Annotated in this window: 205 protein-coding genes, 3 tRNA genes and 7 pseudogenes (2 of these 215 cut by a window edge); 124 read left to right on the forward strand and 91 right to left on the reverse strand. The window is 70.6% G+C overall.

The annotated features are described in order from the left end of the window. Positions 1-11 carry the 5' end (the start) of a GPP34 family phosphoprotein gene (locus EJ357_RS40680; RefSeq protein ID WP_126396814.1) on the reverse strand. 595 nt of this gene lie to the left of the window's left edge, so 11 of the gene's 606 nt are visible here — the first part of the coding sequence; it begins with the start codon at positions 9-11; its stop codon lies off the left edge, out of view. A 306-nt stretch (positions 12-317) separates the two neighbouring features. Here EJ357_RS40680 and tdh point away from each other — a divergent pair, with 306 nt between their 5' ends. From tdh to EJ357_RS40730, 10 genes are all read left to right on the forward strand, one after another. Next, positions 318-1,346: an L-threonine 3-dehydrogenase gene (tdh, locus tag EJ357_RS40685; RefSeq protein WP_126396816.1), complete on the forward strand. Its 1,029-nt coding sequence runs from the start codon at positions 318-320 to the stop codon at positions 1,344-1,346. A gap of 53 nt (positions 1,347-1,399) precedes the next feature. Next, a complete protein-coding gene (locus EJ357_RS40690; RefSeq protein ID WP_126396818.1) occupies positions 1,400-2,593 on the forward strand; it encodes a glycine C-acetyltransferase in 1,194 nt (397 codons plus the stop codon). Positions 2,594-2,629: 36 nt separating this feature from the next. After that, on the forward strand, positions 2,630-3,532 hold the full coding sequence (locus EJ357_RS40695) for a LysR family transcriptional regulator (protein WP_126396820.1): 903 nt from the start codon (positions 2,630-2,632) through the stop codon (positions 3,530-3,532). Between the two features lie 46 nt (positions 3,533-3,578). Next, on the forward strand, positions 3,579-4,169 hold the full coding sequence (locus EJ357_RS40700) for a helix-turn-helix domain-containing protein (RefSeq protein WP_126396822.1): 591 nt from the start codon (positions 3,579-3,581) through the stop codon (positions 4,167-4,169). Continuing rightward, positions 4,166-4,699 (forward strand): GNAT family N-acetyltransferase, encoded by a 534-nt coding sequence (locus EJ357_RS40705; protein ID WP_126396823.1) that lies wholly within the window; start codon positions 4,166-4,168, stop codon positions 4,697-4,699. Before EJ357_RS40700 ends, EJ357_RS40705 begins: the two co-directional genes overlap by 4 nt. A 30-nt stretch (positions 4,700-4,729) precedes the next feature. Beyond that, complete coding sequence (locus tag EJ357_RS40710; protein WP_175647699.1) at positions 4,730-5,089, forward strand: MmcQ/YjbR family DNA-binding protein; 360 nt, start codon at positions 4,730-4,732, stop codon at positions 5,087-5,089. Positions 5,090-5,212: 123 nt separating this feature from the next. Further along, positions 5,213-5,286: transfer RNA gene (locus EJ357_RS40715), tRNA-Pro, on the forward strand. Positions 5,287-5,512: 226 nt separating this feature from the next. Continuing rightward, on the forward strand, positions 5,513-6,985 hold the full coding sequence (locus tag EJ357_RS49785) for a tetratricopeptide repeat protein (protein WP_228472761.1): 1,473 nt from the start codon (positions 5,513-5,515) through the stop codon (positions 6,983-6,985). An 80-nt stretch (positions 6,986-7,065) separates the two neighbouring features. Beyond that, a complete protein-coding gene (locus EJ357_RS40725; protein WP_228472762.1) occupies positions 7,066-8,973 on the forward strand; it encodes a serine/threonine-protein kinase in 1,908 nt (635 codons plus the stop codon). 141 nt (positions 8,974-9,114) lie between these two features. After that, the gene (locus tag EJ357_RS40730) at positions 9,115-9,903 is read left to right on the forward strand and encodes an FHA domain-containing protein (protein ID WP_126396830.1); all 789 of its coding nucleotides are present in this window, start codon (positions 9,115-9,117) and stop codon (positions 9,901-9,903) included. A gap of 73 nt (positions 9,904-9,976) precedes the next feature. Here the strand turns inward: EJ357_RS40730 and EJ357_RS40735 are convergent, their stop codons facing one another. Next, on the reverse strand, positions 9,977-11,992 hold the full coding sequence (locus tag EJ357_RS40735; protein ID WP_126396832.1) for a serine/threonine-protein kinase: 2,016 nt from the start codon (positions 11,990-11,992) through the stop codon (positions 9,977-9,979). 229 nt (positions 11,993-12,221) lie between these two features. Between EJ357_RS40735 and EJ357_RS40740 the strand changes: the two genes are divergently transcribed. After that, positions 12,222-13,004 carry a polysaccharide lyase family 7 protein gene (locus EJ357_RS40740; RefSeq protein ID WP_126396834.1) on the forward strand — a complete coding sequence of 261 codons (783 nt, stop codon included), beginning with the start codon at positions 12,222-12,224 and terminating at the stop codon, positions 13,002-13,004. Here the strand turns inward: EJ357_RS40740 and EJ357_RS40745 are convergent. Together EJ357_RS40745 and EJ357_RS40750 are read right to left on the reverse strand one after the other, a co-directional pair. Further along, positions 12,995-14,935, reverse strand: a complete 1,941-nt coding sequence (locus EJ357_RS40745; protein WP_126396836.1) for a SpoIIE family protein phosphatase — start codon at positions 14,933-14,935, stop codon at positions 12,995-12,997. The genes EJ357_RS40740 and EJ357_RS40745 overlap by 10 nt on opposite strands. Further along, positions 14,886-15,530 (reverse strand): class I SAM-dependent DNA methyltransferase, encoded by a 645-nt coding sequence (locus EJ357_RS40750; RefSeq protein ID WP_126400707.1) that lies wholly within the window; start codon positions 15,528-15,530, stop codon positions 14,886-14,888. The genes EJ357_RS40745 and EJ357_RS40750 overlap by 50 nt, the downstream gene beginning before the upstream one ends. 448 nt (positions 15,531-15,978) lie before the next feature. Here EJ357_RS40750 and EJ357_RS40755 point away from each other — a divergent pair, with 448 nt between their 5' ends. Together EJ357_RS40755 and EJ357_RS40760 are read left to right on the forward strand one after the other, a co-directional pair. Continuing rightward, a complete protein-coding gene (locus EJ357_RS40755) occupies positions 15,979-17,043 on the forward strand; it encodes a P-loop NTPase family protein (protein WP_126396838.1) in 1,065 nt (354 codons plus the stop codon). Between the two features lie 2 nt (positions 17,044-17,045). Next, on the forward strand, positions 17,046-18,788 hold the full coding sequence (locus EJ357_RS40760) for an ATP-binding cassette domain-containing protein (protein ID WP_126396840.1): 1,743 nt from the start codon (positions 17,046-17,048) through the stop codon (positions 18,786-18,788). A 94-nt stretch (positions 18,789-18,882) separates the two neighbouring features. Here the strand turns inward: EJ357_RS40760 and EJ357_RS40765 are convergent, their stop codons facing one another. The 3 genes from EJ357_RS40765 to EJ357_RS40775 are packed head-to-tail and all read right to left on the reverse strand — an operon-like array spanning position 18,883 to position 20,617. Beyond that, on the reverse strand, positions 18,883-19,170 hold the full coding sequence (locus EJ357_RS40765) for a hypothetical protein (RefSeq protein ID WP_126396842.1): 288 nt from the start codon (positions 19,168-19,170) through the stop codon (positions 18,883-18,885). Between the two features lie 12 nt (positions 19,171-19,182). Next, on the reverse strand, positions 19,183-20,193 hold the full coding sequence (locus EJ357_RS40770) for a zinc-dependent alcohol dehydrogenase (RefSeq protein WP_126396844.1): 1,011 nt from the start codon (positions 20,191-20,193) through the stop codon (positions 19,183-19,185). Next, positions 20,186-20,617: a tautomerase family protein gene (locus EJ357_RS40775; RefSeq protein ID WP_126396846.1), complete on the reverse strand. Its 432-nt coding sequence runs from the start codon at positions 20,615-20,617 to the stop codon at positions 20,186-20,188. Before EJ357_RS40775 ends, EJ357_RS40770 begins: the two co-directional genes overlap by 8 nt. 103 nt (positions 20,618-20,720) lie before the next feature. Here EJ357_RS40775 and EJ357_RS40780 point away from each other — a divergent pair, with 103 nt between their 5' ends. Beyond that, positions 20,721-21,311: a TetR/AcrR family transcriptional regulator gene (locus EJ357_RS40780; protein ID WP_126396848.1), complete on the forward strand. Its 591-nt coding sequence runs from the start codon at positions 20,721-20,723 to the stop codon at positions 21,309-21,311. 133 nt (positions 21,312-21,444) lie between these two features. Here EJ357_RS40780 and EJ357_RS40785 read toward each other — a convergent pair whose 3' ends face one another. The 6 genes and pseudogenes from EJ357_RS40785 to EJ357_RS40810 all read right to left on the reverse strand — a co-directional run. Beyond that, the gene (locus tag EJ357_RS40785; RefSeq protein ID WP_175647881.1) at positions 21,445-21,972 is read right to left on the reverse strand and encodes an NUDIX hydrolase family protein; all 528 of its coding nucleotides are present in this window, start codon (positions 21,970-21,972) and stop codon (positions 21,445-21,447) included. Between the two features lie 42 nt (positions 21,973-22,014). Then, positions 22,015-23,217: an amidohydrolase family protein gene (locus tag EJ357_RS40790; RefSeq protein ID WP_126396852.1), complete on the reverse strand. Its 1,203-nt coding sequence runs from the start codon at positions 23,215-23,217 to the stop codon at positions 22,015-22,017. Position 23,218: 1 nt separating this feature from the next. Beyond that, entirely contained in the window at positions 23,219-24,622 is a 1,404-nt protein-coding gene (locus EJ357_RS40795) for a type I glutamate--ammonia ligase (protein WP_126396854.1), read from the reverse strand. 83 nt (positions 24,623-24,705) lie between these two features. Then, positions 24,706-25,515: an SAM-dependent methyltransferase gene (locus EJ357_RS40800; protein ID WP_126396856.1), complete on the reverse strand. Its 810-nt coding sequence runs from the start codon at positions 25,513-25,515 to the stop codon at positions 24,706-24,708. A gap of 140 nt (positions 25,516-25,655) precedes the next feature. Then, positions 25,656-26,480 (reverse strand): hypothetical protein, encoded by an 825-nt coding sequence (locus EJ357_RS40805; protein WP_126396858.1) that lies wholly within the window; start codon positions 26,478-26,480, stop codon positions 25,656-25,658. 123 nt (positions 26,481-26,603) lie between these two features. Beyond that, positions 26,604-26,696 (reverse strand): annotated as a pseudogene (locus tag EJ357_RS40810) (DNA-binding response regulator); the annotation flags it as partial. Between the two features lie 4 nt (positions 26,697-26,700). Here EJ357_RS40810 and EJ357_RS40815 point away from each other — a divergent pair. The 8 genes and pseudogenes from EJ357_RS40815 to EJ357_RS40850 form a co-directional block, all read left to right on the forward strand. Then, positions 26,701-27,280: pseudogene (locus EJ357_RS40815) on the forward strand (sensor histidine kinase); the annotation flags it as partial. Between the two features lie 87 nt (positions 27,281-27,367). Further along, positions 27,368-28,000, forward strand: a complete 633-nt coding sequence (locus EJ357_RS40820; protein ID WP_126396859.1) for a helix-turn-helix domain-containing protein — start codon at positions 27,368-27,370, stop codon at positions 27,998-28,000. A gap of 45 nt (positions 28,001-28,045) precedes the next feature. Further along, positions 28,046-29,383, forward strand: coding sequence for a M24 family metallopeptidase (locus EJ357_RS40825; RefSeq protein WP_126396861.1), 1,338 nt, complete (start codon positions 28,046-28,048; stop codon positions 29,381-29,383). Beyond that, on the forward strand, positions 29,383-30,360 hold the full coding sequence (locus EJ357_RS40830) for a thiamine pyrophosphate-dependent dehydrogenase E1 component subunit alpha (RefSeq protein WP_126396863.1): 978 nt from the start codon (positions 29,383-29,385) through the stop codon (positions 30,358-30,360). The genes EJ357_RS40825 and EJ357_RS40830 overlap by 1 nt, the downstream gene beginning before the upstream one ends. Continuing rightward, positions 30,348-31,328 carry an alpha-ketoacid dehydrogenase subunit beta gene (locus tag EJ357_RS40835; RefSeq protein ID WP_126396864.1) on the forward strand — a complete coding sequence of 327 codons (981 nt, stop codon included), beginning with the start codon at positions 30,348-30,350 and terminating at the stop codon, positions 31,326-31,328. The genes EJ357_RS40830 and EJ357_RS40835 overlap by 13 nt, the downstream gene beginning before the upstream one ends. Before the next feature lie 22 nt (positions 31,329-31,350). Then, positions 31,351-32,703, forward strand: coding sequence for an amidohydrolase family protein (locus tag EJ357_RS40840; protein ID WP_126396866.1), 1,353 nt, complete (start codon positions 31,351-31,353; stop codon positions 32,701-32,703). Then, positions 32,700-33,575, forward strand: a complete 876-nt coding sequence (locus EJ357_RS40845; RefSeq protein WP_126396868.1) for a cupin domain-containing protein — start codon at positions 32,700-32,702, stop codon at positions 33,573-33,575. Before EJ357_RS40840 ends, EJ357_RS40845 begins: the two co-directional genes overlap by 4 nt. Continuing rightward, entirely contained in the window at positions 33,572-34,264 is a 693-nt protein-coding gene (locus EJ357_RS40850; RefSeq protein ID WP_126396870.1) for an SDR family NAD(P)-dependent oxidoreductase, read from the forward strand. Before EJ357_RS40845 ends, EJ357_RS40850 begins: the two co-directional genes overlap by 4 nt. A 74-nt stretch (positions 34,265-34,338) precedes the next feature. On the opposite strand, the gene EJ357_RS40855 is transcribed toward EJ357_RS40850, so the two are convergent. The 5 genes from EJ357_RS40855 to EJ357_RS40875 form a co-directional block, all read right to left on the reverse strand. Continuing rightward, positions 34,339-35,148 carry an SAM-dependent methyltransferase gene (locus tag EJ357_RS40855; RefSeq protein WP_126396872.1) on the reverse strand — a complete coding sequence of 270 codons (810 nt, stop codon included), beginning with the start codon at positions 35,146-35,148 and terminating at the stop codon, positions 34,339-34,341. A 48-nt stretch (positions 35,149-35,196) separates the two neighbouring features. Next, positions 35,197-35,844 (reverse strand): HhH-GDP family DNA glycosylase, encoded by a 648-nt coding sequence (locus tag EJ357_RS40860; protein WP_126396874.1) that lies wholly within the window; start codon positions 35,842-35,844, stop codon positions 35,197-35,199. Further along, positions 35,841-36,173 carry a DUF3140 domain-containing protein gene (locus tag EJ357_RS40865; RefSeq protein WP_126396876.1) on the reverse strand — a complete coding sequence of 111 codons (333 nt, stop codon included), beginning with the start codon at positions 36,171-36,173 and terminating at the stop codon, positions 35,841-35,843. Before EJ357_RS40865 ends, EJ357_RS40860 begins: the two co-directional genes overlap by 4 nt. A 65-nt stretch (positions 36,174-36,238) precedes the next feature. Further along, on the reverse strand, positions 36,239-36,721 hold the full coding sequence (locus EJ357_RS40870) for a Dps family protein (RefSeq protein ID WP_126396879.1): 483 nt from the start codon (positions 36,719-36,721) through the stop codon (positions 36,239-36,241). A gap of 78 nt (positions 36,722-36,799) precedes the next feature. Further along, a complete protein-coding gene (locus tag EJ357_RS40875; RefSeq protein ID WP_126396881.1) occupies positions 36,800-37,609 on the reverse strand; it encodes an alpha/beta hydrolase in 810 nt (269 codons plus the stop codon). Between the two features lie 253 nt (positions 37,610-37,862). Here EJ357_RS40875 and EJ357_RS40880 point away from each other — a divergent pair, with 253 nt between their 5' ends. Together EJ357_RS40880 and EJ357_RS40885 are read left to right on the forward strand one after the other, a co-directional pair. After that, the gene (locus EJ357_RS40880) at positions 37,863-39,050 is read left to right on the forward strand and encodes a thiolase family protein (RefSeq protein ID WP_126396883.1); all 1,188 of its coding nucleotides are present in this window, start codon (positions 37,863-37,865) and stop codon (positions 39,048-39,050) included. 66 nt (positions 39,051-39,116) lie between these two features. Then, entirely contained in the window at positions 39,117-39,887 is a 771-nt protein-coding gene (locus EJ357_RS40885; protein ID WP_126396885.1) for a sulfite exporter TauE/SafE family protein, read from the forward strand. Positions 39,888-39,895: 8 nt separating this feature from the next. Here EJ357_RS40885 and EJ357_RS40890 read toward each other — a convergent pair whose 3' ends face one another. Further along, positions 39,896-40,708 (reverse strand): HAD-IIA family hydrolase, encoded by an 813-nt coding sequence (locus EJ357_RS40890; RefSeq protein ID WP_126396887.1) that lies wholly within the window; start codon positions 40,706-40,708, stop codon positions 39,896-39,898. Between the two features lie 33 nt (positions 40,709-40,741). Continuing rightward, the gene (locus EJ357_RS40895; RefSeq protein WP_175647700.1) at positions 40,742-42,208 is read right to left on the reverse strand and encodes a hypothetical protein; all 1,467 of its coding nucleotides are present in this window, start codon (positions 42,206-42,208) and stop codon (positions 40,742-40,744) included. Positions 42,209-42,375: 167 nt separating this feature from the next. Between EJ357_RS40895 and EJ357_RS40900 the strand changes: the two genes are divergently transcribed. Further along, positions 42,376-43,122: a cobalt-precorrin-6A reductase gene (locus tag EJ357_RS40900; RefSeq protein WP_126396889.1), complete on the forward strand. Its 747-nt coding sequence runs from the start codon at positions 42,376-42,378 to the stop codon at positions 43,120-43,122. On the opposite strand, the gene EJ357_RS40905 is transcribed toward EJ357_RS40900, so the two are convergent. The 4 genes from EJ357_RS40905 to EJ357_RS40920 form a co-directional block, all read right to left on the reverse strand. Continuing rightward, a complete protein-coding gene (locus EJ357_RS40905) occupies positions 43,112-43,576 on the reverse strand; it encodes a hypothetical protein (RefSeq protein ID WP_126396891.1) in 465 nt (154 codons plus the stop codon). The genes EJ357_RS40900 and EJ357_RS40905 overlap by 11 nt on opposite strands. A 43-nt stretch (positions 43,577-43,619) precedes the next feature. Beyond that, complete coding sequence (locus EJ357_RS40910; protein ID WP_126396893.1) at positions 43,620-45,701, reverse strand: MDR family MFS transporter; 2,082 nt, start codon at positions 45,699-45,701, stop codon at positions 43,620-43,622. Positions 45,702-45,849: 148 nt separating this feature from the next. Further along, entirely contained in the window at positions 45,850-46,632 is a 783-nt protein-coding gene (gene cobF / locus EJ357_RS40915; RefSeq protein ID WP_126396895.1) for a precorrin-6A synthase (deacetylating), read from the reverse strand. Positions 46,633-46,773: 141 nt separating this feature from the next. Continuing rightward, on the reverse strand, positions 46,774-47,289 hold the full coding sequence (locus EJ357_RS40920; RefSeq protein ID WP_126396897.1) for a DUF309 domain-containing protein: 516 nt from the start codon (positions 47,287-47,289) through the stop codon (positions 46,774-46,776). A 101-nt stretch (positions 47,290-47,390) separates the two neighbouring features. On the opposite strand from EJ357_RS40920, the gene EJ357_RS40925 reads away from it, so the two are divergent. Next, positions 47,391-47,467: transfer RNA gene (locus EJ357_RS40925), tRNA-Pro, on the forward strand. A 63-nt stretch (positions 47,468-47,530) separates the two neighbouring features. Here EJ357_RS40925 and EJ357_RS40930 read toward each other — a convergent pair. Then, positions 47,531-47,920, reverse strand: coding sequence for a nuclear transport factor 2 family protein (locus EJ357_RS40930; protein ID WP_126396899.1), 390 nt, complete (start codon positions 47,918-47,920; stop codon positions 47,531-47,533). An 80-nt stretch (positions 47,921-48,000) separates the two neighbouring features. Between EJ357_RS40930 and EJ357_RS40935 the strand changes: the two genes are divergently transcribed. From EJ357_RS40935 to EJ357_RS40950, 4 genes are all read left to right on the forward strand, one after another. Next, the gene (locus EJ357_RS40935; protein ID WP_228472764.1) at positions 48,001-48,807 is read left to right on the forward strand and encodes a helix-turn-helix domain-containing protein; all 807 of its coding nucleotides are present in this window, start codon (positions 48,001-48,003) and stop codon (positions 48,805-48,807) included. A gap of 74 nt (positions 48,808-48,881) precedes the next feature. After that, the gene (lat, locus tag EJ357_RS40940) at positions 48,882-50,222 is read left to right on the forward strand and encodes an L-lysine 6-transaminase (protein WP_126396901.1); all 1,341 of its coding nucleotides are present in this window, start codon (positions 48,882-48,884) and stop codon (positions 50,220-50,222) included. A 29-nt stretch (positions 50,223-50,251) separates the two neighbouring features. Beyond that, entirely contained in the window at positions 50,252-51,805 is a 1,554-nt protein-coding gene (locus tag EJ357_RS40945; RefSeq protein ID WP_126396903.1) for an aldehyde dehydrogenase family protein, read from the forward strand. Beyond that, positions 51,802-53,979: a thiamine pyrophosphate-dependent enzyme gene (locus EJ357_RS40950; RefSeq protein WP_126396905.1), complete on the forward strand. Its 2,178-nt coding sequence runs from the start codon at positions 51,802-51,804 to the stop codon at positions 53,977-53,979. The genes EJ357_RS40945 and EJ357_RS40950 overlap by 4 nt, the downstream gene beginning before the upstream one ends. 135 nt (positions 53,980-54,114) lie before the next feature. Here the strand turns inward: EJ357_RS40950 and EJ357_RS40955 are convergent, their stop codons facing one another. The 5 genes from EJ357_RS40955 to EJ357_RS40980 all read right to left on the reverse strand — a co-directional run bounded on the left by EJ357_RS40955 (position 54,115) and on the right by EJ357_RS40980 (position 59,421). Then, positions 54,115-54,867, reverse strand: a complete 753-nt coding sequence (locus EJ357_RS40955) for an ABC transporter ATP-binding protein (protein ID WP_228472765.1) — start codon at positions 54,865-54,867, stop codon at positions 54,115-54,117. Then, complete coding sequence (locus EJ357_RS40960; protein ID WP_126396907.1) at positions 54,864-55,688, reverse strand: ABC transporter ATP-binding protein; 825 nt, start codon at positions 55,686-55,688, stop codon at positions 54,864-54,866. Before EJ357_RS40960 ends, EJ357_RS40955 begins: the two co-directional genes overlap by 4 nt. Then, positions 55,685-56,998, reverse strand: a complete 1,314-nt coding sequence (locus EJ357_RS40970; RefSeq protein WP_175647702.1) for a branched-chain amino acid ABC transporter permease — start codon at positions 56,996-56,998, stop codon at positions 55,685-55,687. The genes EJ357_RS40960 and EJ357_RS40970 overlap by 4 nt, the downstream gene beginning before the upstream one ends. A 2-nt stretch (positions 56,999-57,000) precedes the next feature. Beyond that, on the reverse strand, positions 57,001-58,047 hold the full coding sequence (locus EJ357_RS40975) for a branched-chain amino acid ABC transporter permease (RefSeq protein WP_126396909.1): 1,047 nt from the start codon (positions 58,045-58,047) through the stop codon (positions 57,001-57,003). A 111-nt stretch (positions 58,048-58,158) separates the two neighbouring features. Then, entirely contained in the window at positions 58,159-59,421 is a 1,263-nt protein-coding gene (locus EJ357_RS40980; RefSeq protein WP_126396911.1) for a branched-chain amino acid ABC transporter substrate-binding protein, read from the reverse strand. 756 nt (positions 59,422-60,177) lie between these two features. Here EJ357_RS40980 and EJ357_RS50620 point away from each other — a divergent pair. Further along, the gene (locus tag EJ357_RS50620) at positions 60,178-68,022 is read left to right on the forward strand and encodes a type I polyketide synthase (protein WP_126396915.1); all 7,845 of its coding nucleotides are present in this window, start codon (positions 60,178-60,180) and stop codon (positions 68,020-68,022) included. A gap of 27 nt (positions 68,023-68,049) precedes the next feature. Continuing rightward, on the forward strand, positions 68,050-69,522 hold the full coding sequence (locus EJ357_RS41000) for a tryptophan 7-halogenase (protein WP_126396917.1): 1,473 nt from the start codon (positions 68,050-68,052) through the stop codon (positions 69,520-69,522). Between the two features lie 7 nt (positions 69,523-69,529). On the opposite strand, the gene EJ357_RS41005 is transcribed toward EJ357_RS41000, so the two are convergent. The 3 genes from EJ357_RS41005 to EJ357_RS41015 form a co-directional block, all read right to left on the reverse strand. Then, a complete protein-coding gene (locus tag EJ357_RS41005; protein ID WP_126396919.1) occupies positions 69,530-69,967 on the reverse strand; it encodes a VOC family protein in 438 nt (145 codons plus the stop codon). A gap of 5 nt (positions 69,968-69,972) precedes the next feature. After that, a complete protein-coding gene (locus EJ357_RS41010) occupies positions 69,973-70,869 on the reverse strand; it encodes a helix-turn-helix transcriptional regulator (protein ID WP_126396920.1) in 897 nt (298 codons plus the stop codon). Between the two features lie 61 nt (positions 70,870-70,930). Then, complete coding sequence (locus EJ357_RS41015) at positions 70,931-71,320, reverse strand: VOC family protein (RefSeq protein ID WP_126396922.1); 390 nt, start codon at positions 71,318-71,320, stop codon at positions 70,931-70,933. 477 nt (positions 71,321-71,797) lie between these two features. Between EJ357_RS41015 and EJ357_RS41025 the strand changes: the two genes are divergently transcribed. Further along, positions 71,798-72,460: an NUDIX domain-containing protein gene (locus tag EJ357_RS41025; protein WP_126396924.1), complete on the forward strand. Its 663-nt coding sequence runs from the start codon at positions 71,798-71,800 to the stop codon at positions 72,458-72,460. Between the two features lie 29 nt (positions 72,461-72,489). Here EJ357_RS41025 and EJ357_RS41030 read toward each other — a convergent pair whose 3' ends face one another. Continuing rightward, positions 72,490-73,233 (reverse strand): TetR/AcrR family transcriptional regulator, encoded by a 744-nt coding sequence (locus EJ357_RS41030; protein WP_126396926.1) that lies wholly within the window; start codon positions 73,231-73,233, stop codon positions 72,490-72,492. A 297-nt stretch (positions 73,234-73,530) separates the two neighbouring features. Between EJ357_RS41030 and EJ357_RS41035 the strand changes: the two genes are divergently transcribed. The 8 genes from EJ357_RS41035 (at position 73,531) to EJ357_RS41070 (ending at position 84,349) form a co-directional block, all read left to right on the forward strand. Further along, the gene (locus EJ357_RS41035) at positions 73,531-74,295 is read left to right on the forward strand and encodes a glycosyltransferase family 2 protein (RefSeq protein WP_126396928.1); all 765 of its coding nucleotides are present in this window, start codon (positions 73,531-73,533) and stop codon (positions 74,293-74,295) included. Continuing rightward, a complete protein-coding gene (locus EJ357_RS48655; protein ID WP_175647703.1) occupies positions 74,292-74,828 on the forward strand; it encodes a hypothetical protein in 537 nt (178 codons plus the stop codon). The genes EJ357_RS41035 and EJ357_RS48655 overlap by 4 nt, the downstream gene beginning before the upstream one ends. Before the next feature lie 58 nt (positions 74,829-74,886). Beyond that, a complete protein-coding gene (locus tag EJ357_RS41045; RefSeq protein ID WP_175647704.1) occupies positions 74,887-75,978 on the forward strand; it encodes a glycosyltransferase family 4 protein in 1,092 nt (363 codons plus the stop codon). Continuing rightward, positions 75,975-78,305, forward strand: a complete 2,331-nt coding sequence (locus tag EJ357_RS41050) for a DUF2206 domain-containing protein (RefSeq protein ID WP_126396934.1) — start codon at positions 75,975-75,977, stop codon at positions 78,303-78,305. Before EJ357_RS41045 ends, EJ357_RS41050 begins: the two co-directional genes overlap by 4 nt. Positions 78,306-78,487: 182 nt before the next feature. Then, positions 78,488-79,762 (forward strand): lipopolysaccharide biosynthesis protein, encoded by a 1,275-nt coding sequence (locus EJ357_RS41055; protein ID WP_175647705.1) that lies wholly within the window; start codon positions 78,488-78,490, stop codon positions 79,760-79,762. Beyond that, entirely contained in the window at positions 79,759-80,916 is a 1,158-nt protein-coding gene (locus EJ357_RS41060; protein WP_175647706.1) for a glycosyltransferase family 4 protein, read from the forward strand. Before EJ357_RS41055 ends, EJ357_RS41060 begins: the two co-directional genes overlap by 4 nt. 185 nt (positions 80,917-81,101) lie before the next feature. Beyond that, a complete protein-coding gene (locus EJ357_RS41065; RefSeq protein WP_175647707.1) occupies positions 81,102-81,806 on the forward strand; it encodes a polysaccharide deacetylase family protein in 705 nt (234 codons plus the stop codon). Positions 81,807-81,991: 185 nt separating this feature from the next. Then, positions 81,992-84,349 carry a glycosyltransferase family 4 protein gene (locus EJ357_RS41070; RefSeq protein ID WP_126396942.1) on the forward strand — a complete coding sequence of 786 codons (2,358 nt, stop codon included), beginning with the start codon at positions 81,992-81,994 and terminating at the stop codon, positions 84,347-84,349. Here the strand turns inward: EJ357_RS41070 and EJ357_RS41075 are convergent. After that, positions 84,268-85,317 carry a cellulase family glycosylhydrolase gene (locus EJ357_RS41075; protein WP_175647708.1) on the reverse strand — a complete coding sequence of 350 codons (1,050 nt, stop codon included), beginning with the start codon at positions 85,315-85,317 and terminating at the stop codon, positions 84,268-84,270. The genes EJ357_RS41070 and EJ357_RS41075 overlap by 82 nt on opposite strands. Positions 85,318-85,540: 223 nt before the next feature. On the opposite strand from EJ357_RS41075, the gene EJ357_RS41080 reads away from it, so the two are divergent. Further along, a complete protein-coding gene (locus EJ357_RS41080) occupies positions 85,541-87,367 on the forward strand; it encodes a glycoside hydrolase family 15 protein (RefSeq protein ID WP_126396946.1) in 1,827 nt (608 codons plus the stop codon). Here EJ357_RS41080 and EJ357_RS41085 read toward each other — a convergent pair. The 4 genes from EJ357_RS41085 to galE form a co-directional block, all read right to left on the reverse strand. After that, positions 87,276-88,052 (reverse strand): class I SAM-dependent methyltransferase, encoded by a 777-nt coding sequence (locus EJ357_RS41085; protein ID WP_228472766.1) that lies wholly within the window; start codon positions 88,050-88,052, stop codon positions 87,276-87,278. The two genes, EJ357_RS41080 and EJ357_RS41085, sit on opposite strands and share 92 nt — an antisense overlap. A 7-nt stretch (positions 88,053-88,059) precedes the next feature. After that, positions 88,060-89,316, reverse strand: coding sequence for an aminotransferase class I/II-fold pyridoxal phosphate-dependent enzyme (locus EJ357_RS50625; protein WP_323377673.1), 1,257 nt, complete (start codon positions 89,314-89,316; stop codon positions 88,060-88,062). A 15-nt stretch (positions 89,317-89,331) separates the two neighbouring features. Next, positions 89,332-92,484: an EAL domain-containing protein gene (locus EJ357_RS41090; protein WP_323377675.1), complete on the reverse strand. Its 3,153-nt coding sequence runs from the start codon at positions 92,482-92,484 to the stop codon at positions 89,332-89,334. Positions 92,485-92,689: 205 nt separating this feature from the next. Beyond that, positions 92,690-93,775 carry a UDP-glucose 4-epimerase GalE gene (gene galE / locus EJ357_RS41095; protein WP_126396948.1) on the reverse strand — a complete coding sequence of 362 codons (1,086 nt, stop codon included), beginning with the start codon at positions 93,773-93,775 and terminating at the stop codon, positions 92,690-92,692. Between the two features lie 186 nt (positions 93,776-93,961). On the opposite strand from galE, the gene EJ357_RS41100 reads away from it, so the two are divergent. Next, entirely contained in the window at positions 93,962-94,945 is a 984-nt protein-coding gene (locus EJ357_RS41100) for an aldo/keto reductase (RefSeq protein ID WP_126396950.1), read from the forward strand. A 46-nt stretch (positions 94,946-94,991) separates the two neighbouring features. Then, positions 94,992-95,795, forward strand: coding sequence for a DUF427 domain-containing protein (locus EJ357_RS41105; RefSeq protein WP_126396952.1), 804 nt, complete (start codon positions 94,992-94,994; stop codon positions 95,793-95,795). Positions 95,796-95,810: 15 nt separating this feature from the next. On the opposite strand, the gene EJ357_RS41110 is transcribed toward EJ357_RS41105, so the two are convergent. From EJ357_RS41110 to iolC, 6 genes are all read right to left on the reverse strand, one after another. After that, entirely contained in the window at positions 95,811-96,596 is a 786-nt protein-coding gene (locus EJ357_RS41110; RefSeq protein ID WP_126396954.1) for a GntR family transcriptional regulator, read from the reverse strand. A 70-nt stretch (positions 96,597-96,666) separates the two neighbouring features. Continuing rightward, positions 96,667-98,169 carry a CoA-acylating methylmalonate-semialdehyde dehydrogenase gene (locus EJ357_RS41115; RefSeq protein WP_126396956.1) on the reverse strand — a complete coding sequence of 501 codons (1,503 nt, stop codon included), beginning with the start codon at positions 98,167-98,169 and terminating at the stop codon, positions 96,667-96,669. A gap of 49 nt (positions 98,170-98,218) precedes the next feature. Further along, positions 98,219-100,096, reverse strand: a complete 1,878-nt coding sequence (iolD, locus tag EJ357_RS41120) for a 3D-(3,5/4)-trihydroxycyclohexane-1,2-dione acylhydrolase (decyclizing) (protein ID WP_126396958.1) — start codon at positions 100,094-100,096, stop codon at positions 98,219-98,221. 8 nt (positions 100,097-100,104) lie between these two features. After that, positions 100,105-101,016 carry a 5-deoxy-glucuronate isomerase gene (gene iolB, locus EJ357_RS41125; RefSeq protein ID WP_126396960.1) on the reverse strand — a complete coding sequence of 304 codons (912 nt, stop codon included), beginning with the start codon at positions 101,014-101,016 and terminating at the stop codon, positions 100,105-100,107. Positions 101,017-101,042: 26 nt separating this feature from the next. Then, on the reverse strand, positions 101,043-101,930 hold the full coding sequence (locus EJ357_RS41130; RefSeq protein ID WP_126396962.1) for a Cgl0159 family (beta/alpha)8-fold protein: 888 nt from the start codon (positions 101,928-101,930) through the stop codon (positions 101,043-101,045). A 35-nt stretch (positions 101,931-101,965) separates the two neighbouring features. Further along, entirely contained in the window at positions 101,966-102,940 is a 975-nt protein-coding gene (iolC, locus tag EJ357_RS41135; RefSeq protein WP_126396964.1) for a 5-dehydro-2-deoxygluconokinase, read from the reverse strand. A gap of 304 nt (positions 102,941-103,244) precedes the next feature. Here iolC and EJ357_RS41140 point away from each other — a divergent pair, with 304 nt between their 5' ends. Genes EJ357_RS41140 through EJ357_RS41160 form a run of 5 tightly spaced genes read left to right on the forward strand, consistent with a single transcriptional unit; the run spans position 103,245 to position 108,215 of the window. Next, positions 103,245-104,261, forward strand: coding sequence for a sugar ABC transporter substrate-binding protein (locus EJ357_RS41140; RefSeq protein WP_126396966.1), 1,017 nt, complete (start codon positions 103,245-103,247; stop codon positions 104,259-104,261). A 5-nt stretch (positions 104,262-104,266) separates the two neighbouring features. Beyond that, positions 104,267-105,340, forward strand: coding sequence for an ABC transporter permease (locus EJ357_RS41145; protein ID WP_175647709.1), 1,074 nt, complete (start codon positions 104,267-104,269; stop codon positions 105,338-105,340). 5 nt (positions 105,341-105,345) lie between these two features. Further along, entirely contained in the window at positions 105,346-106,260 is a 915-nt protein-coding gene (locus tag EJ357_RS41150) for an ATP-binding cassette domain-containing protein (protein ID WP_126396970.1), read from the forward strand. Position 106,261: 1 nt separating this feature from the next. Beyond that, positions 106,262-107,164 carry a sugar phosphate isomerase/epimerase family protein gene (locus tag EJ357_RS41155; RefSeq protein WP_126396972.1) on the forward strand — a complete coding sequence of 301 codons (903 nt, stop codon included), beginning with the start codon at positions 106,262-106,264 and terminating at the stop codon, positions 107,162-107,164. A gap of 25 nt (positions 107,165-107,189) precedes the next feature. Further along, complete coding sequence (locus EJ357_RS41160) at positions 107,190-108,215, forward strand: Gfo/Idh/MocA family protein (RefSeq protein WP_126396974.1); 1,026 nt, start codon at positions 107,190-107,192, stop codon at positions 108,213-108,215. 114 nt (positions 108,216-108,329) lie between these two features. On the opposite strand, the gene EJ357_RS41165 is transcribed toward EJ357_RS41160, so the two are convergent. The 4 genes from EJ357_RS41165 to EJ357_RS41180 are packed head-to-tail and all read right to left on the reverse strand — an operon-like array spanning position 108,330 to position 112,371. Continuing rightward, positions 108,330-109,352 (reverse strand): Gfo/Idh/MocA family protein, encoded by a 1,023-nt coding sequence (locus EJ357_RS41165; RefSeq protein ID WP_126396976.1) that lies wholly within the window; start codon positions 109,350-109,352, stop codon positions 108,330-108,332. Further along, complete coding sequence (locus EJ357_RS41170; RefSeq protein ID WP_126396978.1) at positions 109,349-110,353, reverse strand: Gfo/Idh/MocA family protein; 1,005 nt, start codon at positions 110,351-110,353, stop codon at positions 109,349-109,351. Before EJ357_RS41170 ends, EJ357_RS41165 begins: the two co-directional genes overlap by 4 nt. Before the next feature lie 60 nt (positions 110,354-110,413). Continuing rightward, positions 110,414-111,190, reverse strand: a complete 777-nt coding sequence (locus EJ357_RS41175; RefSeq protein ID WP_126396980.1) for an SDR family oxidoreductase — start codon at positions 111,188-111,190, stop codon at positions 110,414-110,416. Between the two features lie 17 nt (positions 111,191-111,207). Further along, positions 111,208-112,371, reverse strand: a complete 1,164-nt coding sequence (locus EJ357_RS41180; protein ID WP_126396982.1) for a phytanoyl-CoA dioxygenase family protein — start codon at positions 112,369-112,371, stop codon at positions 111,208-111,210. Between the two features lie 118 nt (positions 112,372-112,489). Here EJ357_RS41180 and EJ357_RS41185 point away from each other — a divergent pair, with 118 nt between their 5' ends. Both EJ357_RS41185 and EJ357_RS41190 read left to right on the forward strand, forming a co-directional pair. After that, positions 112,490-113,518, forward strand: a complete 1,029-nt coding sequence (locus tag EJ357_RS41185; protein ID WP_126396984.1) for a LacI family DNA-binding transcriptional regulator — start codon at positions 112,490-112,492, stop codon at positions 113,516-113,518. A 65-nt stretch (positions 113,519-113,583) separates the two neighbouring features. Further along, positions 113,584-114,195 (forward strand): TMEM175 family protein, encoded by a 612-nt coding sequence (locus EJ357_RS41190; protein WP_175647710.1) that lies wholly within the window; start codon positions 113,584-113,586, stop codon positions 114,193-114,195. 9 nt (positions 114,196-114,204) lie between these two features. On the opposite strand, the gene EJ357_RS41195 is transcribed toward EJ357_RS41190, so the two are convergent. Further along, positions 114,205-115,368 (reverse strand): Gfo/Idh/MocA family protein, encoded by a 1,164-nt coding sequence (locus EJ357_RS41195; protein ID WP_126396986.1) that lies wholly within the window; start codon positions 115,366-115,368, stop codon positions 114,205-114,207. A 111-nt stretch (positions 115,369-115,479) separates the two neighbouring features. Between EJ357_RS41195 and EJ357_RS41200 the strand changes: the two genes are divergently transcribed. The 8 genes from EJ357_RS41200 (at position 115,480) to EJ357_RS41235 (ending at position 121,733) form a co-directional block, all read left to right on the forward strand. Then, complete coding sequence (locus EJ357_RS41200) at positions 115,480-116,493, forward strand: LacI family DNA-binding transcriptional regulator (protein WP_126396988.1); 1,014 nt, start codon at positions 115,480-115,482, stop codon at positions 116,491-116,493. Positions 116,494-116,525: 32 nt separating this feature from the next. Further along, the gene (locus EJ357_RS41205) at positions 116,526-116,708 is read left to right on the forward strand and encodes a hypothetical protein (protein WP_126396990.1); all 183 of its coding nucleotides are present in this window, start codon (positions 116,526-116,528) and stop codon (positions 116,706-116,708) included. Between the two features lie 178 nt (positions 116,709-116,886). Beyond that, entirely contained in the window at positions 116,887-117,537 is a 651-nt protein-coding gene (locus EJ357_RS41210) for a GntR family transcriptional regulator (RefSeq protein ID WP_126396992.1), read from the forward strand. Positions 117,538-117,596: 59 nt separating this feature from the next. Then, the gene (locus EJ357_RS41215; RefSeq protein WP_126396994.1) at positions 117,597-118,346 is read left to right on the forward strand and encodes a PIG-L deacetylase family protein; all 750 of its coding nucleotides are present in this window, start codon (positions 117,597-117,599) and stop codon (positions 118,344-118,346) included. Next, the gene (locus tag EJ357_RS41220) at positions 118,343-119,053 is read left to right on the forward strand and encodes a 4-carboxy-4-hydroxy-2-oxoadipate aldolase/oxaloacetate decarboxylase (RefSeq protein ID WP_126396996.1); all 711 of its coding nucleotides are present in this window, start codon (positions 118,343-118,345) and stop codon (positions 119,051-119,053) included. The genes EJ357_RS41215 and EJ357_RS41220 overlap by 4 nt, the downstream gene beginning before the upstream one ends. Further along, complete coding sequence (locus EJ357_RS41225) at positions 119,050-120,174, forward strand: 4-oxalomesaconate tautomerase (RefSeq protein WP_175647711.1); 1,125 nt, start codon at positions 119,050-119,052, stop codon at positions 120,172-120,174. The genes EJ357_RS41220 and EJ357_RS41225 overlap by 4 nt, the downstream gene beginning before the upstream one ends. Next, positions 120,155-121,105: a catechol 2,3-dioxygenase gene (locus EJ357_RS41230; RefSeq protein WP_126396998.1), complete on the forward strand. Its 951-nt coding sequence runs from the start codon at positions 120,155-120,157 to the stop codon at positions 121,103-121,105. Before EJ357_RS41225 ends, EJ357_RS41230 begins: the two co-directional genes overlap by 20 nt. 364 nt (positions 121,106-121,469) lie before the next feature. Next, on the forward strand, positions 121,470-121,733 hold the full coding sequence (locus EJ357_RS41235) for a hypothetical protein (RefSeq protein WP_126397000.1): 264 nt from the start codon (positions 121,470-121,472) through the stop codon (positions 121,731-121,733). A gap of 57 nt (positions 121,734-121,790) precedes the next feature. Here EJ357_RS41235 and EJ357_RS41240 read toward each other — a convergent pair whose 3' ends face one another. Further along, positions 121,791-122,732: an alpha/beta hydrolase fold domain-containing protein gene (locus EJ357_RS41240; protein WP_126397002.1), complete on the reverse strand. Its 942-nt coding sequence runs from the start codon at positions 122,730-122,732 to the stop codon at positions 121,791-121,793. Positions 122,733-122,908: 176 nt separating this feature from the next. On the opposite strand from EJ357_RS41240, the gene EJ357_RS41245 reads away from it, so the two are divergent. Further along, positions 122,909-122,982: transfer RNA gene (locus tag EJ357_RS41245), tRNA-Pro, on the forward strand. Positions 122,983-123,645: 663 nt separating this feature from the next. Here EJ357_RS41245 and EJ357_RS41250 read toward each other — a convergent pair. The 3 genes from EJ357_RS41250 to EJ357_RS41260 form a co-directional block, all read right to left on the reverse strand. Continuing rightward, positions 123,646-124,317 carry an alpha/beta hydrolase gene (locus EJ357_RS41250; RefSeq protein WP_228472767.1) on the reverse strand — a complete coding sequence of 224 codons (672 nt, stop codon included), beginning with the start codon at positions 124,315-124,317 and terminating at the stop codon, positions 123,646-123,648. A gap of 313 nt (positions 124,318-124,630) precedes the next feature. Beyond that, positions 124,631-125,416, reverse strand: a complete 786-nt coding sequence (locus EJ357_RS41255; protein WP_126397004.1) for an SDR family oxidoreductase — start codon at positions 125,414-125,416, stop codon at positions 124,631-124,633. A 38-nt stretch (positions 125,417-125,454) separates the two neighbouring features. Continuing rightward, entirely contained in the window at positions 125,455-125,817 is a 363-nt protein-coding gene (locus EJ357_RS41260) for a nuclear transport factor 2 family protein (RefSeq protein ID WP_126397006.1), read from the reverse strand. Between the two features lie 78 nt (positions 125,818-125,895). Here EJ357_RS41260 and EJ357_RS41265 point away from each other — a divergent pair, with 78 nt between their 5' ends. Beyond that, positions 125,896-126,690, forward strand: a complete 795-nt coding sequence (locus EJ357_RS41265; RefSeq protein WP_126397008.1) for a MerR family transcriptional regulator — start codon at positions 125,896-125,898, stop codon at positions 126,688-126,690. Between the two features lie 103 nt (positions 126,691-126,793). Further along, positions 126,794-127,000, forward strand: a pseudogene (locus tag EJ357_RS41270) (transposase); the annotation flags it as partial. Between the two features lie 390 nt (positions 127,001-127,390). Here the strand turns inward: EJ357_RS41270 and EJ357_RS41275 are convergent. The 4 genes from EJ357_RS41275 to EJ357_RS41290 all read right to left on the reverse strand — a co-directional run bounded on the left by EJ357_RS41275 (position 127,391) and on the right by EJ357_RS41290 (position 130,227). Next, positions 127,391-128,119: a ParA family protein gene (locus tag EJ357_RS41275; RefSeq protein WP_126397010.1), complete on the reverse strand. Its 729-nt coding sequence runs from the start codon at positions 128,117-128,119 to the stop codon at positions 127,391-127,393. Positions 128,120-128,322: 203 nt separating this feature from the next. Continuing rightward, a complete protein-coding gene (locus EJ357_RS41280; protein ID WP_126397012.1) occupies positions 128,323-128,982 on the reverse strand; it encodes a class I SAM-dependent methyltransferase in 660 nt (219 codons plus the stop codon). A gap of 92 nt (positions 128,983-129,074) precedes the next feature. Continuing rightward, positions 129,075-129,566, reverse strand: a complete 492-nt coding sequence (locus EJ357_RS41285; protein WP_126397014.1) for a hypothetical protein — start codon at positions 129,564-129,566, stop codon at positions 129,075-129,077. A gap of 316 nt (positions 129,567-129,882) precedes the next feature. Beyond that, on the reverse strand, positions 129,883-130,227 hold the full coding sequence (locus tag EJ357_RS41290) for a hypothetical protein (RefSeq protein WP_126397016.1): 345 nt from the start codon (positions 130,225-130,227) through the stop codon (positions 129,883-129,885). A gap of 210 nt (positions 130,228-130,437) precedes the next feature. Here EJ357_RS41290 and EJ357_RS41295 point away from each other — a divergent pair, with 210 nt between their 5' ends. The 7 genes from EJ357_RS41295 to EJ357_RS41325 all read left to right on the forward strand — a co-directional run bounded on the left by EJ357_RS41295 (position 130,438) and on the right by EJ357_RS41325 (position 135,718). Beyond that, complete coding sequence (locus tag EJ357_RS41295) at positions 130,438-130,857, forward strand: hypothetical protein (protein WP_126397018.1); 420 nt, start codon at positions 130,438-130,440, stop codon at positions 130,855-130,857. Further along, entirely contained in the window at positions 130,817-131,341 is a 525-nt protein-coding gene (locus tag EJ357_RS41300) for a DUF6879 family protein (protein ID WP_126397020.1), read from the forward strand. The genes EJ357_RS41295 and EJ357_RS41300 overlap by 41 nt, the downstream gene beginning before the upstream one ends. A 7-nt stretch (positions 131,342-131,348) precedes the next feature. After that, a complete protein-coding gene (locus EJ357_RS41305) occupies positions 131,349-132,218 on the forward strand; it encodes a helix-turn-helix domain-containing protein (protein ID WP_175647712.1) in 870 nt (289 codons plus the stop codon). Further along, on the forward strand, positions 132,215-132,400 hold the full coding sequence (locus tag EJ357_RS41310) for a DUF397 domain-containing protein (RefSeq protein WP_126397022.1): 186 nt from the start codon (positions 132,215-132,217) through the stop codon (positions 132,398-132,400). Before EJ357_RS41305 ends, EJ357_RS41310 begins: the two co-directional genes overlap by 4 nt. 433 nt (positions 132,401-132,833) lie before the next feature. Beyond that, on the forward strand, positions 132,834-133,232 hold the full coding sequence (locus tag EJ357_RS41315; RefSeq protein WP_126397024.1) for a hypothetical protein: 399 nt from the start codon (positions 132,834-132,836) through the stop codon (positions 133,230-133,232). 369 nt (positions 133,233-133,601) lie between these two features. Then, positions 133,602-133,937, forward strand: a complete 336-nt coding sequence (locus EJ357_RS41320) for a hypothetical protein (protein ID WP_126397026.1) — start codon at positions 133,602-133,604, stop codon at positions 133,935-133,937. 449 nt (positions 133,938-134,386) lie between these two features. After that, positions 134,387-135,718, forward strand: a complete 1,332-nt coding sequence (locus EJ357_RS41325; RefSeq protein WP_126397028.1) for a hypothetical protein — start codon at positions 134,387-134,389, stop codon at positions 135,716-135,718. A gap of 212 nt (positions 135,719-135,930) precedes the next feature. Here the strand turns inward: EJ357_RS41325 and EJ357_RS41330 are convergent, their stop codons facing one another. Beyond that, positions 135,931-136,602: a DUF2218 domain-containing protein gene (locus EJ357_RS41330; protein ID WP_126397030.1), complete on the reverse strand. Its 672-nt coding sequence runs from the start codon at positions 136,600-136,602 to the stop codon at positions 135,931-135,933. 115 nt (positions 136,603-136,717) lie between these two features. Between EJ357_RS41330 and EJ357_RS41335 the strand changes: the two genes are divergently transcribed. After that, positions 136,718-137,299, forward strand: a complete 582-nt coding sequence (locus EJ357_RS41335; protein WP_126397032.1) for a TetR/AcrR family transcriptional regulator — start codon at positions 136,718-136,720, stop codon at positions 137,297-137,299. Between the two features lie 113 nt (positions 137,300-137,412). Here the strand turns inward: EJ357_RS41335 and EJ357_RS41340 are convergent, their stop codons facing one another. The 4 genes from EJ357_RS41340 to EJ357_RS41355 form a co-directional block, all read right to left on the reverse strand. After that, positions 137,413-137,937, reverse strand: a complete 525-nt coding sequence (locus EJ357_RS41340) for a DUF4396 domain-containing protein (protein WP_126397034.1) — start codon at positions 137,935-137,937, stop codon at positions 137,413-137,415. 236 nt (positions 137,938-138,173) lie between these two features. Next, complete coding sequence (locus EJ357_RS41345; RefSeq protein ID WP_126397036.1) at positions 138,174-139,754, reverse strand: multicopper oxidase family protein; 1,581 nt, start codon at positions 139,752-139,754, stop codon at positions 138,174-138,176. Between the two features lie 89 nt (positions 139,755-139,843). Continuing rightward, positions 139,844-140,176 carry a DUF6153 family protein gene (locus tag EJ357_RS41350; protein WP_126397038.1) on the reverse strand — a complete coding sequence of 111 codons (333 nt, stop codon included), beginning with the start codon at positions 140,174-140,176 and terminating at the stop codon, positions 139,844-139,846. Between the two features lie 240 nt (positions 140,177-140,416). Then, positions 140,417-140,575, reverse strand: a complete 159-nt coding sequence (locus tag EJ357_RS41355) for a metal-sensing transcriptional repressor (protein ID WP_126400730.1) — start codon at positions 140,573-140,575, stop codon at positions 140,417-140,419. A gap of 17 nt (positions 140,576-140,592) precedes the next feature. Between EJ357_RS41355 and EJ357_RS41360 the strand changes: the two genes are divergently transcribed. From EJ357_RS41360 to EJ357_RS41370, 3 genes are all read left to right on the forward strand, one after another. Further along, positions 140,593-140,796, forward strand: coding sequence for a hypothetical protein (locus tag EJ357_RS41360; protein WP_228472768.1), 204 nt, complete (start codon positions 140,593-140,595; stop codon positions 140,794-140,796). A 119-nt stretch (positions 140,797-140,915) separates the two neighbouring features. Next, positions 140,916-141,311 carry a hypothetical protein gene (locus tag EJ357_RS41365; protein ID WP_126397040.1) on the forward strand — a complete coding sequence of 132 codons (396 nt, stop codon included), beginning with the start codon at positions 140,916-140,918 and terminating at the stop codon, positions 141,309-141,311. Between the two features lie 201 nt (positions 141,312-141,512). Further along, positions 141,513-142,340, forward strand: a complete 828-nt coding sequence (locus EJ357_RS41370) for a hypothetical protein (RefSeq protein ID WP_126397042.1) — start codon at positions 141,513-141,515, stop codon at positions 142,338-142,340. A gap of 13 nt (positions 142,341-142,353) precedes the next feature. Here EJ357_RS41370 and EJ357_RS41375 read toward each other — a convergent pair whose 3' ends face one another. Together EJ357_RS41375 and EJ357_RS41380 are read right to left on the reverse strand one after the other, a co-directional pair. Further along, positions 142,354-143,181, reverse strand: a complete 828-nt coding sequence (locus tag EJ357_RS41375; RefSeq protein WP_126397044.1) for a F510_1955 family glycosylhydrolase — start codon at positions 143,179-143,181, stop codon at positions 142,354-142,356. An 84-nt stretch (positions 143,182-143,265) separates the two neighbouring features. After that, positions 143,266-143,715 carry an ATP-binding protein gene (locus EJ357_RS41380; protein ID WP_126397046.1) on the reverse strand — a complete coding sequence of 150 codons (450 nt, stop codon included), beginning with the start codon at positions 143,713-143,715 and terminating at the stop codon, positions 143,266-143,268. 146 nt (positions 143,716-143,861) lie between these two features. Between EJ357_RS41380 and EJ357_RS41385 the strand changes: the two genes are divergently transcribed. Both EJ357_RS41385 and glpK read left to right on the forward strand, forming a co-directional pair. Further along, positions 143,862-144,629, forward strand: a complete 768-nt coding sequence (locus EJ357_RS41385; protein ID WP_126397048.1) for an IclR family transcriptional regulator — start codon at positions 143,862-143,864, stop codon at positions 144,627-144,629. Positions 144,630-144,670: 41 nt separating this feature from the next. Next, on the forward strand, positions 144,671-146,185 hold the full coding sequence (gene glpK, locus EJ357_RS41390) for a glycerol kinase GlpK (protein WP_126397050.1): 1,515 nt from the start codon (positions 144,671-144,673) through the stop codon (positions 146,183-146,185). A gap of 118 nt (positions 146,186-146,303) precedes the next feature. Here glpK and EJ357_RS41395 read toward each other — a convergent pair whose 3' ends face one another. From EJ357_RS41395 to EJ357_RS41415, 6 genes and pseudogenes are all read right to left on the reverse strand, one after another. Beyond that, a complete protein-coding gene (locus EJ357_RS41395) occupies positions 146,304-147,203 on the reverse strand; it encodes an ABC transporter permease (RefSeq protein ID WP_126397052.1) in 900 nt (299 codons plus the stop codon). Then, positions 147,190-148,020 (reverse strand): ABC transporter ATP-binding protein, encoded by an 831-nt coding sequence (locus tag EJ357_RS41400; RefSeq protein WP_175647714.1) that lies wholly within the window; start codon positions 148,018-148,020, stop codon positions 147,190-147,192. Before EJ357_RS41400 ends, EJ357_RS41395 begins: the two co-directional genes overlap by 14 nt. A 15-nt stretch (positions 148,021-148,035) precedes the next feature. Beyond that, positions 148,036-149,142, reverse strand: a complete 1,107-nt coding sequence (locus EJ357_RS41405) for an ABC transporter substrate-binding protein (RefSeq protein WP_126397056.1) — start codon at positions 149,140-149,142, stop codon at positions 148,036-148,038. 152 nt (positions 149,143-149,294) lie between these two features. After that, the gene (locus EJ357_RS50870; RefSeq protein ID WP_368858099.1) at positions 149,295-149,396 is read right to left on the reverse strand and encodes a putative leader peptide; all 102 of its coding nucleotides are present in this window, start codon (positions 149,394-149,396) and stop codon (positions 149,295-149,297) included. 84 nt (positions 149,397-149,480) lie between these two features. Beyond that, a pseudogene (locus tag EJ357_RS41410) lies at positions 149,481-151,386 on the reverse strand (FAD/NAD(P)-binding protein). Then, on the reverse strand, positions 151,383-152,435 hold the full coding sequence (locus tag EJ357_RS41415; protein WP_126397058.1) for an amino acid ABC transporter permease: 1,053 nt from the start codon (positions 152,433-152,435) through the stop codon (positions 151,383-151,385). Before EJ357_RS41415 ends, EJ357_RS41410 begins: the two are co-directional and overlap by 4 nt. Positions 152,436-153,030: 595 nt before the next feature. On the opposite strand from EJ357_RS41415, the gene EJ357_RS41420 reads away from it, so the two are divergent. The 8 genes from EJ357_RS41420 (at position 153,031) to EJ357_RS41455 (ending at position 160,624) form a co-directional block, all read left to right on the forward strand. Beyond that, positions 153,031-154,182, forward strand: coding sequence for an LLM class flavin-dependent oxidoreductase (locus EJ357_RS41420; protein WP_126400734.1), 1,152 nt, complete (start codon positions 153,031-153,033; stop codon positions 154,180-154,182). Continuing rightward, positions 154,179-154,715 carry a GNAT family N-acetyltransferase gene (locus tag EJ357_RS41425; RefSeq protein ID WP_126397060.1) on the forward strand — a complete coding sequence of 179 codons (537 nt, stop codon included), beginning with the start codon at positions 154,179-154,181 and terminating at the stop codon, positions 154,713-154,715. The genes EJ357_RS41420 and EJ357_RS41425 overlap by 4 nt, the downstream gene beginning before the upstream one ends. After that, positions 154,712-155,668: an ABC transporter substrate-binding protein gene (locus tag EJ357_RS41430; RefSeq protein ID WP_126397062.1), complete on the forward strand. Its 957-nt coding sequence runs from the start codon at positions 154,712-154,714 to the stop codon at positions 155,666-155,668. The genes EJ357_RS41425 and EJ357_RS41430 overlap by 4 nt, the downstream gene beginning before the upstream one ends. Before the next feature lie 3 nt (positions 155,669-155,671). Further along, entirely contained in the window at positions 155,672-156,670 is a 999-nt protein-coding gene (locus EJ357_RS41435; protein WP_126397064.1) for an amino acid ABC transporter permease, read from the forward strand. Beyond that, positions 156,667-157,431, forward strand: a complete 765-nt coding sequence (locus EJ357_RS41440) for an amino acid ABC transporter ATP-binding protein (RefSeq protein ID WP_126397066.1) — start codon at positions 156,667-156,669, stop codon at positions 157,429-157,431. Before EJ357_RS41435 ends, EJ357_RS41440 begins: the two co-directional genes overlap by 4 nt. Positions 157,432-157,495: 64 nt before the next feature. Continuing rightward, positions 157,496-158,485 (forward strand): ABC transporter substrate-binding protein, encoded by a 990-nt coding sequence (locus tag EJ357_RS41445; protein ID WP_126397068.1) that lies wholly within the window; start codon positions 157,496-157,498, stop codon positions 158,483-158,485. Positions 158,486-158,516: 31 nt separating this feature from the next. Beyond that, complete coding sequence (locus tag EJ357_RS41450) at positions 158,517-159,035, forward strand: AAA family ATPase (protein WP_126397070.1); 519 nt, start codon at positions 158,517-158,519, stop codon at positions 159,033-159,035. A gap of 299 nt (positions 159,036-159,334) precedes the next feature. Next, on the forward strand, positions 159,335-160,624 hold the full coding sequence (locus EJ357_RS41455; protein WP_126397072.1) for a sulfite oxidase: 1,290 nt from the start codon (positions 159,335-159,337) through the stop codon (positions 160,622-160,624). Here the strand turns inward: EJ357_RS41455 and EJ357_RS41460 are convergent, their stop codons facing one another. Beyond that, positions 160,625-161,548, reverse strand: coding sequence for a LysR family transcriptional regulator (locus EJ357_RS41460; RefSeq protein ID WP_126397074.1), 924 nt, complete (start codon positions 161,546-161,548; stop codon positions 160,625-160,627). 137 nt (positions 161,549-161,685) lie between these two features. Here EJ357_RS41460 and EJ357_RS50875 point away from each other — a divergent pair, with 137 nt between their 5' ends. The 9 genes and pseudogenes from EJ357_RS50875 (at position 161,686) to EJ357_RS41495 (ending at position 169,268) form a co-directional block, all read left to right on the forward strand. Next, the gene (locus tag EJ357_RS50875) at positions 161,686-161,766 is read left to right on the forward strand and encodes a putative leader peptide (protein ID WP_407698538.1); all 81 of its coding nucleotides are present in this window, start codon (positions 161,686-161,688) and stop codon (positions 161,764-161,766) included. 198 nt (positions 161,767-161,964) lie between these two features. Then, positions 161,965-163,119, forward strand: a complete 1,155-nt coding sequence (sfnG, locus tag EJ357_RS41465; RefSeq protein ID WP_126397076.1) for a dimethylsulfone monooxygenase SfnG — start codon at positions 161,965-161,967, stop codon at positions 163,117-163,119. A gap of 53 nt (positions 163,120-163,172) precedes the next feature. Next, positions 163,173-163,730: an NADPH-dependent FMN reductase gene (gene ssuE, locus EJ357_RS41470; protein ID WP_126397078.1), complete on the forward strand. Its 558-nt coding sequence runs from the start codon at positions 163,173-163,175 to the stop codon at positions 163,728-163,730. Beyond that, positions 163,727-164,975 (forward strand): annotated as a pseudogene (locus EJ357_RS41475) (SfnB family sulfur acquisition oxidoreductase). Before ssuE ends, EJ357_RS41475 begins: the two are co-directional and overlap by 4 nt. 55 nt (positions 164,976-165,030) lie before the next feature. Then, positions 165,031-166,209, forward strand: coding sequence for an LLM class flavin-dependent oxidoreductase (locus tag EJ357_RS41480; protein WP_126397081.1), 1,179 nt, complete (start codon positions 165,031-165,033; stop codon positions 166,207-166,209). Between the two features lie 122 nt (positions 166,210-166,331). Further along, positions 166,332-167,561, forward strand: a complete 1,230-nt coding sequence (locus EJ357_RS41485) for an acyl-CoA dehydrogenase family protein (RefSeq protein ID WP_126397083.1) — start codon at positions 166,332-166,334, stop codon at positions 167,559-167,561. Positions 167,562-167,611: 50 nt separating this feature from the next. Further along, complete coding sequence (locus EJ357_RS41490) at positions 167,612-168,070, forward strand: RrF2 family transcriptional regulator (protein ID WP_126397085.1); 459 nt, start codon at positions 167,612-167,614, stop codon at positions 168,068-168,070. Positions 168,071-168,167: 97 nt separating this feature from the next. Next, complete coding sequence (locus EJ357_RS48660; RefSeq protein ID WP_175647226.1) at positions 168,168-168,332, forward strand: hypothetical protein; 165 nt, start codon at positions 168,168-168,170, stop codon at positions 168,330-168,332. 90 nt (positions 168,333-168,422) lie between these two features. Then, positions 168,423-169,268, forward strand: coding sequence for a glutathione S-transferase C-terminal domain-containing protein (locus tag EJ357_RS41495; RefSeq protein ID WP_126397087.1), 846 nt, complete (start codon positions 168,423-168,425; stop codon positions 169,266-169,268). Positions 169,269-169,314: 46 nt separating this feature from the next. Here EJ357_RS41495 and EJ357_RS50880 read toward each other — a convergent pair whose 3' ends face one another. The 3 genes and pseudogenes from EJ357_RS50880 to EJ357_RS41510 all read right to left on the reverse strand — a co-directional run bounded on the left by EJ357_RS50880 (position 169,315) and on the right by EJ357_RS41510 (position 170,981). Beyond that, positions 169,315-169,539 (reverse strand): hypothetical protein, encoded by a 225-nt coding sequence (locus tag EJ357_RS50880; RefSeq protein WP_126397089.1) that lies wholly within the window; start codon positions 169,537-169,539, stop codon positions 169,315-169,317. Continuing rightward, a pseudogene (locus tag EJ357_RS41505) lies at positions 169,532-170,196 on the reverse strand (beta-galactosidase). The gene EJ357_RS50880 and the pseudogene EJ357_RS41505 overlap by 8 nt, the downstream one beginning before the upstream one ends. Before the next feature lie 44 nt (positions 170,197-170,240). Further along, on the reverse strand, positions 170,241-170,981 hold the full coding sequence (locus tag EJ357_RS41510) for a class I SAM-dependent DNA methyltransferase (RefSeq protein ID WP_126397091.1): 741 nt from the start codon (positions 170,979-170,981) through the stop codon (positions 170,241-170,243). 440 nt (positions 170,982-171,421) lie between these two features. Here EJ357_RS41510 and EJ357_RS48670 point away from each other — a divergent pair. Further along, positions 171,422-171,607, forward strand: a pseudogene (locus EJ357_RS48670) (FAD-linked oxidase); the annotation flags it as partial. A 345-nt stretch (positions 171,608-171,952) separates the two neighbouring features. Here the strand turns inward: EJ357_RS48670 and EJ357_RS41520 are convergent. Continuing rightward, entirely contained in the window at positions 171,953-172,243 is a 291-nt protein-coding gene (locus EJ357_RS41520) for a hypothetical protein (protein ID WP_126397096.1), read from the reverse strand. 203 nt (positions 172,244-172,446) lie between these two features. Beyond that, positions 172,447-172,647: a hypothetical protein gene (locus EJ357_RS41525; protein ID WP_126397098.1), complete on the reverse strand. Its 201-nt coding sequence runs from the start codon at positions 172,645-172,647 to the stop codon at positions 172,447-172,449. Positions 172,648-173,058: 411 nt separating this feature from the next. Here EJ357_RS41525 and EJ357_RS41530 point away from each other — a divergent pair, with 411 nt between their 5' ends. Beyond that, a complete protein-coding gene (locus tag EJ357_RS41530; protein ID WP_126397100.1) occupies positions 173,059-174,537 on the forward strand; it encodes a glutamate--cysteine ligase family protein in 1,479 nt (492 codons plus the stop codon). A gap of 7 nt (positions 174,538-174,544) precedes the next feature. Here the strand turns inward: EJ357_RS41530 and EJ357_RS41535 are convergent, their stop codons facing one another. From EJ357_RS41535 to EJ357_RS41545, 3 genes are all read right to left on the reverse strand, one after another. After that, positions 174,545-175,672, reverse strand: a complete 1,128-nt coding sequence (locus tag EJ357_RS41535; protein ID WP_126397102.1) for a Gfo/Idh/MocA family protein — start codon at positions 175,670-175,672, stop codon at positions 174,545-174,547. Then, entirely contained in the window at positions 175,642-176,352 is a 711-nt protein-coding gene (locus EJ357_RS41540) for a ThuA domain-containing protein (RefSeq protein ID WP_126397104.1), read from the reverse strand. The genes EJ357_RS41535 and EJ357_RS41540 overlap by 31 nt, the downstream gene beginning before the upstream one ends. Before the next feature lie 90 nt (positions 176,353-176,442). Continuing rightward, positions 176,443-177,315 carry a class I SAM-dependent methyltransferase gene (locus tag EJ357_RS41545; RefSeq protein WP_126397105.1) on the reverse strand — a complete coding sequence of 291 codons (873 nt, stop codon included), beginning with the start codon at positions 177,313-177,315 and terminating at the stop codon, positions 176,443-176,445. A 74-nt stretch (positions 177,316-177,389) separates the two neighbouring features. Here EJ357_RS41545 and EJ357_RS41550 point away from each other — a divergent pair, with 74 nt between their 5' ends. Next, complete coding sequence (locus EJ357_RS41550; protein ID WP_126397107.1) at positions 177,390-177,824, forward strand: helix-turn-helix domain-containing protein; 435 nt, start codon at positions 177,390-177,392, stop codon at positions 177,822-177,824. 4 nt (positions 177,825-177,828) lie between these two features. On the opposite strand, the gene EJ357_RS41555 is transcribed toward EJ357_RS41550, so the two are convergent. From EJ357_RS41555 to EJ357_RS41565, 3 genes are all read right to left on the reverse strand, one after another. After that, a complete protein-coding gene (locus EJ357_RS41555) occupies positions 177,829-180,450 on the reverse strand; it encodes an NACHT domain-containing protein (protein ID WP_175647716.1) in 2,622 nt (873 codons plus the stop codon). Between the two features lie 70 nt (positions 180,451-180,520). Continuing rightward, on the reverse strand, positions 180,521-181,123 hold the full coding sequence (locus EJ357_RS41560) for a response regulator transcription factor (protein ID WP_126397111.1): 603 nt from the start codon (positions 181,121-181,123) through the stop codon (positions 180,521-180,523). Beyond that, positions 181,120-182,349 carry a sensor histidine kinase gene (locus EJ357_RS41565; protein ID WP_126397113.1) on the reverse strand — a complete coding sequence of 410 codons (1,230 nt, stop codon included), beginning with the start codon at positions 182,347-182,349 and terminating at the stop codon, positions 181,120-181,122. The genes EJ357_RS41560 and EJ357_RS41565 overlap by 4 nt, the downstream gene beginning before the upstream one ends. A 155-nt stretch (positions 182,350-182,504) precedes the next feature. On the opposite strand from EJ357_RS41565, the gene EJ357_RS41570 reads away from it, so the two are divergent. From EJ357_RS41570 to lpdA, 4 genes are all read left to right on the forward strand, one after another. Beyond that, positions 182,505-183,095 carry a hypothetical protein gene (locus EJ357_RS41570; protein ID WP_126397115.1) on the forward strand — a complete coding sequence of 197 codons (591 nt, stop codon included), beginning with the start codon at positions 182,505-182,507 and terminating at the stop codon, positions 183,093-183,095. A gap of 179 nt (positions 183,096-183,274) precedes the next feature. After that, the gene (locus tag EJ357_RS41575) at positions 183,275-186,499 is read left to right on the forward strand and encodes an amidohydrolase family protein (protein ID WP_126397117.1); all 3,225 of its coding nucleotides are present in this window, start codon (positions 183,275-183,277) and stop codon (positions 186,497-186,499) included. A 132-nt stretch (positions 186,500-186,631) separates the two neighbouring features. Beyond that, positions 186,632-187,486, forward strand: a complete 855-nt coding sequence (locus EJ357_RS48675) for an SCO2400 family protein (protein WP_456114823.1) — start codon at positions 186,632-186,634, stop codon at positions 187,484-187,486. Between the two features lie 179 nt (positions 187,487-187,665). Continuing rightward, a complete protein-coding gene (lpdA, locus tag EJ357_RS41585; RefSeq protein ID WP_126397121.1) occupies positions 187,666-189,078 on the forward strand; it encodes a dihydrolipoyl dehydrogenase in 1,413 nt (470 codons plus the stop codon). A 26-nt stretch (positions 189,079-189,104) separates the two neighbouring features. On the opposite strand, the gene EJ357_RS41590 is transcribed toward lpdA, so the two are convergent. The 3 genes from EJ357_RS41590 to EJ357_RS41600 all read right to left on the reverse strand — a co-directional run bounded on the left by EJ357_RS41590 (position 189,105) and on the right by EJ357_RS41600 (position 192,169). Next, the gene (locus EJ357_RS41590) at positions 189,105-189,806 is read right to left on the reverse strand and encodes a CPBP family intramembrane glutamic endopeptidase (protein WP_126397123.1); all 702 of its coding nucleotides are present in this window, start codon (positions 189,804-189,806) and stop codon (positions 189,105-189,107) included. A 29-nt stretch (positions 189,807-189,835) separates the two neighbouring features. Further along, positions 189,836-191,785 (reverse strand): glycoside hydrolase family 5 protein, encoded by a 1,950-nt coding sequence (locus EJ357_RS41595; protein ID WP_126397125.1) that lies wholly within the window; start codon positions 191,783-191,785, stop codon positions 189,836-189,838. A gap of 78 nt (positions 191,786-191,863) precedes the next feature. Continuing rightward, positions 191,864-192,169: an Lrp/AsnC family transcriptional regulator gene (locus tag EJ357_RS41600; protein WP_126397127.1), complete on the reverse strand. Its 306-nt coding sequence runs from the start codon at positions 192,167-192,169 to the stop codon at positions 191,864-191,866. A 17-nt stretch (positions 192,170-192,186) separates the two neighbouring features. Between EJ357_RS41600 and EJ357_RS51010 the strand changes: the two genes are divergently transcribed. The 4 genes from EJ357_RS51010 to EJ357_RS41620 all read left to right on the forward strand — a co-directional run bounded on the left by EJ357_RS51010 (position 192,187) and on the right by EJ357_RS41620 (position 196,369). Next, positions 192,187-192,750: an AzlC family ABC transporter permease gene (locus EJ357_RS51010; RefSeq protein WP_323377684.1), complete on the forward strand. Its 564-nt coding sequence runs from the start codon at positions 192,187-192,189 to the stop codon at positions 192,748-192,750. 31 nt (positions 192,751-192,781) lie between these two features. Then, on the forward strand, positions 192,782-193,558 hold the full coding sequence (locus EJ357_RS41610) for a class I SAM-dependent methyltransferase (protein ID WP_126397130.1): 777 nt from the start codon (positions 192,782-192,784) through the stop codon (positions 193,556-193,558). Between the two features lie 131 nt (positions 193,559-193,689). After that, positions 193,690-195,753, forward strand: coding sequence for a discoidin domain-containing protein (locus tag EJ357_RS41615; RefSeq protein ID WP_126397132.1), 2,064 nt, complete (start codon positions 193,690-193,692; stop codon positions 195,751-195,753). 19 nt (positions 195,754-195,772) lie between these two features. Beyond that, the gene (locus EJ357_RS41620) at positions 195,773-196,369 is read left to right on the forward strand and encodes a TetR/AcrR family transcriptional regulator (protein WP_126397134.1); all 597 of its coding nucleotides are present in this window, start codon (positions 195,773-195,775) and stop codon (positions 196,367-196,369) included. A 9-nt stretch (positions 196,370-196,378) separates the two neighbouring features. Here the strand turns inward: EJ357_RS41620 and EJ357_RS41625 are convergent, their stop codons facing one another. Continuing rightward, positions 196,379-197,494, reverse strand: coding sequence for an acyltransferase family protein (locus EJ357_RS41625; RefSeq protein ID WP_126397136.1), 1,116 nt, complete (start codon positions 197,492-197,494; stop codon positions 196,379-196,381). A gap of 225 nt (positions 197,495-197,719) precedes the next feature. Between EJ357_RS41625 and EJ357_RS41630 the strand changes: the two genes are divergently transcribed. From EJ357_RS41630 to EJ357_RS41645, 4 genes are all read left to right on the forward strand, one after another. Next, positions 197,720-198,493, forward strand: coding sequence for a hypothetical protein (locus tag EJ357_RS41630; protein ID WP_126397138.1), 774 nt, complete (start codon positions 197,720-197,722; stop codon positions 198,491-198,493). Between the two features lie 128 nt (positions 198,494-198,621). Further along, complete coding sequence (locus EJ357_RS41635) at positions 198,622-199,359, forward strand: class F sortase (RefSeq protein ID WP_126397141.1); 738 nt, start codon at positions 198,622-198,624, stop codon at positions 199,357-199,359. Between the two features lie 118 nt (positions 199,360-199,477). Continuing rightward, complete coding sequence (gene htpG, locus EJ357_RS41640) at positions 199,478-201,379, forward strand: molecular chaperone HtpG (RefSeq protein ID WP_126397143.1); 1,902 nt, start codon at positions 199,478-199,480, stop codon at positions 201,377-201,379. A 98-nt stretch (positions 201,380-201,477) separates the two neighbouring features. Then, positions 201,478-201,888, forward strand: a complete 411-nt coding sequence (locus tag EJ357_RS41645; RefSeq protein ID WP_126397145.1) for a VOC family protein — start codon at positions 201,478-201,480, stop codon at positions 201,886-201,888. A gap of 110 nt (positions 201,889-201,998) precedes the next feature. Here EJ357_RS41645 and EJ357_RS41650 read toward each other — a convergent pair whose 3' ends face one another. Further along, entirely contained in the window at positions 201,999-204,242 is a 2,244-nt protein-coding gene (locus EJ357_RS41650; protein ID WP_126397147.1) for a WD40/YVTN/BNR-like repeat-containing protein, read from the reverse strand. A 271-nt stretch (positions 204,243-204,513) separates the two neighbouring features. Between EJ357_RS41650 and EJ357_RS41655 the strand changes: the two genes are divergently transcribed. The 8 genes from EJ357_RS41655 to polX all read left to right on the forward strand — a co-directional run bounded on the left by EJ357_RS41655 (position 204,514) and on the right by polX (position 214,701). Then, entirely contained in the window at positions 204,514-205,986 is a 1,473-nt protein-coding gene (locus EJ357_RS41655) for a Y4yA family PLP-dependent enzyme (protein ID WP_126397149.1), read from the forward strand. Beyond that, complete coding sequence (locus tag EJ357_RS41660) at positions 205,983-207,302, forward strand: pyridoxal-phosphate dependent enzyme (protein WP_126397151.1); 1,320 nt, start codon at positions 205,983-205,985, stop codon at positions 207,300-207,302. Before EJ357_RS41655 ends, EJ357_RS41660 begins: the two co-directional genes overlap by 4 nt. Before the next feature lie 5 nt (positions 207,303-207,307). Then, positions 207,308-208,525 carry an aminotransferase class V-fold PLP-dependent enzyme gene (locus EJ357_RS41665; protein ID WP_126397153.1) on the forward strand — a complete coding sequence of 406 codons (1,218 nt, stop codon included), beginning with the start codon at positions 207,308-207,310 and terminating at the stop codon, positions 208,523-208,525. 91 nt (positions 208,526-208,616) lie between these two features. Beyond that, a complete protein-coding gene (locus tag EJ357_RS41670; protein WP_126397155.1) occupies positions 208,617-209,381 on the forward strand; it encodes a class I SAM-dependent methyltransferase in 765 nt (254 codons plus the stop codon). Positions 209,382-209,453: 72 nt separating this feature from the next. Beyond that, on the forward strand, positions 209,454-210,230 hold the full coding sequence (locus EJ357_RS41675) for an esterase-like activity of phytase family protein (protein WP_126397157.1): 777 nt from the start codon (positions 209,454-209,456) through the stop codon (positions 210,228-210,230). A 136-nt stretch (positions 210,231-210,366) separates the two neighbouring features. Continuing rightward, entirely contained in the window at positions 210,367-211,482 is a 1,116-nt protein-coding gene (locus EJ357_RS41680; protein ID WP_126397159.1) for a GNAT family N-acetyltransferase, read from the forward strand. 156 nt (positions 211,483-211,638) lie between these two features. Further along, positions 211,639-212,874, forward strand: a complete 1,236-nt coding sequence (locus tag EJ357_RS41685) for a DegT/DnrJ/EryC1/StrS family aminotransferase (protein ID WP_126397161.1) — start codon at positions 211,639-211,641, stop codon at positions 212,872-212,874. Between the two features lie 69 nt (positions 212,875-212,943). Continuing rightward, positions 212,944-214,701, forward strand: coding sequence for a DNA polymerase/3'-5' exonuclease PolX (polX, locus tag EJ357_RS41690; protein WP_126397163.1), 1,758 nt, complete (start codon positions 212,944-212,946; stop codon positions 214,699-214,701). A gap of 25 nt (positions 214,702-214,726) precedes the next feature. Here the strand turns inward: polX and EJ357_RS41695 are convergent, their stop codons facing one another. After that, positions 214,727-215,908, reverse strand: a complete 1,182-nt coding sequence (locus EJ357_RS41695; protein ID WP_126397165.1) for a flavin-dependent monooxygenase — start codon at positions 215,906-215,908, stop codon at positions 214,727-214,729. Positions 215,909-216,206: 298 nt separating this feature from the next. Between EJ357_RS41695 and EJ357_RS41700 the strand changes: the two genes are divergently transcribed. The 8 genes from EJ357_RS41700 to EJ357_RS41735 all read left to right on the forward strand — a co-directional run bounded on the left by EJ357_RS41700 (position 216,207) and on the right by EJ357_RS41735 (position 223,326). Then, positions 216,207-217,322 carry a Gfo/Idh/MocA family protein gene (locus EJ357_RS41700; RefSeq protein WP_126397167.1) on the forward strand — a complete coding sequence of 372 codons (1,116 nt, stop codon included), beginning with the start codon at positions 216,207-216,209 and terminating at the stop codon, positions 217,320-217,322. Continuing rightward, positions 217,319-218,257 carry a DUF6807 domain-containing protein gene (locus EJ357_RS41705; protein ID WP_126397169.1) on the forward strand — a complete coding sequence of 313 codons (939 nt, stop codon included), beginning with the start codon at positions 217,319-217,321 and terminating at the stop codon, positions 218,255-218,257. The genes EJ357_RS41700 and EJ357_RS41705 overlap by 4 nt, the downstream gene beginning before the upstream one ends. Then, complete coding sequence (locus tag EJ357_RS41710; RefSeq protein ID WP_126397171.1) at positions 218,251-219,003, forward strand: cupin domain-containing protein; 753 nt, start codon at positions 218,251-218,253, stop codon at positions 219,001-219,003. The genes EJ357_RS41705 and EJ357_RS41710 overlap by 7 nt, the downstream gene beginning before the upstream one ends. 80 nt (positions 219,004-219,083) lie before the next feature. After that, a complete protein-coding gene (locus tag EJ357_RS41715; protein ID WP_126397173.1) occupies positions 219,084-220,367 on the forward strand; it encodes an ABC transporter substrate-binding protein in 1,284 nt (427 codons plus the stop codon). Further along, on the forward strand, positions 220,364-221,308 hold the full coding sequence (locus EJ357_RS41720; protein ID WP_126397175.1) for a carbohydrate ABC transporter permease: 945 nt from the start codon (positions 220,364-220,366) through the stop codon (positions 221,306-221,308). Before EJ357_RS41715 ends, EJ357_RS41720 begins: the two co-directional genes overlap by 4 nt. Next, entirely contained in the window at positions 221,305-222,171 is an 867-nt protein-coding gene (locus EJ357_RS41725) for a carbohydrate ABC transporter permease (RefSeq protein ID WP_126397177.1), read from the forward strand. The genes EJ357_RS41720 and EJ357_RS41725 overlap by 4 nt, the downstream gene beginning before the upstream one ends. Before the next feature lie 5 nt (positions 222,172-222,176). Beyond that, on the forward strand, positions 222,177-222,767 hold the full coding sequence (locus tag EJ357_RS41730) for a hypothetical protein (RefSeq protein WP_126397179.1): 591 nt from the start codon (positions 222,177-222,179) through the stop codon (positions 222,765-222,767). A gap of 106 nt (positions 222,768-222,873) precedes the next feature. Further along, positions 222,874-223,326 carry a phospholipase gene (locus EJ357_RS41735; RefSeq protein WP_126397181.1) on the forward strand — a complete coding sequence of 151 codons (453 nt, stop codon included), beginning with the start codon at positions 222,874-222,876 and terminating at the stop codon, positions 223,324-223,326. A gap of 77 nt (positions 223,327-223,403) precedes the next feature. Here EJ357_RS41735 and EJ357_RS41740 read toward each other — a convergent pair whose 3' ends face one another. Further along, positions 223,404-225,659 carry a heavy metal translocating P-type ATPase gene (locus EJ357_RS41740; protein ID WP_126397182.1) on the reverse strand — a complete coding sequence of 752 codons (2,256 nt, stop codon included), beginning with the start codon at positions 225,657-225,659 and terminating at the stop codon, positions 223,404-223,406. A 66-nt stretch (positions 225,660-225,725) separates the two neighbouring features. Next, complete coding sequence (locus EJ357_RS41745) at positions 225,726-225,941, reverse strand: heavy-metal-associated domain-containing protein (protein ID WP_126397183.1); 216 nt, start codon at positions 225,939-225,941, stop codon at positions 225,726-225,728. Between the two features lie 189 nt (positions 225,942-226,130). On the opposite strand from EJ357_RS41745, the gene EJ357_RS41750 reads away from it, so the two are divergent. Next, positions 226,131-226,379: the 5' portion of a hypothetical protein gene (locus EJ357_RS41750; protein WP_126397184.1), read on the forward strand. Its footprint extends 720 nt past the window's final position; the window shows 249 of its 969 coding nt (coding positions 1-249); it begins with the start codon at positions 226,131-226,133; its stop codon lies off the right edge, out of view.

Raw genomic sequence — 226,379 nt, forward strand, 5'->3', positions numbered from 1 at the left:
GCGGTGGTCATGAGCGGCTCCAAGTCAGTCCGTACGGGGTTTTGTGTCGTACTGCGACCAGCATGCCGGTACCCGCGCCGCAGCGGTGCTGACGCCCAAGAACTCGACGCCGAACAGGACCGCGGATACGAGAGCGGCCGCGGGATCGCACCCACCCGGGCCGAGGGCGTGAAGGAAAGCTGTGGCGGCGCTTAAGAAATCCTCGATGGACCGGGGCGCCGCCGTACGGCAGATTGCTACGCGATTCCACCCCTCTCCCCGGTCGCGGGCTCCTTCGGCATGCCCACGGCCAGGACTCACCCTCAGGAGCCGTAGCGTTGAAGGCGCTGGTCAAGGACAAGGCGGAGCCCGGGCTCTGGCTCGCGGACGTCCCGGATCCGTCCGTCGGACCCGGAGACGTACTGATCAAGGTGCTGCGCACCGGCATCTGCGGCACCGACCTGCACATCCGGTCCTGGGACGGCTGGGCGCAGCAGGCGATCCGCACCCCGCTCGTGGTCGGCCACGAGTTCGTCGGCGAGGTCGTGGAGACCGGCCGGGACGTCACCGACATCAGTGTCGGTGACCGGGTCAGTGGCGAGGGCCATCTGGTGTGCGGGAAGTGCCGTAACTGCCTAGCCGGGCGGCGGCACCTGTGCCGGGCCACCATAGGGCTCGGCGTCGGACGCGACGGTGCCTTCGCCGAGTACGTCGCCCTGCCTGCGGCCAATGTGTGGGTACACCGTGTGCACGTCGACCTGGACGTCGCCGCGATCTTCGATCCGTTCGGCAACGCCGTGCACACCGCGCTGTCCTTCCCGCTGGTCGGCGAGGACGTCCTGATCACCGGTGCCGGCCCGATCGGCCTGATGGCGGCGGCGGTCGCCCGGCACGCGGGTGCCCGCAACGTCGTGATCACCGACGTGAGTGAGGAGCGGCTGGAGCTGGCCCGCAAGGTGGGCGTGAGCCTCGCGCTGAACGTGTCGCAGGTGAGCATCGCCGACGGGCAGCGCGAACTCGGTCTGCGTGAGGGCTTCGACATCGGCCTGGAGATGTCCGGCCGGGCCGAGGCCATGCGCGACATGATCGCCAACATGACGCACGGCGGCCGTATCGCCATGCTCGGTCTGCCGGCGCAGGAGTTCCCGGTCGACTGGGCCCGCATCGTGACCTCGATGATCACGATCAAGGGCATCTACGGCCGCGAGATGTTCGAGACCTGGTACGCGATGTCCGTGCTGCTGGAAGGCGGCCTCGACCTCGCGCCCGTGATCACCGGCCGGTACGGCTACCGCGACTTCGAGGCGGCGTTCGCCGACGCCGCGAGCGGCCGCGGCGGCAAGGTCATCCTCGACTGGACCGCGTAGCCCACAGGCCCCGTAACCCCCTTTCCGCGCAAGCACTTTTAGGAGCTTCCCTCATGTTCGACTCCGTGCGCGACGACCTGCGCGCCACCCTCGACGAGATCCGTGCCGCGGGCCTGCACAAGCCTGAGCGCGTCATCGGCACCCCGCAGTCCGCGACCGTGGACGTCACCGCGGGCGGCCGCCCCGGCGAGGTCCTCAACTTCTGTGCCAACAACTACCTCGGTCTCGCCGACCACCCCGAGGTGGTGGCCGCCGCCCACGAGGCACTGGACCGCTGGGGCTACGGCATGGCGTCCGTCCGCTTCATCTGCGGCACGCAGGAGGTGCACAAGGAACTGGAGGCCAGGCTCTCGGCGTTCCTCGGCCAGGAGGACACGATCCTGTACTCCTCCTGCTTCGACGCCAACGGCGGCGTGTTCGAGACGCTCCTCGGCCCGGAGGACGCGGTGATCTCCGACGCCCTCAACCACGCGTCGATCATCGACGGCATCCGCCTGTGCAAGGCCCGCCGCTTCCGCTACGCCAACCGTGATCTGGCCGATCTGGAGCGGCAGTTGAAGGAGGCCGCGGGTGCGCGGCGCAAGCTGATCGTCACCGACGGCGTCTTCTCCATGGACGGCTACGTGGCCCCGCTCCGCGAGATCTGCGACCTCGCCGACCGCTACGACGCCATGGTCATGGTCGACGACTCGCACGCCGTCGGCTTCGTCGGCCCCGGCGGCCGCGGCACCCCCGAGCTGCACGGCGTCATGGACCGCGTCGACATCATCACCGGCACCCTCGGCAAGGCCCTCGGCGGCGCTTCCGGCGGCTACGTCGCCGCCCGCGCCGAGATCGTCGCCCTGCTGCGCCAGCGCTCGCGGCCGTACCTCTTCTCGAACACCCTGGCCCCGGTGATCGCGGCGGCCTCCCTCAAGGTCCTCGACCTGCTGGAGTCGGCGGACGACCTGCGCGTCCGGCTGGCCGAGAACACCGCGCTGTTCCGCAGCCGTATGACCGAGGAGGGCTTCGAGATCCTCCCCGGCGACCACGCCATCGCGCCCGTGATGATCGGCGACGCGGCGAAGGCCGCCCGGCTGGCGGAGCTGCTGCTGGAGCGGGGCGTGTATGTGATCGGCTTCTCGTACCCGGTGGTGCCGCACGGCCAGGCCCGGATCCGCGTCCAGCTGTCCGCCGCGCACTCCACGGACGACGTCAACCGTGCCGTGGACGCCTTCGTGGCGGCGCGGGCGGAGCTGGAGGGCTGACCCGGAGCGCACGGGGCATTTGAGACAATCGATCGCATGATCGAAGCGCGGCGGCTCCACATCCTCCGTGCGGTGGCCGACCACCGCACGGTGACGGCGGCTGCCGCCGCGCTGTATCTGACCCCGTCCGCCGTCTCCCAGCAGCTGGCCGCGCTGGAGCAGGAGACGGGCCACCGTCTGGTCGAGCGCAGCGCCAAGGGTGTACGGCTCACCCCGGCCGGCGAGATCCTGCTCAGCCACACCAACGCGGTCCTGGCCCAGCTGGAGCGGGCGGAGGCCGAGCTCGCGGCGTACAGCTCCGGCGCGGCCGGCACGGTCACCGTCGCCTCCTTCGCGACCGGCATCGCCCAGGTCGTAGCCCCCGCGGTGGCCCGCCTCGCCGGGGCGGCGCCAGGCATTCGCCTCCGGGTCCAGGACGCGGAGGGCGACGCGAGCCTGCCGATGGTGCTGGACCGGCAGGTGGATGTGGCGGTCGCCGTCGAGTACCGCGGGGCGCCGCCCGCCGACGATCCGCGCCTGAGCCACGTACCGCTGTACGCCGAGCCCTTCGACGCGGTCGTCCCCGTCACCCACCGCCTGGCCGACACCGCCGAGATCCCCCTCGCCGACCTGGCCAAGGACCCGTGGATCGGCCCGTACCCCGGCAACCCCTGCCACGACGTGGTCGTCCTGGCCTGCGAGAACGCGGGTTTCCAGCCCCGCCTCGAACACTCCTCGGACGACTTCCGCGCGGTCGTCGCCCTCGCCTCGGCCGACGCGGGCGTGGCCCTCGTACCGCGCTCGGCACTGCGCGGGATGGACCTCACGGGCGTCGTCGTACGACCCGTCGACGGGGTGGCGCCCACACGCCGGGTCTTCGCGGCGGTACGCCGCGGGGCCGAGGAGCATCCGCTGATCCGGCCGGTGCTGGAGGCGCTCGGGGAGGCGGCGGGGGAGTGAGCCGCTCGTAACACCGACGTTTCATATATGGGATAGCGTCCCGGATATGAAACAGCGAAGTGTGGACGGTGCCGAGGCACCCGACCCGGTCGACGCCCGCCTGGGCGCCCGCCTGGCCGAGTTGCGGGCCGAACGCGGCTGGTCCCTCGGGGAGTTGGCGGAACGCAGCGGCGTGAGCCGTTCGACGCTGTCCCGGGCCGAGCGGGCGGAGATCAGTCCCACCGCCTCGCTGTTGAACCGCCTGTGTCACGTCTACGGGCGGACCATGTCGCAGCTGCTCAGCGAGGTGGAGTCCGAGCCGGCGCTGCTGGTGCGGGCGGCCGAGCAGCCGGTGTGGGAGGACCGTTCCTCCGGCTTCGTACGACGATCCGTGTCGCCGCCGCACGCCGGGCTGCGCGGCGAGATCGTCGAGGGACGGCTCACGGCGGGCGCCGACATCGCGTACGACCGGCCGCCCGTGCCGGGGCTGGAGCAGCACATCTGGGTGCTGGAAGGGGAGCTCGACGTGACGGTTCAGGAGGCCGAGCACCGTCTCGGCGCCGGGGACTGCCTGCGGATGAGGGTGTGGGGGCCGACGCGGTTCCGGTGTGCGGGGCCCGAGGCGGTGCGGTACGTGCTGGCGGTGGTGCTGCCGTGATCGTGACGCGACTGGACGAGGCCCAACTACTCGACCGGGCGGGGGAGTTGGCCGACCTGTTGGTCGACACCGTGGCGGGCGGCGCCTCCATCGGCTTCCTCGCCCCTGTGGACCGTACTGCGGCCATGGCGTGGTGGAAGGAGCGGGCGGTCGCCGTCGCCGCAGGGGAGTTGGCCGTGTGGGCGGCATGTGAGGGCGAGCGGACGGTCGGCACGGTCAGCCTCGCCTTTCCCGGCAAGCCCAACAGCCGCCACCGGGCCGAGCTGGTCAAGCTGATGGTGCACCGGGACGCGCGGGGCCAGGGCCTCGGCCGCAGGCTCCTCGCGACGGCGGAAGAGGCGGCGATCGACGCGGGAGTCACCCTCCTCCACCTGGACACCGAGACCGACAGCCTTGCCGAGCGGCTCTACGGCTCGGCCGGGTGGACCCGGGCCGGGGTGATCCCCGACTTCGCGGCGAGCCCGACGGGGGTTCTGCGGCCGACGACGATCTACTACAAGTACGTCGGTGTTACTGCTCTCACCAGGTGATTGTCAGTGACAGCCGCTACGGTGCCTTGCATGCCGGATGCCGAAGACGTACACCGTATCGCCCTGTCTCTGCCGGACACGACGGAGAAGATCGCCTGGAACATGCCCACGTTCCGGGTCGCGGGCAAGATGTTCGCCACGCTGCCCGAGGACGAGACCTCCATCGCGGTGCGCTGCCCCAAGGAGGAGCGCGACGAACTGGTCCTGGCCGAGCCGGACAAGTTCTGGATCGCCGACCACGAAGCACAGTTCGCCTGGGTACGGGTCCGGCTCGCGGCCCTGGAGAGCGAGGCCGAACTGCGCGACATCCTGGCGGACTCCTGGCGCCAGGCGGCACCGACACGGCTGCAGGACGCGTACCCCGAGTTGGGCCTGCCGGCCGGGGAATGATCATCCGCGCGACGCGGGCAGGGGGCTCCCCCGACGCATAGAAAGGGGTGCGCGACCACCGACCCGAGTGCGGTATTGTTTCTATGCGCGTTCGGCCGGGGGAAACCCCAGGTCAGGCGGCATCGGGACGTGGCGCAGCTTGGTAGCGCACTTGACTGGGGGTCAAGGGGTCGCAGGTTCAAATCCTGTCGTCCCGACTTGCTGAGGAGCAGGTCAGAGGCCGTATCGGAGTATTCCGATACGGCCTTTTCGATTTGTTCGGGGACCAACGGCGCGCAACAGCCATGTCCGCTCCGCGCCCCATGAGCCGTCGGGCTCGGTGAAGAGTAGGCGCACCCCGTCAACAGGCCTCCGGGACCCGTCCCGGCCGCGCGGACGCACCATACGGGCGCCGGACCCGTTCCGTGACCGGGGGAGACCAGGATGAACGACCCGACGCGCGCCGTACCCGCCATGCCGAACCACCCGCCCGACGAGGTCAGGGTGAACGACCCGTTCGCCGTCGCCCTGGGCAACGCGTCGATGCTCGGCGTCGGTTATCTGATGCTGCGCCGGCGCCGGCTCGCTCTCGCCGCCGTGGTCGTGAGCGTCGTGCTGATGTCCCGGCTCGTCTCGACGGCCGACCCGGCGTACGAAGTCGCCGTGCTCGGGTGGTGGGTGGCCGTCGTCGGGCACGGGTGGTTCCTGGCGCGCAGAGGCAGAGGCAGAGGCAGAGGCAGAGGCGGAGGCGAAGGCGGAGGCGGCGGCAGGGGCTCGGTGCGCGGGCGGCGCCTGGTCGCGCTCGGCGTCACGCTGCCGGTTCTGCTGGCCGTAGGGCTCCTGCGGTTCGAGGCCTCGAGCATCGGGCAGAGCGTGACCGACGCCCGCGAACGCGGCGACTGCGCAGGGGTGTTGAGCGCGCAGGACGAGGGGTGGCTCGGCCACCGCATCGCCGACGCACCACTGAGCGCCCGCGGCGACGACGTCGTACGGGCATGTGACCGGCTGCGCACGGCCCGCGCCGAGCTGGCGACCGCGCTGAGCGGGGACACCGATGCCCTGAAGCAGGGCTTCGGGACGCTCGCGTCGGTTCTCGCGGAGCCCGGCAACGAGAAGACGGTCGAGACCACCCTCGACGGGTTCCTGCGCGGCCTGCCCACCAGGGACTCCTGCGAGACGGTCACCGTCACCGACTGGCTCCACGATCGCGGGCGCAGCGACGACGTACTGGACCGGTCCGCCGGCACCGCCGAGCGGACCGCGCCCGGCGCGCTGGTCGGGTGCGGTGACGATCTCATGGCGGACGACAGCTGGGAGCAGGCCCGGACGCACTACCAGCAGCTGCTCGACCGGTACCCCGACGACGAACTCGCGGACCGGGCCCGGAAGGGAGCGAGGAAGGCCACGCTGAGCATCGAGCTCGCCAACGTGCGCAACCTGCTCTCGGGAGGAACCGACACACAGCCCGAGTACTGCTCCCACCCGGCGAAGTACAGCGGCGCCAAGCCCGTCGGCAAGGGCGCCAACCGCGCGCTGTTCTACGCCTCCGACGAGTACGGCGTCGCGTCCGACTACCCGAAGCGGTTCCCCGCCTCCTGGAAGGCGGGTGACGTGGACGACGCGGTGCTGGTGGTCTGCATGGGCGAGGAGAGGCATGGACCGTCCGTCGAGACCTGTCCGTACGAGAGCGAGTCCTCCGGCGCCCTCTCGTACGTGAGCTTCCACAAGATCGAGATCCCGGTGAAGGTCTACGAGGTGCGCACCGGCAAGCTGATCGCCGACCGCACCGTCCGGATCGGCGGCACCAGTTGCCCCTCGGTCTTCTACGCCGAGGCGGGCTCCGCCCCGGGGCCGAGGTACGTCGACGCGTCCAAGTCCGATGTGAACGCCGCCTTCCGGCCGTTGGTGGTCCGGTGAACGGCGGCGCGGACCGTGGGGTGACCGGAGGGGAGATCACGGCGGCCGCTCCGGAAGGGCACCCGAGGAAGGGGGCGTTGGTGACACGGGAGGAACGGGTCATCGCCGGGCGGTACCGGCTGGGGCGGCGGCTGGGTTCCGGAGGCGGGGGAGACGTCTGGCTCGCCGAGGACGAGGAGCTGCGGGTCCGGGTCGCGGTCAAGGAGATCGACGTACCGCGCGAGCCGAAGTCATCCGCCGACGACCCGGCCGGCCGGGGCCGCAAGGAGGCCCTGAAGGCGGCGCAGTTGCGCGAGCACCCGAACGTGATCACGGTGTACGACGTGGTGGAGGACGACGGCCGCCCCTGGATCGTGATGGAGTACCTGGAGGGCACGCGGGACCTGCGCGCCGTGGTGAACGAGCGCGGTGCGCTGCCCAGCGACGAGGTGGCCGGGCTCGGGGCGGCCGCCCTTGACGCCCTGTGCGCCGGACACCGGCTCGGCATCATCCACCGGGACGTGAAGCCCTCCAACATCCTGCTGGCGCCGGACCATTCGGGCGCCGCCGATCGCCGGGTCCTGCTCACGGACTACGGCATCTCGCTGTGGCCCCGCGAGACCCGCGTCACCGAGAGCGGCATGGTGGTCGGTACCCCGGGCTTCCTGGCGCCCGAGCGGCTGTCCGGCGGCGAGGCGACGCCCGCGACCGACCTGTTCTCGCTCGGAGTCACCCTCTACTTCGCCGTCGAGGGCACCTCCCCGTTCGAACGGGACACGCTCGACGCCTCGCTCATGGCGGCGCTGACCACCGAACCCGACCTGCCTCAGCGGGCGAGCGATCCGCTGAGCCGGGTGATCATGGGGCTGTTGGCCAAGGATCCGGCGGAGCGCATGCAGCCGGAGCGGGCGCGCGAACTGCTGGCCGAGGCCATGGGAAGCGGGGCTGCTGCGACGTCACTTCCCGTGCCCACCGGAGCGGCTCCGAAGTCGGCCTCTTCCGGGGCCGCGACCGAGTCCGGCGACGTGGTCACCGCGACGGAGCCCGCCCAAACCCCGCCGTCGTGGAGGAAGCGTCTCGCCCGCGCCCGGAGCAGGTCCGGCGAGGCTCGACCTTCCCCCGCCCGGAGAACGCCCCTGCTGCTGGCGCTCACCGCCGTGCTGGCCGCGGGCGGCGGATTCGCGTGGGGGGCCGCCACGTACCAGGGCGAGCCGGCCGAGGCGAACGGGCCGCGGGCCGGCACGAAAGCGGCCGCCACTGCGTCCCCGACGCCGACCCCGACCGTGACCCGCAGCTCCTACCCGTACGGCAGGCAGGCCGGGCTGCGAGAAGGGCTCATGCCGGGGCAGTGCGTCAACGCCGACTGGAAGGACGGGGAGTACAAGGGGCGGCCCGGGGTGAAGGTCGTCGGCTGCGACGACGATCCCGAGGGCCAGGTCATCGCGACCGTCGCGGCCGGCGGTGCCGCAGGGGCGTCCGGCGCGGGGGCGGTACGGGCCGAGTGCACCCGGCGCACCGCGGAGCTGCGCGGGACCATGGCCGCCCCGGTGCTGCACGTGCTCACACCGGAGACGGGGCAGAGCGAGCCGCCGCCCTCGGCCTGCCTGCTCTTCCTGAAGCACGCCACCCTCGGCGGCCCGCTGGGCGGCTTCCGCAAGTTCGGCGACGAGGTGTACCTCACCCAGCAGGGTCCGGGCGACTGCGTCACCTCCGTGGAGGACGAGGACGGCGAGATCACCGACACCCTGGTGAGCTGCGAGCAGCCGCACCACGAGCAGGCCGTCGGCTGGGCCTGGGCCTCGGGCGACGGCTCGGCGGACAGCGTCGACACGCATGGGCTCTGCGAGGAGAAGTACGGCGTCAACTGGGCCCGCGGCCAAGGACACGAGATGCGGGGATGGCGCTCCTCGGACGAGGAATGGGACGCCGGCTTCCGCTACGTGCTGTGCAGCGTGGGCCGGGAGGACGGCGGGAAGCTTCCGGGAGGGGTACTGAAGTCCGCGTACTGATTCCCCCGGCCCCCAGACCGTACGGGAGGGGTCCCGCAAGGGAGGCGGAGACTGGTCCGTACCTCGGGCGTACGCCGAGAACCCGTCGGACCGGGAAACCCCCTGAAGCACCCAGAAGTTCACGAACCGAGGAGACCAGCGATGCCCCTCTCCGCCAGCCTCGCGCGCGGTGTCGCGCCCGCGACGCCCGGAACCCTGCACGCCCGCACGGTCACCGGAGAGCTCAGCGCCCCGCCCCGCCACGGACTGACGGTCCGCTTCGGGCGCGGTGAGAAGCCGGACGTGGACCTGGGGGTCGGCGTGGACGACCTGCGGGTGAGCCGACGGCACGGCGAGCTGACGTACCTTCAAGGGCTGTGGTGGCTGCGCAACACCGGGCAGCAGCTCGTCCGGCTGCCGCGCGGCCGGATGATGCACCTCACCACCGAGCCGATCCCGCTCACCACCGGCTACACCCCACTGTTCGTGAAGGGCTCCGGCTACCGTGAGCACCTGGTGGAGCTGTATGTGTCCGGCCACGACGACCAGGGGCCGGTGTCGCGCCGGCACGCCGAGACCGTACGGCCGGAAACCTGGTCGCTGGACGACGACGAACGGCTGCTGCTGGTGATCCTCGGGCAGCGATACCTGCTGTACGAAGAGGAGCCCCGGCCCCTGACGTACCGTCAGGCAGCCGAGCGGCTCGCGTACCTTCGCCCCGAGGGCAAGTGGAACGAGCGCAAGATCGAGTTCCGTGTCGAGGCCGTACGCCGTCGGCTGCACGGCACCGGCTTCAAGTACCAGCTGCTGCACGACAAGTCCGAGGGCCGCCCCGTCGACAACAGTCTGCTGCAGAACCTGATCAAGGGACTCGTGGAGTCGACGACCCTCGTACCGCCGGACCTGGAGCTGATGGAGGACGAGGCGGAGTGGCCGGACTCCGCGCTCTGAGGAGGCGGCAACGGCCCTTGAGGCCAAGCCCGTCCGGCCTCCGTGTCGCCTCTCCCGTGTCACCGCTTCGGTGTCACCGCTCTCGTGTCATCCCGTCGCGGAGTTCGGCGGCTGCCGAGGCCGCGAGATCCTCGGTCATCGCGCAGAGCTTGTCCGTCGGCTGTTGCCCGTGGACGTCCAGCCGCACCATCTCGGCGGCGGTCTCGGCGTCCTGGCCGCTGTACCTGCGGTACTCGACGAAGGCCGAACAGGTGTCGCCGTCGTCGTTCGGTTCGACGACCGTGCGGTATCCGCTGAGCTTGACGGCGGTCGCGCCGTCCTCCGCGGACTTGGGCTGGTCGCGGAAGAAGCCCACTTCCACATCCAGTTCGTCGACGTCGCCGGACCACTCGCAGCTCCAGTCCGCGACGCCGACGACCGGCACGTCCACCTTGAGGCCGGGGACGACGGAGAGTGCCTTGGCGTCGAGCAGCTCGCAGGCGTTCGCCCAGGCCAGCGACGTACGCGGGTAGGCAGGTGAACGGCGGGGCAGCGGGCCCCGGTTGAGGACCTCGGCCGCGCTCGTGGCGGCCTTGTGGGCGACCGTGCACAGGGTCGCGTTGCCGCCGACCACAGTGCCCTTGCCCATGTTGACGCGGACCCCGACGAGCGTGTCCTCGGTGTCGCCGTCGGATGTCAGCAGCAGGTTGCACTCGTCGCTCTCGGCCTCCTCCTCCCGGATGCCGATCCTCCCGACGGTGCGGGAGGGATTCGACCCCTCGGGCGGCGAGCCTCGGCGCAGGCGGATCGAGACATCGATCCGGGTCTTGTCGTCGACGCCCACGAGCAGGTCGCAGCGGTCGAAGTTGCCGTAGTCCACGTCCACTTCGACCTTCCCGGCGCCGAACTGGTCGAGCGCGGCGGGGTCGGCCAGGTCGCACACGTCGGCCGTGTGCGGGTCGCCGATCAGGGCCCGCGGCTCGCCGTCCGAGGCGTTCTCGTCCAGCGTGCTCCGGCCGGGCGTGGGCGTGGCCTTGCCGGCGTCGCCGTTGTCGGGGATGAGGGCGAGCCCGAGAGCGAGTACGGCGGTGATGCCGAGCGCGGCCGCGATCAGTGGCCGACGCCGCCGGCGCCCGGTGACAGTCGTGGCCGTGTTCCCGGGGGTACTCGGGTCGGATCCGGCGACCTGCTCCAGGAGCCGCCTGACCTCGACGGCGTCGGGGCGTTGCCGGGGGTCGCGGTGGAGCATGGCGGTGAGCACGGGGTACAGGGGTCCCACGGCGGCGGCGTCCAGCTCGACGACGCCCTGCTCGGCCTTCCAGTACCTCAGTCGTTCGGCTTCCTCCCCGTCGTCCCCCGTCCCGGCGGAGCCGGCGGCCTCGTCGTCGGGTGCGTCACCGCGCGGCGGCGCGCCGGTGACCAGTGCGTGCAGGGTGGTGGCCAGGCAGAAGACGTCCGAGGCGGGCCGGGGGACGTTGCCCCGGGCCAGCTCGGGGGCGGCGTAGTCCGGCGTGAAGCTGTACGGGCCGTTGACGGTGATGGTCTCGGTGCCGCCGACCCGATAGGCGGCACCGAAGTCCAGTAACTTCGCGGCCCCGTGCCGGGTGAGACCGATGTTGGCGGGCTTGACGTCGCAGTGCACGATGCCGGCCTCGTGCAGCGCGGCCAGGGCGTCGGCGAGCTGGGCACCGATGCGGGCCCCTCGCTCGGGGGAGACCGTCGGCTTTCGGTCCAGGCCGCCGCCGGGGACGTACTCCATGACGAACCAGTAAGTCCGCGACTCGGCCCCGCTCTTCGGCCCCTCCCCGCCGTTCGGCCCCTCCCCGTCCTTCGGTCCAGCCCCGTCCTTCGGTCCTGCTGCGTCCCCCGGCACGGTCACGACGTCGAAGAGGGTCACCACGTGCGGGTGGTCGCGGAACTTGGCCATGGCGCGCGGTTCGCCGAGCAGCCGCCGTACCGCGGTCTCGCTCTCGCCGTCGGTCCGCTCCGGTTTCAGCGCGACGTCCTGGCCCACCACCGTGTCGTGTGCCAGCCACACGTCGCCGCCCCGCCCTGTGCCGATGACCTCCTTGAGGACATAGCGGTCGGCGAACTGGTCCCCGGAACGCACGGATCTTCCCCCTCGGTCGAGTCCGGAACGCACGCGGCCCAGGGCCGCCACGCGTACGAGGTCGAACCTACTGCGTGCGGCGGACCGTACGCAGGGTCTACCCAGACCCTCCATCAGTCGCACTCATGCGCAGAAGGGGCGAGTCGGCGGGCTGCGGGACCCGTCCCGGCGGGGGCGCCTACGGTACGCGTCGGCACCGAGAGAACCCCCCGACAGGAGGAGATCTTCCATGTTCCGAACGCGGACCCTCGTACTGGCCGGCATCACGGCGGCCGTCTCGACCGTCACGTTCACGCTGTCCGCCCACGCCGACGCTCCGACCCCGAACGAGCGGGCCGCGGACCGGTGCACGCACCCCGCCGAGGCACTCGACCTGACGAACTGGAAACTCACCCTGCCCACCGGCGACGACGAGGACCCCACCGAGATCACCCAACCCGAGCTGGCGACGTTCTCCGCCGACCCCTGGTTCCGGGTGGAGAGCGACTGCGCCGCCGTGAGATTCCGGGCCGCCGTCAACGGCGTGACGACCGGAGGCTCCAGCTACCCGCGCGCCGAACTCAGGGAGATGACCGACGACGGTGAGGACGAAGCAGAGTGGTCCACCACGGACGGCACCCACACCCTCGCGGTCAGGGAGGCGTTCATGGCATTGCCGCGGGAGCGGCCGTACGTGGTCGGCGCGCAGGTCCACGGAGGGGACGACGACGTCACCGTCTTCCGCCTCGAAGGCAGCAGCCTCTACATCACCGAGGGAGACGACCGCCACCACCACCTCGTCACCGACGACTACGAGCTGGGCACCGAGTTCGAGGCCAAGTTCGTGGCGAAGGACGGGGAGATCGACGTGTACTACAACGGCCGGCGGCAGACGACGATCTCCTACGACGGCGACACCAACTACTTCAAGGCAGGTGCTTACACGCAGGCCAACTGCGGCAACTCCGAGCCGTGCGGAGACGGCAACCACGGCGAGGTCCGTATCTCCCGCATCAAGGTCACTCACTCCTGAAGGGCTGAACCGGTCTCCTGGATGGGCGGCAGCGCCTGTTCGAACCACACCACTTTCCCGGTGCTCACCCTCGTCACTCCCCAGCGGCGGGCCAGCTGGTCGACCAGGAACAGGCCCCGGCCGCCCTCGTCGCTGAGGCGGGCGTGGCGCATTCTCGGGACGATGGGGGAGTCGTCCTCCACCTCGCAGCGCAGGACGTCCGTGCGCAGCAGGCGCAGGACCATCGGTCGGGAGGCGAAGCGTACGGCGTTGGCGACCACCTCGCTGACCAGGAGTTCGGTGGACTCCACCAGGTCGTCGAGGTCCCAGTCGCGCAGGGTCCTGCGGGTCAGCCGGCGGGCCTGGCGTGCGGTCTGCGGGCGCGGGGCCAGGTACCAGTACGCGACGGTCTCCGGCAGGAGGCCTTGGAAGCGGGCGGCGAGCAGGGCGACGTCGTCGTCCCGGTCTCCCGCGCCCAGCATGCCGAGGGCCTGGTCGCAGAGCAGATCCAGTGACGGGGGCGTGGATCGCGAGGCGGTTTCCCGCAGCCGGGCGCGCAGGCGCTCCACCCCGGTCAGCACGTCCGAGTCGCGGGACTCGACCAGGCCGTCGGTGTACAGCAGCAGCGTCGCTCCGGCCGGGGCGTGCAGCTCGGTGGACTCGAATCCACCGCCGCCCACCCCGATCGGTGCTCCGGGCGGTACCGGCACGACCTCCGAGCCGCCGTCGGGGTGCAGGAGCACCGGCGGTAGATGGCCGGCGTTGGACACCAGCAACCGGTGCAGCACGGGGTCGTACATGGCATACAGGCAGGTCGCCGTGTGCTCGCTGCCCAGGCGCTCCGCCTGTTCGTCGAGGTGGTGCAGGATCTCGTCCGGGGGCAGGTCGAGCCCTGCCAGGGTCTGCACGATGGTGCGCAGCTGGCCCATGATCGCGGCCGAGGTCATGGAGTGGCCCATGACGTCGCCGATGACCAGCGCGACGCGGTTGCCGGGGAGCGGGATCGCGTCGTACCAGTCGCCGCCGACCTGCGCGGTGCGGGAGGACGGCAGATAGCGGCTGGCCAGCAGGACGCCGGGCGGTTCGGGCAGCGACGGCGGGAGCATCGCGCGCTGCAGCGCGTCGGCGATGGACGCCTCGTGCGCGTACAGCACCGCCTTGTCGATGCCCAGCGCGGTGTGCGTGGCGAGCTGGGAGGCGACGAGCAGATCGTCCCCGGTGAAGTCCGGCCTGTCGGGTTCGCGGAGGAGGACGACGCTGCCCATGGCGTGGTTGCGGCCGTGCAGTGGGGCGAGGATCAGGCGCCGGCCGGGCGGTACCGCAGCGGGTGCGGTCCCGGTCTCCAGCAGCTCCACCACCGCGGATGCGGTGTCCGGGGCGTTCGCGAACACCGGGCGCCCGGCGCGCAGCAGCTCGGTGAGCCGGCCGGTGGCGGACGGGCGTACGAGGTCGGCCGCCCGGACGGGGCCGGTGGCCGGTGAAGGGGGTTCGGAGTCGCTGGTGGCCGGGCGACGCGGTGGTGCGCGGTCCGCGGTGTGCAGCCGCAGCACGCCGGGCGCGGTATCCGTCTCGTCGCCGACCGGTAGCGGAGCGTACAGGTGGACGAACGCCGCGTCCGCGAAGGCCGGCACGGCCGCGCGGCACAGTTCGTGCAGCGTCTCGTCGAGGTTCATGCCGCGGGCGATCTGCCGGGTGGCCGCGTCGAGGTACCGGAGCCGGTCGGTCTGCGGCTCGGCGGCGTCCGGCCCCTCGCTCCCCGGACGTCCGGCGGAGGCACCCGAGGCGGGCTGAGGTGTCGCCGGGTGCGACGGAGCAGCAGCTCCCCGCACGTCGGCCGCCTGCTCGCCGGTGCCTCGATCGGCTCCGAGGTCCTTCGTCACCCGTGTCCTTCCCCGTGTCGTGTCAGGTGCGCCGCCTGCAGCGCAGGAAGATCTGTACCTCGGGCGGGACATCCGCGCTCGACGGGGCGTACGTGTACAGCGATTCGTCGACGATCTCGAAGCCCGCCGCCTCGACGACCTCGCGCAACTCGTCCCGCAGATAGCCGGAGACCCGGATGGTGCTTCCGATGAACGGGATCGAGAAGTCGTCCACGTCCGCCTCCACCATCGACAGCGCGAACAGGCCGTTCGGAGGCAGCAGGTGGTGGACGGTGCGCAGCGCGAGCGGTATCTCCGCGCGCGGCAGCATGAGCAGCGAGAAGAAGGCCGTCACCGCGTCGAAGCGGCCGAGGTCCCGGGAACCTCCGGGCCGCAGATCCGCGATGTCCGCCTGGTGGAACACCCCGTTGGGCACGTTCTTGCGGGCGAGGGCGACCATCGCCTCCGACAGATCGACTCCGACGACCCGCAGTCCCGCCTCGGTCAACTGCAACGCGGTCGGGATCCCGGTGCCGCACCCCATGTCCAGCACCCGGGCCTCGCCGGGCAGGGACCGGATCAGCCACTCGGCCGACGCGACCTGCCCTTCCTTGTGCGGGAAGGCCTCGTCATAGCGGTCGCCGATGGCGTCGAATGCCTCGGCCTGGCCGGTGCGGTCGAGCGGCATGCTCTCGTAGCCGAGCTTGTCGCCAGGAGTGCTCACGGGGAATCTCCTTTGAACCCTATGTGCGATTTTTTCACAGTTATACAGAGTCGGTGACCGCCCAGGTCGGGTGACCGGCCGTTGCCCTGAATGCGGCCACAGTACGGTGCGCGTCGACGCGGAGGTGGCGGGGCCGGTGGCAGAGCTCCGCCCGGCCGAGAGGGCGCCCAACTCGCGGCAACTCACGCGGGGAGTACCCCGTCCGGAGTGCCCGATTGCTGCGGATGACCCATCGGAATGCGCACTCTGCGAGCGCATCGGATGCTGGTGCTCCGCGGGACCACGGGCTAAGGAGAAATCCATGCAGAGCGTGCGGTTCAATTCTTCCGGCAATCAGGTGGCGAAGGTTTCCTATACGGCTCGCCGCCTTGTTGAGCTGGACTACGCAAGCACCGGAACACTGGGGCTGAGAATGGAGGATGAGCCTCCACGGGCGGGTGACCTGGTGCTGTGCCGGGTCACCCAAATCGGCCAGCACAGATTCCTGGGGCAGGTACACGGAAAGCGGAATCGGCTGTTCGTCGGCGACAAGGTCGTAGTCGCCTATGGGGCCCGCTACGCCCCTGACCAATTCGAGGCGGAGGTGCCCGGCGACCTCGGGCCCTGTGACCTGGTCGCCGGAGGCGGCATAGCGGGACGGGTCGTGTCCTCCCACTCCAGAATGAAAACCCCCACCCAGTTGGAGCCACTGGGCCTGGTGACCGACGAGCACGGCGACGTCATCAACCTCGCCCGTCTGGCCCGGCCCGTGGTGCCCGCCCTCGCTCCGCGCCCGCGCACCATCGCCGTGCTCGGCACGTCGATGAACTCGGGCAAGACGACCGTGGCCGCCGCCCTCATCCGCGGCCTCGGCCTGGCAGGCCGCCGGGTCGGCGCGGCAAAGGTGACCGGCACCGGTGCGCCCGGGGATCCGACGCTGATGGCCGACGCGGGCGCGTCACGGGTCATCGACTTCACCGACCTCGGCTTCCCCACCACGTACCAACTGCCGATGCCGCAGGTGGTCCGCATTCTGCGGGGCGCGATCACCGATCTGACGAGTCACCAGGCGGACGCCATCGTGCTGGAGATCGCCGACGGGCTTCTGCAACAGGAGACGGCAGCGCTGATGCGGACACCGGAGTTCCGTACCGGCGTGGACGTCATCGTGTTCGCGGCCGCCGAATCGGTCAGCGCGGTGGCGGGCGTACGGCTGCTGCGCGAGGCGGGACTTCCCGTCATGGCGCTGAGCGGGGTGCTGACGTCGTCTCCGCTGGCCATGGCCGAAGCGGTGGCCGGCGCGGACATCCCGGCGTACGGATCGGCTGCCCTGTCCGACCCGGCCGTCGCCGAACGGCTGCTCGCGGGCGCCGTCGCAGGAGACGGCAACGCGCGGCCGGAGGACGGCAGCAGGCTGACGGATCACAGCGGGCTGCCGCAGGAGTGCAGCCGGCTGACGGACTACAGCGGTCCCCTTACGGCCGAAACAGTGGCGTGACCGTGGCGGGACGACGGCGGCGCGTCCGGATGCCGCACACGCTCGGCGGTGTGCGGCGCCGGCTGATGCTGCTGTTGGTGCTCGCCGGTTTCGGGCAGGCGGTCTGCGTGGTCGGTTTCGCAATCCTCGTGCACGGCGCGGCGTACCGCGTCACCCACGGCGGGGAGATCGCGTCCGGCCACGACCGCAGCGCCATCTACACGCACGTCGCCGGGTACGCACCCACCGCACTGGCCGTCGGACTCGTCACGTCGGCCGGTGCGACGGTGCTGCTCAAGGCGGTGGGCGAACCGCTCGCGGAGCGGCTGGCGCAGAGCTATGTGCACAGCGTCAGGATGCGGCTCTTCGACCACGTCGCCGGAAGCGAGGCGGGGGGACCGTACCGGCGCAGGGTCGGCGTGACCGTCCTGCGCTTCACCGGTGATGCCTCCGCTCTCCGGCTGTGGATCAGCAAGGGGGTGGCACCGATTCTGGTCGACGGCGTGTTCGTGACCTGCGCGCTCGTCCTTCTGGCCGTCATCGCGCCGGGTGTCGGCGCGCTGTCGGCGGTGCTGGTCCTCCTCGCCGCGGCCGCCGTCGCGCTGTTCGGGCGGCGGCTGCGCGAACGCGTACGCGAGACCAGACGGCACAACGGCAGGCTCGCCGCCTTCGTCAACGAACGGGTCACCCACACCGCCGTCATACAGTCCCTCGGCAGGGTCGCGCAGGAGCGCCGGGTCATGCGGCGGCACAGCCGTGACTACGGTCGCGCCATGGTGCGCCAGGCCCGTCTCACCGGAGCGATGTCGGCGACGGCCGAGGCGTGCGGCATCGGGATTCTGCTGATCGTGGTCACCGTGGGCCTGATAGCGGGCACCACCTGGGAGGCCCTGGCCTCGATGCTGACGGTGGCGAACTTCCTCGGCCGGCCCCTCTCCTCGCTGGTGCGGGTGCAGGAGCACTGGCAGCAGTCGCGCGTCGCCCGGCGGCGCATCGCCGAGGTCCTCGCGGCGCCGGCGCGGCTGGTCGGACCGCGCGGAGCCGAGCCGCTCGCGGACGGGCCCGGCAGCCTGGAGCTCGCGGGGCTGCGTGTGGACGGTGTCCTGGAGGCGTCGGCCGTGGCGCGGCCCGGGCAGCGGATCGTGCTGCAGGGACCCGCGGGCTCGGGAAAGTCGCTGCTGCTGCGCCTGATCGCGCGGCTGCAGGAGCCGGACGGCGGAGCGGTACTGCTCGACGGCCAGGACCTCGCCCGACACGACCCCGAGTCGGTACGGCGGATGATCAGGCTGACCAGCCCCGAACTGCCGTTGCTCCGCGGCAGCGTGGGCGAGAACCTCCGTCACGGCACACCACCGGACGCGGCCGAGGGGGCGGACGAGGAGCACATCGAGGCGCTGGCCGAGCTGCTGCCCAACGGTCTGCGCACCCGGGTGGGTGAGAACGGGCACGGCCTTTCCATGGCCGTGCGCTACCAGGTGGCGATGGTGCGGGCGCTGCGCAGCGGGCCCCGGGTGCTGCTGATGGACGAGGTCAGAGCGGAGGAAGCACTCGGGTCCGACCTGATGGAACGTCTGCTGGAGCGGTATCCGGGCACGGTCATCTACGTCACCGACGAGCCCAAGTTCGCCGCGCGCGCGGATGTGCTCTGGCGCCTCGACGACGGCAGGCTGACGGTCCATGAGCCGGTGCGCCACGAGCCGGCGGAGGAACCTCGTCCCTGCGTGTCCGACGTCCAGGGCAAGCTGGACGCTCCCCCGGTGCCCTGACCCCTTCGGCAGCGGGTCAGGGCGGGGGCTGCGGCTCCAAGTGGCCCTGCGGATCAGGCCGTTGCCGAGTACAGCAGGCAGTCCTCGGGCCGGATCAGCAGGTTGATCTCCTCGCCCTGGTGGCGGACGGGGTTCTCGGCGTGATGCGCTCGGAGCGCAGCCCGACGGTCGCGCTCTGGCCCTCGCTGATGTCCCGCGCCCGGACGACCTTCAAGTGCTGTCCGTCGTCCGTCATGCGGTGGAGGGTCTCGGCCGGGGCGGCGGTACGGACGGTGGCTTCGACCAGGGCGCGCAGTTCGTGGCCCAGTGCGGCGATCGCCGCCCGCTGGTGGTCCAGGTTCTCGGTGATCGTCGACGGGGGCTCGGTGGGTGGTGCGTTCATCGTGTTTCTCGGTCAGGCGCCCTCGCGGACGAAGACGGGCTTGAGGTGCTTCTCGGGCAGGGCGTCGGGGAGTTGCTCCCAGTCGAAGACGTGGGAGACGACCCGTCGGGGGTCGACCTTGCCGGAGCGGGCGAGTTCGAGGGCGTCGGGGATGTGGCCGCGGACGTTGTCCCGGGCGATGCGCAGCGTGACGCCGGTGAGGTACATGTCGAGCAGCGGCAGCTCGCCGGGACGGAAGTGGTTGCCCGCGGACTCGCAAATGCCTTCCGGGGCAAGGGACTTGGCGGCCAGGGTGAGCTGCTCGACCCGCCCTGTGGCCTCGACGGCGATGTCGAAGCCGTGCCGGACGGGCTCCAGTGCCTCGGCGGTGGCGGCGCCGAAGCCGCGGGCGAGCTCGCGGTGCGCGGGGTCGGGATCGACGTACAGCACCTCGGAGGCGCCGAGCGCGCGGGCGATGTCGCACACGTACAGGCCGATGCTGCCACGGGCGACGACCAGGACCCGGGCTCCGGGCCGCTGCTTGAGGTGGGGCGCCACCAGACGCCAGGACAGTGACCAGTTGTCACTGGCCGACGCCATGGCGACCGGGTCCAGATCGCCGGGCAGCGTCACCAGCATGGCGTCCGCCCACGGCACCCGGACCAGGTCGGAGAAGAGCCCGCCCCAGTTGCCGCCGATCGGTGCGCCGTACATCGCCATGTGCGGTACGGCCGTGCAGTGCGCGGTCAGTCCGGCGCGACAGTGTTCGCAGGAGCCGCAGTTGACGGACCAGGGGACCACCACGAGATCGCCCGGAGCCACGGTCGTGACGGCGTCGCCGGTCTCCACGACCCGGGCCACGCACTCGTGACCGAGGGCGAACGGCGGGTCCAGGAAACCGTGCCCGGCCAGGATCGCCGAGTCGACGTCACAGGACGTCGTGGCCACCGGGGCGACGATCGCCTCCTGGTCCGACCGGAGCTTCGGGTCGGGCGCCTCGCGCCATTCGACCGTGTGCCGGGCGACGTAGGTCAGTTCACGCATCGGCCTGCTGCCCCTTCGCCAGGGCCACGAGGTCGGCGTACCGGATGACAGACCCGCCCGCGCCCCAGGTGCCGTCGGCCTGTTCGTGCACCAGCACCCACACCCGCAGGGCGTCGGCCCGGTCGAGCCCGGCCGCGTCGAGCACCGTCTGGGTCGCCTCCTCGACCAGGCCGGCCTTGCGCCGCTCGGACAGCGCGCCCTGCGGGACCGTCACCTCCACCAGGAAGCGGGGCGCGTCGTCCTCAGCGGTGGTCTGTGCCCCCTCGGGCAGCTCGACGAGGTAGCTCCACGCCTGGGCGCGGAAGAACTCGGTGCCGGGCGCGCCCTCCCAGTGCAGCAGTGCGGCGGCGAGGTCCCGCTGGACGGTCCTGCGGCCCTCCTCGGTCAGGGAACCTGACGGGACGGTGAGCCGGATCATCGGCATGACGAAGTCTCCTCTCGTGCCCTGCGGCTGTCTATAACAGTCGTTATAAGAGAAGGTCAGGCTAGAGTATTACGAGTGTTATAGTCAGAGGGGAGTTGCGGTCTTGGCCAAATCCAGCGCGCCGTCGCGTGACCGCATCGTGGCCGGGGCGGCGGACCTGATCAGCAGACGTGGCCTGAACGCCGCGAGCATCCGGGAGGTCGCCAAGCATGCGAAGGCGCCGCTCGGCTCGACGTACCACTACTTCCCCGAGGGCAAGCAGCAGCTGGCCACCGAGGCGGTGCGGTACGCGGGTACGGCGGTCGCCGGGATCCTGCAGAAGGAACTGGACGCCGGCCCGGTCGCCGGGCTGCGCGCGTTCCTGGCGCTGTGGCGCGGCATCGTCGTCGAGAGCGACTTCCGCGCCGGCTGTCCCGTGCTGGCGGTCTCCGTCGAGGAGCCTGCGGCCGACGAGCTCTCGCCGGCCCTGGTCGCCGCCGCCGAGGCCTTCCAGGAGTGGGAGCGGCTGCTCGTCGAGACGCTGTGCGCGCACGGGGCCGACCCCGAGCAGGCGCCGGGGCTGGCGGCCCTGATCGTGGCATCCGTCGAGGGCGCGATCGCCATGAGCCGCGCCGAGCGCAGCATGCGGCCCCTGGACCGGGTCGCGCAGCAGCTCGAGGCACTGATCGTGGGTGCGGTGGGCCGTCCGGACTGACGGGGAGGGCTCGCGGGGGCGCGCTTACCGCTGTGCGGTGCGCCCCGCCGTGCTGTCGGCCGGCGCCGGAGACCCTCGCGGATCCCCGGCGCCGGCCGTTACGACGGACATGTCCCGCGTCCTCCTCCGAGGGTCAGATCACGACGCCCACATGCGCCAGCGCCTGCCTCAGCAGCACTCCGTGCCCGCCCGGCATCTCGCTCTGCACCGCCGGAGACAGTGCCTCCTGCGGGCTGAACCAGACCAGGTCGAGGGCGTCCTGGCGGGGCCGGCAGTCGCCGGTGACCGGGACGACGTACGCGAGGGAGACCGCGTGCTGGCGCGGGTCGTGGTACGCCGTGATGCCCTGCGTCGGGAAGTACTCCGCGACGGTGAACGGCTGCAGCGAGGTCGGGACGCGGGGGAGCGCCATCGGGCCGAGGTCCTTCTCCAGGTGGCGCAGCAGGGCGTCACGGACGCGCTCGTGGTGCAGCACGCGGCCGGAGACCAGCGTCCGGCTGACCGTTCCGTCCGCTCCGATGCGCAGCAGGAGGCCGATGCTGGTGACCTCGCCGCTGTCGTCGACGCGCACGGGCACGGCCTCGACGTACAGGATCGGCATGCGCGCGCGGGCCATCTCCAGCTCGTCGGAGGACAGCCAGCCGGGCGTGGTTTCGGTCATGTCAGACATTGCTTGATCATACTTTCCGGGAATTGCGACCGCTCAGTCGCGGGGCTGACGGGATTCGGGAGCGGGGGCGGGAGCGGCAGGGGGAGCGGGAGAAGGGGCGGGTTCGGTGGCGGGCAGTCCGTAGAGGCGGCGGGCGTTGTCGCCGGCCGTCCACGCCGCGATCCGCAGCGCGTCCGGCAGGCTCAGTTCGTCGGCGTCCACCCGGTCCTGGAGCAGGTCGCCCAGGCCCTGGCGGAACGCCAGCGCGCCAAGCCGGTAGAACTCCGCCAGACCATACGCGTCCGAGCTGTACAGCAGCTTGCGGAACGGGGTGATCTCCAGGGCCTCCGCCAGGATCGCCCGGGACCGGGCGGGGCCGACGTGGTGCAGGGTGAGGCCCACGTCCAGGTACACCTGCTCGAACACCGCGGCAAGATAGGCGGCCTGCCGCTGGTACGGCCAGCAGTGCAGGAGCAGGACGGGGATCGTGCCCTTGGAAAGATGCAGCCAGTCCGTGAGGTGGGTGGGGTCCACCCGGTGCAGCCGGATGTCGTTGTCGCCGAATCCGGTGTGGATCTGCAGGGGGAGCCCCAGGTCCACGGCCGTCCACAGCAGGTGCCGTATCAGGACCGGGTCGGCCAGCCGGCCGCCCTCCGCCATCCAGAGCCGGGCGGCCTCGGTGACCAGCGCGTCCGCCGGGCGCGCCGGGTCCAGGTCGAAGCCGGTGCGGTACGCGGCCACGGACTTCACGGCCACGGCGCCCGAACGCCGTACGGCCTCCTCGGCGGCCGTGCGGAAGGCGGTGGCGTAGGCGTCGGGCTCGATCCCCTCGGCCGCCACCGCTTCGGCGACCGATTCCAGCCGTACGACCTCGTACGCGGTCCCGTCGGCGGTCTCCGCCAGTTCCCCGGGCGTGGTGATGGGGTGCGGGGTGTACCCGGTGTCGACGCAGAACACCTCGGTTCCGGCGGCTGCCAGGAACCGGCGGTTCACCTCGCGGACGCCGAGTTCCGCGCGCCGGGCCAGGTACGCGTCTGCGGCGGCGTGGCGCGGCAGATCGAGCAGGGGTGCGCAGTGGCGGCGTACGGCCACGCCGGCCGGGGTGTCGAAGGGCGAGATGCCGGGCCAGGGTTCGCCCTCGGTGAGCAGGGACTCGAAGCCGTCGCGGTCCAGGTCGGCGGTGACCACGCCGTGGCAGTGATGGTCCACCAGCGGCAGTGCCGCGAGCGCCTCGTGGACCGGGCCGGTGGCGCCCATGTCAGTACTTCCAGCGGTAGGCCGCCGCCACCCGGTCGTCGTCCAGCCCGGCGACGGCGGCCAGTTCGCCCTGGCGTACGGCGATCACGGCGTCGGCGAGGACCGGGCCCAGCGCGGCCCGCAGCGGCTCGTCCGTACGGAACTCCTCGACCGCCTCGCCCAGCGAGGCCGGCAGCCGTCGGACGCCGCGGGCCGCCGCGTCCTGCGCACCGAGCTGCGCCGGATCTCCGGTGATCTCCTCGGGCAACCGCGCGCCCGACGTCAGTCCGTCCAGCCCGGCGGCGATCAGGCAGCCCAGCGCGAGGTACGGGTTGGCGGCCAGGTCCACCGGCTTGATCTCCAGATTGGCCGCCTGGTCGCGGTGGCCCGCCGTGCCGGTGACGACGCGCAGGCCCGCTTCCCTCGTCTCCCGGCCCCACGCGGTGAACACCCCGGCCCACTGGGATGGTTTGAGCCGCAGATAGCTGGCCGGGCTCGGCGCCGTCACCGCTGTGAGGGCGGGCAGGTGGGTGAGGATGCCGGCCGCGAAGGACTCGGCCTCGGGCCGCATGCCGTGGCGGCGGGCACCGCCCGTGTGCAGATTGACGCCGTCGCGCCACGCGGAGAGGTGGACATGGCCGCCGTTGCCGACGCCCTGCCCGAGGACCGCCGGCGCGAAGGAGGCCGCGAGCCCGTGGCGCTGAGCCACCGCGCGGATGGTCTGCCGCACCAGCACGCTGCGGTCGGCCGCCGCCACCGGGTCGAGCGCGCTCACCGACAGCTCGAACTGCCCGGCCGCGTACTCGGGATGGAGCTGGTCGACCTCCACACCCTGCCGTGCGAGCGCCGCCAGCAGATCCGCGGCGCAGTCGCTCAACTCGACCTGGCGGGTGGCGCCGTACGCCGGTCCGGTGACCGCGGGCACGAACGCGCCGTCGACGCCGGGTGGTTGGGCGACGGCCCACTCGATCTCGATGCTCGCCCGGAAGCTGATCCCGTAGCGCTCGGCGGTCTCCTGGACCATCCGCCGCAGAAAAGTACGGCTGCACCCGGGATGCCGCTCGCCCTCCTGCGTGATCCGGTCGACCGGCGCCCACGCCCAGCCGGGCTGCCCGGCCAGCTCCACCAGGTGGTCCAGGTCCGGATAGAGACGCAGGTCGCCGTCCGGGGAGCCCAGGACGTCGGTGGTGACGATGGAGTCGTTCGCGAGGAACGTGTCGAACACCGGCGACATGCCGACGCCCCACGCCGCCGCCGAGGCGAGCTTCCCCGTCGGGACCGTCTTCACGCGGCCGACGCCGGCCGTGTCGACGTACGCCAGGACGATCCCGTGCACGCCCCGCCCGGACAGCTCCCCGCTCAGCGCGGTGGCCCGCTCGACGTCACCGGGACGCCCTCCCGGTACGGGGTCGGCAAGGGTGGTCATACGGTCTCCTCGACGAACTCGGCCGGACCGCGCCGGTGCTGTCCCTGCCGGTTCGGTCCGGGTCGTGCGGTCCCTGCTGGGCGTCAGGGTTTCACGGCCACCGCGCCGTACTGCGGCACCGGAGCGGGGGAGCCGGGGGCGCGCCACTGCGAGCAGGACACCATGCCCGGCTCCAGCAGCTCCAGACCCTCGAAGAACGCGGCGATGTCGGCGCCGCTGCGGGCCGTGATCGGCGGCGTGGCGTTCTCGTTCCAGAACTTCATCGCCGGGATCTGGCCCTCGCCGCCGAGCTCGGAGTCGAACGTCGGGTGCGTCAGCACCAGGAGGCTGCCGGAGGGGACCGCGGCCAGGACACGCCGCACGATCTCGCGGGCCTTGTCGTAGTCCAGGACGAAGTTGAGGATGCCCAGCATCATCACCGCGACCGGCTCGGTGAAGTCCAGCGTCTGCCCGGCGCGTTCGACGATGGCGTCCGGGTCGTGCACATCGGCGTCGATGTACGCGGTGACGCCCTCGCGGGTGCCGGTGAGCAGGGTGCGGGCGTGCACGAGCACGATCGGGTCGTTGTCGACGTACACGATCCGTGAGTCGGGCGCGACACGCTGGGCGATCTCGTGGGTGTTCTCCGCCGTCGGCAGCCCGGTGCCGATGTCCAGGAACTGCCGTACGCCCCGCTCCTCGGCCACGAAGCGCACCGCCCGGCCGAGGAAGTCGCGGTCCGCGCGGGCGATGTCCCGGATGATCGGGAACATCCCGGCGACATGCTCGCCGACCTGCTGGTCGACCTCGTAGTTGTCCTTGCCGCCGATCCAGTAGTTCCACACGCGCGCGTTGTGCGCCACCCCGGTGTTCAGCTTCGCCGACCCGCCCGACGGGGTGTGGCCATCGCTCACGACTTGTCCTCTCCTCGCACGCACGCACGACCGAAACCGGCCATCGCCGCCATTGTGCCGCTCCGTTGATCACGGTGTCCCGGGAATCGGCAGAGCGGGTACGGCCGTTGGCGTGCGGCGGGAGGACTGCCGCGGATCCGTCACTCGATCTCGCTGGGCGTCGCGGCCGGCGACTTCCCGGCCAGCACGTCCTGCAGTCGCTGGGTGCCCAGCTTCACCGCCTGCTCGACTGAGTCGTGCTCGTCCCCGTCGAGGCCGCCCGCCGTGACGGTGATCGCGTCGTTGCCGACGCGTACGGCGGCGACGTCCAGGGTGAGCGTGGCCTGCTCGCCGTCGGTCGTGCCCTGCACCGTCACGCGCAGACCCTGCCGGGCGTCGCCCACCTTCGGCAGCGAGGTCTCGATCACCTGGACGGTGCGCTCCTCGCCGTCCTCGGTCATCGTGAACTGGTCGCACTCGTCCGGCAGCTTCGCCATCCAGTTCAACGAGTCCTGCGGGTCGCTCCGGTCGTAGGAGGCGACCTGGTACAGCAGACGCGAGTCGTCCTGCGTGAAGCCGCGCAGCGCGTTCGCTCCCGATGGCTTGCCCAGCAGGTCGTCGTCGTAGAGCGAGTCCATGAGCTGCTGGCAGTCGGCGGCGTCGGCCTTGGCGGTGAGGAAGTCCGAGACGTCGACCGTGCCGATGAGCAGCGAGTCGTGCCAGTTCTCGGCCTCCGTGTCCTTGACCTGCGTCCAGTCGTCCTCGATGTCCGCCTCGGTGATCAGCGCGGTCTGCGCACCGGACTCGGTGAGGGTGGCCGTCGGCGAGGGGGTCGGCTGTTTCCTGGCGGCGGGGGACGCGGTGACGCCCGAATCCCGTGACTCGTCCTTGTCACCGTTGTCCGAGCAGGCGGCGGTGGTCAGCAGCGCGCCCGCCGCCAGAGCCGAGGAGAGAACGCGGGCGAGCCGGGACGTACGACGGGTCATCGGGAGTGCCTCCTGAGAACGTGGCGCGTGTCCCTCAGCGCACCACCGCGGCCGACGGCCCACCAGCGGCGCCGGACCGTTCGAGTGAGCCCCGCCCGCAGCGCCGGCGCCTCGGAGCCCGGTTCACGCGCCGGGCCGCGCGTACCCGTTCTGCCAGGCCCACGCCGCGATCTCGACGCGATTGCGGGCCGCCGGCTTGAGCTGGACGCTGGACAACGTCTACCTGCGCACCATGGACTACCGGCGGACGCTCGCCGTCAGCGAGACCCGGCGCGCCGAACGCGTCGCCATCGCCGCCGACCCGCACGACCTCGTCGCCCACCATGTCACCGGGATCCTCGTGCAGACGCAGATGGCCCGCATGATGGCGCGGACCGAGCCGCAGGAGCTCGCCCCGGTCCTGGCCGGCATCGAGCCGCCGCCACCGAGGCCCTCGCCTCGATGCGCCGCACCGTCACCCTGCGCCGCGACCCCGCCGTCTGCGACGACCTGCCGCACGAGGTGCAGGCCGCGGCCTTCCGGATCGTCCAGGAGGCGCTGACCAACATCCGCCGCCACGCGGCCGACGCCTCGCACATCGACGTCCGCCTGCGGGACGACGCCGGCCGCCTGGAGGTGTCGGTGGCGGACGACGGGCGAGGCGGCACCCAGCTTCCCGCGGCCGCCCACGGCGGCGGCTTCGGCCTGGTCGGCCTCAAGGAGCGGGTGACCGCACTGGGCGGCGACCTGCACGCCGGCCCGCGGGGCGGGGTGGGGTGGGGTGGGAGGTGCGGGCGGTGTTTCCGGTACGGAAGTCCTGACGGGCCGTGGTACCGAACAGCCCCCTTACTGTTCAATGAGAGCGAACGACCTCTGGCCCCTGCCCCGCCCGTCGAGAGGAGCCGTCCATGCCCCCCGCCGCCGTTCCGCCTCTCGGCGCGCGCATCCGGCAGGCGCGCCTCGAACGCGGCACGAGCCTGCGGGCACTGGCCCGTGAGATCGGCATGTCGGCGAGCCTCGTCTCGCAGATCGAGAACGGCAAGAGCCAGCCCTCGGTCAGCACCCTGTACGCCATCACGACGGCCCTCGGTATCTCCGTCGAGTCCCTCTTCGAGGCGGGCGAGTCCGCTGCCGCGTCCCGGCTGGTCCCCGGGACCGTCATGCACGCCCTGGCCGCCTTCGCCGCCGACCCCGGCCGACGCATCGGCCCGCTGGTGGCGCCGGGCGATCGGGAGGTGCTGGAGCTGGACTCGGGCGTCACATGGGAGCGTCTCGGCCATGTCCCCGGCACCGATGTGGACTTCCTGCTGGTGACCTACCGGCCCGGCGGCGCCTCCTCCAGCTCCGGCGGCCTCATGCGCCACACGGGCACCGAGTACGGCTATCTGACCTCGGGCGAACTGATCCTCACCCTCGGTTTCGAGGAGCACACACTGCGTCCCGGGGACGCGGTCTGCTTCGAGTCGACGACCCCGCATCGCTACCGCAATGATGGTCCTGTACCGGCCGTGGGCGTCTGGTGCGTGTTCAGTGGTACTTGACACCCGCGGCGCCCGGACGTTCACTCCGAGGTGGGGGTGGTCGCCATGGCGATCCGCACATTCGGACCCAACGCCGTCGACTGGGAAGAGCGCGTCGACCTGGACCGGCTGCGCAGGCAGCGGCTGGCCCGCCTCAACGAGACCCTGAACCGCTCCGAGCTGGGCGCGGTGCTCAGCTTCGACTTCGCCAACATCCGCTACATGACGGCCACGCACATCGGCACCTGGGCGATGGACAAGCTGATCCGCTTCGCCCTGCTGGTGCGCGGGTCCGAGCCGATCGTCTGGGACTTCGGCTCCGCCGCCCGTCACCACCAGCTCTACAACCCGTGGCTCGACTACAGCGACGGCAAGGAGGGCCCGCCCACCGGCGCCCGCGCCGGCATCTCCACGCTCCGCGGCGCCTTCCACCCGGACGCGGGCATCGCCGAGGACGTCGCCGCGAAGATCGCCACCGAGCTGCGCGCCCACGGCCTGGCCGGCGAGCCGCTCGGCATCGACGTCGCCGAGATGCCGATCCTCACCGCCCTGCGCGCCGAGGGCCTCGACGTCGTCGACGGCCAGCAGGTCTTCCTGGAGGCCCGCCGCCTCAAGACCCCGGACGAGATCTCCCTGCTCACCCAGGCCTGCGCGATGGTCGACGCGGCGTACGAGGAGCTGTACGGCCATCTGCGCCCCGGCGTGCGCGAGAACGAGTGTGTAGGCGTGGTCAGCAAGGTGCTGTACGACCTCGGCAGCGAGTACGTCGAGGGCGTCAACGCGATCTCCGGCGAGCGCTGTTCACCCCACCCGCACGTCTACAGCGACCGCCTGATCCGCCCCGGCGACCCCGCCTTCTTCGACATCCTGCACAGTCACCTCGGCTACCGCACCTGCTACTACCGCACCTTCGCCGTCGGCAGCGCCTCCCGCGCCCAGAGCGATGCCTACGTGCGCTGCCGTGAGTACATGGACCAGGCCATCGCCCTGGTCCGCCCCGGCGCCACCACCGCCGACGTCGTCCAGGTCTGGCCGCGCGCCGAGGAGTTCGGCTTCGCCGACGAGACCGCCGCCTTCGCCCTCCAGTACGGGCACGGAGTCGGCCTGTCCATCTGGGAGAAGCCGATCTTCAGCCGGCTCGTCTCCCTCGACCACCCCGAGGTCCTCGAAGAGGGCATGGTCTTCGCGCTGGAGACCTACTGGCCCGCCGCCGACGGCTGGTCCGCCGCCCGGATCGAGGAGGAACTGGTCGTCACCGCCGACGGCTGCGAGGTCATCACCAAGTTCCCGGCGGAGGAACTGCTGGTGGCGGGCCGCAAGTACTGGACGGTGGGCGGCGAGCTCAACACCCGACGTGAGTCGCAGTCCCACCTCAACACCCCGCACGGCGACGGGCTGCGCTGATGGACCGGGCCGAACTCCTCGCCGCCTACGAGCAGATGGCCGTCATCCGCCGTACCGAGAAGGCCGCGCACGACCTGTTCCTCCAGGGCCTGGTCAAGGGCACCACCCACCTCGCCGCAGGACACGAGGCCATCGCGGTCGGCGCGAGCGCCGCCCTGCGCCCCGACGACTACGTCTTCGCCACCTACCGGGGACATCACCACGCGATGGCGCGGGGCGCCACCCCGCAGGAGTGCCTCGCCGAACTCATGAGCCGGGCAACGGGGTTGTGCCGGGCCAAGGGCGGCTCCATGCACCTGACCAAGGCGTCCACCGGCATGCTCGGCTCGTACGCCATCGTCGGTGCCCACCTCCCGATGGCCGCCGGCGCCGCCTGGTCGGCCAGGCTGCGCGGCACCGACCAGGTCGCGGTCGCGTTCTTCGGCGACGGCGCCACCAACATCGGCGCCTTCCACGAGGCGCTCAACCTGGCCGCCGTGTGGAAGCTGCCGGTGCTGTTCGTCTGCGAGAACAACCTGTACATGGAGTACACGCCGATCGCCGACGTCACGGCCGTGGCCAGGCCCGCGGCCGACCGGGCGCCCGCGTACGGCATCCCGGGCGAGGTGGTGGACGGCAACGACGTCGTCGCCGTCGAGGAGGCGGTGGCCAGGCTGGCGGGTCGGGCCCGGGCAGGGGACGGGCCCGCACTGCTGGAGGCACAGACCTACCGGCACTTCGGCCACAGCCGCGCCGACCCGGCGACCTACCGGCCGGCCGAGGAGGTCGAACGCTGGCTGAAGCACGACCCGTTGGACCTCGCGCGCGGGCGGCTGGTCGAGATGGGGGTACCGGCCGAGACGGTCGCCGAGGCCGATGACCGGGCGAGTGCCGTCGTACAAGGGGCGGTCGATGCCGCGAAGGCCGCCCCGCCGCCCGATCCGGACGAGGCGCTGACCGAGGTATGGGCGGACGGAGGTGCGGCGTGGCGGACGTGATCAGCTACCGGGAGGCGGTCGCCGAGGGCATCGCGCGGGAGATGCGGCGCGATCCGTCCGTGGTCTGCCTGGGCGAGGACATCGGCGAGGCAGGAGGCGTGTTCAAGACGACCGTCGGGCTGTTCAAGGAGTTCGGGCCCGAGCGGGTGTGGGACACGCCCATCTCCGAGCAGGCCATCGTGGGGGCCGCCATGGGCGCCGCGATGACCGGGATGCGTCCGGTGGCCGAGATCATGTTCTCCGACTTCCTGGCCTGCTGCTGGGACTACCTCGCCAACGAGATCCCGAAGGTCCGCTACATGACGGGCGGTCAGGTCACCGTCCCGCTCGTCGTGCGCACCGCCAACGGCGGAGGGCTCGGCTTCGGCGCCCAGCACTCCCAGGCCACCGAGAACTGGGCGTTCACGATCCCGGGGCTGAAGATCGCCGCACCGGCGACCCCGGCCGACGTGATCGGCATGATGGCCGCGGCGATCCGCAGCGACGACCCGGTCGTCTTCTTCGAACACAAGGGGCTCCTCGCCTCCAAGGGCGCGCCGGCACCGCCGGGCCACATCGTCGAGCTGGGCCGTGCCGCCGTCGTCCGCGAGGGCGCCGACGCCACCCTCGTCGCGCTCGCCTCGATGGTGCCGGTCGCGCTGAAGGCCGCCGAGCTGCTGTCCGACGAGGGCATCGAGGCGGAGGTCGTCGACCTGCGCTGCCTGGTACCGCTGGACGTCGCCACCGTGCTGGCCTCGCTCGGGCGGACCTCGCGGCTCGTCACCGTCGAGGAGAACCCCTACCAGGGCGGCTGGGGCGCCACGCTCGTCTCGGTCGTCGCCGACGAGGGGTTCGGACTGCTGGACGCGCCGGTCAGACGGGTGGCGGGGGAGTGTGTCCCGCTGCCGTTCGCCGACGCGCTGGAGGAGCGCGTGATCCCCACCGTCGACAAGGTCGTGGCGGCCGTACGCGGACTCGCCGCTTACTGAACACCCCATGGGAGGAAGGGCGATGACCGATCGGATACTCCTGCGAGCCGGGCATGTGCTGTCGATGGACCCCGACGTCGGGGAGCTGCCCCAGGGGGACGTCCTCATCGAGGACGGCAGGATCACGGCGGTGGAGCGGGAGATCAGCGCCGACGCGGAAGTGCTCGACATGACCGGCCGGATCGTGATCCCCGGCTTCGTCGACACCCACCGGCACACCTGGGAGGCGTCCATCCGCAACGTCGCCCCCGACGCCACCCTGGACGACTACTTCGTCGACATCCTCGACACCTTCGCACCGCTGTACACCCCCGAGGACGTGTACGCGGCCAACCTCGCGGGCTCGCTGGAGTGCCTGAACGCCGGCATCACCACCCTCGTCGACTGGTCGCACATCAACAACACGCCCGAGCACCCGGACGCGGCGATCCAGGGCCTCACGGAGAGCGGCATCCGCGCCCAGTACGCGTACGGCAGTGCCAACACCTCCCTCGCCGACTACTGGTTCGAGAGCAAGATCGCGATCCCGGGCGACGACGTACGGCGGATCCGCAGCAGCTACTTCTCCTCCGCCGACGGCCTGCTGACCATGGCCCTGGCCACCCGCGGCCCAGGCTTCTGCCTCAACGACGTCGTCACCGCGGAGTGGGGCCTCGCCCGTGAGCTGGACATCCCGATCACGGTGCATGTGGCGATGGGCCGGCTGGCGGGCCGCTTCGGCATGGTCAAGCAGCTGCACGACCTGGGGCTCCTCGGCGCCGACACCACCTACATCCACTGCTGCTACTTCAGTGACGAGGAGTGGCAGATGGTCGCCGACAGCGGCGGCACGGTGTCGATCGCGCCGCAGGTCGAGGTGCAGATGGGGCACGGCTGGCCGCCCGTGATGAAGGCCATCGAGTTCGGACTGCGGCCATCGCTGAGCATCGACGTGGTCACCACCGTGCCCGGCGACATGTTCACCCAGATCCGCGCGGCCTTCGGCGCCGAGCGGGCCCGCGTCAACGCCGACTGCTGGAAGGCCAATCTGCCCGTTCCCGAAACCATGTTGACGGCTCGTCAAATGTTGGAGATCGCCACCCGCAACGGTGCCCACGTCGCGGGCCTGGAGGACCGCACCGGCTCCCTGACCCCCGGCAAGCGCGCCGACGTCGTCGCGATCGACGCCACTGCCCTGAACGTCGCCCCGGTGCACGACGCGGCCGCCGCCGTGACGCTCTCGGCGGACGTCTCCAACGTCGACACGGTCATCGTCGACGGCGTGATCCACAAGCGCGACGGCAGGCTCGTCGCGGACGTCGACCGCGCCCGGCGACTGGTCCAGGAGTCCCGCGAGCGGCTCCTGGCCGCGAAGGAGGCGAAGAGCGCCGCATGACCCGACACCTGGTGCGCCGGGCCGCCGACGTCCCGGAGCCGCTGTACGACGAACTCGGCCATCGGCGCCGGGAGTTGGTGGGCGAGGGCGACGGCAGCGTGCACACCGGCTTCGGGCTGTGCGAGATACGGCCCGACGGCCGGGTCGCCGCGCATGTGCACTCGTACGAGGAGAGCTTCCATGTGCTCGACGGTGCCGTGATCCTCGACGTACCCGAGGGGTCGTACCTCCTCGAAGAGGGCGACTACGGCCTCCTCCCGACCGGCGTCCCGCACGCCTGGCGCGGCGCCGGGGACACCGCCGGAAGCTGGGCCGACATGCTCGCCCCCGTGCCGCGCGCCCGCTACGGCCACGACACCCAGCCCGTCCCCGCGCTGCCGGCCCGCGACCCCGTCCGCATCGACGTCCGCGACCCGCGCACCCGGTCCCTCGGCCACTTCGAACCCGCGCAGATGGACCCCGGCAAGCAGTCCCAGGACCTGCTCGCGGTGTCGGCGAGCATGCGCACCGCGCTGCTCGTGTACAGCGGCATCACCGTGAAGATGATGGTCGACGGCGACCTCGGCGCGGTCGCCTCGACCATGTTCATGGTGCGGTACGCCCCCGACGGCGTCGCGGGCACGCACGACCATCCCTTCGAGGAGACGTACCTGATCCTGGAGGGCGTCGTGGACGCCGCCTTCGACGGCGAGCGGTACCGGCTCGGGCCGGGTGACCTCGCCTGGGCCGGTGTGGGATGTGTGCACGGATTCGCCAACGCGGGGGAGGGGCCGGTGCGTTGGCTGGAGACGCAGGCACCGCAGCCGCCGTCGCGCCACTCGTACCGGTTCACGCGGGACTGGGACTACCTGAGGGAGGCCCTGGGGTCATGAGCAGTGTGGTGGTGGTCGGCGGAACGTCCGGGATCGGCCGTGAGTTCGCCCGCTTCCGAGCGGGGCGAGGTGACGAGGTGGTGCTCACGGGGCGGGACGCGCATCGCGCCGACACGTTGGCGAAGGAGGCCGGCGCCGCCCGGGGCATCGCCCTCGATCTGTCCCGGCCGCGGGAGATCGCTCCCGCGCTGGCCGACGTCGGACGGGTCGACCACCTGGTGATCGCCGGCGTGTTCCGCGACGACAACCGGGTCGCCGAGTACGACATCGACGCCGCCCTGCGGCTCGTCACGCTCAAGCTCGTCGGCTACACCGAGGTCGTGCACACCCTGCGGCCCCGGCTGCACGACGACAGCGCGATCGTGCTGTTCGGCGGGCAGGCCAAGGAGCGCCCGTATGTGGGGGCGACGACGGTGGCGACCGTCAACGCGGGGGTGGGCGGTCTGGTGAACACCCTCGCGGTCGAGTTGGCGCCGGTACGGGTCAATGCGGTGCATCCGGGGGTCGTGGGGGACAGCCCGTACTGGCTGGGTAAACCCGAGGAGGTGCGGGCCGGGTTGCGCGCCAGAACACCCACCGGGCGGCTCGCCACGATGGGCGACGTGGTGGACGCCGTGGACTTCCTGCTGCGCAACCGATCGGTGAACGGGGTCGAACTCGCCGTGGACGGTGGGTGGTTGCTCGGCTGAGCAGACTTCCGGCTGCGGTCTTCCGGCCGAGGAGTCCTCCGGTCGAGCAGTGGTGCGGCCGAGCCGGGGGTGGGTCAGCGCTTGAGGCCGACCGCGCCGTACAGCGACACCGGCCCTTCCTTCTCCCCGTTCTCGTCCGCGTCAGGCCGCCAGTCCGACAGGGAGACGATCCCTGGTTCGAGCAGTGCGAGTCCCTCGAAGAACTGCCCCGTCTCGGCGTGCGAACGGGCCACGAGCGTCACCCCGCTCGCCGCGTAGGCGGCGACGCCCCGGTGGACGTTCTCAGGATCGAAGTCCGCCGTCAGCGCCGAGAGCACCAGGCAGCTGCCCGGCGCCAGCGCGCCCACCAGAGTGTCCACGAGGTCGTGGGCGCCGTCGTCGTCCGCGATGAAGTGCAGGAGCGCGATCAGGGACAGCGCGACGGGCCGGTCGAAGTCGAGGACGGTCGCGGCCCGTTCGAGGATCCGCTCAGGCTCGCGCGCATCGGCCTGCACATACCCGGTCGCGCCCTGCGGAGTGCCGCTCAGCAGGGCCTCCGCGTGAGCGAGGACGATCGGGTCGTTGTCGACGTACACCACCCGCGCGTCCGGGGCGACGGACTGGGCGACCTGGTGCAGGTTGGGCTCGGTCGGGATGCCGGATCCCACGTCGAGGAACTGGCGGATCCCCGTCTCCCGGACGACCGCCCGCGTGGCCCGAGCCATGAACCGGCGGTTGGCACGCGCGTGCCGCGGGGCGTCGCCACCCTGCATCGCGGTGATCCGGCGTCCCAGTTCCTCGTCGACGGGGTAGTTGTCCTTGCCGCCGAGGAACCAGTCGTAGACGCGCGCCGGATGCGGTCTGCTCGTGTCGATGAGCGGTACGGCCGGCTCGGTCCCGGTCACACGGGTCTCCTCTGCTCGACAGCGGCGTGTCCGATCAGTCTGACACGATCACGCGGCCCGGCGGAGGCTGTCTTCGGCCACCGCCTTGTCGAGCGAGGCACGCACCAACGCCGCGGCGAGCACGGCCGGTTCGGTGTTCCCGGCGAGGGCGGCCAGGCGGTCCGGGTCCTTGGGCAGACCGAGCCGCTCGGCGCCCGAGAGGGCCTTGCCGTCCAGGTAGGGTGCCACTTCCGGCCAGACCCGCTGGGCCTCGCGCAGGAAGATGTCGGCGCCGGCCGGGCCCATGCCGGGGAACTCCCGGAGCAGGCGGCGCAGTTCGGGGACGTCGCCGTCCGCCTCCTTCCGCAGCCTCCGCAGGTCGCCGCCCCAGCGCTCGCTCAACAGCGTCGCACCGTCCCCGAGTTGGGTGGCGGTGCGCTCGTCGTAGCGCCGGTAGCCGCCCCGGCCCAGCGCATCCACCCGCTCCTGCCACGAGGCGTCGGCCATGCGGCGCGGGTCGCGCAGGCCCGCGTCGTACAGGGCGCGGGCGGTGTCGACGGCGATCGAGCCGCGGATCCGGGCGCTGAGCAGATGGGCCAGCACCAGCAGCCGGTACAGGGGCTGCGGGGTGTTCCTCAGTGGGATGCCCGCCTCCTCGGCGAACGTCTGCCCGTGCGCGCGTACGAGCTCCCGTACGACGCGCTTGCCGTCGCTCACGGCCTTAGCGGGTCGTGGCCGATCGTCATCAACTGATGCCGACGGCGCGTCTGCTCCGGCTCGGGTTCGTTCTCCAGGTCCGCCTCATCGGTGACGGTGTCCACGACGTCGTACATCACCTGGATGTCGTCGTCCGTGAGGTCCATCCGCCGCTTCTGGAGGATCGCGAGGACGTGCTGTCCGGTGGGCGTGCCGGCCTGGTCCGGCAGTGGCTCGGTCTCCTCGTCCGCGTCACTGACCCGCAGCCAGGCGGCCAGCTCCTGCGACGTCATGTTCACCACGCGGTGGAAGTCCTGCCACAGCGTGTCGAGTTCGAGGGCGTCGGTCACGGTGTGCCCCTCTCCCGGGTAGGGCTCTGTGCGTCAGGGCGTGCTGTTCTGCGCGTACGGCCGTGTCACTCGCCGCGTGGCCAGTTCTCCGCGTCGAACATCCAGCGCTGCTTCTCCAGCTCGCTCGTGATGCCGATCAGCAGGTCCTGCGTCACCGGGTCCGGTTCGGCGGTCGCGTCGATGCGTTCGCGCAGCCGTCCGATGGCCGCCTCCAGCGTGTCCACGACCAGCTGGACGACCTCGTTGTCGCGCACCCAGCCCTCCTTGGGACCGGGCAGCGTGTAGGCCGCGGCGATGGTCTCCGGCCGTCCGTCGGGCGGGACGCCGAGCGCGGCGGAGCGCTCCGCGACCGTGTCCGCGTACGAGCGGGCCACCGACACGATCTCGTCGAGCTGCAGATGGATCGAGCGGAAGCGCGGGCCCACGATGTTCCAGTGCGCCTGCTTCCCGATCAGCGAGAGCCCGAGAAGATCGATGAGGGTGCTCTGCAAGGCGTCTCCCGCGACCCGGCGGGCCGGTTCGGGGAGCGTGCTCCTGACCACAGTCATACCGAGCTCCTCCTTCTGGGTGCTTGGCTCCATGCGGGCGCGGGTGCCCAGCGCGAACCGGTGCAAACCCGGCGCGTCTCAGTGGGCGAGCGCTCCGTCCAGAAACTGGATGAGATCCCCGAAAACCTCCGCCTTGTTCGTCTCGTGGAACACCTCGTGCCGGGCGCCCGCGTACACACGCTTGGTCAGCTCCTCTCCGCGCAGCTCCTCGATGCCGGTGCGGCTGCCGGGGAGTGGGACCAGGCGGTCGTCGTCGCCGTGCAGCCACAGCAGCGGCACCCGCCCGATACCGCCGCTCTCGGACACGGTGTCCAGCATCCGGGCGAAGGCCTCCACCGTCGGCCGCTTCATCGGGCCGTGCCAGACCAGCGGATCCGCCGCGTACGCGGCGCCCACCTCGGGGTCGCGGGAGAGCGCGGCCGGGTTGATGGGGGTGTCGGGGATCGTGTCGAGGGCGAGCAGGCGCCGGGGCAGTTCCCAGTCGCCGATGACGGGCCCGGACAGGACGAGGGCGGTGAGCTCGGCGCCGTGCAGCTGTGCGAAACGGGCCGCGATCAGGCCGCCCATCGAGTGCCCGATCATGACGACCGGTACGCCCGGATGCGCGGCCCGGGCCAGCTCGGCGACGGCATGCACATCGGCGACCACGTCCTCGAAGTCCTCGATCACCACCCGTTCGCCCGCCGACTTCCCGTGTCCGACATGATCGGGCCCGAACACGGCCGCACCGTGGCCTGCGAGGACCTCCGCCACCTCGGCGTACCGGCCGACGTGCTCTCCGTAGCCGTGGGCCAACAGTGCGACGTACCGGGGCCGAGGGGTCGGCCATTCGCGTACGACGATCGATCCCCGGCTTCCGGCGAGGGCATGCTCACGGGTGTCGGCCATGTCTTCTCGTACCCTCCGGCTGCGTCGGTGAAGGTGCTCGGGAGGGATCTTCCCAGGTGCGGCAGGTCGCCTTGCCCAGGTGTGGAGGTCACTCTCCCCAGGTGCGGAGGTCACTCTCCTCAGGTGCGGAGGTCGGACTTCGCGGGTGCGGCAGGTCGGTCTTCCCAGAGCGCGGCGGTCCGGTCTATAGTCCAAAACTAGCGGTGCTAATTAAATGGGTGCCGATCCACACTGCCCGGTCAGGAGACCTGTCGTGCGTCCCGTCCACTTCGCGGCCGCCCGCCGCACCCCCATCGGCAAACTCCGCGGAGCACTGTCGTCGGTACGGCCCGACGACCTCGCCGCGACCGTGATCCGGGGCCTCGTCGCGGATGTGCCCGCCCTGGACCCCGCGCGTATCGACGACGTCTACTGGGGCGCCGCCAACCAGGCCGGCGAGGACAACCGCAACGTCGCCCGTATGGCCGCACTGCTGGCCGGCCTGCCCGAGTCGGTCCCCGGCGCCACGGTCAACCGCCTGTGCGCGTCCGGCCTCGAGGCGGTCACGACGGCGGCCCGCACCATCGCGGCCGGCGAGGCCGACATCGTGCTCGCGGGCGGCTCCGAGTCCATGAGCCGCGCGCCCTTCGTCCTGCCCCGCCCCGACGAGGCGCTGCCCCACCGCGTCGAGACCTTCGACACCCGGCTCGGCTGGCGCCTGGTCAACCCGGCGATGAAGGAACTGCACGGCCTGCTGGCCATGGGCGAGACGGCCGAGGAGGTCGCCGAGCGGTACGGCGTCCCGCGCGAGCGGCAGGACGAGTTCGCGCTGCGCAGCCACCAACGGGCCGCCGACGCCCGCAAGAACGGCCACTTCGACGACGAGATCCTGCCGGTGCGGCGCCCGGACGGGGTGCTGGTCGACAGCGACGAGTGCGTCCGCGAGGACACGTCGTACGAGAAGCTGTCCCGGCTGAAGCCGGTCTTCCGCGCAGGCGGCAGCGTCACCGCGGGCAACGCCTCACCGATGAACGACGGCGCGGCCGGACTGCTCCTGGTCAGCGAGGAGGCCCTGAACGAACTGGGCCTGGAGTCCCTCGGCCGCTACGTCGCCGGCGCCTCGGCCGGCGTCCACCCCGATGTCATGGGCATCGGCCCGGTCCCCGCCACCCGCAAGGTCCTGGCCCGCGCGGACTGGACGGTCGCCGACCTCCAGGAGGCCGAGTTCAACGAGGCGTTCGCGGCCCAGGCACTCGCCTGCGTCGACCGGCTCGGCATCGATCCCGAGCTGGTCAACGCGAGCGGCGGCGCGATCGCGCTGGGGCATCCGCTGGGCTGCTCCGGCGCCCGGATCCTCACGACGTTGCTGCACCGGATGCGCAGGACCGGGGCGGAGCGGGGACTGGCCACCATGTGCGTGGGCGTGGGGCAGGGGAGCGCGGTGCTGGTCGAGCGGCACTAGCGGTCTCCCGACTGGCGAGACGGTTCTTACAGGTACCTGTTGTCTGCACATACCATCGGTCTCCGCATGGACACGATGAACCTCTGGCACATAACAGGGTGGGAATTCGCCGCGCTCGCCTTCGCGGCCCTGCTCGTCGGCTTCTCCAAGACAGCCGTGAGCGGGGCCAACACGGTCAGCCTGGCGATCTTCGCCGCCGTACTGCCCGCCCGCGCCTCCACCGGCGTCCTCCTGCCGATCCTGATCGCCGGTGACGTGCTCGCCGTCCTCACCTACCGACGGCACGCCCACTGGCCCACCCTGTGGCGCCTGTTCCCGGCGGTCGCGGCCGGTGTCGTGTTCGGCACGCTGTTCCTGGTGTGGGCGGACGACGGGAACGTCCGTACCTCGATCGGCGCGATCCTGCTGCTGATGGCGGCCGTCACGGTATGGCGCCGCCGCACGGCCGAGAAGGAGGACGAACCGGACTCCGTCACCACCCGGGCCGGCCGGGTCAAGGCCCGCTCGTACGGTGTCCTCGGCGGCTTCACCACGATGGTCGCCAACGCGGGCGGCCCGGTGATGTCCATGTACCTGCTGTCGGCCGGCTTCCGGAAGCTCGGATTTCTGGGGACCTCCGCCTTCTTCTTCCTGATCGTCAACGTCTCCAAGGTGCCCTTCAGCGCCGGACTGGGCCTGATCGACGGCCCCTCGCTCCTGCTCGACGCCGCCCTCGTGATCTTCGTCGTACCCGGCGCGCTGATCGGCAAATGGGCCGTGCACCGGATCAACCAGCGGCTGTTCGAGCAGCTCGTCATCGCCGCGACGGTCGTGGGCGGCCTCCAGCTGCTGCGCTGACACCCCGGTTACCGCTGTGCGGATCCCGGCAGTTCCGCCAGCAGCACGGGCAGACCGGCGAACGAGTCGATGACATGGTCGGGGGTGCCGCTCGCGTCCCGGTGCGTCTGAGGAAGGTACTTCCCGGTCCTCACCAGCACGCCCGTGACACCGGCCCGCTGCGCCGCCAGCACATCGGACTCGATGTCGTCGCCCACCATCACCGCCTCGTCCGCCCCGACCCCCACATGCGCCAGCGCCGCCTCGAAGAACGCGGCCGACGGCTTGCCCGTGATCTCCGCCTCGACCCGCGCGGCCTTCTCCAGGCCGACCAGGAAGGCGCCGGTGTCGAGCTGCAACCCCTGGTCCGTACGCCAGTAGAGATTGCGGTGCATGGCCACCAGGCGCGCCCCGCGCTGGAGGTGCCCGAAGGCCCGGTTGAGCGCCGCGTAGCCGAACTCGGGCCCGGCACCCCCGACCACCACGACGTCAGGAGCGCTGTCGCCGCCCTCGTCCTCGCCGACGACGGTCACCCCGCCCAGGTCCTCCGCGATGTCCCCGCTGTTCAGCAGCGCACACCGCGCCCCCGGCCAGTGCTCGGCGAGATACGCGGCGGTGACGGCGGGCGCCGTCAGGATGTCCTCGGCGGACACCGCGAACCCCGCGTCCGTCAGCGTCCGGGCGATCGACGCCCGCGTCCGCGAGGTCGTGTTCGTCACCAGCACCACACCGAGCCCGGCCGCGCGGATCTCCCGCAACGCCTCGACCGCCCCCGGCAGCGGCTGCCAGGAGACGGTGAGGACCCCGTCGATGTCGATCAGGACGGCACGTACGGATCCCATGCCAGGACGATAGACCGGCCCGGCCGTCCTCGCTCAGGGAGCGATCCCGACACCCTCGATCCCGCTCCACGCCCGCTCCTGACCGGCCGTCATCGCCGGCCACCGCAGCCCGCCCGGACGCGGCTCGACGCGCGAGGCGTACGGATCCGGACGGAAACCGGTGTCGTAGAAGCAGCCGGTGCCGTACGTCTCGTCGAAGCGGCCGCACGACGCGGCCACCGACGCCGGCGTGGGCTTCTCCCCCTCGCGCACCCACGCGTCCAGGGCGTCGACGGACGCGGCGTACTCGGCATCACTGAGCTCACTGTGCTCGCGCTCCCGAGTGAACGTCTGCACCAGCTGCCCGGCCCGACCGGCCCCGCGCAGCGTGGCCCGGTACGCCGCCTCGTGCTCCACGAACGCCGTCGGATCGTCGATCGCGTGCAGCGTGAGCACCGGGATCGAGACCTTGCCGGTGAGATCGCTGTCGTAGGACAGATCCCGTACGGCCGTGGGGTTGGGGGCGAACCGCTCGACACCGGCGTTGAGCGCCTCGTCGTCGTGCGAGCCGGAGTAGCGGACACCCCGGTTGCCGAACGGGTTCCGGCCCCCGAGGCGCTCGTGCACGATGTCCCGGAACGTGAAGGTCGCGAACCGCAGATGCGACTCCAGGCTGCGCTCCGGGATCCTCGTGACGGCCAGGATGTCGTCGAGGTTGCGCTGCTGCGGCGCGGTCCGCTCCTCGGGCGCCGACGCGTAGCCGGTGCACTCCTGCAGCCGGGCTCGCAGCCCGGCGGCCGTCATGGTCGAGTCGGCGCGCAGCCCCTGCCACAGCGGGTACCGCGGCTCGGTCGGGCGCGGGTGGTTACCGCAGTAGTACTGGTAGACGACACGCAGGTCGACGCGGTAGTCGTAGCCGCGCGAGCCACCGGCGAGGACGCCGTTGGTGAGCAGCGCCCCGTCGTACGCCCCGTGCCGCCCGCCGTAGCTCTCCACGACCTTCGCCGCGACGTTCCCGCCCCACGACTGGCCGTGCACGTACGTGCGCCGCGGCTCGCCGAACTCCGCGACGAACAGTCGGCGCACGCTCTCGGTGTCGGCGGCGGCCATCCGCGTCCCGTAGCCGCCCCGGCGATACGACGAACCCGCCCAGGCATAGCCCTCCTTCACCATCACCGACCAGCGGCCCAGGTCGTCCAGGCTGCGGGCGGGGTCGGACCCGGCACCGAGATCGGGGCCGCCGTGGGCGTGCACGACGAGGGAGCCGTTCCAGTCCCGGGGTACGGCGATCGCGTAGTAGGCGCCTTCCGCGTCGCGGCCGGTGTAGCAGTCGGCCTTGCCGACGAGGCCGGTCGGGCAGTCCGCGTGCGCCGCTTCCGCCGTCTCGCCCCGGGCGTTCGACGCGCCGACGAGGATGCCGACGGTGAGGACGCCGGCCAGGAGGGCGGCGAGCGTCGTACGGCGCCGGTCCTGCGAGGGGACGGACCTGCGGATCAGTGCATGCGTTCGCGTCCAGTCCAAGACGCTGCTCCTCGTCCTCGTCGGCGCGTCGTCGAGCCGTGCGCGATGCTAGAGAGCGACGGGGCGGGGAACCACGATCTGAAAATTGTGTTCATAGTGTTCATCGATGCCCCGGGCGCACGAACCCGGCGTCCCGCTCCCCGCGACCCACCTCGTACGCTCCCCCCATGTCCCCCCGCCACATCCTGATCCTCGGCGGCACCACCGAGGCCCGCGAACTCGCCACCGCGCTCACGACGCACCCCGGCGTCCGGGTCACGACCTCCCTCGCGGGGCGGGTGTCACGGCCGGGCGCGGTCGAGGGGGAGGTCCGGATCGGCGGCTTCGGCGGGGCGGAGGGCCTGGCCGACTGGCTGCGCGCCGAGCAGGTCGACGCCGTCGTCGACGCCACGCACCCCTTCGCCGAGTCGATCACGGCGAACGCGGCGCGCGCCGCGACGGCGACCGGTGTGCCGACGGTGGTCCTGCGCCGCCCGGGATGGCGACCGGGCCCGGCGGACCGCTGGCACGAGGTCGCCTCGCTGGACGAGGCCGCCGCGCTGCTGCCGAGCCTCGGTCACCGGGTCTTCCTCACCACCGGCCGCCTGGGCCTGGCGGCCTTCGCCCACCTCGCGGACCTGCGCTTCCTCGTACGCTCCGTCGACCCACCCGAGCCCCCGATGCCCCCGCACACCGAAGTGCTCCTGGCCCGCGGCCCGTTCACGGTGACCGACGAGACGGCCCTGCTGCGCGAGCACCGCATCGACGTCCTGGTCACCAAGGACAGCGGCGGAGCGGCGACCTCGGCCAAACTCACCGCCGCCCGCCACCTCACCCTCCCGGTCGTCGTCGTACGACGCCCCCCGCCCCCGGCGGGCACGCAAGCGGTGCCGGACGTGGCGGGGGCCCTGGAGCGGCTCGGCCTCAGCCCGTGAGGACCGAGGCGCGGATGCGGTCGATGGCGCGCAGGACCTCGTCGCGGTTCTTCGCCCGCTTGATCCAGGCGGGCAGACGGGCGACGTAGGTCATCTTCCGCCCGCGCTCGTACCAGGGCGGCCGCTCCCGCAGCGATGCGGCGACGAACCGCCTGAGCAGGTCGAGGTGTTCGAGGTTGTAGGCCCACACCTCTCCGTGCCTGGTCCGGGTCCGGAGCCACAGGACCGGGTGGGCACACCGTCCCTGGGCACACGACGAGTTCCGCACGAGGCCGCAAGACGGGCAGACCAGACGCAGCTGCCGGTACGACATGCCGTGGGCGTCCGGAGCGTCGGCGGGCCGCCTGTCGAAGTGGGCCATTCCGTCGCAGCGCGGGCAGCGCACCAGCATCGAGTCGGTGAACTCGTACTCCTTGCTGAGGGGATCACGGAAACGCACCGGCGTGGCAGACATGCCGCGAGTATCACCGCGGACCGCCGCACGCCGCACCCGGGTTTCAGCGCGACTCGCTCAGCGCCGGCTCCTTCTCGCGGCTCGGCAGGCCGTGGGTCAGGTCCTCGAGGAGCAGGCGCTTGGCGATCGTGTGGACCGCGGCGCGCAGATCCGTGCCGGGGGGCCGGCCGATGTCCTCGTGCACCCGGGCCTCCAGCCAGGTGCCCCACGCCTTGCCGATGACCTCGGCCTCGCGGGCGCCCGCCGCGGTGTGGGAGAGGAGGGAGCCGTCGCGGGTGAGGTAGCCCTCCTCGACCATGCGGTCGAAGACCGGCAGGAGCACTTCCGGGGGCATGTGGCGGCGGGCTGCGATCATGCCGAGACTGGCGTGGCCGACCAGACGGGTCAGCAGGTCGACCTGGATGACCGCCCAGGCGCCGGCCACGTCGAGGCGCGTGTCGGAGTCCGCGATGATGCGGCGTGCCGTGTCGGGCTGCAGGCCGCCGATGATCTTTCCGACGGACGTCTCCAGCACCCGCTGGGCGTTGGCGTCGTGCGGCGACGCGAAGCCGTCGCCCAGGTCGGTGGACCCCAACCGCGCACTGTCGCGCAGCGGCACCTGCTTGAGGAACAGGGCCACCACGAAGCCGACCGCCGCGACCGGCACCGTCCACAGGAAGACGGTCTGCAGCGTGTCGGCATAGGCCTCGACGATCGGGGCGGCGACCTGCGGCGGCAGCCCGTGCAGGCCCTCGGGGCTGGTCGCCGCCTGGGCGATGGCGGTCGGATCGAGCCCGCTGCCCGTCCTCGCGGCGGTCTCGACGGCGGCGGTGAGGTTGGGTGTGAGCGTGTTGGTGTAGATCGTGCCGAAGACGGCCGTGCCGAACGAACTGCCCAGCGTACGGAAGAAGGTGACACCGGAGGTCGCGGTGCCGAGGTCGGCGTACACGACGGTGTTCTGCACCGCGATCGTCAGGACCTGCATGCACAGGCCGATGCCGGTGCCGAACACGAACATGTACAGCGACTCCAGCCAGGTGCCGGACGACGGCCCCATGAGGGACATCAGGAACAGCCCGACCGCCATCACCAGGGAGCCGACGATCGGGAAGACCCGGTACTTCCCGGTCTTGCTGACCACGTTGCCGCTGAACACCGACGCGATGAGCAGCCCCACCACCATCGGCAGCGTCCGCACGCCCGAGATCGTGGCCGAGTCGCCGTCGACGTACTGCAGATAGGCCGGCAGATACGTGATCGCGCCGAGCATGGCGAAGCCGACGATGAAGCTGAGCACGGAGCAGACCGTGAAGACGGGGTTGCCGAACAGCCGCATGGGCAGCATCGGTTCGGCCGCCCGCGTCTCCGCCCAGCAGAACAGGCCGAGCGCGACCGCACCGCCGACGAACAGGCCGATGATGACGCCCGAACTCCACGCGTACTCGTTGCCGCCCCAACTGGTCGCCAGAATCAGCGCGCTGGCGCCGACCGCGACGAGCCCGATGCCCAGGTAGTCGATGACGGGCCGGGACGCCGACTTGACCACCGGGATGGTCCGGGCGGCCGCGATGACCACGATGATCGCGATCGGCACGTTGACGTAGAACGCCCAGCGCCAGGTCAGATGGTCGGTGAACAGCCCGCCCAGCAGCGGTCCGATCACCGTCGCCACACCGAACACCGCGCCGATCGCGCCCTGGTACTTGCCGCGTTCCCGGAGCGGGATGACGTCGGCGATCAGGGCCATCGCCGTCACCATCAGACCGCCGGCCCCGACACCCTGCATCGCCCGCCAGAGGATCAGCAGCGTCATGTTGGAGGCCAGACCGCACAGGAACGAGCCCGTGATGAACACGATCGCGGAGACCTGGAAGACCACCTTGCGGCCGAACATGTCGCCGAACTTGCCCACCAGGACCGTCGCGACGGTCTCCGCGAGCAGGTACGACGTCACCACCCACGACATGTGCTCGGCACCGCCCAGGTCCGACACGATCGTCGGCAGCGCCGTGCCCACGATCGTCTGGTCGAGGGCCGCGAGGAGCATCCCCAGCATGATCGTCACGAAGACGACATTGCGCCGACGCGAGTCCAGCACGGGTGGCTGGGAGGCGGCGGGCGGGGCGGATCCCTCGGCGAGCGTCACGGCCCCACGATCACAGCGGTGAGAGGGCGGCGCATGCGGGAACGGTCCGCTCGGGTGCCGGGTGCCGGGTGCCGGGTGCCGGGTGCCGGGTGCCGGGTGCCGGGTGCGGGGCGGCGAGCCCCGCCCCGACCGAATACCTGCCGGGCTCCTACTGCTCCTTGTGCTCCTTCGGGTTCCTGCGCAGCAGATACGTGTCCATGATCCAGCCCTTGCGCTCGCGGGCCTCGGCACGCAGTCGCTCGATCCGGGGCGCGGCCTCGGCGATCGGGCCCGAGGCGAGGATCTCGTCCGGTGTACCTATGTACGCGCCCCAGTAGATGTCGATGTCCTGGTCGGCGTACCGCCGGAAGGCCTGGTGGGCGTCGAGCATGACGACCACGTCGTCCACGTCCTCCGGGAAGCCCTCGGCCAGCCGCCGCCCCGTCGTGATCTGAACGGACCGGGCGACGCGGTTGAGCCCCGTCCGATGCCGGGCGACGAGCGCGGAGACGCTGCTGATACCGGGCACGACGTCGTACTCGAAGTCCACCGCGCCCTTGTCCAGGACCTCCTGGAGGATCCCGAGCGTGCTGTCGTACAGCGCGGGGTCGCCCCACACCAGGAACGCACCCGTCTCGTCCTTGCCCAGTTCCTCGGTGATCAGTCGCTCGTAGATCCCGGCGCGGGCACTGCGCCAGTCCCCGACGGCGGGGGAGTAGGCGGCACCCCCCGCGGAGCGGTCACGCTCCGGGTCCCGCGCCTCGACGACCCGGTACGTCCCCTCCGGTATGTGCGCGTCCAGCATGTCCCGGCGCAGCTGCGTGAGGTCCGACTTCACCTCGCCCTTGTCGAGGATGAAGAACACGTCCGTGCCCCGCAGCGCCCTGACGGCCTGCAGCGTCAGCTGCTCCGGGTCGCCCGCCCCAATACCGATGACATGAATCTTTCGCACACCCCGAGTCTGCCCCACGCCACTGACAACGCGGGCACCGCGTCCGAGGCCGGGGCATGTGTGCGCGTGCCGGGCGGCTCTCCGAGGGGCACGGGCACGCGCTGGCCACCCGCTCTCTCGCGGGCGGAGCCGCCTCCCGCCTCACGCCAACAGCCGCGGCGCCCGTGCCTTCGCGTCCACGGCCCCGGCGTCCCGCTCCACGTCCTCCGCCACCGTCCGCGCCCACCCGGCGAGCCCGGTCAGATCCATCCCGTACGGCTGTGCGCGCCCCGAGACCGACGCCCACTCCTGGACCGCCCCGGCCCCGCGCCGCAGCAGCCGCGCCCCGCCCGTGACGTTGCCCCGGGCCGCGTGGGTGAGTCCCACCGCGAGCTGGGCCAGCCCCCGCCACAGGGTCCGTTCCTCCTCGGGCCCCGACTTCCAGGCGTCCTCGAAGACCTCGTGCGCGTGGAAGGGCTTGCCCGCGTCGAGCAGTTCCTGCGCCTCCGCGACGCTCTGCTCGGGGGTGCGTACGACACCCTCGGGCTGCCGCTCCACACCCTCCGCCCCATAGGGCAGGGGGCGCCCGAGCCCGTCCCGCGGTCGGGCGTTGCGCGCCCGCCCCTCGTCGTCCCTGTCCCGCGCACCGGCCGGCCTGCCTGAGGATGTACTGCCCATACGTCGATTGTCCCGCCTTGCCCCCGCCCGCTGCGAAGCGGCCCTCTGCGTGGGGTAAAGTGCTGTTCGCGCGATCACGCGGTTCACCGCGCGAGACGCACCGGGACGTGGCGCAGCTTGGTAGCGCACTTGACTGGGGGTCAAGGGGTCGCAGGTTCAAATCCTGTCGTCCCGACCAGCTTTGATGCAGGTCGGAGGCCGTTCTCCTGCTTGAGGAGGGCGGCTTTTCGCTGGGTGGCGGTCAGCCTCCAGCGGGCTCCCACCACACCAGATTGGCGGCCGCCCGGGCCGTCGGCTCGATGATCTCCCAGCACTCGGCGACCAGCCCCTCGTCGATCCGCCAGATGTCGACGACCGCGACCTCCGGCCCGGCATCGGGGAGCCGTCGCCGCGAGTGCATCACGACGTGATCACCGTCGGCCAGCAGGTGACGGACCTCGACCCGCATATCGGCGAGCGGGACGAGTGCCGCCTGGACAGCGGCCAGCCACTCCGCCTTGGTCGAGGAGGTCGCGTCCGGCCGGTGATGGACGAAGTCCTCGCTCAGCAACGGTTCGAGCGCGTCGACGCTGCCCGTCTCCATCAGTTCCGCCAGTGCCTGTTCCACCATGCTCTTGTTGTCCGTGGTCATGGACTCAGTGTTTCCGCGGCCGCAACGGTTGTCGATGAAACCGGACTTCATGGCGTACGGCCCCAGGATGAGTACTCTCGATGCCCGTGCATACGGTCGGAGACCTCTTGCGGCAGTGGCGGCACCGCCGACGACTCAGCCAACTCGATCTCGCGATCGCGGCCGATGTCTCGGCTCGTCACGTCAGCCTGGTCGAGACGGGCAAGTCCAACCCGAGCGCCGACATGGTCCTCCGGCTCGCGGACCAGCTCGATGTGCCGTTGCGTGATCGCAACCGGCTGTTGCTCGCGGCCGGCTTCGCGCCCCGGTACGCCGAGCGGCCACTTGACGACGACGCGCTGTCGGCGGCCCGGGACGCGGTCGAGAGGGTGCTTCGCGCGCATGAGCCGTACCCGGCGGTGGCCTTCGACCGCCGGTGGAACATCGTGATGACCAACCGCGCGGTCGAGCCGTTCTTCGCGGACGTCGACCCCGAGCTGCTACGGCCGCCGATCAGCCTGGTGAGGCTGGGACTGGACCCGCGCGGGTTCGCCCCTCTGGTCGTCAACCTGGACGACGTGCGTGCGATGTTCCGCTCCCGGATCAGACGGCAGCTCGCCCTGGCACCCGACGCCGAGCTCGCCGCGCTCTATGAGGAACTGCTGGAGCCCGACTCCGAGGACGCATCGAGCCGATCGGCCGAATCCGACGTCGTGATCCCGATGATTCTTCGTTTCGGCGGACGAGAACTGCGGCTGTTCTCGACCATCACCACGTTCGGTACGCCCATGGACATCACGCTGGACGAGGTCGCGATCGAGTCGTACTACCCGGCGGATGCGGAGAGCGCTGCTTACTTCGAAGAGCATCTGCCCGTGCGCGAAACCTTGCGGCCGTTTTCGCGGTAGACCTAAAATAATTTCGCCGCTACTCGTGATCCGCGAAAGATCTCCCGTGACCCGCTGTCGAGAGTAGGTGCTCCATGACGGTTGCCGCTGCGTCCACGGTCCACCCGGACGAGGTGCACGAGAGACTCGGCCGCCATGTGCTGACCGACGGTTTCAAACTCGTGCTCGACCCGCTCGCCAGTCAGGGCTCGTGGATCGTCGACGCGCGCACCGGTGAGAAGTTCCTCGACCTCTACTCGTTCTTCGCGTCCGCTCCGCTGGGACTCAACGCGCGGGGCATCGTGGACGATCCGGAGTTCATGACCCTGCTCGCGCAGGTGGCGGCGAACAAGCCCGCCAACCCCGACATCTACACCACGCACTACGCCGAGTTCGTCGAGACGTTCGCCCGGGTGCTGGGCGATCCGGAGCTGCCGCGACTGTTCTTCGTCGAGGGTGGGGCGCTCGCCGTCGAAAACGCACTCAAGGCGGCATTCGACTGGAAGAGCCGCCGCAACGAGGCCGCAGGCCGCTCACCCGAGCTCGGCACCCAAGTGCTCCACCTTCGACGGGCCTTTCACGGCCGCAGCGGTTACACCCTCTCGCTGACCAATACCGAGCCGGGCAAGACGGCCCGTTTCCCGAGGTTCGACTGGCCGCGCATCGACGTACCCGCTGTGCGGTTCCCCCTCGAGCACCACCTTGCCGAAGTGGAGGAGGCCGAGCGACGGGCCCTGGAGCAGGCGAGGCGAGCGTTCGAGGACAACCTGCATGACGTCGCCTGCTTCATCGCCGAGCCGATCCAGGGCGAGGGCGGCGACAACCACATGCGCCCGGAGTTCCTCCAGGCGATGCAGGCGCTCTGTCACGAGTACGACGCGCTGTTCGTGCTCGACGAGGTGCAGACCGGGGTGGGGATCACCGGCACCACCTGGGCCTACCAGCAACTGGGCCTCGAGCCGGATATCGTCGCTTTCGCCAAGAAGGTCCAGCTCGGCGGCGTCATGGCCGGCCGCCGGGTCGAGCAGGTACCCGACAACGTCTTCCGGGTCTCCGGGCGGATCAACTCCACCTGGGGCGGTGGGCTGGTCGACATGGTCCGGGCACGCCGCATCCTGGAGATCATCGAGAGGGACGATCTGGTGGCCAATGCCGCTGCCGTGGGAGCGTGGTTCCTGGCCGAGCTACGTGATCTCGAGGTCCGGCACGCACCGGTGGTGTCCAACTCGAGGGGCCGCGGACTGATGAGTGCCGTCGATCTGCCTGACATGGGCGTCCGTGACGAGGTCATACGCCGGTTGCGAACCGAGGAGCAGGTGATCGCATTGCCGTGTGGCGAGCGTTCGGTGCGCTTCCGCCCTGCCCTGTCCATCACCCAGGGCGAGCTGGAAGTCGCCCTGCGGGCCCTCGACCGGCTGCTCACCGGCCTGCACTGAACCCCTACCAGCCGACAAGGAGCAAAGTCATGGCCCGTTCCGTCGCCTCGATCGTTGCCGGCCGCATGGTCGCCGGCGCTCCCGGCGGGACTCTCCAGCGCCCCAATCCCGGCCGTACCGCTGAGCTGGTCACCGAGGTCTCGCTCGGGGACGCCGCCACGTTCGCCGAGGCCGCCGGGGCGGCGAAGGCGGCTCAGCGGGCCTGGGTGGACGTCCCGGCGCCGGTGCGCGGATCCGCGATCGGAAAGATCGGCCGGCTCGTCGAAGCCAACAAGGACCGGCTCGCCCGCATCGTGACCGAGGAGATCGGCAAGCCGCTGGCGGAGGCACTCGGTGAGGTCCAGGAGATCATCGACACCTGCGACTTCTTCCTGGGCGAGGGCCGCCGGCTGTACGGGCAGACGGTGCCCTCGGAGATGCCTGACAAGCAGCTGTTCACCTTCCGCAACCCCATGGGCGCGGTCGCGGTGATCACCGCGGGCAACTTCCCGGTGGCCGTGCCGTCCTGGTACCTCGTGCCGGCGCTCGTGACCGGCAACACCGTGGTGTGGAAGCCGGCCGAGTACGCCGCCGCGAGCGCCCACGCCCTCTACGAGCTGTTCGTCCACGGAGGCGGCCTGCCCGACGGCGTACTCAACCTCGTACTCGCCGACGGGGAGCAGACGTACGCCGGTCTGGAGGCCTCCCTGGAGGCCGGTCTTGTCGACAAGGTCGGCTTCACGGGGTCCACGCTCGTCGGCAGGAAGATCGGCGCCCTGTGCGGAAGCCACCTGCAGACCCCGTGCCTGGAGCTGGGCGGCAAGAACCCCCAGGTGGTCACCCCGAGCGCGAACCTCGATCTGGCGGTCGAGGGGGCGTTGTTCTCCGGCTTCGGCACCGCGGGGCAGCGCTGCACCTCCCTCGGGACGGTCATCGTCCACGAGTCGGTGCACAAGGACTTCCTCGCCCGCTTCGACGCCGCGAGCCGGGCGGCCCGGATCGGCGACGCGTTCGAGGACGTCCTCTACGGCCCGATGCTCGACGAGCGGTTCGCGCGGCGCTACGAGACCTTCCTCGGCTGGGTCAAGGACCACCACCGGACGTACGGCTCCGACGGCGTCGGGCGGATCACGGCCGGCAACCCGCGCAAGGGCTTCGTCGGGGATCCCGAAGCGGGCATGTTCTACCACCCGGTGATCGTCGACGGAGTGCGCCGCGACGACGACCTGTTCCTCACCGAGACCTTCGGGCCCATCGTCGGTGTGACCACCTACCGGGACTTCGACGAGGCCGTGGAGCTGGCCAACGCCCACGGCTACGGGCTGTCCGCCGCGATCTACACCACCGATCCGCACGAGGTGTGGACGTTCCGGCGCGGCACCTCCGCCGGCATGGTCAGCGTCAACAACACCACCTCCGGAGCCGAGGCACACCTTCCGTTCGGCGGCAACGGCAAGTCGGGCAACGGCAGTCGCCAGTCGGGGCAGTGGGTGCTCGACCAGTTCACCCGCTGGCAGTCGATGAACTGGGACCACTCCGGCCGGCTGCAGAAAGCGCAGATGGACGTGGCCACGCTCGAACCCGACATGTCGTTCCGCCTGTGAGCGGCGTCGAGGACCTCGACCGGCACTTCCGCGAGGCGGTGGCCGCTCTCCGACCTGCCGCCCACGCCGCCGGCCCACTGGACACCCGTACCGCACTGGACCTGTTCGACGCCCAACTGGAGAGCCGCCACACCGACGCCGCGGCGCGCTGGATGCAGCAGCAGGGCCGTGGCTACTACACCATCGGATCGAGCGGGCACGAGGGCAACGCCGCCCTCGCCCTCGCGTTGCGTCCCACCGACCCGGCGTTGCTGCACTACCGGTCCGGAGCCTTCTACTGCGCCCGCGCCCGGCAGGCCGGCGGCGTCGACGCGGTCAGGGACATGCTGCTGGGGGCGGCCGCCGGGGCCGACGAGCCGATCGCCGGTGGACGGCACAAGGTGTACGGGCGTCGTGAACTGGCCGTCATCCCGCAGACGTCGACCATCGCCTCCCACCTGCCGCGGGCAGTCGGGGTGGCGTGGAGCATCGCGCGCGCCAAGCGGCTCGGGGCCGAGTGCGCCTGGCCCGGCGATGCCGTCGTCTGCTGTTCCTTCGGTGACGCCTCGGTCAACCACTCCACGGCGGCGGGCGCCATCAACAGCGCCTGCCACGCGGCCTACCAGGGCATCCCGATGCCCGTGCTGTTCGTCTGCGAGGACAACGGCCTGGGGATCAGCGTGCCGACGCCGCATGACTGGGTGCGGCGCGCCTACGGCAACCGGCCTTCTCTCGCCTACTTCGCCGCGGACGGGTGTGATCCGGCAGCCGCCTTCGACACCGCGTGCGAGGCAGTGGCCCATGTACGCAAGAACCGGCAACCGGCGTTCCTGCACCTGTCGATGGTGCGGTTCCTCGGCCATGCGGGCTCGGACGCCGAAGCCGCCTACCGGGTGCCTTCCGAAGTCGCCGCGGATCTGCGACGCGACCCGCTGCCGGCCACTGCCCGGCTGCTCACAACGACCGGCGTCCTCACCCCGCAGCAGGTTCTCGACCGGTACGACGAGGTGGCCGGACGGGTGTTCGCCGTTGCCAAGGAGGCCCTCGACAGCGAGCCCCTGACCACCGCCACGCAGATCGCCGCCCCCATCGCACCCCGCCGTCCCGACCTGGTGGCGGCTGCGGCACGCCGTACGAGCGAACCACCCGCAGTGCCCGTGGGTGAGCCCGTCACCATCGCCCAGGCCATCACCCACACACTCGCCGACCTGCTCAGCAGCCACCCGGAGATGGTCGTCTTCGGTGAGGACGTCGGCCGCAAGGGCGGGGTCTACGGACTGACCCGGGGACTGCAGCGGCGTTTCGGCACCCCTCGGGTCTTCGACACCCTGCTCGACGAGCAGGCCATCCTCGGCCTCGCGCTGGGAGCGGGGCTGTCCGGACTGCTGCCCGTGGCGGAGATCCAGTACCTTGCCTACCTGCACAACGCCGAGGACCAACTGCGCGGCGAGGCCGCCACGCTTCAGTTCTTCTCCCAGGGCCAGTACCGCAACCCCCTTGTGGTGCGCATCGCCGGTTACGGCTACCAGCGCGGGTTCGGCGGTCACTTCCACAACGACAACGCGCTGGGCGTTCTGCGGGACATTCCCGGTCTGGTCATCGCCTCTCCGTCCCGCCCCGACGACGCCGCCGCGATGCTTCGCACCTGTGTGGCGGCCGCGAAGGTGGACGGAACGGTCAGCGCCTTCCTCGAGCCGATCGCGCTCTATCACGCACGAGATCTCCACGCGGAGAGTGACAACGCCTGGCTCGCCGCATACCCATCGCCCGCAGAGCACGTACCGATCGGCCGGGCACGCACCTACGGCACAGGCACGGACCTGACCCTCGTGACCTTCGGCAACGGCCTGCGCATCTCACTTCGAGCCGCACGCCGGCTGGAGCAGCAGGGCATCGCGTGCCGGGTCGTCGACCTGCGCTGGCTGGCCCCCTTGCCGGTCGACGACCTGCTGCGGGAAGCTCGTGCGACGGGACGCGTCCTCGTCGTCGACGAGACCCGCCGTACGGGAGGCGTGTCAGAGGGAGTCGTCACCGCCCTGGTCGATGCCGGATTCACCGGCGCGGTCCGACGGGTCGCCGGCCGGGACAGCTTCATCCCGCTGGGGCAGGCAGCGCAGTTGGTCCTCGTGTCCGAGTCCGACGTCGAGCGCGCTGCCGATGAACTGCTCTCAGCAGGCCCGCATGCTCACCGGTGACGGCTGGTCAGGCCCCAGCGGGCCCCGGTGATCTCGACGCGCGCCGCGTATGTCGCTTCGGGCTGCGAGGATCCGGTCGAGGTCACGGATGCCGTCTGCGCGGCGCCGCGCAGACGGCATCCGTGAACCTCCGATTCAGCCGCCGAGATAGGCGTTGACGATCTCCTCGTCCTCCGCGAGTTCGGACGCCGGCCCATGAAGCTTCAGCGCTCCGGATTCCAGGACGTACGCGCGGTCCGCGATCTCCAGGGCGGCCAGCGCGTTCTGCTCCACGAGCAGCACCGTGGTGCCCTGTTCGCGGATCCTGGTGATGGTCTCGAAGATGACGTCGACCAGGACGGGGGCGAGCCCCATGGACGGCTCGTCGAGCAGCAGCAGCTTCGGCTTCGCCATCAGCGCCCGCCCCACGGCGAGCATCTGCTGCTCGCCGCCCGACATGGTGCCGGCCTTCTGACCGATGCGTTCCCGCAGTCGCGGGAAGAGGTCGAGGACCATCTCCCGGTCCCTGGCGATCTCTTCCTCGTCCTTGCGCAGGAACGCGCCCATGTCGAGGTTCTCGTCCACGGTCATCCGGGGGAAGATCCGTCGGCCCTCCGGTGAGTGGGCGATGCCCCGCCTGACGACCTCGTGGTCCGGTGCGCCCCCCAGGTCCTCGCCCTGGAACCTGATGCTGCCGTGACGCAGCGGGAGCAGGCCGGAGATGGCCCGCAGGGTGGTGGACTTGCCGGCGCCGTTGGAACCGATGAGGGTGACGATCTCACCGGGGTGGACCGTCAGCGACAGGCCCTTCACCGCGGCGATGTTGCCGTAGTAGACGTGGATCCCGTCCAGTTCCAGCATCGGCTCACCGGCGTCGGTCGCGCCGCCCGGTGCGCTGGTACCGCTCATGCGCTCTTGCCCCTTCCGGACTTTCCGAGGTACGCCTCGATGACCCGCTCGTCGTTCCTGATGTCGTCGGGGCCGCCCTCGGCGATCTTCTCCCCCCGGTCCAGGACGGTGATCCGGTCCGACAGCTGCATGACCACGCTCATGTCGTGCTCGATGAGCAGGACCGACAGGTCCTTCTCCGCCCGCAGCCGATGGACGAAGTCGGTGAACCGGGCCGACTCCTGCGGGTTCATGCCGGCCGTCGGCTCGTCGAGGAGGAGGACGCTGGGCCGTAGCGCGAGCGCCCGGGCGATCTCCAGTCGCCGCTGGTCGCCGTAGGAGAGGCTGCGGGCGTACTCGTCCGCGAACTTGCCGATCCCCACGAAGTCCAGCAGCTCCCTGGCGAACTCCCGGGCCTGAAGCTCCTCGCGGCGCTGCCTGCGGGTGCGTACGACGGTGTGGAACGGCCCCGACCTGAGCTGGGAGTGCATGGCCACCTTGACGTTCTCCTCGGCCGTCATCAGGCCGAAGAGGCGGATGTTCTGGAACGTACGGGCCATGCCCAGCCCGGCGATCCGGTGCGGCACCAGGTTGGTGATGTCCTTGTCGCCCAGCACCACCCGGCCGCTGGTGGTCCGGTACAGACCGGTGAGGACGTTGAAGAACGTCGTCTTGCCGGCGCCGTTGGGGCCGATGAGGCTGACCACCGACCGGTCGGGGATGGTGAAGCTCACGTCGTTGACGGCCACCAGGCCCCCGAACTTCACGGTGATGTTGTCGGCGTGCAGCTTCGGCGGGGCGTCCGCCGCCTGCCGCGGTGTTTCCTGCGAGGCGGTCGTCATACCGTGCTCCCTGCCTTCTCCCCGAGCCCGTCCTCGGTGTCCTCGGTGCCGGGGGCGGCCACCGCCTCCCGTTCGGCGTCCTCGGCCTCCAGCGCCTCGTCCAGTTCGGGTGCCGACTCCTCCATGTCGGCGCCCAGCGCCTCGCGTTCGGTTCGGCTGGGTTCGCGCAGCACCAGCTTGGTGCGTGCCTCGGGGAGGATGCCTTCCCGCCGGAAGATCATCATCAGGACGAGGATGCCGCCGAAGAGGAGGTAGTTGTACGAGGGGAAGTTGATGTCGGTGCCGAAGCTCTCGTTGAAGGTGTTGCCGAACTGCGGCAGACCAGTGGAGTTGATCCAGGCGAGGACGAGGGCGCCGAGGGTGACGCCCCAGACGTTGCCCATACCGCCGAGCACGACCATCGCGAGCAGTGTGATGGAGATCGAGAAGTTGAACCGGTCGGGCAGCACGCCTCCCACATGGGTGGCGAAAGCGACACCGGCCAGACCGCCGGCCACCGCCCCGACGGCGTACGCGGAGAGCTTCGTACGCATCAGCGGTACGCCCATCATGCCGGCGGCGAGTTCGTCCTCGCGGATGGCGAGCCAGGCGCGGCCGAGCCGGCCCTCGCGCAGCCGCAGCGAGATGAACATGACGAGCGCCGCGATGCCGACGAAGATCAGGTACTTCCACACCAGGTCGAACGGCCCGAGTTCGACCGGGCCGAAGCTGATCGGGTCGACCGGGGTGATGCCCTTGGTGCCGTTGGACAGGTTGAAGCCGCCGATGTCCTCGCCGTTGACGAAGACCTGCGGGATGATCTCGCCGAAGCCCAGCGTCACCAGGGCGAGGTAGTCGCTCTTCAGTCGAAGGGTCGGCGCACCGATGATCACGCCCCACAGGGCGCAGAACGCCGCGCCGATCAGCAGCACGAACCAGAAGTTGAAGTGGATGCCGGGCAGCGTCGGCAGGCCCCCGCCGAAGACATGGATGTTGACCTGGTGGAAGAAGCCGGACATCAGCCAGCCGGCGGTGTAGCCGCCGAGCGCCCAGAAGGCGACGAAGCCCAGGTCCAGCAGGCCGGCGTAGCCGACCACGATGTTCAGGCCGAGGGCGCAGATCACCCAGACCAGGGCCTCGTTGACCGAGGTGAGCGGGAGCCAGGTCTGGAAGAACTGCTGCCCGTCAGGGCCCAGGCCGGGAACCAGGTAGTAGTACGCGAGGAACACCGTGGCGGCCGCCGCGGTGAAGCCGAGTGGCCAGCGCAGGTGGTGCGCCACGGGCAGTGCGGGCCGTCGCCGGGCCGCGCCGGTTTTCGTCTCGTAGCCCATGGCTACACCTTCTCCGTGGTCGGCCGGCCCAGCAGGCCCTCGGGCTTGAAGACCATGAGCAGGATCAGGATGGTGAAGACGACGGTCTGGGACCACTTCTGGCCGAACCCGAGGGGCGCGCCGTCGTTGATGCCCTGGATGAGTCCGATCAGGACGCCGCCGAGCACCGCCCCGGTGATGTTGCCGATGCCCCCGAGAACGGCGGAGGTGAAGGCGATCAGGCCCATCTGGAAACCCAGGTTGTATGCGGTCGTGCCCACGACCTGCTGGTACATCACACCCGCGGTACCGGCCAGCGCTCCACCGATGAGGAAGGTGAAGGAGATGGTCCGGTTGACGTTGACGCCCATCAGGCGGGCCGCGTCCTGGTCCTGGGCCACGGCCCGCATCGCCTTGCCCTGCCGGGTGCTGGTGACCACCCAGCGCAGCAGTAGCAGGACCGGCACCGTGACGGCCACGACGACGAGCAGGCTGTAGCTGACCCTGAAGTCACCGATGCCGAACGAGCCTTCCGGGAAGACGCTCGGCCACTGCTTGGGGGTCGAGCCGTTCCACTTCAGGCCGATGAACTGCAGGATGAAGCTCATGCCGACGGCCGTGATCAGGGGGGCCAGCTTGGGGGCGCGCCGCAGGCGCCGGTAGGCGAGGAACTCGATCGAGACGTTGACGCCGCCGCAGAAGACCATCGTGCCGACCAGGGTCACCAGGAACAGCACCCAGCCCATGAGGTTCGACTGGTCCTGGCCCATGACGGTGGTCAGCAGGAATCCACTGCACAGCGCGCCGAGCATGAACAGGTCGCCGTGGGCGAAGTTGATCAGCTCGATGATGCCGTAGACCAGGGTGTAACCCAGCGCGATGAGTGCGTAGAGCATGCCCAGGTTGAAGCCCTCCGCGCTCGCGGAGAAGAACTGGGACGGTGACGTGATCAGATTGGCGCCGAGCCAGATGACGACGCCGAGAAGAATGACGTAGGTGGCGTACCGCTGGATGAGCGCCTTGCGGTCGATCGCGGTCGGGGCCACCACGGTTGTGGCGGTTGCAGCCATGAAGTTCCTCGTGGGTGAGGGGATGTACGAAGGGGGAGACGGAGGACGCCGTGCCGGGGCGGGCACCGCGGGGTGGTGCTGCGCGGTGCCCGCCCCCGACCTGCTGTCAGATCAGCCGACCGGCCACGACTTGTGGAACTTCTCCGTCTTGCTCTCCAGATGGAGCACCGAGACGTCGATGACGTTGACGTCACCCGTCTCGGGGGAGACGGACATCTCCTTGCCCACCGCCGACTCGTCGGCCGGGATGGTGATGCCCTCACCCTCGAACACCGCGTCCCGTACGCCCTTGCGGGTGCCGTCGGACTTCTCGATGGCCGACAGGATCACCTGCAGGGCCTCCACGCCGTACAGGGCGTAGTTGCTGGCGGGGTCCTCGCCGTACTTCTTCTTGTACGCGTCGAGCAGCTTGGCGCCCATCCCGCCCTGCTCGCGCAGGGACTCGGAGGCCAGGCCCATGAAGGTCATGTACGACCCCTGGGCCTGGGCCAGTTCGTCGAACTCGGGGTAGCCGGTGAAGCCGTCGGGCGCGAGGACCTTCACCTTCTCGTTGTCGCCGAGGACCTTGACCTTGTCCTTGATGAGCTGGCCGCCGTTGTTGTCGAAGATCCCGCCGAGGAAGACACAGTCCGGCTTCTTCGCCTTGATGCTGGTGAACAGGGCGGTGTAGTTGGGCTGCTTGGCGTCCCAGGGTTCGTTGCCGAGCACCGTGATGCCCTGCTTCTCCGCCTCCTCGGCGAACGCCTTGGCGACACCCTGACCGTAGGTCTGGTTGTCGTTGAGGACGTAGCACTTCTTCACGCCGAGGTCCTTCGCCACGAACTGTGCGCCCGCCGCACCCTGGTAGTCGTCGGTCGCGATGACGCGGGCGTAGTTCCGCTTGCCGTTCGGGAAGTATTTCTCGGGCTCGCCCGGGTCCCAGGCCTTCGTCAGACCGGGGTTGGTGTTCGCGTGCGACACCATCAGCATGGGGCCCTTGGGGTCCGCGTTGAGCACGGGGACCTCGAGCTTGGCGCAGCCGGAGTTGTAGGTGCCCATGACGGCGACCTCGCTCGCGTTGGCCACATGGTCCTGGGCGTTCTTCGCGCAGGTCGCGTCGTCCCAGGCGCCCTTGGCGGCCGTCGAGTCGTCGTAGACCTTGAGCTCCACCTTGTACTTGCCGGCCTTGCCGCCGACCTGCTCCAGGTAGAGCTTCATTGCGTTGACCGTCGCCTCGGACGCGTCTTTCGAGGCACCCTGAAGGGGCAGGTCGACACCGACGACGAGCGTGTCGCCGGCCGTCTCGTCAGCGCCTCCGGAGGCACTGCCACCACAGGCGCTTGCCGCGAGCCCGGCCACAGCGACCATCGCCACGAATCTGGCTGATCTGTACATCCCACTCCTCGATTGCCGCAGGTAGGGGGAATCTGCGGCCCGTGTGTTACGTGGGCGTTCTCGTGAATGTTTCGTATTGGTGGACAATCGATCGTTATCGAACGGCTATTTTCAGGCGAGGTTGGTGAAGATCCGTTACGGGAATGGGGGGCGACCCGCCGACGACCCTCGAGCCCGTGCGCCAGCGCGCCATCGGTCACGCGCTGCGCGACGAGGGGGCGCCCGGCGGGCGTGCCGGGCCGGATCGGCGTCGGTGAGCGCCGAGCCGAGTGCGGTGGCGATGTCCTGCGGCGTGGCCGCGAAACGGGCGGCGGACCCGAACACCTCGCGCAGCACCGGCAGTTCTCGGACGACCAGCGGGACGCCCGCGGCCAGAGCGGCTCTCTTGCTCAGTTCGGGCGTCCGATCAGCAGGCTCGCACTGCACACCGTGATCGGTGATATCCGTCTGCCGAACTCGAAGTCCTGTGAGGGCCCTTTTGCGTGCGGGTCGTTTCCCCCGTCCCCCGTCCCCCGTCCCCCGTCCCCCGTCCCCCCGTCCCCCGTCCCCCGTCCCCCCGTCCCCCGTCCCCCGTCCCCCCGTCCCCCCGTCCCCCGTCCCCCCGTCCCCCGTCCCCCGTCCTCCGTCCCCCGCGTCCCTGGGCATTGACGCTGCCTCACTCACATGATCATTGCCCGGATGCGATCTTGACGGGACGCCCGAAGTCGACGTAGATCGGACTGACACGGGGCGGACGCTCGACGGGCAGGAGGCTCGATGGGGGCTGGGGAAGCGGGCGGGCTCCGGGCTGTGCCGGAGTTGCTGGCCGGGAACGCGTTACGGCAGGGTGAGAAGGTCGCGTTCGCCGATGACCGGCGCGCGGTGAGCTGGGCCGAACTGGAGCGCCGGACCGCCGGGTTGGCGGTCGGACTCGGTGTCGGGCGCGGTGAGCGCGTGGCGTTCTGCCTGGACAACAGCGTGGAACTGGTCGAAGGCCTGCTCGCCACGGTCCGGGCCGCCGCAGTCGGCGTGCCGCTGAGTCCGCGCGGCACCGACGCGGAGCTCGCGGCGCTTTTGGCCGACTGCGATCCGGCCGTGCTGGTCACCGACCGGCGGCAGTTGTCGAGGGTCGCCCGATTGACCGCCGGGCGGGCAATTCGCCTGGTGGTGACCGGTGAGGGCACCGCACCGGACGACGTCACCCGCTTCGAGGAACTCGCCGCAGGGCATGCGGCGGTGCCCCCTCGTGACGACCTCGGGCTGGACGAGCCCGCATGGCTGCTCTACACCTCCGGCACCTCAGGGACATCCAGGGCCGCCGTGGCGAGCCAGCGGTCCGCGCTGTGGTCGTCGGTCGCCTGCTACGTGCCGCGGCTGGGGCTGTCGGAGGCGGACCGGCTGCTGTGGCCGCTGCCACTCGCGCACACCTACGCCCACTCGCTGTGCGTACTGGGCACGACCGTGGCCGGGGCGGGTGCGCGGATCACCGCGGTCGCGGATCCGGCCGAACTGGTGCGGCTGATCGGCGAGTTCGGGCCGACCGTGCTGGGCGGCGTGCCGCTCACCTACCGCCAGTTGCTGGACGCCGGGCTGGGCGCGGTGCCGTCGCTGAGGCTGTGCGTCAGCGCGGGTGCGCCCAGCGAACCGGGCCTGCGGGACGAGGTGGAGATGCGGTTCGGCGCCCCGCTCCTCGACGGCTACGGCAGTACCGAGACCTGCGGCAAGATCGCCATGGAGTCGGTGCGCGGGCCGAGGGTGCGCGGCAGCAGCGGACCGCTCGTCCCCGGCATGGAGGTCCGGCTGGTCGATCCCGACAGCGGCCGGGACGCGTCCGGCGCGGAGGGGGAGATCTGGGTGCGCGGGCCCGGCGTCATGCTGGGCTACCACAACCGGCCCGAGGAGACCGCCGCGGCGCTGCGCGACGGCTGGTACCGCACCGGCGATCTGGGCCGGCTCGTCGAGCACGGGTGTCTGACGGTCACGGGCCGGGTGAACGACCGGATCGTGCGCGGCGGCGAGAACGTCGACCCGGCCGAGGTCGAGCAGGTCCTGCGCGGCCTGCCCGGGGTGCTGGACGCGGCTGTGGTGGCACGTGCCCACCCACTGCTCGGCGAGGTGCCGGTGGCGTTCGTCGTCCCGGCGGAACCGACGGTCGAACCGGCCGCTGTGCTGCGGGCCTGCGCCGCCGTGCTGTCCGCGCACAAGGTGCCCGAGGAGGTCCTGTTCACACCGGCCGTGCCGCGTACCGCCGGGGGCAAGCCACGGCGAGCGGTCCTGCGCGAGACGCTCGCCGAACGCCCGGCCGAGCCGGAGCTCGCGCGGCTGTCCGGCCGTACGCCCGGCGAGCGGCGGGCCACGCTGGTCGACCTCGTGTGCGCGGAGACCGCGGGGATCCGTGGGACGGCCGCCGATCCCGGCACGGCGTTCGCCGATCTCGGCCTGACCTCGATGGACGCGATGTCCCTGTGGCACAGGCTCAGCCTGCGCACCGGACTGCGGCTGCCCGCGACGCTGGTCTGGGACCACCCGACCCCGGCCGCGGTCGCCGCCCACCTCGACACCCGGTTGCACGGCAGCGCACCCACGACGGCACTCCCACGCCGTGGCCCGGTGGCCGAACCGGTGGCGATCGTGGCCGTCGGCTGCCGCTACCCGGGCGGCGTGAGCTCGCCCGAGGAACTGTGGCGACTGGTCGCCGACGGCGTGGACGCCACCGGCGAGTTCCCCGGCGACCGAGGCTGGGACGTCGACGCCCTGCACGATCCCGACCCCGACCGGATCGGCACCACGTACACCCGTCGTGGCGGCTTCCTCCACGACGCGGCGGACTTCGACCCCCTGTTCTTCGGCATCTCGCCCCGGGAGGCCCTGGCCACGGATCCCCAGCAGCGGCTGCTGCTGGAGGTCGCCTGGGAGACGCTGGAGCGCGCGGGCGTTCCGGCGCCGTCGCTGCGCGGCAGCAGCACCGGTGTGTTCGTCGGCCTGATGCACGCCGGATACGGCAGCGGGGTGTCGCCGCACGAGCTGGAGTCGCACATCGGCGTCGGCTCGGCGGGCAGCGTGGCGTCCGGCCGGATCTCCTACGTCCTGGGCCTGCGCGGCCCCACCATGACCGTGGACACGGCCTGTTCGTCCTCCCTGGTCGCGATGGACCTGGCCGCCGCGGCGCTGCGGGCGGGTCAGTGCACGCTCGCGCTGGCCGGCGGGGTGACGGTGCTGTCGAGCCCGCAGCCGTTCGTCGCGTTCAGCCGCCAGCGGGCGCTGTCACCGGACGGCCGGTGCCGCTCGTTCGCGGCGGGCGCGGACGGTACGGCGTGGGCGGAGGGGGTGGGCCTCGTCCTGCTGGAGAAGCTGTCGGACGCCCGGCGCAACGGCCACCCCGTGCTGGCCGTGCTGCGCGGCTCGGCGGTGAACTCCGACGGCGCGTCGAACGGGCTGACCGCTCCCAACGGCGAGGCTCAGCGGGAGCTGATCCACCTGGCGCTGGCCGACGCCGGACTGCGCCCGGCCGACGTCGACGTGGTCGAGGGACACGGCACGGGGACCGCGCTCGGCGACCCGATCGAGGCGGGCGCCCTGCTGGCCACCTACGGCCAGGACCGCGAAGCCGCCGACCCGGTGTGGCTGGGCTCGGTCAAGTCGAACCTCGGGCACACCCAGGCCGCGGCGGGCGTTGCGGGCGTGATCAAGATGATCGAGGCGATGCGGCACGGCGAACTGCCCGCATCGCTGTACGCGGACCAGCCGTCGCCGCACGTGGACTGGTCCACCGGGGCCGTGCGCCTGCTCGACCGGGCGCGCTCCTGGCCGCGGCGCGAGAGGCCGCGCCGGGCGGCGATCTCCTCGTTCGGTATCGGCGGCACCAACGCGCACGTGATCATCGAGGAGCCGTCGGACATCGACAGCGGGGTCTCGGACATCGACAACGGTGTCGAGGGCGGCGTCGGCTTCGGTGCGGGTGAGGGAGCCCGTGAGGGTGCCGGCGTCGGCGTCGGGCGAGGCTCGGCCCAGCCCGCGCGCCCCTGGCCGGTCGTCCCCTGGCTCGTCAGCGGCAGCGACGAGGCCGGCCTGCGCGCCCACGCCGGGAGGCTGGCGGCCGCGCTGGCCGACGCGACCGACGAGACCGCGCTGGACATCGCGTACTCCCTGGCGACCACCAGGACGCCGCTGCCCCGCCGCGCGGCCGTCCTGGCCACCGGCGCAGAAGGCCTGATCGCCGGACTGCGCGACCTGGCGGACGGTGCCGACAGCCCGGCGTTCGGCCCCGCGCTTCACCGGAGCACCGCGCGTGCCCGTCCGCGGGTGGCGCTGCTCTGTGCGGGCCAGGGCGCGCAGCGGCCCGGCATGGGCCGTGAACTGGCGGCGGCCTTTCCCGTGTTCGACGCGGCCTTCACCGAGCTGTGCGAGGCGTTCACCCCGTGGCTCGACCGGCCCCTGCGGGAGGTGATCGACGCCCCCGACGGCGCCCTGCTGGAGCGCACCGACTACGCGCAGCCCGCGTTGTTCGCCTTCGAGGTCGCTCTGCACACGCTGCTCTCCGCATGGGGCGTACGACCGGACTTCCTGGTCGGCCACTCGGTGGGTGAGCTGGCCGCCGCCCATGTCGCGGGCGTGTTCTCCCGTGCCGACGCGGTACGGCTGGTGGCCGCGCGGGGCCGTCTCATGGCGGCCCTGCCCGGCGGCGGAGCGATGATCGCGGTGCGCGCATCGCTCACCGAGGTGACGCGCCTGCTCGACAAGGCCGAGGTGCCCGGCCGGGTCGCGGTGGCGGCGGTCAACGGGCCCGAGTCCGTGGTGCTCTCCGGCGACGAGGACGCGGTGACCGCGCTGGCCGCCCGGATCGGCCGCCCGGCCACCCGGCTGCGGGTCAGCCACGCCTTCCACTCGCCGCTGCTCGCCCCGATGCTGGACGAGTTCCGCGCGGTCGCCGAATCGGTGGACTACCGACGCCCGGCCGTGCCCGTGGTGTCCACGCTGACCGGCCGTCCCGAGACGGACGCACTCACCACCGCCGACCACTGGGTACGGCAGGCACGAGAAACCGTGCGGTTCGCCGACGCGGTGGGCCTGCTGGCGGACGCGGGCGTGACGGCGTTCGTCGAGGCCGGACCTTCGCCCGCGCTCAGCGTGTCGGCCGAGGAGTGCGTACCACCGGACGCGGGCGCGGTGTTCACCTCGTGCCCGGACCCAGGCGGAGCGCTGGCGGCCCTGGCCGCCCTGCACGTGCACGGAGTGCCGGTGGACTGGCGGGCGGTGTACGCGGACAGCGGTGCCCGCGCATACCGCCCGCTGCCCACGTATCCCTTCCAGCGGCAGCGCTACTGGCTGGACGCCGTCCGGCACCGGGTCCCCGCCGGTCATCCGCTGATGGGGGAGCCGCAGCCGGATGCCGACGGGCCCGGGATCCGGCACACCGCAGTGCTGTCCCACGCCCGCCTGCCCTGGCTCGCCGACCATGTGATCGGGGATCGGGTCCTGGCACCCGCGACGCTGTTCGCAGAGCTGGCCGGCCGCGCGGCCGGACCGTCCGATGCCGTCCGGCTGGCCGAACTGGCCTTCCTGGAGCCGCTGTTGCTGCCTCCGGCGGATCCGGTGCGGGTTCAGGTGGTCGCCGGCGCGACGGACGGGCAAGGGCACCGCCCGGTCACCGTCTGGGCCCGCACGGCAGACACCACCACCGGGCCCTGGACCCGGCACGCCACCGCGACGCTCGCCCCGGCCGGTCCACCGCCCGTCCCCGCGTACGGGGCGTGGCCGCCCGAGGGCGCCGAGGAGATTCCCGTCGACTATCCACGGCTCGCCGCGTACGGCCATGACTACGGCCCGGCGTTCCGTGCGGTGACGGCACTGTGGCGCCGGGACACGGACCTCTTCGCCGAGCTGACGCTCCCGCCCCGGGAAGCGGCGACCGCCGGGTCGTACAGCCTTCATCCCGCCCTGCTCGACGCGGCGCTGCACGCCGCGCTCCTGGCCCGGCAACCGGACGAGCCGCGGGCCCCGCTCGCCTGCACCGGCGTGACCGTGTACGCGACCGGAGCCACCGCCGCACGGGCCCACCTGCAACGGCTCGGCCCGGACGAGCTCCGCGTCACGCTCACCGACCCGGCGGGCCGTGCGCTGGCCACCGTCGAGTCGGTGGTGACACGGCCGATCCCGGTGCAGGACGCGGCCGGCGCCGCCCGCCCGTACAGGATGGCCTGGAAGGCCGTTGCTCCTGCCTCCCCTGCCACGCCGACGACCTCTGCCACCGGCCCCTCCGTCGGCGACACCGACCCGGATCACGAACTGCTCGACGTCGCACAGCTGTCCACCGCCCAGCCCGAAGGCACCGACCTTCCCGGTCGCGTACGGGGACTGGTCACGGCCGTGCTGGAGCGGGTGCGCGAGTGGACGTCGCAGGCGCGGCCGGGCCGTCTCCTCGTGCTCACCCACAACGCCACCGGGGACGATCCCGACCTGGCCGAGGCCGCGGTCGCCGGCCTCGTGCGCAGCGCCCAGTCCGAGCACCCCGGCCGGATCGTGCTGGTCGACCGCCGCGGCGGGACCGCTTCGCCGGCGGTCCTGGACGCGGCGCTGCGTACCGGCGAGCCGCAGGTCGCCCTGCACGACGGCGGCATTCTGGTGCCGAGACTGACCGCCGCGGATCCACCGTCCGCCGCGCCGCCCGACCTGGACCCCGAAGGGACGGTGCTGATCACCGGCGGCACCGGCGCGCTGGCCGCGAGCCTCGCTCGGTACCTCGTCGCCGAACGCGGGGTGCGGCACCTGCTGCTGGCCGGTCGCAGCGGCCGTGTCCCGGCGTGGACGACCGAGTTGCCGGCGGACGTGCGGGTGGTGGCGTGCGACGTGAGCGACGGGGCGGCCGTCGATGCCCTCGTCGAGTCCTGCCGACCGGCGCTGACCGCGGTGTTCCACCTCGCCGGAGTGGTGGACGACGGCGTGGTGGACGGCATGACACCCGAGCGGGTGGCGGGCGTGCTGGCGCCGAAGGCGGACGCCGCCTGGCATCTGCACGAGGCGACCAGCGGCCTCGACCTGTCCGCGTTCGTGCTCTACTCCTCGGCGGCCGGTGTGCTGGGCCGGCCCGGGCAGGCCAACTACGCGGCGGCGAACGCGTTCCTCGACGCGCTCGCCCTGCACCGGGCCGCGCGCGGGTTGCCCGCGCAGGCACTGGCCTGGGGCCCGTGGGTGACCGAGGGCGACGAAGGCATGGCAGGCCGGGTCGCCCCGCAACGGCTCGGCGAGGGCGGCGTCCGGGCGGTCGCCGAGTCCGAGGGCATCGACCTGCTCGACGCCACGCTGCGCACACCCGAGCCGGTGCTCGTGCCGGTCCCCCTGGACCCGACGACCGCGAGAGACCAGGCCACGCCGCCGGTTCTCGCGGACCTGCTGCCCGGCCGTCCGGCTCGGACCGCACAGCCGGTCACCGCCGCTGCGGCCGTCCAGCAGACGCCGGGCGGCTGGCGCGACCGGCTGGCGGCCGTTCCCTCCGACCGTCGCGAAACCGAGCTCGCCGAGCTGATCCGTGCCGAGCTGGCGGCCGTACTGGGCTTTCCGGACGCGGCTTCGTTCCCCGTCGACCGCGAGTTCACCGAGCTCGGCTTTGACTCACTGACGGCCGTCCAAGTCCGCAACCGGCTCAGCGCGTTCACACGGGTCCGGCTGGCGCCGACGATCGTCCTCGAGCACCCCACGCTGCCCGCCCTGGCCGCGCACGTCCACGCCGCCCTCCGCGACGTCGGCGGCCTGCCACAGACCGGGACCGAAGCCGAGTCACGGACCACGGCCGACGGCGGCATGGCGAACAACGCCCGGTTCGGCACCGTCTACCATCGCGTGCTGCGCGAGCAGGGGCCGCTGGAGGCCATGGCGCTGCGCCACTTCGCGTCGTACGCACTCCCGACCTTCTCCGCGGCCGACCGAACCCGGTACACCGCCCCGCCGGTCCGGCTCGCCCACGGCGACGGCGCCGCGCTGGTCTACCTTCCGGACTACCTGACGCCGACCCAGCGCGTCCCGATCGGCCTGGCGAAGCAGTTCGACGGCGAACGCGACCTGTTCCTGCTGGAGCATCCCGGTCTCGGTGCCCACCGGGGGATCCCGGACAGCGTGGCCACGCTGGTAAGGGCGCACGCCGACACGGTACGCGACCTGTCCGCCGGCCGGCCGCCGGTCCTCGTCGGCTACTGCGCCGGCGGAGCGGTCGCGCACGCCGTGGCCCGGCATCTCGCGCGGGAGGAACAGCCACCGGCCGGAGTGGTCCTGCTGGACTCCCACGTCGGCGTCCTGCGCCGCGACGACGCGCGGGGGCTCGCCCTGATGGCCGCCGGCGCGGCCCTGCCGGAGGACCTCATCGACCGGTTCGACGACTCGCTGCTGATGGCGGGAGGCGGCTACGCGCGCGTGCTGGAGCAATGGCGGCCCGAACCGTCACCGGTCCGCACGCTGCTGCTGCGCGGCCGCCCGACCGCGCACATGCGGCGGACCGACCCCGACGGGGACTGGGACCCCCACTGGCCGCTGCCGCACGACACCGCCGACATCCCCGGCGACCACTACTCCCTCGTCCACCACGACGCCGACACCACCGCCGCGGCGATCCGCGCCTGGCTGACCGCGTAGCACCCCCACAAGAACAGGAGACCCTGGATGAACCCGGACTACGACCTGATCGTCGTGGGCGGCGGGCCGGCCGGCTCGACCGCCGCGACCGTCGTGGCCATGCGCGGGCACCGGGTGCTGCTGCTGGAGCGGGAAACCTTCCCCCGGTACCAGATCGGCGAGTCGCTGCTGCCCGCCACCGTGCACGGCGTCTGCCAGATCCTCGGCGTCGCCGACGAGGTCGCCAAGGCCGGGTTCACGCTCAAACGCGGCGGAACCCTGCGCTGGGGCCGCGACCCCGAGCCGTGGCAGTTCTCCTTCTCCATGACGCCCCGCCTGCCCGAACCCACCGCCACCGCCTTCCAGGTGGAACGCTCCCGGTTCGACGAGATCCTGCTGCGCAACGCCGGCAGGGCGGGCGTCGAGATACGCGAGGGCAGCCCGGTGCGCCGCGTCCTCGCCGACGGCGAGCGGGTGCGCGGCGTCGAGTACACCGACCCCGACCGGACCCTACGGACGGCGTACGCCCCGCACGTCATCGACGCCTCCGGCAACACCAGCCGGATCCACGGCCAGGTCGGCGGCACGCGCGTGTACTCCGACTTCTTCCGCAACCTCGCCGTGTTCGGCTACTACGAGGGCGGGCAACGGCTCCCCGAGCCGAACAGCGGCAACATCTTCTGCGCCGCCTTCGACGCGGGCTGGATCTGGTACATCCCGCTGCGTCCCGACCTGACCAGCGTCGGCGCGGTGATCTCGCCCGAGCACATCCCCGCCGTGCAGCGTGATCCGCGCGCCGCCTGGCAGGACATGATCCGGGCCTGCCCGGACGTCGACCGGCTGCTGAGGGGCGTGCCGGTGGCCACCGATCCGCCGTACGACCGCGTCCGGGTGCGCAAGGACTACTCGTACTGGAAGAAGTCCTTCTGGACCCCGGGCATGGCGCTCGTCGGCGACGCGGCGTGCTTCGTGGACCCGGTGCTGTCCTCGGGCGTGCACCTGGCGACCTACGGTGCCCTGCTCGCAGCCCGCGCGGTCAACGCCGCCCTGGACGGCAGCGTGCCGGAGTCGCGCGGCTTCGCCGAGTTCGAGGCCCGCTACCGGCGCGAATACGCGGTGTTCTACGAGTTCCTGATTGCCTTCTACGACATGGAGCAGGCGGAGGAGTCGTACTTCTGGGCGGCGAAGAAGGTCACCGAGGTCGACCTCGGCGAGGCCGCCGCGTTCGCCGAACTCGCCGGTGGACTGGTGTCCGGCGACAGGTCCGTCGTGGGCCCGGAACAACTCGGCGACCACTGGCGCGCCGCGGCGGCCGAACTGGACGGTGCGGTGGGCCGGTTGGCGGCCGCGGACGACCGCGTCAACCCGCTGCTGTCGGCCCGCGTCGTCGGCGAGACCTTCCGCACCGGCAACGACCTCCAGGAACAGGCCCTCTACGGCGGTCCCCTCGACGCCCCGGCGCCGAGCGCCCCCGGCTCACTCGCCGTCACCGCGGACGGCCTGTCCTGGACGCCCGCGTGAAACGGTCTCAGTCGGCCTGGCGGGGCTCGCCCGGGTAGGTGCCGAAGGACCACTTGTTGCCCTCCGGGTCGGCGATGGCGAAGTCGCGGCTGCCGTAGGGCTGGTCCTCGATCTCGCGAATGATCTTCACGTCGGCGTCCTTGAGACGCCGGTGGAGATCGTCGACGTGTTCGGTGACGACGTACGCCCCGAAGGTGCCCGGCTGCAGGGACCATGACGCGCTGCCCGGTTTGTGCGAGCCGAGCATGATCCCGCCGCCCTCGGGCCAGTCGAGCTGGGCGTGCGCGACGAGGTCGCCGTCCTGGTACACGGCGGTGCGCCGGAAGCCGACGGTGCCGACGAGGAAGTCGATCAGCGCGGGGGCGTCGTGGGCCTGGAGCGTCGGCCAGACGCTGGGGGCGCGCCGGTTCCGCGTGGTCCGTGTGGTGTTCGCAGTGGCGTTCATGGCTCTTACTCTTCGCCGTTGCGGTGGCCGCCGGCTTGGATATTCCGGCACTCTTCGGCCAGCCAGCCGGTGGGGCTCAGGTCGGTGTACTGCCTGAAGTCCCGCACCAGGTGGGAGTGGTCGTAGTAGCCGCAGTCGGCGGCGACCCGTGCCAGGTCCGGTGCGTGGCCCGCGGTGACGGCCCGGACGACGGCGGAGCGTGCGTGCTGGAAGCGGATCAGCCGGGCGGCCTGTTTGGGGCCGATGCCGGTCTCGGCCCGGAACAGGGTGGTCAGCCGGCGCGGGCTCAGCGCCACATGGGCGGCCAGTCCGTCCAGCGTGCCCGCGCCCCGGTGCCGGGCCAGCCAGGCCCATGCCTCGCGGACCTCGGGCCGTACCTCGGTGGTGCGCCCGGCCGCTGCCGCGCGCCGCTGGAGATAGCCGGTCACCAGGGCGAAACGCTCGCTCCATGTTCCCTGCGCGCACAACCGCTCGTGGATCTCCCACGCGTCCCGGCCCAGGACGTCCGCACCCGAGGCGACGAGTTCGTCGGAGAGCTCCCCCGCGGGCATGCCGAGCAGCCTGCGGGCCGCCAGCGGATGCACGGACAGCTGGATGCCCGCCTCGTGCTCCGGCTGCAGCACGTACGCCGGACGCTGACGCAGCCCGCCCACCACGATGTCCGTCCGCGCGGCGTCGGCCGAGTGCACCTGCTCGGGGGTGTGGCCACTGACCACGGGACCGTCGAGCGAGAAGATGAGCGTGAGGTACGGGGAGGGCAGCCCTCGGTGGAGGGCGGGTCGCACACCCGCGGATCGGTAGCCGACCGCGGAGACCACCATGCCGTCCAGGTGCGGCGCGGCGCGGACGAACTCGCGGACTTCTCCGGGCGGCTCGGATTCCCGGCCGGTAGGGGCGCCCATGCGGCCAGTATGCAGCCGCCCCGACTGGTGGGGCCACAGCTCGCCGACCGGCGGGCCCGGGTCAGTTCTCCTGGAGCACCGACAGAACGTTGCCCGCCGGGTCCGTGAACCAGGCGATCGCCGCCGGCCCCTCGGGGCCCCGGACGATGCCCTTGTCGTCGGCATCGAACCCCGGGTAGCGCTCCATGGTCACGCCCCGCTGCGCCAGCCCGTCGACGGCCGCCTCGACGTCGTCCACGGGGAAGTTGAGGATCGTGAAGCTCGCGGGGGTGTGGTTGTCCTTGGGGTAGACAAAGACGCTTGCGCCGGTGCCCAGCTTGATCGTGAGCATCCTCATGTCGCCCTCCCCGGTCTCCTCCACCGAGAGGCCGAGGGTCTCGCCGTAGAACTCACGGGCCCTGCCGATGTCGTCGACCGAGAAGCTGCTGAACGCCTTCGACTGTCCGAACATGCCGTCGTCTCCTTCGCCTGAGCCGTTCGGTATTTCCGAGGCCACACCCCAGCGGACCATCACCCGGGCCACGGCACGCGGGCTGTCGTCCGGATGGTCGCCGCGTGTCACCTTCAGGGTGCGATCGGCTGCCGGTGGTCGGGGTGATGCGGCCGCCGGGTCCAGGCGACGGCGACCCGTGGGTCCGGTAGGTCTCGCAGTCCGGAAGCCGCGTCGGAGGCCGCTTCAGCTCGGCCACCTGGGCGGGGACGTCGTCGCAGAGGACCCCGTGGTCCAGTCCCGCGCGAAGTTCCGGTAGGTGCGGCGGCCGAACAGGAAGGCGTCCACCTCGTCCGGGGACCCTGGCCCTGGGACACACCGTCGGCCGTCAGGAACTCCTGCAGAACCAGCCTCATCGCGCACCGGGCTCTCGCCGACCGCCCCGAAATGGTAGAAGCGGGCCATGACCAACTCGCTCATCCACCCGGCCGGTGCCCGATGACCGCCGGCATCGACACCCCCGACCGCCGCGGCCGCACCGGACTCGACCGGGCCGGCCGGGACCTGACCGGCAATCCCCGCGTCAAGGTGCGGGACGTGCGGCTGCTCTCCAGTCACTGGTACGTCGAACGTGCCACCACCTTCGACTTCCAGCACGCCGACGGCACCTGGAGCACCCAGCAGCGCGAGACGCACGACCGCGGCAACGGGGCCACCATGCTGCTGTACGACGCCGAACGCGAAACCGTCCTGCTCACCCGCCAGTTCCGCTTCCCGGTGTATGTCAACGGGCACCCAGACGGCATGCTCGTCGAGACGCCGGGCGGGCTGCTCGACGACGATGACGAGCACCCGGAGATCGCGGTGCGGCGCGAAGTGGTGGAGGAGACCGGGCACACCATCGGCGAGGTCCAGCACGTCTTCGACGTCTACATGAGCCCGGGCTCGGTCACCGAACGCGTCAGCTTCTACGCCGCCGCGTACGGCGCCTCGACCCGCACCCACGAGGGCGGCGGCCTCGACGAGGAGGGCGAGGACATCGAGATCCTCGAACTGCCCTTTCGCCGGGCCCTGGAGATGATCCGCACCGGTGAGATCGCCGACGCGAAGACGATCATGCTGCTGCAATGGGCGGCGCTGCAAGGCCCGTTCGCGCGCTGAACGCCTCCCCACCGAGCGCACGTGCTTCCTCAGGACGCGCCGACGAAACGGTCGACCACCGCGTCGACGCCGAGGGCGAGGCCCTCCGGCCCGCCCCGCACGGCGAGGGCCGGGGCGATCGCCCGGAGCGTGGGCAGCTCCTGGGGCGGCATGCGGTGCAGGCCGAGGCGGAACGCGGGCTCCGGCTCGTCGGGGTTGTCGACCATGGCCCGCAGTTCCACCGACACGTATCCGAGGACCCACGCGGTGAAGGCCTGGAAGACGGCGGCGGAACGCTCCTCGTCGAGCCCGGCGCCCCGCAGCAGAGCGAGCACCCGCTCATGGTCCCTGAGAACCGCCGGCGGCCTCCTGGCCAGCGGAACCGCCATCATGCGCGTGGCGATCAGCGGCACGACCTGACGGTGGGCGAAGCAGACGTCATAAGTGATCAGGGCGATGCGGTGCAGCTCGGCCCGCCACTCGGGACCCGCGGCACCGAGACCCTCGGCCGGTGCCGCGCTCCCGGGAGACGCCGTGGCGAGACGGTCCTCCAGTTCCAGGTAGAGGGCCTCGACCAGCCCGTCCAGGAGCGCGTCCTTGCTGGACGCGTAGCGGTACAGGGCCATGGCCTCGACGCCGAGTTCGGATCCCAGGCGACGCATGCTCAGGGCGGAGAGACCTTCGCGATCGACCAGCTCCAGGGCGGCGGCCAGCACCCGCTCCCGGCTCAGCCTGCCGTGCCGTCCGTGGTCACTCGCACGCCGAGCCGGGCCTGCTTCCGGGTCATTCTTCATTCGCCTCTCCTTACGGCTCGACCCTACGGCCTGAGGGGTGATGGCACCCGCATTCGACGGAAGCGCACGGGAGCGGGTCAGAGGGGTGTCGCGGCACGTATGGAGTTCCCGCGCGGCTTACGCAGGTCACTTCGCCGGCCGTTCCCTTCGCCTCTTGACGGCAGATACCGGAGCGCGCAATATGGGGCATATACGCCGTAAACATATCATGTCAGCGTATGACGGATCCTTACGGTGAATCTCACTTAGGGCACACCGACGGGGTCCGCAACGAGAACCGCAGCGGAGTTACCTGTCATGAGCAGCCTGTCGATTGTCATGCCTGCGTTCAACGAGGCATCCAACCTCCCCTCTGTCATTGCGACGATTCCGGTGGCCGAACTCGCGGAGGACGGCTGGGACACCGAGGTGGTCATCGTCGACAACGCGTCGACCGATGGCACTGGTGAGGTCGCCCGCTCCCTGGGCGCTCGTGTGGTCCTGCAACCTGAGAGAGGCTACGGAAACGCCTACCACGCGGGGTTCGAGGCGGCGAACGGGGACGTGATAGCCACCGGGGACGCGGACCGCACATACCCGTTCGACGCACTACCGGTGCTGCTGCGAATACTGGTTGCCGCGAACGTCGAGTTCCTGACGACGAATCGACTCACCCGCGGCAACCGTGATGCGATGCAGCCGATGCACTCGGTCGGCAACCACGTGCTCAGTGTGGTGAGCCGAACCCTGTTCCACAACGGACTGCACGACTCGCAGTCGGGCATGTGGGTCTTCCGCCACTACGTCTGGCAGCGCCTCGATGTCCGCTCGACCGGTATGGCCTTCTCGCAGGAGATCAAGAATGCCGCGACGCTCGCGGGCTGCCGTTGCCTCGAGGTACCGATCGAGTACCGCGAGCGTGGCGGCGAGGTGAAACTGCACGCGTTCCACGACGGCATGGCCAACCTCTGGCAGTTGTTGGCGCACCGCTTCCGCCAGACGGTCCCACGCCGCATGTCGACGGTTGACGACCTCGCCGAAGGCGCCCCCGTGCCGAGCACTCGGAGGCTGGGGGCCGCATGAGCCCCCTGCTCGGTCAGCCGAGGACGGGCGACTGGCCACGCCCGGCACCCGTCCCTGTCGCCGGGCCGCCGCCCCGGCGACATCGCCGGCGCGCTCCGGCCGCCTTCCGCCCCGTCTTCGCACTGCTGGTCGCGGTCGTGGTGGTCGTCGTGGTGGCCGCGTCCACCCCGGCGATACGCAAGGAGTTGCGCCAGTCGTTCTCCCCGGTGCCGAGCCAGTACACCGAGCTGTACTTCACACATTCGCCTACCATCGCGCGGAACACCGCGATCATCCCGATCTCGGTAGTCGACCATGGAGCCGCAGAGGGAAAGCACCGGCTGCGGGTATGGCTCGAGGCCTCCGACGGCCGTACCACGGCATCGACCACCACCACATTCGCACGCCGCCCCGACGCCCTCACGGAGACCGTGGCCAGGCTGCCGCTGCAAGAGGGGTCCGTGGTCGTCCACGTCACGTTGCTCGGCCGTGACGAATCACTGCACTTCCGCCTGGGAGCCGACGTGTCGCCGACGCGGGGGAGCACGCCATGACGGACCGAGGGACACCCGCACGGCCTGGTGGAACTCGACACGGAACCGGTGGTCCGACATGACCAGGATTCTGCAGATCACGCCGTACTACCCACCGCAGCTGGGCGGTGTCGAGCGTGTGGCCGAGAGCCTCGCTGCCGGGCTCGGCCGGCGTCACGACGTCCGGGTCGTCACGACGACGATCGGGGCGAGAACGGTCCCACGGTTCCTTCGCACAGCCGGCGTGACCGTCCGGCGCCACCGTGCTGTCGAGTTTGCGCACACCCCGCTCGCACCCGGGCTGCTCGTGTCGCTGCTGCGGGAACCGCGGACATCGATCCTGCACCTGCACGCCGCGCAAGCAGGGCTGCCCGAGTTGGTCGCGCTGGTGGCACGAGCCCGGCGGCAACCCTTCGTGTTCCACTTCCACCTCGACGTCGATGCGTCCGGCCGACTCGGCAGACTGCTGCCCCTTTACAAGAGGCACGCCCTCGGCCGCGTGCTGCGCGCCGCCGCCGCGGTCATCGTCCTGACCGAGGCCCAGTCCTCGTTCGTGCGGGACGCATACGGCGTCCGCGCCGAGCGTGTCTTCATCGTGCCCAACGGGGTGGACCGCGCCTACTTCATGGCGGCCCGGGAGATCACGCATCGCCCGTTGCGACTGCTCTTCGTCGGCCGGCTCAGCGTGCAGAAGAATATCGGCAGGCTGCTGGACGCGATGAGCCTGGTGCGGCAGCCCGTGGAACTGCGCATCGTCGGCGACGGAGAGCAGCGGGAGCTGCTCGAGGCGCGGGTAGCCCGGCTGGGCCTGACCAATGTCACCTTTGCCGGGCGGCGTCTCGGCCCGGACCTCGTCCGCTCGTACGCCGACGTCGACATGTTCGTGTTGCCGTCGGACAAGGAGGGCATGTCACTGGCCGCCCTCGAAGCGATGGCAGCGGCCCTTCCGATCGTGGCGACGGCCGTACCGGGCAACACCGAACTGCTCGATGGCGTCGGATTGCTGGCCGACCCCGACCCGGTTGCGCTCGCGGCCGCGATCAGCGCGGTCGCCGACGACCCCGCACTGCGTCTGCGGCTCAGCCGGCAAAGTGCCTCAGCGGCGACCGGCTATTCCTGGGACGCGGTAGTACGCCGGGTCGAGGACATCTACGCGGAGGTGCTCCCGTGAAGCCGGTCGCCACCGCGACGAGGCGTGCGGCAGCCCGCCGCACAGTCCTCGGTGGAACCGCGCTCGCCGCCCTCGTCGAGTTCGTGCCCGGGGCACCCACCTCCCTGCTCACCCTTGCGGGTCTCTGGCTCCTCCTCGGCGCGCCGATCGTGCTGTGGTACAGCGTCGCGTCCCGGGTGGTGTCGACCCGCGACGGCGGCGTACTGCTCGCCGTCGGCCTCACGGTCATCGGCGACATCGTCGTCGCGTTGGCCGTGAACACCGTGCTGCCGCTGGTCGGAGTGGCGCGTCCACTTGACCGCGCCTCACTGACGATCGCCTCGGCGCTGTCCGTCCTCGTCATCGCCGTCGTGACGGAACCGCCGTCCGAGCGCATGGTCGACTCCGCGTGGTGGCGCACCGCGCGCCTGCGCTCCGTGCCCGGTCTCGTGGCCGTGCCGGTCCTGGGCACGGTCACGCTCGTGCTCTCGGTCGCGGGGCCGATCCGGCTCAACAACGGGCTGGGTTCGGCGGTGAGCGGCGCCGCGTTGATCAGCGTCGCGGCGCTCCTGATGTTGTCGATATGGCGGCGCAACCGCTACTCGGCATACGTCGTCGAACTCGCTCTGTTCTGTGCCGCAGGGGGACTGCTGCTCCTCACGTCGCTGCGCGGTTGGTACGTCATCGGACATGACACCCAGACAGAGTTCTGGGTCTTCCAGGTGACGGAGGACGCCGACCGCTGGGACATGGCCGCCTTCCCCGACCCGTACAACGCGTGCCTGAGCATCACGCTCCTGCCGACGTCGCTGGCCGAGCTCACAGCGATTTCCGGCACCTATGTCTTCAAGGTTCTGCTGCCTTTGCTCTTCGCGCTGACGCCGGTACTCGTCTACCGCTCGGTGCGAAATGTCGCTCCGCAGCTCGTCGCACTGTTGTCGGCCGTGTATTTCATGGCGATGCCGACCTTCTTCACCGACATGACGTTCCTGGCCCGCCAGGAGGTCGCCTTCCTCCTCCTGGGGTGTGTCATGGTCGTGGTGACCGACACCGGCCGCCCCCTGCGGGTCCGGCGTGTCACGGTCACGGTGCTGGCCGTCGGCATCGTGCTCTCGCACTACTCGACCACGTACGTCGTCGTGGTCGTCCTGGGACTCGCGCTCGTCCTGGACCTCGGCTGGCGGCTGGTCTCGCGCCTGCGTCGCCGGAACGCGCCCGACGCCCCGAAACGGGGTCTCGTGACCTGGTGGATGGTGGCTGCGATCGCCGCCGCGACGGTCGTCTGGGTGGGGCCGGCGACCCAGACGTCCGGCCCGCTACAGCGCACGGTCGCGACAACGGCACGGGACCTGACGAGGGGCGAGATGTCGAGCAGGTCCTCCGACACGGCATACAGCCTCTTCGGGGACCCGGGACTGAGCCCGGCGCAGCAGTTGGACGCCTTCCGAGCCGACAGCCTGCGCCAGACGGCCGAGGATCGGGCGGCTGGTGTCTATCCACCACTGAGTGTCGTCGAGAGGTACCCCACGCCGGTCGTGCCGCAACAGGACATGCCGCTCACCTCGGCCGGAGAGGAGCTCCAGGAGCTGGGACTCGATGTGACGGCGGCGAACGGTTTCCTGCGTGACGCTGCCGCGCGGATGATGCAGGTGTTCCTGTTCATCGGCGTCATCGTGACCGTCATGTGGCGGCACAGGGAGTTCCGGCCGACACGTGATCAGGTGACGCTGACCATCGGGATGATCTCCGTCATCGGGCTGCTGACCGTTCTACCGCAGCTCTCGGTCGACTACGGCATGCTGCGCGCCTTCCAGCAAGGCCTGATCGTTTTCGCACCGTTCGTCGCCGCCGGGTCGTTGTGGGTGTTCGGGTGGGCCCGGCGGGGCGCGGCGCCCATCGCGTGCACCTTGGCGCTGGCCCTGTTCCTCGACCTCACCGGTGTCATTCCGAAGCTGTTCGGTGGCTACCCGCCGCAATTGCACCTGAACAACGCCGGCCAGGACTACGACCTTTATTACGTCCACCCGGAGGAGCGCACGGCGGTCGAGTGGCTGGAAGGCCGGATCTCGAAGAGAGAGCACGCGAACGTCCAGTCGGACCAGGTCCTGGCCAACAGCTACGCCTTCAGCCGGTTGAAGCCGCTGATTCAGAGCCGGGCGGTGAACGACTTCTACCCGGCGCTCGTCGAGAAGCAGTCCTATGTGTTCCTCGACGCCATGACTGTGCGCAATGGCGAGGCAGGCATCGTGCACCGCGGCGACGACATCACGTATCGCTACCCGCGCGCGTTCTTGGACGCGGTGAAGAACAAGGTGTACAGCAACGGCGGAGCAGAGATCTACCGATGAGGACATCGACGGGACGGTCCGTCCACCAGCCGCGCGGGTACCTTCGCGGCGGATCCCGGCGGAGCGCCGGCCCCGGTGCTCCGCCTCCTCGGGGTCCGCGCCAGGGGCCCCGGGGGCGGTGAGGTGCCATGACGTTCGCACGCTCGACATCGCGCCCGGCCACACCGGTGAGGATCGCCGGGATGCGTCGCGACCCGCTTGTGCTCAGCTCCTTCTATCTCATGCTGACGATGATCCTGGGCGCCGCAGCGGGCTTCCTCTTCTGGATACTGGTCGCCCGTCTGTACCCGGCGGCCGACGTCGGTCGTGCGTCGGCGCTGCTCTCCTGCGTCGCCCTGCTGTCGTACTTCAGCCTCTTCGGTCTCAGCACCACGCTGGTGCGCACCCTGCCCACCAGCGATCGCCCCGGTGAGGAGACCAGTACGGCGGTGTCCTCGGTGTCCGCCTGCACCCTCGTGATCTCAGGAGTCTTTGTCATCCTGATCCCGTGGACAGCTCCCCAACTGAGCTTCATCCATGACTCTCCGTGGCGGTTGGCGGCGTTCGTGCTCCTGGCGGGTGCTGCGGCTGTCAATCTGCTGACCGACTCGGTCTTCATCGCCCTCCGTGCGACGCGCATCAACCTCCTCATCAACGGTGTGCTCATGAGCGCCGTGAAGGTGGCCCTGCCTTTCGCGCTCCTTGCCGCCGGGCCGTTCGGTATCTTCCTCGCCAGCGGCATCGCTTCGGCCGTGGCCGCGACGGCAAGTGTCACGATGATCCGCAGGAGCCTGCGCATCCACCTACGGCCCTTCTTCTCATGGGGCGTACTGCGGGACACGCTCGCCTATTCGCTGACGAACTACGCCGCCACCACGCTCAACCTCGTGCGACAGATCGTGCTGCCTCTCGTGGTGCTGGAACGGCTCGGCCCCGTCCCGGCGGCCACCTTCTTCATCGCCTTCCAGATCGCGAACCTCCTGAACTCGGCTGCCTATGCCATCGGTGAGGCGCTCTTCGCCGAAGGCTCGCAGGAGGGAGCACATCTGCGGTCGCTGGCGCGCCGCTCCGCGGGCATCATGCTCGCCGTCATCGCACCGACCGCCGCCTTCGTCGTCCTTTTCGCGGGGCCGATTCTCCGGCTCTTCGGCGACGAGTACGCCAGGAACGGCACGAGCACCCTCATCGTGTTCGTCCTGTCTTCGCTCGCCACCGCCTTCTACACGTGGACGAACTTTCTCCTCAAGGTGACCTGCCAGCTCACGGCGACGATCGCCTCGGAGGTCGTCGCCGTGGGCGTGATGCTCAGCATCGCGCTGCTGAATCTCGACAACGGTCTGATCTGGGCGGCGGTCGCCTGGGGGCTCGGCAATCTCGCGTCCGGGTCCTTCGCCGCGATGGCGCTCACGTGGTCGAAGCGCCGGCATACCACCGCGCAACGGCATCACCCGCCCGGGAATTGGGAGGTACGGCTGTGAGAATCCTGCAGATCATCAGCGTGGGTAGCGAGGTCGGTGGTGCCGAGAAGAGCGTGCGTCTGATCAAGGACGGCCTCGAACGCCGAGGGCATCAGGTCCACGTCATCGCGACCGATCGCATGTCGGCGGGTCGGCAGACGTTCGCGGACGAACTCGTTCCCGCCATCTCCGGGAACGCCGCTCAGAGGATCGCCCGCCACTTCTGGTACCAGCGCGCCTATCGGCAGGTCGGCCAGGCCCTGCAGACGTTTCAGCCGGACTGTGTCCACCTGCACACCATCGGCGAGTTCGGCCCCGCCGTCCTTGCCGCGACGGCAGGGTACCCCCAAGTGTTGACGGTGCATGGGCCGGAGGAATGGACACGCTCACTGCTGCGGTGGAAGCTCGACAGTGCAGCGGCCGCCCACCGCCTGTCGGCCACAGACGTCGCACGCTATGCCTACTACCGGTTCATGCAGCGGCCGGCATACCTGCCGTGGCTACGGCGGGTCACCCGGATCCTCACGCCCAGCCGGTACTTTGCCGACGCCATCCGGCGCGACGTCGGGTCCGTCCCTCTCTTCGTGGTCCCGAACGGGATCGAGCACAAGTCCGCCCAGCCCCTCTCGGAGGCGGACCATGTCGTGTTCGCAGGACGTCTGGAGCGGGTCAAGGGCGTCGGAGTGCTGCTCGACGCGCTCCGGGAACTGCTCCCCGTGCGCCCCGGCGTACGGCTCACCGTAGTGGGCGACGGTCCGGACCGGACGCGGCTCGAAGCGTCCGCCGCCGACCTCGTCGCCGCGCAGCGCGTCATCTTCCGGGGCTGGCTGGCAGAGTCCGACGTCATCGAGTGCCTGGGAACGGCCTCCGTCGTCGCATTGCCGTCGATCTGGCCCGAGAACTTCCCGACCGTGGCCCTGGAGGCACTCCAGGTGGGCCGTCCGCTGGTCGCTTCGCGGGTCGGAGGCCTGCCGGAACTGGTCGGCGGCGACAACGGAGCCCTGGTTTCGGCCGGTTCGGCCGGTGAGCTGGCCGCCGCCCTCGACAGCCTGCTCGGCAGGCGTGTGGTGCTGGAGCGGATGGGAGCGGCGTCGGTGTCGCGCGCGGAACGGTACCGGCTCGAGGAGTTTCTCGACGCTCTCGAGCACCACTACAAGCAGGCTGCGGCCACTTGACCACCCGAGGCCCAGAGGTAGACCATGTACGTATACAACGTAAATATCACCCAACTGTGCGCGGCCCACCGATGGCCCTGTCCGAGCCGAACCTCCGACCGGGAGCCGGAGCCTGACTCGGCTCCGGAGAAGACGCCATGGCCGATACACGAAGGACCGCACCACCCAGTAGGCATGCACGCGTCGTGGTCACGACGAGTTGGGACGACGGCCACCGGCTCGACTCTCGGCTTGCCGGGCTGCTGGCGAAGCACGGCGTCGCCGGTACCTTCTACATCGCTCCGCGGAACGTCGAATTGGCACCCGCTGACCGCCTCTCCCCGGCAGCGATCCGTGAACTGGGCGAGCGGTTCGAGATCGGCGGACACACCTTGACCCACCAGCGGCTGCCGCGGCTGTCGGACAGGGCGGCCGGTGCCGAGATGCGCGCCGGCAAGGAGGAACTCGAGGCGATCGTGGGCGTGCAGGTCACCAGTTTCTGCTATCCGCGGGGCGAGTACGCGGCCGCCCATATCGAGTTCGCCCGCAAGATCGGCTTCACGCGCGCGCGCACGGTCCGGCGCAACTCGCTCTTCCCCGGCGCACCTTTGGAGATGGGGACGACCGTCCACACCTACGCCCATCGCGTCGACGGACCGATCGCCCTGCGTCTCGCCCGCCTGCGACCGCGGAGGGCGCTCAAGCTGGCCCTCCAGTGGGACGAACTCGCCCTCAGGTGGTTCGAACTCTGCCTCGAACAGGGCGGCGTGTTCCACATCTGGGGTCACAGTTGGGAGATTGACGCGCGGCACGACTGGCATCGGCTGGAGCGCGTGCTCGATCACGTCGCCCATCGGCCGGATGTCGAGTATCTTCCCAACCGCGCCCTCCTCGGTCTGACGGAGCCATGAACATCTTGGCCGCCCCGTCCGGCGCCTGCCATCCTCTCGGCTCTGGCCGTTCGGGTCGTTGTCGTGGCTGGCGGCCCGACAACTGGCTGGGCTCTTCGACCCACCCCGGTCAAGGAGAAGCTCCATGAGAGTCATCGTCATCAACCTGCCGGTCGCTCGGTGTTCTGTGCCGAAGGAGGGCCGTCATGACACCACGCACCGTCCTGCTCGCCTCGCCGTACTTTCCGCCGGACCTCGGAGGCCTGGAGAGGTACGTCTGGAATCTGGCGCGACTCCTGCGGTCCCGGCACGGCCACCGGGTCGTGATCGCCACGACGGCGTCCCGAGGGACGCAGCCCGGGCGGTACGACGGTCCTGACGGCATTCCGGTGTATCGCCTTCCGGCTCCCGCACGGATCTCCCACACACCGGTCGGCCCGCACTGGAGCCGCCGCCTGCACAGCATCATCGAGGGGGAGAGGGCCGACTTGGTCAATGCACACGCGCCGGTACCGCTGTTCGCCGACGCCGCCGCGCGGGCCTGCGGCGCTCTGCCGTTCGTGCTGACCTACCACACGGGTCGGATGCGCAAGGGGCGCGTGGCGCCTGACCTGGTGTGTGCGACCTATGAGCGGACGATGCTGGCCAGGACCGCGGCCCGCGCGCAGGAGATCGTGTGTTCTTCGGACTGCGTTGCCGCCGAACTGCCCGCACTTTTCGGGGGGCGATCCACGACGATCTCGCCGGGCGTGGATCCGGAAAGCTTCCCGGCGAGCCCGGTGCCGGACGCGCCGCGCATCGTGTTCGTCGGGTCGCTGGAGCGGGCCGCTGCCCACAAAGGGCTCCCCGATCTGCTGAGGGCGCTGGCGTCGCTGACACCGGCATTCCCCGATGTGCACCTCGACGTGGTCGGAACGGGGTCGGCGGCCGTTGACCACGAGGCACTCGCGCAGCGGCTCGGGATCGCGCCTCACGTGACCTTTCAAGGGCGGTTGGAGGGTGAGGACCTGGCCGCGGCATATCGCGATGCGCGGGTGCTTGCCCTTCCCACCCACTTCGACAGTTTCCCCTGCGTACTCGTCGAGGCGATGGCCTGCGGTCGCCCGGTGGTCACGACGCACGTGGGCGGAATCCCCTCACTGGTGACCCATGACGGCAATGGCCTGCTCGTCGCGCCGGGGAGCGAAGAACGCCTCGCCGAGGCGCTCGGATCGGTGCTCGCCGATCACGCTCTGGCTCAGCGCCTCGGCAGCGCGGGCCATGAGTACGTGGCCCGGGAGCTGACCTGGGAGCGCCAGTCCGACCGCACCGTCGATGTCTTCGACCGAGCCTCCGACCGCAGCCGCCGTGCGTGCACCGTCGCCGTCGTCGCGCCCAACTACCCGCCCAGGTGCGGCGGCGTCGAGCACTATGCCGCGCGGGTCGCCCGGGCGGTCGCCGAGGACCCGGCCATGCGCGCCGCCGTCATCACCGCGAGTACGACCGGGTGGCGCACCTCGGTCGGCATCGAACACGGCGTGCCGGTCGTCCGGCTCGGGACGTGGGCGCGCCATCTCAACACGCCGGTGAGTCCGCTGTGGCCGCTGCAGTTGCGTCGCTGGCTGCATCGCTTGCGGGTGGACGTCGTCAACGCCCACGCCCCGGCCCCCGGGTTGGGGGATCTGGCGGTCGCCGTATCCGGGAAACGCCCGACCGTCATGACCTACCACGCCGGATCGATGCTGCAAGGGCACAAGGACGTCGACCTGCTGGTCCACGCGTACGAGCGGCATGTCCTGCCCCGGGTGTTCCGTCGCGCCGACGCGCTCGTCGCCAGCTCTCCGGTCTCGCTGGCCCACGGTCGCCCGGGCGCTGTCCAGATCACGCCGGGCGTCGATGTGGAACGGTTCACCCCGGGGCCGCCGGCCTCGGCCCGGCCGCGCACCGTTCTCTATGTGGGCCGAATGGACCGGGCTTCGCCCTGGAAGGGTATCGACGTGCTGCTCCGGGCCTTCGCGGCCCTGAGCGACCTGCCCGAGGCACGGCTGCGGCTGGTGGGTAGCGGGGACGCCCTCGCCGAGCACAGGGCACTGGCTGAGCGGCTCGGCATCATCGACCGCGTGGAATTCACCGGCCGGGTCCCTGAGGACATCCTCCTCAGCGCGATGCGGAACGCTGCCGTGCTGGTGCTGCCGTCCCGGACGGCAGCGGAGTCGTTCGGCATGGTCCTGGTCGAGGCGATGGCCTGTGGCACGCCCGTGGTGGGCTCCGATGCGGGCGGCATTCCGCACGTCATCACGGATGGTGTCACCGGTCTGCTCTTCCCGCACGACGATCCGGATGCCCTGGCCGCCGCCTGCCGCCGACTGTTGCGGGACGGCGAACTCGCCGACCGCCTCGGCGGCGCCGGCCGCTGCCGCGCCGTCGAGCGCTACGCTTGGCCCGCGCTCACAGACCAGTACCTCCGGCTGTTCCGGTCATTGGCAGCAGACCGGGACGGTGGTCAGTCCATGAGACCGGCGACGGCATCGCGCAGGGCGCCGAGGGCGGGCTTCGCACTTCCGTCGGCCCGGCGCAGGCCGTAGAAGTTCTCGTTCGAGGACGTGTCGGTCGCCAGGTCGCGTTCGGCGTACCACATCAGGGCGTCTATGTGCGGTGTCGCGTTGGCAGTGCGCACCGCGTCCGCCGCGATCGAGGCCTGCCGTTCCTCGGTCACGTGTGTCGTCCTTTCCCCGATCGTCTCCGGCCCTCCGTCCGATGCATGTCCCGGGCCGCCGGTCGGCGCCCCGAACTCGGTGATCCACACGGGCACATCGGGCGTGCCATGTGCGGACAGCACGCCCCGCAGGCTGTCGCGCGTACGGTCGATCTGCTCCCAGGGGGTGCCCCACTGCGTCTCGTCGCTCGCGAGGTAGGGGTAGGTGTACGGGTGGTAGCCGACGGCGTCGACGAACCGGTTGCCGCCGTACGCCGACACGGCCTCGAGGAAGTCGGTGTGCGAGACGTCCCCATGTCTCGTGCTGGCCGCGGCCAGACCGCCGAGGACCACGTATGCCGACGGGTCCGTCTGCCGCAATGCCTGACTCGCCGCCCTCAGCAGCGCTGTATAGGTGGTCGCGTCGGGCATCGGCTTCCAGGAACCGGTGAGATTGGGCTCGTTCCAGACTTCCCAGGTGTGCACGCCTCGCGGTGCGTATCGCGCCGCGGCGGCCGCAGCGAACGCGGCGAACGCTTTCGGGGCGGCCGGGTGACACTCTTGGCCCGCGCAGCCCGCAGGCCGTGCCCACGCCGGCGTGAAGCCGAGAATCGGCAGCACGGTGAGATCTCGTTCCGCGGCCGCGGCGATGACCCGGTCGAACAGCTCCCATCGGTACCGGTCCGGCCCGTCGGGCTGGATGTCCTGCCACGACAAGTCGGTTCGTACCCAGCGCGCGCCCACCCGGACGGCGTCGTCGAGGGCGGCGCCGAGATCGTGGTCGGACATCCGGACGAGGCGGTCGCCGTACGCGATGCCGAGGCGCAGGGACGGCGACTCGTGTGTCGGGCCGGCCATTGCCAGGAGCACCACGGCTGCATACGCGATCAATACAACCCGAGTCACCAGCCGGTCGTGCCGACGGCGGTTTCTCGCCACGCTTACAGCGTAAACCCGGCCTGTGTGATGAGCCGGGCGAGTCGCAGGTGGCGAGCGTCCGCCGCCTGGGACCGGATGCACGTCGGCCGGGACCGTCGTACCCTGGAAGTACGGCAAAGTGCACAACGGCGTAATCCCGATTATGAGTTCACCCATCGAGGATTACGCCCTCCTCAGCGACCTGGAAACCGCCGCCATGGTCGGCACGGACGGGTCCATCGACTGGTTGTGCCTGCCTCGATTCGACTCTCCCGCATGCCTGGCCGCATTGCTGGGCACTCGGGCCAACGGTTTCTGGCGGGTGGCCCCGCGTGTCGGCGGGCGATGTACGCGCCGGGCCTACCGGCGGGACACGCTGGTCCTGGAAACCGAGTGGCGCAGCGGAAACGACGCCGTCCGGGTCACGGACTTCATGCCGCCGCGTACGCAGTCGCCGTGTGTGGTCCGGGTCGTCGAGGGTGTGTCGGGTTCCGTCCACATGCGCAGCGAACTGCGGCTGCGTTTCCACCAGGGCCGGGTCGTGCCGTGGGTCCGGGACGCCGAGTCCGGCACCGTGGCGGTCGCCGGGCCGGACGCGGTCTGGCTCCACGCCGACGGGCCGGTGTACCTGCCCGACCGGCAGGATCCCACCGGGCTCGACTTCACCGTCCGGGCCGGTCAGCGACTGGCCCTGACGCTCGTGTGGTCGCCGTCGCACCTGCCTGGGGCGCCCGCGTCCCTGTCCGTCCCGGCGGAGACCGCGCTGAAGGAGACCAGTGACTTCTGGCGGGGCTGGACCGCCCGGTGCTGCTACGAAGGGCCCTGGCGGGACGCGGTGGTTCGGTCCCTCATCACCCTCAAGGCGCTCACCTACGCCCCGACGGGCGGCATCGTCGCGGCACCGACCACCTCGCTCCCCGGGTGCATCGGAGGGGAACGGAACTGGGACCACCGGTTCTGCTGGCTGCGTGACTCCGCCCTGACCCTGTCGTGCCTGCTGCGCAGCGGCTACCGCGACGAGGCCACGGCATGGCTGAACTGGCTGATGCGGGCGATCGCCGGCGACCCCGCCCAGCTGCAGACCGTGTACGGCGTCGGGGGACAGCGGCTCCTGCACGAGACCGAGGCGTCCTGGCTGCCAGGCTACGAGCGATCACGGCCGGTCCGGTTCGGGAACTCGGCGGAGGGCCAGTTCCAGCTCGACGTGTACGGCGAGGTCCTGGACGCTCTCTGCCTGTCGCTGCGGGCGGGGATACCCATGCCCGCCCGGGTGTGGAGCGTGGTGGAGGCGCTGATGAGCCACCTCGTCCGGCACTGGCGCGAACCCGATCAAGGACTGTGGCAGGTGCGTGGTCCGGGGCGGCAGTTCGTCCACTCCAAGGTGATGGCCTGGGTGGCCGCCGACCGGGCCCTGCGCATGGGGGAGTCGCTCGGCCGCAATGGTTCCTCGGACCAGTGGCGGGCTTTGCGGGACGAGGTGCACCGGGAGGTCTGCCGGGAGGGGTGGGACGCGCGGCAGGGCTCCTTCGTGCAGTCCTACGGCTCTTCCGCCCTGGACGCATCGACCCTGCTGATCCCCAGGCTCGGCTTCCTGCCGGCCCGGGACGAGCGGGTGCGCGGCACTGTCCGGGCCGTACGGAGGCTGGACCACGGCGGGTTCGTCCGACGGTACGGCGCCGCGGACCACGGCGTGCACGATGTGGACGGACTGCGCGGCCGCGAGGGCACGTTCGTGGCGTGCACCCTGTGGTACGCCGATGCCCTCGCCGCCACCGGGCATCCCGGTCAGGCCCGGGAGGTCTTCGAACGGGCCCTCGCCATCCGTAACGACGTGGGCCTGCTCGCCGAGCAGTGGGACCCGGACGCGGGCCGTCAACTGGGCAACGCGCCGCAGGCGTTCAGCCACATCGCCCTGGTGGAGACGGCGTTCGCCCTGTCATCAGGACCATCCCCGAGTCGCCGTAGTCCGGCAGCGTCGGGTCGGCGTTGATCCGGGTCACCGAGAGCCGGCCGGTCAGCGGCGTGAACACCTCCCGGACGGCGTCCGCGTCCACGGGGCAGCCCGGCCAGCGCGAGGCGCGGCCGATGCGGTACGTCGGCATGTTCTCCATGAACGCGGCCACCAGATACCCGCCCGGGACGACGCTGCGGGCGAAGAGACGGCAGAACTCGGTGAACTCCGCGAAGTCCTCCGTCGCGCCCTCGGCCACGAAGTGCATCGACGCGAGTCCGTACCGGCCGGGCGGCAGAGCCCGGACGTCGCCGTGGACGACCCGTACCCGCGACAGTGCCTCCGGGAGGGGCGCGGGAAGGCTCGGGACGTGTCGTCGGCACAGCGCGTAGAAGGGTTGCCAGCTGGCGTCGGGGCCGAGGCGGAGCTGCCCGGTGAGATAGGCGACGTTGGCCGCGCCCGCCTCCACGGCGTCGACGCGGCGGCTGACGGAGGCGGCCAGCATGAGCGGGTACAGGTTGGGTCCGGCACCGAACTCCACGGACCGCCCGATGCTCCTGGGCACCAGCTCCCGGTACAGCTCCGCGTGGTGGGCGATGACCGCCGCGTCGCACGGGTGCAGCTCGCGGTAGTTCTCGGCGAGGTAGTCCTGGACCGGCCAGCTGTCCCAGTCCACGTCGTCGTTGCGGATCGGCACGGCTCCGGGGGCCTCGAAGGCGGGCATGCCCCGCTCACCTCCTGCGTCCCAGGACGCCCTGCTCGGCCAGTCGGCTCAGCGTGTCGTTCAGCCGGTCGATGTCCTCGTCGGAGTTGAGCGCCGTGACCTGGATCCGGAAGCCGACCCGGTCGCGGGGGACGAGGGGATACGCCGCGAGGGTCACGTAGATGCCGCGCTCCCACAGGAACCGGGCGACCGCGTCCAGGTCGGCCGCGTCGGCGAGCGGGATCTCCACGATCGGGAACTCGCGGACACTGGGCGTGTCCAGGCCGAGGCCGCGCATGTGCCGCAGGACCCGCACGGTCTTGGCGTACAGGTCGGCGCGGATCGCGTCCCCACGGCGGTCGTTGACCGCCAGCCCGGCCAGCGCCGTGGCCAGGGACGCCGTCGGCGAGGGACCGGAATAGAGATAGGGACCGGCGGCGGTCTTCAGGTGGTCCTTCAGCGGGGAGGGCAGGGCGAGGAAGGCGAGCAGCGACGAGTACGCCTTGGAGAAGCCGCCGACGAGGACGATGCCGTCGTAGCTCTCGCCCGTGTGCCGGACGACACTGTTGCCGCGTGATCCGTACGGGCAGGGCTCCGACCCCGTCCGCTCCCCGATGACACCGAAACCGTGGGTGTCGTCCACGTACAGCGTCGCGCCCCGGTCCCGGCAGATCGCGGCCAGTACCGGAAGATCGGGAATGTTCCCGCTCATGCTGTCGACACCGTCCAGGCAGACCAGCCGTGGCCCGTCGGACGGCAGGGCCCGCAGCAGGGCGTCCAGTTCGTCGGGCCGGTCGGCGCGGAAGCGCTGCAGTCGTGCGCCCTGACCCCGGGCCGACACACAGCCGTCGTACACCGTTTTGTGCGCCCTGGCCTCTACGAAGACGTGGCCCGCACCGGCGAGGACCGGGATCACCGAGGCGTGGATGAGGGTGGCGGTGGGCAGCAGCAGCGTGTCCGGTGCGCCGAGCAGTGCGGCGAGCCGCTCCTCGATGTCCGCGTAGAGCCGTGGGCTGCCCAGCAGCCGCGACCAGCTGGGGTGCGTCCCCCAGCGCCGTACGGTCGGTTCGATCTCGTCGATGATCTCGGGGTCCCAGTCGAAGCCGAGGTAGTTGCAGGACGCGAAGTCGATCAGCCAGTGGCTGCCGCTGCGGATGTGCCGGCCGCGCACCTCGTCCAGCACGGCGTCGCTCATGGGGCTGGTCCGCCGCAGGTGGTCGAGGTCGTCCAACCGTGGGGTACGCCGCTGTCGCGGGGGTTCGACGTCGGCGTCGATCGCGCGCATGGTTGCTCCTCGCGTTCACGCCTGCGTTGACGGCCGGACACCGCCGCGCTGCTGCAGGACGGCCTCTGACTGCTCCACCGTCATCGGCCGGGCGAACAGATATCCCTGCCCGTACCCGCAGCCGATGTCCGCCAGCAGCTCCCACTGCTGCTGCTTCTCTATGCCCTCGGCGATCACCTGCAGCCCGAGCGTGTCGGCGAGGTGGATGATGCCCTCGACGAGGGCCACCTGTCGCGGGTCCTGCGGGATGTCGTCGATGAACGTCTTGTCGATCTTGAGTACGTCGATGGGGAAGTCCCGGAGATAGCGCAGCGAGGAGTATCCGGTGCCGAAGTCGTCCACCGCGATGCGCACGCCGAGGTCCTTCAGCTCCCGGATGAGCGTGTCGATCTGCTCGGTCCGCTGCATGAGCACCGACTCGGTGAGCTCCAGCTGCAGCGTGCCCCGGCGCAGGGCGGCGGTGTCCAGGGCCGTGCACACCTCGTTCAGGAAACCCGTGTCCCGCCACTGCCGCGCGGAGACATTGACACTGAGGTACGGCGGACTGGTCCGCCGGGCGCTGTGCTGCAGCCGGGCGATGTCGGCCGTGGCGTGGTGCAGCACCCAGGTGCCCAGCACCGAGATGTGGCCGGTCTCCTCGGCGAGCGGGATGAACTGCCCCGGTGGCACCGGATCGCTTCCGAGGCGTGGCCAGCGGGCCAGTGCCTCGAAGCCCACGACCTCGCCCGCGGTGATGTCCACGACCGGCTGGTAGCACAGGGTGAACTCCTCGTGGGCGATCGCCCTGTTGAGGCGAGCCTGGAGGTCGTGGCGTTCCATCACACGGGCCCGCTGCTGTGGCTGGAAGCGGCGCCACTGGCGCTTCCCGGAGGCCTTGGCCGCGTACAGGGCCAGATCGGCGAGGGCCAGCAGTTCCTCGGAGTCCGTGCTGTCCCTGGCCGTGGCCACCCCCACGCTGGCGGAGATGTTCACCGACTCCTCGGCCAGCTGGAACGGCCGGTTGAGTGTCTGGATCACCTGCGCGGCCAGGAGTTCGGCGTCGAGGGGCTGTTTCGCGTCCTCCATCAGCACGGCGAACTCGTCGCCGCCGAGTCGGGCCGCGGTGTCGGTACGGCGCAGCGTCCCCGACAGCCGCTCGCCCACGGCGCGCAGCAGCCGGTCACCGACCGTGTGGCCGAGCGTGTCGTTGACGATCTTGAAGTCGTCCAGGTCGATGAAGAGCAGACAGATGATCGTCGACTCCCGGCGGCTGCGAAGGAGTGCGCGCTCCGTCCGCTCCAGCAGCAGGGTGCGGTTGGGCAGACCGGTCAGCGAGTCGTGGAAGGCCCGCTCGGTGAGCTCATGCTCCAGTTGACGCTGCTCGGTGACATCCCGCAGCGTCACGACCAGACCGCCGACGGTCCGGTCCTGACGCAGGTCACGGCAGCGCGCCTCCACCTCGATGCGGCGCGTCCCCCGCACCACCCACCAGTGGTCGTGCGCCTCCTGGCGCCCGCTGCTGAGCAGGGTCGTCAGAGTCCGGATCACCCGGTCCCGTTCCCGCCGATCGAGCAGCTCCGGCAGCTGTCTCCCGGTCAGCTCGACGCCGCTGCCGAACACGGCCTGAGCGGACGGGGTGGCGTAGCGGACGGTCGTGTCGTCGTTGACGATGAGGATCACGTCCGTGGCGTTGTGCACCAGGGTCCGGAAGTACGCCTCGCTCTCACTGCGGATGATCTCCTGGCGCAGCGTGATGCGCTCCGCCGCCAGGCCCGCGTGCGAGGCCAGGATCTCCAGCGAGCCGCGCATCTCGGCCAGCTGCCGCTCGGGGCCGGCCACCAGCAGCGCGCCCCGAAGCTCGCCGCCGCCCGGACGGTCGGGCTGGATCATGGGGCAGATCAGGGCTGTCGGTGCGTCCCCGAGCCGGACGGCGACCTCCGGCCCGAACATGGCGACGGGAAGCACGAGGGTGCGGTGGCGGGCGGGATCGGCCGGGCCGCTCCGCGGGGGCTCGGCGCGATCCGTGACCCATCGGCCACCGATCGGGACTGCGCACCGGGCAAGGCGCCGGTACAGGTTCTGGGCGTCCTGGGGCGACAGGAGCACGGCCACGTGCGGGTCCTTCGGCCCGAACAGCGTGGCGACCGCCGTGTCGCAGGCCCGGGCGACCTCCTCCGGCCAGAACGCCGCCACCAGTGAGGCGGCCGCGGTGCGCAGCGCCTGCTCCCGCGCCACGGCCTTGCGGTGCGCCACGACCATCACCGCGAGCCGCAGGATCACCAGCAGGAACAACACACTGGAGAACGCGCCCAGGACCGCCGCGTCGCGCACGCTGCCCACGAGCTCCTCGTACACGAGGATCGTGGGCGGGATCAGCGTGGCCGCGGTGAGCAGCAGAAGTCGGCGCCAGGGCGGCAGCAGGGATTGCGGCTGGGACTCCGACGCGGTCAGCTCCGCCATCGAGGGGTGCAGCGCCGCCAGCCCCCACGCCGTGTAGAAGACGATCCAGCCCGAGTCCAGCAGAGTGCCCGTCTGCCATGTGCTGTTGAGCTGGAGGATCCCGTAGGCGATGTCGAAGCAGAGCAGCGTGAGCGTGCCCAGCACGAGCAGCTGGACGGCGCGGTTGGGGCCGGACCCGGGGCTGGGGGTGAGGAGCCGCGCGAGGAGCGCCAGCACCAGGATGTCCCCGAGCGGGTAGGCGATGCTGATCGCGCGCTGCTCCCAGGTGAGGCCCTCCAGCCGGGCGAGCGGCTGCACCAGGGAGACCCAGACCGGCAGGGCGAGCCCCGCGGTGATGATCAGCGCGTCCAGCAGGCTCGGCAGGTCATGGCCCCCCCAGCGGTACCGCACCAGACCGAACAGGCCCGCGGCGAACAGGGGATACACGGCGAGGTAGCAGGCGTCCGCCGGGGACGGGAACGGATTGGACGCGGCGAAGTACGCCTCCTGCACGTTGTAGTACGTGTCGCCCGCGGCGAATGCCAGGAGCCCGGCGGCGAGCACCCACCACGGCCAGCGGTGCGCGGGCCGGTTCACGTGTACGCCGATGAGGACGGCGGCGGCACCCGCCAGCCCGATGACGGCCCACAGGGGCGTGAGCAGGTCCGGGAGCGTCATGTACAAGCCGGTGAGGGCCACGACCAGCGCAATGTGGGCGGCCATCAGCCGATGGGCCAGCAGCAAGGTCAAGCGCCTCCCCGAATCGGAGGACACCGGGCTGCGCGCACTGCGCCAACTTGGGCTTCCTTACCGATCGTAGGCACGGCCGGTGCCCCGTTGCACCTTGTCACCCGGCTCGCGAGCCGGTTCGTGAGGTGTCCCGGCGGCGGCCGTGTCACGCGCCGCTGCCGGACCGCCTCAGGGGCCTTGCGGGAAGCCGAAGGCCACACCAGCACTATTCCTCCGGGTCCGGTCGCCAGCCGGAGTCGGCGTAGCCCTGCGGGTTGAGCCGCTGGAAACGCCAGACGTCCCGGCACACGTCGGTGAGATCCCGGGTGGGGCGCCAGCCCCAGGCCCGCGTCACCGCGGTCGGGTCGACGACGAGTTCGGCGACGTCTCCGGGGCGGCGAGGCCCCACGTCGTACGGGATGGGCCTGCCGCATTCCTTGGAGAACTCGGCGACCACGTCAAGGACGGAACTGCCCTCCCCGACACCCAGGTTGTAGACGTGCATGCCCGGCCCGTCGGCGAAATGGTCGAGGGCGACGCGGTACGCCTCGACCGCGTCCACGACATGGAGATAGTCGCGGATCGCGGTTCCGTCGCGGGTCGGGTAGTCGCCCCCGAAGACCTCCAGGCGCTCGCGCCGACCGTCGGCCACCTGGGCGAGACGGTGCATCAGGTGGTCGGTGGCGCGGGGATGTCGGCCGAGCAGTCCGCTGGGGTGGGCCCCGGACGTGGTGGACTGCCTCAGGCACAGCACGGTGTACTCGGGGTGGCGGCGGCAGACGTCCGCGAGGATCTGCTCGCAGATCCACATCGAGGCCGCGTAAGGATGGCCGGGCCGGGCCGGGGTCGTCACCTCGAGTGGCCCGTGCCCGGCGTCGCCGTAGACCGCGTAGGACGACGGGTACACGAGCCGGTGCACCCCGTGCTCGTGCATGGCTCCCAGCAGGGCGGTCGTGCCGCCGACGTTGATGTCGTAGTACTTGATGGGCATCCGTGCCGACCTGCCCGTGGCCTTGTGCGCGGCAAAGTGCACAACGGCGTCCACGGAGTGCCGGTCGAAGACGGCCGACAGGGCATGTCGATCACGGATGTCCAGCTCGTAGACGGCACCGACGAAGCGGCCGGCGATCCGTTCCGTGCGGGCGAAGACCTGCGAAGTGCTGTTGGAGTAGTCGTCAACCACGATCACCTCGTAGCCATGGTCGAGGAGTTCCACGCAGGCATGACTGCCGATGAAGCCGGCCCCACCGGTGACCAGGACGGTCGACGGGGTCCACGGAGCTTCAGTTCCCTCGGCTGCTGTGCTCGCCATGGCAGGACACTCCTGCTGAGAGCATGGAGAATCACCGTATATTTACGGTGTATATGTACAACTTTGCTCTATTGGTCCCATGGAGTCAAGGCTGCCGCCCGCACGCGACCGCTTGACTTGGAGAGCGCTTCAAGCTGAAGACTCCCGGCACGTGCCCCGAACGCGGGCGCGAACGGAGGGAACACGATGAAGTACCGCACCATCGGCACCGACCCGAACAGCCGCCGCGAGGTCAGCGTCCTGGCACTCGGCGCGATGCTGTTCGGCTCACAGACCGACGAGGAGACCTCCTTCGCCGTACTCGACCGCTATGTCGAGGCCGGCGGGAACTTCATCGACACGTCCGACAACTACGCCTTCTGGATCGACGGCGGGCAGGGCGGGCAGAGCGAGGAACTGCTCGGCCGGTGGCGGCGCAGCCGCGGCATCGGTGACGAGATCGTCATCGCCACCAAGCTCGGAGCCCGCCCGCTGGCCCCCGGCACGAGCTACGTCGACAACGCCGAGGGCCTGTCGGCGAAGGTGATCCGCGAGTCCGCCGAACGCAGCCGCGACCGGCTCGGCGTGGCGAAGCTGGATCTGCTCTACGCCCACATCGAGGACCAGCGGGTCCCCCTCCAGGAGACCGTCGAGGGGTTCGCCGAACTGGTCGCCGAGGGCACGGTCGGTCTCCTCGGTGTCAGCAACCACGCGATCTGGCGGGTGGAACGGGCCCGCGCCCTCGCCGCCGCGGCCGGCCTGTCCGGCTACGAGGTGCTCCAGTACGCGCACAGCCACCTGCGCCCCCGCATCGACGTACCCGAGGGGCTGTTCCCGGACGGCAGCCTCGGTCACGCGGGCCCCGAGCTGCTGAGCTACCTGCGGGCCGAACCCGGTCTCACCCTGGTCGCCTACTCGCCGCTGCTGAAGGGTGCCTACGCCCACCCGGACAGGCTGCCCGCGGACTTCGACCATCCGGGCAGTGCGGCCCGTCTGAAGGTGCTGCGCGAGGTCGCCCGGGAGACAGGCGCGACCGTCAACCAGGTCGTGCTGGCCTGGCAGATCGATGCCGAGCTGCCGATCGTCCCGCTGGTCGGTGCGTCGTCGGTGGCCCAGCTGGAGGAGAACCTGGCTGCGGTGGACCTGGAGCTGACTTCGGAGCAGCGGGCCCGACTCGACGCGGCACACTGACCGCTCCGGGAGTACGCTCCGAAAAGGAGCCGAAGGAGAATGGTCCATGCCTCTGTTCCCCAACGAGCGGAACGTCCGTACGACCCCCGAAGGCCTCCTGTGGGAACCCAGCGAACGCTGGGTGCGCGGCCGCAAGGGTGACGTCACCGTCGTCGACAGCCGGCACCCCGTCCTGGTCTGGGAACCCGATCTGCCCGTCCCCTGCTACGCGTTCCCGCGCGAGGAGGTCCGCACGGACCTCCTGCGCCCGGCCAAGAACCCGCCGACGGGCAGGCACACCGGCTCGCAGATCTTCTACGACCTGGAGGCCGGCGGCGCGCTGGTCGAGAACGCGGCGTGGACGTTCCCCGCCGCCGACCTCGCCGGGCACATCGCGTTCGAATGGTTCTGGCGGTGGGACAGCGGCCTCGACCACTGGTACGAGGAGGAGGAAGAGATCTTCATCCACCCGCGCGACCCGCACAAACGGGTGGACGCCATGCCCAGCAGCCGCCATGTCCAGGTCGAGATCGACGGCACCGTCGTCGCGGACACCCACAGCCCTGTGCTGCTGTTCGAGACCGGGCTGCCGACGCGGTACTACGTGCCCCGCGAGGACGTCCGACTCGACCTGTTCGAGCCCACCGACCACCGCACCGGCTGCCCGTACAAGGGCCGGGCCCAGTACTGGAACTGGCGCGGCGAGGGCGAGGTCCCGCGGAACATCCTGTGGAGCTACGCCGAGCCGCTGGCCGCGGTGAGCCCCGTCAAGGGGCTCCTGGCCTTCTACAACGAGGCGGTGGACCTCGTCGTGGACGGCGAACGCCTGCCGCGGCCGGTCACCCCGTTCACCAAGAGCCTCAAGCCCTGATCGCCACCGGGGGTCTCACGGCCTGACCAGCAGCTGGAAGTCGAACGCGTACCGGGACGCCCGGTAGATGTGCGTGCCGTACTCGACCGGGCGGCCCGTGTCGTCGTACGCCGTGCGCTGCATGGTCAGCAGCGCCGCGCCCTCCTTCTCGTCCAGGCGCTCGGCCTCCCCGGCGGTGGCGCAGCGGGCGCCGATGGTCTGGCGGGCGCTGTGCAGGGTGATGCCGGCGGCGCGCATCATCCGGTACAGGCCGGTCGACTCCAGGCGGGCGTTGCCGAGGTCGAGGAGGCTCGAGGGCAGGTAGTTGCACAGGATGGCCACGGGCTGGGCGTGGGTGCAGCGCAGCCGCTCCAGGACCGTGACCTCCGCGCCCTCCGCGATGCCGAGGGCCGCCGCGACGTCCGCGGTCGCCGGGACGCGCTCGTTGCGGACGACCTCCGTGGTCGGGCCCTGTCCGGCCGCCTCCAGGTCGTCGTAGAGGCTGCTGAGCTCCAGGCCCCGCTTCACCTGACTGTGCACCACCTGGGTGCCCACCCCGCGGCGCCGGACCAGCAGCCCCTTGTCGACGAGTGACTGGATCGCCTGTCGGACGGTGGGCCGGGACAGGCCCAGCCGCACCGACAGGTCGACCTCGTTGCCCAGGAGGTTGCCCGGGGCGAGGACCCCGTGCTCGATCGCCGACTCCAGCCGCTGGGCGAGCTGGTAGTACAGCGGCACGGGACTGCCCCGGTCCAGGGCGAAGTCCAGCGAGTCCAGCGCTGAGGCGGACGCGGCACGTGCGGAGCCGCGGGTCTTCGCCATGGTCCCTCCCTTTGGTGATTCCTCTACGGGTGGCAGGCCCTCTGCGGGTGGTGGTTCCCCTGCGGGTGTGTCAGGAGTTGCTGGGGAACCCGAGGTTGATGCCGCCGTCCGACGGGTCCGGCCAGCGCGTGGTGATCACCTTCCCCTGCGTGTAGAAGGCGATGCCGTCGTTGCCGTAGATGTGCAGATCGCCGAAGAGCGAGTCCTTCCAGCCACCGAAGGAGTGGTAGCCGACCGGCACCGGGATCGGCACGTTCACGCCGACCATGCCCGCCTTGACCTCCAGCTGGAAGCGGCGGGCGGCGCCGCCGTCGCGGGTGAAGATCGCGGTGCCGTTGCCCCAACGGGAGTCGTTGATCAGCTTGATGGCGTCGTCGTACGTCTCCGCACGCACCACCGCCAGCACCGGACCGAAGATCTCGTCCCGGTACGCGTCCGCCGTCAGCGGTACCTTGTCCAGCAGCGAGACGCCGATGAAGAAGCCGTCTGCGCACTCGGGGTGTCCCTCGACCGAGTAGCCGGTCCCGTCGACGACGACCTCGGCGCCCTGCTCGGCGGCCGACGACACGTACGACGCCACCTTGTCGCGGTGCTCGCGCGTGATCAGCGGGCCCATCTCGGAAGCCGGGTCGTTGCCGGGGCCGATGCGCAGGGCCTTCGCCCGCTCGGCGATCTTGCCGACCAGCTCGTCGCCCGTGTCGCCGACCGCGACCACCACCGACACGGCCATGCAGCGCTCGCCCGCCGAACCGTACGCGGCGTTGATCGCCTGGTCGGCGGCGAAGTCCAGGTCGGCGTCGGGCAGGACCAGCATGTGGTTCTTGGCGCCGCCGAGGGCCTGCACACGCTTGCCGTGCTCGACCGCCTTGAGCTGGATGTACTTCGCGATCGGCGTCGAGCCGACGAAGGACACCGCCTCGATGTCCGGGTGCTCCAGCAGGCGGTCCACGGCCACCTTGTCGCCCTGCACGATGTTCAGCACACCCTCGGGCAGTCCGGCCTCGGTGGCCAGCTCGGCGAGCCGGTACGACGCCGACGGGTCCTTCTCCGACGGCTTCAGCACGAAGGTGTTGCCTGTCGCGATGGCGATCGGGAACATCCACATCGGCACCATCGCCGGGAAGTTGAACGGCGTGATGCCGGCGACCACGCCCAGTGGCTGCCGGATCGAGGCCACGTCCACCCGGGTCGACACCTGCGTCGACAGTTCGCCCTTGAGCTGCACGCTGATCCCGCACGCGAGCTCGACGATCTCCATGCCGCGCGCGACCTCGCCGAGCGCGTCGGAGTGCACCTTGCCGTGCTCGGCGGTGATCAGCTCGGCGATCTCGTCGCGGTGGGCGTCCAGCAGCTCGCGGTACTTGAACAGGATCGCGGTGCGCTTGGCCAGGGAGGACTGGCCCCAGCTCTCGAACGCGGCCTTGGCGGAGGCGACGGCGGCGTCCACCTCGTCGACGGTCGCGAAGGCGACCTGCTTCTCCTGGGCGCCGGTGGCCGGGTTGTAGACGGCGCCGAAGCGGCCGGAGGTGCCCTCGACGGGCTTGCCGTCGATCCAGTGGGTGATGGTCTTCATGGTGCGAAAGGGCCTTTCGTAAGGGGGAGTTCAGCGGTGGTGACGGCGATCAGAGGTGGTGGCGGCGTCCGGCGACATGCTGCTCGTAGCGTTCGCGGGCCTCGACGGCCGCCTCGCGGGAGGCGACCTCGGCGACGGGCACGTCCCACCAGGCCTCGGCGCCCGGCGAGGTCGGGTTCAGGATGTCCGTCTCGACGTACACGCAGGTCGGCCGGTCGTCGGCGCGGGCCGCGGCCAGTGCCTCGCGCAGCTCGCCCACCGTCTTGGCACGCAGCACGTCCATGCCGAGGCTGGCCGCGTTGGCGGCCAGGTCGACGGGGAGCGGGGCGCCGGTGAAGGTGCCGTCGGCGGCCCGGTAGCGGTAGTCGGTGCCGAAGCGCTCGGCGCCGATCTCCGCCGACAGTCCGCCGATGGAGGCGTAGCCGTGGTTCTGGATCAGGACGATGTTGACGGGCAGGCCCTCCTGGACCGCGGTGACGATCTCCGTCGGCATCATCAGATAGGTGCCGTCGCCGACCAGCGACCACACGGTGACGTCCGGGGCGGCCTGCTGGACGCCGATCCCGGCCGGAATCTCGTAGCCCATGCAGGAGTAGCCGTACTCCAGGTGGTACTGGCGCGGCGAGCGGGACCGCCACAGCTTGTGCAGATCGCCCGGGAGCGAACCGGCCGCGTTGATCACCACGTCGTCGTCGCCGACGACCGCGTCCAGCGCGCCCAGCACCTGGGTCTGCGTCGGTACGGCGCTCTCGTCGTCGGCACGGTAGGCGGCCTCGACGACCGCGTCCCAACGCTCCTTGCCGGCGCCGTACTCGGCCTCGTACGCCGCGTCCACCCGATGGCCGGAGAGCGCCTCGGCCAGGGCGGTGAGCCCCGCCCGCGCGTCGCAGACCAGCGTGCGTGCGGACAGCTTGTGCGCGTCGAAGCCGGTGACGTTGAGGTTCAGGAAGCGCACGTCCGGGTTCTGGAAGAGGGTGCCGGAGGCGGTGGTGAAGTCCGTGTACCGGGTGCCGACGCCGATCACCAGGTCGGCGGCGCGGGCGATGTCGTCGCTGACCGACGTGCCGGTGTGGCCGATGCCGCCCAGGTCGGCGGGGTGGTCGTAGCGGAGCGAGCCCTTGCCCGCCTGGGTGGAGGAGACGGGGATGCCGGTCGCCTCGACGAAGGCCTTGAGCGCCGCCTCGGCCTCGCTGTGGTGGACGCCGCCGCCCGCGACGATCAGGGGGCGCTCGGCGGCCCGGATCGCCTCGACGGCCGCCGCCAGCTCGACCGGGTCGGGCGCGGGGCGCCGTACGTACCAGACGCGCTCGGCGAAGAACTCCTCCGGCCAGTCGTACGCCTCGGCCTGGACGTCCTGGGGGAGGGCCAGGGTCACCGCGCCGGTCTCGGCCGGGTCGGCGAGCACGCGCATGGCGTTCAGCGCGGACGGGATCAGGGCCTCGGGGCGGGTGATCCGGTCGAAGTAGCGGGAGACCGGCCGCAGGGTGTCGTTGACCGACACGTCCGCCTCGGTCGGGTGCTCCAGCTGCTGGAGCAGCGGGTCCGGGGCGTGCGAGGCGAAGTAGTCGCCGGGGAGCAGCAGGACGGGCAGCCGGTTGATCGTCGCCAGGGCCGCGCCCGTCACCAGGTTGGTGGCGCCCGGACCGATCGACGTCGTCACCGCCTGCGCCGAGAGGCGGTTGAGCTGGCGGGCGTATCCGACGGCCGCGTGCACCATGGACTGCTCGTTGCGGCCCTGGTGGTAGGGCATGACGTCCTCGCCCGCCTGGAGGAGGGCCTGGCCGAGGCCGGCCACGTTGCCGTGGCCGAAGATGCCCCAGGTGCCGGCGATCAGCCGGTGCCGTACGCCGTCGCGCTCGGTGTACTGGACGGACAGGAACCGCACCAGCGCCTGGGCGACGGTCAGACGGACGGTGGACTGGCTCATCGGGGACCTCACTGGGACGGAGCGGTGTAGAGGGGCAGACGGGGGTCGACGGGCTGGTCCGGCCAGGTGCCGCGGATCCAGGCGTGGTCGGGGTGGTCGCAGATCAGCCAGGCGCGCTCGGCCTCGGGGCCTGCCATCACGTTGAGGTAGTACATGTGGTGACCGGGCACGGCCATGGAGGGCCCGTGCCAGCCGTCGGGGATCAGTACGACGTCACCGCCACGCACCTCGGCCAGCACATCGGTGCCCCGGCCGTGTCCGGACGGGGAGACGCGCTGGTAGCCGAGGCCGGGGGTGCCCTCGTGGTCGGCGAACTCGAAGTAGTAGATCTCCTCGAGGACAGACTCCTCGCCGGGCCGGTGCTCGTCGTGCTTGTGCGGCGGGAAGGACGACCAGTTGCCGCCCGGGGTGATGACCTCGACCGCGATGAGCTTGTCGCACTCGAAACCCTGTCCATCACCGCCTCCGGCGGGGGCCGCCGCGCCGAAGTTGTTCACCTGGCGGGAGGAGTTGCCCGTGCCGCGCAGCTCCACCGGCACCGACGACGCCGGTCCGTAGCGGGCGGGCAGCCGCCGGGAGCAGCGCGCGCCGGTCAGCGCGAACCGTCCGCCGCCGGTGGACGAGACGGTCGTACGGGCATCGCGCGGCGCGTAGGCGAAGTCGCTCACGCCGCTGAACACGCTGTCCCGGCCGGTCAGCCGGAACGTGTCATGGCCGAAATCGTCCGCGGTCTCCACCGTGCAGCCGCCGCTCAGCGGCAGCACGATCCACTCGCTGTCGCCGGTGTCGAAGGTGTGCGAGCCGCCGGGCGGAAGCTCCAGGACCTTCAGGCTGGAGTAGCCCCAGCCGGCCTTCTCGGGCGTGACGTCCACGACGTAGGGGCCGCCGAGCGCCTTTCCCGCGGGAAGGTGATACGTCATCGTGTTCCTCCGCCTCTCCATCCGTGTCACAACAGGCCGACGGCCGTGTCCACCGCCGTCTCCACGCTGCCCTCGGCCGGGTAGAGCAGCGAACGGCCGACGACCATGCCCTGGACGGTGGGGAGCTGGAGCGCCTTGCCCCAGCGCTCGTACGCCCCCGCTTGTTCTTCGGCGGAGCCCCCGACCTCACCCCCCAGCAGCACGACGGGCAGCGTGGACGTCTCCAGAACCTCGGCCATGTCCTCGGGGTCATCGGTGACGGGCAGTTTCAGCCAGGTGTAGGCAGAGGTGCCGCCCAGGCCCGACGCTATGGCGATCGACCTGGTGACGGCCTCCGCGGACAGGTCGTTGCGCACCTTGCCGTCGATCCGCCGGGAGATGAACGGCTCGACGAACAGCGGGAGCCGGAGCGCGGCCATGTCGTCGATGGCGCGGGCCGTGGTCTCCAGGGTGGTCAGCGAGCCCGGGTCGTCGTAGTCGATACGGACCAGCAGCTTGCCCGCGTCGAAGCGCAGCCGGTCGATGTCCTCGGCGCGGTGGCCGGTGAAGCGGTCGTCCATCTCGAAGGACGCACCGGCCAGGCCGCCGCGGTTCATGGATCCCATGACAACCTTGTCGTCGAGGACGCCGAGGAGCAGTAGGTCCTCCAGGATGTCGGCGGTGGCCAGCACTCCGTCCACGCCGGGCCGCGACAGCGCGACGCACAGGCGCTCCAGCAGATCGGCCCGGTTGGCCATGGCCAGCCGCCGGTCGCCGACACCGAGGGCGCCGCGGGCCGGATGGTCGGCGGCCACGATCATCAGGCGGCCGCTGTCACCGACCAGCGGACGGCGCACCCGGCGGGCGGCGGCCTCGGCGATCGCCTCGGGGTGCCGGGCTCTGACCGCGGTGAGGTCGGGGATGGTGATGCTCAAGGGAAGCTCCGTTTCAGGGATGGCTCGGCCGGGAGTCACGACGCCCGTGCGAGGAGGTCCTCGACCTCGGACTCGGTGGGCATCGCCGAGGAGCAGGCCAGGCGGGAGGCGACGAGGGCGCCGGCGGCGTTGGCGTACCGCATGGTTTCCGCCAGATCCCAGCCGGACAGCAGCCCGTGGACCAGCGAGCCGCCGAAGGCGTCGCCCGCGCCGAGGCCGTTGGCCACCTCGACCGGCACCGGCGGCACCTCGGCCTCCGTACCGTCGCGGTGCACCGCCAGCACGCCCCTGGGGCCCTGCTTGACGACCGCGAGCTCCACACCGGCGGCCAGCAGCGCCTCGGCGCAGGCGCGCGGCTCGCGCACCCCCGTGGCGACCTCGCACTCGTCGAGGTTGCCGACCGCGACCGTCGTGTGCCGCAGGGCCTCGGCGTAGTACGGGCGGGCCTCCTGCGGGTCGCGCCAGGCTGTGCCTTTCCAGAACGCCGGGCGCCAGTCGAGGTCGAAGACCGTGGTGCCCGCCTTGTCGCGCGCCTTGAGGGCGGCGAGGGTGGCGGAGCGGCTCGGCTCCTCGCTCAGGCCGGTGCCGGTGATCCAGAACACGCGGGCCGAGCGGATGGCCCAGTAGTCCAGCTCGTCGGAGTGTATCTCCAGGTCAGGCGCCTTAGGCTGCCGGTAGAAGTACAGCGGGAAGTCGTCCGGCGGGAAGATCTCGCAGAACGTCACCGGCGTCGGATACGCCGCGACGGGCGTCACCCAGCGGTCGTCGACACCGAAGTTCTTGAGGGCTTCGTGCAGGTAGGCGCCGAAGGGATCGTCGCCGGTGCGGGTGATCACGGCGGCGGTTCGGCCGAGCCGGGCGGCGGCGACGGCGACGTTCGCGGCCGAGCCTCCGAGGAATTTGCCGAACGTCTCCACCTGCGTCAGAGGTAGGCCAGACTGCAGGGGGTAGAGATCGACTCCTATCCTTCCCATCGTGATCAAGTCGAAGGGCTTGGCTGACTCGGCCATGCGTAACGCTCCTAGAGCTGGGCTGGGGGTGGGGCCCCCAGGGGGCCTGCCGCCTCCCAGGTGTAGGACGTGGAGGCCGACGCTGTCAATACTTTGTACTTACATTCGGACCTGCTTGTGAAATGATGTCTTAACAAAGTATTGACAGCGTGTGCATCCAGGGACTTGGATCCCGTCTCAGCGAAACCGCCGTGTTCCACGGCACACGACCCGGGCTCTCTCCCACTGGTCCGGGCCATCGATCCCAGTGATCGTCCCTTTCCCCCGTCGCAACACCCCCGTCGCACAGTGAGGTGCTGGAAAGATGGACCGCTCTTACTCTCGCTCCCGCAGACTGGCCCCCGTGGTGGCCGTGGCCGCAGCGGCAGCGCTGACGCTCGCCGGATGCTCCAGCAGCTCCGGCGGCAAGGAGGCCGAGGAGAGCGCGCAGGGCGCCTCCGCGGGCAAGGCCGACACTCCCCGTATGAAGGTCGCCCTGGTCACCCACCAGTCGCCCGGTGACACCTTCTGGGACATCGTCCGCAAGGGTGCCGAGGCCGCCGCCGCGAAGGACAACGTCGAGCTGATCTACTCGGCCGACCCGAACGCGGGCACCCAGGCCAACCTGGTCCAGAACGCGATCGACCAGAAGGTCGACGGCATCGCGATCACCCTCGCCAAGCCGGACGCCCTCAAGGACGTCGTGGCCAAGGCGAAGGCGGCGAACATACCCGTTGTCGGCCTCAACTCCGGTGTCAGCGAGTGGCAGAAGCTCGGCCTCATGGAGTTCTTCGGCCAGGACGAGACCGTGGCCGGCGAGGCGCTCGGCAAGCGGCTGAACGAGGCCGGCGCCAAGAAGGCCGTCTGTGTGATCCAGGAGCAGGGCAACATCGGCCTCACGCAGCGCTGCGACGGCGTGAAGAAGACGTTCGAGGGCACCACGGAGACCCTCAACGTCAATGGCACCGACATGCCGTCCGTGAAGTCGACGATCACCGCCAAACTCAAGCAGGAGAGCGACCTCGACTACGTCGTCACCCTCGGCGCCCCGTTCGCGCTGACGGCCGCGCAGTCGGTCGAGGAGACGGGCAGCAAGGCGAAGGTCGCCACCTTCGACCTCAACAAGCAGCTGACCGGAGCGATCAGCGAGGGCTCCATCGAGTTCGCCGTCGACCAGCAGCCCTACCTGCAGGGCTACCTGGCGATCGACTCCCTGTGGCTCTACAAGAACAACGGCAACTACATGGGCGGCGGCGAGCAGCCGGTGCTGACCGGCCCGGCCTTCGTCGACAAGACGAACGTCGAGACGATCGACAAGTACGCCGCGAAGGGAACCCGGTGACGAGCATGACCCAACAGGCTGAGCCGGCGGTGACCACACCGCCGGCCCCCGGCCCGGGCAAGGAGAAGGACGGGCGGACGGCCGAACGTCCCTTGGCGCTGAGGCTGTTGGCCCGACCCGAGGTCGGAGTGTTCCTCGGCGCGGTTGCGGTGCTGATCTTCTTCCTGATCACGGCGCCGCCGGTGCGCGACGGCAGCTCGATGGCCAACATCCTGTACCAGTCGTCGACGATCGGGATCATGGCACTGCCGGTCGCGCTGCTGATGATCGGCGGCGAGTTCGACCTCTCGGCCGGTGTCGCGGTGATCACCTCGGCGCTGACGGCGAGCATGATCAGCTACCAGCTGACGATGAATGTCTGGGTCGGCGTGATCGTCGCCCTGGTCGTGTCGCTGGGTGTGGGGCTGTTCAACGGCTGGATGCTGGTGAAGACCGGTCTGCCGAGCTTCCTGGTCACGCTGGGCACGTTCCTGATCCTGCAGGGCGTGAACCTGGCGGTGACCAAGCTGGTCACCGGCAACGTGGCCACGGACGACATCAGCGACATGGACGGCTTCGAGCAGGCCAAGGCGCTCTTCGCGTCGTCGTTCGATGTCGGCGGCGTCAACGTGAAGATCACGGTGGTGTGGTGGCTGGTCTTCGCGGCCATCGCCACCTGGGTGCTGCTGCGCACGAAGTACGGCAACTGGATCTTCGCGGTCGGCGGCAACCAGCAGTCCGCCCGCGCGGTGGGTGTGCCGGTGACCTTCACGAAGATCTCGCTGTTCATGCTGGTCGGCTTCGGTGCCTGGTTCGTCGGTATGCACCAGCTGTTCTCGTTCAACACCGTGCAGTCGGGTGAGGGTGTGGGCCAGGAGCTCATCTACATCGCCGCGGCGGTCATCGGCGGCTGTCTGCTGACCGGTGGTGCCGGTTCGGCGATCGGCCCGGTCTTCGGTGCGTTCATGTTCGGCATGGTGCAGCAGGGCATCGTCTACGCCGGCTGGAACCCCGACTGGTTCAAGGCGTTCCTCGGCGTGATGCTGCTCGGCGCCGTCCTGATCAATCTGTGGGTCAGCCGCACGGCGACCAGGAGGTGACCGCGATGACATCCACCAACGAAACCGGCACCCACGGCGCCGTCGTCGCCGACAAGGCCCCCGAGAAGGACGCCCCGATCGTCGAACTCCGCGGCGCCGGCAAGTCCTACGGCAACATCCGTGCCCTGCACGGCGTCGACCTGAAGGTGTTCCCCAGTCAGGTCACCTGTGTGCTCGGCGACAACGGCGCCGGCAAGTCGACGTTGATCAAGATCATCTCGGGTCTGCACCAGCACACCGAGGGCGAGTTCCTCGTGGACAACGCCCCCGTGCGGTTCACCACCCCGCGCGAGGCCCTCGACAAGGGCATCGCCACCGTCTACCAGGACCTCGCCGTGGTCCCGTTGATGCCGGTGTGGCGCAACTTCTTCCTCGGCTCCGAGATGACCAAGGGCCCCTGGCCGATCCGCCGCCTCGACATCGAGAAGATGAAGAAGACGGCCGACCAGGAACTGCGCAACATGGGCATCGTCCTCGACGACCTGGAACAGCCCATCGGCACCCTCTCCGGCGGCCAGCGCCAGTGCGTGGCCATCGCCCGCGCCGTCTACTTCGGCGCCCGCGTCCTCATCCTGGACGAGCCGACGGCCGCCCTCGGCGTCAAGCAGTCCGGTGTCGTGCTGAAGTACATCGCCGCCGCCCGCGACCGCGGCCTCGGCGTCATCTTCATCACCCACAACCCCCACCACGCCTACATGGTCGGCGACCACTTCAGCGTCCTGCGCCTCGGCACCATGGAGCTGAACGCCTCCCGCGACGAGGTCAGCCTCGAGGAGCTCACCAACCACATGGCGGGCGGCACCGAACTCGCCGCGCTCAAGCACGAGTTGGCGCAGGTGCGAGGCGTGGACGTCGAGGAACTCCCCGAAGCGGGAGACCTCACCGCACCCGTGGTGACGGCACCCGAAGGGAAGTCCTGACATGCCCCCTGTGCTGGACCGCATCCGGGTCGGCTCCGCCCCGGACTCCTGGGGCGTCTGGTTCCCCGACGACCCCGTACAGGTGCCCTGGGAACGCTTCCTGAACGAGGTCGCCGAGGCCGGCTACTCCTGGATCGAGCTGGGACCGTACGGCTACCTGCCGACCGACCCGGCCCGCCTCACCGACGAGGTGAACCAGCGGAACCTGAAGGTCTCGGCGGGTACGGTCTTCACCGGCCTGCACCGCGGCCCGTCCGTCTGGGAGTCCACCTGGGAGCACGTCAGCCAGGTCGCCGCGCTCACCCAGGCCATGGGGGCGAAGCACCTGGTCGTGATCCCCTCCTTCTGGCGGGACGACAAGACCGCCGAGATCCTGGAGCCGCCGGAGCTCACCGGCGAGCAGTGGGCTCACCTGACCAAGGGCATGGAGCGGCTCGGGCACGAGGTGAAGGAGACGTACGGCCTCGACATCGTCGTGCACCCGCACGCCGACACCCACATCGACACCGAGGCCCACGTCGAGCGCTTCCTTGACTCGACCGACTCCGAGCTGGTCAACCTCTGCCTCGACACGGGTCACTACGCCTACTGCGGCGGCGACAGCGTCAAGCTGATCGAGACCTACGGCGAGCGCATCGGGTATCTGCACCTCAAGCAGGTGGACCCGGAGATCCTCGCGGACGTCGTCAGGAACGAGGTTCCGTTCGGGCCGGCGGTCCAACGCGGCGTGATGTGCGAACCACCGTCCGGCGTACCGGAGTTGGGACCGGTCCTGGAGGCCGCGCAGAAGCTCAACGTGGACCTGTTCGCGATCGTCGAGCAGGACATGTACCCCTGCGAGCCGGACAAGCCGCTGCCCATCGCGGTGCGTACCCGCAAGTTCCTGAAGTCCTGCGGCGCCTGACGACCCGAAAGGACGGCCGATCGTCATGACCCAGCGTCCGGAAGCGCTCGGAGTCGCAGTCATCGGTACCGGAAAGATGGGTGCGGACCATGTGCGTCGCATCCAGGAGGTCACCAGCGGGGCACGGGTGACCGCCGTAGTGGACGTCGACGCGGAGCGCGCCAAATCGGTCGCGGCCCGCGTCGACGGCTGCACCGCCCACACAGACCCGGCCTCCGCGATGGCGGCGGCCGACGTCGACGCGGTGATCATCGCTTCCCCCGGCCCCGCCCATGAGGCGGCCCTGCTCACCGCCTTCGAGCATGATCTGCCGGTGCTGTGCGAGAAACCCCTCACCCCCGAGTCGGCGTCCGCGCTGCGCGTTGTGGAGGCCGAGCGGAAGCTGGGCCACCGCAGGGTCCAGGTCGGCTTCATGCGGCGCTACGACGCCGAGTACATGAAGCTCAAGGCCGTTCTGGAGACGGGCCAGTTGGGCAGGCCGCTCATGGTGCACAACCGGCACCGCAACGCCGCCAGCCCGCCCGGCTGGACCAGCGAGATGCTCATCAACGACTCGGTGACGCACGAGATGGACGTGACGCGCTGGCTGCTCGGCCACGAGATCACGGCCGTCACCGTGCTGGCCCCGACGCCCTCCGGGAACGCGCCGGACGGCATCCAGGACCCGCAGTTCGTGCTCTTCGAGACCGACGGCGGCGCCATCGTAGACGTCGAGATCTTCGTGAACTGCGGCTTCGGCTACCAGGTCCAGGCCGAGGTGGTCTGCGAGCGCGGCACGGCCCGCGTCGGCGACGGCCACGCCATGGTCACCAACGCGGCCGGCCGCTGGGGCGGCACCATCGCCCAGGACTTCGTCGAACGCTTCGTGGACGCCTACGACCGTGAGGTCCAGGCCTGGGTCGACGCCACCCGGCGCGGCGAGGTCGTCGGACCGAGCGCCTGGGACGGCTACGCGGTCGCCGCGGTGTGCGAGGCGGGCGTACGGTCGCTGCGGGACGGCGGCCGGGTCGCCGTTGAACTCGTCGACAGGCCCGCGCTGTACGGAGGATGACGGGTCGTCGGCTCCAACCCGACGCGCGCCGACGGCTTCGGCGACGACCCCGGGGCGGCAGGACGGCTGAGGGCCGGGGAGATGCTCCCCGGCCCCCGTTCTCGTACCTGCGGGTCAGCCCGCGAACGCCGTACGCGGCCGTGGCTCGAAGCCGGCCGCGCGGTACGCCTCGTCGATCAGCGTCATCGTGGCCAGCGCGTCCTCCGCGTCCAGTGCGAGGGGCGCGTCCCGGCGGATGTGCGCGGCGAACGCCTCCAGCTGGTAGGTGTACGACGAGCGCGTGCCCAGCCGCTCCGTCCGCTCGCCGTCCGCCGTACGCACCACGACCCGGTCGTCGCGGTGCGGCAGCACGAAGTTCGGCGCGAACGCCTCACCCTGCGAGCCGACGATCCGGCAGCTCATCTGAAGGCCGTCGTAGGCCATGTGGCAGCGCGCGGACGCGGTCGCCCCGCCGGGGAACTCCAGCTCGGCGTCCAGCCACTCGTCGACACCCGGCGCACCCGGCCGCTCCCCGCCGCGCGCACAGACGAGGCGCGGCGCCCCGCCCGCCCAGGGCGCGAGCATCCGCACCGCGTGCAGGCTGTAGCAGCCGAGGTCCATCACGGCGCCGCCCGCGAGCGGCAGCGACCAGCGCGGGTCGGCGTCACCCGGGGCGGGTATCGCCACCAGCGTCTCCACCCGCCGCAGTTCGCCGAGTTCGCCGCTCGCCAGGATCTCGTGCAGGCGCCGGGTGACCGGGTGGAAGAGGTAGTGGAACGCCTCCATGAAGACGGTCCCGGCCTTCGCCGCCGCCTGGAGCACCTCGGCCGCCTCCTCGGCGTTGCTCGCCGACGGCTTCTCCGACAGGACGTGCTTGCCGGCCGCGAGAGCGGCGAGGTTCCACGGCCCGTGCAGGCCGTTGGCGAGCGGGTTGTAGATCACCTCCACCTCGGGGTCGGCGAGCAGGTCGGCGTAGGAGTCCACCACCCGCTCCACGTCGTGCTCGTCGGCGAACGCCTCGGCGCGGGACCGGTCGCGCGCGGCCACCGCGACGAGGCGGTGGCCGGTCGTGCGGGCCGGGCCGACGAGGGAGAGCTCCGTGATGCGTGCCGCGCCCAGCACTCCGATGCGCAGCGGCTGCGGGCTCGTGTCGTTCATCCCTGCCGTACCTCCTCGATCGTCACCGGACGGTGCTCGTGCAGCGACAGTGTGCACGCATCGGCGATCCAGCCGGCCTCCAGGGCGTCCTCGATCGTGCACGGGGACGGCCGGGTGCCCGCCACGACCTCGGTGAACGCGGTGAGTTCGGCGCGGTAGGCGGCGGTGAAGCGGTCCATGAAGAAGTCGTGCGGGGTGCCGGAGGGGAAGGACACGCCGGGCTCGACCGACCTCAGCGGCAGCTTGTCCTCCAGGCCCACGGCGATGCTGTCCTGGAAGCCGTGGATCTCCATGCGGACGTCATAACCGCGGGCGTTGTGGCGGGAGTTGGACACCACCGCGATGGTGCCGTCGTCCAGGGTGAGGATCGCGCCGGTGGTGTCGGCGTCGCCCGCCTCCTTGATGTAGTCGGCGCCCTTGTTGCCGCCGACGGCGTACACCTCGGTCACCTCACGGCCGGTCACCCAGCGGATGATGTCGAAGTCGTGCACCGAACAGTCCCGGAAGATGCCACCGGAGGCGGCGATGTACGCGGCCGGCGGCGGCGCCGGGTCGAGCGTGGTCGAGCGGACCGTGTGCAGCTTGCCGAGCTCGCCGCTTTGCACGGCGGCGCGGGCGTTGACGAAGCCGGTGTCGAAGCGGCGGTTGTAGCCGATCTGGATCGGCACGTCGCTTCCCTGGACGGCCTTCAGCACCTCGACGCCCTCGCTCATGGTCCTGGCGACGGGCTTCTCGCAGAAGACGGGGATGCCCGCCTCGACGCCGGCCAGGATCAGCGCGGGGTGGGCGTCGGTCGCGGCCGCGACGACGATGCCGTCCACGCCGGCCGCCAGCAGGGCGTCGGGCGAGTCCACGACCTCGGCGCCGAACCGCTCCGCGGCGGCCTTGGCGGCGTCCGCGAACGGGTCGGTGACGACGAGGGAGTCGACCGCGTCGAGTCCGGAGAGGGTCTCGGCGTGGAAGGCGCCGATGCGGCCGAGGCCGAGGATGCCGATTCGCATGGGGGTGTTCGCTTCCTTGAGTACGGGTCTTGCGAGAGGTAGGTCAGGGGGGAGGCGGGCCTAGTCCATGCCACCCAGTACGTTCTGGTCCCAGTCGATCACCGAACCGGTGACCACACCGGACCGCTCCGACAGCAGGAACACCACGAAGTCGGCGATCTCGTCGGGCTGGCCCAGCTTGCCCATCGGCAGCCCGGCGGCAGCCGACTCGCGCCAGCCGTCTGCCGCCCCGTGGAAGGCCTTCTGCGTGGCGTCCTCGCCCTCGGTCGCCGTCCAGCCGATGTTCAGGCCGTTGATCCGGATCCGGTCCCAGCGGTGCGCGTGGGCGGCGTTGCGGGTCAGCCCGATGAGGCCGGCCTTGGCGGAGACGTACGGCGCGAGGAACGGCTGCCCGCCGTGTGCCGAGGTGGTGATGATGTTGACGATCGTGCCGGGCGCCTTGCGGGCCAGCATGTCCGTCACGGCGGCCTGCATGGCGAAGAACGGCGCCTTGAGGTTGATCGCGATGTGCTGGTCGAACAGCTCGGGCGTGGTGTCGAGCAGTGTGCCCCGCGACGTCAGCCCCGCGGAGTTGACCAGGCAGTCGATCCGCCCGTACGCGTCGACGACCTCGGCGACGGACGCCTTCGCTTGGTCGGCGTCGGAGAGGTCGGCCCGTACGAACATGGCCTTGGCCCCGTCGGCGGCCAGCTCGGCCACCAGCGCCTCACCGGGTTCGGTGCGCCGCCCGGTGACGGCCACGACCGCCCCCTCGCGCACGGCCGCCCGCGCGATGGCGGCGCCGACGCCCTGGCTGCCGCCGTTGACGAGGACGACCTTGTCGTCGAGAAGTCCCATGGGTGTTCCGGGTCCTTTCAGCTCAGGCGCCGCTCGGCGCCGGCCCGCAGCTCGTCCCGCAGAGCCTCGGGAGTCCATGCCTCGCGCAGCGCCCGCCGCACGACGTCCGCCTGGGCGGGCGGGGCCAGCCCGTCCACCGGCGGATCGCTGTCCAGGTTCGTGGGGAAGGGGTACCCTTCGGCGCTCGCGGCGATCACGTTCGCCGACCACGCCTCGTCCGCGCCCTCGCCCTGCCGCAGCAGCACCGGATAGACGGCGTTCGCGACCGCCTCGCGGTCCACCGTCTCCATCGCCCGGCCGAACGCGGAGGACACCTGGAGCAGGTTCGCCATGCGCCGGATGTCCGCCGACCGGTTGGTGCCGGCCGCGTGGAACAGCGCCGGGTTGAAGAAGGCCGCGTCGCCCTTGGCGAGCGGGAGCTGGACGTGGTGCGCCTCGAAGTACGCCTGGAACTCGGGCAGTCGCCAGGCCAGGTAGCCGGGCTCGTACGTCTGCGAGTACGGCAGGTACATCGTCGGCCCGGACTCCACCGGCATGTCGCAGTGCGCGACGGCGCCCTGGAGGGTGAGTACGGGGGAGAGGAGGTGGACGTGGGCCGGGTAGGCGGCCGCGGTCTCGTTGGAGAGGAAGCCGAGGTGGTAGTCGCGGTGCGCGGTCTGGGCGGCGCCGCCGGGGTTGACCACGTTCACCTGCGAGGTCACCTGGTAGCCGGGGCCGAGCCAGGCGGTCGAGACGAGCGCCAGGATGTCGTTGGCGTAGTAGTCGGCGAACGCCTGCGGGTCGTAGAGCGCGGCCTTCTCCAGCGCGTTCCAGACCCGGTCGTTGGCGCCCGGCTTGGCGAAGTGGTCCCCGGCGTTCGCGCCCGAGGCGCGCTGCTCGGCGATCAGCGCGTCGAACACGGCGCTGAGCCGGTCCACGATCACCGGGTCCGGGAAGGCGCCCTGGAAGACCACGATGCCGGGACCGTCGGTGAGGGCGCGGACCAGTTCGGCGCGCACCGCACGAGGGTCCCCCGCCCCGCGCAGGCGGTCGCTGTCGTAGAGCAGGACGCCCTGCTCCACGGCGGAGGCGTACGGGTAGTCGGTGAGGTCGGTGGTGCGCTCGACGAGGTCACGGAAGGCGCCGAGGTCGCAGTCCTGCTCGGACAGCCACGGACGGCGGTGAAGGGACGTGTAGGACATCGGCGTCCTCTCGGTGACAGCGGCGACTCAGCGCTGTCATTCTTGTCATGACAATCCCGTCGAACAACCAGCAGGGGGCCATCAAAAACCCCTCAGGACCAACCCCGGGAGCAGCCCCATGGGTCACCCCTTCCCGATCCGGGAGATCGCACGTCAGGCAGGCCTCAGCGAGGCCACCGTCGACCGGGTCCTGAACGGCAGGGGAGGGGTGCGGGAGAGCACCGCGCGGGAGGTGCGGCAGGCCATCGCCGACCTGGACCGGCAGCGCACCCAGGTCCGGCTGGTGGGCCGTACGTTCATGATCGACATCGTGATGCAGACGCCGGACCGGTTCTCCACCGCCGTCCGGGCCGCCCTGGAGGCCGAGCTGCCGGGCCTGCACCCGGCCGTCGTGCGCTCGCGGTTCCACTTCCGGGAGACGGGCCCGGTCGAGGAGCTGACGCGGACGCTGGACCGCATCGCCCGGCGCGGTTCGCAGGGAGTGATCCTCAAGGCGCCGGACGTCCCCGAGGTCGCGGCAGCCGTCGTGCGGCTCGCGGAGGCCGGGATACCGGTGGTCACCCTGGTGACCGACCTGCCGTCCACGCCGCGCCTCGCCTACGTCGGCATCGACAACCGGGCCGCCGGGGCGACCGCCGCGTACCTGATGGGCCAGTGGCTCGGCGACCGGCCCGGCCATGTCCTCACCAGCCTCAGCAGCGGCTTCTTCCGCAACGAGGAGGAGCGCGAGATGGGCTTCCGCAGCGCCATGCGCGCCCGGCACCCCCAGCGCACGCTGGTCGAACTGGCCGAGGGACAGGGCCTGGACGCCACCCAGTACGACCTGGTGCGGGCCGCCCTGGAGCGCGATCCGCAGATCCGCGCGGTCTACTCGATCGGCGGCGGCAACATCGCCACCCTGCGGGCCTTCGAGGACCTGGGCCGCGAGTGCGCGGTGTTCGTCGCGCACGACCTCGACCACGACAACACCCGCCTGCTGCGCGAGCACCGTCTGTCCCTGGTCCTCCACCACGACCTGCGCCAGGACATGCGCGAGGCCTGCCACATCGTCATGCGGGCCCACGGCGCGCTGCCGCCCGCGGGGCCCACGCTGCCGTCGGCGATCCAGGTGGTGACGCCGTACAACATGCCCACGCCCATCGGGTGACGATCGTGGGTGCGCGCCTGGCGTGTACGCCCGCTCGACGGGCCCGGCTCCCTACCGTCGTGCGCATGTGGAAATCGAATCCGGACGGCGGGCCCGAGCGGCTGGTGGCGCTCGCCGACGGCGTGTTCGCCATCGCCATCACGCTGCTCGTCCTGGACTTCTATGTGCCACGGGGTCTCGACACGGCGCAGTATCACGCCGCCCTGCACGAACTGATCCCGAACTTCGGTGCCTACGCGCTCAGCGTGCTGGTGCTCGGCGTCTTCTGGCGCGAGCACCGGCGGATCTTCGGCTTCGTCCGGCAGATCGACGGGCAGGTGATCACGCTGTCGATCGTGGGCCTGAGTGTCGCGGCCCTGGTGCCCTTCCCCACCAAGCTCATCGCCGAGTACGGCAGGGAACCGGCCTCGGTCGCCATCTACGCGGGAGCGGTCGCCGCCCTCGGCGCCGCCCACCTGGCGCTGCTCGTCCTCCTGGCCCGGCGCCCCTGGCTGCGCGGCGAGGCGGCACCACCGGAGGGCTTCCGGCTCTTCGCGGCCGACCTCGCGGTGACGGTGGTGGTGTTCCTGCTCAGCGTCCCGCTCGCGCTGGTCGTCGGCGCCGCGGCCATGTGGCTCTGGCTCGCCATGGCCCCGGTCAAGGTGGTCCTGGGGCTGCGGGCCGACAGGGCGCGCTGACGCCGGCCGTCACGCCTTCGGGGCCAGGTCCACCCACGCGCCGCTCTCAGCCGACCGCACCATCGCGTCCAGTACGGCGGCGCTGTGCACGGCGTCCTCGACGGTGGCCCCGTGCGGGACGCCCTCGGCGACGGAGCGCAGGAAGCGGGACGCCTCGATGACCTTGAGGTCGTCGTAGCCCATGGCGTTCGCCGCGCCCGGCTGGAAGGCGCCGAACTCGCCGTCGCCCGGGCCGACGTAGACGGTGCTGACGGGCTGGTCCTGGTAACTGGTGCCGCGGCTGACGCCGAGCTCGTTCATGCGGCGGAAGTCCCAGAAGACCGCGCCCTGGGTGCCGTGCACCTCGAAGCCGTAGTTGTTCTGCTCGCCGACCGATACCCGGCAGGCCTCCAGGACACCGCGGGCGCCCGAGGCGAAGCGCAGCAGACAGTTGACGTAGTCCTCGTTCTCGACCGGGCCGAGCTCGCCGCCCGTGGCCAGGGTGTGGCCGGCGGTGGCGCCGGTGGGGCGGGCGCGCTCGGGGATGAAGACGGCGGTGTCGGCGGTCAGGGAGGCGATGTCGCCGAGCAGGTACCGGGCCAGGTCGGCGCCGTGCGAGGCGAGGTCGCCGAGGACGCCGCTGCCGCCGCGCTCCTTCTCGTACCGCCAGGTCAGGGCGGAGTCGGGGTGGGCGGCGTAGTCGCTGAAGAGGCGGACGCGGACGTGGGTGACGGTGCCGATCCCGCCGGAGGCGATGAGTTCGCGGGCGGCCTCGACGGCGGGCGCGTTGCGGTAGTTGAAGCCGACCGCGCCCTGGACACCGGCCTTGGCGACGGCGTCGGCGACCGCCCGCGCGTCGGCGACCGTCAGGCCGACCGGCTTCTCGATCCAGATGTGCTTGCCGGCCTCGGCCATCGCCACGCCGATCTCGCGGTGCAGGAAGTTCGGGGCGGTGATGGAGACGGCCTGCACCCGTGGGTCGGCGGCGATCTCGCGCCAGTGGCGGGTCGTGGCGGCGAACCCGAACTGCGCGGCGGCCTCCTCGGCCCGGCCCGGCACGTCCTCGGCGATCGTCACGAGCCGCGGACGCAGGGGCAGATGCGGGTAGTGGTGCGGCAGGCGGGCGTACGCCTGGGTGTGCACCCGGCCCATCCAGCCGAACCCGACGACGGCGACACCGAGCGAATCCACCATGACAGCCCCTCTTTGGACCGGTCCATTTTCTGTCCAGGCCACACTGGGGGCCATATCCGCTCGATGTCAACCTTTTGACAAGGTGCACGCCGCCGTGGAACGGTCCATCCCATGAGACCGCCGACGATCCGCGACGTGGCCGACCGGGCCGGCGTCTCCAAGTCGCTGGTCTCGCTGGTCCTGCGCGGCTCCGACCAGGTACGCCCGGAGAAGCGCGACGCCGTCCTGCGGGCCGTGCGCGAGCTCGGCTACCGGCCCAACACCGCCGCGCGCAGCCTCAGCGAACGGCGCACCCGCACGGTCGGCGTCCTCCTGAACGACCTGCGCAACCCCTGGTTCGTCGACATGCTCGACGGCCTCAACTCGCTGCTGCACGACAACGGCCTGCACATGCTGCTCGCCGACGCCCGCCTCAACCGCCGTACCGGCCAGGACCCGGCGGGCCCGTTGCTGGACCTGGGGGTCGACGGCCTGGTCGTGGTCGGCACGCTGCCCGACCCGGCCGCGCTCGGCACGGTGGTCGAGCGGATGCCGGTCGTGGTGGCCGCCGCCCGCGAGCCGGTGCCGGCCGGCGTCGACGTCGTGGCGGGCGACGACGAGCGGGGCGCCCGCCTCGTCGCCGAGCACCTCATCGGCCTCGGGCACCGGCGGATCGCGCACATCGCGGGGTACGGGGCGGTGGGCGAGCTGCGCCGCCGCAGCTTCGAGGCGACGTTGCGGGAGCACGGCCTCGCGCACGAGGCGGTCGTCGAGCCCAGCGACATGACCGAGGAGGGCGGTTACCGCACCACCGTCCGGCTGCTCAGCCGCCCCGAGCGGCCCACCGCCGTCTTCGCCGTCAACGACATCGCCGCCATCGGCGCGCTCTCCGCCGCCGAGGAGTTGGGGCTGCGCGTCCCGCGCGACCTGTCCGTCGTCGGCTACGACAACACGAGCATCGCCCGCCTGCGCCATGTGTGGCTCACCACGGTCGACAACACCAGCCACGAGGTCGGCCGCCGGGCGGCCCGCTGTCTGCTCGACCGGTTCGAGGGCGCCGGGGGAGCGGGCCAGATCCATCTCGCGGTCCCCGCGCTGGAGATCCGCGGAACGACGGCGGCTCCCGGAGCCACCGAATCCATGTGACGTAGGCCATCTCCGGTTGAGGAGGGGCGACCGTGAAGGACCGGGCGAAGACCGAGGAGTTGCTCGGCACCTCGGACCTGCGGGTGAGCGCCACGGCGACGACATGGCGGCACGTGGAGGCCGAGTACGTCGACGTCGTCGACGACATCCTGGCGACGCCGGCTCCCAGTGGGCCGTACGCGTACACCATCAGCCCCAGCGTGGAGGGGGGGTAGGGAACTCCCCACGCAGGGGGCGGACCCAGCGCGCACACCGGCACGGTACGGACCGGCTGAGGATCGGCCGACGTCGGACAGTTGCGGAGCCCTGGCGCCGGAGATTCAGCCGACAAAATTGTTGACAATTATGTTTGACTAGATTTACGTTCGACAGGCACTCACTCAGGGAGGGCACATGCCGAACGAAGCCCGTCCGAGCACCGGAGAGCAGGCCAAGCGGCACGCGCTCGCGCAGCTGCGGCAGGCGATCCTGCAGGGCGAGATGGCCCCGGCACAGCGGCTGGTGGAGAACGAACTCGCCGAACAGTTCGGTGTGACACGGGCCAGCATTCGCGCTGCACTCATCGACCTGGAGGCCCAGGGCCTGGTCGAGCGGATCCGCAACCGCGGTTCGCGGGTGCGGGTGGTGAGCGTCGAGGAAGCGGTCGCCATCACCGAGTGCCGCATGGCCCTGGAGGGGCTCTGCGCGGCCAAGGCCGCCGTCACGGCCAGTGACGAGCAGCTGGCCCGACTCGCCGACCTGGGCACGGCCATGACCAAGGCCGTGGCCGACGGCGAGCCGATGACGTACTCCGAGCTCAACCAGGAACTGCACGCCAGGATCCAGGAGTTCTCCGGTCAGCGGACCGCCGTGGAACTCCTGGAGCGGCTCCACGGCCAACTGGTGCGCCACCGCTTCCAGTTGGCGCTGCGGCCGGGACGTCCGCAGCACTCCCTGAATGAGCATCTGGCGATGATCGAGGCGATCACGGCCAGGGACCCGCAGGCGGCCGAGGCGGCCGTCCGCGCCCATCTCACCAGCGTGATCGAGGCGTTGCGCGACTGACGCGGAAGCGCCGGACGAGGGGGAGGCGGGCGTCCACCTGTCCACCAAGGAGAGCAGTAATGACTCAGGCCAACGCGCCCGCCACCCCACGCTCCACCCTCGTCATCACCGCACACGCCGGGGACTTCGTGTGGCGGGCGGGCGGGGCCGTCGCCCTGTCCGCCGCCCGGGGCGAGGTGGTCACCATCGCGTGCCTGACCTTCGGCGAGCGCGGCGAGTCCGCCAAAGCCTGGCGCGAGGGCAGGAAACTGGCGGAGATCAAGGCGATACGGCGCGACGAGGCCGAGCGAGCCGCCGCCACCCTCGGCGCCGAGGTCCGCTTCTTCGACGCCGGCGACTACCCGCTGACCGCCACGGCCGAGCTGACCGACCAACTCGTCGCCGTCTACCGCGAGACCCAGCCCGACGTCGTCCTCACCCACCCCACCGAGGACCCGTACAACAGTGACCACCCGGCCGCCAACAGCATGGCCCTGCAGGCCCGGATCCTCGCCCAGGCCATCGGCTACCCCGGCGACGGCGACATCATCGGCGCCCCGCCCGTCTTCTACTTCGAGCCGCACCAGCCCGAGATGAGCGGCTTCCGGCCCGAGGTCCTGCTCGACATCACCGAGGTGTGGGACACCAAACGCAAGGCCATGGAGTGCCTCGGTGCCCAGCAGCACCTGTGGGACTACTACACCGACCTCGCCGTACGCCGCGGCGTCCAGCTCAAGCGCAACGCCGGACCCAACCTGGGCCTGGCCCACCGGACCCTGGCCGAGGCGTACATGCGCCCCTTCCCGCAGATCGCGAAGGAGCTGGCATGAGCGGCGTGATCGTCACCGACCCGCCGAAGGCGGAGCTGAAGGACGTCGACGCGCTGGCCGGCTTCGGCGTGGCGACGGTGAGCGAGGCGATGGGCCGAACCGGCCTGCTGGGCCCGGGGATCCGCCCGATCCAGCAGGGCGTACGAGTCGCGGGCACGGCCGTCACCGTGCTCGGCCGGCCAGGCGACAACCTCATGATCCACGCCGCCGTGGAGCAGTGCGGCGAGGGCGACCTCCTGGTCGTCACCACCACCTCGCCGTGCACGGACGGCCTGTTCGGCGAGCTGTTCGCGACCGCCCTGAAGCAGCGCGGGGTGCGCGCAGTCGTCCTCAACACGGGCATCCGCGACACCCAGGAGCTGCGGAAGTCGGGCTTCGCCGCCTGGTCCCGCGCGGTCTCCGCGCAGGGCACCGTCAAGGCCACCGGCGGCTCGGTCAACGTGCCGATCGCCATCGACGGCCAGGTGATCCGACCCGGCGACGTGATCCTCGCCGACGACGACGGCGTCGTGGTCGTCCCCCGTGAGCGGGCTCGCGAGACGGTCGCGAAGTCCGAGGCCCGCGAGGCCAAGGAGGCCGCGACGCGCGCCGCGTTCCTCGACGGCCAACTGGGCCTGGACCGCTACGGGTTGCGGGAGACGCTGGTGCGGCTCGGCGTGACCTACAAGTCCTACGACGAGTATGTGCGCGAGGAGGCCGGGTCGTGACCGGGCCCACGGAGCTCCGCTGCATGCTGATGCGCGGCGGCACCTCCAAGGGCGCCTACTTCCTGGCCGAGGACCTCCCCGCCGAACCCGCCCTGCGCGACGCGCTGTTGCTCCGCGTGATGGGCAGCCCCGACGAACGGCAGATCGACGGCCTGGGCGGCGCCCACCCGCTCGCCAGCAAGGTCGCGGTGGTCTCGCCCTCGTCGGACCCGGCGGCCGATGTCGACTACCTGTTCCTGCAAGTGGCCGTCGGCAAACCAGAAGTGAGTGTCCGTCAGAACTGCGGGAACATCCTCGCTGGCGTAGGGCCGTTCGCCGTGGAACGCGGCCTGGTCCCGGCGGGGGAGGAGCGGACCTCCGTACGCATCCGCATGGTCAACACCGGCGACCTCGCCACCGCGACCTTCCCGACGCCGGGCGGCCGCGTCGACTACACGGGGGGCACCGAGATCTCGGGCGTGCCTGGTACGGCCGCCGCGGTGGTGATCGAGTTCCCGGCGGGCGCGGGCAGACTGCTGCCCACGGGCCGCCCACGGGACATGATCGACGGCATCCCGGTGACCTGCGTGGACAACGGCATGCCGACGGTGCTGATGACAGCGGACTGCGTGCAGGTCACCGGCTACGAGACCCCCAAGGACCTGGAGGAGGACCTGAAGCTCGCCGACCGGCTCCGCGAGATCCGGCTGAAGGCGGGCCACTTGATGGGCCTGGGCGACGTGTCGGACACGACCGTCCCGAAGCTCACCCTCCTCGCCCCGCCCCGGCACGGCGGCGCAGTCACCACCCGCACCTTCATCCCGGTCCGCTGCCACACCTCGATCGGCGTGCTCGGCGCGGCGAGCGTCGCCGCCGGACTGCGCGTCGAAGGCGGCGTCGGTGCGGAACTCGCGCGACTGCCCGCCGAAGGCGACCCCATCCGCCTCGAACACCCCGCAGGTTTCCTGGACATCGACAGCAGTCTCACCACCGACCCCGACGGCCTGCCCGTCGCCCGCCGCACCGCCGTCGTCCGCACGGCCCGCAAGATCTTCGACGGCACCGTTTTCCCCGGCCCGCCGAGACGGCCCCGATCCCCGCACATTCCCCTGGAGGCCCCCGATGACCCCGCCGCTCGGTGACATCGCCCACATCGGCCACGCCCAGCTGTTCTCCCCGGACCTGGACGCCAGCGTCGCCTTCTTCACCGACTATGTCGGGCTCACCGTCAGCGGCCGGGAAGGCGACACCGTCTACCTGCGGACCTTCGACGACTACGAGCACCACAGCCTGGTCCTCACCGCCCGCGACCGGCCCGGCCTCGGCAGGCTCGCCCTGCGCACCTCGAGCGAGGAGGGACTGCACCGCCGTATCAAGGCCGTCGAGGCCGCCGGCGGCTCCGGCAAGTGGGTCGAGGACGAGCCCGGCATCGGCAGGCTGTACCTCACCACCGATCCCGACGGGCACGAGCACGCCCTGTACTGGGAGAGCGAGTACTACAGGGCACCGGACGAGCTGAGGCCGGCGCTGAAGAACCAGCCGCAGGCCAAGCCCAACCGGGGTGTGGGAGTGCGGCGCCTGGACCACGTCAACTTCCTCGCCGCCGACGTGCTCGCCAACGCCGAGTTCCAGGAGCGGGTGCTGGGCGCCCGGCCGACGGAGCAGATCCAGCTGAACTCCGGGAAGATCGCGGCCCGCTGGCTGACCTTCACCGACAAGTCGTACGACGTCGTCTACACCTCGGACTGGACCGGCTCCACCGGCCGGCTGCACCACATCGCCTTCGCGACCGACACCCGTGAGGAGATCCTGCGCGCCGCCGATCTCGCCATCGACAGCGGCGTGTTCATCGAGACGGGCCCGCACAAGCACGCCATCCAGCAGACGTTCTTCCTGTACGTCTACGAGCCCGGCGGCAACCGCGTCGAGCTGTGCAACCCGCTCACGCGCCTCGTGCTGGCCCCGGACTGGCCGCTGATCACCTGGACCGAGGCCGAGCGGGCCAAGGGGCAGGCGTGGGGCCTGAAGACGATCGAGTCCTTCCACACGCACGGGACGCCCCCGGTCGCCTGACGCGCCCGTTCCCTCATTCTCCGGACGCCCGGAGCCGTCTCTGGACGCCCTGGGTCTGGGACGACCCTGGATTGTCGCTGAGATTGTTGACAAAACTGATCGGCATCGCCGCGGCGCGCGGCGGCAAGCGGGCGGACCGCAGTGACAGTGAGCGGGAACTGATCGGCGCGCACTGAGCGCACCCACCGGATGTGCCCCGACTGACGTCCGTCACCCGCCGATTGGCGTCCGTCATATGTACCGATGAGCCGAACTGGGTTATACGACGGTCTCGCGTATTGTTGCGTCATATGCCTGCTGTGACGCGGGCGACCCTCGGTGTGCCCGGGGCAGGGGAGTGGAACGGTTAAGGGGGATCGGTGACGTGACGGTATTTCTCGCGCTGGTGGCAGTCGTCGGGTACATGGCCACCGCCCATCTGCCGTGGTGGGTGGTCGTGGTCGTGGCCCTGCTGATGGCGGGATTCGCCGCGGGGAGGTCCTGGAGCCCGGTCCGGGGTGCCAGGACCACCACGACGCCGGGTCCTACGGATCGGCCTTCGTGCCCTCCGGCGGACATGTACCCGCCTGTCCCGCCCGCCCCGCCGGTCTCGGTGAGCGTGGGTGCCACCTGCCCGGACGATCAGTGACCGGGGCGCGCTGTCACCGACCGGCGGAGCGGATCGGCCTGTCGTGCGTCCGGGGTCTCAGGGCAGTCGACTGCCCGTGGCCTCCCGCAGATGCCGGGCGATGATCGCGTACACCTCGCGCGCCTTCTCCTCGTCCTGCCCGTCGTACCCGTGATCGGCGCCGCGCACCTCATGGTGCTCGACCAGGGCACCTGCCTCCCGGAGCCGCTCGGCATAGTGCTCGCCCTCGGCCCGGAGCAGGTCGTACTCGGCGGTGACCAGCAGGGCCGGGGCGATGCCCTTCAGGTCCGCGGTGTCCGAGGGGTGAGCGGGGGACACCAGCCGGTCGAGGCGCCGGCGCACGTCAGGGACGTACGAGGTGTCGAAGACGTCGGCCATCCAGGGCCGCAGCATCGGCTTGGCGATGGCGGCGCGCTTGTCCCGGGCGCCCGTCGCCAGGTCGAGCGGCGGATAGTGCAGGGCCTGGAGCGCGATCGAGGGGCCGCCCTCCTCCAGTGCCTGCCGTGCCACGGCCGCCGCGAGCCCGCCGCCCGCACTCTGCCCGCCCACGGTGAGCCGGTCGCCGTCCCAGCCCTCCTCGGCGCCGTGCTCCGCGACCCACCGGACGACGTCGTACGCCTGCCGGGGCGGCGCCGGGAACGGATGCTGCGGCGCGACGACATAGTCCACGTTGATCACGACCACCCCCGCCTCGGCGGCGAGGAAGCGGCACAGCGGGTCGTCGAGTTCGGTCAGCGTCATGACGTAACCGCCGCCGTGGAAGTTGACGTGCACCGGGGGAGCGGGCTCGTCGTCCGCCGGCAGATACACGGTGGCCCGCGCCGGGGCGATCGACGTCGGGATCGTCAACTCCCGTGTCCTGCGCGGATATTCGGGGAACCGGGCGTGCGAGGCCGCGGCGGAGCCCCGGCCGCCGGAGCGGCGGTCCGCCATGACGGTCACCCGTTGCATGGCCTTGGCGACGAAGGCGGCCACCGCGGGCCGGGCCAGGAGGGACATGTTGCTCCGTTCGGTCACGGCCCGGGGGCGGGGCCTGCCCGGCTGTCGATTCTGTTGAGTTAGGCAATTATAGGTGGCAGCAACTATGGGTCAAGGGGGCGGCCCGGTCGGGAGCGGGCGGCGCATGAGGTAGGGTTGACCTGCATGATCACGCGGTTCGCCGCGCGAACGGGCACCGGGACGTGGCGCAGCTTGGTAGCGCACTTGACTGGGGGTCAAGGGGTCGCAGGTTCAAATCCTGTCGTCCCGACTACTACAGGACTACGTAGTCGCAGGTCAGGGCCTTGGATCACTTAGGTGAGACGAGGCCCTTGATCGTTTCTAAGGCTCTCGTCTCACAACTTCTCACCAACGACAAAGTACTTGGCGAATACGCACGGCAGCAGCAACCGCTCAGTCAGCTCCTGGCCCGCGGTGCCGACCCACTCCATTTAGTGGGGCCCACAAAGAGTCCTCCAGGGCAGCATTGACGCTGCCATGCCGGTCAGTCGCGGCGCATAGCGCTCGCTCGCCTTTTTGCCTGCCTCAATCCTGCGCAACTCCGTCAAGTTGTACATACCGGCTTGCGACCCAAGCGGTACCAGCTCGTAGGTATCCGTAGGCGCCTCTATCGGCGTCATGATCCCCCACTAAACCGCAGATCAGCGACGCTTCCCAAGGGATGGCAGCCCACCAGACACCGTCCGCACGCTGGTGCTGACACGTACTTCGCGCAGCGGCGTTGCCCAGCGCCGGCCGCGTGGAGGTTCTGTCGGCAGCCAGGAGAGCGGGGCGGCTTGATGGGGTCGCCCGGCTGTCGGCCGTTGACGTCGTCGACATGGGCCCACAGCCCACCCGCGGTGTCCTCGCAGTCGGCGTCGAACGTGCCGAATCGATCAAGGAGCACCAAGCCCACCAGGGATAAACGCCAGGCTCAGGGAGAGAGGGCGGGGAGGGAATGGCTACGGTCATCAAGCATCGGCGACAGGAGCAGCTGGGCCAGGATTGCCGGGCCGTTGCGGTCGCGTGCCATCAAGGTGACACCTGCCGCGAGGCCGCCGCCGGCGCTCGCACCCCCGAGGACGATGCGTTCAGGGTCGATGTTGAGCTCGTGGGCGTGATCCGACACCCACACCAGGCCCGCGTAGCAATCCTCGACGGGACCCGGGTGGGGTGTCTCAGGTGCGAGCCGGTACTCGACCGAAACCACGGCCATGCCCATCGGCTCGGCCAGGTTCAACATCTCGACGAGGCCGAACCGGTTGTCTCCGACGATCATGCCGCCGCCGTGGATGTGGTAAAGCGCCGGGGTCGGGGTCGTCGCATGCTTCGGGAGACAGATCAGCAGCGAGATGTCCGGTTCCCCGTCCGGCCCTGGCACCGCCCGCTCCTCCACGCTGTAGGTGCCACCGCGCGAAAGGATCTCGTCGGTCGGGGTCTCCACCCCGGGGACGGGCTTGCGCATCTCAACGATGTTGTCCAAACGGTACGCGTCGGGGGAGCGCAGGCTGGTCAGGATCTCAAGGACGGGAGCGAGCTCCGGGTCGAAGGGCGGAGGCGGTCCGACCGGTTGGGGGGATGACAGGTCCGTGATTTGCGTGGTCATGTGTTCTCCTTGCGGTGGTCGACTGGGTGTCTGCCTGCCCCAGCTCACGGGGCAGCGGCACATGTCACGTGACCGATGCGGCCCGCCATCTGGTGGGGCAACCTGAGCGCTCGACACGTGAACTGGTGACGCGCAGCGTCTGGAGACGCGCGGCACGATCGCGACGACCAGGCGAGTGCCGGAAGCGCGACGACGGCGTCGTCGACGCGCTTCTCGGTGTTGCAGCAGCGTCTGAGAGTTCTCCGTGTGAAGGAGGGGGTTCCGCCGTCGGATCGAGCTGTTCGCGAGTGGCTACTCGGAGCCGGTGCCTGGCTCAGACGGTCCGGACAGTGCCGCCGTCAATGACGTACTCCGCGCCCACAATGGATGAGGCTCGGTCCGAGACAAGGAAGCCGACCAGGTCCGCAACCTCTTCCGTCGTTGCGAACCTTCCGAGTGGAAGCCCTCCGAGGGAAGCCATCAGGCTCTGCTTCGCCTCCTCGCGGGTCAGTCCGTTGCCCTCGGCGAGCTGGTCGATGAAGCCCTCATACGCTCCGGTCTGAATCCCCCCGGGGCTGACAGCGTTTACTCGCACTCCTCGTGGCGCCAGTTCGTTCGCAAGACCCTTGCTGTACGTACGCAACGCACCCTTCGCTGACGCGTACGGCAACGTCGCGTCGTGCAACGGCATCTGACGCTGGATCGACGTGACGTGGACAACTACTCCTGATCCGGCCTCCACCATTGCCGGCAGCAGCGCTCGATCCAGTCGGACAGCTCCCAAGAAGTTCAGGTTGAGTTCCGCCAGCCAGTGCTCCTCAGTCGCTGCCGCGAACCCGCCAGGTGGGGTTGACGACCCTCCGACAACGTGCACCAGGATGTCCAGCGCACCTCCCTCAGAGATCTTGGACACCACAACCTCTACACCGCCCACCGTGGAAGTGTCCGCCTCGATGAATCGGTCGGGGCGCTCGTAGCCGCCGGGCATAGTGCGTGCCGTGGTCCACACGTCGGCACCCATCTCTCGCAGTCTCTCTACGACGGCCTTGCCCGAGCCCTTCGAACCGCCCGTGACCAGCGCCCGGCGACCGTCGAGACGATCGCGATCTGAACTAGACATTTTTCTCTCCACTGAAGATCGAGGTGGTGCGGGTTCGGTCAGGCTTGGTGGTTGGCGATGACGAGTTCGGCGATGAGGTCGTCCCGCAGCGCGAACCGGTAGTCGAGCTCGGCGACGCCCCCCGGGAAGGTGCCCTCGAGCCGCACGGTTACCACCCAGTGGGCGTCATCGACGCGGTGAGCGCCGATCTGCTCGGTCGTGTACTCGAACTCGGACCCGGCGTCCCGCAGGAACGCGTAGGTCTCCTCTCGGCCGCGGAAGGTCTCGTCCTGGTCGACGATCACCGCATCCTCGGCGAGGAACGACGAGGCGGTGTCGGCGTCGCGGGCGACGTGGGCGGCGAAGAACTCGCGCACGGTGGTCGGGAGCAGATCGGACGGAAGGTCGGTGTGCTGTGTCATGAGCCCACCGTGTGACCTCGCGGGACGGGAGGGTCAAGCCGTGGACTCTCCCCCAGGGGGAGTGTTTAGAGTGACGGGATGTTGACCATCGGGGAGTTCTCGCGGCTGACCCACTTGAGCGTCCGGACCCTGCGCCGGTATCACGAGGCGGCCCTGCTGGAACCTGCCGTGGTGGACGAGACCACCGGTTACCGCTACTACCGCGTCGACCAGATCCCGACCGCGCAGGTCATCAACCGGCTCCGCGAGCTCGACGTCCCCCTGAGCGATGTGCAGCAGATCCTGCGGACCCCCGACCCCGGTGTCCGCGCGGCCCTGGTCACAGACCACCTGCAACGCCTCGAGGACGCACTCGACCGCACCCGGGCCGCGGTCGTGTCGCTGCGCCGCCTCCTCCGGCCCGACCCTGCGCCGATCGACGTCGAGCTGCGTGCAGAGCCCGCCCGGACGGTCGCGGCGGTGGAGGCCGTAGTCGGGCATCGCGACATCGCGACCTGGTACGCAGGCGCGATGGCCGAATTGGAGGCGGCCGTCGGCGCCGCCGTGACCGGACCGCCGGGCGGCAGCTACGACAACGCCCTTTTCGAGCAGGAGTGCGGTCACGCGGTCGTCTACCTGCCGACCGATGCGCCACCTCGCACCGGACGCGTGCACCCCACGACTCTGCCGGCCGCGGAACTGGCCGTCACCACCCACGTCGGCGAGCACGACGGCATCGAGGTCACGTATGGCGAACTCGGGACCTGGGTCGTGGAGAACGCGATGTCGGTGGCCGGGCCGGTGCGGGAGCGCTACGTTGTCGGCCCCCGTGACACCAGCGATCCCGCCGCATGGCGCACCGAGATCGGCTGGCCGGTCTTTCGTGTCACCTGAAGCGGTCAGTGCGGTGCGGAGCCTTGGAACAACGGAGCGCACGCCTTAAGCTCCGCCTTTCACGAGTTGGGGCGCCGAGGCTTGATCAAATAAGCAGAGAGCACTCCTGGCCTGGATGCCGATGCTCGCCCTGACCGGCACGGCCAGGCTCTGGGAGCCCCGCCGACTACGGCTCCGCCTGTTCACCGCGGCCGCACAGCTCGTGACCACAGGCCGCCGACGAACTCTCCGCCTGGCCCGGCACTGGCCCTGGACCGGTCACATCACCGCAGCTCTCGACCGGCTCACTCAACTGCCCGACCCTGGCTGACCAGCGGATTCCCCGTCCCTTCGACAGCACCTCAGCGCCCGGAGCAGTGGAATCCGGCGCCACCCCGAGGCGACACTCGGGTCTTCGGCCTGCACAGCCTCAGCCCATGGCACGAAAACGGTCCACCGACTCCGTCGGCGGACCGTCACGAAACTTCGAGGTTAGGTTGTCGCTGAGATTCGGCGATCTTTTGGAGGCTCTGATATTGGTCTTCATAGATGTCAAACTTATGTCGAGGCCTGATGGCTCGATGCTCCGGCCGGGCCTAGGGCTGTTTGAGATATCCCGACATCCACAGGTCGCTTCTTCGCGAAGAAGGCAGAGCCCTCCAGGTCGCGCTGTATGGAAGTGATGTTGAGTTTCTTATTCATAGGTCGAACAGCTCGCCGATCAGCTTCGTGTAGGCGAGAGCTGCGGGCGACTTGGGGTTGAATGAGAATACGTCTTGGCGTTGAAGTGGGCGTCTCTCGGATCAGTATTGCGGGGGATGACAGTGTTAAGTACCGAGCCCGTGTAGGTCTGGCGCAGAATCTGAAGAGACGTGCGGCTATTTATAGTCGAATCAGCCATGGCGAAGAGGAATCCGGCAAGCTCTAAGCGCGGATTGAAGAGCGCACGAACCTCTTTGAGTGTTTTACTTATTTGAACGATCGAGTCAAGCTCAAAGTATCCCGGTGCAACAACGACGATAACCTTGTCGGAGGCTGTGAACGCGTTTACCGTTAGCCACGAGAGAGCTGGAGGGCAATCGATGAAGACGCAATCGTAGCGATCTTTGACGGCATCCAGCTCACGCTTGAGCCGTTCCTCTCTGTGGTCAATGGCCGTTGTCAGCTCGACATCAGTATTGGAGAGCAGAATGTGCGAAGGGGCGATGCGGAGCCCAGGAATGGCTGTCTCATGGACGGGGAGGGGACTGCGTTCCAATATTGTGGCATAAATGGTCTGGTGCTTTTGAATCTGTGTGTAGCCAGCCAGAAGGACCTTGCTAGTGTTTGCTTGAGAGTCAATGTCGACCAGTAGGACGCGTCTACCTTTACGGGCGAGGCCGGCCGCAAGTGAGATGCTTGATGATGTCTTACCAACACCACCTTTCTGTGACGCAATAGAAATTACCATATTAAGTTAGATGAATCGAAACCCTGGACAGGTTGTCTCAATGCATCTCTTATTCTCTACCAGGATAGCGAAAAGTGAATTCTCCTGCCAATAAGGGAAATGAACGTTGAGGGAATTCGCCAAAACAAAAAGCCGGGTTCCCGGTAGGGGAGGCCCGGCCTCGTCATGTCCTCGATGGTCAGTGAATGATGCCCACCGGATGCTCACAAGGGTCTGACGGCAGTACCCAGGAGTGTGCCGATGTGCCCCTCGGTGGGAGCCTCGATGACCTGCACGCCCGCTCGGTGGAAGCCGTACTTCAGCATGAGATTCCGCCACTTCCGTGGGGTGTAGCTGTAGCGGTAGGTGTAGACGGGTTTTCCTGCAAAGCCGCCCTTGTACATGCCCTGTGGTCCATAGGCACCTGGGATGGCCGGCGGATGCGAGAAGGCGAAGACACCTCCAGGGTTCAGACGATCGTGCACCAGGGGGAGCAAGTGCGTGGGGTTTGCGAACCAGGCGCATCCGAAGATCGAGTAGATGGCGTCGTACGTCTCGCCGGTTGTTGCGAGGAAGGACAGCACCTCGCCTTGGTGAAAGACGGCTCCCGTGTCGGACCACCTGTCGGTGATCTTCTTGACCATGACGGGGGACAGGTCGAGCCCGTGTGCCTCCGCACCGCGCTGGGCGAGGTAGGCGACGGCACGGCCGGTGCCGCATCCGATCTCCAGCGTCTTCTGCGGCTCGCCGAGAATCTCCGGTCCTGGGCCGTGGTCCTGGTACTGGGTCCAACGGAACGCAGGCTGGGCATCCGGCTCGAACGCCGATTCCGCGTAGGTGTCCCAGACCTCGGTTTCCATGGCGTAGTCATGACGTACAGACACGAGCCGTCCTTGTAGTCGGTATGCGGGGACCCCGCCCTCGGGGAGTGGGGTTGAGGGCGGGGCGAATCTAGCCGGAGGGAAGAGGCCGGCGGTCAGTGTGAGTCGGGGACCTTGTCGTCACACGGGCCGCAGTCTGAGGCGTCGACCTCCCAGAGCTCCGTGTCGACTGTGAAGCCGTTCGCCCGGATGATCTCCGCGGTGCGCATAACGATCCCGTCGCGGCGGCGTTCAATCAGCGGTGCGTGGTGTTTGTACTGGCCGCCGTTGTACCGCTCGCAGATGGCGAAGTACACGGGGGTGTCGAGGATGATCTGGTGGACACCCTGGTCGACCTCGAAGCCCGGTCCCATGTCGTTGCCCGGCTTCTCCATGGCGGTGATCAAATAGGCGACGCCCTGGCTAAGAATGCGTTCCGCGAGGCTGCGTACCCGCACGGTGTCACGCATGAGGAGCTGCACTTCGCGCTCCCACAGGCCGATGCCGGGGTCGGGGATCAGATGAGGGTTGGCCTCTCCGATCTCGTCGAGGATGGCCTTGGGGTCCCGGACCCTTGTGGTCTGGGGAGCCTCAAGCAGTACGGTCATGGTCGTGCCCTCTCTTCGTTGTAGTGAGGGTGTGGAACCCCGCCCGCCTGGCCGACTGCCTAGGACGTTCAGATGGGCGGGGGCTTACCCCGCCCCAGCTCTGCGGGGGAACGGAGCTGGGACGGGCGCTATGAGGCGGGACACGCGTCCAACTGGTGGGTGTAGGCGCTGACGTATCTGCGGGACCACTCACAGCACCCTGCACAGGCGAAGCCTGGAGCAGTGACACCGTTGACCGTCACAGGGCCTATGAAGATCACCGGCTGGTTGGGCTTCCGGCAGAGCCAACAGAGACCCACAGCCCACCTCGTGACGGTCATCCCTCTTCGGCTCCGTTGGTCTTCTGGTAGATCGACAGCAAGGTGCTGGCAAAGACGGCCGAGTCCCGCATGTAGGCGTATGCGTCGTGCACAGGGGAGCGACTCGTCGGCCGGTTACTCATGGCCACGTGGCGTTCCACCATGCGCAGAAGCCGCAAGGTGTCTTCGCTCTCGTCCTCGTTGAGGCACTGCCCGACGAGCAGGTTCAGGTGCCCGATCAGCTCGCCGGTTCTCGCCTCGATGTCCTTGCGCGTCGACGTGCTGAGCTGCATGCCCCAGGCCAGGTCGACGGTCGAGGTGATCGTCTCTCCGTCGATGGGCAAGCTGTTGACGCTGACCATGTCATGTTCCTCCGTCACGCTTGCCACCACGCTTCTCCCCTCGATGCCGCAAGGGCGGGTTTGGGTTCGTTGACGACCGTAGAGCGGTTGACGTCCAACTCCCAAGAAGATTGCGCCAGTTTGCAGTGGGAAGATTGACGGCGTAGAACCCCTGCTCGACGCTTGGCGGGTCGCGCAATCCAGCGCAAGGCAGCGGACAGGAGAGCAGCCATGAAGCTACGGTTCCTTGGTAAGAACTCCCAAGGGGGAGAGTGCCCGACCCTCTACGCCACGGATCGAGACACGTACCTCGTCCAGGGCTGGAAGATCTTCGCGAATGACCTGCTGATGCAACTCACCATCCGCGAGGGCGAGACGGCCGTGGAGGTGCCCACCGAGCTGTTCGAGCACCTGACGAAGGACGGGCTTCCCTCTGGGGAGTTCAAGCGTCTTGAGGACCCACTTATGGTCCTCACTCCTGGAGGTACGTACGTTGTACAGGGCCAGGAGGTGACCGATACCGAGGCACTGGCACAAATGGACATCCCGGACTACGAAACCGTGGTCGAGGTCCCCAAGGCCGCGATCACCGCGCTACTGGAGGAACCGCGTGGAGCTGATCTCCAGCGCCGAGCGCAACCAGCTGTTTGATAGCTGTGTGCACGGCGCCTTCCACTTGGAGCTGAGGGACGACTACTCAGTCCCAGTAGAGGACGGCCCCTACGCGAGCTGGCTCCGTGGCGAGCCCTTGGACCACTCGTACATGGAACCGTGGACACAGCTAGTGAGACACGTCACCGGCTCGGGCAAGACCATGCGTCGGGTACGTGTGGTCACCGAACCGCACACTCCGTACATCCACTGGGAGTACCTCACAGCGCACGTCAACGAGGAGGCCGGCGAGTCCGTTAGGTGGTATCCGCGGCACCAGTTGCCGGAGGGGTTGACCTTCCCCGTAGACGGAAATGACTGGTGGCTGTTCGATGACTCGATCATCGCTGTGGGGCACTTCAGCGACTCAGGAAGGTTCATCGGGAACGAACTGATCGACACCCCTGCTGTCGTCGCCGAATGTGTCCGCGTGCGGGATCTGCTGTGGGCCTCTGCCGTTCCCCACCCCGAGTACAAGCCCTGATCCTTCCGTGAACAACCAAGCGCAAGAGACGCGAGAGGCGTTGGGAGCCCGGCTGCGTGGATTCCGCAAGGATGCGGGATTCAGTAGCGGCCGGGCCTTCGCCGTTGCGACCGGTTGGCAGGAATCCAAGGTCTCGCGCATCGAGAACGGCAAGCAGAACGCTTCCGAGAACGACATCCGCGTCTGGTGCCAGAAGACCGGACACGAAGCCGAAGTCCAAGACCTCATCGCGACGGTTCGCCACATTGACGAGCTGTGGCTGGAGTGGCGGCGACTGCTCCAGACCGGGGCCGAAGGACGCCAGAAGCAGTCCCTCCCGCTCTACAGGAAGACCAAGGTCTTCCGTATCTGGGAACCGAACGTCGTCTGGGGCACACTGCAGACCGCCGAATACGCCAAGGCCATCTTCGATGAGGTGTCACGCCTGTACGACACCCCAGGAGACATGGAGGCCGCCGTGGCAAAGCGGCTCGAACGACAGCAGTACCTGTACCAGGGCGATCGGATCTTCAACGTCCTCCTCGGTGAGCAGGCCCTCTACTCGAACCATGGTGGCTCGGAGGTGATGAGGGCTCAACTCGACCGGCTACTAGCTGTTCTGGCGCTTCCGCGGCTGAGCATGGGCATCGTCCCTCGTTCTGCGCAGCTCCACACGTGGATCGGGCACGGCTTCGTGATGTTTGACGACAAGCGCGTCATGTTGGAGACGTTCTCCGCGGAAATGGTCGTGACTCAGCCACGGGAGATCGACATCTACATGAGGGTCTTCGAGTCTCACAGGCGTGCTGCGGTGTACGGACAGACCGCTAGAGACCTGATACTGGCCGCAATCCAGCACTTTGACCGCATGGCAACCGACCAGGGAGGAATCTTGTGACGACCGAACCCAACTGGCGCACAAGCACCTACACCAAGTCCGACAGCTGCGTCGAAGTAGCCGATAACGACCCTACGGTGGTCAGGGTCCGGGACACGAAGCATCGAGAGTACGGCCGCATGGACCTTCGGCCGGCCAGCTGGGCGTGCTTCGTCGCGTTCACCAGGCAGCTGCCGCTGTAAGGACACCGCTCCTATCAACCGGCTTGTCGGCCTGAGGGTTTGGCCGGTGGCCTGCATCGTGTTGGGGAGTCAGGTCGGCCGCAAGCTTGTCCGCCGTACGGGCAGTACACCTACCCGTCAGAACCCGAGACAGGATCAGCCATGTTCCATTAGCATGTTCTCGGCATCATTTCGCACAATCTACACAAAACGGACACGGGGGATGAAATGGACCAGAGTGCCTTAATAGCGATGGCTGCCATCGTCCTGGCTCTTGGAGGAGCGGCAGTCGCCCTGAGGATCTCCTTCAACAAGAGGAACGAGACCCGGGGAGACGGCAATACGGCAAGGTCTGTGACAGTGCGTGGTCGGGGTAACATCACTGCGGGCGGCGACATATCCGGAATCGGGAACAGCCCCGACCCTCGCCGGGCAACAGGGTTTGGTCAGCAGAATGAGGCTGACTGACGTGGAGCAAGTCCAGGTCAACGTTTCCGGTGCGGGGAACGTCACCGCAGGCAGAGATATCTTCCTCCACGGCGACATCTACACCGTCGAGAGTGCAGAGAAGGCTCTGAGCAAGGCCGATAAGAGCGACATCGTCGAAGCTGTAGTGGCAGGGGTGCGCAACGGGTACATCGCGCCAGCCGTCGCGACGCAGATCGCAGGTGGCGCCCCTGCCAGACGGCGGGTAGGCGGGGGTGCACTCATATGGCCCAGCATGATCGTCACATTCATGCTGGTAGCCGCACTGTCTCAAGTGAACGTGGACTGGTTGCAAACCAAGAATTACTTGATCACCGGTGGCCTGATATGGCTGGCATGGGTGTCAGTCAAGCGGGGCTGGTGGTAGCTCTCAGATCCCACCCCCCCCATGAGGCATGAACCTCAACCGTAGGACCGGCAGGCTCGTCGGCCTGAGGGTTTGGCCGGTGGCCTGCATCGTGTTGGGAGCAGGGAGGGCTTACGCTCGCCAGCGAATCGGGCAGACACCGCCTGCCCTCAAGTGCCCGACGAGCCCTCTCTGTGTAGGGCCCCGGCGCGAGAGAGGTGGGTAAAGCCCCAGGGCCTTTTGCGGTACTTACCACCGTCCAAGAAAATCCACAAGATAAACGCAGCCACATGAATGAAAATCCCATCTCCGATTGCGGCAGTCATCAAGCGCCCTGACCCTGGAGGCGAATGTGAACTGTCGAGCAATGAGTAGACGATGGGAGTTGGCATGTCTGAGTCTTCGAACGGCTACGCCTGCGAAGCTGGCGCTCAAGACTTCACTGCCACGGCATACCGAGACAGCAAGGGCCAACGCTGGGTCACGGTGACGGGCACCTGTTCATGCCAAACCTCAGGCTACAAACTCAAGTTGGCACTTGCGTCCCCACTGCTCGTCCCAGTTCCCGAAGAACTGCACGTGAACCTGACCGAAGACGAGCCTAACGGTCCTGTCCTCGATGTCATCACCCCCACAGAAGTGGAAAGTAAGTTCAAGATCAGCGACGAAGTGGAGCGAGTGGTATTCCGGAATCGAAATTTCAGTGTCGAGATCAAAAAGGAATGAAAACTCTAGGTTGAGATAGCCCTTGGGGCTAAGAGGAGTACGCAAAGAGGGAAACACGAGAAGCGGTGAGGCTGGGGCCATCGTTACAGGATACTTCAATTGCCCCGGGTGGAAAATCAGCCTCAAAACCCTGCCGTGGAACATTTGTTCTGCGACATGACACTCTCGTAAGGCCTCCGGCTACAGGTCTTCCCCCTCCTTATGGCGTAAGGATGCTGCTGCCTCCCTGCGCGTCAAGGACTTCGCACGCCGGCTCCGCCGCTCCTTGACCCGATAGGGAAGACCGCAAGAGACCGTCAATTAGAGGAGGGAAGGGAAGAAATATTCAGATCAAAGGGGCGGGGTCGCTCTGCTGCCCAGGAACCATCGATGCTAAAGCGTGTTGCATAAGGCGCTTTAGGGCCGCAATTCCTCAGCGTCGCCAGCCGCTGCACTACTACCATGGCCACGTGGCAACGACGAACGAACCTCCAGCGTGCCAACCTCTCACGCCGGTCTACCCCTATAACGAACCGGGCCAGCCTGTGCTTCTGCACGACGGCCCGATCGGTGGGCTGGGGGCAACCGACGTTCATGGCCGTGTGGAGTTGACCTGCTCTAACGGGCTCAGCTTTGAGTGGGAGGTCGGCGACGGAACATCGCCGGGCTTCGCCAACCGAGATGAGGTTCTTCTGATACTCCACCGTCCGATGGGTGACATGGTTATGTCGGGAGTACCGCGCAACATCGACGGAGGATGGTCGAACGGGGCCGTCTTCGGAGACTCCCAGGCTCCCTTGACTCGAATCCTCGTTCATTGGTTCAACCTGCCGAACTGGCATGGTCCGTTGAGGCTGGCAGAGAAGATGGCCAACGGAGAACGCGAGTGGTCGGGCCGTTGGCAGCATCAAGCGAGCGGCTGGAAGATTACGCTCGACGTCCGCCCCGACTACCAGCGGGTTTGGCAGGGACTTTATGTGACTGATGTGTACGTGATGACGCATGTCATGGAGGTGTCTCGCGCCGACGATGCCGTCTTTACAGCCGACGAAGCCAGCCATCTGCTGACCGCGATGCATGTCGGGATCTCGTTTGCACTCGGCCGATGGGCCGCTCCGATGTTGCCCGTCGGAGAAGACAGCGACGGTTGCGGGGTGTGGGAAGAATGGCTGGGCTCTCACTGCGACCCAGCGCGCCGCACCAGCGATGGCTGGTGGTACGACCAAGATCATGAGTCACTCGGTGACTTCTTGAGCCTCGTGATCAAGGACTTCGCCGATCCTGACAGGCTTGTCCCACTGCGGTTTGAGATGATGTACGCGATCTCCGCCACTGGGAGCCGTGACTTCGTCGAGCCCCGGATCATCATGGGTACGGCCGGCCTGGAGCACATCATGTGGCAGAGCCTCGTCCTAGGCGGTGCCCTAACCAAGCAGCAGTACAAGCAACGCCCAGCTCACGACCTGCTTCGCAGGGTGCTCCGCGGTGCCCACATCCCCGTCGATATCAACCCCCGCCACCTTCCGGCTGCCGCACAGTACGCCGCCGACGTGAAGGCGAAGGAAAACGAGAATATTGACGGGGCCGATGTTGTGACTTGGGTCAGGAACCGACTGGTGCATCCACAAGAATCACAGGAACCCGTCTACCGATTGGATGGATTGACTAGAGATGCATGGCTCCTCGCTCGTCATTACCTCGTACTGCTGATCCTCAGCTCAGTGGGATACAACGGCAAGTACAGGGACCTCACGCGAATCCGCGGCTGGGTGGGGGACGTAAGTCTGGTGCCTTGGGCCTGAGAACTTGGCCGCCGCAGAGCCGCCTTCGTGCAGTTGCTGACCTGGTCCGCGTTGCAACACTTCTTTGAACTCGGATGTGGAGGGCGGCCACCCGACGACAGCCTCGATCAAGCGGGCGACGTCCCACGACCAGCGCCAAGCAGGTCCTGGAGACAGTCCGCTGACCGCCGTGCGGCACATCGATCACCCGGCCAACGCTGCGAGACGAGCCACTAGCCGGTCCGTCGTCGGCCGCGGCGGTGCGCGTGGCGGCCGAGGGCCGTCGCGGCCGCGATCTTTACGACCACGACGGCCAGAACGGCGCCGATTGTCCAGTCCGTCCAGCGTGGCCCGGAGAGCACAGCCTCCGCCAGGCCCAGGTGGACGGCGATGATCGCGAGAGCCAGGAACGCGATTCCGGCCCATGTGAGGTGTCTGCGTCTCAGCGAGGACGTGCGAGCAACGGCGCTGTCCTTCTGGTGTCGGGCGGCTGGCGCCCCTGCCCCATGCCCGACCTGCTCGTCCTGCTCGTCCTGCCAGTCCACCTGCAGTCCCTCGCGCCGACCGAACCTGTCGAGGTGCGTGGTCACGAGCTCTTGGAGTCGGCGCAGCCCCTGTTCGTCATCTCCCTCGGCGCGCAGCACCAGCGCGTCCCGTTCGGCGTGCAGCGTGCACCGGCCCCAGGGGAGGGTCAGAACGCCCTGGGTGTCGGACCACTCGACGTGGATCTGATCCGGCCGCAGACCGGGCGGCCGGTGACCGTCGGTCGGTGCAGCGGATGCGCCGCCGTGGTGGGACCGGGGGCGGTGGCCGAGGTGGCGGCCCTTGTTGCTCAGGTGCTTGCACAGCTGGACGAGGTACCGGCTGGGCCGGTCGGTCTCGACGCGGGCTTCGGTGATCGGCATGGCCGTCCTCGGGTGTCGGTGGTGCGGATCCTTGAGGCGCTCGCCAGATTTATCGATACATGATGTACTGGTCAAGTCATCGTGTATTAATGATGTCGCCTCGTACACTGCGGACGTGCCGAAGCTGTGGAACGAGACGATCGAGGAGCACCGTCGGGCAGTACGGAAGACGGTCCTGGACGTGACTGGGGCCCTGGTGGCCGAGCAGGGGCTCCGGGGGGTGACGATGTCCCGGATCGCGGAGAGGACCGGGATCGGCCGGGCCACGCTGTACAAGTACTTCCCGGACGTCGAATCGATCCTGGCGGCCTGGCACGAGTGCCAGATCGAAGGCCATCTCGAGGAACTCGCCGCAGTCCGCGACTGCCCCGGCAGTCCCGGCGAGCGCCTGACGGCGGTTCTCGACGCCTACGCCCGTATCCAACGGCGTCGCCACGGACATGACCCGGAGATCGGTGCCGTACTGCACCGAGGGCAACACGTAGCTCACGCGGAGCAGCACCTGATCCGATTCCTCGCCGACCTGCTGGCCGAGGGAGTGGAGGCCGGCGAGGTACGCGCCGACGTCGCACCGGATGAGCTCGCTGCCTACTGCCTGCATGCTCTCTCGGCGGCCGGCGGGTTGCCGTCCGAGGCCGCGGTGCGCAGGCTGGTCCGCGTCACGGTGGACGGCCTGCGCCCGTCGCAGTCGGTGTAGCCCGATCAGTCAGCCCGCGCATGTCGACGCGCATGAGCCCGTCCCATTGAGTCAAACGCGCTCGGGCGCCTCTGTTCACAGGGCGCCCGAGCACGCGTGGTCCGTCCGGCGTCTCAATGGTGGGCGTGTACGACGGCGTGGCCCTTGCCGCGGCCGATCATCCACTTGTTGACCGGGGTGGTGATCAGGAAGGCGACCCCGAACCCGCCCAGCAGGGCCGACCAGAACAGCCCGTCCGACAGGTGGGCGTCCATCGCGCCCGGGGTGAGCGCGATGATGGCGTTGTCGACGAGCTCCATCACGGCGATCGAGACCGTGTCGGCGGCCAGCGCGACCTTGATCGCGGACTTGAGGTCCAGGCCGGCCCGGAGGACCGCGAACAACGTGAACGAGTAGCCGAACAGGAACGCCAGCGTGATCGCCAGCACCATGGTGGGGACGTTGCCCCACAGCAGTGCGGTGCCGATGACCATGCCGAGGATCTCGCCGATGGCGCAACCGGTCAGGCAGTGCAGCGTCGCCTTCGCCGCCGTCGACCAGGACGCCCCCGGGTGAGCGCCGTGGTGTGCCGCGTGGCCGTGGCCCTCGTGGTCGATGGGGGTGTGCGTGGCGTCGGTGTGATGAGTGCTGTGATCCATGACCTTCATCCCCAATCCCCAATCCCGTTCAGTGTGACCGCCGCGTGGGGCTCACGATCCCCAAACATATACCCCTGGGGGGTATATTCCAAGGGTGATCCTGTCCCGTGGGAGTTCGTGCGCCGTCTGTGGCATTCGTGCTGATCGACGGGGCGCGGGCGGACTTCCGCTCGGATACAGGCCGGCGCGGCCGGGGCGCCCGGGAATCGGACCCGGGCGCCTACGGTCTGTTGGGATCAGCCCTGGTAGCCCACCAACGCCATCATTCCGGCCTCGCCGTGGTAGGCGTTATGGCAGTGCAGCATCCACTGCCCCGGGTTGTCCGCGTCGAAGAACACGGACAGCGTCCTCTTCGGCAGGACGATCGCGGTGTCCTTGCGAGGGCCACCGCTGCTGAGCTGGTAGGTGTGGCCGTGCAGGTGCATCGGGTGCCACATGGTGGTGGTGTTGACGAAGTCCAGCCGCACCCGCCGGCCTTCTTCGACAGTGATCGGGTTCGCGGTCGGGTTGTTCATGTCGAACCGCTTGCCGTTGATGGCCCAGTCGTAGGCCATCATGCCGCCGGTCAGCTCGATGCGGTGGACCTGATCCGCCTTCTTCGAGGCCAGCCGGACGTCGTCCGCAGCGCGCAGCTGCGAAGCGGTCGTGATCTTTCCGTCCAGCTCCTTGGGGCGCGTGGTGGGCTTTGGCGGCCCGCCCGAGCCGGTGCGGATCAGTGCCATACCGCTGGCGTTCTTGCCCTCCGCCAGTGCGACGAGCGGGAAGACGCCGTCGCCCAGGGTGACGAGGGCGTCGTAGCGCTCGCCCATGCCGATCAGCACGGTGTCGACCTGCTGGTGCCGGATCGGGAAGCCGTCGGTGTGGGTGAGGGTGAGCTGGTGGCCGCCGAGGGCGACGCGGTACGCGGTGTCGCCGCCGGCGTTGATCAGGCGCAACCGGACGCGCTTGCCGGGTTTGGTGCGGAAGACGTCCGGGTCGGCCGGAACACGTCCGTTGATGAGGTGGTGGGGGTACTTCACGTCGCCGGCGTCGCCCCCGAGCAGCGGGCTCCGGGCGCCCATCAGCATGAACCTCATCGACATGTCCGAGCCGGAGGACGGGGACGGTGAGCTGCTCGGCGTGTCCGTGCCGCCGCCCATGTCCATCCCGCCCATGTCATGTTCCTCGCTGTGCATTCCGCCCATGCCCTGCCTCAGCTCGGCGAACGCTTCGTCCGGTGTGCCGGTGACGCCGTCGAGCCAGTCGTCGAGGACGATCACCCACTCCTCGTCGTACGACAGTGGCTCCCGGGGATCCTCCACGATCAAAGGTGCGTACAGGCCCCGGTCGAGCTGGACACCGACGTGCGGGTGGAAGAAGTAGGTGCCGGGTGCGTCCGCGGTGAACCGGTAGGTGAAGTTGCGTCCTGCCCGGACGGCGCTCTGGGTGGCCGGCGGCGCGCCGTCCATGTCGTTGCGCAGGGCGATGCCGTGCCAGTGGATGGAGGTGGTGGCCCGGTCCGGCAGCTGGTTGGACAGCGTGGCGGCCAGCGTGTCGCCGGCCGAGACGCGCACTTCCTTGCCCGGCAGTTGGCCGCTGAAGGCCCAGGTGCCGGCCGTGATGCCCGCGCCCAGGTCGACCATGGCCCGGGCAGCGGTCAGGGGCAGTTCGTGTGTCCTGCCTGACTTGGCGCGCTTCTTGTCGGCGGCGGCGACGGCCGGCCCGGAGGGGCTGATCAGGGCAGGTGTGCTGCTGGAGCTGCTGCAGGCGGCGAGCGCGCCCGCGCCCGCGACGCCGAGTCCGGCCAGCAGGACGGAGCGGCGGTTCATGCTGTTCACGGGGATGTCCTCTTCTCGATCTCGCTTCTGTTCGGCCGCGTTCGGACACGGCTGAGCGCACACGTGAGCGCGCGCAGCCGGGGCGCGGCCTACAGCAGCAATCGAGAAAGGACCGAAAGATCGGGTGGGGCCCTGCCTGCGGTGCCCGGGACGTCACGGCCGACGGCTGCTCCGGGCGGGAGGGCCGAAGCCGAGCCGGTGGAGGGCTGGTGGGGAGGCGTGAGCTTCACGCTGTCCACGCCGGCGGCGGAGCAGTGCTGCATCACGGTGCCCGAGCACGCCCCGTCATCGTCGTGGGCCGCGGTCGGGTCGATGACGGCGCGCGGCATGGCATGCCCGCCCGTGTGGACGGGCATCGCCGGTGCGTCCGTGTGGTGCATACCCGCGAGGCCGCCCGTCCCGGAAGCTTCGGCGGGTGCCACGTGATTGATGGCGGCGGCAGTTTCGTGGTGGACGAGCACGGCAAGCGTCGCCACCAGCGCGATGACGGCAGCACGTGTCCACCGGAGCACGGCGCCCTGAGTGGCGCCTCCTCGGTGACCGGCTGTCGTCATGGCTTCCATCCGTGTCTGAACTGAAACGGCCGTTGCCCGTCAATATACCCCGCGGGGGTAAGCCGGCGCCTGGAGTGGCGAGGGACGCGGACGCCCACCGCCACGGGGCTACAGCCGCAATGCGCGGCGCAAAGTGTCGCTGAACTCCGCGAACTTCTCCTCGGCCTGGGCGGGATCGGTGCGGGCTGCGTCGGTGACGCAGCCGCGTACGTGGTCGTCGAGGAGGCCGAGGGCGACTTCCTGCAGGGCGCGGCCGGCGGCGCTGATCGGGCGACCACCACGTCGTGGTCCTGATGCTCAGCGGCCTGCTCTACGGTGCCCTGTTCGGCGCTCTCTTCGGCTTCGCCGGGCACGCCCTGACAGGCGGCCGGCGCGACTTCGCCTCACGCAGTCAGATCGTCGCGGCCCGTTACGACGTCGTCGCCGAGGCCGAATGCGCGGAGGAGGCGAAGAACCTGCTCATCAAACTCGGCCGGCGCGAGGGCTGAGGGACGACGACCGCCGATCCGGGTTCGGGGGTCGACTCCCGTTGGCTGATCGGTACGCTGATCCGGCCGGCACGAGGACGAGCGCCCTGCCGAGGGGTACGGATGGGAAGGCGGGGCACGTGACGATCAGAGCCGGAGCGGCTGGGAGCCTCTTGGGGCGCCTGCTGCTGCTCGGGCTGCTTTTCATCGGCCTCGGTGTCATCCATACCCTCGCGCACGCCGACGCCCACGAGGGCCTTACGACGTCCGGGCACACGCACACCAGGACCTCCCCGGGCGCCACCATCACCACGGCCTCGGACGCCGACACCACACCGGTAGCCACGGCCGCAGACCCGGACTCTCTCCCAGACGCCGACTGCTGGGCCTCCGTCCCCGCAGGATCGTGGCTGATCCCCCCGGCGCAGTCCGTGGCCGAGAACGCGACCACCGCGTCCCCGGCGCTGCCCGCGAACGGGCCTCCCGGCCGAAACGCGCACACCTCGCTCCACGCGCTGGGAGTCCTGCGGATCTAGACACCGGACCCGCGCCGCGGCACACCCCTGCCCGCGCGCGGCCAGAAGCCCGGCCCGATGCTCCCGACGGGGTACCCGGGCCGCCTTCCCCGTCCGTGTCTGTCCGTGTCCTTCCGGGCCGACGCCGTGAGCCGAATGCGCCGACATCCGCGCGAGCGCACCCGCCACGGCCGGCCCGTGCCGAAAGGTGTCACCGTTCCCGTGTCCCAGCACCCTCTCGCCGACCCCCGCCCGGTATCGGCACCGCCGTACGCTCCCAGCCCGACCTCTCCCTACCGCCGCCCGCCAGCGCAGGACGCCCCGCACTCCGAGCAGGCGCCGCCGAGCCGCAGCGGCGGGCGGCGGGGGCGTCGCCGGGCTCCGAAACGCACCCCTCTCCTGGGTGACTACCTGGGCTACGCCGCCACCTTCGTCGGCGCGGGACTGATCAGCGGCGCCATCGTGCACCACCCGCTCGACCCCACCCGCTACACCTTCATCGCCGTCGTAGGCGCAGCGGTCTTCCTCTGCGCCACCGTGCTGAACGAGTTCGTCCTCACCCGCAGCCGCCCCAGCGCAGGGAAGGTCTGCGGCGTGGTGGCCGCCTCACTCACCTTGTCCTTCGGTATCGGCATGCTCAGCGGCGGGCTCCAGCACTTCGAGGACTTCCCCGAGCGCGCGGCCATGCTCATCCCCTTCGGCCTCGCGCTCTCCTTCGCCTCCTACGTGCTGCGCCACCAGCCCGCCCGGTGGCGCAGCATCCTCGGACCCGCCGGAATCCTGGTGGCAGTGACGGCAGCCCTCGCCTTCGTGGGCCTGAAGGGCATCGCCCAGGAGATCGCCACCCAGCCGGGCGGCGACGGCCATGGCCACAGCCACGGCGATGAACCCGCCGCCCCGGCGGAGCCGGGTGAAGCCGATGGCCACGAGCACGAATCGGGCCCGACGCAGGCCCCGGCCGACGGGCCGTCGCGGACCCCGGAGCCGACCGCGACGACACCGTCCTCCCCGGCCGCCGAAGACCACGGCGAGGCAGGGCACAGCCACTGAAGCGGGCGACAGCTCAGTGCCCGCCGCCCGAGAAGACGGGAAGCCGCTCGGTGAACGTCCTGCCGCCGTCGAGGGATTCGTAGACGCCGTGCTGAGTGGCGGCCAGGACATGCCCGCCGTCGAGGGCGGTCAGCGCCTGGGGCTGTCCGCCCGGCACGGTGCCCACCTTCTTCCAGGTGGCACCGCCGTCACTGCTGCGGTGCAGGCCACCCGCCAGGTCGACTCCGTAGAGTGCGTCGGCCACAGGCCACGACAGGAAGGCCGGCACCTGCCCGGAACCAGCGCCGAACCTCCTGCCTCCGTCGGTGCTCGTGGCGACGCCGTCCTCGGTGGTGGCCCGCAAGAGATCCGGGTCCTTCGGGCTGACCGCGATGTCCAGGGCGGCCAACCGGGCGCGGGTGTCCCAGCTGGTGCGGTCGGCGCTGACACGCAGAACGCCGCGGGCGCTGTCGTAGCCGTAGACGGTGTCGTGCGCGTACTTCAGGGAGTGGAAATCGGTGGTGCCGCCCAACGACAGCGTCTTCCAGGTCTTGCCCGAGTCGGTGGACTGGATCAGGCCGCGGTTGCCGTGGTCGTCACTGCCCTCGGCGGGGTGGCCGCTGCCGAGGAAGGACTTCGGGCCGATGACGGTGAAGCCCATGTAGTCGGCCGTGTCGCCGACGTGCGTCGCCTTGCCCTTCTGGGGTACGGCGATGACGCCTTCGTGGGTGGCGACGTACAGGCGTCCGTCGGCCGGGTCGATGCCCAGACCGTGGACATGGCTGACGGCAAGGCCATCGGAGTCGTGTTCCGACTTGGTGGCGGAGGACGTGTCGGAGCTGGAGGAACAGGCGGCCAGCACGGCCGCGAGAACGGCCGCGGTGACGGCGGCGGCCGGGAGTGAATCGTGCGCGGGGCAGGTGCGGGCCTGTGAAGGCGATCGGCCTCAGCTCCCGGCGAACCGCAGTTCCGCCCACCGGCTGATCCCGTCGGAGTGTGCGTGTACGCCGCACTGGGCCGCCAGCGCATGGACGATGGCGAGGCCCCGGCCGTGCTCGTCCGGATCGATGGCCGAGGCCGCCGGACACCTGGGGGTCGTGGGCCCCATGTCGGTCACTTCGACGCGTATGGCGCCGCACCTGTCCGCCTGGCGTCGCGAGAGCCTCAGTGTCGCCGGCGGCAGGGCGTGGACGATCGCGTTGGTGAGGAGCTCCGAGACCACCAGCAGCACGTCCTCCGCGGTGTCCGCGGCCAGGTTCCAGTCGGCGAGAACCTCGCGCACGCGTCGGCGCGCGCCCGAGACGGCACCCGGCGTGGGCGGCATGGGGAAGACGTGTTCGACCTCCCCGCGCGGCGCGGCCTCGAGCTGCGCGGCCTCGAGCTGCGCAGTTGTCATGTGTCCTCCTCCTCGGGGCAGTCCTGGTGGCCCGCAAGCCGGGCATCATGGCACCCTAAAGAGGGACAAGCGGCCAGTCAACGAACATCGGTCGGCATTACCGAACGAGGGTCCCAAATCGGAAAAAGCGGGACTATCATCGCTTCATGGCCGGCCCAGTCCAGTCGATAGAGCGGGCCGCGGCGATCCTGCGCCTCCTCGCCGGCGGATCCCGTCGGCTGGGGCTGGGAGAAGTGGCCTCGTCGCTGGGGCTCGCCAAGGGCACCGCCCATGGAATCCTGCGCACCCTGCAGCACGTGGACTTCGTGGAGCAGGATCCGGCGACCGGAAAGTACCAGCTCGGGGCGGCTCTGCTGCACCTCGGCACGAGTTACCTCGACGTCAACGAACTGCGTTCGCGGTCCATCAACTGGGCCGACGCCCTGGCCGCCCGTAGCGGGGAGGCCGTCCGCCTGGGCACGCCCCTGGAGGGCAGGGTGCTCGTCATCCACCATGTCTTCCGGCCCGACGACACCCTGCAGACCCTGGACGTCGGCGCCCTGCTGCCGCTGCACGCCTCCTCGCTCGGCAAGGTCCTCCTCGCTTTCGGGGCGACGCCCCTCGAGCCGCTGCTGGACGGCGAACCGGAGGCGTACACCCGGCACACCCTGGTCCATCCGGAGGAGCTGAATCGTGCGCTCGGCGAGATACGGGATCTCGGCTGGGGCGCCGAGGTGCAGGAGATGAGCATGGGCGAGGCCGGAATCGCCGCGCCGATCCGAGGACAGGGTGGACTCGTGGTGGGCGCGATCGGGGTGTCCGGCGCGGTCGAGCGGATCTGCGACACCAAAGGCCGACCACAACCGGCCCTGATCACCGTGCTGCGGGAGGCGGCACGCGCGATCTCCAGAGATCTGGGCGCGGCCCGCTGGTAGGCCCCAGCACCTGCGTGACACATCGGAAGGCAGGGCCGATCATGGTTGAACGGTATGTGATGTCCATCGACCAGGGCACCACCTCCACCCGCTGCATCCTGTTCGACCACGGCGGGCGGCTGGTGTCCGTCGCCCAGCGGGAGCACCAGCAGTACTTCCCCCGGCCCGGCTGGGTCGAGCATGACGCCGTCGAGATCTGGCGCAACCTCCAGCGCGTCGTCCCGGAGGCACTGCTCAACGCCCGTATCGACGCGAGCCAGATCTCCGCCATAGGGATCGCGAACCAGCGCGAGACGACGGTGCTCTGGGACCGGCGGACCGGAGTCCCGATGGGCCGGGCGATCGTCTGGCAGGACACCCGCACCGCCCCCCTCGTCGACGAGCTGCGCAGGGACCCTGGCGAGGAGTTCTTCCTCGACCGCTGCCGCCTGCCTCCGTCGACCTACTTCTCCGCGCCCCGTATCCGCTGGCTGTTCGACAACGTCGACGGGCTGGAGCGGCGCGCCCGGAACGGGGAGGTGCTGTTCGGCACCATCGAGAGCTGGCTGATCTGGAACCTCACCGGCGGTACGGACGGCGGCCTGCACATCACCGACGCCACCAACGCCAGCCGCACCATGCTCATGGACATCCGGACGCTGACCTGGGACGAAGCGCTCATGGACTTCTTCGGGGTGCCCCGCCCGATGATGCCGGAGATCCGGTCCTCGGCGGAGAGCTACGGCGAGGCCCGCGCACTGCTCCCCGGGGTGCGCATCACGGCGGCCCTCGGCGACCAGCAGGCGGCCCTGTTCGGACAGACCTGCTTCTCGCCGGGCGAGGCGAAGTGCACCTACGGGACCGGCAGCTTCCTGGTGATGAACACCGGAACCGACCTCGTGCGGTCCGAGCACGGGCTCCTCACGACGGTCGCGTACAAGATCGCGGACCAGCCCACGGTCTACGCGCTGGAGGGCCCGATCGCCGTCACCGGCTCGCTGGTGCAGTGGTTCCGGGACCGGCTGGGCCTGATCCACAGCGCCCCCGAGATCGAGACGCTGGCGCGCACCGTCGAGGACAACGGCGGCTGCTACATCGTCCCCGCCTTCTCCGGTCTGTTCGCCCCCCACTGGCGCAGCGACGCCCGCGGCGTCATCGTCGGCCTCACCTCGTACATCACGAAGGGCCACCTGGCCCGCGCCGTCCTGGAGGCCACCGGCTGGCAGACCCGCGAGGTCGTCGACGCCATGAACGCCGACTCCGCGCTCGCCCTCAAGCAGCTGAAGGTGGACGGAGGCATGACATCCGACCACCTGCTCATGCAGATCCTGGCCGATGTGCTCGACGTTCCCGTCGTACGGCCCCTCGTCGCCGAGACGGTGTCGCTGGGCGCCGCCTACGCCGCCGGACTCGCGGCCGGCTACTGGCCGGATCTGAAGGTGCTGCGCCGCAACTGGCACCGGGCCGCACAGTGGCTGCCGGACATGGAACCCGGACGGCGGGAGTGGGAGTACTCGTGCTGGAAGCGGGCCGTCGAGCGGTCGCTGGGGTGGATCCAACCGCCCCAGCGCTCGTGAGCCTCGGCCCGGATGCGGACCCGGTCGCCCCACGGGTGTCGAACGACAGCGGGTCTGCCGACAGTGGCAGACCCGCTGGGTGTGTGACGACAGGGCACGCGGCGCGCGCGTGCGCCCTTCAGCGGGTGACCAGCAGCCCCCTGCTGCGCAGTACCCGCCGCTCCAGCGGGCTGAAGATCAGCAGGTCGATGGCGATACCGACGAGCAGGATCAGGAAGATGGCCAGGAACACCTGCGACATGCTGCTGTTGGTGCGCCCGTGCTCCAGCAACTGGCCCAGCCCGACGCCCAGATCGGGCGAGGTGGCGATGATCTCGGCGGCCATCAGGGAGCGCCAGGAGAAGGCCCAGCCCTGCTTCAGACCCGCCAGATAGCCGGGCAGCGCGGCCGGCATCACGATGTACCGGGCCTCACGCAGCCCGGTCGCGCCCAGGGTGCGTCCGGCGCGCAGGAACAGCGGGGGGATCTGGTCGATGCCCGCGACGAGGCCGTTGGCGATGGACGGGACCGCGCCGAGCAGGATCACGGCGTACATCATCGAGTCGTTGAGGCCCAGCCAGAGCACGGCGGGCGGCACCCACGCCACCGACGGCAGCGACTGCAGCCCGGACAGGATGGGGCCGATGGCGCCCCGGACGAACCTCACCCGGGCGACCAGCAGACCGAGCGGCGTACCGATGGCGAGCGCGATCAGGAAGCCGAGCAGACCGCGCGAGACGGAGGTCCAGATGTAGTCGAGGAGCGTTCCCTTGAGCCAGGCATCGCTCACCTCGGCCCACACGTCGGCCGGCGCGGGCAGCTTGTACTCGGGGGCGACCTGGGCCCACACCAGCAGCTGCCAGACCACCAGCACCAGGACGATGGCGGTGACGGGCGGCAGCACCTTGCGGTTCAGGGTCTCGCGCAGCGGCGTACGGCTGACGACCACCGAGTCCAGGGCGTCGAGCCCGGCCTCCAGCCCCGCCAGATCGTCGGCGCTGTGCTTCTTGACGTCGACGCCGTTGTCAGTGCTGGCCATGGCGGCGGATCTCCCCACGCAGTTCTTCGGTGATCTCGACGGACAGTTCGGCGACGGCGGCGTCCTCGATGCGCCGCGGATGCGGCAGGTCGACCGTCCACTCCCGGGCGATCCGGCCGGGACGGGAGGACAGCAGGACGACACGCTGGGCCAGCCGTACGGCCTCGCGCACGTTGTGCGTCACGAACAGCACCGACAGTCCCGTCTCGCGCCAGATACGGGTCAGTTCGTCGTGCAGCACGTCCCGCGTGATCGCGTCCAGCGCGGCGAACGGCTCGTCCATCAGCAGCAGCCGGCTGTCCTGGGCCAGCGCCCGGGCGAGCGCGACGCGCTGGCGCATACCGCCCGACAGCTCGTGCACCCGCTTGCCGTACGCGCCCTGCAGCCGCACGAGGTCCAGCAGCCGCTCCGCCTCCGGGCGCCGCTCCGCCTTGGCGACCCCGCGCAGCTTCAGCGCGAGCTCGATGTTCCTGCCCGCGGTCAGCCACGGGAACAGCGCGTGCTCCTGGAACATCAGGGCCGGCCGGCCGTCCGTGCCGATCGAGCCGACGGACGGCCGGTCGAGCCCCGCGACCAGGTTGAGCAGGGTGGACTTGCCGCACCCCGATGCTCCCAGGAGGGTGACGAACTCGCCGGGTGCGACATCGAGCGTGATGTCGTCCAGCACGAGCTGTTGCCCGCCGGTCCTGCCCGGCGTGGGGAAGGACTTCGAGACGTGCTCGATACGGGCGGCATACGGCACCGCCGTGGCGTCCTCGGCGACCTTCGCGGTCGTGGCCGTCGTGGTGGCCATGGTCGTCACCTCCTGGGAACTCATCCGGTGCGGTGGTCGCTACTTGACGCCGAGACCGGCGTCGTCGACCTCGTCCTTGCCCTCGGCCTTGAGGACCTTGTTGAGCGTGGTGAGGTCGTAGATGCCCTCGAGGTCGGGCTCCTCCAGCAGGCCGGCCTTGACCGCGTGCTCCGCCTCGGTGTCGAGGGTGGCGGCCAGCGGGTCGTCCAGGAAGGCGATCGACTTCCAGGCCGGGTCGAGGACCTCGGCGGGCAGGGCCTTGCCGGAGAGCTCCTCAAGGGCCTTGTTGGCGGAGGCCTTGGCCTTGTCCGGGTTGGCGTTGATCCACTCGTTGGTCTTCACCGAACCGCGCAGCACCGCCTCGACGACGTCCGGGTGCTCCTTGAGGAAGTCCTGCCGGACGATGATGTTCGTGATCACGAACTTCTTGTCGGGCCACAGGTCGCCCTCGTCGAGGAGCACCTTCGCGCCCTCGGCGACCAGCTTGGACGCGGTCGGCTCGGGCACCCAGGCACCGTCGATCGAGCCGGACTTGTAGGCGTCCGGGGTGATCTTGTTGTCGGTGCGGACGACCGAGACATCGCCCTTGCCGCTCTCCGCGTCGACCTTCCAGCCCTGGTCGGAGACCCAGTTGAGGAAGGCGACGTCCTGGGTGTTGCCGAGCTGCGGCGTGGCGATCTTCTTGCCCTTGACGTCCTTCAGGGACTTGATCTTCTCCGGGTTGACGACGAGCTTGACGCCGCCCGAGGCCGAACCGGAGATGATGCGCAGGTTCTTGCCCGCCGCCTTGGTGTAGCCGTTGATGGCGGGGGAGGGGCCGATCCAGCCGATGTCGAGGGACTCGGAGTTCAGCGCCTCGATCTCGGACGGGCCGGCGTTGAACGTCGAGGCCTTGATCGTGGTACCGCCGAGCTCCTTCTGGAGCAGGCCCTCCTGGATGCCCACCAGCGCGGTGGCGTGTGTGAGGTTCGGGAAGTAGCCGATCTTCACCTCGTCGACGGAGAGCTTCTTGGCGTCCGCCGCGACCTCGGTCTGCTTGTCGCTGTCGGTGGACTCGGAGCCGTAACCGCAGGCGGTGAGCAGCAGGGGGAGCGCCGCGACGACGGCGAAGGTGCGCAGGGTGGTGAGCGGTCTTGCGGCAGACACGGAGGTGTCCTCTCGGAGAATGGTGATCAGGGATGTACGGCAAGAAGGTGTGAAGGCCTGCTGGTGCGCACCGGCACACCACTCGCCCGCCGTCCCGGTGGGGCGGCAGGGGGCGCAATGGTGTGGGGGACGTGCGGGTTGCGCGGACGGACTCAGACGAGCCGACAGATCGCGCTGGCCGTACGGCCGAAGTCGATGTGGCGACGTGAAGTCAGAAGGGGCGACAGCAGGTCTGTGTGGTTGCGCGTTCTCATGGCCACCCACCCCACAGTTTCCTAGTTTCCCTACCTGGCTGATGGGGATCGTGGCAGAAGGTGGCCGCTACCCCAAGAGGCTTTTCATATAATGGACACTTCCTTCTCGTCATTTGAGAAGTGTGAGGTCAGGGGCGCGGCGCCCAGGGCGCGCAGAACCGCGCGTGCCACCGCGTCATTCTGGCGGAAGGCGGGCGCGTCGGTGCGGGGTCGGGCGAAAGCGGCCACGGCCCGGCTGTTGGTGGGAGCGCCGAGGGCGATCCGGCGGGGGTGGGGGCCGCCGAGGGACGGGTCGATGACGTGGGCGTTCGAGGCGGAGACCGCCAGCAGGCCGGAGCGGTGGGTGTGGGTGGGGTCGGCGATGACCTCCTCGGTGAGGGCGCCGGCCCGCCGCAGGTCCCGCAGGAGGGGATCCTCGGTGCGGTCCAGGGAAGGGCCCGGCAGGTACGCCTCGATGAGGGCGCTCGCGTGGACGGTGTGCCCGGGGACGGTGGGGCTGGTCGCGGTGAAGGTGCCGGCGCCCTCGTCGGTGCCGATCCGGACGCCGGCGCCCACGAAGTGGACGATCCCGGCCCGGGACAGGGCCAGCAGCTGGCGCAGGCGGAAGCCGGGCGGGCCGGAGGCCAGCAAGCTGAAGAAGCCGCTCCACCACCCGTCCAGTCGCTCGGCGACGGACCGCGCCGTCAGCCGCCCCGCGGCGACCAGACGGGGCAGCTGGCCGTAGACGGAGAGCAGGGCGAGGAACGCCCCGAGGTCGGCGCTGAACTCCGGGTCCTCGCGGCGGGCGACATCCTGGGCGATGTGCTCGCGCAGGTGCTCCTGGAAGGCGCCCGGCGTCGGGAAGGCCAGGCCGTCCAGCGGACGGTCCAGCGCCTCGAAGTCCAGGCGGTCCGCCGGGTCGGGTACGGCCCTGGCGACGAGGGCCGCCATGTCGTCGTCGTACCAGCCCAGACGGTCGTAGGCGGCGACGAAGTCCGGCCAGGGCAGAGCGGTGCGCCCGGGGTGGGCGTGGAAGAGCTCGTGGTAGTGGCCGAAGCCGATCTCCTTGGCCATCAGCGGCCACACATCGAGCCGCAGGTCCAGCGGGCGCTCCTCGGCGAGCAGCGCGTCGACCGCCTCGGGCCCGAAGTGGCGTGGCAGCGCGGGCCGAGGGCCCTGGAGCTGGTAGCGCGTCTTGGAGTGGTACGGCACCCCGCGCCGCGATCCGACGTGGAGGACGGGCTCGCGGCCGGACGGAAGGTAGGTGAGGGTGCCGTCGGCCTCGGTGCGGTAGCCGCCGCCGCGGCCCTCGGTGAGCAGTGCCACCAGGTCGATGAAGGCGAGCCCGAAGCCGCGCAGAATGACCGGTTCGCCGGGCCGCAGTGCGGACAGGTCGGCGTCGGCGGAGAACTCGGGCGGGAGGTGGAAGCGGCCGTGGCGGCGGGCGAAGGCGGCGTGCTCGCGGTGCTCGGCGGTGGGCGTGGAGCCGATGTGCCCCTGCGCGAGGATCACCAGGTCGGCGGTGAGCGGGTCGGGACGGTCGGCCAGGCGCACCTGCTGCGGGCCGTCCGGGGGACCGCTCACGGCGGTCGCGGTGGTGCGGTGCCACTCGACGGTGACCGAGGGCGGCAGCTCGGCCAGCGCCCGGCGGAACACCCAGTCCAGATAGGCGTTCTGGGCGCGGCGCGTGGGGAAGTCGGCCCCGGCCGGAGAACTGGGCGGCCCACTCGGCCAGCGAGGGGCCGGGCCGTACGGGGCCGTCGATGGTGGAGGACTCGTCGGTGAACATGGTGACGTCCTCGGCCATGGAGTTCATCCGCAGCAGCGCGGACTGCTCGTGTCGCCAGACGCGACCCGGGCCGGGTGGATGCGGATCCACCAGATGGATCCGCAACTGCCTTGCCCCGTCCCAGAGTTCGGGGGCGTTGGCGGCGATCCGCTCCAGCAGACCCGTGGCGCGCGGCCCCGCGCCGACGACGACCAGGACGGCCGTGGCGGATGCGCCGCTCACCGGTCACCGCCGATCGCCGGGCGGGCGTCGGCGGCCGTGGCCGCGCTCAGCCGTTGGCGTACGGCGGTCAGGTGGCCGCGCAGCCGCTGCAGCGGAGTCGGCGGCAGGGCGCGGGAGTCGCCGCGCGCGTAGTACCGCTCGACGTAGAACTGGCCCGCGCTCAGCACGGTCGTGACCGCGATGTACCACAGGGTGGCGACCATCAGCAGCGGGATGACCTGGTAGGTCTGGTTGTAGATCAGCTGCACCGAGTACAGCAGGTCGTGCACGGCCAGCACGCTGACGATGCTGGTGCCCTTGAGCGTGCCGATCAGCATGTTCCCGGCGGTCGGCACGATGGAGCGCATCGCCTGCGGGACGACCACCCGGCGCAGGGTGCGGCGTCTGCTCAGCCCGAGTGCCTGGGCGGCCTCGGTCTGCCCGGAGTCCACGGAGAGGATGCCGCCGCGCACCACCTCGGCGGCGTAGGCGGTCTCGTGCAGGGTCAGGCCGATGACGGCGGTGAGGGTGGGGCCGAGCAGGTTGACCGTCTTGACGGTGAGGAACTGCGGGCCGAACGGGATGCCGAGGCCCAGCGTCGGATACAGGGCGCCGATGTTGAACCAGAACAGCAGCTGCACCAGCAGCGGCGTCGACCGGAAGATCCACACATAGCCCCAACTCAGCGTGCGCAGCACCGGGTTGGCGGACAGCCGCATCACCGCGAGCACGGTGCCGAGAACGAACCCGAGCACCATCACCACGGCGGTCAGCCACAGGGAGAGCAGCAGCCCGTCGAGCACGGCGGTGGTGGTGAAGTACCGGCCCACCACGTCCCACTGGAACGCCTGGTTGCGGACGACGGAGTTGAGCACCATCGCGAACAGCAGCAGCGCGAGGGCCGCGGTCAGCCACCGGCCGGCGTGCCGGCGCGGCACGATCCGCGGCAGGTCCGCGCCGGGTGAGTCGGGTGCTCCGGGTGCGCTGGGTGAGCCGGGACCGTCGGGATCGCCGGGCGCCTGAGGACTCTTCGTGCCAGAGGTGGGTGTGACATCGGACGGCGTGACCATGAGGAGGCTCTCTCCGGGGGAGGGAATCGCAGGCGTGGGTGACCCCCGGCGGCACACGCAGGGCGCGCGCGGTGCGGGCGCCGCGCGGACACGGTGCGGCCGGGGTTCGGTGTCGTCACGCTCGCCGCGTCCCTCAACGCGGCCGGAGAGGCTGCCGCGCGACGCGGAGCCGGTCCGCCGTCGATCGTATGTGCCCATGGCATCGATGTGTCAACAGGCCGGTGGGAGGCGCCGACAGGGGTGGTCCGGCATCCGGGCGCTGCTTGACGGCGGGCGCGATGTACTGCTCAATTAGTCGCATGAATGCCCAGCAGCGCTTGGTCACGCGCGATCACATCGACTTCGGTCGGGTGTGGTCCGCGGCGTGTTGCGCCTGACGCGGCAGCGGGCCGTCCGACCGGCCCTTCCCTCCCTCGGTGACCCCGTCGCGGGCCGAGTTCTCCTTTCACGCGCGCTGCCGTAGCACCGTCTCCACCGACGCCCGGCGTCGTCACGCCCGTATCTCTTCGTCGTACATCTGACGAGCCATCACTCGCGCCTGCGCGCCGGGCAGTTCCGTCATGCCTGCGTGCCGCATTCCCGAAAGGCCACGCCCATGCCCGTGGAGTTCCTCGGCATCGCCGCCACCAACAACGGCTCCGAAACCACGCCGCGCTCCGGCGCCGCGTTCGACAAGGAGTACACGCTCCGGCTCGCCCGGGCGCACGAGGACCACGGCTGGGACCGGGTGCTGTTCGCCTACGGCTCCGGATCGGCGGACCCCGCACCGGCCGCCGCCTACATCGCGAGCCGGCTGGACCGCCTCCAGATCCTGCTCGCCCACCGCCCGAACGTCTCCTACCCGACGTTCGCCGCCAAGACGTTCGCGACGCTCGACCAGATCAGCGACGGCCGGCTGACCGTCCACTTCATCACCGGCGGCAACGACCACGAGCAGGGCCGCGAGGGCGACACCCTCACCAAGGACGAGCGCTACACCCGCACCCGTGAGTACATCCGGATCGTCAAGAAGATCTGGACCACCCACGAATCCTTCGACCACGAGGGCGAGCACTACCGCTTCCACGACTTCGTGAGCGACGTCTTCCCCGTCCAACAGCCCCGCCCGAACGTCTCGTTCGGCGGCTCGTCCCCTGCCGCGTACGCCGCGGGCGGCGCCGAGGCCGACATCTACTGCCTGTGGGGCGAGCCCCTGGCGAAGACCGCGGAGCAGATCGAGAACGTGAAGGCCGCCGCGAAGGCCGCGGGCCGCACCGACTTGCCGCGCATCCAGGTCGCCTTCCGCCCGATCATCGCCCCGACCGAGGAGCTGGCCTGGGAGAAGGCCCACCGCACGGTCGGCGCGATCAAGGCCCGCAAGGAGCGGGGCGAGGCGATCACCAAGCGGCACAACGGGCAGGCCCAGCCGCAGGCCGCAACTCCTCAAAACGTCGGCTCGCAGCGGCTGATCGCCATCGCCGAGGCAGGCGAGCGCTACGACCGCGCCCTGTGGACCCCGACCGCCGCCGCGACCGGGGGCGCGGGCAACTCCAACGCCCTGGTCGGCACCCCGGAGACGGTCGCCCAGGCCCTGCTCGACTACTACGACCTCGGCGTCGACATCCTCTCCGCGCGCGGCTACGACCTGCTGGACGACGCCGTCGACTTCGGCCGGTACGTGATCCCGATCGTCCGCGAGGAGGTCGCCAAGCGCGACGCCGAGCGGGCCGCCCGCGGCACACAGGCCCTCGCGGCGGTGAACGGATGACCTCCGTCGCCCAACCCCCGGCTCACCGAGCCGAGTTGACGGTCGTCGAAGTGCCGGTCTCCGACCCCTTGGTGGAGCCGCTCCTGCGGGAACTCGGCGACGAGTACTCCGCGCGGTACGGCGGGGACGCCCACGGCGAGATGGCCCGCTACCCCGCCGAGGAGTTCACCGCTCGGCACGGCGGCGTCCTGCTCCTGCTCCTGGAGCACGGCGAGCCGGTCGCGGGCGGCGCCTTCCGCCGGTACGACGCGACCACGGCCGAGCTGAAGCGGATCTGGACGCACTCCGCGCACCGTCGGCGGGGTCTCGCCCGGCGCGTCGTCGCCGAGCTGGAGCGCGAGGCGGGCGTCCGCGGCTACCGGCGCGTCTACCTGACGACGGGACCGCGCCAGCCCGAGGCCCGCGGCCTGTACCTGGCCACCGGATACACACCGCTCTTCGACACGGACGCCGATCCGGAGACCATCGGTCCGCTGCCCTTCGAGAAGCACCTGATCGCCGAAGCACCCGAGGGAAAGGCAGCCGAGCTGTGAACGTCCACGGCATCAGACCACGCCTGCGCGGCGCCGCCGCCGTCCTGTTGCTGCCCCTGCTGGCCCTGACCGCCTGCGGTTCCGGCGACACCGGCGGCACGGCGGCGGTGGGCGCCCAGGCGTCCCCCGCACCGACCGACGACCCGGTCGCCGCCGTCCGCAAGGTCGACTCCGCCGCCGCCCTCCTCCCCGCCGACGTACGCAAGGCGGGCACGCTGCGGGTCGGCAGCTCGGTCGGATTCCCGCCCGGCGCGTACTACCCGAACGGCCCGGACAAGGCGCCCGCCGGCCAGGACATCGACCTCGCCGACGCCGTGGCCAAGGTGCTCGGCGTGAAGCTGGAGCGACAGGACGCCTCCTTCGAGACGATCCTGCCCGCCCTCGGCAGCGGCAAGTACGACTTCGGCACCGGCAACTTCGGCGTCACCGCGGAGCGCCTGAAGACCATCGACTTCGTCACCTACATCAACGACGGCCAGGGCTTCGCGGTGAAGAAGGGCAACACCGAGCTCAAGTCGAAGGTCACCGACCTCACCCAGCTGTGCGGGCTGACCATCGGCACCGGCGCCGGCACCACCTTCGAGGCGACCCTCACCGCGCAGAAGGGCGTGTGCGCGAAGGCGGGCAAGAAGCCGTACGAGGTGAAGGTCTACTCGGAGAACGCGGCGACGCTCACCGCGCTCCAGCAGGGCCGCATCGACGTGATCATGTCGACCATCAACGGCCTGCGCCACCAGGCGGCGCAGTCCGCGTCGCAGACCGCCTTCCTCGGCGAGTTCCACCGCCTCGACGTCGGCTTCGCCTTCAAGAAGGGCTCCCCGCTCACCAAGGCGTTCCAGGCCGCCGTCAACGAGCTGATCAAGGACGGCACCTACGCCCGGATCCTCAAGAAGTGGGGCACCTCCGCCTCCGCGATCGAGACGTCGCGGATCAACCCGCCCGAGCACAGGTGAACCATGAGCAGCGACACCATCACCTCACCCGTCACACAACTGGCCGAAGACCCGGCTGAGTTGAAGGTCGTACCGGCCCGCCACTACGCCCGCTGGGCCGCCGGCGTAGCCGTGATCGTGCTGGTCGCCCAGTTCGCGCACGGCCTGGCCACGAACCCCGTCTGGGAGTGGAACGTCTTCCGGGACTACGTCTTCTCCGAGACGATCGTCCAGGCGGTGTGGGTCACCCTCCAGCTCACCGCGTACGCCACCGTCCTCGGCTTCCTCCTCGGCACCGTCCTCGCCTTCATGCGGCTGTCGCGCAGCCCGGTGCTCTCGACCGTCGCCTGGACCTACATCTGGATCTTCCGGTCGATCCCGATGATCGTCCAGCTGGTCTTCTGGTTCAACCTGAGCGCCCTGTACAAGGAGCTGGGCGTCGGCATCCCCTTCGGGCCGGTGTTCTGGTCCGTCGACAGCAACACCCTCATCGGCACCATCGGCGCCGCCATCATCGGACTGACCCTGCACCAGGCGGCGTACGCCGCCGAGATCGTCCGCGGCGGCGTCCTCTCCGTCGACCACGGACAGCTGGAGGCGGCCGCGGCGCTCGGCATCCCCCGGCTGCGGCAGATCCGCCGGATCGTGCTGCCGCAGGCCATGCGCGCCATCCTGCCCACGGCCGGCAACGAGATCATCGGCCTGCTCAAGGGCACCTCGGTGGTCTACGTGATGTCCATCGGCGAGCTCTTCTACCAAGTGCAGGTGATCTACGGCCGCAACGGCCGGGTGATCCCGCTGCTGCTGGTCGCCACCGCCTGGTACGTCGTACTGACCTCCCTGCTCTCGGTCGCCCAGTACTACGTGGAGCGCCGCTACGCCCGGGGCGCCAACCGCACCCCACCGCCCACGCCGATCCAGCGCGTTCGGCGCTTCGTGGCGGCCCGACGGCTCGCGGCCACCCGACAACTCGCGGCCGACCGACGCGTCGTGGCCGCCCGACAACCGACGGAGAAGACATGAGCGACGTCATGGTCGACGTCCACGGCGTCCACAAGAGCTTCGGCCTGCTGGAGGTGCTGCGCGGCGTCGACCTGAAGGTCCGGGCCGGCGGGGTCACGGTGATCCTCGGCCCGTCCGGCTCCGGGAAGTCCACGCTGCTGCGGACCATCAACCACCTGGAGAAGGTGAACCGCGGCTGGATCAGCATCGACGGCGAGCTCATCGGCTACCGCCGCAGCGGGAACAAGCTGCACGAGCTGAAGGAGAAGGACGTTCTGAAGCAGCGGACCGGCATCGGGTTCGTCTTCCAGAACTTCAACCTCTTCCCGCACCTGACCGTCCTGGAGAACCTGATCGAGGCCCCGGTCTCCGCACTGCGCCGCCCGCGCAAGGCGGCGGAGGAGGCGGCCCGCCGGCTCCTCGACCGCGTCGGCCTCGCCGACAAGGCCGACGCCTACCCGCGGCAGCTCTCCGGCGGCCAGCAGCAGCGTGTGGCCATCGCCCGCGCGCTCGCCCTCGAACCGAAGGTGCTGCTCTTCGACGAGCCCACCTCGGCGCTCGACCCGGAACTGGTCGGTGAAGTCCTCGACGTCATCAAGGACTTGGCCAGTACCGGCACCACCATGATCGTCGTGACCCACGAGATCGGCTTCGCCCGCGAGGTCGCCGACACCGTGGTCTTCATGGACGGCGGGGTCGTCGTGGAGCAGGGTCCGCCCGCGGCCGTCCTCGACAACCCGCGGCACGAACGCACCCGCGCTTTCCTCTCCAAAGTCCTCTGATCCGCCCCTTCACCTCCGTTCCGTACCTGTTTCCATCCCTGTTCCGCACGCAAGGAGAACAACCGTGTCCACCAGCCTCGCCCGCCGCCGTCGCACCACCGCAGCCGTGCTCGGACTCGCCTCCGCCCTCGTCCTCGCCGCCTGCAGCAACCCCTCCGAAGGCGGTACGACCGAGGTCGCGGACGCGTCGGGCGGCAAGACGAAGATCAACATCAGCGCCGACCAGAACCGCGTGACCACCGACAAGGTCGACTCCATAGCCGCCGAGGTCCCGGAGAAGATCCGCAAGAGAGGCACGCTGGAGCTCGTCGCCTCGTCGGGCTCCGCCGCGCCGCTCACCTTCGTCGCTACCGACAACAAGACGGTCATCGGTGTCGAGCCCGACATCGCCTACCTGGTCGCCGACGTGCTCGGCCTCAAGCCGCACATCAACACGGTGTCCTGGGAGAACATCTTCGTCGGCCTCGACAGCGCCAAGTACGACGCCGGCTTCAGCAACATCACCGTCACCGAGGAACGCAAGGAGAAGTACGACTTCGCCACCTACCGCGAGGACAACCTGGGCTTCGGGGCGAAGAAGGGCAGTGGCCTGAAGGTCACCGGGCCCGCGGACGTGGCGGGCAAGACCGTCGCCGTCAGCAGCGGAACCAACCAGGAGAAGCTGCTGATCGAGTGGAGCAAGGAGAACGAGAAGGCCGGACGCAAGCCGGTGAACATCAAGTACTACCAGAACGACAGCGACACCTACCTCGCTCTCCAGTCCGGCCGCATCGACCTGTACCTCGGCCCCAACCCGACCGCCGCCTACCACGCGGCCACCACGGGCAAGACCGAGGTCGTCGGCACCTATTCCGGCGCCGGAGCCACCCTCCAGGGACTCATCGCGGCCACCACCAAGAAGGACAGCGGACTGGTCAAGCCGCTCGCCGACGCACTCAACCACGTCATCGAGAACGGCACGTACGCCAAGGTGCTGGCGCGCTGGGGCCTGTCCGACGAGGCCGTGACCAAGTCGGAGATCAACCCGCCCGGCCTGCCCAAGACCAACCAGTAACCGCCGCCCGGGCGTCCCGGGAGGGTCAGGCATGCTCCTCGTCCTGTCGGGGCTGCCCGGCACCGGCAAGACCACACTGGCGCGGCTGCTGGCCACCCGGATCGGCGCGGTCCACCTGCGGATCGACACCATCGAGCAGGCGATCGTCCGCTCCGGTCTGGCCCGGCACCCCGTCGGGCCGGCCGGCTACGTCGTCGGATACGCCCTGGCCGGGGAGCATCTCCGGCAAGGGCTGCCCGTGATCGCGGAGTCGGTCAACCCGCGGGCCGTGACCCGGGACGCCTGGCGTGACGTCGGCTCGGCGTCCGGAGCCGACACGGTCGAGGTGGAGGTGGTCTGCTCGGATCCCGCCGAGCACCGCCACCGCCTGACCTCACGGTCTGTGGACATCCCCGGACTGCCCCTGCCCGACTGGCCTCAGGTGCTCGCCCGTGCCTACGAGCCGTGGGAGCGCGAGCACGTGGTGATCGACACCGCGGGACAGAGCCCGCACGAGTCGTTGGCCCGGTTCGTGCGACTGCTCGACGCACGCGGAGCGGCGCCGGAGTGAGCGCGAACCACCCGGCGCAGCCGGTCCGTTGACACCCTCACGCTCCGCGTGCTTGCATCGCGCCATGTCACCGCGGGAACCGCTGATACGCCGCCGCACCGTGGACCTCGTCCGCGTGGGCGCCGCGCTGTGTCGCTTCCCCGGCTGAGCACCGCGCGCGTTCCCCCTGGGTGACCCCTCCAACGGCCTTGGCCATCGGCCCTGTTGGATCGGGCAGCCCGGCTGCGGGCCTCACCGCGTCGGCCCGCGCCGTATCCCGTCACCATGTCCGGTCTCCACACTGACGATGAGGACCCGTCATGCCCGCATCCCCTGTGCCTTCGCCCCGTCCCGCGACTCGCGTCGACGAGACCGCCTACGACCGCCGCAGACTGCGTCAGTGGCTCGCCGGGGACGCCAGGGCGGACGGCGTCAGCCGTCGCCGGCTGCTCACCCTGCTCGCCGCCACGGCGGCCGCGACCGCGCTTCCCGCGCCCGGCCCCGCCCGCGCCGCGGACACCTCGATCGTCAAGCCGCTGCCGCCCGAGTGGTTCATCCAGCGCGGCACCAACGCCGAGACCCGCTGGGAGGCCCTGCGCGGAACCGGCCACCACACCCCGAACGAGCTGTTCTTCGTACGCAACCACACCACCACCCCCGTCCTGGACGCGCAGGACTGGCGGCTGCGCCTGTGGGGCAGCGGGCTGCGGGGCGCCCCCGGCGAGGACAGGCCGGTGGAGTTCGGGTACGACGATCTGCGCGCCCTGCCCGCCGTCACCCGGACCGCGTTCGTCGAGTGCGCCGGAAACGGCCGCAGCCACTACACGACCCAGCAGGGCGAAACGGTCACCGGCACCCCCTGGACCCTGGGCGCGATCGGCGTTGCCCGCTGGCGCGGGGTCCGGCTGGCCGACGTCCTGCGCAGGGCAGGGCTGTCCCCGTACGCGGTGGACGTCCAGCCGCGTGGCCTGGACGCCGAGTACGTCAGCGGCGGGGAGAGCCTCGGCCGGGTGCGGCGTCCGCTGCCGCTGGCCAAGGCGCTGGACGACGTCCTGCTCGCGTACGAGATGAACGGTGAGCCGCTGCCGTACGACCACGGCCATCCGGTGCGGGTGCTGGTGCCTTCGTGGGTGGGGATCGCGTCGATCAAGTGGGTCGGCGACATCGAGGTGTCCGCGCAACCGCTGTTCTCACCGTGGAACACGACCTTCTACCGGCTGTTCGGCCCCTCCCATCCACCGCAGGGCAGCGCGCCGCTGACCCGCCAGACGATCAAGAGCGCTTTCGAGCTGGCGAGCGGCGCCACGTTCCCGGTGGGGGAGGGCCAGGTGCTGCACGGCCGGTCCTGGTCGGGCGCCGGAGGGATCGCCCGAGTGGAGGTCAGTACCGACGGCGGAACGAGCTGGCGCCCGGCCCGACTGCACGACCGGCCCCGTGCCGACACCTGGAACCGCTGGTCCATCCCCTGGAAGCCCGAGACCCCCGGCACCACCCACCTCCTCGCCCGCGCCACCGACACCGCCGGACACCGCCAGCCGGACGTCGCCGTGCCCAACACGCAGGGCTACCTGTTCGACGCGGTGGTGCGGCATCCGGTGACCGTGGTCTGATCAGGCACCGTCAGCGGGCGAAGGGGCGCCGCACGCACGGGCGTTGCGCACGAACAGCTCGTGCAGATCGCGTACCGCCGGGGGGACGGAGCCGGATGCGCGGCGCTGAAGGACCAGCAGCACGTCGGTCGCGTCCCCCGCGAGCGGCCGTACGGTGATCGCGCCCCGCCGCTCCAGAGGGTCGCCGAGGACGCTGAAGTCCGGCAGCACCGTCGCCCCCAGCCCCTCGGCGACCATCAGCTTGCCCATCTCGGCGCCGTCGGTGGAGTACGAGAAGGAGGGCGTTCGGCCGTCCAGCAGCCGGTGCAGGAAGCGGTGCATGACGTAGCCGGACCGCATCACGACCAGCGGCTCGGCCAGGAGGCTGTCCACGTCCACGGCATCCAGGGCCGCGAGCGGGCTGTCAGGCCGCACGCACACCACCGGCCGGCCGCGCAGCAGTTCGGTCGTCTCGAAACCGGGCGGCAGGTCATCACCCGCGAGGTAGTTGACCAGCCCCAGATCGAACGCGCCCTCCAGCAGCCCGCGATGGATCTCGGCCTGCTGGGCGCCGACCAACTCGACCTGGGTCACCGGGTGCGAGGCCCGGAACTCCCGCACCGTCGGGATGACGAGCGGCACGGTGGCCGTGTTGACCGTGCCGAGCCGGACCATCCGGCTGATGCGGTGCTGGTCGCCGGCCGCGCCCCGCAGCCGGTCGACCGCGTCCAGCACGCTCATGATGTGCGGCAGCAGCTCCCGGCCCTCGTCGCTGATCTTCGCCCCGGACCGCTTGCGCTCCAGCAGGTCCACACCGAGTTCGCGCTCCAGATTGCGCACGGTCTCGCTGAGCGCGGGCTGGGACAGATGCAGTTCCTCGGCGGCCCGCCGCAGCGACCCCAACCGGGTGACGGCGGCGATGTATTCGAGCTGTTCGATACGCACGACAGGAGAGTGCTGCCGGCCGTCCACCGGGTTCAAGGGAATCCCTGTCACAACCTCGTGAATACCGACTCTCAGCATGTGGAATCACCACCGGGCATTCTTGACCGGCCGGACCCCCTGCTGTTTTGATCGATGACATGAAGCGACTGGACCTCACGCAGCGACGCCATGTCGATCTCGCGCGTGTCTCCAGCTCCTGCTGTCGCTGTCGGGCCTGAGCGCACCGAGGGAAACCCTCGCACTCGCGCCGCTCTCTCTTCGCGCATTTCACCGCCGGCAGATTTCCGTCGTGATGCGGCTCTTGATTTCGGCTTTCCCCGGGACGGCGTTCCCGCCCGCCCGAATCCCGGTCACTGAACACGTTTCCCTGCCACGCGCGCGCCTTTTTCGCGTGCGCAGTCATGCCAGGAGCTCCCATGCCCGTCCCAACCGGATCCGACCCCGTCCGCTTCGCCTACTGGGTCCCGAACGTCAGCGGTGGCCTGGTCACCAGCACCATCGAGCAGCGCACCGACTGGGGCTACGACTACAACCGCGAACTGGCCGTCCTCGCCGAGAACAACGGCTTCGACTACGCCCTCAGCCAGGTCCGCTACATGGCCAGCCACGGCGCCGAGTTCCAGCACGAGTCGACCAGCTTCAGCCTCGCCCTGTTGCTCGCCACCCAGCGCCTGAAGGTCATCGCCGCCGTCCACCCCGGCCTGTGGCACCCCGGTGTCCTCGCCAAGCTCGGCGCCACCGCCGACCATCTGTCGAACGGCCGCTTCGCCGTCAACGTCGTCAGCGGCTGGTTCAAGGGCGAGTTCACCGCCCTCGGCGAGCCCTGGCTGGAGCACGACGAGCGCTACCGCCGCTCGGAGGAGTTCATCCGCGCCCTGCGTCAGATCTGGACCGAGGACCACACCGAACTCGCCGGTGACTTCTACCGGTTGCGCGACTTCTCCCTCAAGCCCAAGCCGCTCAACACTCCCGAACGCCCGCACCCCGAGATCTTCCAGGGAGGCAACTCCACCGCCGCCCGCGCCATGGCCGGCCGCGTCTCCGACTGGTACTTCAGCAACGGCAAGGACTTCGACGGCGTCACCGAGCAGATCAACGACGTCCGCGCCGCCGCCCAAGCGGGCCGTACGGCACCCAGGTTCGGCCTCAACGGATTCCTCATCGCCCGCGACACCGAGGCCGAGGCCCGCGACACGCTCCGTGAGATCGTCGCCAAGGCCGACACCGAGGCCGTCCACGGCTTCCGCGACGCCGTCCAGCAGGCCGGCCCGTCCACCGGCGACGGCAAGGGCATGTGGCAGGACTCCGGTTTCGAGGACCTCGTCCAGTACAACAACGACGGCTTCCGCACGGGCCTGATCGGCACGCCCGAGCAGATCGCCATGGGGGTCCCCCCGGCCGAAGGCTGGGGGAGGATCGTCGCCTACAAGCGGCTCGGCGTCGACCTCTTGCTCCTCGGCTTCCTGCACTACCTGGAGGAGGTCGAGTACTTCGGCAAGCGGGTGCTGCCGCTCGTCCGGGAACTGGAAGCCCAGGAAGCCGCGTCCGCCCCCGTCGCCGCCCGCGCCTGACTTACGGCAGGGCCCAGCCGCCCGCATCCGACACGCTCTTGAGAGGTCCTCGCATGGCCACCGTCCTGTCCGTCTCCGGAAGCCCCTCCGCCACCTCCCGCACCGCCCGGCTGCTGCGCCACCTCGACGACCGGCTCGCGGCCCAGGGGCACGAGGTGATCCCGTTCGACGTCCGCGCGCTCCCGCCCGAGGCCCTGCTGTACGCCGACTTCGGCCACCCGGCGATCGTCGAGGCCACCGCCCTGTTCGAGCGCGCCGACGGGGTCGTGATCGGCACGCCGGTCTACAAGGCCGCCTACTCCGGCCTGCTGAAGGCGCTGCTCGACCTGCTCCCGCAGTACGCGCTGGCGGGCAAGACCGTCCTCCCGCTGGCCACGGGCGGCACCACCGCCCACGTCCTGGCCATCGACTACGCCCTGCGCCCGGTGCTGAACTCCATGGGCCCCGCCCACATCACGCCGGGCTGGTTCACCCTCGACAAGGACATCAACGTGGGCGAGAACGGCACCCTGACCGTCGCACCGGGCGCCGCCGAGGCGCTCGCCCACGTCACCGACCAGTTCTCGCTCGCCCTCGGCGGCCGCCCGACCCTGCTGGCGGCCACCGGATGAGCGCCGCCACGGTGATCGCCGACGACGCCGAGGCTCTCGCCGTCGCCGCCGAACTGGCCGCGGACTTCCGCAAGGACGCCGCCGAGCGGGACGCGCGGCGCCGGCTCCCGCACGCGGAACTCCAGCGGCTTTCCGCCTCCGGGCTGCTCGGGGTGACGGTGCCGGCGCAGTTCGGCGGCGCGGACGTGCGTACGGAGACTCTCGCCGAGATCTTCCGGGTGCTCGCGTCGGCCGACGCCAGCATCGCGCAGATACCGCAGAGCCACTTCGTCTACGTCAACGTGCTGCGTCGGCAGGGCACGGGGGAGCAGCAGGAGTTCTTCTTCGGCGAGGTGCTGGCGGGGAAACGGTTCGGCAACGCCCAGTCCGAGGCGGGCACCAGCCACGTACAGGACATCCGTACGCGGCTCGCGCGGCGCCCTGACGGGTCGTACGACCTCGACGGCGTCAAGCACTACTCCACCGGTGCTCTGTTCGCCGACTGGATCCCCGTCCTCGCCCGCGCCGCCACGACAACCTGCACGTGGCGTACGTTCCGCGCGACGCGCCCGGCGTCACCGTCGTGGACGACTGGGACGGCATGGGGCAGCGCACCACAGCCAGCGGAACCGTCCGCCTGGAGGCGGTGCCCGTGCCCGCCGACCGGGTGGTGGCGCACCACCTCACCTTTGAGGGGCCCCAACTCCATGGCGCCGTGGCCCAGTTGCTGCACGCCGCCATCGACGCGGGGATCGCCTCCGCGGCGCTGGCCGAGGCCGTGGAGTTCGTCCGCACGAAGAGCCGCCCCTGGTTCGAGAGCGTCGGCGAAGGCCACGCGACCGCCGCCGAGGACCCCCTGCTGGTCCAGCGCTTCGGAGAACTGGCGATCCGGGTACGCGCCGCCGACGCGCTGCTCGTCACCGCGGCCCGTGCCGTGGACGCCGCCCGTGCCGACCTGACGGACGACTCCGCGGCCGAGGCCTCCATCGCCGTGGCCGCCGCCAAGGTGACGGCGGCTCAGGCGGCCGTGGAGATCGGCAGCGCGCTGTTCGAGGTCGCCGGCACCCGGTCGGCGCTCGACTCCCTGGGCTTGCACCGCCATTGGCGCGACGCCCGCACCCGCCCACCCGTCGCCCGACCGCCGCCCCTCAATGAGGCGCTTCGCGCCGCCCCTTTCGATGGCACGACCCGGCCCGCTGGAAGGTCCAGCACATCGGCCGCTACGTGCTGCGCGGCGTCAAGCCGCCCCGACACGGCCTGCTGTGACGAACGAACTCGCTACGAACGCCCCGATATGAACGACCGCGATCGGAGACCCCCCATGCCCCTCACCTTCCACTGGTTCCTGCCCACCAACGGCGACAGCCGCCACGTCGTCGGCGGCGGCCACGGCACCCCCGCCACGGTGTCCGGTCGGGACCGGCCGCCGACGGTCGCCTATCTGAGCCAGATCGCCCGTGCCGCCGAGGACCTGGGCTTCGTCGGCGCGCTCACGCCCACGGGTGCCTGGTGCGAGGACGCATGGCTCACGACCGCCATGGTCAGTCAGCACACCGAGCGGCTGAAGTTCCTGGTCGCCTTCCGGCCCGGCTTCGTCTCGCCGACCCTCGCCGCGCAGATGGCGTCCACCTTCCAGCGGCAGTCCGGCGGACGGCTGCTGCTGAACGTGGTCACGGGAGGGGAGAGCCACGAGCAGCGCGCCTACGGCGACTTCCTCGACAAGGACGACCGTTACCGCCGTACCGGTGAATTCCTCCAGATCGTCCGGGGGCTGTGGGAAGGCAGGACCGTCGACCTGGTCGGCGAGCACCTCCAGGTCGAGGACGCGAAGCTGGCCCGGGTGCCCGACCCGGTTCCCGAGGTGTACTTCGGCGGATCCTCGCCCATCGCCGGACAGGTCGCCGCACGCCATGTCGACGTCTACCTCACCTGGGGCGAACCGCCGGCCGACGTCGCCCGGAAAATCGCCTGGATCCGGGGGCTGGCCGAGAAGGAGGGCCGCAGCGTCCGCTTCGGGATCCGGCTGCACGTCATCACCCGGGACACCGCCGAGCAGGCGTGGGCGGAGGCCCGGCGGCTGTTGGCCGGCTTCGACACGGAGACGGTACGGGCCGTACAGGCCGGACTGGCCCGCAGCGAGTCCGAGGGGCAGCAGCGGATGCTCGCGCTGCACGGCGGCAGCTCCGACGACCTGGAGGTCTACCCGAACCTGTGGGCGGGCATCGGGCTGGTGCGAGGCGGCGCGGGCACGGCGCTGGTCGGCAGCCACGACGAGGTCGTCGAGCGGATCGCGGAGTACCACCGGCTGGGCATCGACGAGTTCGTGCTCTCCGGCTATCCGCACCTGGAGGAGGCGTACTGGTTCGGCGAGGGCGTGCTGCCGCGGCTGGAGGCGCAGGGGCTGTGGACGCACCCCTTCCACGATGCGACGGCCGCACGGACCGTGGCTCAGGTCCCTTTCGTGGAGCGGGAATCAGCCAAGGTGCCGCGCATTCCCTAGATTTCCTATCGATTTACTAGGGAAGTGTTGACCCCCGTCGGTGGAGCGAGTGAGGATGACGCTGACCGGGTCGGCCGGGCAGACCGGGACCGCGTTGTCTTCTGCCTTGAAGGAAGTCCGCCATGACAACTGCACCACCGGCCGACAAGACGGTCGCAGCGGTGACCGGGCGCTCCGACTGGCCGCACATCGCCCGCGAACTCGCGGACGATCTGGCCACGGACGCGGTCGAACGCGAGCAGGCCGGCAAGCCTCCGCTCGACGAGGTCGCGCGGCTGCGTGAATCGGGCCTCCTGACGCTGCTCGTACCCGCCGCACACGGTGGCGGGGGAGCGGACTGGCGTACTGCCTACACGGTCGTCCGGACCGTCGCCGCGGCCGACGGCGCGGTGGCTCATCTGCTGGGCAGCCACTACTTCCTCTCCTACTGCGCCCGGTTCTTCACGGGCCCCGACCGTGCCGCCCGTGTCGAGCGGGCGTCCGTGGCGGGGCAGTGGTACTGGGGCGGCGGTATCGCCTCGCACGAACCGCCGCTCATGCTGACCCCGACGACGGACGGCTATCTGCTGGACGGCCATCAGCGGTACGGCTCCGGGGTCGGGGTCGCCGACCGGCTGCTGGTCCGTGCCGCCGCGCCCGGCACCGGTGAGCCCCTCGCCGTCCTCGTCGACCCCGCCCACCCGGGCCTCATGAGCAGCAGCGGCGGCGACACCTTCGGGCAACGGCTGGCGGCCGCCGGAAGTATCGGGTTCGACTCCGTGCCGGTCACGGCCGACGACGTACTCGGCTCCCTCTCCCCGGACGACGGCGCCCTGTCGCCCTTCGCCGGCCTCGCCGTGCCCACCTCCCGGCTGGTCTCCGCCCAGTTCTGTCTCGGCGTCGCCGAGGGCCTGCTCGGCGAAGTCCGCGAGCACGGACGCGCGGTGCACAGCCCGTGGCAGCCCTTCTCGCCCCACCCCTGGACGGGAGGCCCGCCCCAGGACCCGTATGTGCTGACCGCGTACGGCGAACTGGCCGTCTCCGCACGTGCCGCGTCCGCCCTCGCCGACCAGGCGGTGACCGCCCTGACGCACGGCCTCGCGCGCGGCGAGGACCTCGACGACGAGGAGTGCGCGGAGATAGCGGTCCTCGCGAGCGCGGCCGAGGCCGCCGCCGCCCGGGCCGCGCAGGAGATCACCGCCCGGGCCCTGGACGCCGTCGGGGCGCACGCCGCGTTCGCCCGGCACGGCCTGGACCGCTTCTGGCGCGACACCCGCACGCACACCCTGCGTGAGCCGCTCGCCCATCGGCTGCGCGAGGTCGGGGACTACTTCCTCAACGGCGCGCACCCTCCCTTCACCCTTCCCGCCTGAGCGAGGCCCGGCGGGTGAGGGCCGGCACGGCAGTGATGGATAATCTCGCTATGCGGATCTCGGCGAGGGCGGACTATGCGGTGCGGGCGGCGTTGGAGCTGGCCGCCGCGGGGGAGGACACCTCGCTCAAGGCCGAGGCGATCGCCGAGGCGCAGGGCATCCCGCACAAGTTCCTCGAGGGCATCCTCGGCGATCTGCGCCGGGGCGGCCTCGTGATCAGCCAGCGGGGCGGCAAGGGCGGCTACCGGCTCGCCCGCCCGGCGGACTCGATCCCCATCGCGGACGTGATCCGTGTGGCGGACGGCCCCCTGGTCTCGGTGCGCGGTGTACGCCCGCCCGACCTCTCCTACGTCGGTCCCGCGGAGTCCCTGCTGCCGCTGTGGATCGCGGTGCGCGCCAACGTCCGCAAGATCCTCGGCGAGGTCACGCTGGCCCATGTGGCCGCGGCCAAACTGCCCGACGACGTCCTGAGCCTCGCGGACGACCCCGAGGCGTGGACGAACCCCTGACCCCGCCCGGCGTCTCAATGCTCGGCGGCCCTCTTGACGCGGCTCGGATCCGGCCCGACACTCCAGTACGGGAATCCTAGTGAATTGGTAGGGAAATATGGGCCGCTCCGCGCTGGACCTCGGCAGTGACACGGTCCGTGTCGCCGTCCGGCCGCTGCCCCTCCTGCCCCTGCTGACGTCCCGTCGCCACATCGACCTCGAGCGTGTGTGCAGTGCGGCGCATTCCCCGCACGGTGCGGGCGGCGCGACAGCCCGCCCCTGAACCTCACCTCACGTATCGCATTCCGGCCGCGCCGAAGCCGCCGCGCGCCATCGCCGTCGTATGCCCGTGACCGAGTACCCAGGGAGACGTATGTCCGCCCCATCCCCGACAGCCGTGCCGTCCTTCCGGAGCAGGATCGGCTGTGACGCGCGCAGCGGTTACTACGCGGCGCCCCGCCGCTACCGGCTCCACCTGGCCCTGTCGTGTCCGCGCTGTCTGCGCATCGCCGTCACCCACAGCCTGCTCGGCCTCGACGACACCCTCCCGGTGACGCTGCTCCCCGTGGTGCCCGACGCCCCTGACGGCGGGCACGAGGCGCTGCGCCCGCTGTACGAGGCCAGTTCGCACCAGCACCCGGGACCGGCGGTGGCGCCGGTGCTCAGCGACGCCTGGACCGGCACGATCGTGAGCACGCACGCCCCCGACATCCTGCGGGACCTGGCCCGGCGGTTCCGCGGCGACGGCCCGGATCTCTTCCCGCGCGGCGCCGAGGAGGCCGTCGAGGGCATCGGCCGCCTCTGCGAGCAGGGCATCACCGCGTCGGCGCAGTGCGCCGGAGAGCCGGACGTCGACCCGGCGGTGCGCGACAGCGCGCTCGCCACACTGCTGGACGCCCTGGACGGGCTGGAGCGGCGGCTGGCCTGCCAGGAGTATGTGCTGGGCGATGAACCGACCCTCGCCGACGTCGAGTTGTGGGTGACGCTGGTGCAACTGGACACCGTGCACCGCCACCACCTGGACGCCGCAGCGGTGCACCGCATCACCGGCCACCCGCACCTGTGGGCCTACGCCAAGCGCCTCGCGGCGCACCCCGCCGTCGGCTCCCACCTCGACCTGGACGGCATCGCACGCCGGCACCACGCCCACTGCCGGGGCATGGAGGCGGCGGGCGCGGCGGTGCAGATCGTGGACTGGGCGGCGTGCGTACGGGGATAGGCGACGTACGTAAGGGAACAGGTGGCGTACGTGCGGGAGCGGGCGGCTACTCGGCTCGTTCCTGTGCCCGCATCCACAGAAGGGTGGTCGCGGTCAGGGCGCCCCAGTAGTGCGGGAAGACGTCGCCCCACGGCCGGTCGGTGCCGAACCAGTAGCCGTCCCAGTGCCGGATCGCTATGCACCGTGCAGCCGGGCGTGCGGCCCTTCGGGGCGGGGCGAGTTGCGGCCGCCGGTGAGGTTGTTGCCGGTGGCCGACTCCAGCATCAGCCACGGCCGGCCGCCGCGCATGTCGAGGGAGGCGACGCCCGAGATGAGACGGCTGCGCGCGGCAGGCGTGCCCACGTGGTCGAAGGAGTCGTGGCGCTGCCCTCAGAAGGCCGTCCCCAGGCGTCGTTCAACGCCTCCACGGTGCCATACCGCTCCGTGAGCCAGCGGCCGAAGTGCGCGACGGAGACCGGGCAGTGGCAGCCGAAGCCGGTGTACTCGTTGCCGACGTGCCACATGGCGAGCGCAGGATGGCCGGCGTAGCGCAGTAGTGCAGGCGGGCGCCGAAGGCGAAGTTACGGCCCTCGGCGTCCACGGGCAGCGTCCGCGGGTGCTCGTGGGCGAGCCAGGACGGCGGCGCGGCGGTGGGTGTGGCCAGGTCGACGCCCACGCCCGCCTCGGCCGGCAGGTCCATCACCTCGTCCAGCCACCCGAACTCGTGGACACCGGGCCGCGGTTCGAGCAGACCCCAGGAGAACACGCCGACGGTCACCGGGTTCACCCCGGCCTCGCGCATCAGCCGGACGCCCTCCCGCCAGACGGCCGGCGGCCACTGCTCGGCGTCGTAGTCGCCGCCGTACGCAAGGCCGTTCAGTCGTCGGCGGAGGCCGGCCAGGCGTTCGTCGGCGGGGTCGGGACGGGGCACACGGTCTCCCTCAGCCATGTCAGAGCCATGGCAACCGGTTGTGTCCGGCCGTGCGGGAGCGGTCAGTCGGCCGGCTTCTCCCACACCGACACGTGCTTGCCGCTCTCGCCCGTGAACGGCTCGCGCGTCCAGTCCTCCCACCGGTCGCGCAGCCGGAGACCGGCGAGGCGCGCCATCAGGTCCAGCTCGGCCGGCCAGACGTACCGGAACGGGATGGACGAGTGCTCCGCGCGGCCGTCGACGATGGTCACGTAGTTCGAACTCATCGCCTGCGTGGCGGGGTCGTAGGTGTCGAACGCCCAGCGTGTGTCGCTGATGTGGAACGGTACGGCCTGCTGCCCGGCCGGGAGCCTCCGCAGCTGCGGGACCATGACCTCGACGACGAAGCGGCCGCCCGGCGCCAGGTGCGCGGCGACGTTGCTGAAGCAGTCGACCTGCGCGTCCTGGGTCGTCAGATTCATGATCGTGTTGAAGACCAGGTACGCGACGGAGAAACTCTTCTCCACGCGCGCTGTCGCGAAGTCCCCGATCGTCACGTCGATCGCGTCGCCGCCGGGTTTGGCGCGCAGGCGGTCCACCATGGCGCGGGACAGGTCGATGCCGTGCACCGGGACACCGCGGGCGGCCAGCGGCAGCGCGATGCGGCCGGTGCCGATGCCGAGTTCGAGTGCCGGGCCGTCGCCGGCCAGTTCGGCCAGCAGGTCGACCGTCCGGTCCACCACGTCGGGGCGGAACTCGCTCGCCTCCGACTCGTCGTAGTCGGCAGCGACGTTCTCTCCGAAGTAGCCATCGTCATCGATCACGCCGGGACCGTACTCCGGGCCGTGCCGCCGTGCACGCGATTATCCGCGGACGGTCGACAGGGGTGCCGGCACCACCATGACCGGGGGGTTGGGACGACTGTCCTCGGCGCCTTCGCCACCTAGATTCCAGCAGGAGGAACGTACTGCGCGGCGGGCTGGTCGCCACGACGGCGGGGGTCGTGGCGCCCGGGCTGGGCGCACCGGTCGCGGCGGCCGAGGACGGGGCGGCCTGCCCTCCGCCTCCCGGAGCGGCCATGGTCGGGCCCGCCGATCCGCGGTTCCGGTCGCCGGCGACCCGGGGCTACAACCGCCGGTTCGTGGGCAGGCCGCAGCACGTCTGGTGACCGGCACGACCGCGGACGTCGTACGGGCCGTGCAGCAGGCGGTGGACAGCGGCTGACGGATCACGGTCCGCAGCGGCGCCGACGGCTTCGAGAACCAGGGCGCGCAGTGTGGTCGCCACCCGCGAACCCGCCGACCCCCACCGGGACTTGTGGTGGGCGCACACCGGAGGTGGCGGCGGCAGCTTCGGCATCGTCACCCGCTACTGGTTCCGCACACCCGGCGCCGACGGCGACGACCCGTCCGGCCTGCTGCCCGCGCCGCCGGCCGGCGTGCTGAGCTTCTCGGTCTCCTGCGCGAAGGGGTGGTTCACGGCCGTGCACTGGCACCCCGAGGGCACCGCACACCAGGACCCGGCACAACAGGGCCTCTTCGACACTCTGGTGAGGGCCGCACGCCGGCGCGCGTGAGTTGGGAGGCGTGGTTCAGCGCCGTCCGTGCATGCCTCGCTGGGGCGGACGGGCGTGGTTCGGTGGGGTTCGCGCCCTTCTGAGGCAGGCGGGCTTGATGCGTGGGAGGTGCGCCCGGCTGGGGGAGGTGGGCGTCGTTCGGTGGGCCCGTGCCAGTTGAAGCGGACGGGCGCGCTCCAAGTGCGGCCCACGCCTCCCGCCGAGCAGTCGGGCGCCCCGTCACGCCTTCGGGCGGCGCCCACTGCGTCGAGGTGCCGGCTCGGCCCCGTCGAGCAGGGCGAGACGGCGTTCCTCGCCCTGCTCCTCGACCTGGAGCACAACCCGGCGCAGCCCCTCCGCGACGCTCCGGCACTCCTCGTCGCTCAGTTGCCCCGCCAGATGCTGCCGGACCGTCGAGGCGGCGCGGTAGATACTGGCGACGACGGCCATCTGCTCCCGATGCAACGGGCTGCCGCCGAGCTTGGCCTCGGCCGGCTTCTCGGCTTCGCTGATCGATCGTTGGCCGGGCATGGCACACTCCTTCGCCGCGGGCGCGTCGGACTCAGCCGCTGTCCGCCCGGGGCCCACCGGCCTCCCGTAGGGGAGCGCCTTGGTGGGCCGGATCTGGGGCGAGCACATGGGCGCGTATCTGCATCGCCCGACGCCCCCGGTCCGGGATTCCCGGGCGTTCCAGTGGTCGAGGTGAACCCCACACACTGGAGAGCAGCGCCCACTCACAGGTCATCACGGCTTGCGGAGGACGATCCGCGTTCGTCCGGCGAGGACGCGGAGTGGGCTCGTCGCAATTCGTCCAGCACCCGACGCCACGACCTGATGAGATCAGGGATCTGATCGAGGAGCCCCTTCAGGGCGTACATGAACGCCGACACCACGCTGGCCGCGCCCAAAATCGCCAGGACGACTTGTAACTCCATGCTCGGCTCCTCCTCCAAGCGGAGATGGCCGAACCGAGCGCGAGCCGCGAAGGACGATGGCAGGTGTCTCAGGTCGACCACCACTGCTTCAGTGATCAACTGAGGCCCTGCCGACGTACAGGCCGCATGTGAAGTTGTCGCGATTGACGCGATGCCGAATGCCTCGGCGACCGCGCCCGAATGGGACGTCGGACCCGTTCCCGTCGCAGTCGACACACATGCCGACCGTGCACCGCGGAGTCTAACCGCAGGGATGCGGCTGGGGAGGGCAGATCGAGACGTAGCCGCAGATTTGTTTATCGTCGGCACAAAGTCTGCTCCGGGAGGGTAGGGGGAGCCGACTGTCCTGGCTCCGTCAGAGGTGCCACCCTGGGACGAGAGGATCCGCCGAGGGAAACTCGGGAGGGCCCGATGGGACGTGATGTGCCGGCCCTGGTGTTCACGCGGGAGGACCGCCGCAGGTACCGGGAGAAGATGCACACCTGCCTCGACGTGCTGGCGCAGATGCTGCGCGAGTCGACGTTCGAGAGCGAGCTGCCCCGGGTCGGGCTGGAGATCGAGCTCAACCTGGTGGACGCCGACGGGCTGCCCGCGATGCGCAACACCGACGTGCTCCAGGCGATCGCCGACCCCGCCTGGTCCAGCGAGCTGGGCCGCTTCAACCTGGAGATCAACATCCCGCCCCGCCAGCTGACGACCGGCGGCCCCGGCGCCTGGGAGCAGGCGATCCGTGAAGCGCTCAACCACGCCGAGGAACGCGCGTCGGCCGTGGGCGCACACCTCATCATGGTGGGCATCCTGCCGACGCTGGCGGAGACGCACGTCGACGAGACCGCCCTGTCCGGCGATCCGCGCTACCGGCTGCTCAACGAGCAGATCTTCGCGGCGCGCGGCGAGGACCTGCGGATCACGGTGGACGGCGTCGAGCGCCTGTCGACGTACGCCGACACCATCACCCCCGAGGCCGCCTGCACCAGCACGCAGTTCCACCTCCAGGTCTCACCGAAGGACTTCGCGAGCTACTGGAACGCCGCCCAGGCCATCGCCGGCGTCCAGATCGCCCTGGCGGCCAACTCGCCCTTCCTCTTCGGCAAGGAGCTGTGGCGCGAGACCCGTATCCCCCTGTTCGAGCAGGCCACCGACACCCGCCCGCAGGAGATCAAGGCCCAGGGCGTACGACCCCGGGTGTGGTTCGGGGAGCGGTGGATCACCAGCGTCTTCGACCTGTTCGAGGAGAACGTGCGCTACTACCCGGCCCTGCTCCCGCTGTGCGACGACGAGGACCCGCAGCAGGTGCTCGACGGCGGCGGCGCTCCGGAGCTGGGCGAGCTGACGCTTCACAACGGCACGATCTACCGCTGGAACCGCCCCGTCTACGCCGTCACCGACAGCGGCCCGCACCTGCGCATCGAGAACCGGGTCCTGCCCGCCGGCCCCACCGTGGCCGACATCATCGCCAACGGCGCCTTCTACTACGGCCTCACCCGTGCCTTGGTCGACGAGGACCGGCCGATCTGGACGCGGATGTCCTTCTCGGTCGCCGAGGAGAACCTCCACACCGCGGCTCAGGACGGCATCGACGCCCGCCTGTACTGGCCCGGCGTCGGTGAAGTGCCGGTCACGGAACTGGTGTTGCGACGCCTGCTGCCCCTGGCCCATCGGGGCCTGGAGCTGGCCGGTATGGACACGAGCTGGCGCGAACCCATGCTCGGCATCATCGAGCAGCGCTGCGTCACCGCCCGCAACGGCGCCCTGTGGCAGGCCGAGACGGTCCACCACCTGGAGAAGGGCGGCATCGCCGACCGCTACGAGGCGCTGCGCCGGATGACCAGGACGTACATGGACTACATGCACCTGAACGCGCCCGCGCACACCTGGCCCGTGGACTGACGTCCGCTCAGTGCGCTGCGGACGGGGCGCCGGTGGTTCCCCGCCACTCCTCGGCGGGCGTCAGCGGAACGGGCAGAGGCGGCTGGACCGACGTCGTCAGCTCGATGCGGCGTCCCTGCGCCGCCGAGCGCAGCAGGGCGCTCATCGTCTCCAGCACGTGCAGGGCGAGGTCGCCGTCCGGGCGGGGTGCCCGCTGCCCGTCCGCGGCGACGAAGTCGAGCAGACCGACACCCCGGGCGGCGTCGGCGTACCCCGCGGACGGCGGCAGCGCGCGCCACTGCGTGCCGCCGAGTTCGAAGAGCCGTACCTCGCCGTCGAAGTGGTTCGGATCCGGCACCGCCAGCGTGCCCGCGTCGCCGTGGACCTCGAGCGGCGCGGCGTTGGTGGCGACGCCGTCGAAGCTCGTCGTGAGCGTCGTCAGCGCTCCGCTCACGTGCTCCAGCACGCCGCAGACATGGCTGTCCACCTCGACCGGGATCCGCTCGCCCGCACGCGGGCCGGAACCGATCACGCGCTCGTCCCGCAACCGGCCGGCAGCCCCGATCACCGCACGCACCGGGCCCAGCAGATGCACCAGGGAGGTGAGGTAGTACGGCCCCATGTCCAGCAACGGGCCGCCCCCGGCGGTGTAGTAGAAGTCGGGATGCGGATGCCAGCGTTCGTGTCCCGGCGTGACCATCACGGCCGTGGCGAACTGGGGGCGTCCGATCCGGCCCGCCGCCACCGCCGCCCGCGCCGTCTGGATCCCGGTGCCCAGGACGGTGTCCGGCGCGCACCCGACCCCGACACCGGCCTTGGCGGCGGCCTCCACCACGGCTTGGGCCTCGGCGAAGTCGGCGGCCAGCGGCTTCTCCCCGTAGACGTTCTTGCGGTGGCCGATCGCGCCGAGGGCGATCTCCGCGTGGGCCGCGGGGACGGTGAGGTTCAGCACCGTGTCCACGTGCGGGCTGCTCAGCAACTCCTCGACGGGCAGCGCCGCGACACCGGGGAGCTCGGCGGCGACCGCGGCCGACCGGGCGGCGTCGAGGTCGGCGACCGCGGTGATCCGTACGGCCGGATGACCGGCGAGCGTGTCCAGGTACGCGCGGGAGATGACCCCGAGCCCTACGACGCCGACGCGGTGCGGGTCGCCCACAGCATGCCCCTTTCGATGACGATGCGGACGTTCGGGTCCTCCAGCACGTCGAGGCTGTGCCCCGGTGTCGTCACCACGATCCGGCCGGCGCCCCAGCGGCGGGTCCAGATCGCCGGCGACGTGACCGGCCGGTGCCAGGGCTGCCACGGCCGGGCCGGATGCGTGGTGGTGGCCAGGACGTCGATCAGGTCGTCGTGGAGCACCCAGTACTGCTCGGTGTGCAGATCGAAGTCCTCGAGGCCCGCCGTCACGGGGTGCTCGCGGCCGAGCTCCGTGAGGGTGACGGCGTACGGCAGGTAGTTGTCCTCCTGGCCGCCCCGGCGCTCGCACGGCTCCTTGCCCGGGTGGGTCGCGAACTGTCCTCCCACCAGGTGGAGATAGTCGGAGGAGGCGCGGAAGGAGTCGGCGATTCCGCCGTGCCAGCCGGTGAAGCCGGTCCCGGCCTCGACCGCCGCGCTCAGTCCCGCCAGTTGCCCGGCGCTGATCTGCGACATCGTGACGCACTGCACGACGAGATCGGTGGCAGCCATCTCGGCGGCGTCGGCGTAGACGTCGGTCGACTCCTCGACGCGGACGGTGTAGCCGTTGTCCCGCAGGAAGGGCAGGAACAGCTCCGTCGCCTCGACCGGCCGATGCCCCTCCCAACCGCCTCGGACCACCAGGGCTTTCTTCAGCGTCATCTCGTTGCGTCACCGTTTCCGTGGGCGATCACGTAGTACCGCTCCCCCACTATGCGCGGGTCCGCTCGCGCTCAGGAAGGGGTGCCGAGATCACGAAAGTTTCGCCTCGGGGCCGGGGGCGCCCGCCCGGGCGTCGACCAGCCAACAGGCCCCGGTGAAGCGGACTTCGGCGCCCTGCACGAACGGATCGAAGGCCGCGCGGACCGTCTCGACGACCTGCGCGCGGGTCTGCTCGTCCGCCTCGGGAAGCACCTGACCGACCGGCCCGAGCCGGGTGAAGTAGCCGATCAGTTCCCGCTCGGGCAGCGTGCAGGCGACGTCCACCGGCCGGATGTCGATGCCTGCCCAGCCGCTCTCCGCCAGGATGCGGTGCACCTTGCCGGAGTCCGCGAAGGCGAACTGTCCCGGCTCGTCCGGCCGACGGGCGGGAAGGTTCGGCAGGAGCGGTGCCGCGGCGCGTTCGGCCGTCGTCATGAACGGATTCTCCTCGGGGCCGCGCCAGACGATGAACCGCAGCCTGGCCCCGTCCTCGGCGGCACGCCGGAGATTGGCGAAGGCCCGGACGGAGTCGTGGAAGAACATGACGCCGAACCGTGAGATCACGGCGTCGAAGCCGGCGGGTCCGAAGGCGTGGTCCGCCGCGTCGGCGCGGACGAAGGAGGCCGGTGTGGCCTCCCGCTCGGCCCGTTCCCGGGCGGCGGCGATCATCGGTTCGGAGATGTCGACGCCGACGCAGTGACCGCCCGGGCCCAATCTCCGTGCGACGGCCAGCGTGGTGCCGCCGGTGCCGCAGCCGACGTCGAGCACCCGGCCTCCGTGGCCGTCGGGTACCGCTTCGAGGAGCAGGTCCTCGAACGGCTTGAGCATCCTGTCCAGCAGCGCCTGCGTCTGGACCCATGCCTGGGCGGCAGGTCCGTTCCAACGGACCGCCTGTTCGTCGTTCGTCCTTCGCGTGGCGTCCATGATCGTCTCCTGGGCTTGCATTCACCGGGCCGTGGTGACAGCGTCCTACTTCAAGTCGACTTGAGGTCAAGACCATGACGGACCTGGACATCGCCGAGGTGGCACATCGCGCGGGAGTGCCCGCCTCCACACTGCGCTACTACGAGGAAAAGGGCCTGATCGCCTCGACCGGAAGGCGGGGCCTGCGCCGTCAGTACGATCCCGGCGTGCTGGAACGCCTGGCCCTGATCGCGATGGGGCGGACCGCGGGGTTCTCGCTCGACGAGATCGCGCGCATGCTCACGCCGGACGGGCAGCCGGACGCACAGCCGGACCTCGACCGGCAGATGCTCGCGACCAAGGCCGACGAGCTGGACCGGCGGATCCGCGAACTGGCCGTCCTGCGCGACTCCCTGCGGCATGCCGCCGCCTGCCCCGCAGCGAGCCACATGGAGTGCCCCACGTTCCGCCGTCTGCTGAAGTCCGCCACGGCCGCGACGCCGAGGAGGCGGGCGCCGGGACCACCCTGAGGGATCACGCTCTCGTCATCGGTCCCCGGTCCGTGTGCCGCCGACGGGGGATCCACGGCCGCAGCGGGCCCGGCCGCGCGGCCGCGGACTCCTGGGAGCGCTCCGGGGCCGCCAGATGCTGTTGCAGGTCGAGGTGACGGAACTGGTGGACCGCTCCTGTCCGGCGCAGCACGCCCCGGCGTTCGTGGGCGTCGGTGAGGAAGGCCGTCAGGTCCCGGGGGAGTCGCCGGCGCGTGGCCAGGTGGTGGCGGGCGAGGGTGTAGTACCACCAGGCGTTCTGGCTGAGTGCGGCGGCCAGGCCGACGGTGAGGCCGTAGGCCAGGCCGCGGACGAGGATGTGGGCCGGGGTCATCGGGATGGCCCTGCCGTCCGTGGTCCCGCGGCCCAGGCCGTAGGAGAGCCCGCCCTGCGCGACGTACTCGATGCCGTAGCCGAGCGTGAAGGCGGCGGCGACCGCCAGGCCCACGGCGAGCCACAGCCTGGCGAAGATCCGTCGGTCCTGTTCCAGCAGGGTGACCGGGCCGGTCGGGGCCGTGAGATCGGCGGGCTTGCCGGAGAGGCCGTGCGCGACGCCCACCGCCAGGCCGAACGCGCAGGAGAAGGTGAGCATCGTGGAGACGGGGTAGGAGGCGGTGTCGGCCAGGAACGACTGGAGTTCGGTGACGGCCCAGTGGGTGACGCCGACGGCACAGCCGCCGGCCAGGCCCGTCGAGAACCCCCGCCAGTCCCAGGCCCACCGGGTGCGCACGGTCGGAATGGCATCCGGTCGGCGCGCGGACAGCCGCCCCGCGCGGCTGCCGAACACGCCGCCCGCCAGCGCGTACACCATGGCGGCGGAGAGGGCGCCCACGGCAGCGGCCGTACCACCGTGGTTGAGGCGGTACGAGAAGAAGAGCGTGCCCCCGGTGAGGAAGCCCACGGCGCACATGCGGTGGTCCCAGGTCCAGCCGTGCCCGGTACGAGAGCCCCTGCTGGAGAGCGCGCCGACGATGCCGCCGACGAAACCGTAGGCCAGCCCGTTGGCCATCGTGGCCGCCGGCCACTGCGGCTGCCCGGTGGCGAGCACATGGGTCAGGCCCTCGGCGGCACCCCCGGTCAGGCCCGCGACGAGGCCGCAGCCGATGCCGCCCGCGATCCCGCCGGCCAGGCCCGCGACGATGGCGGCGGGCGGACCCGTCAGCCACCCGGAGTCCAGGCCGGCGAACAGCGCGGTGAGCCTGCCCGCGCCGGTGGCGGCGGCCCAGGCCACGACGCCGAGGACGGCCCCCGTCACCACCTGGGCGAACCGCGGCGGCAACGCCCGGCGCACCTGCCACCAGGCCAGGTCGGTCGTGCCGCCCAGGGTGTGCTGCAGATGCCGGGCCAGCCGGCGCAGGGCGTGCTCGGCCTGCTCGGCGGACCAACGGCACGGGTACCTCGGATGGGGCCGGTAGGCGGCGGGCACGTACGCGTCGAAGAGGTGGGCCCGGACGGCCGCCGTGTCGGGGAAGCGGGCCTCGTCGCACAGGTGCGCGGGCGTGGGGAGCGCGGTTTCCTGCTCTCCAGGACGGGGGTTGTAGACAGTTCGGGCGAGGAAGAGCATCAGCGGTGTGGTGAACGCGCGTGCCACCGGCGCGTCGGTGCCGAGCAGGCGGATCACCGGGTCCCACCGGGCGGCGGCAGCGGTGTCCTGACCGCCCGCGTCCCGTCGCAGGTATGCGGCGATGTCCGGGGCCGCCAGGGGGCGCAGCTCCACCGCCGCCGCGCCGTTGAGCTTGACGGGTACGCCGTGGGCCGGGGCGAGGGTGTCGCCGTATTCCTGCAGACGGCTGGTCAGGACGAGCGGTCGGCCGGGCGGCAGGGCCGCGTTGACGGCGTCCAGCGCCCTCGCGCGGAACGGTTCCGGGATCTCGTCGAAGCCGTCCAGGAGGGGCAGGATCAGCCTTCGCTCCAGAAGGGCGGCGCCGACGGCGTGGCCCGTCTCCGGGGAGCCGAGGCCGCTGTAGTCGCGTTGGAGTTGTTCCGCCATCCAGGATTCCAGCGTCTGTTCCTCGGGGTTCCACGACGCGAGCGAGAACAGCACCGGAACGGGGCCGCCTTGTGTGCGTACGTCCGTGAGGGCGAGCAGCAGCCGGATCAGCAGCATGCTCTTCCCGGTGCCCGGGCCGCCCAGGATCACGAGGCGGCGCGTCGGTACGCGCTCCAGGAACACCTCGGTGATCTCCCCGCCGGCCCCGCTCAGTTCCTCCGGTCCGGTGGCCCAGCCGGCGCGCGGAGCCGTCCGGTCCTGGGCCAGTTCCCTCAGCAGTGACCACGATTCGCCGAACCGGGCCTCGGCCGCCCGCCAGGAGACCGGAAGCGGATAGGGGTCGTTCAGCCGCCGTACCCGGGCCTCGGACTCCCACTGCTGCCGTACCGCCGGCGCCAGCCGGTCCGCCACGCGGGCCAGGTCCTCGCCCTCGTGCGGGTCGGCGCGCAACGTCGCCCACGACAGATACATGCCGCCCACGGACGGCAGCAGAGCGGCCAGGGTCTCGGCGATCCGCAGATCGAAACGGACGGCGAGGCACACCGCCCCGATCATGCCGCCCACCGACAGCGCGAGATAGACCGCACCGACCCGTCGAGTCCGCCCACCAGTCCCCATGGCCGGATTTTCGGCGCGGGGAGACAGCGGATGAGGGACATCGGTGGTTCGGCCCCTCGGACGAGTGATGTCAGATCCAGCCTTGCTCCCAGGCGCGGTGGGCGGCCGCATGGCGGGTCGGGACGCCCAGCTTGGCCATGGCGGAGGAGAGGTAGTTGCGCACCGTGCCAGACGCCAGGTGGACCTCGGCGGCGATGTCCGCGATCGACGCGCCCTTGCGCGTGGCGCGCAGGATCTCCAGTTCGCGGCCGGTGAGGGGACAGTCGTCCTCGGTCAGCGCGGAGGCGGCGATGTCCGGGTCGACGTAGCGGCGGCCGGCGGCGATGTCGCGGATGATCTCGGCCAGCCGGGACGCCGGGGTCGTCTTGGGGACGAAGCCGCGCACACCGGCGGCCAGCGCCCTGCGCAGTACGGCGGGCCGGGCGTGCCGGGTCACCAGGACGATCCGCGTGGGCAGTTCGGCCCGGATCTCCTCGGCGGCGACCAGCCCGTCGGCGGGCGGCATCTCCAGGTCCAGTACGGCGATGTCGGGGCGGTGCTCGCGGGCCAGCCGCACCGCCTCGGTCGAGGTGGCCGCCTCGGCGACGACGGTGAGGTCCTGCTCGAGGCCGAGCAGCGCGGCCAGGGCGCTTCGGAGCAGGTCCTCGTCGTCGGCGATGAGCAGACGGATCATCGGGCGGCTCCGTCCGCGGGGTTGGGGGATTCCAGTGGCTTCGCCGGCAGCGCGGCCGCGACCACGAAGTGCGCACCGTCCCGCTTCCAGGTCAGCTCGCCGCCGGCGGCCTCCAACCGCTCGGCGAGGGTGCGCAGTCCCGTGCCGTCCGAGGCGCCCGGACCGTCCTGCGCGCCGTCGTTGCTCACCTTCAGGCGGGCGAAACCGTCCGCGATCCGGTAGTCGACCTCGGCACGCCCGGCCCGGCTGTGCCGGAGCACGTTGGTGGTGGCCTCGCGCATCACCAGACCGAGGAGGTGCCGGGCGGAATCCGTGAGGCCGGCGGCCACGCCGGCCGGGTCGAGGGTCATCCTCGCGTCGATGTCGGCGGCGGCCAGGACCCGCGTCGCGTTGCCGATCTCGGCGTCCAGCGACGTACGACGGTAACCCCGCACCACGGCCCGGGTGTCGCTCAGCGCATCCGCCGACAGCTGCCGTATCTCCTTCAGCTCCACGGCGGCGCGCGCCGGGTCCACGTCCAAGAGCCGTGCCGCCAACTCGCTCTTCAGCGCGATGACCTGGAGGTGATGACCCTGGATGTCGTGCAGGTCGGCGGCGAACCGCAGCCGTTCCTCCCGGACCGCCAGCTCCGCCTCCAGCCGCCGGGCCTCGTCCAGTCGCCGTGCCGTGTCCCAGGCCCACAGCGGGCCGAGCGTCACCCAGGCCGTGAAGGCGACCAGCCCGGCCGGGAACAGCGCGGCGTACGCCAACTCCCCGTCACCCGCCAGCAGACTGACCACACCCCCGGGCAGCGGCGCGAGGACCACGGCGCCCGCGATCAGCGCTCGCCTCCGGTGCGGCGGGAGGTAGGTGGCGACGTTCGCCACGACCAGGGCGGGCGCGACCGGCCACAGCCCGTAGTCGCGTACGGCGAGAGGGAGGACCGCGAGCGCGACTCCCGCCCCGACAGCGGCGATCAGCCGGCCCACGGGCGCTTCATCGAGGTGTACGTCCGTCGACGGCAGGAGCGCCAACCGGCGGCTCAGCAGGACGACGCTCGCCCACATCTCGACCGCCAGCGCGACGGCGGCCGGGGCGCGGGCCCACAGCGGGACGTCTCCGTCGAGGAGCCACGCGCCGACGAAGACGACCAGGAAACACACGGTCATCCCCGGCACGGTCCACCACGTGTAGCGGCGGAAGCTCGTCAGCCCCGCCGCCGTGTGTTCGATCGACCCGTCCCCCATCCGGTCATTGTGGCCCAGGCGGCATGACAAATGTCATGCGCGGACGTGACAACGCCACGCGCGCGCATGGGGATTCGGCACTACTGACGGACTCGGCGTGGGCCCAGGCTGGAGGTGTTGACGGATACCCCACCCCCGTACCCGAGGAGGGTCCCATGACAACCCCTGCCCCGCCCACGACGGCGGACAGCCCGCACCCGGCCGCTCAACTCAAGCGGCGCTGGCCCACGGTGCTGGCTGTCGCGGTCGTCGCCCTCAACGTGCTCGCGTCCGGCTCGCAGGACGTGGCCGACGCCGTCGGCGGCTTCGCGCAGACTCTGCCGTTGCTGCCCCTGATCTACCTGGTCGTCAACCAGATCGGAAAGCCGCAGGCCACCTGGCCGGTCCTCGGGGCCGGGACGGTGCTGGTGTTCGCCCTCCCCTTCCAGGACGCGCTCGCCCCGTCGACGGTCCTGGTCGCCCTGGCGCTGGCCGTGCTGGCCTGGGGCGCCGTCCGCGGAACCCCGCACGGGCGGGCCACCTTCGGGGTCCAGGCCGCGGGCGCACTCGTCTTCTGCGGACTCGCGCTGGCCGGGCTGGCGGTGGACCCGGACCTGGGCCGCTGTCTGCTGGCGGCCGGCTGGTTCTTCCACGGTGTCTGGGACTTCGTGCACCTGCGGCTCCACAAGGTCGTCTCCCGTACGTTCGCCGAGTGGTGCGGTGTCATCGACGTGCTCGTCGCCGTCCAACTGCTCTTCCTGGTCTAGGTGTGCTCCAAGGGGTGTCCGCCGGACCACGCCGCCGTCGAGGGCTCCGGCACGGCCCAGCCGGTGCGAAGAACGGCCGAGAACCGCCGGGGCGGGGCCCGTGACCGGGCTCCGCCCCGTACGTTGCCACCAGTGGTCTCTCCTGTCCGGCCCGCCAACTCCGCGCACTGGGAGCTTCCTTGGACCCCGCAGACATCTCGGACGCCCACCGCACCGGCCCGCTCTCCCGCCGCAGATTCCTCCAGGCGACCGCCACCGCCACCGCGACCGCAACCGTCACCACGACGGCGCTCACCGCCGTCGGCACGCCGGCCGCGGCCGCCGCCCCGGGAACGACCACGCTCTCCTTCACCGCCGCGACCGGCGGTTCCGCGACCCTCGCCCCGTCGGGCGACCGGCTGGTCGCCGAGATCCAGAACGTGCTCTGGTCCGTCCCGCGCGAGGGCGGCACCGCCGTCCCGCTCACCCATCCCGGCCTCGAACCCACCCGCCCGCAGTTCTCGCCCGACGGCGGCCACCTCGTCGTCTGCGCCTACCGCGGCGGCGGCTTCCACCTCTGGACGCTGCGGCCCGACGGCACCGGATCACGGCAGCTCACCGACGGACCGTGGGACGACCGCGGCCCGGCCTGGTCACCGGACGGCACACGGGTCGCGTTCGCCTCCGAGCGCGGCGGCGACACCGTGACCGGCGCCCCGTACCGCATCTGGGTCGTGGACGTAGGCACCGGCGCGCTGACCCGGCTCACCGGGCGCCCCGGACAGCAGGGCCCCGGGCAGGACGCCCGCTGGGAGGACTTCGACCCGGCGTGGTCGCCGGACGGGGAGCGAGTACTGTTCGTGCGCGCCGGCGTCACCGCGACGGGCGCCCTGCGCGCGACCACCGTCGCCTCGGTCCCCGCCGACGGCTCGGGCCCGGTCACCACCGAGCACACCGACGACTCCGGCGCCCAGCTCATGACCCCAGCTATCTCGCCCGCCGGCCGCCTGGCCTACCTGCGCACCACGTCCTCACCCGCCGCCTCCTGCACCCTCGTCGTGGCCGGCAGACCGGTCGCCGTCCAGGGCGACCTCCTCCCCGCACCGCCCCGCTGGACGGACGGCGGACGACTGCTCCTCACCGTCGACGGACACTTCCGCCTGCTCGACCCGGACGCGGCGGGCAAGGGTGAGGAGATCCCGTTCACGGCCGCGCTGCCCGTGCACCGCCCCCGCTACCGCGGCAAGGCGTACGACTTCGAGGGCGCCGGCACCCGCCCCGTCCGTGCCCTGCACCTGCCCGCGCTGTCACCGGACGGCCGCGGCGTCGCCTTCGCCGCGCTCAACGCGCTGTGGACCGGCGGCACGACAGGCGGCCGCGCACCCCGCAAGGTCCTCCAAGTACCCGCCACCCGCTATGTGCTGGCGCCGGCCTGGACGCCCGACGGCACGGCGCTGGTGTACGCCGATGACCGCGACGGACTGTTCGCGGTCCGGCGCCGTGACCTCGGCTCCGGGGAGGAGACCGTGCTCGCCGGGGGCGGCCGTGTCTTCCCCGCGCTCTCGCCCGACGGGCGGAGACTGGCCTGCCTGGACATGTCCGGCAACCTCGTGGTGCGGGACCTGCCCGACGGAGCCGAACAGGTCCTCGCCGCGCCGCTCGGTGCGGGCGGGCTGCCCGGCCGGCCCAGCTGGTCGCCCGACGGCCGGTACGTGGCGTTGTGCGACCGCAACCGCCTCAACCAGCGTTTCCGCGAGGGCTACAACCTCATCCGCGTCGTCGACACGACCACCAAGGCCGCCACCCTGCACGCCCTCGCCCCGCACACCTCGCTCTCCGACCGCTATGACTCCGGCCCCGTCTGGTCCCCGGACGGCCGCTGGATGGCCGTGGTCGCCGAGTCGGCGCTGTGGCTGCTGCCGGTCCGGGCCGACGGCACCCCGGACGGTGAACCCCGCCGCCTCACCACCGAACCCGCCGACCACCCGTCCTGGTCCGCCGACGCGCGCACCCTGCTGTACCTCTCCGCGGGCACCCTGCGCCTGATCGACATCGGCAGCGGCCGGACCCGTACCGTCCGTGTCCCGCTGGACCACCGCAGGCCGCGCCCGGCCGACACGGTCGTGCACGCGGGCCGCTTCTGGGACGGCACCGGCTCGGACGTCCGTGAGGACATCGACGTCGTGATCCGCGACGGCCGCATCGCGGAGGTCTCCCCGCACCGCACCGGCCACCGCCCGGCCGCCCGCCACATCGACGCGAGCGACCGCACCGTCATCCCCGGCCTGTGGGACGCGCACACCCACCCCTGGCAGACCACGTACGGCGGGCGTCAGACCGCGCTCCAACTCGCGTACGGCATCACGACCGCCGTCTCGCTGGGCGGCTTCGCCTACGAACAGGCCCGCATCCGGGAGGCCGTCGCCACCGGCGCTCTCGCCGGACCCCGGCTGCTGACCACCGGCGAACTGCTCGACGGGCCACGGGTCGCCTACAGCATGGGACGCGCCCACCGCACCCGCGAGGGACTGCACCGTTCGCTGGCGCGCGGGGCCGCGCTGGACTGGGACTTCGTGAAGACGTACGTACGCGCCCCGGGCTGGGTGATGAAGGAGGCCGCGGAGTTCGGGCACGAACGGCTCGGGGTGCGCAGCGGCAGCCATCTGTGTACCCCCGGTGTGCAGGTGGGCCAGGACCTGACGACCCACCTGCAGGCGACGCAGCGGCTGGAGTTCGGGCACGCGACGTCCGCCACGGGGCGCGCCCACCAGGATGTCGAGGAGATCTACACCCGCGCCGGCTTCCATCTCGTCGCCACCCCGTTCACCGCGCTCGCCCTGCTCGGCGCCGACCCCGCGCTCGCGGACGACCCGCGGGTCACCGCGCTCATGCCGCCGTGGGACACCGCGCTGGTCCGTGAGCAGGCCGGACAGCCGCCGACCGAGGCCCAACTGGCAACGCTCGGGCGGGAGATGGACGTCTACCGGCGGATCCTCGCGGGCGGCGGTCTGGTCGCCCTCGGCACGGACCAGCCGATCGTCCCGGTCGGCCTGCATCTGCACCTGGCCCTGCGCGCCCTGCACCGCGCCGGTCTCTCCCCGGCAGAGGCGCTGCGCACCGCCACGCTGCTGCCCGCGCGCGTCTTCGGCGCCGACGACGACCTGGGCACGCTGGAGGAGGGCAAGCTCGCCGATCTCACGGTCGTGGACGGCGACCCCTTCACCGACTTCGCCGCGCTGATCCGCACGGCGGCGGTCCTGCGCGGCGGCGTCCTGTTCGAGCAGGCCGACCTGGTCGGCACCTTCGACATCCCCGGCACATCCGACACCCCCGCCACCTCCGACACCGCCACCGAGCGGCGGGCGGAGGAGGCGTGGCTGGAGGTGAGCCGGCGTATGCGGCGTGAGGGCTGCTGTGACCTGTGAGCGGGTCACGGCCCACACACACTTCCTGTGACATCTGTGCAGGAGCATCACTTCGACTGCACACAGCCCGTCCAAAGCCTCGTTAGCGTTGCAGGCCGTTCGATCCCGCGTACGAACACAGAAAGACCGCAGATGGACTATTGCTCCTCGTGCCGTCGGCATCTCAACGGGGCCCTCGTGTGCCCCGGGTGCGGCGCCTACGCCCCGGACATCGCTCCCTCCGCGGTTGGGGGTCCCGCCGCTGCGGTGGCGCCCGGCGCGGCCGACACCGCGACGGCGGCGTGGGAGACGCCCGCCCACGACACCTGGTACGACGGCTACTTCCGGGACGAGCCGGCGCCGCCGGCCGACGTGGAGGAGACCGAGCCCGTAGCGCAGTCCCCCGACGTGGAGGGCGTACCCGTCGCCCCGATGGGCCGGGCCGCTCGGCGTCGTCAGCGGGCCCGCTGGAAGAAGAACCAGCGCAAGGCCGTCGTGGCGACCGCCGTCGCGCTGGTCGGCGGCGGACTGACCGTGTCGGCCATGGACCGGGGGTCCGCCGACAAGGCCCAGGCGGCCACCGCGCCGGAGAACCCCAACACGGCCGTCGTGGAGCAGCAGGTACCGGAACTCACCCGTCCGGCGTCCACTCCGCCGGACACCCGTGAAGCGCCGCGCACCGACACGCCGGGCTCGAAGCCGACCCCGACCAACGCCGCGCGCGAGGCCATCACCACACCGCACACCACGCGCCAGTTCACCCGACCGGACGCCGCCTCCACCCCGAGTCCCACGGCGACCTCGGTCCCGCAGACGCAGCCCGTCTCCCCGGACACCGGAGGGGCGAACTCCGGTGACGGCGGTGACTCGGCGGGCGAGCAGCAGACGCCGGCCCCGTCGGCGACCGAGGGCTCCGACTCCGGAACCTCCACGTCGCCGTCGAGCCCGGCTCCGGAAGAGACCTCGCCGGCGTCGCTCTGCGTGCTCAACCTCGTATGCCTTGGCTGAAACATGCTGGGGAACTGACTTGATCGCCTCGGCGCACGCCACCTGAGATCACCGTCACCCTCCCGCACCACCACACAACCTCGTGGATGCGGTCATGCTGGAAGAAGCGGAAGTCGATCTCCTCACGGAGATCGGCACCAGCAGAGTCGGGACGTCGTACTCAGGAAGGAAAACGCTCCATGGTCGAGCAGGACGAGCGCTTCGATGTCGTGGTCCTCGGCGCGGGCCCCGGCGGCTATGTGGCCGCCATCCGCGCCGCCCAGCTGGGCAAGCGCGTCGCCGTCGTGGAGGAGAAGTACTGGGGCGGCGTCTGCCTGAACGTGGGCTGCATCCCCAGCAAGGCGCTGCTGCGCAACGCCGAACTGGCGCACATCTTCACGCGCGAGGCGAAGACCTTCGGCATCAAGGTGGAGGGGCAGGTCTCCTTCGACTTCGGCGAGGCCTTCCGCCGTAGTCGCAAGGTCGCGGACGGCCGGGTCAAGGGCGTCCACTACCTGATGAAGAAGAACAAGATCACCGAGATCGACGGCCGCGGCACCTTCCTCGACCCGCACACCCTCCAGGTGGCCGGCTACGACGGCGAGACCCGCACCATCGGCTTCGACCAGTGCATCATCGCCACCGGCGCCACACCCAAGCTGCTTCCCGGCACCCGGCGCAGCGCGCGCGTGGTGACGTTCGAGGAGCAGATCCTGGCCGAGGAACTGCCGGGGTCGATCATCATCGCGGGCGCCGGCGCCATCGGTGTCGAGTTCGCCTACGTCCTGCACAACTACGGCGTGAAGGTCACCATCGTCGAGTTCCTGGACCGGATGGCCCCGCTGGAGGACGCCGAGGTCTCCGCCGAACTCGCCAAGCAGTACCGCCGGTTGGGCATCGACGTGCTCACCTCCACCCGGGTCGACACCGTCGACGAGTCCGGCGAGCAGGTGCGCGTCACGGTCACCGGCAAGGACGGCGCCCAGCAGGTCCTGGAGGCCGACAAGGTGCTCCAGGCGATCGGTTTCCAGCCGAACGTCGAGGGCTACGGCCTGGACAAGACCGGCGTGAGGGTCACCGAGCGCGGCGCGATCGACGTCGACGGCCGCTGTCGGACCTCGGTCCCGCACATCTTCGCCATCGGCGACGTCACGGCGAAGCTGATGCTCGCGCACGCAGCCGAGGCCATGGGCATCATCGCCGCCGAGACCATCGCGGACGCCGAGACGATGGAACTCGACTATGTGATGATCCCGCGCGCCACCTACTGCCAGCCACAGATCGCCAGCTTCGGCTACACCGAAGCACAGGCCCGCGACCTCGGCCACGACGTCAAGGTGGCCAAGTTCCCCTTCACGGCGAACGGCAAGTCCCACGGTCTCGGCGACGCGACCGGCTTCGTGAAGCTGATCAGCGACGCCAAGTACGGCGAACTCCTCGGCGGCCACCTGATCGGCCCGGACGTCACCGAACTGCTGCCCGAGCTGACCCTGGCCCAGCAGTGGGATCTGACCGTTCATGAGGTCGCCCGCAACGTGCACGCCCACCCGACCCTCGGCGAGGCGGTCAAGGAAGCAGTGCACGGGCTTGCCGGGCACATGATCAACTTCTGAGGGTTCAGCCTTCGAGTTCCGAGGGCTCAGCCTTCGAGCCACCAGCGGGCCGCCGCCCAGGCCGTGACGTATCCGAAGCCGTTGACCGCCCAGTGCAGGGCCATCGGCGCCAACAGGCTGCCGGAGCGGCGGCGCAGCTCGCACAGGACGACCCCGGCGGCGGCCGTGGCGACGATCGCGACGGCGACCGTCGGCGCCACGCCCGCCGGGCCGTCCCCGAAGAGCGAGCCGACGGCGGCGTTGGAGCGGTTGATGCCGCGCGACGGCAGCAGGTGCCACAGCCCGAACAGCAGCGACGACACTCCGGTGGCCCAGGCCGTGCCGCGCCGGCGCCGGATCATGGCCCACAGCACGCCACGGAAGGCCGTCTCCTCCAGCAGCACGGTCCCGAACGGCACCCGTACCAGCGTCACCCACAGCACCTGCGCCACGGACAGGTCGGCGGCCCTGGAGTCCCGGAACGCCTCGCGTCCGGCCGGGACCGCGAGGAGCAGCACCACGACGAGCAGGACGACCCCGGCCAGCACGGGAGCCCACCGCAGTCCCCGGCGCAGGCCCGCCGCGTCCAGCCCCAGGTCGGCCCGGGTGAGGCCGTCCCAGCGGGCGACGAGCAGCAGGACGGCCGTCGCCGCCACGCAGACGACCACGTACAGGGCGGGGCTCCGCGCGAGCCAGTTGTTCAGCAGGTTCGTGGCGGCGAGAACGGCGACAGCGCATACGATCGGCATCGGGGTCCAGGTTCCCCCCGAATGCGCGTTCAGCTCAGCTTTCGGCAGTACAGCGCGTCGGGGGTCCGGGAGGAGCCCACCCGGCCGGTGTACGCGACGCCGGCCGCGTACTCGTCGTCCGCGCACTGCCCCTTGTAGTGGCCGTACGCGAAGTCCCCGCCCTTGGTGGCCGACCCCCGGCTGTCGCCGCGGTCGAACCAGACCGTACGGCCGCTCGTGCCGAGCCTGCCGGCCGGGGCGGTCGCGCACAGGGCCGCGGAGACGGCGGAGCCGCGGACGCTGTACCCGATGAGGAACCGGCCGTCGGGGCACTGGAGTTTGGTGTAGCCGGACGCCCAGTCGCGCCCCGGCGTGACGTACCGCTCGTCGACGACCACCTCGTGCCCGCCCGCCGGGTCCCACAGGGCACCGGCGGCCACGTCCGAGCACAGGCCCCGGTTGCCGGTGTGGCTCAGGCCCAGCAGCCGCTGTCCGTCGGGGCAGACGGCCTTGCGGGCGCCGGAGTCCCAGTCGGGCAGGGCCCGCATCCGCCGCGACTGGACGAAGTCGCCGTGGTCGGGGCTGAGCATGGACCAGTCGGCGACCGGGGCCACCGGCCCGCTGCGGCCCCCGGCCTCGATGAGCCGGGTCCACGCCGAGGCGCGCCAGTCGTCACCGTCGTACGGGCCCATACGGTTGCCCTCGGCGTCCCAGTGCAGCAGAGCCCAGCCGTTGCCCTTGCGGTCCTCGTGCCAGCCGACGAGCGGCCAGTACGCGAAGTCGGCGTCCGTGCGGATCAGGTGGTCCACGAAGTTCTCGAACCAGGCGCGCTGCTTGGCGCCCGTCTCGTCCCGGCCGCCGACGCCGAACTCGCTGATCCAGACGGGGGCGGTGAAGTGCCGGTCCTGTTCGGCGGTGACGAAGAAGGCCTGGCGGTTCAGGACGGCGATCAGTTCGGTGGGGCTCAGGTCCCGGTAGCGGGGATCGCTGGTCTCGCCCGTGCCGGTGGCGCCGGTGTGGTGGGGGCCGGTGTAGTCGTAGAAGTGGGCGGAGTACACGAGCTTGCCGGAGTCGACGAGGGTGTGGGAGAGGCGGCGGGCGGGCTCCAGGGTGGGGCGTTCGTGCGCGAAGCCGTCGACCGGGATGCCGGTCCAGTTGATGCCCTCGACGATGATCAGCAGATCCCGGTCGGCCTCGGTCAGGATGCGGTCGCCGACGCGTTGCGAGGCCGCGAACCAGTCGTGGTCGTCGCCGAGGCCCCAGTTGGGGTCGTCCCAGACGGTGCGGCGGACCTCGTTGTAGAGATCGGCGCCCACGACCCGCTGGTTGTCCTTGTAGCGGCGGGCCATGAACAGCCAGTCGTTCTCCCACGCCTCGGTGGACCGGCTCGCGTTCCAGCGCTCATTGCCGTCCACGCCGCAGCACCAACGGGTCGTGTTCGTATGGTTGTTGAGGATCACCGCGAGGCCGGCCGCGGTCAGCTCGCCCACCACGGCGTCGTACACCTGCAGCGGTGTCCTGCCGCGCAGCGAGGGATTGGCGGCGACGGCGTCGTCCGTGACCGGACGGCTGTCGTGGATCATCTCGTTGGAGAAGGGCAGCCGGACGCTGTTGATCCCGATCTCGCGGAACCCGGCGATGATCTCGGCGATGGAAGCCCGGTCCAGGCCGAGCGGTATCCGCCCGGAGTTCTCGCCGGCGTGGTGGTTGGCGTCGTCGGCCGGATCGCCGGAGCCGTTCCAAGTGCCGCTGGCCCCGTGCCAGTTGCCGGAGCGCAGCCGGAAGCGGTCGCCGTCGGCGTCGACGATCCAGCGGCCCCGGGTGCTGAGCGGCGGTGTCCAGTCCTGCGCGGCCCCCGAGACGGGGGGCGAGGCGGAAACCTCGACGGCGGATCGCTGCCCGGCCGGGGCCATGGCCCCGGCCTCGGGCGAGGGCGTCAGTGGGGACAGGAGCAGTACGGCGGCGAGTGTGCTCACCAGGGATCCGCGCACGGGCACCATCCATCCTGACGGCTGCTTGTCATGGCTGCGTCATCATGGAGGACGGCGGGGCATTGGTCCAGTCTTTCGCGCGGCAGGTCACGGGCCGGCCTTGATCGTCTTCATGGTCAGGTGCGACTCGACGCGCAGGACGCAGGGAATGCCGGTGAGTTTGCCGGTGAGGAAGGCCTCGTAGGCGGCGTGGTCGGCGACCGCGACGCGGATGAAGTAGTCGGGCCGGCCGAACATGCGGCGGAACGCGATGACCTCCTCGTAGGAGGCCACGGTGTCCTCGAAGTCCAGGAACGTCTTGCGGTCGGTGGCGCTCACCTCGACGTCGATGAGGACTTCCAGTCCGCGACCCACCGCCTCCGCGTCGATGACGGCCCGGCACCACCGTCGCACCGCTCGCGACGATCGCCGTGGCCGCGTTCCTGGTGAACCTCCGGCACGTCTTCTACGCGCTGTCCTTCCCCCTGCACCGGGTGACGAGCCGCCTCGGCAGGACGTACAGCACCTTCGCGCTCTGCGACGAGGCCTACGCCCTGACCGCCGGGGGAAAGGCACGCTCCTGGTCCGGCCGGCGCATCCTGTGGCTGCAGTTCCTCCTGCACCTGTACTGGACAGCGGGCGCCACTGTGGGCGCCCTGCTCGGAGCCCTCGTCCCGGACGGTGTCACCGGCCTCGACTTCGCGCTGACCGCCCTGTTCGCCGTGCTGGCCATCGACGCCGTCCGCGAGCGGCGCGGCGACCTGCCGACCCCACTGCTCGCCCTGCTCAGCACCCGTATGCCCGCCGGCATCATCGTGATCCTCGTCGTCTACTGCCTGCGCGACCTGCCGCTGACCCAACCCCGTGTCCTCGCCCCGCTGTCGGCCCTGGCCGTCACGGTCGGCCTGCACCTGTGGCGCCGCAACGCCTTGTTGAGCATCCTCGGTGGTACGGCCCTCCACGTGGCGGTGACGAGCACCGCGTTCGCCCACTGAGGGCTCCGCACCCCCGGGAGGCACGATCGACATGCCGGCCAAGAACCTCACCGCCAACCGCTCGGCCCTCGGCCATCGCCTCGCCTACGCCCTGCGCCACCCCGACCGCGTACCGCGCCATCTGGCCCGCACCGCCCGGGACATATGGCTGCGCAGCCGCCACCCGGACCACGTCTCCTACTACCGAGCCGTGATGCGCTCCGACACCCGGGCCGACCCCGACGCGGCGGTCGGCAGCCACAGCCGCGAGCGGTGGCTGGCGCTCGGGGCGATGCAGTTCGACTACCTCGTCGGCCACGGCCTGCGCCCCGAGCACCGGATGCTGGAGATCGGCTGCGGCAACCTGCGCGGCGGCTGGCGGTTCATCCGCCATCTCGACCCCGGTCACTACTACGGCATCGACATCTCGCCCGACATCCTCTTCGCCGCCCAGGACACCGTCGTGGAGATGGGCCTGCAGCAGCGGCTCCCCCTGCTGACCCCGGTGCGCGACCTGACGCTGCGGTTCCTGCCCGACGCCCACTTCGACGTCGTGCACGCGCACAGCGTCTTCTCCCACTCGCCGCTCCCGGTCATCGAGGAGTGCCTGGCCAACGTCGGCCGGGTGCTGGCCCCCGGCGGCTGGTTCGACTTCACCTTCGACCGCACCGAGGGCGAGGAACACCAGGTCCTGCGGGAGGACTTCTACTACCGCACCGAGACCCTCGTGGCCCTGGCCGAGAAGCACGGCCTGCGGGCGCGTTTCATGACGGACTGGGAGGCGTTGCCGCACGGCCAGTCCAAGATCCGCGTCACCCATGCCGAGTGAACGGACGCCCCGTCATCAGGTCATCCGTCCCGGACTCTTGACTCGTAAAGCCGAAGTGGCGATCCTCTGTCGCACATATTGCGAGGTCATGACAACCTGGCCCCGCATCCGCCGACCGAGGGACGTGGGCAGTGACCAGTGCCGGACGCCCGTACCGCAGACGCAAGAACGTCACCGTTGTGTCGCTCCTCCTGCTCGTGCTGTCCATCGCGCTGGGCCCCACGCCCAGCTCGGCGGCCGGATCCGACTGGTGGAACCCGACCGCACGGCCCGCGCCGGACTCCGGCATCAACGTCACCGGCGAGCCCTTCACCGGCACCAACGCCAAGGGGGAGGTGCGGGGCTTCGTCGACGCGCACGACCACATCTTCTCCAACGAGGCCTTCGGTGGCCGTCTGATCTGCGGAAAGCCGTTCTCCGAGCAGGGCGTCGCCGACGCCCTCAAGGACTGCCCCGAGCACTACCCCGACGGCTCGCTCGCCATCTTCGACTTCATCACCAACGGCGGCGACGGCAAGCACGACCCGGTCGGCTGGCCCACCTTCAAGGACTGGCCCGCCCACGACTCGCTGACCCACCAGCAGAACTACTACGCCTGGATCGAGCGGGCCTGGCGCGGCGGCCAGCGCGTACTGGTCAACGACCTCGTCACCAACGGCGTGATCTGCTCCGTGTACTTCTTCAAGGACCGCAGCTGCGACGAGATGACGTCGATCCGGCTCCAGGCCAAGCTGACGTACGACATGCAGGCCTACATCGACAAGATGTACGGCGGCACGGGCAAGGGCTGGTTCCGGATCGTCACCGACAGCGCGCAGGCCCGTCAGGTCATCGAGCAGGGCAAGCTGGCCGTCATCCTCGGCGTGGAGACCTCCGAACCGTTCGGCTGCAAGCAGGTCCTCGACATCGCGCAGTGCAGCAAGGCGGACATCGACAAGGGCCTGGACGAGCTGCACGCGCTGGGCGTGCGCAGCATGTTCCTGTGCCACAAGTTCGACAACGCCCTGTGCGGGGTCCGCTTCGACTCGGGCGGGCTCGGAACGGCCATCAACGTCGGGCAGTTCCTGTCGACCGGCACCTTCTGGAAGACCGAGACGTGCAAGGGGCCGCAGCACGACAACCCCATCGGCAACGCCACGGCGGCCGAAGCGGAGCAGGAGCTCCCGGCGGGCGTGGAGGTCCCCTCGTACAGCGCGGACGCCCAGTGCAACGTGCGAGGGCTCACCGACCTCGGCGAGTACGCCGTGCGCGGCATGATGAAACGCAAGATGATGCTCGAGATCGACCACATGAGCGTCAAGGCCACCGGCCGGGTGCTCGACATCTTCGAGGCCGAGTCCTACCCCGGCGTCCTCTCCTCGCACAGCTGGATGGACCTGGACTGGACCGAACGGGTCTACGGCCTCGGCGGCTTCATCGCCCAGTACATGCACGGCTCCGAGGGCTTCATCTCGGAGGCGAAGCGCACGGAGGCCCTGCGCGACGAGTACGGCGTGGGCTACGGCTACGGCACCGACATGAACGGCGTCGGCGGCTGGCCGGGCCCGCGCGGAGCGGACGCCCCCAACAAGGTGACGTACCCCTTCAAGAGCGTCGACGGCGGCTCGGTCATCGACCGGCAGACCACCGGCGAGCGCACCTGGGACCTCAACACCGACGGCGCCGCCCACTACGGCCTCGTCCCGGACTGGATCGAGGACATCCGCCGCGTCGGTGGCCAGGACGTGGTGGACGACCTCTTCCGGGGCGCCGAGTCCTACCTCGACACCTGGGGGGCCTCCGAGAACCACCAGGCCGGCGTGAACCTCGCGCGCGGCGCGGCCACATCCGCCAGTTCCTCGGAGTGGAGCCTGTTCACCAGCTACCAGCCGAACCGGGCCGTCGACGGCGACGGCGGCACCCGCTGGGCGAGCGACTGGAACGACGACCAGTGGTACCAGGTCGACCTCGGATCCACGCGGTTGGTCAAGCGGGTCACCCTCGACTGGGAGCGCGCGTACGGGAAGTCGTACCGCATCGAGCTCTCCACCGACGGTGTGAACTGGCGGACGGCCTGGTCCACGACAGCCGGCGACGGCGGGCTGGACACGGCCCGCTTCACCGGTACACCCGCCAGACACCTGCGCATCCAGGGGCAGGAGCGCGGCACCGACTGGGGCTACTCCCTCTACGAGGTCGGCGTCCACAGCAGCTGACACCCACGAGAGGGGCTCCATGGCACGGTTGCCGTCCGCCGAGCGGCGGCGACAGCTCACCGAGGCGGCGATCAGGGCGATGAGCCGGGACGGCGTCCCCAGGACGACGACCCGGTCCATCGCCGCCGAGGCGGGCGTCTCGCTGAGCGTCTTCCACTACTGCTTCGACTCCAAGCAGGAGCTGATCGAGTCCGTCATCACGACCATCACCGGGCACTACGTCACGATCGTGCAGGAGGCCCTGCGGCCCAGGGCCACCCTGGAGGAGACGGTGCGGGCCGGCTTCCAGGCGTACTGGGACCACGTCCGCGCCCACCCGGACGAGCACATGCTCACCTACGAACTGACCCAGTACGCGCTGCGTCAGCCCGGCTTCGAGCATCTGGCACGACGGCAGTACGAGCTGTACACCGAGACGTACACCGAACTCATCGAGCAGGTGCGGCAGACCATGGGCCTGCGCCTGCGGGTCCCCGTCCCCGTGCTCGCCCGTTACCTGGCGGCCATGACCGACGGGCTGACCCTCAACTACCTCGTGCTCGGCGACGAGGCGGCCTGGAACGACATCCTCGACACGGTCACCGCGCACATCGCCGGGCTGGTACAGGAGACCTGACCGGGAAGGTCACCCACTCGCGGCGGCCCGCTCCCGGGCTCGTTGCGCAGCGTCCCGCCGGAAGAGCCACGGCAGCTCCGGTTCGATCACGAGGCGCAGGGCCCGCCGGACGGGCGAGGTGCACAGCAGCGTCACGACCCCGGCGGCGACGACGGTGACGACGACCGCGCCGGGCGGCCGGTGGATCCAGGCGGGGTCGTACCAGCCCCAGTACTTGGCGCCCTGCGCGACGAAGCCGTGCAGCAGATAGCCGTACAGCGTGCCCGCGCCCAGCGCGGTGCACCACATCCGCCGCCCGGGCACCCAGGCCAGGAAACACGCCACCAGCAGCAGGGAGCAGACGAACAGCACCGGCGTCATCACGACCCCGTACCACCCGGGCGCCCCCAGTTCCTCGGCACTGTCGCGGTGGTAGAACCAGCCGCCCGTCATCCGCGGCACCGCCCAGTACGCCACCGCCGACGCGCCCACGAACACGGGCACGGCCGCGATCCGCACCGCCCGGCGCCGCACCAGCCGGAAGTGCTCCGGCTTCAGCGACAGCCCCAGCACGAAGTACGGCAGGAACTGCAGGATGCGCTGCAGGTCGAGGTCGTTGCCGATGGACGGCGAGAGGGTGGCCAGCATCGCCACGCCGAGCGCGAGCGGCACCGGCAGACGCACCCGCTGCCACAAGGGCGTGGTCAGCCGCCACAGGAACAGCGCCGCCAGGAACCACGTCAGATACAGCGGGTCCAGCAGGCTGATCGGGCGGTCCGGCTCCTGGTCGGTCCAGCGGGTGAACAGGGTGTACGCCGTCTCGAAGACCACGTAGGGGACGACCAGACCGGTCACCAGACGCCTGAGGTGTTTCGGCCGGCCGTCGAAGCCACGGGAGAAATAACCCGAAATGATGATGAACGCGGGCATGTGGAATGCGTACACGAGCATGTACAGCGCGCTGACACTCCGGCTGCCGTCCCGCAGCGGCTCCCACGCGTGCCCCACCGCCACCAGCACGATCGCCGCGTACTTGGCGTTGTCGAAGAAGGCGTCCCGCTGCTTCGCGGGCCCAGGCGGCGCGGCCGTGGCGCGACCGGGCGCCGTGTCCGGGGCGGTGGCGGTCGAGGAGATGGGCTTGGACATCCCACGCGCCTCACCACTTCCTGAGCAGGCAAACCTCCCGTGGCGGAACCCGCAGGCCTTCCGTCGGGGGCTCCTGCCCATACGGCCGTAGGGGTGTGGCCGTAACCCATGTGATCGCTCCGAATGGTGCGACCCGGAGGAATGGCTGACGGTGGATCACGTCAAGGCCTGGCCCAAGTGGTGATAAAGCGTCAGCCACCCGGGCCGTGATGAAAGGACTCACCTATGCGCTCTGCCCGCATGCTGCTCGCCACCGCGACGGCCACGGCCGCCCTGGCGATCACTCCTGCCGCCTACGCCATCACCGCGAGTGACTGGGACAAGGAGGACTCGTCCTCCTACAGCGAGGACCACGACAAGGACTCCGGCAAGGAGCACGGGAAGGACTCAGGCAAGGAGGAGGAGAAGGGGAAGGACGACTACGACAAGGACTACAGCAAGGAGCACGACAAGGGAAGCAAGCACGAGGAGCCCAAGGGCGGGGTGCACACGGGTGGCGGAGCGCTGACCCTGATCAACGAGGACGAGTGGGACGGCGGCAAGGAGAAGGAAGAGGGCAAGGAGGAGGAGAAGGGCAAGGACGACTACGGCAAGGACGAGCACGAGAAGGACTACGGCAAGGAGCACGACAAGGGGAACAAGCACGAGGAGCCCAAGGGCGGCGTGCACACGGGTGGCGGAGCGCTGGCCGGGGTCCTGAACAGCGATGACGACTGGGGCGGCGACAAGGACTCGAAGTTCGACCCGGAAAGCTACAAGGACGACGACCACGGGAAGGACTCCTGGGGCGGCGACCACGAGAAGGACTCGTGGAAGGGTGACGAACACGGCAAGGAGTCCTGGGGTGGCGACCACGACAAGCCGCACGGTGGCATGCACACCGGTGGCGGCGGTCTCTCCGACCCGGGCGTCACCGCCGGTGGGCTGGCCGTGCTGGCGGTAGCCGGCACCGGCGTGTACGCACTGCGGCGGAAGAAGGCCTCCGGAACCGCGGCCTGACCATGCCCGACGACACAGCCGCCGTGGCCGCCGCGCGTCGCGGCGGCCCCGTCGGCTCCGCCTTGGTCGTCTCTCCTGCCCTGCCCGAGTGAAGTGTCCTCTGCCCTGCCCCCGTGAGGTGGTGCCCGATGGCCGACGACGGCCGTCCCCCGTCCCCCGAAGCCGCCCCGGCTCCTCCCCACACCGCTTTCGTGTGCTCCGGCACCCCCGCCGAGCCCTCTCGGCGGATAAGGCGCACCGCGGTGACGTTCTTCTGGAGCGCGGTCGCCGCCATGGTCCTGTTGGTGATCATGCCCGGCGGGCCGCACGAGGAGTCCGAAGCCCGTCGCACACCGCACGCCCCACAGGCCGTCGAGTCGTCGGCTCCGCAGGGCAAGCCGTCCGCGCGCACCCACGGCGCCGCGGGCAAGCATCTGCCCAGGTCACGGCCGGTCCGGCTGCTCATCCCCAAGATCTCGGTCGACGCGCCCTTCATCGACCTCGCCATCGGCAGCTCGGGTCAGCTCGAAGCCCCGCCGGCCAACAACACCAACCTCGTCGGCTGGCACGCCGGGGGCGCGTCGCCCGGTGAGGCGGGCACGTCGATCATCGCCGGGCACGTGGACACGGCGACGTCCGCCGCGGTGTTCGTGAGCCTGAGCGAGCTGAAGAAGGGTGACCGCTTCCAGGTGCTGCGAGCGGACGGGCGCAAGGCGTCCTTCGTGATCGACAGCGTGGAGACGTTCGACAAGGACAGCTTCCCCAGCAAGCGTGTGTACGGCGACACCCCCCGCGCCCAGGTCCGGCTCATCACCTGCGCCGGCGACTACGACCGCAGTGTCAGGGACTACACCGCGAACCTGGTCGTCTTCGCCCACCTCGCCTGAGCCTGCGCCGCGTCGGTCCGGGCCTTTGTCCCGGAACCGCGGCACTCCGCGCTGACCTCGTGTCTTACAGTGACTGGGACCAGTTCCGGTGACTGAACCTGTGAGGTAGTCGCGAACCATGCCGACCGAGACGTTTGAGTTCCAGGTAGAGGCCCGTCAGCTGCTCCAGCTGATGATCCACTCGGTCTACTCGAACAAGGACGTGTTCCTGCGCGAGCTCGTCTCCAACGCCTCCGACGCGCTCGACAAACTGCGCCTGGAGAAGCTGCGGGACGACACGCTCGACGCCGAGGTGACCGACCTGCACATCGAGATCGACGTCGACAAGGAGGCCCGCACCCTCACGGTGCGGGACAACGGCATCGGGATGTCGTACGACGAAGTCGGCAAGCTCATCGGCACCATCGCCAACTCGGGGACGGCCACGTTCCTGAAGGAGCTGAAGGAGGCCCAGGACGAGGCCGGGGCCGAGGGGCTCATCGGCCAGTTCGGTGTCGGTTTCTACTCCGGCTTCATGGTGGCGGACGAGATGACGCTGGTGACCCGGCGGGCCGGCGAGAGCCAGGGCACCCGCTGGACGTCGCGCGGTGAGGCCACGTACACACTGGAGACGGTCGACGACGCGCCGCAGGGCACGTCCGTCACCCTCCACCTCAAGCCCGCCGACCCCGAGAACCAGCTCCACGACTACACCTCGCCGTGGACGATCAAGGAGATCGTCAAGCGGTACTCGGACTTCATCACGTGGCCGATCCGCATGGCCGCGGTGGCGGGCGACGGGGACGGCGACAGCGCACCCGAGCCCGAGACGCTGAACTCGATGAAGGCCCTGTGGGCGCGTTCGCGTGACGAGGTGTCCGACGACGAGTACCACGAGCTGTACAAGCACATCAGCCACGACTGGCGCGAACCGCTGGAGACGATCCGGCTGCAGGCGGAGGGCACCTTCGAGTACCAGTCCCTGCTCTTCATCCCCTCGCACGCCCCGCACGACCTGTTCACCCGAGACTTCAAGCGCGGCGTCCAGCTCTATGTGAAGCGCGTCTTCATCATGGACGACTGCGAGGCGCTGCTGCCGCCCTACCTGCGCTTCGTCAAGGGCGTCGTCGACGCGGCCGACCTCTCGCTCAACGTCTCCCGCGAGATCCTCCAGCAGGACCGGCACATCAGGATGATGCAGCGCCGGCTGACGAAGAAGGTCCTGTCCACGGTCAAGGAGATCAAGACCAAGGACGCCGACCGCTACGCCACGTTCTGGCGGGAGTTCGGCACCGCCCTCAAGGAGGGCCTGGTCACCGACCCCGACAACAGCGAGGCCATCCTCGCCGTCGCCTCGTTCGCGACGACACACGACGACGAGCCGACCACGCTCGCGCAGTACGTGGAGCGGATGAAGGACGGCCAGGACGACATCTACTACATCACCGGCGAGTCCCGGCAGAGCATCGAGAACTCCCCGCACATGGAGGCGTTCCGGGACAAGGGCATCGAGGTCCTGCTGCTCACCGACGCCGTCGACGAGGTGTGGGTCGACACCGTGGGCGAGTACGAGGGCAAGAAGCTTCGGTCCGTCGCCAAGGGCGAGATCGACCTCGACACCGAGGGCGACGACCAGGCCGACGGGGAGCGGGCCAAGCAGGCCGAGGAGTACGCCGGGCTGCTCGGCTGGATGGGGGAGCAGCTGGGCGAGGACATCAAGGAGGTCCGCCTGTCGACGCGGCTCACCGTCTCCCCGGCCTGTGTCGTCTCCGACGCGCACGATCTGACCCCCGCTCTGGAGAACATGTACCGGGCCATGGGTCAGGAGGTGCCGCGTACCAAGCGGATCCTGGAGCTCAACGCCGACCACCTGCTGGTCAAGGGCCTCAACCAGGCGTACAAGGAGCGCGAGGACCGCACGGGGCTCGTCGAGTCCGCCGAACTGCTCCACACGCTCGCGGTGCTCGCCGAGGGCGGTCAGCCCAAGGACCCGGCACGCTTCGTGAAGCTGGTGGCGGACCGGCTGGAGCGCACACTGTAGCCGTGACCTAGGCCATGTGGTCGTGTGCGCGGGCCATTGTCAGTGGCCCGCGCTAGCTTCCTTGGAGTCGGCTTCTGGCACCGTTTCCGGGAGGAATCATGGCCTCGCGTCTCAACCCCTACATCACGTTCGCCGGCGACGCCCGGCAGGCGATGGAGTTCTACCAGGAAGTCCTGGGCGGCACCCTGGCGCTCAACACCTACGGGGAGTTCGGTCAGAAGGACACCCCCATGGCGGACAAGATCATGCACGGCATGCTGGAGACACCCAGCGGCTTCACCCTCATGGGCGCCGACACCCCGACCGGTGACCACAAGCCCGGCAACAACTTCTCCGTGAGCCTGAGCGGCGACGACGAGGCCGAACTGCGCGGCTACTGGGAGAAGCTGTCCGACGGCGCCCATGTGAGCGTGCCGCTGGACAAGCAGATGTGGGGCGACGTCTTCGGCATGTGTACGGACCGCTTCGGCATCACCTGGATGGTCAACATCGCGGGGGAGGGCCGCTGAGCGGGCCCCTGGAGCATCGCACCTCCTGGTGCACGCCCGCGAAGCCGCCGGTGGCGCCGAGACGGATGCGGCGCGCGAGGTGCCGCCCGCCGCATCCGCCCGGTCGGTGTTCAGGCAGTGGTGAGTTCGTAGAAGCCCCGGCCGAAGGTCGCGGCCACCAGGCGGCTGTGACCCGCGTCGTACTCGATGTCGTCGACCGGCACCTGCGGCATCCCACGGCCGAGCCGCAGCCAGCGGCCGCCGCCCGTGACGCTGGTGAACACGCCCTGGTCGGTGCCGATGTAGAGGATGCCGCCGCGGGCGACGACCAGGTCGTTGACGGGCGCCGCCGGAAGGTTGCCCGACAGGTTCCGCCAGTGCCGGCCGCCGTCGGTGCTGCCGTGGACATGGGCCAGCGGGGAGCCCGAGCGGTAGCCCGAGTGCGTGGTCCACACCCGCTTCGGGTCCTTGGGGTCGACCACCACCCGGGTGACCCAGGGCAGCCCCTCGGCCAGCTTCGTCCAGGTCGTCCCGAGGTCCCGGGTGACCCAGACGCGGCCGTCGTCCGTGCCGACGTACACGGTGCGCCCGTCGCCCGCCGGGGCGATGGAGGTGATCGTGCCGTAGTTGGTGTAGATCGGGTCGGGGCCCGGGCCGCCGCTCAGGTCCGGGCTGATCGGCTGCCAGGTCGCGCCGCCGTCCGTGGAGCGGTTCAGCACCTCCGAGCCGTAGTAGAGGATCTTCGGGTCGCGCGGGTCGAAGACCACCGGGGTGAACCAGTTGCGGCGCTTGTACGTCGTCCGGTCCGCGAAGTACGTGAGCGTGTCGCCGCCGTCGGTGGAGCTGAAGCAGTTGCCGTACTGATAGCAGGCGAACACGTTGTTCACATCGGTCGGGTTGATGAGGTTCTCCTCGCCGTCGCCGCCGAGGTACTCGTTGAACCCCTCCCCGCCCCAGGAGCGCAGCGAGCCGTTGTCCTGGGCGCCGCCCGAGATCCTGGTGACGTCCTGCGGGCTGATCGCCGCGCTGTAGAGCTGGGTGTACGGCTGGTGGCGGGACTTGACCCAGCCGCCATCGCCGCCCGAGTCGGAGCGGTACACGCCGCCGTCGTTGCCGAGGTAGACGCGGCCCGGGCGACGCGGATCCCACACCATGGCGTGCTGGTCGACGTGCATGCTGGTGTCGTCGGCCGTCCAGGTGCCGCCGCCGTCCTTCGTGGTCATCAGGGGCACGCCGGCCACATGCACATGCTTGCTGTCCCTGGGATCGATCCACACCTTGCCGAACCACCAGCCGAAGCTGGACTGGGAACCCGTCAGATCATCGTCGGCAGGGGTGCGGGTCCAGCTGTCGCCGCTGTCGGAGGAGGCGTAGAAGCCCTCGAAGGGGCCACTGGCCTTGTTGGCGATCGCATAGAGCCGCTCGCCCGCGACCGCGAGGCCGATGCGTCCCACGTCGGGGCCCGCGGCGGGCAGCCCGCCTCCGAGCCGCTGCCAGGTCGCGCCGTCGTCCGTGCTGCGGAAGACGCCCGAGCCGACACCGCCGTACGTCCGCAGTTCCGGCGTTCGGCGGTGGTCCCACAGCACGGCGTAGAGGCGGTCGCCGTCGACGACGATCTCGGTGGCGCCGGTGAACTCGTTGGCGCCGGCGAGGATCCGCTCCCACGTCGAGCCGCCGTCCTCGGAGCGGTAGACGCCCCGGTCGCCACCGCCGTTGTACAGCGAGCCGGCCGCGGCGACATAAATGCGGCGAGGGTTTGCCGGGTCGACGGTGATGGCGCTGATCGCGCCGGAGTCGCGCAGGCCGATCGGCGTCCAGGTCCGGCCGCCGTCCCGGCTCCGGTACAGGCCCGTCCCCTCGTAGGTGATGCTCCCGCCGCCCGGGTTGGGCTCACCGGTGCCGACGTACAGGGTGCCGTCGGGGGCGGTGGCCACCGCGCCCATGGCCTGCGTCCAGCTGTCCGGCCACACCGAGTGGAACGTCTCCCCGGCGTCGGTGCTGCGCCACAGTCCGCCGCTCGCGGCCGCCGCGTACAGGGTGTCGGCGCGCTTCGGGTCGAGCGCGAGAGAGACGATCCGCCCGCCGATGTTGGTGGGGCCGACACTCTTCCAGCGTCCGCCGACGGTGGGCAGCTCGCGGGCCTGCGCGGCGGCGAGGTCATGGGCGTGGCGCGGAATGGACTCGCCCGGCAGGGTCTTCTGGAGGTAGCGGTACTCGGCGGGAGCGGACGGTCCACGGACCGGCCGGTACACATCCGTAGGGCCGGGTGGCGCCGACGACCCGGACGGCGGGGTCGGCGCGGCGGCCGCCGGTGCCGCGAGTAACGCGGCGCCGGTGACCGTGGCGAGAACCAGAGACAGCAGACCTCTGCCCATGAAGCCCCTTCTTCCATCGTCATGGCGATCTCTAGCGGCAACGACGTTACGAGAGAAGGCAGTTGAGCAGAAGGGTGCCTGACGGTCAGCTTGGAGCCGGTTGGAACCTCCGGCACTGGTGGGATCCGGCCGTCCGCTGACGTAACCACCCACGGGGGTAGCTACAGGGCGTAAACCACCGGAAGGAAGGGAAAGGAGCTATACGGCAAACCGCGGGGAGTGGTGGTCAGAGCCCGGCCTGCCGGGCCCGAAGCACGGGGAGGGGCCGTACATGGGCGGGCAGCCCTTGTATCTCGAACCGCGGCTGGAATTACGGCTGCGCTCATTGCTGGACTCACCGGATCTGCTGCACACGCTCACCGACGCCCTCGGGTCACCGCTGAACCTGGTCGTCCCCGACCAACTCGCCGACAACCTTGAGCAGTTCCGCTCGGTCTACGGCAAGCACCACCTGTCCGGCCAGGTGTTCCTCGCCCACAAGGCCAACCGCTCCAGCGCCCTGCTGCGACGGCTCGCGGCGACGGACGCCGGCGTGGACGTCGCCTCGCTGGGCGAGCTGCAGCACGCCCTCGGCGCCGGCTTCACCCCCGACCGGATCACCGCCACCGGCCCGAAGAACCCGGAATTCCTGTGGCTGGCGGCCCGAGCCTCGGTCACTGTCAGCCTCGACGGCCGCGGCGAACTGGACCAACTCGCCACCCTGGTACGCAAACACGCGCTGCCCAGGGCCCGCATCCTGCTCCGGCTGTCGGGGTTCGAGGCCTCCGGCGTGCGCGTACTGAGCCGCCGCAGCCGATTCGGCACCGCCGTAGGGGAGTTGGACGCACTGCTGGAGGCCGTCGAACGGCACGCCGACGTGGTCGACCTGGTCGGGGTGGCCTACCACCTGGACACCACGAGCTTCACCGAGAAGGCCACGGCACTGGAAGGCTGTCTGCGGGTGCTGGAGGAATGCCGGAGCCGGGGGCTCAGGCCCCGGTCCGTGGACATCGGCGGCGGATTCGGCGCCAACTACCTGGCCGACGGCGGACAGTGGGAGCGGTACACGACCGAACTCACCGAAGCCGTCCTGGGCACCCGCCCGCCCCTGACCTACGGCGGCCACGGCTACGGACTGCGCAGCGAAGGCGGCACCCTGCGCGGCACGCTCGGCCTGTACCCCGCCCACCGTCCGGTCGCCGGCGCCGCCTACCTCGACGAACTGCTCGCGCACCCGGCCGCGTCCCTGGGCGGACGTCCGCTGGCCGCCCTGCTCCTTGAGCACCTGTACGACCTGCACACCGAACCCGGCCGAGCGCTGCTCGACCAGTGCGGACTGACCCTGACGAAGGTGCTGGAGGTACGCGACCAGGAGGCCGACGGTCCTCTTGCCGTACGGCTCGCGGCCAAGGCCGACGACGTGGCGCTGGAGGAACACGGGGTGCTCATGGACCCCGTCGTCGTGCCCCGGGCCCCGGCAGGCGTCGGCACCGTGGCCGAGCCGGTCGCCGTGCACCTCTTCGGCAGCCGATGCCTGGAGTCCGACCTGATCACCCGCCGCACGGTCTTCCTGCCCCGCCGCCCCGAACCGGGTGACCTGCTGGTGTTCGCCAACACGGCCGGCTACTGCATGGACTTCCACGCCACCCGGGCCCAGCACCAGCCCGTCGCGCGCAAGGTCGCCGCCTGGCAGGAGGGAGACACCTGGCGCTGGTGCCTGGACGACCAGTACTGGCCGACCACACCCGTGGGGGGAGCGCAGTGAGGTACGACAGCATCACCGAGGCCATCGGCAACACACCGCTGGTGCGCATCGATCCGGCCGTGCACGGCCTCAGGCACATCGACCTGTACGCCAAGCTGGAACTGCTCAACCCCTTCGGTTCGGTCAAGGACCGGGCCGCCTGGAACATGGCGCGTCCGCACCTGGCCGCCGCGGCCGATCAGGGCGGCCAGGTCGTCGAGCTGTCGAGCGGAAACACCGCCAAGGCCCTGGCCGTCCTCGCGGGCATGCACGGCCTGACCTTCAAGAGCGTCACCAACCGGATGCGCATCCCGGAGATCAAGGACCTGCTGCTGTTGCTCGGTGCGGAGATCGAGGAGCTCCCCGGCCAGAGCGAGTGCCTGGACCCCACCGCCACCGACGACCCGCTCACCCTCTTCCACCGCTCCCTCTCCGAGCCCGACAGCACCTACCTGCACACCGACCAGTACTTCAACTCGCGCAACACCGAAGCCCACTTCACCGGCACCGGCCCGGAGATCGTCAAGGACCTCGAGGGCCGGGCACCGGACTGGTTCATCGCCTGCGTGGGCACCGCCGGCTCCTCCACCGGCGTCGCCCGCGCCCTGCGTGAACACGACCCCGCCGTACGGGTCGCCGGCCTGGTCGCGGCCAAGTCCGACTTCATCCCCGGCATCCGCACCATCGACGAGGCGCACGAGGTGGGGCTGTTCGACCCCGCGACCTACGACACCATCGAGACGGTGAGCGCCGACGAGGCGATCGAGGGGATGCTGACCCTCAACCGCCGCTGCGGCATCCTGGCCGGACCTACCGGAGGGGCCGCCTACTTCGGAGCCATACGCCAACTGCAGGCGGCGGACGCTCAACTGACGGAGCGGCAGTCGGCCGTCTTCATCGTCTGCGACCGGGTCGAGAGTTACCTGAGCTACGTCCGCCGACGGCGCCCCGAGCTCTTCGGCCGTCCGATGCGCAGGAACTCCCCGGCCGACGTGTCGGACGCGGAGACGCGCACGGCACCGGCCATCGGCATCGCCGACGCCCAGGCGTGGATCGGCACCGGAGAGCCGCTCGTGGTCGACCTGCGCAGCCCCTACGCCTACGCCGCCCTGCACATCGACGGATCGGTCAACATCGTGGACGAGCTCTTCGAGGAACTCCTGCACGGCGGGCTGCCGTTCAGTCACAACCGCCCGGTCCTGCTGGCCTGCCCGGTCGGCGAGAAATCCGCCCGCTACGCCGCCCTGCTCACCCGCATGGGACACCCGGACGTCCGCAGTCTCACCGGCGGCATCATCGCCTGGCGCGACGCGGGCGCACCCCTCGTACGGGACTGACCGCCATGACCGTATCCAGGACCGAGACCCAAGTCGGCGCCGCCATCGAGGAGTTGGGGGAGTGGCAGCACGCCCTGCGCGCCCAGTTCCCGATCATCACCGCACACCCGGAACAGGCCTACCTCGACAGCGCGGCCACCGCGCAGAAGCCGCAGGCCGTGCTGGATGCCGTCCACACCTACCTCACCACGACCAACGCCAACGCCGGACGCGGCACCTACCCCTGGGCCAACCGGACCACGGTCCTGGTCGAGCAGGCCCGCGACCGGGTGAAGCGGTTCCTCGGCGATCCCGCCCCGGAGCGCTCGGCCGTGCACTTCACCAGCGGCACCACCGAGGGCCTGCGCACCGTCGCCCGCGACTGGCTGCCGGGGCTCCTCGCCGACGGGGACGAGATCGTCGTCCCGTTCGCCGACCACGAGGCCAACATCGTGCCCTGGCTGGAGGCCCAACAGCACCTGGCCCGCCAGGGCGTCCGCATCCGCGTCCGGCCGATGCCGTACCAGCGGGCGTCCGGCGACTACGACCACACCGCGCTCGCGGAAACGGCCGGTGGACGCACCCGGTTCGTCGCCGCCACCCACGTCCACCACGTGTACGGCGGCGACATGAACATCCACCGCATCCGCCGGGCGGTCGGCCCGGACGCGGTCATCTGCCTGGACGCGGCCCAGAGCATCGGTCATCTGCCGGTGTCCGTGGCCGAGTTGGACGTCGACTTCGTCGTCTTCTCCGGGCACAAGGCCATGGCCCTGCCCGGCACGGGAGCCGTCTGGGCCCGCCGCTCCCGCGGACCGGACTTCGTGCCGGGCGGCTGGTCGGGCACCCCCAACACCGTCGGCATCGCCTCCCTCACCGCCGCCATGAACTGGCTGGACGCCGCCGGCACCGACCGGATCGAGCAGTGGACGGTCGCCCTTGCGTCCCGGCTCACCGACGGGCTGCGCCATCTCGACGCCTACGAGATCCTCGGCTGCCAGACCAGCCTGGCCGCCGACTCGCCGGTACAGCGGCGCCAGGGCATCGTCACCTTCCGGCACCACGCCATCGACTCCTCGGACCTGGGCTTCATCCTCTTCAGCCACGGCTTCATGGTCCGCTCCGACCAGCACTGCCAGGGCCGCGCGGGGGAGCGGACCGGGTCGGTGCGGGTGAGCCCGCACGTCCACAACACCGTCGAGGAGGTCGACCGGCTGCTGGCCGTCCTTGCCACCCTCGGGTGACGGTACCGCCGTTAGAGGGAATGGGAACCGTTTCCACCTGTAAGGTCGGCGCGACAGCGACAGGTGCGAGACGGCAAGGTGGCGCGACCGGATGGGGCTGAGCCTGGCAACGGCGGAGCGGTGGGTGGAGCGCTGGGAACGCCAGCAGCAGCGGTACGCCGTGGACCGTGAGGAGCGGTTCACGGTGATCGCCGACGTCGTCGAGCGGGCCGTGACCGGCAGACCGGCCCGACCGCTGGTCGTGGACCTCGGCTGCGGTCCCGGCTCGCTCGCGGCCCGGCTCGTGCGCAGGCTGCCGGACGCCGACATCGTCGCCGTCGACCGGGACCCCCTGCTGCTTGAGCTGGCCCGCACCCACCACGCGGACGCGGCCCGCTATGTCGACGCGGTCATCGGCGAGGAGGGCTGGACACACGCCCTGCGCCTCGACCGACCCCTGGACGCCGCCGTGTCGACGACGGCACTGCACTACCTGAGCCCCGGCGCCCTGCACCGCACCTACCGGGAGCTCGCGGCACTGCTGCGGCCCGGCGGCGTCCTCGTCAACGGCGACCACTTCCCGCACGACGACACCGCGCTCGCCCGACTCGCCGGATGCGTCGGCCGCCGACACGCCGAACGCGGGCGCGCCCTGGCGCACGAGGACTGGGACTCCTGGTGGACGGCCGCCGCGGCTGACCCCGAGCTGGCCGACCTGCTCGCCGAACGCCGGCGCCGGGAGCCGGCCACGGGGACCGACAGCGCGGCGCGCCTGTCCGTGGCCGCGCACGAACGGCTGCTGCGGCAGGCGGGGTTCGGGCATGCCGGTGTGGTCTGGCAGTACGGCGACAGTCATGTCGTCGTCGCGATCCGCTGACGCGGGCAGCCGCCCGCCGATATCGGACGTTGCGCTCGGCTGTTGTGCAAAACGTCTTGGATCTCCAGGGGCGTGCGTCCCGCACGCGTGCTCTCCGGCGGCCTCAAGGCGGCCGCCCTTCTCGTCGCCGTCAGCGACGACCGCTCCGAGAACGGCAAGGCCCGCTTCTACACCCTGCGACTGCCGCTGCACGGCACCGCGTTCGCCCACGACTGGCCCGAGGTCGAGAGCCTCACCGTGCTCGACGACGTGACCGGTGAGCCGTTCGCCCCCAAGGCCGTCGACCCGGAGGCGATCCGCTGGACGCCGGGGGGCCGAAGCCTGCTGTGGACCAGCGAAGGCGCGGCCAACTCGGGGCAGCCCGCCTTGGTCCGCGAGGCGTCCCCCTCCGGCGCGTACGAGCGGGAACTTCCGCTGCCCGAGTCATACGCGCCGGTCCGGTCGGCCGACGGCAAGCTCGTCGCGGGCGTCCGCAACAACCAGGCGCTGGAGGGCCTCACCCTCACCCCGGACGGCCGAAAGGCCGTCACCGTCACCGAGAACGCCCTCGTCCAGGACGGCCCCGCCGCGAGCCTGACCGCCAAGAGCCCGTCCCGACTGCTGGTGACGGACCGCAGGACGGGCGAGGCGCTCGCCGAGCACGTCTACGAGGTCGACCCGGTCTCGGACGCGCCCACCGCCCCGCTGCCCGCCCCCGTCAACAACGTCGAGGGCATCACCTGGGGGCCTAATCTGCCCGGCGGGTCACGCTCGCTCGTCCTCGTCTCCGACGACAACTTCGGCTTCAACTCGGGCCTCACCAAGTTCCATCTGTTGTCCGTTGGTCGGGGCCTGACCAAGCACAGCTAAAGGATCGCCCCGGCGCCTTGACAGCGTGCGTACAGTTTCGCGACGTTTGAGCCTCGTCACATAGTTCGACATGGGCGTAAATGTGACGAGGCGCCAAAAGCGCGTCTTGGGGGGATTCTGGGGGGAGCGGTTCGCCATGCGATCCACGAGCGCCATCACGATTCACAGACCCGAGGAACTGAACGAGTCGCTTCGCCGGGCGTGGCACCGGGCGATGGACGAGTCACCCGACTACGCCAACCCCTTTCTGGCACCGGAGTTCACGCTGGGCGTGGGCAGGTACCGCGGTGGGGCCCGGGTCGCGGTGCTGCACGAGAACGGGGAGGCCGTCGGCTTCCTGCCGTACGAGCGCAACGCGTACGGCGTCGGCCGGGCCATCGGTTTAGGACTCTCCGACTGCCAGGCGCTGGTGCACCGGCCGGGGGTCACCTGGGACAGCCGGCGACTGCTGCGGGCCTGCGGGCTGTCCGTCTTCGAGTTCGATCACCTCGTCGCGGAGCAGCAGCCGTTCGGCCCGTACGTCACGGGGACGTTCGCCTCTCCCGTGCTCGACCTGAAACCCGGCGAGGGCGACTACCCGGGGTGGCTGCGCGCCACGTACCCGGGGCTCGCCAAGACGACGCTGAAGAAGGAGCGCCGGCTGGCCCGGGACGCGGGCGAGGTGCGGTTCGTGTACGACGAGCGCGACCCGCGCATGCTGCGTACGCTCATGCGGTGGAAGTCCGCCCAGTACCGCAGGACGGGGCGGATGGACCGGTTCGCCAAGCCGTGGATCGTCGACCTGGTGGACCACCTCTTCCAGGTCCGCGAGGAGCACTTCACCGGCATCCTGTCCGTGGTGTACGCCGGTGACCGGCCGGTCGCCGCGCACTTCGGGCCGCGGTCGCGCACCGTGTTCGCGGCCTGGTTCACCGCCTACGACCCCGGGTTCGGCTACTACTCGCCCGGACTGATGATGCACCTGCGGCTGGCCGAGGCCGCCGGCCGGGACGGCGTGACGCTCATGGACATGGGGCGCGGCGCGAAGGAGTACAAGGACTGGCTCAAGACCCGTGAACTGCGGGTGGCCGAAGGGTTTGCGGCCCGCCCGCACCCGGTGGCGGCGGCCCACCGGATGTGGCGCAGACCGGTGCGCGGTCTGAGAAACACGGTCCTGGCCCATCCCAGGCTGCGCGAGCCCGCCGACCGGCTGCTGAAGACCGTCGGCACACTGCGCACCTCATCACCAGGGGTGGGGGCCCGCGCCCGCTGAGCGCGGCCCTTCCTCCCACGCGCCACATACAGGCGTCGTGTCCATGGCCCCTCGCGGTCTCCAACCCCCCGCATCAGCGGCCTCGAACGATGCCCGTGGGCGCGCACGCCCGCACCGGGCGACCCTTCTTCGTACCCTTCCACGGATGAGGTGACCATGCCGTACGGATCGCGGCTCGCCGCGATGATGACACGGCGCATCGGACGCGAATGCGTCTACACGCCCTCGGCCCGACTGGCCCTTTACCTGGCACTGCGACGCTGGTGCCGGCCCGGCGCGCGGGTGCTGATGTCCCCGGTGAACGACGACGTGATCCTCTTCGTCGTCCTCGCGGCCGGACTGCGCCCCGTCCAGGCTCCCGTGTCCCGGTGGGACGGCAACATCGACCCGGCCGCCGTACCGGAGTCGACCTGGCGCGATGTGGACGCCGTCCTGACCACGAACCTGTACGGCCTGCCGGACCGAGTCGTCGAACTGCGCCGCCGCTGCGACCAGTTGGGGATCCCCCTGATCGAGGACGCCGCCCACGCCATCGGCACGCACGTGGACGGGCAGCCCATCGGGACCTTCGGCACGGCGGCCGCGTTCAGCCTGTCCAAGCACGTGGCGGCGATGGCCGGCGGTTTCCTCGTCGTCGAGGACGCGCGCACCCGACGCGAACTGGAGCTGCTGCGCGACGACCTGCTGACCCCGAGGCGCCTGCGCGACGACCTGACCACCACGCTGCGCCCGCTGGCGCGGTCCGCCGTCCGCACCCTCCACCTGGTGCGTCCGGTGTGGCGCACGATGCAGCGCCTGAACCTGCTGGAACGCGACGAGTTCCGCATGGCCCTGCACGCACCCCGCCTCGCCGGCAGCGCACGCCAGGCGCCGAGCCTGACCGCGTACGAGCCCTGGGTCCGGGTCGACCTGCACGGCTTCCGTTCCCGCCACGGGGCCCTGGTCCGGGGCCAGTTGGAGCTGCGGATGGCCCTGCTCGACGGCGACCTCGCCCGGCGCCGGGCCGGAGTCTCCCTGCTGTCGGGCACCACCTGGGCCACCCCCGCCCTGCGCGAGCGGGCGGGCGACGGACCGCCGTCCCTGTTCCGGGTACCGCTGCTGGTCCACGACCGCGACGCACTCCTCGGACGCCTGGTGAACCACGGCGTGGTCGCGGGATACGTCTACGACCCACCGCTCGACGACTACGCGGGCGCCGAGTTCGTCGAACCGTCCCCCGACCCGTCGGCCGCCCGCTGGTTCGCCGCCCACACCCTGCCCGCCGATCCCCTCCTGGCCCGCAGGATCATCAACGCCCTGACGAGGGAACGGGCCGTACCCGCGCACCCGCCCCTCCCGACCACGCCCCTGCTCGACACCACGAGCACGCCCCCCACGCCCCTGGGCCAGTAGCGAACGCATCCGGCAGGCCCGGCGGCGTCGGCCCGCGCCGCCCGGCCCCACCTTGCCTACCCTGGAGAGGTGGCCCGCCCCAACGACGAGGTCGCCGCGCTGCTCCAGGAGTACGCGGACCTGATCTCGATCACCGGAGGAGACGCGTTCAAGGCACGCGTCTACGAGAAGGCCGCCCGGGCGATCGGCGGCCACCATGCCGACGTGTCCAAGCTCGACGTCAAGGGGCTCAAGGAGATCCCCAACGTCGGCAAGTCGATCGCCGAGAAGGTCGTCGAGTACTTCGCGAACGGCAGCGTCTCCGCCGTCGAGGACCTGCGTGCGAAGATCCCCGCCGGGGTCCGGCAGCTGACGGCCATCCCCACGCTCGGCCCGAAGAAGGCCCTGGTCATCTACCAGGAGCTGGGCATCTCCACCACCGAGGAACTGGCCGACGCCATCCACGAGGAGCGGCTGCGCGACCTGAAGGGCTTCGGGCCGAAGACCGAGGAGAACATCCTGCACGGCATCGGCCTGCTGCAGTCCTCCGGCGACCGGGTCCTGATCGACGTCGCCATGAGCCTGGCCGAGGACATCGTCGCCGAGATGTCGCAGGTCACCGGCTGTGAGCGCTGCGCATACGCAGGATCGCTGCGCCGCGTTCGCGAGACGATCGGCGACATCGACATCCTCGTCGCGGCGAAGAAGCCGCAGCCGCTCATGCGCGCCTTCACCGAGCTGCCGTACGTCTCGGAGGTCATCGCGCACGGCGAGAAGAAGACGTCGATCCGCACCACCAAGGGCCTCCAGGTCGACCTGCGGGTCGTACCGCCGGACTCCTGGGGCGCGGCGATGCAGTACTTCACCGGATCGAAGGCGCACAACATCCGCACCCGCGAGATGGCCGTCCACAAGAAGCTCAAGCTCTCCGAGTACGGGCTCTTCGACACCGAGACCGGCGAGAAGATCGTCTCCCGGACCGAGGAGGACGTGTACGCCCGGCTCGGCCTGCCCTGGATCCCGCCCACCCTGCGCGAGGACCGGGGCGAGATCGAGGCCGGGCTGCGCGGAGAGCTGCCCGAGCCGGTCCAGGAGAAGGACATCCGGGGCGATCTGCACACCCACACCGACCTCACCGACGGGCTCGCCCCGCTGGAGGAGATGGTCGCCGCGGCCGCCGAGCGCGGCTACGCCTACTACGCCATCACCGACCACGGCCCCGACATGGCCATGCAGCGCATGACCGACGAGCGCATCCTCGCCCAGCGCGAACGCGTCCGCGAACTCGACGGCGAGTACGGCAGGCGCGGCAAACGGGGCGGCATGCGGGTGCTGCACGGCGCCGAGCTGAACATCGGCCCCGACGGCGACGTGGACTGGACGCCGGAGTTCCTCGACGGATTCGACCTGTGCGTGGCCTCGGTGCACTCGCACTTCAACCAGGGACGCGACGCGCTGACCCGGCGGTTCGTCCGGGCCTGCGAGAACCCGCACGTCAACATCATCGGCCACCCCACCACCCGCCTCATCGGCAAGCGCCCCGCCGTCGACGTCGACCTCGACGCGGTCTTCGCGGCCTGCGCCCGCACCGGCACGGCCCTGGAGATCAACTCCCATCCGGACCGCCTCGACCTGCGCGACGAGGACATCCTGCGGGCCAGGCGGCACGGCGTGAGGTTCGCCGTCGACAGCGACGCCCACGCCGTCATCCACCTGGCCTACCTGCGCTACGGCGTGGGCACGGCCCAGCGTGGCTGGCTCACCAAGGACGACGTGATCAACACCTGGCCGCTGGCCCGGCTGCGGCGCTTCCTGGACAAGACAGGGCACCGGACAGAGGGGGCCTGACAAAGGGGTGCCTGGCAGAGGGTGCCTAGAGGAACGGCGTACCCGGATCCAGCCCGGACAGGACCCGGCCGTAGATCTCCAGATTGGTGGCCGGGTTCACGAACGAATGCAGTGTCAGCGCGTGCAGGTCGCGCACGGCCCGCTGCATCGGCACCTCCCGGTGCAGCGACGACGCCCCGGACGCGGAGCCGAGCAGATCCACGGCTTCCTTGCACAGCCGTGCCACATAGCCGCTCTGTGCCCGGATCCTGGCCCGCTCCTCGGCCGTGTACGGCTCGCCGGACTCCGCCCGCGCCTCGATCAGCGCGACGAAGTCGCTGGTCAGCAGCTCGGCGCAGGAGATCTTCGTGGCCGCCTCGGCCGCCTGCAGATGGGTCACCGTCGCCTCGTTCTGGCGCTGGTGGAAGGTGTACGTGATGCCCCGCCGGTGGCTGCGCTCGGTGAACGCCGACAGGGCCGAGCGGGCCAGGCCGAGCGCGGGCGGCGCCGTCCACGCGCAGAACAGCAGCAGGACCGGCATCCGGTAGTACGGGTCGTCGGCATTGGCCTTCGAGGGGAACTCGCCCGCCAGCAGCGGCCCGACCGGCAGGACCCGGTGAGCGGGCACGAACACGTCCCGGGCCACGACGCTGTTGCTGCCGCTTCCGGCCAGCCCCGACACGTACCAGTCGTCGAGGATCTCCAGCTCGGCCATCGGTACGGCGGTCCACAGCACCTCGGGCGGCCCCTCGCCGGACTCGGACTCGACGCGGACCGTCAGCAGGTGCCAGTCGGCGTCGTGGCAGCCGGTGGCGAAGCCCGATGTGCCGTTGACGACGTAGCCGCCGTCCGTCCGGACCGCCGTCGCGTCCGGCACGAGGGTGCCGCCGACCCGTACATCCGGGCCGGTGAAGATCTCGTCCTGTGCCTCGTCGGGAAACAGGGCGGCGATGTAGGAGCAGCCGGCCTGGATCACCGTCTTGAACGCGGTCGAGCCGCACTCCGCGGCGATCTCGGCCACCGCGTCCACCTGGGTGCGTACCCGGCTCTGGTAGCCGCCGTACCGCCGGGGGACGCACATCCGGTGGATCCCGGCGTCCGAAAGCGCCTTCGCGACCTCGGGCGTCACCCGCCGCTCCTGCTCGGCGCGCAGCGTGTGCTCGCGGATCAGCGGCCGCAGGGATCGTACGCGGGCGACCAAAGCGGCATCGGTGCCGTCTGCTGCCATGAGTGACCTCCCGGGCGCCGAGTCATCACCGTGGCGCGGATCCCGCGCCCTGTCAACGGCCCTTCTGTGACACGGAGTTGAAGCACCGGACAGCGCCGGCCCGCCCGGTGATCTTCGTCCGTTTGAGCGGGCGCCGAGAAGGGGAGCGTGCGGAACGTGTGCCGGGGCCGTGCGGGTCAGGCTTTGGCCATGTAGCCGCAGAGGGGTTGTCCTGACATTCCGTCCCTGCCTAGGGTCACCCTCGAAGTGCAAGCGCTTTCTGATGCGGGCTGTCCGCCGGCCGTCCGAGGAGAACTGCATGTCCCGAAGTCCCGCCCGCCGTCGCGTCGCCGTGATCGGCACCGGCGCCATCGTCAGCGGCAGCCATCTCCCCGCGCTGAGACACCACGCGGACCGCGCGGAGCTGGTCGCCGCCGTCGACGTGGACCAGGCCCGGCTGGACGCCTTCCGGCAGCTCGCCGGGGAGGACGTCGCCGGATACACCTCCACGGACGACATGCTGGACGCCGTACGCCCCGACCTGGTCCTGATCGGCACGCCGCCGTCGCTGCACCGGGAGCAGACGGTCGCCGCGCTCAAGGCGGGCGCCTGGGTGCTGTGCGAGAAGCCGCTGTGCCTGTCGCTCGCCGAGTACGACGACATCGCGGCCGCCGAGGAGGCGTCCGGGGCCTACGCGTCGGTGGTCTTCCAGCACCGCTACGGCTCCGGCGCGGTGCACGCCCGGCAGCTGATCGCGAGCGGTGAACTGGGCGCCCCGCTGGTCGCGCACTGCCAGACGACCTGGCACCGTGACGCCGCGTACTACGCGGTGCCGTGGCGCGGACGGTGGGCCACCGAGGGCGGCGGGCCGACGATGGGGCACGGCATCCACCAGTTCGACCTGCTGCTGCACCTGCTCGGCCCGTGGGCGGAGATCCGGGCCATGGCCGCGCGCCTGGTCCACGACACCGAGAGCGAAGACGTCTCGACGGCCCTGGTGCGGTTCGAGAACGGCGCCCTCGCCACCGTCGTCAACAGCGTGCTCTCCCCGCACGAGGTGAGCCGCATCCGCGTCGACTGCGCCGACGCGACGGTCGAACTCACCCACCTGTACGGCCACCGCAACGACGACTGGGTCTACACCCCGGCCCCGCACGTCCCCTCCGAGCGCGCCACCGCCTGGCGCACCCTCGCGGCCGACCTGCCCAGCTCCCACACGGCACAGCTCGGCACCCTCCTCGACGCCTACGACAACGGTGTCCGCCCGCCCGGCAGCGGCCCCGACGCCCGGGCCACCCTCGACTTCGCCGCCGCCCTCTACAAGGCCGCCTTCACAGGACGCCCCGTGCACGCCGGCGAGATCGAGCCCGGTGACCCCTTCTACCCGGCCATGCACGGCGACCACCCCCACTGGGCCCCCAAGGAGCGCGCATGAGCATCCGCGTCACCCACGCGCACGGCGACCACATCGCGGTCACGGCCGCGAACGGCACCGAGATCCTGCGGTACGTCTACCGCCCCGACCCGGAGGCGTTCGAGTCCCCCAAGCCCTACGCCCACCCCGTGCGCACCCTCGCCGGGCACACCGTGACCGGGTACCGGCCCCAAGACCACCGCTGGCACAAGGGCCTGCAGATGACCGCCAGCCATCTGTCCGGGCAGAACTTCTGGGGCGGCAACTGCTACGTGCACGGCGAGGGTTACCTCCCGCTGCCCGAGCGCGTCGGCTCGATGCGGCACGACGGCTTCGGCGAGTTCACCGTCGAGGACGACCGGCTCACCTTCACCGAGGAGCTCACCTGGGTCGAGAACGGCGGCCAGGAGTGGGCGCGCGAGGTGCGCGGGCTGACCGTCCACTCGGTGGACGAGGACGCCGGCGCCTGGGCCCTGGACTGGTCGATCCGGCTCACCAACCTCCGTGACGAGCCGCTGGCCTTCGGCTCGCCCACCACCGCCGGCCGTGAGATGGCCGGCTACACCGGTCTCCAGTGGCGCGGGCCCCGGGACTTCACCGGAGGCACCGCGTTCGGGCCGGACCTCGACGGGGGAGCGGGCGCGGACGCGGGCAAGCTGATGGGCACGCAGGGACCGTGGCTCGCCTTCACCACCGAGCACGACGACGTCGACGGGCACTCCACGCTCGTCTTCGCGCACGCGCCCGAGAACCTCGACGAGCAGTCAGCGATCCACGAGTCGCACTGGTTCGTGCGCTCCGAGCCCATCCCGACGGTGGCGTTCTCCTGGGCGTTCTTCGAGGAGTTCGAGCTGCCGCCCGGCGAGTCCTTCGCGTACCGCTACCGGGTGGTCTTCGCCGACGGGGTGTGGGACCGGGAGCGGGTGGCCGCTCACCTGGAGGGGCTGCCGTGGTGAAGCCCAGCCTCCCGCAGCCACTGCCGGGCGCCGTCGGCCTGTCCCACCTCAGCGCCTACGACTGGGAGGCCGCCGACGGCGTGTGCGGCGGCAGTCCGCATCTGCACCTGGTGTGCACGGAGGCGTACGTCGTCACCGGCGGCCGGGGCGCGGTGCAGACGCTGAGCCCCGACGGCTACCGGGACATCCCCCTGGAGCCGGGCTCCGTCGCCTGGTTCACGCCGGGGACCGTGCACCGTATGGTCCAGGGCGGCGATCTGCGCATCACCGTCCTGATGCAGAACGGCGGGCTGCCGGAGGCCGGGGACGCCGTGTTCACGTTCCCGCCCGAGGTGCTGGCGGATCCGGACAGGTACGCCGCCGCGGCCACGCTGCCGCCCGGCACCGGCCCGCAGACCGCGGCTGCCGCGCGTCGCCGCAGGGACCTCGCCGTCGAGGGCTACCTCGCCCTGCGCGAGGCGCTCGTCGCCGGGGACGACGGCCGGTACGCCGAGTTCCAGCGCGCGGCCGCCCGGCTCGTGCGGGCCAAGGTGCCGAACTGGCGGGAGCTGTGGCGGGCGGGCGCGCTGGCCACGGCCGAGCGCACGGGCGCACAGCTGGACGCGCTGGAGGCGGGCGAGCCGGCGTACCTCGCCGACGCGACCGCGTACGAGGCCGCGCCCACCCGCCTCGGCGGGTTCGGGATGTGCGGTCGCCGGGACGAGTACAACCTGCCCGGCACGACGCTGCCGTACGGCGGCGAGTAACCGGCCGAGGGGGCCTGGGAAGGCAAGGGGCCGAGGGGGGCCAAACAGAAAAGCCCGAGGAGAGGAGAGGTGACCTCGGCATGCCCGGACACAGGACAAAGGGGTTCTGCGCGTCGGTCGTCGCACTCGTGCTCTGCACGATGTCGGCCGGCTGCGGGGGATCCGGGGAGTCGGTCGGCGGCGGCAAGGTCGTGCTGCGCTACACCTGGTGGGGCAACCCCGACCGAGCGGAACGCACCGAGCAGGCCGTCGCCCTGTTCGAGAAACAGCACCCGGACATCCGGGTGCAGACGTCGTTCTCGGCCTACGAGGCCTACAAACAGAAGCTCGCCACCCAGGCCGCGGGCGGCGACGCCCCTGACGTGATGCAGCTCGACTACCGCCAGATCGACCAGTACGCCTCCGGCGGTGTCCTGCTCGACCTCGCGAAGCAGAAGGCCGTACTGCGCACGAATGAGATCGACCCGGGGCTCCTCGCCACCGGCCGGCTCGACGACACGCAGTACGCGATTCCCCAGGGACGCGGCACCGAGACGGTCGCCTACGACGTCAAGACGTGGAAGGAATCAGGCGTACCGCTGCCGGGCAGCGGCTGGACCTGGAGCGAGTGGGCCGACACCATGCGCGCGCTGGCGCAGAAGACCGGCAAGCCCGGCGCCACCGACCCCGGCCAGAGCGAGGACTGCTTCGAGGTCTGGCTGCGTGGGCAGGGCAAGTCCCTCTACACGAAGGACGGCGGGCTCGGCTTCACCTCCGACGACCTGACCCGCTGGTGGACGTTCACCGACGAGCTCCGGCGCGAGGGCGCCGTCTCACCCGCCGAGCAGACCACCCAGCTCGACGGCTCCGTCGAGAACACCCCGCTCGGGCGCGGAGAGGCCACGGCCGACTCCAACTGGGACGCCCCGGCCAGCGGTTTCCTCGCCCTGATCCCCGGCGGCGTGGCGCTCGCGCCGATGCCCTCCGGCGAGGACGGCACCCCCGGCCAGTACTTCAAGCCGTCGATGTTCCTCGGCGTCGGGGCGGGCACCGGCCACCCGAAGGAGGCGGCCCAGCTCGTCGACTTCCTCATCAACGACGAACAGGCGGCGAAGATCCTCGGCGCCACCCGAGGCATCCCCGTCAACGAGGCCGTACGCAAGGAGATCGAGCCGCGGCTCAAGGACTTCGACAAGACGATCGCCACGTACCAGTCCTCCCTCGAGGGCACCCTCAACGACCCGCCACAGGCCCCGCCCTCGGGCGACAACGCCCTGCAGACCACCTTCCAGCGCGACTACGACCAGGTGTCGTACGAGCGCATGTCGCCGCGCGAGGCGGCCGAGAACTACGTCACCGAGGCGAAGGCGGAGCTGAGGTCATGACCACCACCGACATATCCGCGCCCGCCGCCAGGAAGCCGGGATCCACCACCGTCCCGAAGCGCCGCCCCAAGCGCGAACGCCAGGGCCCCGCCTGGGTGTTCCTGTCCCCGTGGGTGCTCGGCGCGATCGTTCTGACGCTGCTGCCGATGGCCGTGTCGCTGTACCTGTCCTTCACGGACTACGACCTGTTCAACCCGCCGCGCTGGGTGGGCCTGCGCAACTACGTCCAGATGTTCACCGAGGACCCGCGCTACTGGCGTTCGGTGGCGACCACGCTGACGTACGTCGTCATCGCCGTGCCGCTGCAACTCGCGCTCGCCCTCGTCGTCGCGATCGCTCTGAAGTCCATGAAACGCGGCAAGGGCTTCTACCGGTCGGCCTTCTACGCCCCTTCGCTGCTCGGCGCGTCGATGTCCATCGCCCTCGTCTGGCGCGCGGTCTTCAACGACGGCGGCACGGTGGACAACCTGTTCGGCACCGGCGGCTGGGTCAACAAGCCGGGCTGGGCGCTGCTCGCCGTGGCCCTGCTGACGGTGTGGCAGTTCGGGGCGCCGATGGTCATCTTCCTCGCGGGACTCCAGCAGATCCCCGGCGAGTTGTACGAGGCGGCGGCCGTGGACGGGGCCGGGAAGTGGCGGCAATTCGTGTCCGTCACCGTGCCCATGCTGTCCCCGGTCCTGTTCTTCAACCTCGTCCTCCAGACCATCCAGGCCTTCCAGGTCTTCACGCCCGCCTTCGCGATCGGCGCCGGCAAGGGCGGTCCGGCCGACTCGACCCTCGTCTACACCCTCTACCTCTACGACCGAGGCTTCGTGGCCTCCCACATGGGCTACGCCTCCGCCATGGCCTGGGTGCTGCTGATCGTCATCGGCGCCGTCACCGCGGTGCTGTTCCGCACCTCGCGCTCCTGGGTCTTCTACGCCTCCGAGGGGGACCGATGACCTCCGTCTCGACCGAGGCCGCGCGCAGGCCCGTTGCCTGGCGCCGGATCGCCCTGCACACCGGCTGCCTCGCCGCGCTGCTGGTCATGCTGTACCCGCTGGCGTGGCTGCTGGCCACCTCGCTCAAGCCCGCGGACGAGGTCATCGCCAGCCTCGACCTGCTGCCCGGCCACCTGGAGTGGTCCAACTACAAGGCGGCTTTCGAGGGCGTCAACGACGTGTCCATCTGGCGGCTGCTGAGCAACTCGCTGCTGATCGCCGGTGGCGCGGTCCTCGGCAACGTGATCAGCTGCTCGCTCGCGGCGTACGCCTTCGCTCGCCTGCGGTTCCGCCTGCGCGGACCGCTGTTCGCCTTCATGATCGCCACGATCATGCTGCCGCACCACGCTGTGCTGATCCCGCAGTACATCATCTTCAACCAGCTCGGCCTGGTGAACACGTACTGGCCGCTGATCCTGCCGAAGTTCCTGGCGACGGAAGCCTTCTTCGTCTTCCTCATCGTCCAGTTCATGCGCGGCCTGCCACGTGAGCTGGAGGAGGCGGCCCGCATCGACGGCTGCGGCCCCTTCCGCAGCTTCTTCCTGGTCGTGCTGCCGCTCACCCGCCCCGCCCTGATCACCACGGCGATCTTCACCTTCATCTGGACCTGGAACGACTTCTTCACCCAGCTCATCTATCTTTTCGACCCGGACAAGTTCACGCTCACGCTCGCTCTGCGCTCCTTCGTGGACGCCTCCAGCACCTCGGCGTTCGGCCCCATGTTCGCGATGTCCGTGATAGCGCTGCTGCCGATCGTGCTGTTCTTCCTCGCCTTCCAGCGGCTGTTGGTGGAGGGCATGGCCAACTCCGGGATCAAGGGGTGAGAGACATGGCGACGCGTGAACCGGGCGAGGTCTTCGGGCCCCGGACGACCCTCTTCGCCGACGTGCTGAGCGTGGGCCTTGCCACCTCCCTGGCCTGCCTTCCGTTGGTGACGGTCCCGGCCGCGCTGTCGAGCGCGTGCGCGGTGCTGCGCGGCGCCGGGGAGGGGCGACCCGCCACCGCCGGACGGTACGTGGCGGTACTACGGCGACGGCTGCGGGCCGGTGACCTCACGGCCGGCGTGCTCGCCCTGGCGGGTGCGCTGCTGCTCGTCACGGACCTGGCGTTGGCCCAGGTCGGGATCCCCGGGGCGCCGCTGTTCGCGGTGGTGGCCGCCGCGATCGGCGCGGGCGCGCTGGTGGTGGGCCTGAGGGCGTGTGCCCGCCCCGAGTCCCTCACCGACTGGCGGGCGGCCCTGCGTGGGGCCGCCCTGGACGCCGTACGGGATGTGGGGGGTTCCGGTCTGGTCCTGCTCGCGGCGGCCACGGCCACGCTGTGCGCGTGGATGCTGCTGCCGCTCGCCTTCCTGGCACCGGGTCCGTTGGCGCTGGCGCTCACCGCCGTTCATGTCCGACTGGCGGGGGCATCCAGGAGTTAATGGTCCATTGGGCAACTTGCAGGTGTGAAAGGGCAGTTGCGGTGTGAATCATCTTGTCATGAACCTGCGGCCCGACGGGCGGGCCGCGGTCTCATGGAGGTGTGCAATGCACCGCAGACTCGCCACCGCACTTGGCGCATCGTCCCTGGCCCTGATCACCGTCCTCGGCACCGCCGCGGCCGCGGAGGCCGCTCCCGCCGACAAGCCCCAGGTCCTCTCGAGCTGGACGCAGACCAGCGCGTCCAGCTACAACGCGTGGGCCGCCGCCCGGGCGAACCAGTCCGCTTGGAGCGCCTACGCGTTCGACTGGTCCACCGACTACTGTTCCTCCTCCCCGGACAACCCCTTCGGCTTCCCCTTCCAGATGTCCTGCGCCCGCCACGACTTCGGCTACCGCAACTACAAGGCGCTGGGCACGTTCAGCGCCAACAAGTCACGGATCGACAGCGCCTTCTACGAGGACCTCAAGCGGGTGTGCGCCGGATACGGCGGCGCGACGAAGGCCGCCTGCAACAGCACGGCATGGACGTACTACCAGGCCGTGAAGGCCTTCGGCTGACAGGCTGACAGGCTGACAGGCCGTCACACGACTGAGGGCGCCGCGTGTGCGGCGCCCTCCTTGTCATCTGCGGGGAATCAGTCCGTCGTCCGGAACGAGCGCAGCCGCAGCGAGTTGCCGACGACGAAGACCGACGAGAAGGCCATCGCCGCGCCGGCGATCATCGGGTTGAGCAGCCCGGCCGCGGCGAGCGGCAGGGCGGCGACGTTGTAGGCGAAGGCCCAGAACAGGTTGGACCGGATGGTGCCGAGCGTCCTGCGGGAGAGCCGGATGGCGTCGGCGGCGGCGCGCAGGTCGCCACGGACCAGGGTGAGGTCGCCGGCCTCGATCGCGGCGTCCGTGCCGGTGCCCATCGCCAGCCCGAGGTCGGCCTGTGCCAGGGCGGCCGCGTCGTTGACGCCGTCGCCGACCATCGCGACCGAACGGCCCTCGCCCTGCAGCCGCTTGACCACGTCGGCCTTGTCCTGCGGCAGCACCTCGGCGATGACGTCCTCGGGCGCGATCCCGACCTCGCGGGCGACGGCCAGGGCGACGGCCTTGTTGTCGCCGGTCAGCAGGATCGGGGTCAGGCCGAGGGCACGCAGCCGCCGGATCGCCTCCGGACTGGTGTCCTTGACCGCGTCGGCGACCTCCAGGACCGCCCGCGCCTCGCCGTCCCAGGCGACCGCGACGGCCGTACGGCCGGACGCCTCGGCCTCGGACTTGGCGCGCGCGAGGTCCTCCGGCAGCTCCATGGCCCACTCTTCGAGCAGCCGCTCCCGGCCCACGAGCACCGCATGGCCCTCGACGATGCCCTGCACTCCGAACCCGGGCACGTTCGCGAAGTCCTCCGGCGTGGGCAGCGACCCCAGCTTCTCCAGCGCGCCCTCGGCCACGGCACGGGCGATCGGGTGCTCGGAGGCGTGCTCCAACGCGCCCGCGAGCCGCAGGACTTCGGCTTCGTCGGCGTCGCCGGCGGTGTGCACGGCCAGCAGCGTCATCCGGCCGGTCGTCACGGTGCCCGTCTTGTCGAGGACGATCGTGTCGACCTTGCGCGTGGACTCCAGGACCTCCGGACCCTTGATGAGGATGCCGAGCTGCGCGCCCCGTCCGGTGCCCACCATCAGCGCGGTCGGCGTGGCCAGGCCCAGGGCGCACGGGCAGGCGATGATCAGGACGGCGACCGCGGCGGTGAAGGCGGCGGCCACCCCGGCGCCGTTGCCGAGCCAGAAGCCGAGGGTGCCGAGCGCGAGGGCGATGACGATCGGTACGAAGACCGCGGAGATCCGGTCCGCGAGCCGTTGCGCCGCGGCCTTGCCGTTCTGCGCGTCCTCCACCAGCTTGGCCATCCGGGCGAGTTGGGTGTCGGCGCCCACCCGGGTGGCCTCGACGACGAGACGGCCGCCCGCGTTGATCGTGGCACCGGTGACCGGGTCGCCCTCGGCGACCTCGACCGGCACGGACTCGCCGGTGAGCATCGAGGCGTCCACCGCCGACGAGCCCTCGACGACCGTGCCGTCGGTGGCGATCTTCTCGCCGGGACGTACGAGGAAACGGTCACCGACCTGCAACTCGGATATGGGGATGGTCTGTTCGGCGCCGCCGCCGCGCAGGACGGTGACGTCCTTGGCGCCCAGCTCCAGCAGCGCCTTGAGCGCCGCGCCGGCCTTGCGCTTGGAACGGGCCTCGAAGTAGCGGCCGGCCAGGATGAAGGCGGTTACTCCGGCCGCCGCCTCCAGGTATATGTTGCCGGCGCCGTCGCTGCGGGCGATGGTCAGCTCGAAGGGGTGGGTCATGCCCGGCTCGCCCGCGGTGCCGAGGAACAGGGCCCACAGGGACCACAGGAACGCGGCCGACGTACCGACCGAGATCAGGGTGTCCATGGTGGCCGCGCCGTGCCGCAGATTGGTGAACGCCGCCCTGTGGAAGGGCCATGCGGCATACGTCACGACCGGCGCCGCCAGGGTCAGGGACAGCCACTGCCAGTACTCGAACTGCAGGGCCGGGACCATGGCCATCGCGATCACGGGCACGGCAAGCGTCACGGCGGTGATCAACCGCTCCCGCAGCGGCCGCAGTTCATCGTGCTTGTCGGCGCTTGCGGCCACCTCGGGCACGGGCGGTGCGGGCTCCTGCGCGGTGTACCCGGTCGCCTCGACGGTGGCGATCAGGTCCTGGACGGAGACCTCGCCGCCGTAGCTGACCTTCGCCTTCTCGGTGGCGTAGTTGACGGTGGCGGTCACCCCGTCCATGCGGTTCAGCTTCTTCTCGATGCGCGCCGCGCACGAGGCGCAGGTCATGCCGCCGATGGCGAGCTCTACCTCGGTCGTCGGGTCGGACGCGGTGGTGGTCATCACTGCTCCTGGTGCGGGGTGCGGGCGGAGCCCGGTGCGGCCGGGCCCCGGCGGTCGGGGTGCGGGTCAGGCCGCGCGGCCGGTGAGCTCGTAGCCGGCCTCGTCGACGACCTCGGCGATCAGGGTGTCGTCGGGCTCGGTGGCGCTGGTGACGGTGACCTGGCCGGTCGCGAGATCGACGCCGACCTCGGTGACGCCGTCCAGCTCGCCGATGACCTTGGTGAGCGTGGCCTTGCAGTGGGCGCAGCTCATGCCGGAGACGGCGTAGGTGGTGGTGGACATGGGGGCCTCCTGGGGTGCGGGGTCGTGATCGACCGGGGTACGGGGTGGGGGTATCCTTGCCGGTGTCCATATATACCCCTGGGGGGTACGGACGGCAAGTGTTGTTCTGCATTGACTTTATACCCCCTGGGGGTATGGTGAAATGCATCGAAGGACCATACCGAGGCATCTGACCCGCAGGAGACCGCCATGAATGCCGGACTGAGGATCACCGCGTTCGCCGCCGCACTGGCCGCGACCTTCGGCACCGCCTATGGCGTGGGCCAGGGCCTCGACCCCGTCGTCGAGGAGCCCGCGCGCGCGGCCCACGACAGCCACCGCGAGGCGTCACAGGCGCCGGCATCGGACGGCGACGGCGGTCACGGCGGCCACGAGACGCGGCCGGCCGGCGGGCTGGAGATGTCCGCGGGTGGCTACACCCTTGACCTGAAGACCCCC

Origin of the sequence: Streptomyces cyaneochromogenes, assembly GCF_003963535.1 — a bacterium.
Taxonomy (GTDB): domain Bacteria; phylum Actinomycetota; class Actinomycetes; order Streptomycetales; family Streptomycetaceae; genus Streptomyces; species Streptomyces shaanxiensis.

Excerpts from the sequence above, each read along its gene's own strand:
- EJ357_RS50870 (WP_368858099.1), bottom strand. The coding sequence starts at position 149,396 with ATGAGAACGCGCAACCACACAGACCTGCTGTCGCCCCTTCTGACTTCA.
- EJ357_RS41400 (WP_175647714.1), bottom strand. The coding sequence starts at position 148,020 with ATGAGTTCCCAGGAGGTGACGACCATGGCCACCACGACGGCCACGACC.
- EJ357_RS40695 (WP_126396820.1), top strand. The coding sequence starts at position 2,630 with ATGATCGAAGCGCGGCGGCTCCACATCCTCCGTGCGGTGGCCGACCAC.
- EJ357_RS41440 (WP_126397066.1), top strand. The coding sequence starts at position 156,667 with ATGAGCGACGTCATGGTCGACGTCCACGGCGTCCACAAGAGCTTCGGC.
- EJ357_RS41490 (WP_126397085.1), top strand. The coding sequence starts at position 167,612 with ATGCGGATCTCGGCGAGGGCGGACTATGCGGTGCGGGCGGCGTTGGAG.
- EJ357_RS41195 (WP_126396986.1), bottom strand. The coding sequence starts at position 115,368 with ATGGTGGATTCGCTCGGTGTCGCCGTCGTCGGGTTCGGCTGGATGGGC.
- EJ357_RS41590 (WP_126397123.1), bottom strand. The coding sequence starts at position 189,806 with ATGCCGATCGTATGCGCTGTCGCCGTTCTCGCCGCCACGAACCTGCTG.
- EJ357_RS41635 (WP_126397141.1), top strand. The coding sequence starts at position 198,622 with ATGGCCGACGACGGCCGTCCCCCGTCCCCCGAAGCCGCCCCGGCTCCT.
- EJ357_RS41070 (WP_126396942.1), top strand. The coding sequence starts at position 81,992 with ATGACACCACGCACCGTCCTGCTCGCCTCGCCGTACTTTCCGCCGGAC.
- glpK (WP_126397050.1), top strand. The coding sequence starts at position 144,671 with ATGGTTGAACGGTATGTGATGTCCATCGACCAGGGCACCACCTCCACC.
- EJ357_RS40740 (WP_126396834.1), top strand. The coding sequence starts at position 12,222 with ATGTTCCGAACGCGGACCCTCGTACTGGCCGGCATCACGGCGGCCGTC.
- EJ357_RS41340 (WP_126397034.1), bottom strand. The coding sequence starts at position 137,937 with ATGGATCACAGCACTCATCACACCGACGCCACGCACACCCCCATCGAC.
- EJ357_RS41255 (WP_126397004.1), bottom strand. The coding sequence starts at position 125,416 with ATGTCTAGTTCAGATCGCGATCGTCTCGACGGTCGCCGGGCGCTGGTC.
- EJ357_RS50620 (WP_126396915.1), top strand. The coding sequence starts at position 60,178 with ATGGGGGCTGGGGAAGCGGGCGGGCTCCGGGCTGTGCCGGAGTTGCTG.
- EJ357_RS40955 (WP_228472765.1), bottom strand. The coding sequence starts at position 54,867 with ATGAGCGGTACCAGCGCACCGGGCGGCGCGACCGACGCCGGTGAGCCG.
- EJ357_RS41100 (WP_126396950.1), top strand. The coding sequence starts at position 93,962 with ATGAAGTACCGCACCATCGGCACCGACCCGAACAGCCGCCGCGAGGTC.
- EJ357_RS40900 (WP_126396889.1), top strand. The coding sequence starts at position 42,376 with ATGTCCCCCCGCCACATCCTGATCCTCGGCGGCACCACCGAGGCCCGC.
- EJ357_RS41155 (WP_126396972.1), top strand. The coding sequence starts at position 106,262 with ATGCCCCCTGTGCTGGACCGCATCCGGGTCGGCTCCGCCCCGGACTCC.
- EJ357_RS41725 (WP_126397177.1), top strand. The coding sequence starts at position 221,305 with ATGACCTCCGTCTCGACCGAGGCCGCGCGCAGGCCCGTTGCCTGGCGC.
- EJ357_RS41630 (WP_126397138.1), top strand. The coding sequence starts at position 197,720 with ATGCGCTCTGCCCGCATGCTGCTCGCCACCGCGACGGCCACGGCCGCC.
- EJ357_RS40795 (WP_126396854.1), bottom strand. The coding sequence starts at position 24,622 with ATGACCACCCTTGCCGACCCCGTACCGGGAGGGCGTCCCGGTGACGTC.
- lat (WP_126396901.1), top strand. The coding sequence starts at position 48,882 with ATGACGGTTGCCGCTGCGTCCACGGTCCACCCGGACGAGGTGCACGAG.
- lpdA (WP_126397121.1), top strand. The coding sequence starts at position 187,666 with ATGGTCGAGCAGGACGAGCGCTTCGATGTCGTGGTCCTCGGCGCGGGC.
- EJ357_RS41565 (WP_126397113.1), bottom strand. The coding sequence starts at position 182,349 with ATGGGGGACGGGTCGATCGAACACACGGCGGCGGGGCTGACGAGCTTC.
- EJ357_RS40690 (WP_126396818.1), top strand. The coding sequence starts at position 1,400 with ATGTTCGACTCCGTGCGCGACGACCTGCGCGCCACCCTCGACGAGATC.
- EJ357_RS40850 (WP_126396870.1), top strand. The coding sequence starts at position 33,572 with ATGAGCAGTGTGGTGGTGGTCGGCGGAACGTCCGGGATCGGCCGTGAG.
- EJ357_RS40905 (WP_126396891.1), bottom strand. The coding sequence starts at position 43,576 with ATGTCTGCCACGCCGGTGCGTTTCCGTGATCCCCTCAGCAAGGAGTAC.
- EJ357_RS41610 (WP_126397130.1), top strand. The coding sequence starts at position 192,782 with ATGCCGGCCAAGAACCTCACCGCCAACCGCTCGGCCCTCGGCCATCGC.
- EJ357_RS41085 (WP_228472766.1), bottom strand. The coding sequence starts at position 88,052 with ATGCCCGCCTTCGAGGCCCCCGGAGCCGTGCCGATCCGCAACGACGAC.
- EJ357_RS40875 (WP_126396881.1), bottom strand. The coding sequence starts at position 37,609 with ATGGCCGACACCCGTGAGCATGCCCTCGCCGGAAGCCGGGGATCGATC.
- EJ357_RS41485 (WP_126397083.1), top strand. The coding sequence starts at position 166,332 with ATGACAACTGCACCACCGGCCGACAAGACGGTCGCAGCGGTGACCGGG.
- EJ357_RS41480 (WP_126397081.1), top strand. The coding sequence starts at position 165,031 with ATGCCCCTCACCTTCCACTGGTTCCTGCCCACCAACGGCGACAGCCGC.
- EJ357_RS41520 (WP_126397096.1), bottom strand. The coding sequence starts at position 172,243 with ATGCCCGGCCAACGATCGATCAGCGAAGCCGAGAAGCCGGCCGAGGCC.
- EJ357_RS40960 (WP_126396907.1), bottom strand. The coding sequence starts at position 55,688 with ATGACGACCGCCTCGCAGGAAACACCGCGGCAGGCGGCGGACGCCCCG.
- EJ357_RS50625 (WP_323377673.1), bottom strand. The coding sequence starts at position 89,316 with ATGCGCGCGATCGACGCCGACGTCGAACCCCCGCGACAGCGGCGTACC.
- EJ357_RS41145 (WP_175647709.1), top strand. The coding sequence starts at position 104,267 with ATGACCCAACAGGCTGAGCCGGCGGTGACCACACCGCCGGCCCCCGGC.
- EJ357_RS40730 (WP_126396830.1), top strand. The coding sequence starts at position 9,115 with ATGCCCCTCTCCGCCAGCCTCGCGCGCGGTGTCGCGCCCGCGACGCCC.
- EJ357_RS40980 (WP_126396911.1), bottom strand. The coding sequence starts at position 59,421 with ATGTACAGATCAGCCAGATTCGTGGCGATGGTCGCTGTGGCCGGGCTC.
- EJ357_RS48655 (WP_175647703.1), top strand. The coding sequence starts at position 74,292 with ATGAGCCCCCTGCTCGGTCAGCCGAGGACGGGCGACTGGCCACGCCCG.
- EJ357_RS41655 (WP_126397149.1), top strand. The coding sequence starts at position 204,514 with ATGGGCGGGCAGCCCTTGTATCTCGAACCGCGGCTGGAATTACGGCTG.
- EJ357_RS41540 (WP_126397104.1), bottom strand. The coding sequence starts at position 176,352 with ATGACGCTGAAGAAAGCCCTGGTGGTCCGAGGCGGTTGGGAGGGGCAT.
- EJ357_RS41160 (WP_126396974.1), top strand. The coding sequence starts at position 107,190 with ATGACCCAGCGTCCGGAAGCGCTCGGAGTCGCAGTCATCGGTACCGGA.
- EJ357_RS41495 (WP_126397087.1), top strand. The coding sequence starts at position 168,423 with ATGTCCGCCCCATCCCCGACAGCCGTGCCGTCCTTCCGGAGCAGGATC.
- EJ357_RS41695 (WP_126397165.1), bottom strand. The coding sequence starts at position 215,908 with ATGGCAGCAGACGGCACCGATGCCGCTTTGGTCGCCCGCGTACGATCC.
- EJ357_RS41165 (WP_126396976.1), bottom strand. The coding sequence starts at position 109,352 with ATGAACGACACGAGCCCGCAGCCGCTGCGCATCGGAGTGCTGGGCGCG.
- EJ357_RS41075 (WP_175647708.1), bottom strand. The coding sequence starts at position 85,317 with ATGGCCGGCCCGACACACGAGTCGCCGTCCCTGCGCCTCGGCATCGCG.
- EJ357_RS41110 (WP_126396954.1), bottom strand. The coding sequence starts at position 96,596 with ATGGCGAAGACCCGCGGCTCCGCACGTGCCGCGTCCGCCTCAGCGCTG.
- EJ357_RS40790 (WP_126396852.1), bottom strand. The coding sequence starts at position 23,217 with ATGGGCGCCACCGGCCCGGTCCACGAGGCGCTCGCGGCACTGCCGCTG.
- EJ357_RS41620 (WP_126397134.1), top strand. The coding sequence starts at position 195,773 with ATGGCACGGTTGCCGTCCGCCGAGCGGCGGCGACAGCTCACCGAGGCG.
- EJ357_RS40845 (WP_126396868.1), top strand. The coding sequence starts at position 32,700 with ATGACCCGACACCTGGTGCGCCGGGCCGCCGACGTCCCGGAGCCGCTG.
- EJ357_RS41395 (WP_126397052.1), bottom strand. The coding sequence starts at position 147,203 with ATGGCCAGCACTGACAACGGCGTCGACGTCAAGAAGCACAGCGCCGAC.
- EJ357_RS41045 (WP_175647704.1), top strand. The coding sequence starts at position 74,887 with ATGACCAGGATTCTGCAGATCACGCCGTACTACCCACCGCAGCTGGGC.
- EJ357_RS50875 (WP_407698538.1), top strand. The coding sequence starts at position 161,686 with ATGAAGCGACTGGACCTCACGCAGCGACGCCATGTCGATCTCGCGCGT.
- htpG (WP_126397143.1), top strand. The coding sequence starts at position 199,478 with ATGCCGACCGAGACGTTTGAGTTCCAGGTAGAGGCCCGTCAGCTGCTC.
- EJ357_RS40945 (WP_126396903.1), top strand. The coding sequence starts at position 50,252 with ATGGCCCGTTCCGTCGCCTCGATCGTTGCCGGCCGCATGGTCGCCGGC.
- EJ357_RS40770 (WP_126396844.1), bottom strand. The coding sequence starts at position 20,193 with ATGCGTGAACTGACCTACGTCGCCCGGCACACGGTCGAATGGCGCGAG.
- EJ357_RS41330 (WP_126397030.1), bottom strand. The coding sequence starts at position 136,602 with ATGCCGATCACCGAAGCCCGCGTCGAGACCGACCGGCCCAGCCGGTAC.
- EJ357_RS41380 (WP_126397046.1), bottom strand. The coding sequence starts at position 143,715 with ATGACAACTGCGCAGCTCGAGGCCGCGCAGCTCGAGGCCGCGCCGCGC.
- EJ357_RS40710 (WP_175647699.1), top strand. The coding sequence starts at position 4,730 with ATGCCGGATGCCGAAGACGTACACCGTATCGCCCTGTCTCTGCCGGAC.
- EJ357_RS41285 (WP_126397014.1), bottom strand. The coding sequence starts at position 129,566 with ATGACCGTACTGCTTGAGGCTCCCCAGACCACAAGGGTCCGGGACCCC.
- EJ357_RS41185 (WP_126396984.1), top strand. The coding sequence starts at position 112,490 with ATGGGTCACCCCTTCCCGATCCGGGAGATCGCACGTCAGGCAGGCCTC.
- EJ357_RS41745 (WP_126397183.1), bottom strand. The coding sequence starts at position 225,941 with ATGTCCACCACCACCTACGCCGTCTCCGGCATGAGCTGCGCCCACTGC.
- EJ357_RS41530 (WP_126397100.1), top strand. The coding sequence starts at position 173,059 with ATGGGACGTGATGTGCCGGCCCTGGTGTTCACGCGGGAGGACCGCCGC.
- EJ357_RS41385 (WP_126397048.1), top strand. The coding sequence starts at position 143,862 with ATGGCCGGCCCAGTCCAGTCGATAGAGCGGGCCGCGGCGATCCTGCGC.
- EJ357_RS41025 (WP_126396924.1), top strand. The coding sequence starts at position 71,798 with ATGACCGCCGGCATCGACACCCCCGACCGCCGCGGCCGCACCGGACTC.
- EJ357_RS40700 (WP_126396822.1), top strand. The coding sequence starts at position 3,579 with ATGAAACAGCGAAGTGTGGACGGTGCCGAGGCACCCGACCCGGTCGAC.
- EJ357_RS41650 (WP_126397147.1), bottom strand. The coding sequence starts at position 204,242 with ATGGGCAGAGGTCTGCTGTCTCTGGTTCTCGCCACGGTCACCGGCGCC.
- EJ357_RS41625 (WP_126397136.1), bottom strand. The coding sequence starts at position 197,494 with ATGTCCAAGCCCATCTCCTCGACCGCCACCGCCCCGGACACGGCGCCC.
- EJ357_RS41190 (WP_175647710.1), top strand. The coding sequence starts at position 113,584 with ATGTGGAAATCGAATCCGGACGGCGGGCCCGAGCGGCTGGTGGCGCTC.
- EJ357_RS41000 (WP_126396917.1), top strand. The coding sequence starts at position 68,050 with ATGAACCCGGACTACGACCTGATCGTCGTGGGCGGCGGGCCGGCCGGC.
- EJ357_RS40745 (WP_126396836.1), bottom strand. The coding sequence starts at position 14,935 with ATGTCCCGCCCGAGGTACAGATCTTCCTGCGCTGCAGGCGGCGCACCT.
- iolB (WP_126396960.1), bottom strand. The coding sequence starts at position 101,016 with ATGACGTATCACCTTCCCGCGGGAAAGGCGCTCGGCGGCCCCTACGTC.
- EJ357_RS41665 (WP_126397153.1), top strand. The coding sequence starts at position 207,308 with ATGACCGTATCCAGGACCGAGACCCAAGTCGGCGCCGCCATCGAGGAG.
- EJ357_RS41570 (WP_126397115.1), top strand. The coding sequence starts at position 182,505 with ATGACAACCCCTGCCCCGCCCACGACGGCGGACAGCCCGCACCCGGCC.
- EJ357_RS40765 (WP_126396842.1), bottom strand. The coding sequence starts at position 19,170 with ATGAACGCACCACCCACCGAGCCCCCGTCGACGATCACCGAGAACCTG.
- EJ357_RS40885 (WP_126396885.1), top strand. The coding sequence starts at position 39,117 with ATGGACACGATGAACCTCTGGCACATAACAGGGTGGGAATTCGCCGCG.
- EJ357_RS41230 (WP_126396998.1), top strand. The coding sequence starts at position 120,155 with ATGACCCCGCCGCTCGGTGACATCGCCCACATCGGCCACGCCCAGCTG.
- EJ357_RS41150 (WP_126396970.1), top strand. The coding sequence starts at position 105,346 with ATGACATCCACCAACGAAACCGGCACCCACGGCGCCGTCGTCGCCGAC.
- EJ357_RS41175 (WP_126396980.1), bottom strand. The coding sequence starts at position 111,190 with ATGGGACTTCTCGACGACAAGGTCGTCCTCGTCAACGGCGGCAGCCAG.
- EJ357_RS41250 (WP_228472767.1), bottom strand. The coding sequence starts at position 124,317 with ATGACCACGCAAATCACGGACCTGTCATCCCCCCAACCGGTCGGACCG.
- EJ357_RS40820 (WP_126396859.1), top strand. The coding sequence starts at position 27,368 with ATGCCCCCCGCCGCCGTTCCGCCTCTCGGCGCGCGCATCCGGCAGGCG.
- EJ357_RS41730 (WP_126397179.1), top strand. The coding sequence starts at position 222,177 with ATGGCGACGCGTGAACCGGGCGAGGTCTTCGGGCCCCGGACGACCCTC.
- EJ357_RS40755 (WP_126396838.1), top strand. The coding sequence starts at position 15,979 with ATGGAGGATGAGCCTCCACGGGCGGGTGACCTGGTGCTGTGCCGGGTC.
- EJ357_RS41005 (WP_126396919.1), bottom strand. The coding sequence starts at position 69,967 with ATGAACGCCACTGCGAACACCACACGGACCACGCGGAACCGGCGCGCC.
- EJ357_RS41670 (WP_126397155.1), top strand. The coding sequence starts at position 208,617 with ATGGGGCTGAGCCTGGCAACGGCGGAGCGGTGGGTGGAGCGCTGGGAA.
- EJ357_RS40830 (WP_126396863.1), top strand. The coding sequence starts at position 29,383 with ATGGACCGGGCCGAACTCCTCGCCGCCTACGAGCAGATGGCCGTCATC.
- EJ357_RS41080 (WP_126396946.1), top strand. The coding sequence starts at position 85,541 with ATGAGTTCACCCATCGAGGATTACGCCCTCCTCAGCGACCTGGAAACC.
- EJ357_RS40870 (WP_126396879.1), bottom strand. The coding sequence starts at position 36,721 with ATGACTGTGGTCAGGAGCACGCTCCCCGAACCGGCCCGCCGGGTCGCG.
- EJ357_RS41140 (WP_126396966.1), top strand. The coding sequence starts at position 103,245 with ATGGACCGCTCTTACTCTCGCTCCCGCAGACTGGCCCCCGTGGTGGCC.
- EJ357_RS48660 (WP_175647226.1), top strand. The coding sequence starts at position 168,168 with ATGGGCCGCTCCGCGCTGGACCTCGGCAGTGACACGGTCCGTGTCGCC.
- EJ357_RS41740 (WP_126397182.1), bottom strand. The coding sequence starts at position 225,659 with ATGACCACCACCGCGTCCGACCCGACGACCGAGGTAGAGCTCGCCATC.
- EJ357_RS40975 (WP_126396909.1), bottom strand. The coding sequence starts at position 58,047 with ATGGCTGCAACCGCCACAACCGTGGTGGCCCCGACCGCGATCGACCGC.
- EJ357_RS40935 (WP_228472764.1), top strand. The coding sequence starts at position 48,001 with ATGCCCGTGCATACGGTCGGAGACCTCTTGCGGCAGTGGCGGCACCGC.
- EJ357_RS41680 (WP_126397159.1), top strand. The coding sequence starts at position 210,367 with ATGCGATCCACGAGCGCCATCACGATTCACAGACCCGAGGAACTGAAC.
- iolC (WP_126396964.1), bottom strand. The coding sequence starts at position 102,940 with ATGGCCGAGTCAGCCAAGCCCTTCGACTTGATCACGATGGGAAGGATA.
- EJ357_RS41735 (WP_126397181.1), top strand. The coding sequence starts at position 222,874 with ATGCACCGCAGACTCGCCACCGCACTTGGCGCATCGTCCCTGGCCCTG.
- EJ357_RS40825 (WP_126396861.1), top strand. The coding sequence starts at position 28,046 with ATGGCGATCCGCACATTCGGACCCAACGCCGTCGACTGGGAAGAGCGC.
- EJ357_RS41420 (WP_126400734.1), top strand. The coding sequence starts at position 153,031 with ATGCCCGTGGAGTTCCTCGGCATCGCCGCCACCAACAACGGCTCCGAA.
- EJ357_RS41055 (WP_175647705.1), top strand. The coding sequence starts at position 78,488 with ATGCGTCGCGACCCGCTTGTGCTCAGCTCCTTCTATCTCATGCTGACG.
- EJ357_RS41275 (WP_126397010.1), bottom strand. The coding sequence starts at position 128,119 with ATGGTAATTTCTATTGCGTCACAGAAAGGTGGTGTTGGTAAGACATCA.
- EJ357_RS40785 (WP_175647881.1), bottom strand. The coding sequence starts at position 21,972 with ATGACCGAAACCACGCCCGGCTGGCTGTCCTCCGACGAGCTGGAGATG.
- sfnG (WP_126397076.1), top strand. The coding sequence starts at position 161,965 with ATGCCCGTCCCAACCGGATCCGACCCCGTCCGCTTCGCCTACTGGGTC.
- EJ357_RS48675 (WP_456114823.1), top strand. The coding sequence starts at position 186,632 with ATGGACTATTGCTCCTCGTGCCGTCGGCATCTCAACGGGGCCCTCGTG.
- EJ357_RS41560 (WP_126397111.1), bottom strand. The coding sequence starts at position 181,123 with ATGATCCGTCTGCTCATCGCCGACGACGAGGACCTGCTCCGAAGCGCC.
- EJ357_RS41685 (WP_126397161.1), top strand. The coding sequence starts at position 211,639 with ATGCCGTACGGATCGCGGCTCGCCGCGATGATGACACGGCGCATCGGA.
- EJ357_RS41200 (WP_126396988.1), top strand. The coding sequence starts at position 115,480 with ATGAGACCGCCGACGATCCGCGACGTGGCCGACCGGGCCGGCGTCTCC.
- EJ357_RS41210 (WP_126396992.1), top strand. The coding sequence starts at position 116,887 with ATGCCGAACGAAGCCCGTCCGAGCACCGGAGAGCAGGCCAAGCGGCAC.
- EJ357_RS41715 (WP_126397173.1), top strand. The coding sequence starts at position 219,084 with ATGCCCGGACACAGGACAAAGGGGTTCTGCGCGTCGGTCGTCGCACTC.
- EJ357_RS41555 (WP_175647716.1), bottom strand. The coding sequence starts at position 180,450 with ATGGGGACTGGTGGGCGGACTCGACGGGTCGGTGCGGTCTATCTCGCG.
- EJ357_RS40970 (WP_175647702.1), bottom strand. The coding sequence starts at position 56,998 with ATGGGCTACGAGACGAAAACCGGCGCGGCCCGGCGACGGCCCGCACTG.
- EJ357_RS40840 (WP_126396866.1), top strand. The coding sequence starts at position 31,351 with ATGACCGATCGGATACTCCTGCGAGCCGGGCATGTGCTGTCGATGGAC.
- ssuE (WP_126397078.1), top strand. The coding sequence starts at position 163,173 with ATGGCCACCGTCCTGTCCGTCTCCGGAAGCCCCTCCGCCACCTCCCGC.
- EJ357_RS41700 (WP_126397167.1), top strand. The coding sequence starts at position 216,207 with ATGTCCCGAAGTCCCGCCCGCCGTCGCGTCGCCGTGATCGGCACCGGC.
- EJ357_RS40930 (WP_126396899.1), bottom strand. The coding sequence starts at position 47,920 with ATGACCACGGACAACAAGAGCATGGTGGAACAGGCACTGGCGGAACTG.
- EJ357_RS41295 (WP_126397018.1), top strand. The coding sequence starts at position 130,438 with ATGAAGCTACGGTTCCTTGGTAAGAACTCCCAAGGGGGAGAGTGCCCG.
- EJ357_RS41180 (WP_126396982.1), bottom strand. The coding sequence starts at position 112,371 with ATGTCCTACACGTCCCTTCACCGCCGTCCGTGGCTGTCCGAGCAGGAC.
- EJ357_RS41010 (WP_126396920.1), bottom strand. The coding sequence starts at position 70,869 with ATGGGCGCCCCTACCGGCCGGGAATCCGAGCCGCCCGGAGAAGTCCGC.
- EJ357_RS41550 (WP_126397107.1), top strand. The coding sequence starts at position 177,390 with ATGACGGACCTGGACATCGCCGAGGTGGCACATCGCGCGGGAGTGCCC.
- EJ357_RS41315 (WP_126397024.1), top strand. The coding sequence starts at position 132,834 with ATGAGGCTGACTGACGTGGAGCAAGTCCAGGTCAACGTTTCCGGTGCG.
- EJ357_RS41595 (WP_126397125.1), bottom strand. The coding sequence starts at position 191,785 with ATGGTGCCCGTGCGCGGATCCCTGGTGAGCACACTCGCCGCCGTACTG.
- EJ357_RS41720 (WP_126397175.1), top strand. The coding sequence starts at position 220,364 with ATGACCACCACCGACATATCCGCGCCCGCCGCCAGGAAGCCGGGATCC.
- EJ357_RS41035 (WP_126396928.1), top strand. The coding sequence starts at position 73,531 with ATGAGCAGCCTGTCGATTGTCATGCCTGCGTTCAACGAGGCATCCAAC.
- EJ357_RS41290 (WP_126397016.1), bottom strand. The coding sequence starts at position 130,227 with ATGGTCAGCGTCAACAGCTTGCCCATCGACGGAGAGACGATCACCTCG.
- EJ357_RS41260 (WP_126397006.1), bottom strand. The coding sequence starts at position 125,817 with ATGACACAGCACACCGACCTTCCGTCCGATCTGCTCCCGACCACCGTG.
- EJ357_RS41265 (WP_126397008.1), top strand. The coding sequence starts at position 125,896 with ATGTTGACCATCGGGGAGTTCTCGCGGCTGACCCACTTGAGCGTCCGG.
- iolD (WP_126396958.1), bottom strand. The coding sequence starts at position 100,096 with ATGAGCCAGTCCACCGTCCGTCTGACCGTCGCCCAGGCGCTGGTGCGG.
- EJ357_RS41115 (WP_126396956.1), bottom strand. The coding sequence starts at position 98,169 with ATGAAGACCATCACCCACTGGATCGACGGCAAGCCCGTCGAGGGCACC.
- EJ357_RS41455 (WP_126397072.1), top strand. The coding sequence starts at position 159,335 with ATGCCCGCATCCCCTGTGCCTTCGCCCCGTCCCGCGACTCGCGTCGAC.
- galE (WP_126396948.1), bottom strand. The coding sequence starts at position 93,775 with ATGGCGAGCACAGCAGCCGAGGGAACTGAAGCTCCGTGGACCCCGTCG.
- EJ357_RS41030 (WP_126396926.1), bottom strand. The coding sequence starts at position 73,233 with ATGAAGAATGACCCGGAAGCAGGCCCGGCTCGGCGTGCGAGTGACCAC.
- EJ357_RS40805 (WP_126396858.1), bottom strand. The coding sequence starts at position 26,480 with ATGACCCGTCGTACGTCCCGGCTCGCCCGCGTTCTCTCCTCGGCTCTG.
- EJ357_RS41415 (WP_126397058.1), bottom strand. The coding sequence starts at position 152,435 with ATGGTCACGCCGTCCGATGTCACACCCACCTCTGGCACGAAGAGTCCT.
- EJ357_RS41645 (WP_126397145.1), top strand. The coding sequence starts at position 201,478 with ATGGCCTCGCGTCTCAACCCCTACATCACGTTCGCCGGCGACGCCCGG.
- EJ357_RS41425 (WP_126397060.1), top strand. The coding sequence starts at position 154,179 with ATGACCTCCGTCGCCCAACCCCCGGCTCACCGAGCCGAGTTGACGGTC.
- EJ357_RS49785 (WP_228472761.1), top strand. The coding sequence starts at position 5,513 with ATGAACGACCCGACGCGCGCCGTACCCGCCATGCCGAACCACCCGCCC.
- EJ357_RS41215 (WP_126396994.1), top strand. The coding sequence starts at position 117,597 with ATGACTCAGGCCAACGCGCCCGCCACCCCACGCTCCACCCTCGTCATC.
- EJ357_RS41545 (WP_126397105.1), bottom strand. The coding sequence starts at position 177,315 with ATGGACGCCACGCGAAGGACGAACGACGAACAGGCGGTCCGTTGGAAC.
- EJ357_RS41320 (WP_126397026.1), top strand. The coding sequence starts at position 133,602 with ATGTCTGAGTCTTCGAACGGCTACGCCTGCGAAGCTGGCGCTCAAGAC.
- EJ357_RS41435 (WP_126397064.1), top strand. The coding sequence starts at position 155,672 with ATGAGCAGCGACACCATCACCTCACCCGTCACACAACTGGCCGAAGAC.
- EJ357_RS41105 (WP_126396952.1), top strand. The coding sequence starts at position 94,992 with ATGCCTCTGTTCCCCAACGAGCGGAACGTCCGTACGACCCCCGAAGGC.
- EJ357_RS41705 (WP_126397169.1), top strand. The coding sequence starts at position 217,319 with ATGAGCATCCGCGTCACCCACGCGCACGGCGACCACATCGCGGTCACG.
- EJ357_RS41450 (WP_126397070.1), top strand. The coding sequence starts at position 158,517 with ATGCTCCTCGTCCTGTCGGGGCTGCCCGGCACCGGCAAGACCACACTG.
- EJ357_RS41170 (WP_126396978.1), bottom strand. The coding sequence starts at position 110,353 with ATGCGAATCGGCATCCTCGGCCTCGGCCGCATCGGCGCCTTCCACGCC.
- EJ357_RS40775 (WP_126396846.1), bottom strand. The coding sequence starts at position 20,617 with ATGCCGATGATCCGGCTCACCGTCCCGTCAGGTTCCCTGACCGAGGAG.
- EJ357_RS41240 (WP_126397002.1), bottom strand. The coding sequence starts at position 122,732 with ATGTCCCTCCTGGCCCGGCCCGCGGTGGCCGCCTTCGTCGCCAAGGCC.
- EJ357_RS40750 (WP_126400707.1), bottom strand. The coding sequence starts at position 15,530 with ATGCCGCTCGACCGCACCGGCCAGGCCGAGGCATTCGACGCCATCGGC.
- EJ357_RS41525 (WP_126397098.1), bottom strand. The coding sequence starts at position 172,647 with ATGGAGTTACAAGTCGTCCTGGCGATTTTGGGCGCGGCCAGCGTGGTG.
- EJ357_RS41220 (WP_126396996.1), top strand. The coding sequence starts at position 118,343 with ATGAGCGGCGTGATCGTCACCGACCCGCCGAAGGCGGAGCTGAAGGAC.
- EJ357_RS41015 (WP_126396922.1), bottom strand. The coding sequence starts at position 71,320 with ATGTTCGGACAGTCGAAGGCGTTCAGCAGCTTCTCGGTCGACGACATC.
- EJ357_RS40920 (WP_126396897.1), bottom strand. The coding sequence starts at position 47,289 with ATGGGCAGTACATCCTCAGGCAGGCCGGCCGGTGCGCGGGACAGGGAC.
- EJ357_RS40890 (WP_126396887.1), bottom strand. The coding sequence starts at position 40,708 with ATGGGATCCGTACGTGCCGTCCTGATCGACATCGACGGGGTCCTCACC.